Below are 228062 nucleotides of genomic sequence, written 5' to 3'. Positions count from 1 at the left end.
GTGCAAAACTGTGCACCTGTCGCCAGATAGTGCATGACCGGATCCCACTGTTCTAGGTCCGACGCCGGCAGTTGGCTGACGTAAAAATCTTCATCAAAAAGTTTGCTATTCTTTATTTTCTTCGCTGCCTGTATATAATCGATTGGTATTATTCTGTTTGCGATGATAGGCTGCGACAATTGTCCGCGATGAATGCAATCCAGCAAGGCTTCCGCGCGGCTGCGAACCTCCGGGTTCTCCGAGCAGTAGTCGTCTGGACGGAATTGCATGCTCGGCTGCCGTCCGATTGCCATGCCGATCGCCATGAAATGGTCCAACGCGGCTTGGGCGTCGAATGGTACATCGATGTAGGCCGTCGCGTAGAATTGCCAATCAAACAAGCCAGAATCGTGCACCATGCGCGTGAGGTCCTTGTCTGATCCTTCTGGGAATCCGATGCCTGGCTTGCCCTCTTTTACTCCATGGCGAATGTAATGAAGGAAAGCTGATTCATAGTCCAACAACTCAGGAATCGTGGAAAGATAAAATTTTGGATCAAACTTCTCGGACGGCCGGCGTCCTTCCATCATTCCAAATTTAACGAAGTGGGAAAGAGCGCCCGTTGCGGACAATGCATTCAAGTCGCTGTTTGACTGAAGGTAGTAATCAGCGTCGAACTGTCCCGAGGAGTGGACTTCTTTTTTGATCAAGAACTCACGCATCATTTTTCGGGTAATCCTGTGTAGTTTGATGCAGAAAACTGCGAGGCGTTTTGGTTGCATATGAACGGCCGGCTTTGGGCAAAACCCTAAAACAAAGAGTTGGCTAGCTTGAGTATTGGCGATGCTCGTCGATACTCAAGTCCTGAATCATCCGCAGGATCCCCGCCTGCAAGTCGATTTCGGGTGCCCAGTTCAATTCTCGCTTGGCACGTCCAATGTCCAGTACGCTGATCGGAACATCGAAGGGGCGCGTCGGCTTCCAGTTGATTTCCAGCGATTCACCCAGCGCTGCTTCGACCAGTTTGACGATTTCACGCAAGGTGTAGCGCTGTCCGCTGCCAACGTTGAAAATTGGCATTTCAAGCTCGTCGGCGCTCGGCATGCGTGAGGCCGCAATAAGCGCAGGCACTACATCCATGACATGGATGTAGTCGCGCACGGTTTCTCCATCTCCCCAGATCTCGATGGGTACGCGATGCATTGCACGGTGCACGAATGTGGTCACGGCGCCTTGCTGACGAGATGGATTCTGGCCCGCACCATAGGGGTTGGAGATGCGGACGACCCGTGAGTCGACGCCATGCAGATGCCGGTAGAGACGCAAGTAGTTTTCCGCAGCCACCTTCGACACGCCATAAGCGGTGATTGGCTGGAGATGATGGTCTTCCGGTACGGGGATAGTGCGCAACTTGCCATAGACCGTACCTCCGGAGGAGGCAAAGACCATTCGGCCTTTGCCTCTGCGCTTCAGCGCGTCGAGCAAACCGATGGTAATTCTCAGGTTGTCGCGGGCATCGGCAAAGGGATCGGCGTTCGCCGATGCAGGCAAGGTGGTCCACGCGTAGTGGTGCACTACGTCTGCACCGTCGATCATTGCGTCGAAGTCCGGGGTCGACGCTTCCAGAATATCGAAGCGCCTTGTCTGTATCGAGATGGTCGATTCAGCAGGAAACGGGCAGATGTCCACCACGGCAACGTCTTCACCTGATTGCTTCAGGCCTCTGGCAAGGTGGCGACCAAGGAAGCCACACCCTCCGACGACGACGTGAGATGTCATCGCAGAAGTTCCTGCACGTACGTGGTCGCATATCGAAAACCCGCGTGGGTCGCCGAAAAGGGAATCAGCCTTTCCAGAGCGTGCAGCAATGTTCCGTCGATCGGAACTGGCTCGTCCGGGTAGTCTTCCAATGCAATTCCCAATCTCGCCAGCGGTTCGAGTGCCGCCGGTCTGGCCCAGAACATCGTGCCTTGTGGGAAATCAAAATGGTTGGGCAGCGGCAGCGGCAGCGGCAGCGGCAGCGGCAGCGGCAGCGACAAGCCCATCTGTTGCGCGACTGCACTTGCTATTTCACGATTGTCGTCCCAGTCGTTCAGGTGAGGATCCTCCGGAAAAACGAGCCCGAGAGAGGGAGTGCTCGCGAACGCGCCGAGGATGATGTCCATCATCCTTTCCTTGTCGCCGAGCAGATGCCCCCACAAAAAGTCCCTCCACGTTGCACCCACCGCGTCGTCGACGTGCGGGCTGCGTTTGCCATGGAAGTGGCCGATGACGTCGTAGTTCGCAAAAAGGCCCTTGTGGAGTGCGTTCAGGAAAGGCCCGATGTCCCGCCCCTTGTTGGGAACGACATGAACGCTCGCGCGTGTCAAATCCGAGAGCGAAAGCGCTTCGAGGATCTGCTTCGCCCGCTCCTCGGAGGTGGTTGTGAAGACGCAATCGACCGGCGTTTCGTTGCGCGCGATGCGGTCGATGAAGTCTCCCAGGAGTTCCGGGTAGTGAAAGTGAGCATGAACCACGACGCGCAACGTGCTGGAAACCGGCGTGGCGGCGCCTTCGGGGCGAATGACCTCATGTTTCCAGCGTCCTTCCGGGAAGCCTGTGCGCGCGTAATGCGCCAGCGGGTCTTCACCTGCCGCTTCGTCGTAGTCCGGGTTGTCGGATGCGTAGACCAGTGGGTGAAAGCCTTCGAGGGGCCTTCGCACAACGAGGCCGGTTCGGGGCTGGCCACGCGGCGCGACCAAGCGCGACGCGTGAAGGTATTTGCGGACACCCTCGTCAGCAGACATCGTCGAGACCGCGGGCCCCAGATAGAGCGCAGGGTTGAAGGCGTCGCGTCGCATGATCTCTGCGCGATCGAGCTCTACCAGCGCATTGGCATCAACTGAGGCAAGGCCCAGTTTGTCGATTGCCTCAACATACTGAACCATGTCGAAACGCCCGCTGGCAACCGCGCGGATCGCGTCAGAGTAGGCCTGCCATTGGGCCGGGTGGTTTGCCAGCTCGACGATAACGCGGGCCGCTGCCTCGGCATCCAGATACGGCACGACCAATCCGCTGGTTTGCTTGCTGCTCTTGAGTATCTCGGCCATCCCGCTGGCTTCGTCGAAGCAAACCGTGGGAATCCCGCGCAGCGCTGAGTCGATCGTGACGTTGGGCAGTGGGTCGAGGCGGGAAGACAGGAAGCAGATGTCGGCGCGCCGATAAACGGGCTCGAGATCTTCAAACTCGCTCAGAAAGCGGAATGAGGCTTCAACGCCGGAGCGCTTGACCTGCTCGTTCAGATAGTCGAGATAGGGTTGGTCGAACCAATAGCACTTGCCGATCCAGCCGAATTTGACGGGCCGACTCGGCATCATGCGCTGTACGCTGGCCGCAGCGGCGATGAAGAACTCCACACCCTTGCGCATGGTGATCGTCCCAATGCCCACGACCCATACAGAGCCATCGTCGCTCGGAATCTGCCCGAGGTTGTCCGGCCCCCCGGTCGCTGTTGTGCCGACGGCTGCATCGTTCGGTGGCAGCGCGGATGCGCCTTGCGGGATGACCTTGAAGGCTCGCGTATGAAGGCTCTTGTAGTCGTCAAGGGCCGATTGCGCAACGATATTGGCCGAGAACACGAGTTGAGAGCCGGTCACAAATAGTTGGCTCAACTCGCCCAATGGCCTGACCGTGCTGGAAAACTCGTGGATCAGCGAAACGGTGGGTACACCCATTCGCTCGAACGACGGAACGAAGTAGCGTGTTTCAACGCTGTTTGCCACCACATACCTGGGTGAGTAGTGCTTTACAAACTGCCGCACGAGTGCATCGAGTTCGGCGTCGACGAGGACAAACTTCTCAGGCAGGATCACCGCGCCACACGACGCGCTCACGAGAGCCTGTGTGATCGGGCCATCCCGCTTGAGCAGGGCGATGACGTTGTAGCGCCGCTGCAGTTGGCCAATGATGTTCCACGCCAGGATGGCAGCGCCTGTTCGTGTCGCCTCGTGCACGGCCACGATCACCGTTTCGCGGTTTGGATCGAGCCTGTCGGTCGGGAAGTCCAGGTCACCGGCCTTAGGCCGCGCGCTGCGGCCCTCCTGCTTCCCGCTGAGAAGATAGTGCGACAGCCGGCCGCGGCCAGCTTTGACAACATCGTCGTAGCGCCTGGCGTAGTAGACCGGGTCGAACAGGCGGGATGGCGCCAGCCCGGCCGCTTCTCCCTTGGTGAGATAGTGCTCTACCGGGCTGATGCCCATCGCCCGGGCGTCTTCTGCGCCTGGATAGAACGCCTCGTCGAAGAAGCCGCTGCGTCGGATCAGTTCCACTTCAGGATTGGACGGTTCGGGCACTGCCTGAGTCTGTGGCGGCCTTGCCTTGCCTCGGACGGCGCGAAGCGGTGCAGTGATGCGCCAGGAGGTGGACGCATAGACCGCCGCCAGCTCGGCCCGCAATGCCTCGACCAACGGCCCTTCAGACGGCAGATCGGTGCCGGCGTCCGAGTCACTCTTGGTTTGTCCCGAAATGGTCATGAGAAGCTATGTTGAAGAGGTGATGCGGGTCATCAAAGCATCCACGTTCACCGAAAACGGCTTGTGCGCGGTGCCCCAGTCTTGATCGATCGCCTTGGCTTCGAGAATTCCGTAGTCCAGGCCGCACGAGCCGAACAGATTGGTGTGCGCGAATATCCAGTGCGGCTCCGACTCGATGTCGATCAGCCGCGTGCCGGGACGGCTGAAAACGACATTGAACATGGCGGAACCCGACGCGCCCACGATCACATCCGCGGCGGAGAAGGCTTCGATCTGCTGTCTGGAAGACATATTGTGCGGGCGGATGACTGCGAAGCCCTCGGCCGCGAGCCGCCGGGCCAGTTGCTCTTCGTTGCGCATCACCCTGTGCGTGGCGGCGTGCGACTCGGTCCAGCCGAGGCGCGATACAAAGATCTTCCGTGCCCCGCGGCGTGTGCCGTAGCGATCGCGAAGCGCCGCATAGAACGCAAGTGTCTCCGCATCGAGTAGCGCATGGGTGTTGCGCAGCGACGGAATGATTGCCGTCTTCAGCCTGTAGATGGCGTGCGTGTTGTGCGCCACGATGCGTTCAACCGGTACCCCCGCCATTGCAAACAGATCGCGCATTGCCTGGTTGTACAGCGGTGCAAGCACGGCGCGGCTCTTGAGCAGGTGTCGGCGCCCGGCAAGCTTGGGCAGCACGCGAAACAGGAAGGCGCCGTAATTGCTCGGTTCAAAGGAGCAGAGGCACAACGTCTCCCCATCGATGTCGATGACGGGGCGGCTTCGCGCATCGAAAGTGAAACGACCCGTTTCGTGCGCTGGAATGAGCCCTGTGTCTTCGTTTGGAAAAGACGACTGCTGGCCAATGCGATCGACAAAGCGCTGTTCTTCGTCGGCGTTGACGAGCGCTTCGTCCGTGAAGAACTCGTTTCCGCCACTCAGGTAACCGCGGTACCCGATCTGCTTTACCGCCCCTGTTTGCAGGACGAACGCCGGCGAATGCGGCACGCAGCTCTCGCCGAGCGAGGGGAACAAGCCGGCGCCATCGGGGTCGTCGTGAAACGAGGGGCCCGGGCGCACCCGCAGGCTTGCGTGCTCTTCGACAGTCACCCCGGCGGTGGAAGGACTCAGCCTCAGTGGCGACGAGTAGTCGAAGTGCATGAGAGAGAACCGACGCCCGGGCAAGGCCGCCGGGACAGCCTTCGGCGCGTCAGAACGAATGCCCGTCCGCGTTGTGGCGCAGGTCAGCCTCGACCATCATGGTGCAGAGTTGCTCCAGCGTCGTCTTGGGCTCCCATCCGAGCTTTTCCTTGGCGCGGGCCGGGTTGCCTATCAACAAGTCGACCTCCGCCGGTCGGTAGAACTTGGGGTTCACGCGCACCAGTGTCTTGCCGGTGCTGACGTCGACGCCGACCTCGTTCTGCTCTTCGCCTTCAAACCGCAGTTCATAGCCTGCGGCCCTGAACGCCATGTCCACGAAGCTGCGAACGGTTTCCGTGCGGTTCGTGGCGAGCACGAATGTGTCGGGTTCGTCGGCCTGGAGCATGCGCCACATGCCGTCCACATATTCCTTGGCAAAACCCCAGTCGCGCTTGGCCCCGAGATTGCCGAGCTCCAGCACATCGAGCTTGCCGAGCTTGATTTTCGCCACGGAGTCGGTGATTTTGCGGGTGACGAACTCGCGGCCGCGCAACGGGCTCTCGTGATTGAAGAGGATCCCGCTGCAGCCGAAGATGCCGTAGCTCTCGCGGTAGTTGATGGTCATCCAGTGCGCGAAGAGCTTGGCCACACCATAGGGGCTGCGCGGATAGAAAGGGGTGTCCTCAACCTGTGGAATCGCTTGAACCTTGCCGAACATCTCCGAAGTCGAGGCCTGGTAGAAGCGGATTTTGGGATTGGTGAGGCGGATGGCCTCCAGCAGGTGCAATGCACCCATGCCGGTGATTTGCGCGGTGGCATCGGGCTGGTTGAAGCTGACGCCCACGAAGCTTTGCGCCGCCAGGTTGTAGACCTCGTCAGGCTGCGCTTCCTTCATCAGCGTCATCGAACTGCCGAGATCGGTCAGGTCGTACTCGATAAGGTGGAGGTCGGGATGGTGCTGGATCCCCAACTCCTCCATGCGCCAGAAGTTCACGGAACTGGTACGGCGGTACGTGCCATAGACCACGTAGCCCTTGCTCAGAAGCAATTCCGCCAGATAGGCGCCATCCTGTCCGGTGACGCCAGTGACTACTGCTCTTTTTTTCATGAATACCTTTCTGAAGACAACCTGCGGCTGCGTTCACGGAGTGTGAACGCAGTTGGATGACAGCACGTGGGCCCGCAATTTTGCCGCAAACTGGCTGTAGCACTCTTACACATGTCGTGACGAGGTCCAGCCTGGGGCGGGCGGGGCACAATGGGAGCCTTCACATCTCCCGTTTCACATCCGGGCGGCCGCAGCAGAGACGCCCTCAAGCTTAGTGCCGCCGGCCCTTCATGACTGTCACCTCTTTCTTCCCAACTCCCGAAAACGACGCGTTCCGGCGCGCTTTGCGCAATATCGAGCAGGGCTTCTATGTGAGGGTGGGCGCGTTGTCGCAAGGCGCGGATTCTGTTCTGCGCGCGTTCGCCGAACGCGGCTGGAGCGGCATCGAGGTTGTGGCTGACCCTGCCGCGCCCGGCGTTGCATGGGCGGACAAGGTGCCCGAGGGGCAAGCCGTCCATTTGATGGTGGTGGATGCCCTGTGGCTCGAGGCGGCCCTGTCGGCGGGGCAGGGTGGGTCTGCCCCTCGCCCATGGCTGGTGGCGATCGCGCCGGCCGACAACGAAATGGCGCTCGACAGCGACCTCGCAAGGCAGCGGTACGTCTTCGTTCATGCAGACGATACCCACCGCTACTACGCGGCGGCCGAACGTGGGGAACTGCATGTGCCCTTGCGCCGGGATGCGGGCGCGTGGCAAGACCGATCCCGTCAACTCGAGATCGAGCTGGCCGACGCCAGGGTTCGCGCGCGGGTCGCCGAGAAAGAGGGGCTTCGTGCGGAACACGAAGAGCGCGAGGCCAGACTGAGTGCAGAGGCACTCTCTGCGCGACTGCAGGACGAACTGCGAGCAAACGAGGCGGCGCGCGCGGGCGCGGAGCACAACGCCGTGCTGGTTGCCCAGATGCGGGCATCTGCCTCGTGGCGCATCACGGCCCCATTGCGCAGGGTGGTGCCGATGATTTCGCCGGCGCTGAGGCAGCATGCACGCCGGCTCGTCAAGGCCGCCTGGTGGGCTGCAACGCCCTGGCGCATGCCACAGCGTGTCCGCTTCATCCAGGCCAGACGCACGGGTGGCGCCGGTGGGCAGGCGCCGAGCGGCAGCCTGGCTCCGTCTCCTTCGATTCCCCTGGAGGGCCAGTATGCAGAGTGGATCCGCAGCGGGGAGAAGTGGTCGGATGCGGCTGAAGTGCCGCGCAACGACCTTCCTCTTGTCAGCTTTCTGGTCTTTGCCGGGACGGACAACAACGAACTGACCCGGACGCTCGAGTCGATTCGCGGCCAGCGACACGGTGAATGGGAAGCCATCGTGTGCGCAGGTGTCGCGCACAGCCGCGAACTCGGGGCGAGGGTTGGTGCCTTGGCGGATGACCGCATCCGTGTGGTCGACGCTGCAGCGCCGGACAAGGCTTCCTGTCTGGCGACCGGCTTCGAGTTGGCCGTCGGGGAGTTCATCGCTGTGCTGGACGCGGGTGACGTGCTCGCCGCCGCCGCATCGAACGAGATTGCTGCGGCGCTGCAACGTTTGCCAGAGGCTGACATTCTCTACAGCGACGAAGACACGCAATCTGCGGCTGGGGCGCGCGAGGCGCCGTACTTCAAACCGGGCTGGTCGCCCGACCTCCTGTACGCGTTCAACTACTTTGGCCGCCTCACGCTGTGGCGTCGTGCGCTCGTGGCCGAGGTGGGAGGGTTCGACCGCCAGGCCGGTGCTGCGGTCGAATGGGACTTGAACCTGCGTGCGAGTGACTCTGCGCAGCGCATCGGGCGGATCCCCAAGGTGCTTTGCCATCTGCGAAACGGCGCGGATCGCGGGCGGCCGGAGTCTGGCACTTCCGGCGCAGCCGACGGTCGCGCTGTCATCGAAAGATACTGGGCGCGTTCCGGCTTCGAAGCTCGTGCGGAAACGCAGCCTGACGGGACACAGCGGGTCATGTGGGCCCTCGCGAAGCCGCCGCTCGTCTCCGTCGTGATCCCGACGCGAAACAAGCCCGAGCTGCTGCGCATGTGCATCGACGGGCTGCTGCGTGGCACAGACTACGACAACAAGGAAATCGTGATCGTCGACACCGGATCCGACGACCCCGCGACGCTCGCGTACTACGGCGAACTCGCGCAGATCCCCTGCATCCGGATCGTCCATTTCCTCAAGAAGTTCAACTACTCCGCTGCCTGCAATTACGGCGCGTCTTTCGCACGCGGCGACCTGCTGCTGTTCCTGAACAACGACATCGAGGTGGTCTCCCGGGATTGGCTGCAGGAACTGGTGAGCTTTGCCGTGCGTCCAGGTGTGGGCGTTGTGGGGACCAAGCTCATCTATCCTTCCGGCGAACTGCAGCACGGTGGCGTCGGTGTGGGCATTCACCTTGCCGCGCTGATGTACAGAAGTGCAGAGGCAGGGCGCTGGGACGTGTTCGGTTCGGCCGAGCACCCGCGCAACTGGCTGGCCATCATGGGCGCGTGTCAGCTGGTGCGCCGCGATGCGTTTGAACAGGTTGGCGGCTTCGACGAGTCCTACCTCGTCGCGATGAGCGACGTGGCGCTTTGCCTGCGCATCTGGCGGGCAGGATTTCGCACGGCCTACGCGCCCCATGCGTGCCTGGTGCATCACGAAGGCGCCACGCGGGGCAACAGCAATCCCGTCATGGACGTTCGAAGGATCGCGGACGATATCCGGGCGCTGGGCATCGACGAAGACCCCTATCTCCATCCCGAACTGGATGGGCATGTCGCCATCCCGACGCTGCGCATCGGCGCGGCGCCCTCCGTCCGCGAGATCCTGCAGATTCGCCTGCGTGAGGATGGCTCGCCGGTTCTGCCCGCGCGAATACTCGATCTGACGGACGATGGTGCATGCTTGCAGGCCTGCAGTGTCGAGCGCGATGAACTGCTGTGGCCTCCCCAGCCGGTGCACCAGATTCGCGACAAATGGTCGGCAGCGCGGTGGTGCCTGGACCTGTTGCGCACGCGCAGCGACCTGCGCCTGCGCTTTCCGCAAGCGTTGTCGGAGGGTGCGTCCGGCGGGTTTGTGCGCTGGCTGAAGGGCGAAGGCCGCCAGCAACTCCATCTCCCGGCCGGATGGGAAACCTGGGTGGATGCGCTTTTTGCGGAAGACCTGTCGGCGCGTGCCCGCCAGATATTTCTCTATCGCGCGGATGTCAGGCTTTTGATGCCGCACGGCCTGACGCCGATCGGCCAGCGAGAACTGTTGCGCTGGTTTGCACGGCATGGTCGGCCAGAGTTCAAGCTCCGCCTGGAAGAGATATGGTGGCTTTTCTGGGAAGCTGCCGAGAATCCGGCGCGCGAACTGGTTCGCGCCTACCTGTTCAATCCGGACTGGCAGCGGTTGTACCCCGACGCGTTGACTGTGTTTGGCCAGGATGCCTTCGCCGCCTGGTTCTCCGCCACCTACCGCATCCACGCGCTTTGGGTTCGGCCTGGCGCATGGCCGCTGACAGCCACGCCCGCACAGCAGATACGCACGGCGTACCATGCCAGGGAGTCATGGCGCCTGGCGGTTCCCAACGCGCTCGGCGATGCCACCCAGGCCGCTGCCCTGATCGACTGGTTGCAGTCAGACGAAGCCATGCTGCGCGGAGAGGTGCGCGATTGGTGTGCGCAACTCGACAAGAACGGCGTCGCGCGCGAGTTGACGGCGCTGGGTGTCAACGTCATCGGCCATTTCTGCTACCCATCGGGGCTGCGGGTGTCGGTCGAGGCCCTTGTTGGCGGGTTGCAGCGAGTGGGCGTTGCGACGTCGTTGCGCGACCTGCGAACGGACAAGAAGGACGACCCCCACCATATTGAGTTCGATGGCTTCGAGGACTTCGATGCAACCATCATCCACACTCAGCCCGAGCCCTTCTTCGACGACGCCTACGACCGGGCCGATCTTTTCGAGCGGGTACCCCGAACCTATCGAATCGCCTACTGGTACTGGGAGTTCGACTCGATCCCCGACGCGTGGGTTGCCAAGGCAACGCAGGTGGACGAAGTGTGGGCCGCCACGGAGTTCGTGGCCAAGGGCCTGCGCGAGAAATTGAAGATCCCCGTGCGGACATTGTTCCCCGGCGTTCAGCTCGGCGCCTACCAGCGGCGGGAGAGGTCGTACTTCGGTCTGAAGGATGGTGTTTTCACCTTCCTCTTCACCTTCCACATGATGAGCATCATGGAGCGGAAAAACCCCTTGGGGCTGATCCGCGCCTTCGAGCAGGCGTTCGCGGCCGGCGAGCCGGTTCAACTGGTGCTCAAGACGTCGTTCGGCGATCGCCATCCCGCGCAGCTGGAAGAACTGCGAGCCGCGGCGAGCGGCAGCAACATCACCATCATCGACCAGGTGTACAGCCCGGATGAGGTGCTCTCGCTGATGGACGCCTGCGATTGCTACGTGTCGCTGCATCGAAGCGAAGGCCTGGGGCTCACGATGGCCGAGGCGATGCTCATGGGCAAGCCGGTGATTGCGACCAATTACTCCGGCAACGTCGATTTCATGAACGACAGCAACAGCCTGCTCGTGCCCTATGAGCGCGTCAAGCTCGGACGCCCGATCCCGCCATATGACGCCGATTCCGAATGGGCAGAGCCGTCCATCGAGCACGCAGCGCAGTACATGCGCCGCATCTTCGAGAACCAGGCATGGGCGCGCGAACTGGGCGCGCAAGCCAAGCTGAGCGCCGAGGCGAGCCTGTCGCTGGAGGCCGCCGGCCGGCGCGTCGCCCAGCGGCTGGCCGAGATCAAGGCAATTCCGAAAGCAAACCCGTCCCGGTGCTGAAGGAGGACTCTTGCCCGGTCGCTATTGCTCGACGATGCGACCGTGCTCGAGATGGATGACCCGGTTGCATTCCTTCGCGATCAGAGCCGGCGAATGCGAAGCCAGAACCAGAATACCGGACTTGGCCACCACGTCCTTCATCCGCTGCTCGGCCTTTTCGGTGAACTCTGCATCGCCGACCGAAAGCCATTCGTCCATCAACAGGATGTCCGCTTCGACGCTGGTCGAGATGGAGAAAGCCAGCCGCATCATCATGCCGGTGGAGTAGGTTCGCACCGGCATGTTGACGTACTCGCCAAGCCCGCTGAACTCGCAGATGGAGGGCGTCAGATCGTCCAACTGCTTCTTGCTCATGCCCATCACGAGGCCGCGCAGCATGATGTTCTCGATGCCGGTGGCATCGGGCTCGATGCCCAGCGATGGATCGATCAGGCTGGACACGGTGCCTTCGCGAACGAACTCGCCGGAAGACGGCTCGTAGACGCCCGCCAGCGCACGCAGCAGCGTCGATTTTCCGGCGCCGTTGTGGCCTACCAAACCAAGGCGATCACCGCTCTTCAATTCAAGATTGATGCCGCTCAGGGCCTGAACCACATTGACCCCGGTTTCCTTGCCGAACCGGCCGCCCGTGACTGAGGATGCGAGGGTCTTCTTCAACGATGCGGCGCCGGCGCCGTAGATCGGAAAATTGACAGAGACGTTTTTGAGGGAAATGAAAGCCATCAGTTACAGCCAGTAGACAACGCGGCGGCGGTACTTCGAAAAAAGCAGGCCCGAAACAACGACCGTCGCCGCTGTCCATCCCAGGATGCCCCACCAGTTGTGGGACTCCGCAACGCCGCCCATCAGCGGCGTTCGCAGCAGATCCAGCATCTGCGCAAACGGATTCCAGAGGATGTACTTGGCACGGCTGGGCAGGCTTTCCGGCAGCCAGAAGACCGGTGTGAGAAACATCAGCATCTGCATCACGCTGGTGACGATCTGGGTGACATCGCGAAACCGCGTGCAGACCAGTCCCAGTGCCAGGCCAAGCGCCTGCGCATTGATCAGAACCAGCAGGAACGCTGGGATAAAGAGCAGGGCCGACCACGACAGCGTGATGCCCGCCCAGATGGCGACCGGGACATACAGCACGATCTGGTGACCGAACTGGATGAGGTTGCGCGCCATGCTTCGCCAGACGAACAGGCTGATGGGGAAGTAGCCCTGCTTCAGATAGTTCGCGGAGCCGATGAACGCATTGCACGCTTCGGTGACCATGCTGGAGAAGAAGCCCCAGAAGATCAGGCCCAGCGCCAGATGGGGAAAGAACGTCGAAAGCTCCGTGCCGAACAGCGAGCTGTAAAGCGGCCCCATGCCACCGATCATGGCGGCCATGCTGAGCGTCAGCCAGATCGGTCCGAGCATTGAGCGCCGATAGCGCAGCACGATGTCGAACCACGCCAGCGTCCACCAGATGTCGGTGCGGCGGGTGCCTTCCCACCAGTCGGCCCACGCACTGCGATGCAAATTGGAATGTGCCTGGCTCATACGCGACCGTAGGTGTCTGCCAGGCGAACAATGTCGTCTTCGCCGAGGTAGCGCCCGCATTGCACTTCGATGAGCACCAGCTCATCCTTGCCGATATTCGTCAAACGATGTTTCTCCTTGAGGGGGATGTACCGGTATTGACCCGGCAATGTCTCGTACTCTACGTCCCCGACCTGCACGATCGCCGTGCCTGCCACGACCACCCAGTGCTCCGCGCGCTGGTGGTGGTATTGCAGGGACAAGGATTCGCCAGGTTTGACCGTGATGCGCTTGACCTTGTAGCCGTCTTCTTCCTTGAGCGACGCGTAGGTGCCCCACGGGCGATGCACTACGGCGGGAAGGTTGATGGTTTCGTGCTTGCGTGCCTTGAGCACGTCGACAACCTGCTTGACCCTCTGCGCGCTGTTCTTGTGCGCAACAAGAAGGGCGTCCGGCGTGTCCACGATCACGAGATCGTGCACACCCAGCGTGGCGACCACCTTCGGGCCATGACTTTCGATCTGCACGTGCGTGCCGGTGGTGTCGATCGCGATCGTGTCATAGGGCATCGTGTTGCCGCTGGCATCCGACGTCTGGGCTTTGGCAACAGAAGGCCAGGTGCCGACATCGCTCCAACTGAACTTGGCGGGCACGACCTGAACGTTGTCGGCACGCTCCATGACGGCGTAGTCGATGCTGATGTCGGGTTGCAAGCCGAAGTCGTGCACTTCGAATTGAACCGTGTCGCCGGCCGTCTTTGCCGACGCAAATGCACGCCGCGCCGCGGTCAGCACCTCGGGCGCGTTGCGCTCGAACGCGTCGATGATCGCGTCCGCCGTGAAGCAGAACATGCCGCTGTTCCAGTAGTAGCGGCCGGTCGCGAGGTATTCCCGCGCGGTTTCGAGATCCGGCTTTTCCACGAAGCGCTTGACCGGCTGGCTGTTGCGTGAGACGTGCTCGACCTCCACGTAGCCAAAGCCGGTATCGGGATTGGTGGGGCTGACCCCGAAAATGACCAGCGCGCCCTTCTCGGCGAGCCGGAACGCCTGGCTGGCACTCGCGACGAAGGCGTCGACATCCGGCACCAGATGGTCGGCCGACAGCACCAGCATCACGGTGTCGCCGCCGAAATCCTTGGCGCATTGCAGCGCGGCAAGCGCGATGGCGGGCGCAGTATTCCGACCCTTGGGCTCGAGCAGGAGCGTCGCCTTGGGCGGATCGGCCATCTGACGCAGCACATCCTTCGTCAGAAACAGATGATCCTTGTTGGTAACCACCATCAGGTCGCCTGTGCCGCACGCCTGCCCGCGTTCGATCGCCTGCTGCAGCAGTGTCGATCCGCCCAGCTTCATGAACGGCTTCGGATACGCCTGGCGCGATGCAGGCCACAACCTGGAACCTGCGCCCCCGGAGAGGACAACTGAAAGGACGCGCATTATTTTCCTGATAACTGGACGGGCGATAATTTTACCGGTCTGGCTTTGACGTCCCCCTGACGCAGGGGGCTGTCCCTCTTTGCGCCATATTCCAACGCCAACCCATTTTCATGAAGCCAACCTTGAATGCCACACGCCGGGCCGCGGAGCACCGCGAACTCCGGCAGGGGCCGGACAAAGGGCAGTTGCTTCGACAGCTTGGCGCCCTGGGCGAACAGATGATCGCGCTCGAGGGGCGGATCGGTGCGATGCAACGGTCGACCAGTTGGCGGATCTCGGCCCCCGTGCGCTGGGTCAGCCGGCAGATGCAGCGCCTGCGAACCGGTGCGACGGTATCCGCGCAGCCACAGGCGCCAAGCTACGCGGAGTGGATTCGCCTGTACGACCAGCCCGACCTGATGTCGCCGGATCGGGTGTTGGCCATTGCCGACGCCTGGCCCCTGCGGCCGCAGTTTGTGATCTTTCTGTCGGTGGCGGGTGCGGACTTGGCCTCGCTGGCCGCCACCATCGACGCGGTGCTCTCCCAGACCTATGCATCCTGGGTACTTTGTGCGCGCGCCGACCCGGCGGCGACCGGTGCGGAAATCCGGACAGCCCTCGCGCGGTACGCCGCGCAGGACGCACGCATCAAACCGGGTCTCGAGGCTGCGAGCGACTGGGTGCTCCCGATAGATGCCGGCGACGTGCTGCCCGCGCATGCGCTGTTCCGTATCGCCCGCGAAATCGTCGAGAACCCGCAAGCCAGGCTCATCTATGCCGACGAGGACGCGCTCGACGCCCACAGTTTGCGCGCCGATCCCTGCTTCAAGCCGGACTGGAACATCGATCTTTTCCGTGCCGGCAACCTGAGTCTTTGTCCGGGCGCGTACGCGCGCGAGCTGCTCGGCGACGCGGGCGAATGGCGCGCCGGCTTCGACGCGGCGGCATACGATCTTGCCCTGCGGTGTGTCGAGCGACTTCGGCCTGACCAGGTGCGGCACATTCCACAGGTGCTCTGCCATCGGCGTGCCGGCCCGGCGGATGCCATTTGGCCGGCGAACGCGCAACGCGCCCGAGCGCAGGCCCTGAGCCAGCACCTTCAGCGCATCGGAGCGCGCGCGGGCGTTGCGGACGCCGGCGGTGGCCTTTTGCACGTTCGCTACGAACTGCCTGCCGATCCGCCGCCGGTGACCCTGGTCATTCCCACGCGCAATGCGGTTGCACTCTTGCGCCAATGCGTCGAGAGCATCGTGCTGGACACGACCTACCCCGACTTCGACATCCTGGTGGTCGACAACGGCTCCGACGATCCGGAAGCGCTGGCCTACCTGGCCGAGTTGAATGCTTCGCCGGGCATCCAGGTGATCCGCGACGACAGCCCGTTCAATTACGCGGCCCTCAACAACAGGGCCGTCGCGCTCGCGCGGGGCGATGTGGTGGGGCTGGTCAACAACGACATCGAAGTCATTTCGCCCGGCTGGCTCGACGAGATGGTCTCGATCGCGCTGCAGCCCGGCGTCGGGGCAGTCGGTGCCAAGCTGCTCTACGCGGACGAAACGGTTCAGCACGGCGGCGTGCTGCTCGGCGTCGGGGGTGTGGCGGCCCATGCGCACAAGCACCTGCCCGCCTGGCACAGCGGTTACTTCCAGCGGGCGCAGTCGATCCAGTCGTTCTCGGCGGTGACCGCCGCCTGTCTCGTGGTGCGCAAGGCCCTCTACCAGGAGGTCGGCGGCCTCGACGAAATGAACCTGAAAGTCGCATATAACGACATCGACTTCTGCCTGAAACTGCGGGCGGCCGGTCATCGCAATGTCTGGACGCCCCACGCCGAGCTGTTCCACCACGAGTCGGCGACGCGGGGGGCGGATGTGTCCGACGTGCAGCGCGCGCGCCTGATCGAAGAGGAGGCCTGCATGCGCCAACGCTGGGGCGACCTGATCGCCAACGACCCCGCCTACAACCCCAACCTTACGATTCACGCAGAGAACTTCGGCCTGGCCTGGCCACCGAGAGTGCCCTGGATCAGCGGTGCCGCAAAGCCATGAACCCAGCGCTCGCCATCTCCGTTGCCCTCTGCACCTACAACGGGGCGCGCTTCATCGAAGAGCAGGTGCGCAGCATCTGCCTCCAGACCGTGCCGCCAGCCGAGATCGTTTTGTCTGACGACGCCTCCACCGACGATTGCGTCGAGTTGGCGCGCAAGGCAGTCGATGCCTGCCTGCAGGAGTGGCCCGGCCTCTCGATCACGCTGAAGGTGCTGCGCAACGCCACGTCGCTGCGCGTCACCAAGAACTTCGAGCAGGCCGCCAGCGCCTGCAGCGGCGACCTGATCGCGCTGTGCGACCAGGACGACGTCTGGTATCCCGATCGCCTGGCGCGAATGGTGGCCGAGTTCGACAAGCGACCCGAGCTGCTGCTGCTGCACAGCGATGCGCGACTGGTCGATGGCCAGCGCAAGGATCTCGGCCAGTCGCTGTTCCATGCGCTCGAGGTGCAGCGTTTCGAGCTCGAATGGATTCACACGGGGCGCGCCTTCGATGTGTTCCTGCGCCGCAACCTCGTGACCGGCGCGACCACGATGTTCCGGCGAACGTTGCTGGCGCCCGCGGTGCCATTCCCGAAGGAGTGGGTGCATGACGAGTGGTTGGCCATCGTGGCCTCGTCGATCGGCCGCGTCGACGTGATCGAGCAAGCGCTGATCGAATACCGGCAGCACGAGAACAACCAGATCGGCGCACGTCGCGACAGCTTTCTGGGCAAGGTGAGGAAGGCACTCGCCTCGCGCGGCAATACGCACGCCGAGCGGGCGTTCAAGGCAGAGCTTCTGTTGACCCGGCTGCTGGCGCTCGGTGACCGCGTTGAACCGGATACCATCCGCAAGTTGCGCGACAAGCTGGTGCACCAGCGCTTCCGGGCTGCGCTCCCGCCCTCGCGCGTGGCGCGCTGCCTGCCGGTACTGCGCGAGGCCCTGACCGGCCGCTACAACAAGTTCGGCCGCGGTGCACGCGGCGTGGTGCGCGATCTGTTCGAATCCGTCTGAATCAAAACTGTCCCCGAATGCCTCACGAAAACGTCATCACCGCCGCTGCGAGGCCGAGCGTCGTCGTGGTCATCCCGTTCTACAACGGCGCCGATTTCATCGAGCGTTCGGTCAAGAGCGTGTTCAACCAGACGGTTCCGGCGCACGAGGTGATCGTCGTCAACGACGGTTCGCGGCCGGAAGAGCGCGAAGCGCTGGGGGCCTTGGCCGCGCGCTATCCGTTCAGGATCGTCGACAAGGAAAACGGCGGCCAGGGCTCGGCGCGCAATGCCGGCGTGGCCGCTTCCAGCGCGGATTTCCTCTGCTTCCTGGACCAGGACGACTTCTATCTGCCGAACCACATCGAGATCCTGGTCGACGGGATTCCCGCCGGTGATGCGCGTTTCGGTTTCGTCTACGCCGACCTGTACGAGGCCGATGTCGACGGCAATGTGGTGCGCACCTCGCTCGTGAAGGAGCATGCGAAGAACCACCCCAAGCGCAGCATCTTCGACCTGCTGCGCTACGACATGTTCGTGCTGCCGTCCGCGGCACTGGTGAGCCGCGTGGCGTTCGATGCGGTGGGTGGCTTCGATGGCCAGTTCATGGGCTACGAAGACGACGACCTCTTTCTTCGCATTTTCCGCAAGGGCTACAGCAACCATTTCATCGACCGTGCCGTCACGGTCTGGTGCATCCACACCGAAAGCACCTCATTCGGCATCCGGATGATCCGCAGCCGCTTTCGCTATTTCAAGAAACTGATCGCGATGTTCCCCGACGAGCCGCGGCGCGGGCGCTTCTACTTTCGCGACCAGCTGGTGCCGAGGTTCGGCAAATTCTTCGTCGATCACGCCATTGAGGCGATCAAGCTCGACAACGAGTACCGCGGCGAGATGTTCGCTTACCTGTCCGAATACACCGACATGGTGCTCGCCAACCCCTACATGGGCCGCCGCCGCAAGGTCAAGCTCTGGATCACGCGCTTCCTGCTGTCGCACAGCACGCCCGGCATCGTCCGCGCGATCGGCTCGGCCACCAAGCTGCCGCTGATCCGCGGCTTTCGCAGGATCTACAAGACCGAGGCCTGACTCCCGCCTCGCACAGCCCTGCGAAACCGCCAGAACGCGCCGGAGCCCCAGACCTTGAGCAGGCTGGTGACGTGCCAGTAAAGATGCCGGCGGCTGGCGTGACTGGCGCGTTGCGCCTCGTGCCGCGCCAGCAAGTCTTCGGCCACCTGCAGCTTCCATCCCGCCAACTGCGTGCGCGCACAGATGTCGAAGTCTTCGCCGTACATGAAAAATCGTTCGTCGAAGCCGCCGACCTCGCGGTACGCGCGGCTGCGAAACAGCATGAAGAGGCCGGGCACCCATTCGGGCACGGCCGGAATGGCATACCCCGGCCGCTTGCGCGTCAGGATCTCGAGCGGCGTGATGATGGCGCGGTGCTGTTCGGGCTGGGCCTTGCCGGGCTCGAGGATGCGCGGTGTCAGCAAGCCGGCATCCGGCGCAGCCTGTGCAGCCAGCGGCGCGAGCACGTCGTTGTCGAAGCGCATGTCCGGGTTGAGCACCAGGAACCATTCGGAATCGCAGTGCCTGAAGGCCTGGTTGTGGTTCGCCCCGAAGCCCATGGCCGCGGCGTTCTCGATCCGTTCGACCGGAAACTGCCACGGCAGGCCCGCCAGCACATCGGGTTCCGGAATGTTCAGGGTCAACACCACCTTGTCGATCGACCCGGCGCTGAACCGGTCCAGTTGTTCCAGCAACGGCCGGACCAGCGCCAGCTGACCGTGGCTCACGATCGAGACGGTGATGGGCTGGGGGGTGCGGGAAGGGGGCGTGGGCATGGTCTAATTTCGACCGGGAATTCTAGGGTTCCCGCTCCATCCCCATGATTGCCCTGATCGTCATCAGTTTCCTCCTCTCCGCGGTTGCCGTGCTGGTGTTCATGCGCCGCGCGCGGCGCCATGCACGGCGCTATGCGGTCGACATGCCGCAGCGCTTTCACAAGGGACACGTGCCGCGCCTCGGAGGCGCCGGAATCTTCATCGGCATGGGCGCGGCCTGGCTCGCGGCCGGGTGGGCCGGAGACCCGTTCAACGTGCGCTGGTCCGTCGGGGCCTCTGGCCTGATGCTGTTGTGCATCGCGCCGGCCGTGCTGGGCGGCATCACCGAGGACGTGACGCAGAAGGTCAAGGTGCGCTGGCGGCTCGGGCTCACCATCGGCTCGGCCTTGCTGCTGTGCTGGCTGCTCGGGCTCGGCGTCTACCGCACCGGCGTCCCTATCGTCGACGGCTGGATGCGCACCGTGCCCTATGTCGCCGTGCTGTTCGCCGCGCTGGCGATCGGCGGCCTGCCGCATGCCTTCAACATCATCGACGGTTACAACGGCCTCGCCGGCACCGTGGCCGTGCTGGTGTGCCTGGCGATCTCGCATGTGTCGCTCCAGGTGGGCGACCGGCAGCTCGCGGCGATGGTGATCTGCCTGGTCGGCGCGACGCTGGGCTTCCTGATGTGGAACTACCCGCGCGGCAAGATCTTCGCGGGCGACGGCGGGGCCTACGTTTGGGGCATCGTCATCGCCGTGGCCTGCGTGATGCTGGTCAAGCGGCACTCGAATGTTTCGCCCTGGTTCCCGATGCTGCTGCTGATCTACCCGGTGTGGGAGACGCTGTTCTCGATCTACCGCAAGCTGGCGCGCGGCCAGTCGCCGGGGACGGCCGACGCGCTGCACTTCCACCAGCTGATCTTCCGCCGCATCGTGCGCGTGGCCTTCGAGGACAACGAGGCGCGCCAGCTGCTGGCGCGCAACAATCGCACCTCGCCCTACCTGTGGATGTTCGCCGCGCTGTCGGTGGTGCCGGCCGTGCTGTTCTGGAACAACACCATCGTGCTGATGCTGTTCTGTCTTCTGTTCGTCACGACCTACGTCATTGCCTACCTGATGATCGTGCGCTTCAAGGTGCCGCGCTGGCTGCGGCCCTAGTCATACCGGCAAAATCCGCCGACTTTCACCTGTGCCATTTCCTCCATGACCGACCCAGTCCTGAACATCCCGCCGCGTGACAAGGCCGAAATCCTGGCCCAGGCGCTGCCGTACATCCGCAAGTTCCACGGCAAGACCATCGTCATCAAGTACGGCGGCAACGCGATGACCGATCCGGCCCTGCAGGCCGACTTTGCCGAAGACGTGGTGCTGCTCAAGCTGGTCGGCATGAACCCGGTGGTGGTGCACGGCGGCGGGCCGCAGATCGAGGCGGCGCTCAACCGGCTCGGCAAGAAGGGCCATTTCATCCAGGGTATGCGGGTGACCGACGACGAGACCATGGAAGTTGTCGAGTGGGTGCTGGCCGGCGAGGTGCAACAGGACATCGTGGGCCTGATCAACCAGGCCGGCGGCAAGGCGGTGGGCCTGACCGGGCGCGATGGCGGCCTGATCCGTGCGCAGAAGCTCAAGCTGGCCGACCGCAACGATCCCAACCTGCATCACGACGTGGGCCTGGTCGGCGACATCGTGGCAATCGACCCCAGCGTGGTGAAGGCATTGCAGGACGACGCCTTCATTCCGGTGGTCAGCCCGATCGGCTTTGGCGAAAACAACGAGAGCTACAACATCAACGCCGATGTGGTGGCCGGCAAGCTGGCCACGGTGCTGAAGGCCGAAAAGCTGATGCTGCTGACCAACACGCCGGGCGTGCTCGACAAGAACGGCAAGCTGCTGACCAACCTGAGCGCGCGCGAAATCGACGACCTGTTCGCCGACGGCACCATCTCGGGCGGCATGCTGCCCAAGATCGAGGGCGCGCTCGATGCGGCCAAGAGCGGCGTGAACGCGGTGCACATCATCGACGGCCGCGTGCCGCACGCGATGCTGCTCGAAATCCTGACCGACCAGGCCTACGGCACGATGATCCGTGCCCGCTGATCAGTTCTCGTAGCCCTTCGGATTCGCCTGCTGCCAGCGCCAGCTGTCGGCGCACATCTGATCCAGCCCGCGGCGGGCCTGCCAGCCGAGCGTGGCCTGCGCGAGCGACGGATCGCCCCAGTACGCGGGCACGTCGCCCGGTCGGCGCGGGCCGATCTCGTAGGCAATCGCGCGTCCGCTGGCGCGCTCGAACGCCTTGACGACGTCCAGCACCGACGCGCCCTGGCCGGTGCCGAGGTTCAGCGTCACCAGCCCGGGCGCGCGCGCCGCATGCCGCAGCGCCGCCACATGGCCCTCGGCCAGATCCATCACATGCACATAGTCGCGCACACCGGTGCCGTCGGGCGTGGGGTAGTCGCCGCCATGCACCGCCAGCCGGTCGCGCAGACCCACGGCAACCTGGCAGACGTAGGGCATCAGGTTGTTCGGCTTGCCTTGCGGGTGTTCGCCGATCAGTCCGCTCTCATGCGCACCCACCGGATTGAAGTAGCGCAGCAGCGCCACGCGCCAGTCTGGCTGAGCGTGCTGCAGGTCGGCCAGCACCTGCTCCACCATGCGCTTCGAATGCCCGTAGGGATTGGCGGGCCGGCACGGCGCGCTTTCGGGAATGGGCGAGCGCTCCGGGTCGCCATACACGGTGGCCGACGACGAAAAGATCAGCGTCTTCACGCCAGCCGCCTGCATGGCCGCGGCCAGCACCAGCGTGCCGTTCACGTTGTTGTCGTAATAACGCACCGGGTCGGCCACCGAGTCGCCGACCGCCTTGAGGCCGGCGAAATGGATCACGCCCGAGATGACGTTTTCGTGAAACAGGCGATCCAGCAGCGCACGGTCGCGCACGTCGCCTTCGATGAACGCCGGCGTTCGGCCCGTGATGGCGGCAAGCCGCTCCAGCACGCGCACGTCGCTGTTGCCCAGGTTGTCGAGGATCAAGGGCGCGTAGCCCGCCGCAGCGAGTGCGACGCAGGTGTGGCTGCCGATAAAGCCGGCTCCGCCGGTCACCAGGATGTTGTGGCTCATTGCTGCAAACATTTCGTGAAGTCGTTCATTCTCTGTGAGCCCGCGCAGAATGATGTTGGCGCGCACTCACTAACGCTGTGCGAGAATCATTTAATTACACTTTTTCGCCACAATCATGCAGCACGAAGAGATGAGCGCCCCTGGTGATGCCATCCCGGCCGAGGCCGCTCTGGCCACGACGCGCAAGCGGCCCAAGCCGGGCGAGCGGCGCGTGCAGATTCTGCAGGCGCTGGCGGCCATGCTCGAGCAACCGGGCGCCGAACGTGTGACGACGGCGGCGCTGGCAGCGCGGCTGGAGGTGAGCGAGGCCGCGCTGTACCGCCACTTCGCCAGCAAGGCGCAGATGTTCGAGGGCCTGATCGACTTCATCGAACAGAGCGTGTTCAGCCTGGTCAACCAGATCACCGAGCGCGACGCGCCGGGCCGGGAACAGGCCGCACGGGTGATTTCGATGGTGGTGCAGTTCGCCGAGAAAAACCCGGGCATGACGCGCGTGATGGTCGGGGATGCGCTGGTCTACGAGAACGAGCGCTTGCAAAGCCGCATGAACCAGTTCTTCGACAAGATCGAATCGACGTTGCGCCAGGCCCTGCGCGGCGTTGCGGCGGACGAGGGCTCGGCCACGCCCACCGTCGATGCGCAGGTGCGGGCCTCTGCGCTCACCGCCTTCGTGGTCGGGCGCCTCCAGCGTTTTGCGCGCTCGGGGTTCCGGCGCGCGCCGTCCGAGCACCTGGAAGCGTCGGTCGCGCTCATGCTCTGAGCCTGTCCCAGCCACTCGACTTGATCCGGCGCGAAGCGTAGGATCAGTGCCCCCTTGCCGCCCCGGTCGCGGCGACAAGTCCGTGTTCGTGTGGCTTCTTGAACGGAGGTTCGTATGAGCTATCACCTGGAAGGTCGCCTGCTCGAGGTATGCAACTGCAACGTCCTGTGTCCCTGCTGGATCGGCGAGGATCCTGACAACGGAACCTGCGACACGATCGTCGCGTGGCGCATCGACAAGGGAACGGTCGACGGCCTCGATGTCGGCGGCAACACCATCGCGGCCGTAGCGCATGTGCCCGGAAACATCCTGGAGGGCAACTGGACGGCGGCGATCTTCGTCGACGACAACGCCTCCAAGGCGCAGGAGGAGGCGCTGCTCAAGGTCTACACCGGGCAGGCCGGCGGGCCGATCGCAGACCTGGCCGCGCTCATCGGTGAGGTCGTGTCGGTCGAACGAGCTTCGATCCGCTTCACCGTGAACGAGGGCAAGGGCGAGTTGGCGATCGGCAAGGACTACTACGCCGAACTGGAGCCCTACCGTGGCGCGACGGGCGGCCAGACCACGCTATCTGACACCGTGTTCTCGACGGTTCCGGGTGCGCCAGTGTTCGTCGGCAAGGCTCCGACCTATCGCTCCAAGAACGCCGCCCTCGGCATCGACCTCGACATCAAGAACCACAACGCCCTGCAAAGCACCTTCGTCTTCGACGCATGAGCGCCGCGCCGGGCCGCCCCAAGCAAGCTCGCACCGCAGTGCGAAGCACGAAGGTTACCCAATGAACCCGGCGGCCCGCTCGCCGCCGCGCAACGTCTCCCGCCACCGCCGCGTGTTCCTGCCGGTTCTTGCAGCGCTGATTGCGCTCGCATGGGTGGTGCTGTGGGCCTGGGCGCGCAGCCCGTACGGACGCTATCTCGAACACGGCGACTGGACGGCCTCGGGGCCGGCAGCGTTCCTGTGCCGGGTCGTTCCCGCTGGCGACGTGGTCGTGCCCATGGTGCTTTACGCCGCGGCGTGGATCCTCATGACGGCGGCCATGATGCTGCCGACCACGCTGCCGCTGTTCAACGCTTTCGACCGGTTGACCACGGGGCGCCCGGATCATGGGCGCCTGCTCATGCTGCTGGGGCTGGGCTACATGGCGGTGTGGGGTGCATTCGGGCTGCTGGCGCACGCGCTCCACAGTGCAGTGCTGGCGCTGCTCGCCAGCGCGCCGACGCTGGCCTGGCATGGCTGGGTGATTGGTGCCGCGACCATTGCGCTGGCCGGTGCCTTCCAGTTCAGCCGTCTCAAGCACCGCTGCCTGGAGAAGTGCCGCACACCGCTGAGCTTCGTCATCGAGCACTGGCGGGGGCAGGCGCAGGCCCGCCATGCGTTCGCATTGGGCCTGCACCACGGCCTGTTCTGCGTCGGCTGCTGCTGGGCACTGATGCTGTTGATGTTCGCGCTCGGCACCGGTAGCTTGGGCTGGATGCTTCTGCTGGCCGCCGTCATGGCGATGGAAAAGAACGTTCCGTGGGGCCATCGCCTGAGCGCGCCGCTCGGGTTCGCGTTGCTGGGCTGGGCCGTCTTCCTGGTGGCGACGCATGCCTGAAGCGCGCGACGGCCCGTCCACGTTGCAGACCTTTGCTCTCACGGCGGTGGCCATGCTGGCGTTCGCGGCCAATTCGCTGTTGTGCCGGCTCGCGTTGCAGCAAGGCGGCATCGATCCGGCCAGCTTCGGCAGCATCCGGCTGGTTTCCGGTGCGATCGCGCTCGTCCTCGTGGTGCGGTTCAGGGCGCAGCCGCCGGTGGCCCGCCGTGCCGACTGGCTCGCCGCCGTCATGCTGTTCGCCTATGTGGCGTTCTTCTCTTTTGCCTACCTGAGCCTGCCCGCGGGCACGGGCGCGCTGATCCTGTTCGGCGCGGTTCAGCTCACGATGCTGGGTGCCGGCCTGGGCGCCGGCGAGCGCTTCGGGCCCGTTGCATGGTTCGGCCTCGTTGTGGCGGCGGGTGGGCTCGTCTACCTGGTGTTGCCGGGCATTGCTGCGCCGCCATTGGCCGGTGCCGTGCTGATGGCCCTTGCCGGCGTGGCGTGGGGCGTGTACTCGTTGCGCGGCCGTGGCGTGCCCGACCCGTTGGCCGCGACGGCCCGCAACTTCACGCGGGCCGTGCCGCTGGCTCTCGCGTTGAGCCTTGTTTTTGCGGCCCGCGCCCATGCGGACGCAACCGGCGTAGTGCTCGCCGTGGCGTCCGGTGCATTGACCTCGGGCCTCGGCTATGTCGTCTGGTATGCGGCGTTGGCCCGTCTTTCGGCCATGCAGGCGGCCACCGTGCAGTTGTCGGTACCGCTGCTGGCTGCGTTCGGCGGCGTGCTGCTCCTGTCGGAAGCGATCACGCCGCGGCTGGCTGTTGCCTCGGTCGCGATCCTGGGCGGTATTGCGCTGGTGTTGAGCCGCAAGTCGCAGCGCCGGCCTTCGGCTTGACGCTTCGCGCTTCGGCTCAGGGTTCGGAGTTCGGGGCGGGCTCAGGCCGGGGGACATTCGCGGAGCAGCGTGCCCCGCCGCCCTGAGCCCGCCCCGGACCCTCAGCGCCCCGGAACCTCGGCCCCGGAATCACAGCGCTCAGAACAACGCAACGCCGGATTCAGATTCTCGAATGCAAAACCGTGTGCGCGCCTCACGCGATGGTCACGCCCATCTTGGCGCCCGCCGCGACGATCTCGCCCCACGTTGCATCGTCCAGCCAGATGCCGTCGCGCTCGCGCGCCACGCGCGCCGCGCGCTCGGGCTCGCCGGCGATCTGCACATGGTCGAAGCCCGCGCCCGGCGGGCTCTGGCGCAACCAGTCGACGAAGGCCGTGGCCTCCTGCGCGAAGCTGGCCTGGGTGCCGAGCTTCGCCGGATCGATCAGCACCGTCAGCATGCCGTTGAGCACGGTGCGCGCCGCGTCCGCCGGGCGGTGCCAGGTACCGCCACCGGTCAGTGCGCCGCCGAGCAACTCGCAGGCCATCGCCATGCCGTAACCCTTGTGCTCGCCAAAGGTCATCAGCGCGCCGAACAAGCCATTGCCTTGCGGCACGACAACCACGCCGGGGTCGTTGGTCGGCGCGCCGCGCTCGTCGATCAGGTAGCCGTCGGGCACGCGCTCGCCCTTGTTGTGGGCCACGCGCATCTTGCCCTGCGCCACTCGGCTGGTCGCAAAGTCGAGCAGGAACGGTTCGGCGCCCGCGAGCGGAATGCCGATGCAGCACGGGTTGGTGCCGAAGCGTCCGTCGCCGCCGCCCCAGGGTGCGACCACGGGGCGCGACAGCACGTTGACGAAGTGCATCGACACCAGGCCTTGCGCCGTCGCCATTTCGGCGAAATGCCCGATGCGGCCCAGGTGGTGGGCCGCCGACAGCGTCATGATGCAACTGCCGTGTTGCTTGGCGCGCGCGGTGCCGAGTTCCATGGCCTGCACGCCGACAATCTGCCCGTAGCCATGCTGGCCGTCGAGCGCGAGCATCGTGCCGATGTCGGCGTTGACCTTGACCGACGCATTGGGTGTGAGCCCGCCTTCCGCCACCGCGTCGACATAGCGCGGCAGCATGCCCACGCCATGCGAGTCGTGGCCGCTCAGGTTGGCCAGCACGAGGTTGTCGGCAACCTGGCCGGCCTCGGCCGGCGTGCTGCCGGCGGCTTCAAGAATGCGGGCGCATTGCGATCGCAGGACAGTGGCGGAAAGTGTCTGTGGCATCAGTGGACTCCAGGGGGGGTTTGCAAGGGCCGCGCAGCGAGACCCGTTCGTGAAACACCGCGGAACCGGCTCTGCCGGGCCGCAGGTGTTGCCCCCGGTCGGGGGAAGGCGAAGGCGACACGCAGTGCGCCGCAGCCTGGGGGCGAGCTACATGACGGCTCCGACTTGCCATGGCACGAACTCGTTCTGGCCGTAGCCGTGTTTCTCGCTCTTCGACGGCTCACCCGATGCGGTGGCCAGCACCAGCTCGAAGATGCGCTGGCCCATCTCCTGGATCGACGCCGTGCCGTCGACGATCTCGCCGCAGTTGATGTCCATGTCTTCCTCCTGACGTTTCCACAATGCCGAGTTGGTGGCGAGCTTGAGCGAAGGCGAGGGCGCGCAGCCGTAGGCCGAACCGCGGCCGGTGGTGAAGCAGATCACGTTGGCGCCGCCGGCCACCTGGCCGGTCGCGCTCACCGGGTCGTAGCCTGGCGTGTCCATGTAGACGAAGCCGTGCGCCGTCACGGGCTCTGCGTATTCGTAGACGGCTTCGAGGTTGCTGGTGCCGCCCTTGGCCACCGCGCCCAGCGACTTCTCGAGGATGGTGGTGAGCCCGCCCGCCTTGTTGCCCGGCGAGGGGTTGTTGTTCATCTCGCCCTCGTTGATCTCGGTGTAGTGCTCCCACCAGCGGATGCGGTCGACCAGCTTCTGGCCCACCTCGCGCTTCACGGCACGGCGCGTCAGCAGATGTTCGGCACCGTAGACCTCCGGGGTTTCGCTGAGGATCGCCGTGCCGCCATGCGCCACCAGCAGGTCGACCGCAGCCCCCAGCGCCGGATTCGCGCTGATGCCCGAGTAGCCGTCCGAGCCGCCGCACTGCAGCCCGATCGTGATGTGCGCCGCGCTGCAAGGCTCGCGCTTCACCGCGTTGGCGCGCGGCAGCATCTCGTTGATGAGCGCGATGCCCTTGTCGACCGTCTTGCGCGTGCCGCCCGTGTCCTGGATGTTGAAGGTGCGGAAGTTCTCGCCCTCGGCCAGATGGCCGGTCGCGAGCCAGGCGTTGATCTGGTTGGCTTCGCAGCCCAGGCCCACCACCAGCACGCCGGCAAAGTTGGGGTGCGTCGCATAACCAGTGAGCGTGCGCTCCAGGATCTGCATGCCCATGCCCTGCGTGTCCATGCCGCAGCCGGTGCCGTGCGTGAGCGCGACGATGCCGTCGACGTTCGGGAACGCCGCGAGCGCCGAAGGGTTGGTCTTGCGCGAGAAATGGTCGGCAATGGCGCGCGCGGCGGTGGCCGAGCAGTTCACGCTGGTTAGCACGCCGATGTAGTTGCGCGTGGCCACGCGGCCGTCCGCGCGCTTGATGCCCATGAAAGTGGCCTCGCGCTTCGCGGGCGCCGGTTTCACGTCGGCGCCGAATGCGTAGTCTCGCGCAAAGTCGCCCTTGTCGGGGCCCATGTCGAGGTTGTGCGTATGCACATGCTCGCCAGCGGCGATCGGCCTGCTCGCGAAGCCGATGATCTGGTTGTAGCGGCGCACCGGCTCGCCCGCGGCGATCGCATGCGTCGCGACCTTGTGGCCGGCGGGAATCAGGCCGCGCACGGCGAAGTCTTCGATCTGCGCGCCGCCGACCAGCTGGCTGCGCGCGATCACGACATCGTCGGCTGGATGCAGACGGATAAACGGGGTCATGGACGTCATGGATGAATCTCCTGGGGAACACCGTGGAACCGGCTTTGCCGGGCCGCTGGTGTTGCCCCCTGCAAGGGGGTTGGCGAAGCGACACGAAGTGCGCGAAGACTGGGGGTGTGCGTCATTTCTAGAAGAACATTTTGGGCAACCACAGTACCAATGACGGTACGTAGGTGATAACCACCAGCGCCAGCAGCAGCGGCACCAGCCAGGGAAGGATCGCCATGGTGGTGCGCTCGAAACTCAGGCCCGCCACGCGCGCCAGCACGAACAGCACCATGCCCATGGGCGGGTGCAGCAGGCCGATCATCAGGTTGAGCACCATCACGAGGCCGAAGTGGATCGGGTCGATGCCCAGTTGCGTGGCGATCGGCAGCAGGATCGGCACCAGGATCGTGATGGCCGCCGTGGGCTCGAGAAAGCAACCCACGAACAGCATCAGGAGGTTGGCCAGCAGCAGGAACACCCAGGCCTGCCGGGTGAAGCCGAGCACCCAGGCCGCGATGTCGGTGGTGACGCCGGTGGCGGTCAGCATCCAGCCGAAGATCGAGGCCGCAGCCACGATGAACAACACGGTCGAGGTGGTTTCGATGGTGTCGAGACACACCTTGACGAACATCTTCCACGACAACGTGCGATACCAGGCGAAGCCCAGGATCATGGCCCACACGCAGGCCGCGATCGCGCCTTCGGTCGGCGTGAAGAGCCCCGTCGTCATGCCGCCGATCAGCAGCACCGGCGTCATGATCGGCAGCAGGGCCTCGAACCTGAAGATCCGGTCGAGCACGAACAGGCTGGCCAGGCCCGCGAACACGGTGAGTTGCGCCGGCATGCCGAGCTTGGCCACCAGCAGCCAGATCAGCAGCGGCCAGCCGACCACCACCGCCAGCTCGCACATCGCCTTGAAGAAGCGGGTGCTCGAGAACTTCACGTCGCCGCCCCATTTGTTCTTGTGGGCGTAGTAGCCGACCGTCAGCATCATCAGGATCGCCATCATCACGCCCGGCAGGATGCCCGCGAGGAACAGCGCGCCGACCGACACGTTGGCCATCATCCCGTAGATCACGAAGGGCAGGCTGGGCGGGATGATCGGGCCCAGCGTGGCCGATGCGGCGGTCACGCCGACCGCGAACTCGGTCGAGTAGCCGTGCTCCTTCATGGCCTTGATCTCGATCGTGCCGAGGCCGGCCGCATCGGCAATGGCAGTGCCGCTCATGCCCGCGAAGATCACCGAGCCCAGCACGTTCACATGGCCGAGCCCGCCCTTCATCCAGCCCACCAGCGCCAGTGCAAAGTTGTAGATGCGCGTCGTGATGCCCGCGTTGTTCATCAGGTTGCCGGCCAGGATGAAAAACGGGACGGCCAGCAGCGGAAAGCTGTCGATGCCGCTCACCATGCGGTGGATCACCACGAATGGCGGCAGGGTGCTGTCCGACAGCGCGATGTAGGCCAGCGAAGCGCCGGCCATCGCGATGGCGACCGGAATGCCGCCGGCCATGAAAACAAGGAAGAAGATCTTCAGCATGCGCGCGCGTCTCAGTGATCGGCCAGGGTGGATTCGGGGCGCTCCAGCACGCTGTAGCCGCGCCGCCAGTGGATGCGCGCGACCTGCAGCGAGCGAAACGCCATGGCCGCGAAGCCGAATGCGCACAGCCCGTAGACGATGTTCATCGGCGCGTCGACGATGGTCATGCGCGTGTTGCTGCCGATCTTCAGCATCATCTGGACCGTCATGACCACGGCCGCGACGAAGAACGCGATGCGCAGCACATCGACCGCACGCGACAGCCACCGGCCCATCGCAGCCGGCATGTGGCGGTAGAAGAAGTCGACCTGGATCTGGTTGTTCTTGGCCACGCCGATCGCGGCACCGATGAACACCACGCCGATCAGCATGTAGCGCGCCACCTCTTCGGTCCACGCGGCCGAGTCGTTCATCACGTAGCGCGTGACGAACTGGTAGAACACGGTGAGCGCGAGCATCCAGAAGATCGCCAGCGCGATCCAGCCCTCGGCGATGGTGTCCGAGAGATCGATGGTTTCGTCTTCCACATGGAAGTGGCCCTCGTCGTCGATGATCTTCTTGTCGTCAGTCACTGCAATCTCCTGCTGGTCGGCTCCAGCGGCAAGCAAAGCGAAGCCCGTTCGGGAGACACCGCGGAACCGGCCTCGCCGGGCCGCTGGTGTCGCCCCCTCGAGGGGGAGGCGGCTACACGAAGTGAGCCGCTTGGGGGGTGCTATTTAATTGCGAGGATGCGGTCGTAGTCCTGCTGGCGGTAGCCCTGGTCGGTGGGCTTGGTGGCCTTCAGCACGGCTTCGCGGAACGCGTTCTTGTCGACCGTGATGATGTTGTTGCCCTTCTTCTTGAACTCTTCGGCCAACCGCGTTTCCGAGGCGATGATTTCGCGGCCGGTCTTCTCGGCGGCTTCCTGCATCACATCGCCGAAGACCTTCCTCTCGTCCGCGCTCAGCTTGCCCCAGAGCTGGCCCGAGGTGACGGTGAGCAACGAGTCGATGATGTGGCCGGTCAGCGAGATGTTCTTCTGCACTTCGAAGAACTTCTTGGCTTCGATGGTCGGCAGCGGGTTTTCCTGGGCGTCGACCGTGCCGTTCTGCAAGGCAAGGTACACCTCGGCAAAGGCGATCGGCGTGGCGTTGGCGCCGAGCGACTTGGGAAAAGCCAGGTAGGCCGGCGCATCGGGCACGCGGATCTTCAGGCCCTTCATGTCTTCAGGCTTGGTCACTGGCCTGGCCGCGCTCGACGTCACGTGGCGTGCGCCGTAGTAGGTGAGGGCGGTCACGTGGTTGCCGCTCTTCTCGTCGTAGCCCTTGGCCAGCTCCTTGAAGACATCGCTCTGCGCGTACTTCAGCAAGTGATCGGAATCGCGGAAGATGAACGGAAAGTAGGTGACGGCAAGCGGCTTGTAGGTGTTGCCCGCGAAGCTCGCGCCGGTCAGCACGATGTCGACCGTGCCCAGCGTCAGGCCCTGGTTGATGTCCGACTCCTTGCCCAGGCTCGAGGCCGGGAACACCTGGATCTCGTACTTGCCGTTGGTGCGCTTCTTGATTTCGTCGGCCGCCCACAGCGAGTACTTGTGGAACGGCTCCGACGTTTCGTACACGTGCGCCCACTTCAGCTTGGTCTGCGCATTGGCAATGCCCACGGTGCCTGCAGCGCCCACGGCGATGGCGCAGGCAGCCAGGGTCTTGATGGCGAATCGCTTGTTGATGTTCATTGTTGTCTCCGTTGGTGGTGGGGAAGAAAGCAGGAAGCGACGTTGTTCAAACCGCCTTGGCCCGGCGCCAGCTCGCGCTGAAGCGTTGATGCGACTTGTCCATGTGCTCGTGCATCGCGGCGCGCGCGGCGGCGGGGTCACGCGCCACGATCGCGTCGCGGATCGCCTCGTGTTCGGCGATTGCGCGGCGCCAGGACACCACGGTTTCGAAATAGCCGCCGAGGCGCGTGAACAGCGGGCCCCTGCGCGAGTCCCAGAAGCCCTGCACGGTTTCGATCAGCACCGTGTTGCCGCTGGCTTCGACGATCGCGAGGTGAAAGGCCCGGTCGCCGTCGAGCGGCATCACGTTGCGGTCGGCCATTTCGCGCATGGTGTCGATCGCGCGCTGCATGGCGTCGAAATCCTTCCGCTTGCCATGCAGCGCGGCCAGCGCCGCGGTCTCGCCCTCGACCACGCGGCGCGCGCGGATCAACTCGAGCGGGCCCCATTCGGTCGCTTCGATCGGCGCGGCCGAGCGCTGGGGTCGATCGAGCACATACACGCCCGAGCCGGTGCGCACCTCGACATAGCCTTCGACCTCGAGCGCGATCAGTGCTTCGCGCACCGAGGGCCGGCTCACGCCGAGCTGGCGCGCCAGGTCGCGCTCGGCCGGCAGCCGCGCGCCCGGGACGAACTCGCCCTTGCCGATCAGTGCGCGCAGTTGGTCGGCAATCTGGCGGTAGAGGCGTTGCGGTGCGATCGAGTGCAGCGGCACGGGGAGTCGGGAAGAGGGAAGGGCGGGGTTTAAGGGTTGTCCTGAATTGGACAAGTGGTCAGGCCAATTCAGAATACGATCTGCACGGCGCCGCAACCATCGGGCGAAACCCTGAACGTTCAGCCGGCACCCATTCCATCGAGGAGACAGCATGAGACTCAAAGGGAAGACCGCCCTCATCACGGCGGCCGGGCAGGGCATCGGCCGCGCCACCGCGCTCGCCATGGCCGCCGAAGGCGCCCAGGTCTGGGCCACCGACGTCAACGCGAAGCTGCTCGAAAGCTACGCCGGCACGCCGAACGTGCAGACCGCCGTGCTCGACGTGCTCGACAAGGCCGCGATCCATGCGCTGGTGGCCCGGATGCCGGCGGTCGACGTGCTGTTCAACTGTGCCGGCATCGTGCACAACGGCCCGATCCTCAGCGCCACCGACGACGACCTCGACTTCGCGTTCCGCCTCAACGTGCGCGCGCAGTTCTGGGCCATCCAGGCCGTGCTGCCGCGCATGCTGGCCGCGGGCGGCGGCAGCATCATCAACATGGCGAGCGTGTGCTCCAGCATCAAGGGCCTGCCGAACCGCAACGTCTACGGCACCACCAAGGCGGCGGTGCTGGGCCTGACCAAAAGCGTGGCGGCCGACTACGTCATGCAGGGAGTCCGCTGCAACGCCGTGTGCCCCGGCACGGTCGATACGCCGTCGCTGGGCGAACGCATCAATGCCAATGACGACCCGATCGCGGCCCGCCAGGCCTTCATCGCGCGCCAGCCGATGGGCCGGCTCGCACAGGCGCACGAAATCGCACCAGTGGTGGTGTTCCTGGCCAGCGACGAGGCCATCTTCGCCACCGGCCAGGCCTTCTCGGTCGACGGCGGCATCACGATATGAACCGGCTCGACTTCCACGGCCGGCATGCGGTCATCACCGGTGGTGCCACCGGGCTCGGCTTTGCGATTGCCGAGCGGCTGCTGGCTTCGGGCGGGGACGTCACGCTGTGGGATCGCGACCAGGCAGCCGTCGAGGCCGCAGCGCAGAGCCTCGGCGAGAACGCGGTGGCGGTCGCCGTCGACGTGGCCGATGCCGCCGGCGTCGCCCAGGCGGTGCAGGTCACTCTGGCGCGCCGCAAGGCCGGCGCGACGGTCGACGCGCTGGTCAACTGCGCCGGCATCACCGGCCCGAATTCGAAGCTCGCCGACTACCCCGTCGACGCCTGGCGCCAGGTGATCGAGGTCAACCTCAACGGCGTTTTTCTCTGCTGCCGCGAATGGGTGCCGCACCTGCGCGAACGGCCGTGGGCGCGCATCGTCAACATCGCCTCGGTGGCCGGCAAGGAGGGCAATCCGAATGCCAGCGCCTACAGCGCCAGCAAGGCCGGCGTGATCGCGCTGACCAAATCGCTCGGCAAGGAACTGGCCGACACCGGTGTGCGGGTCAACTGCGTCACGCCGGCCGCGGTCAAGACCGCGATCTTCGACCAGATGACGCCCGAGCACATTGCGTTCATGCTCTCGAAAATTCCGATGGGCCGCTTCGGCACGCCGGCCGAGATCGCGTCGATGGTGGCCTGGCTGTGCACCGAAGACTGCGCTTTCTCGACCGGTGCTACCTTCGACCTCTCCGGTGGCCGCGCCACCTACTGATCCACTTGTCACACTGAAAGGACTCCCCGAATGAAACTCGTGCGCTACGGCAACCCCGGCAAGGAAAAGCCTGGCCTCATCGACGACAACGGCCAGCTGCGCGACCTGAGCGGCGTGATCAAGGACATCGGGCCCGACCAGCTCGGCGACGCTGCCATCGCCAAGCTGCGCAAGCTCAAGGCCGACAAGCTGCCGCTGGTCAAGGGCAAGCCGCGCTACGGCAGCCCGGTTGCCAATGTCGGCAAGTTCATCGCGATCGGCCTCAACTTTGCCGACCATGCGGCCGAATCCGGTCTTCCGGTTCCGAAGGAGCCGGTGGTGTTCATGAAGGCCACCACCTGCATCCAGGGCCCGAACGATCCGGTCATGCTGCCCAAGGGCTCGGTCAAGTCCGACTGGGAGGTCGAGCTCGGCGTGGTCATCGGCACGCGCGCGCGCTATGTCTCGCAAAAGGATGCGCTGAACTACGTGGCCGGCTACTGCACCATCAACGACGTGAGCGAGCGCGAGTACCAGATCGAGCGCGGCGGCACCTGGGACAAGGGCAAGGGTTGCGACACCTTCGGCCCGCTCGGCCCCTGGCTGGTGACGCGCGACGACGTGGCCAATCCGCAGAAGCTCGCCATGTGGCTCGACCTCAACGGCAAGCGCGTGCAGACCGGCAACACCAAGACGATGGTTTTCGGCGTCGCCAAGATCATCAGCTACGTGAGCCAGTTCATGACGCTGATGCCCGGCGACGTGATCACCACCGGCACCCCGCCCGGCGTCGGCATGGGCATGAAGCCGCCGTTGTTCCTGAAGAAGGGCGACGTCATGACGCTCGGCATCGAGGGGCTGGGCGAGCAGCGGCAGGACGTGGTGGGCTTCAAGCTGTAACCTCCCCCGTTTCGCGTTCCCCCCAAAGACCCACCCGCGCGGTGGGTCTTTTTGTTGGGCAGAACAGTCAATCTCCTGCAAAATAGAACGACCGTTCGTTTTATTCTGCAAGCCCATGTCCCTCGATGCCGTTCCCGCCAAAAGTGCCCGTGCGGCCCAGAAAGGGCAGCAGACCAAGGCCGTGATCGTCGATGCCGCGCTCAATCTGGCGCAGCAGATCGGCCTCGAGGGCCTGTCGATCGGGGCCGTGGCCGAGATCACGCAGATGAGCAAGTCGGGCGTGTTCGCCCATTTCGGCTCGCGCGAGGAACTGCAGATCTCCGTAGTGCGCGAGTACCACGCGCGCTTCGAGCAGGAGGTGTTCTACGCCGCCCTGTCGGCGCCGCGCGGGCTGCCGCGCCTGCGTGCCATGTTCGGCAACTGGATGAAGCGCACCTCGGTCGAGATCGATTCGGGCTGCATCTACATCAGCGGCGCCACCGAATTCGACGACCGGCCCGGGCCGGTGCGCGACGCGCTGGTCGAGTCGGTCAGCATCTGGCAGGCCGCGGTGCTGCGCGCCGTGGTGCAGGCGCAGGCCGAAGGCCACCTCGATCCGGGCGCCGACGCGCGGCAGATCGCATTCGAGATCCACGGCCTGATCCTCGCGCTGCACTACGAGGCGCGCTTCCTGCGCGTGCCGGGCTCGATCGAGCGTGCGGAGCGCGGCTTCGACAACCTGCTCGAGCGCTGCGCCACGCCCACGGCGCCGCGGCCTGCGGGCGCATCTCCCCAGCCGCCGCTCAAGCGCGTGCGCTGAACATTTTTCCTTTCCTCTTCTCTTTCTAGAACTTGTCCAGGAGCTTTCGTCCATGCCCATCTACAACCCGCCGCTGCGTGACATGCAATTCGTTCTGCACGAAGTGCTGCACGTCGCCGAAGAACTGAAGGCCCTGCCGGCGCATGCCGAGACCGATGCCGAAACCATCAACGCGGTGATCGAGGAGGCCGGCAAGTTCGCGGCCGAAGTGACGTTTCCGCTCAACATCAGCGGCGACGAAGAAGGCTGCGTGCTCGACAAGACCACGCACGAGGTCAAGGCCCCCAAGGGGTTCAAGGAGGCCTACGCGCAGTTCGTCGAAGGCGGCTGGCCGGCACTGTCGTGCGACCCGCAGTTCGGCGGCCAGGGCTTGCCGTTCGTGGTGAACCAGTGCCTGTACGAAATGCTCAACAGCGCCAACCAGGCCTGGACGATGTACCCGGGCCTCTCGCACGGCGCGTACGAAGCACTGGTGGCGCACGGCACCGACGCGCAGAAGAAAACCTATTTGCCCAAGCTCACGAGCGGTGAGTGGACCGGCACCATGTGCCTGACCGAGCCGCACTGCGGCACGGATCTCGGCATGCTGCGCACCAAGGCCGAGCCGATGGCCGACGGCAACTACAAGCTCACCGGCAACAAGATCTTCATTTCGGCCGGCGAGCACGACATGGCCGCCAACATCATCCACCTGGTGCTGGCCCGCCTGCCTGACGCGCCCAAGGGCAGCAAGGGTATCAGCCTGTTCGCGGTGCCGAAGTTCATCGTCAAGGACGACGGATCGCTCGGCGAGCGCAACCCGATCTACTGCGGCGGCCTCGAGCACAAGATGGGCATCCACGGCAACGCGACTGCGCAGATCGTGATCGACGGCGCCGTCGGCTCGCTGGTCGGCCAGCCGCACAAGGGCCTGGCCGCGATGTTCGTGATGATGAACGCGGCACGCCTGGGCGTCGGCAACCAGTCGCTCGGCCTGACCGAAGTGGCCTACCAGAACGCACTGGCCTATGCCCGGGATCGCATCCAGATGCGCTCGCTGACCGGTCCGAAGGCCAAGGACAAGGACGCCGACCCGATCATCGTGCACCCCGACGTGCGCAAGATGCTGCTCACGGCCAAGGCTTACGCCGAAGGTGGCCGCGCGCTGCAGATCTTTTGTACCCTGCTGCTCGACAAGGAACACCACCACCCCGACGAGAAGGTGCGCAAGGACAGCGGCGAACTGGTCGCGCTGCTCACGCCGATCGTCAAGGCCTTCATCACCGACAACGGCCACATCGCGACCAACGCCTGCATGCAGGTGTTCGGCGGCCACGGCTTCATCAAGGAATGGGGCATGGAGCAGTTCACGCGCGACAACCGCATCAACATGATCTACGAAGGCACCAACACCATCCAGTCGCTGGATCTGCTGGGCCGCAAGGTGCTGGGCAACAACGGCGCCTCGCTCAAGAAGTTTGGCAAGCTGGTCGGTGCACTGGTCGCCGAAGAGGGTGTCAACGAGAAGATGAGCGAGTTCATCACGCCGGTGGCGATGCTGGGCGAGCAACTGACCAAGTTCACCACCGAGATCGGCTTCAAGGGCTTCCAGAATCCCGACGAGGTTGGCGCTGCCGCGGTCGACTACCTGCGCGTGGCCGGCCACTTCGTGTTCGGCTACCTGTTCGCCCGCATGGCCCAGGTGGCGCTGCGCGAGATCGCCGCCGGCAACACCGACCCGTTCTATGTCGCCAAGCTGCAGACCGCGCGCTTCTACTTCGCCAAGCTGTTCCCCGAGACCGCGACGCTGATGCGCACGGCGCGCGCCGGCAGCAAGGTCCTGATGGACACGGATGCGGCCTTGGCCTGATCCTTTCCCTGACAACAAACGTGGAGTCCCGCATGAAATCGATCCTTGCAGCAGTGGTTCTGGTGGCATCGGCCGGCACGGCGCTCGCACAGACGAGTCCGGTCGGGCTGTGGCGCAGCGTCGACGACAAGACCGGTGAGGTCAAGGCGGAGATCCGCGTCACCGAAACCGGCGGCGCACTGGCCGGTCGCATCGAGAAGACGCTGAGGAAGGACGCCAAGGCCGACGCCGTCTGCGACGAATGCAGCGACGACCGCAAGGGCAAGCCGATCGCCGGCCTCGAGATCATCCGCGGCGGCAAGAAGGCCGACGGCAAGGATGTCTGGGAGGGCGGCAAGATCCTCGACCCCGAGAACGGCAAGGAATACCGCGCCAGCTTCACGCCCATCGACGGTGGCAGGAAGCTGGAAGTGCGCGGCTACCTCGGCCCCTTCTGGCGCACCCAGACCTGGACCCGCATGCCTTGACCCACCCCCGTAGCTGCTCACTTCGTGTAGCAGCCTCCCCCTCAAGGGGGCAACACCAGCGGCCCGGCAAAGCCGGCTCCGCGGTGTTCCCCGAAAGAAACCAGAACTTTTGAGCCCAGATATGTCCCGATTTCAAGTGAAGAAGGTTGCCGTGCTCGGCGCCGGCGTGATGGGGGCGCAGATTGCTGCGCACCTGGTCAACGTCCGTGTGCCGGTGGTGCTGTTCGACCTGGCCGCCAAGGAAGGCCCGAAGAACGGCATCGTCACGCGCGCCATCGACAATCTCAAAAAGCTCAAGCCCGCGCCGCTCGGCGACGTGGCCGATGCCGGCCTGATCGAGGTCGCCAACTACGACGACGACCTCGCGAAGCTGGGCGAATGCGACCTGGTGATCGAGGCGATCGCCGAGCGCATGGACTGGAAGCTCGATCTTTACAAGAAGATCGCGCCGCACGTTGCCAAGCATTCGATCCTGGCTTCGAACACCTCGGGTCTGTCGATCACCAAGCTCAGCGAAGCGCTGCCCGAAGCGCTCAAGCCGCGCTTCTGCGGCATCCACTTCTTCAACCCGCCGCGCTACATGGCGCTGGTCGAGCTGATCAACACGCCGACCACCGAGCCGCAGGTGCTCGACCAGCTTGAGGCCTTCGTCACCAGCACGCTCGGCAAGGGCGTCGTGCGCGCGCACGACACGCCCAACTTCATCGCCAACCGCGTCGGCATCGCCGGCATGCTGGCCACGCTGAAGGAAGTCGAGAAGTTCGGCCTCACGCCGGACGTGGTGGACGACCTCACCGGCAAGAAGCTGGGCCGCGCGAGCTCGGGCACCTTCCGCACTGCCGACGTGGTGGGCCTCGACACGATGGCCCATGTGGTCAAGACGCTGCAGGACAACCTGAACGCCGAGACCGATCCGTTCTACGCCAACTTCGCGACGCCGCCGGTGCTGGCCAAGCTGCTGGAGCTCGGCAACCTGGGCCAGAAGACCAAGGCCGGTTTCTTCAAGAAGGTCGGCCGCGACATCCTGCGCTTCGACCTGACCAAGGGCGACTACGTGCCTTCGGGCGAGAAGGCCGACGAGGTCTATGGACGCATGCTGAAGAAGCCGGCAGGCGAGCGCCTGAAGCTGCTGCGAGAGAGCGAAGGGCCGCAGGGCCAGTTCCTGTGGGCCATCCTGCGCGACAGCTTCCACTACGCGGCCGTGCACCTGGCGACCATTGCCGAAAGCGCGCGCGATGTGGACTTCGCGATGCGCTGGGGCTTCGGCATGAAGCAGGGCCCGTTCGAGCTCTGGCAGGAGGCCGGCTGGGCTCAGGTCGCGAAGTGGGTGCAGGAAGACATCGACGCCGGCAAGGCGCTCAGCACGGTGCCGTTGCCCAAGTGGGTGTTCGAGGGCGCTGTCGCCAAGGCCGGCGGCGTGCACACGCCAGAGGGTTCGTGGAGCGCCTCGCAGGGTCAGTTCGTGCCGCAGCGCAAACTGCCGGTGCACGAGCGCCAGTTGTTCCCCGAAAGCGTGCTCGGCGCCAATGCGCCCGATGCCAACACCGCGGGCACGACGATCAGCGACGAAGGCGATGTGCGCGTCTGGACGCTCGACAAGGAAGGATTTGAAGGAGTGCTGATCGCGAGCATCCATTCCAAGATGCACGCCATCAGCCCCGACGTGGCCGAAGCGCTGGGTGCCGCGGTCGAGCTGGCCGAAGCCGAGTACAAGGGCCTGGTGATCTGGTCGCCCGACGAGATGTTCTCGGTCGGCGCCGATCTGCAGGCGATGCTGCCGGCCTTCGTGGTCGCCGGCATCGGTGCGGTCGAAGGGGCCGAAGAAGAACTGCAGAAGGTGATGCTCAAGCTGCGTTACGCGAGCGTGCCGGTGGTGTCTGCCGTGCGCGGCCTGGCGCTCGGCGGCGGCTGCGAGTTGGCCGTGTATTCGGCCAAGCGCGTTGCCGCGATGGAAAGCTACATCGGCCTGGTCGAAGTCGGTGTGGGCCTCGTGCCGGGCGCCGGTGGCCTCACCTACATCGCGCGCCGCGCCGCAGAGAACGCGGCTGCATCGACCGGCACCGACCTGCTGCCGTTCCTGACCGAAGGCTTCACCGCCGCAGCGATGGCCAAGGTCGGCACCGGCGCGCTCGATTCGAAGAAGCTGGGTTATCTGCTCGACAGCGACGTGATCGTCGCGAACAAGGACGAGTTGCTCTACGTCGCGCTGCAGCAGGCGAAGGCGATGGCCGATGCCGGCTACCGCGCACCGCTGCGCCGCAGCTTCCGCGTGGCGGGCCGCAGCGGCGCCGCCACCATCAAGGGCCAGCTCGTGAACATGCGCGACGGCGGCTTCATCAGCGCGCACGACTTCCACATCGCGAGCCTGATCGCGGGCGTGGTCACCGGCGGCGACATCGACGCGGGTTCGCTCGTGACCGAGGAATACCTGATGGCGCTGGAACGCAAGGCGTTCTGCTCGCTCATCGTGCATCCGAAGACGCAGGAGCGAATCATGGGAATGCTCAGCACGGGGAAACCAGTAAGAAACTAACCCCCAGTCTTCGCGCACTTCGTGTCGCTACGCCAACCCCCTTGCAGGGGGCAACACCGGCGGCCCGGCAAAGCCGGTCCCGCGGTGTTTCCCGAACAGAGAAAGCCCTTCAGGAGCTATTCATGAAACAGATTCAAGACGCCTACATCGTCTCCGCCACACGCACACCGATCGGCAAGTCGCACCGTGGCTATTTCCGCAACTACCGGCCCGACGACCTGCTCGCGACCACGCTGAAGGCGGCGCTCGCAGCGGTGCCCGGGCTCGACCCGAAGGCCATCGAAGACATCATCTGCGGCTGCGCGATCCCGGAATCGCAGCAGGGGCTGAATATCGCGCGCATCGGCGCCGTGCTGGCCGGCCTGCCCAACAGCATCGGCGGCATCACGGTCAACCGCTTCTGCGCCTCCGGCCTTTCGGCCGTGCAGATGGCGGCGGATCGCATCCGCGTTGGCGAGGCCGACGTGATGATCGCCGCCGGCGTCGAAAGCATGAGCATGGTGCCGATGATGGGCAATGCGCCCTCGCTGTCGCCCTCGATCTTCGAGCGTGAAGGCGATGTCGGCATTGCCTATGGCATGGGGCTCACGGCCGAGAAGGTCGCGCAGCAGTGGAAGGTGGGCCGCGACGCGCAGGACGCGTTCGCGCTGGCCTCGCACCAGAAGGCGCTGGCCGCGCAGCAGGCCGGCGAGTTCGCCGACGAGATCACGCCGATCGAAGTGACCGACCGCACGCCGGACCTCGCGACCGGCGAGCCGGTCGCGAAGACGCGCACCGTGAACCTCGACGAAGGCGCACGTCCCGACACCAGCCTCGAAGGACTCGCCAAGCTGCGCACCGTGTTCGCAGCGCGCGGCACCGTGACGGCCGGCAACAGCTCGCAGACCTCCGACGGCGCCGGTGCGCTGATCCTCGCGAGCGAAAAGGCGGTCAGGCAGTTCGGCCTGACGCCGCTCGCGCGCTTCGTGAGCTTTGCCAGCAAGGGCGTGCCGCCGCACATCATGGGCATCGGGCCGATCGAGGCGATTCCGGCCGCGCTGCGCTATGCGGGGCTGAAGCACGAGGACATCGACTGGTTCGAGCTGAATGAAGCCTTCGCCGCGCAGTCGCTGGCGGTGATCAACACGCTTGGGCTCGACCCCAGCAAGGTCAACCCGATGGGCGGCGCGATCGCCCTGGGGCACCCGCTTGGCGCAACCGGCGCGATCCGCTCGGCCACCGTGGTGCATGCGCTGCGCCGCAAGAACCTGAAGTACGGCATGGTGACGATGTGCGTCGGCATGGGGCAGGGCGCCGCAGGCATCTTCGAGCGCGTGTAGTCGCAACCGAGTTGCTGGCATGCAAGAACAACAGCTGCAGGTCGACCCCGCCACGCGCATCGCGCTGCGGGTCTATGAACCCGCCGATGGCATGCCACCGCGCGCCAGCGTGGTTATCGGCGGCGCGATGGGCGTGCGCCAAGGTTTCTACGCACCTTTTGCCGAATGGCTCGCCACGCGGGGCCTGCGCGTCACCACTTTCGATTACAGGGGCTCGGGCGCCTCGATGGAAGGCCGGTCGCTGCGCGGCTACCGTGCCGACCTGTTCGACTGGGCTCGCGACTACGAAGCCGTGATCGACGCGGCCAAGGCCGTCGAGCCCGAGCTGCCGCTCTACCTGTTCGGCCACAGCCTCGGCGCGCAGTTGCCGGGCTTTCTGCGGCGGCCGCAGCAGGTCGACGGGCTGCTGAGCATCGCGGCCGGCAGCGGCTACTGGCGCGACAACGCGCCGAAGCTCAAGCGCATGGTGCCGTACTTCTGGTGGGTGCTGGTGCCGATCGCGACGCGCATCTGCGGCTACTTCCCGGGTCGCAGGCTGCGCAAGGTCGGCGACCTGCCGCGCGGCGTGATCCTGCAGTGGCGCCGCTGGTGCCTGGATCCGCGCTACAGCGTCGGCGCCGAGGGCGAAGCGGCGGCGCAGAGCTATGGCCGCGTGCAGTTCCCGGTGCTCGCGCTGTCGATGACCGACGACGAACTCATGACCTTGCGTGGCACGCACAACCTGATCGGCCTCTACACCGGCGCGCCGCAGGAGGTGCAGCAGATCGCACCGGCCGACGTGCAGGCCGGGCGCATCGGCCACTTCGGCTTCTTCCACGAACGCTTTGCCGACAAGCTGTGGCCGCGCGCGCTCGAGTCCTTGCGCGGCTTCCAGCGCGCCGCCGCTGCGCGCGTCGCCTCCACGACTGCCTGAACCCACGCGCCGATGCACACTGCCGCCATGACCGCTCCTCACATCTTCGACCGGGCGCTGGCGCTGAAGCCGAGCGGCATCCGCGCCGGCCTTTCGACCGGCATGACCAGCGCCGATTACTGGAACATGATCGGCCCGTTCGGCGGCACCACCGCGGCCGTGGTGCTGCAGTCGGTGCTGCAGCATCCCGACCTGCTGGGCACGCCGATCGCGCTGACGGTGAACTACGCAGCGGCGATCGAGGCCGGCGCGTTCGATGTGCAGGCCACCGCCGTGCGCACCAACCGGTCGACCCAGCACTGGACGATCGAGATCACGCAGGCCGCCGCCGGCGGTGCGCCGCATGTGACCACCACCGCAACGGTGGTCACGGCCGCGCGTCGCGAGACCTGGGGTGCCAACGACCTGCCGATGCCCGCCGTGCCGGCGCCGGCCGCGGTCAAGCGCATCAGCATCGGCCCGACCGGCGTCGCATGGACGAACCAGTACGAGATGCGGCCGATCAGCGGCAAGATTCCGGCGACCTGGGATGGCGGCGGCGACCACAGCGAATCCTTGATCTGGCTGCGCGATGCCGATCCGCGCCCGCTCGACTTCACCTCGCTGGCGTCGCTGAGCGACATGTTCTATCCACGCGTCTGGCTGCGCCGGGCGCGGCATGTGCCGGCCGGTACCGTGTCGATCACGACCTACTTCCACGTTGGCCCGGCCGAACTCGCCGCCGTGGGCACCGGCTACCTGCTGGGCCGCGCGGTCGGGCAGCAGTTTCACAACGGCTTCTTCGACCAGGCCGCGCAGTTGTGGAGCGAAGCGGGGCTGCTGCTCGCCACGAGCAACCAGATCGTCTATTTCAAGGAATGACCATGACGCGCAAGACCGCCCTGATCGTCGGTGCCGGCGACGCCACCGGCGGTGCCATTGCGCGTCGCTTTGCGCGCGAGGGCTACGTGGCCTGTGTCACGCGCCGCAGCCTCGACAAGCTGCAGCCGCTGGTCGCGCAGATCGAGGCCGACGGCGGCGCAGCGCGCGCCTTTGCCTGCGATGCGCGCAAGGAAGAAGAGGTCATCGCGCTGGTCGAAGAGATCGAATCGACCCTCGGCCCGATCGAGGTGATGGTGTTCAACATCGGCGCCAACGTGCCCGAGAGCATCCTGGCCGAGACCGCGCGCAAGTACTTCAAGGTGTGGGAGATGGCCTGCTTCTCGGGCTTCCTGAACGGCCGTGAAGTGGCCAAGCGCATGGTGGCGCGTGAGCTTCCCGAGGGCGGGCATCGCGGCACGATCATCTTCACGGGGGCCACGGCATCGCTGCGTGGCGCGGCCAACTTCGGCGCTTTCTCGGGCGCGAAGATGGCGTTGCGCGCATTGGCGCAGTCGATGGCGCGTGAGCTGGGGCCGCAGGGCATTCACGTCGCGCATGTGGTGGTTGACGGCGCGATCGACACCGAGTTCATCCGCAGTAACTTTCCCGAGCGCTATGCGTTGAAGGAGAGCGATGGCATCCTGAATCCGGAACACATTGCCGACAGCTACTGGATGCTGCACACGCAGCCGCGCGACGCTTGGACGCACGAGCTCGATCTGCGGCCGTGGTCTGAGAAGTTCTGAGATGACGACTTGGTTTCTTGTTCGTCGTGTTGTGGGTCATTCAGGGCGCGCTCACGCCGACGGGGTACCTTGCTCCGCGAATGTCCCCCGGCCTTCGGCCTCCTCCTTTATTTCGCTGCGCAAGGCACCCCATCGGCGTGATCCGTCAGAGCGGTCGTTCATCGGCCAGCACGACAGCCGCGCCCATCGTGCACAGGGCATCGGGTGCTCCCCGCAGCGAAATAAAGGAGGAGCCGAAGGCGGGGGACATTCGCGGAGGGGAGTACCCGGTGCCCTGTGCACGCGCCCCGAACAAAAGAGCCCCGAACAAGAACGCCCAGAACAAAAGCACCCGACAAGGAGACACTCATGACCCACTCCATCGACTTCTATTTCGATTTCGGCAGCCCCGCCGCCTACCTGGCCGCGACGCAGCTGCCGCACATCGCGGCCGACGCCGGGGCCACGCTGGTCTGGAAACCGATGCTGCTCGGCGGCGTGTTCCAGGCCACCGGCAATCGCTCGCCGGCCGAGATCAAGCTCAAGGGCCGGTACATGAACAAGGACCTGGCCCGTTTTGCCAAACGTTACGGCGTGCCCTTTGCGCACAATCCGCACTTTCCGATCAACACGCTGCTGCTGATGCGCGGTGCTGCCGGACTGCAGATGGCGCAGCCCGAGCGCTTCATGGACTACGTGAAGGCGATCTACGCCGCCATGTGGGTCGACGGCCGCAACATGAACGACCCCGCCACCGTGGGCGCCGCGCTGCAGGCCGCCGGCTTCGACGCGGCGGCTGTGCTCGCACTCGCCAACGCGCAGGCCACCAAGGACCGGCTCAAGGCCACCACGCAGGAAGCGGTCGAACGCGGCGTGTTCGGCGCGCCGACCATGTTCGTCGGCGACGAAATGTTCTGGGGGCAAGACCGCCTCGACTTCGTGCGCGAGGCCCTCGCGGCCTGAACTTCATCATTCTTCTCCAAGGAAACCTCCATGAGCGACATCCTCGTCCACACCGAAGCCGGTGTAATGACCCTGACCTTCAACCGTGTCGAGCGCAAGAACTCGATCACCGGCGCCATGTACGACGCACTCTCGGTAGCGCTCGATCAGGCCGCGGGCGATGCGGCCGTGCGCACCGTGCTGATCCAGGGTGACCCGACCGTCTTCTGCGCCGGCAACGACATCGGCGACTTCATGGCCGCCGCGAGCGCGCCGGCCCAGCAGACCCTGACCGAGTCGCCCGCGATCCGCTTCCTGCGGCTGATCGCGGCATTTCCGAAACCGGTCGTCGCCAGCGTCTGTGGTCCGGCCGTCGGCATCGGCACTACGCTGCTGTTTCATTGCGACCTGGTCTATGCGGGCGACAACGCGGCGTTCTCGATGCCGTTCGTGAACTTGGGCCTGGTGCCCGAAGCCGCGTCGAGCATGCTGGCGCCGCAGATGTTCGGCTACCACCGCGCGGCCGAAGCGCTGCTGCTGGGCGAGCCCTTCATGGCAGAGGCCGCGCTCGAAGTGGGCCTGGTCAACCGCGTCGTGCCGCCGACCGAATGCAACGGCATCGCGCAGACGCAGGCGCGCAAGCTGGCGGCCAAGCCGTTGTCGGCGCTCGTCGAAACCAAGCGCCTGCTCAAGCTGGCGCAGCTGCCCGCGGTGCTGGAGCGCATCGGCGTGGAGGGCGCGAGCTTCGGCACTGCGATGCGCTCGCCGGCAGCCAAGGAAGCTTTCACCGCCTTCATGGAAAAGCGCAAACCCGATTTCTCGAAGGTCTGATCGCCGTTCGTCGAGCGGCCCTGCGCTAAAGTGCTTCTCCGCTTTTCACGAGGAGACGACAGCGTGGCCATCACAAGACGACAGGCATTGGCAGCGGCTGCGCTGCTGGGCGCCCGCGCCACCGCCGGTGCGCAACCCGCTGCGCTCGAGGGCGGCACCCTCAAGATCGTGGTGCCGTACCCGGCAGGCGGCACTTCCGACCGCGCGGCACGGCTGCTTGGCGACGCGATCGCACCGAAGCTCGGCGTCACGGTGATCGTCGAGAACCGCGTCGGCGCCGGCGGCAGGCTTGCCGCGCAACAGGTTCACAAGGACACCAGCGGCCAGAACCTGGTGCTGCTGGCCAACCCGGCCACCATGCTGGTCGCACCGCTGGTGTTCAAGGACGCCGGCTACGACCCGGACAAGGACTACGTTGCGCTGTCCCAGGTCACGAGCTACGACTTCGGCATCGCGGTCGGGCCGGCCGTGCCGGTGCGCGAGTTCGGCCACCTGCGCGCCTGGATGCAAACCAACCAGGACAAGATCGCTGCCGGCGTGCCCGCCACCGGCAGCCTGCCGCACTTCTTCGCGTTGATGCTGGGCGACAAGATGAAGCTCAGCATGCCGGTGGTGGGCTACAAGGGTTCGGCGCCGCTGATGAACGACCTGATGGGCGGCCATGTGCCGATTGCGTTCGACTCGCTCGATGCACTGGAGCCCCTGGCCAAGGCCGGCAAGGTGCGCATCCTGGCCGTTTCAGGCGTGCGCCGCGCGGCCTCGCTGCCCGATGTGCCTACCTTCAAGGAAGCCGGGCTCGACCTGTCCGCTTCGGGCTGGAACGTGGTGTATGCGGCCCAATCGATGCCGGCGGCACGCCAGCGCGCCATCGCAACGGCCGTGCAGCAGGCCATGGCCGACCCCGCGCTGCAGGCCCGCTTCAGGTCCGCCGAGATGGTGCCGGTGTCGAGCAGCAGCGCGCAGACGGTGGCGATGCTCGCCGCCTACAAGGCGCAGTGGGCGCCGGTGGTGAAGAAGTCGGGCTTCCAGCCCTGATTCATTCCCGCTCGATCGCCCGCGGCCTTCCGTTGTCGTCGATCGCCACATAGGTGAAGGTCGCCTGCGTCACCTTGAGGTACTCGCCCTGCGCCTTGAAGCGCTCGGCGAACACCTCGACCGTCACGGTGATGGAGGTGCGGCCGATCTTCACCAGCTTCGAATAGAACGAGAGAATGTCGCCGAGCCGCACCGGCTGCTTGAAGATGAATTCGTTCACTGCCACGGTCGCCATGCGGCCCTTGGCATAGCGCGCCGGAATCACCGAGCCCGCCAGGTCGCACTGGGCCATGACCCAGCCGCCGAAGATGTCGCCGTTGGCGTTGACGTCGGCCGGCATCGGAATGACCTTGAGCACCAGCTCCATGTCGGTCGGCAGGCTCTTGAGGGTTGCGGCCACACTGGCGCTGGAAGAATCGGACATGGGCACAATCTGGAGAACAACAACAGCCACGATTGTCATCCATGCGCCGCAGCGGCGAAACGCTTTCCTCTCCTCACGCCGCCTCTTCCGGTGCGCCCGCGCGCGCCGATCGCTCCGACTGGGCCACGCTGCGCCGCCTGTTTCCCTACCTCTGGCAGTACAAGTGGCGCGTGCTGGCGGCGCTGGCATTCATGGTCGGCGCCAAGGTCGCCAACGTCGGCGTGCCGGTGCTGCTGAAGAACCTGGTCGACACCATGACGCCGAAGCCCGACCTGGCGCAGGCCCTGCTCGTGGTGCCGATCGCGCTGCTGGTGGCCTACGGGCTGCTGCGTTTTTCGACTTCGCTGTTCGGTGAACTGCGCGAGCTGGTGTTCGCCAAGGCGACCGAAGGCGCGGCGCGCAGCATTTCGCTCGAGGTGTTCCGGCATCTGCACGCGCTGAGCCTGCGCTTTCACCTGGAGCGGCAGACCGGCGGCATGACGCGCGACATCGAGCGCGGCACGCGTGGCGTGCACTCGCTGATCTCGATGTCGCTCTACAGCATCGTGCCGACGATCATCGAGCTGACGCTGGTGCTCACCATCCTCGGCGTCAAGTTCGACGCGCTGTTCGTCTGGATCACCGGCGTGGCGCTGATCCTCTACATCGGCTTCACCGTCACGGTGACCGAATGGCGCACCCAGTTCCGCAAGACCATGAACGAACTCGACTCGGTCGCGCAGAGCCGCGCGGTCGATTCGCTGCTGAACTACGAAACGGTCAAGTACTTCAACAACGAGGAGTTCGAGGCACAACGCTACGACGCGAGCCTGGACCGCTACCGCAAGGCCGCCATCAAGAGCCAGCGCACGCTGTCGATGCTCAACACCGGCCAGCAGCTGCTGATCGCGGTGAGCCTGGTGCTGATGCTGTGGCGCGCGACCGCGGGCGTGGTCGAGGGGCGGATGACGCTGGGCGACCTGGTGATGGTCAACGCCTTCATGATCCAGCTCTACATCCCGCTCAACTTTCTGGGCGTGATCTACCGCGAGATCAAGCAGAGCCTGACCGACCTCGACAAGATGTTCGTGCTGATGGAAAAGGAGCGCGAGGTGCGCGATGCGCCGCAGGCGCAGCCGCTCGCGGGCGTCGATTCCACCGTGCGTTTCGAGGACGTCAGCTTCGCCTACGAGGCCGCGCGCCCGATCCTCAAGCATGTGAGCTTCGAAATCCCTGCCGGCAAGACGGTGGCGGTGGTCGGCCCTTCGGGCTCGGGAAAGTCCACGTTGGCGCGGCTCATGTACCGCTTCTACGACGTGCAGCAAGGCCGTATCACCATTGGTGGCCAGGACATCCGCGAGGTCACGCAGGCCAGCGTGCGGCGATCCATCGGCATCGTGCCGCAGGACACGGTGCTGTTCAACGACTCGGTCGAATACAACATCGCCTACGGCCGGCCGGGTTCCACGCGCGACGAAGTCGAGGCGGCGGCGAAGGCGGCGCGCATCCACGACTTCATCATGGCCACGCCGAAGGGCTACGACACGCCGGTCGGCGAGCGCGGTCTCAAGCTCTCGGGCGGCGAAAAGCAGCGCGTGGCCATTGCGCGCACGTTGCTCAAGGACCCGCCGATCCTGATCTTCGATGAAGCCACCTCGGCCCTCGATTCGGCCAACGAACGCGCGATCCAGGCCGAACTGCAGAGTGCCGCGCAGAACAAGACCACGCTGGTGATCGCGCACCGGCTGTCGACCGTGGTCGATGCGCACGAGATCCTGGTGCTGGAGAGCGGTGTCATTGTCGAGCGCGGCACGCACGCCGGCCTGCTGGCGCAGAACGGCCGCTATGCGCAGATGTGGGCGATGCAGCAGGTCGAAGCAACGCCGGTCGTCCTTTGAGATCAATTCAGGAACAACGAACGCATGTCCGAGAAGATTCCCCTGCTGGTGATCACCAGCTTGTCGAGCGAACACCAGTCCCGCCTGGCGGAGCGCTACGCACTGACCTATGCGCCCACGTCGGCCGAGCGCGACGCCGCCATCGCCACGCACGGCTCCAGCTATCGTGCGGTGCTGACCATCGGCGTGATCGGGCTCACCGCCGCAGAAATGGCCGCGATGCCGGCGCTGGAGCTGGTGTGCTGCATGGGCGCCGGCTATGAACTGGTCGACCTCGACGCGGCCCGCCAGCGCGGCATTGCATTGGCCAACGGCCAGGGCACCAACGACGACTGCGTGGCAGATCACGCCTTCGGTCTCGTGATCGCGTCGGTGCGCGGCTTTCGCACGCTCGACCGGTTGTGCCGCGACGGCGTGTGGCGCCTCGCCATCCCGCAGCCGCCCAATGTTTCGGGCAAGCGCCTGGGGATCCTCGGGCTCGGCACCATCGGCCAGAAGATCGCGAGGCGGGCGGCCGGCTTCGATATGACCATCGGCTATCACAACCGCAAGCCGAAAGAGGGGGCGCCGCACCGCTACTTCGACAGCGTCAAGGCGCTGGCCGACTGGTGCGACGTGCTCGTCTGCGCCACGCCGGGCGGCGCGGCCACCCGGCACATCGTCAACGCCGAGGTGCTGGACGCGCTCGGGCCGCAGGGTTTCCTGGTCAACATCGGCCGCGGCAGCGTGGTCGACACCGACGCGCTGGCCACTGCCCTGCGCGAGGGCCGCATCGCCGGCGCCGGCATCGATGTGTACGAGAGCGAGCCGAAGCGGCCGGAGCAGCTGATCGGCATCGACAACCTCATCCTGACCCCGCACCTGGCCGGCTGGTCGCCCGAAGCGACCGAAGCTTCCTTCCGGCGGTTCCTCGAGAACGCCGAAGGGCACTTTGCCGGCCGCGGCGTCGTCACACCGATCTGACTGGACGGCTCATGCGCAAAGAACATAATGCCGGCTCATGGAAACCAAGTGGTTGGAAGATTTCGTCAGCCTTGCTGAAACCCGCAGCTTCAGCCGCTCCGCCCAACTGCGCCATGTGACGCAGCCGGCCTTCTCGCGCCGCATCCAGGCGCTCGAAGGGTGGGCCGGCACCGACCTGGTCGACCGCACCTCGTACCCGACACGCCTGACTCCGGCCGGCCAGACCCTGTACGGCCAGGCGCTCGAGGTGCTGCAGGGCTTGCAAAGCACGCGCGCCATGCTGCGCGGCCACGCGGCGGCGGGGCAGGACGTGATCGAATTCGCCGTGCCGCACACGCTGGCGTTCACCTTCTTCCCGGCCTGGGTCACGACCTTGCGGGAGCGTTTCGGACCGATCAAGAGCCGGCTGATCGCCCTCAACGTGCATGACGCGGTGCTACGGCTGGTCGAGGGCAGTTGCGACCTGCTGATCTCCTACCAGCACCCGTCGCAGCCGCTGCAGCTCGACGCCAACCGCTACGAGATGGTGAGCCTGGGCCACGAAACGGTGTCGGCCTGGGTCAAGCCCGATGCCGACGGCGCGCCGAAATACCGCCTGCCGGGGCGCGCCGGCAGGCCGCTGCCGTACCTGGGCTATGCGCCCGGGGCGTATCTGGGACGCATGGTCGACCAGCTGCTCAAGGAATCGGGCACCGCAATCCACCTCGACCGCGTCTACGAAACCGACATGGCCGAAGGCCTCAAGGTGATGGCGCTCGAGGGGCATGGCATCGCATTCCTGCCGCAGAGCGCGGTGCGCCGCGAGGTCAAGGCCCGCAAGCTGGTGAGCGCGCTGCCGCCGGAAATCGACAGCCTGGAAATCACGCTCGAGATCCAGGCCTATCGCGAGCGGCCCACTGCGGCGCCGGCCGGCAAGACCGCCGCGCGCGCCGCCAAGGGCGCGGTGGCCGAACCGGCGCAAGCCGACAAGCGCGCGGCCGATGCGCTGTGGAGCTACCTTGTGGCCAATCCGGTGGCCGGCGTCAAATAGCGCCGGCCTGTGAACGATCTATGACAACTGTGCATAACGGTGCCCGCAAACGGCATTGGCGCGGGTGCGGCGGCGAACTTACAGTCGCCGCAGTTTCGCTGTCACGCAACACACCTCCAGCACGCCGAGCGCGTGCTTTTTTTTAACTGGAGCGCTGCCATGGTTTCGAATTTCCGTACCGAACACGATTTTCTCGGGGAAAAGCAAATACCCGTGGTCGCCTATTGGGGTGTCCACACCGCCCGGGCGGTCGAGAACTTCCCGATTTCGGGCACGCGCATCTCGGCCATGCCCGACCTGGTTCGGGCGCTGGCCTATGTGAAGAAAGCCGCCGCGCGCGCCAATGCCGACCTCGGCGCGCTGGACCGGGAGCGCGCCGGCGCCATCATCCTGGCCTGCGAAGACCTGATCGAGGGCAAGCTGCTCGGCGAGTTCGTGGTCGACGTGATCCAGGGCGGCGCCGGCACCTCGACCAACATGAATGCGAACGAGGTGATCTGCAACCTCGCACTCGAAAAGCTCGGCCACGAAAAAGCCCGCTACGACGTGCTGCATCCCAACGACCATGTGAATGCATCGCAGAGCACCAACGACGTCTACCCGACGGCCGTCCGCCTGGCGCTCTGGTTCGCGATCGGCCGGCTGCTGACGGCGATGGCCGACCTGCGCAGGAGCTTCGAAGCCAAGGCGCTGGAATTCCGCGACGTGCTCAAGATCGGCCGCACCCAGTTGCAGGACGCGGTGCCGATGACGCTGGGCCAGGAGTTCCTGACCTACGCGATCATGATCGGCGAGGACGAGCAGCGGCTGGCCGAAGCACGGGCACTGATCGAGGAAATCAACCTGGGCGCCACCGCCATCGGCACCGGCATCAACGCGCCGCACGGCTATGCCAACCTGGTGTGCCAGTACCTGGCCGAACAGACCGAAGTCCCGCTCAAGCAGGCTGCCAACCTGATCGAGGCCACGCAGGACACCGGCGCCTTCGTGCAGCTGTCGGGCGTGCTCAAGCGCGTGGCGTGCAAGCTGAGCAAGACCTGCAACGATCTGCGCCTGCTGTCGAGCGGCCCGCAGGCCGGCTTCGGCGAGATCCGCCTGCCGGCGCGCCAGGCCGGCTCGTCGATCATGCCGGGCAAGGTGAACCCGGTGATTCCGGAAGTGATGAACCAGGTGGCCTTCGAGGTCATCGGCAACGACATTACCGTGACGATGGCGTCCGAAGCCGGCCAGCTGCAGCTCAATGCCTTCGAGCCGATCATGGGCTGGAGCCTGTTCAAGAGCATCCAGCATCTGGGCAACGCCTGCGTCACGCTGCAGAAAAACTGCGTCGAGGGCATCGAGGCCAACCACGAGTTTCTGGCCAAGCAGGTGCGCGAGTCGGTCACGCTGGTCACGGCCCTCAACCCGATCATCGGCTACGAGAAGGCTGCGTTGATTGCCAAGACCGCGCTCAAGACCGGCGGCCCGATCGATCTGGTGGCCGAATCGCTGGGCATCATGACCCGCGAACAGATGGCGCTGCTGCTCGTTCCCGAACATTTGACGCAACCTGTGCGATTGTCCACACCCGTTCCGGTGGCCGCCCTGCCTTCGGGCACAGAGGCTGCTTAGTCATGGCGGAACAACGAAAAGCGCGACAAGTGCGCGACAAGTGCACCAGTTCAGCGCTAACCAACAAGTCTGCCGACCGGACACAGTGCGTTGCGCACTGCATTGATTCGGGTATTCCCGAGAACGTGAATGTCTAAAATTTCGTTGTATCTCTCTCAGTCACCTTCAGGAGTTCTTCACATGAAAAAGCAAGTACTGGCATTGGCGATCTCGGCCGTCGCCGCCGGCGGCGCGTTTGCGCAAGCCACCGACACCCTGGCCAAGATCAAGGCCTCGGGCGTCATCACCGAAGGCGTGCGCGAATCGTCGGGCCTGTCGTACACGCTGGGGAACGGGCAATACACCGGTTTCCACTACGACGTCTGCGCCAACATCATCAAGGATCTCGAGAAGGCTGTCGGCAAGAAGCTCGAAACCAAATACCAGCCGGTGACCTCGCAGAACCGCGTGCCGCTGGTGCAGAACGGCACGGTCGACCTCGAGTGCGGCTCCACCACCAACAACGCCACGCGCGCCAAGGACGTGTCCTTCGCCGTGACCACCTACGTGGAAGAAGTGCGCATCGCGGTCAAGGCCAACTCGGGCATCACGTCGATCAAGGACCTGAACGGCAAGACCGTGGCCACCACCACCGGCACCACCTCGGTCCAGACGCTGCGCAAGAACGAACGCGCCGGCGGCATCGACTTCAAGGAGCTCTATGGCAAGGACCACTCGGACAGCTTCCTGCTGCTTGAATCGGGCCGCGCCGATGCGTTCGTGATGGACGGGTCGATCCTGGCGTCGAACATCGCCAAGTCAAAGGCACCGGCCGAGTACAAGATCGTTGGCGAAGTGCTGAGCGTCGAGCCGATCGCCATCATGATCCGCAAGGACGACCCGGCCTTCAAGAAGGCCGTGGACGACAGCATCAAGGCCCAGATCAAGAACGGCGACCTGGCCAAGCTGTGGGACAAGTGGTTCCTTAAGCCGATTCCCCCGGCAAACGTCACCGTGAACCTGCCGTTGTCGGATGCCACCAAGTCTGCCTGGGCCGCCCCGAACGACAAGCCGATGGAAGACTACGCCAAGAAGTGATCGCCATGCGGCGCTGACGTCAAAACGCCCGCCCGCAAGGCGGGCGTTTTGTCAAAAGAGCGCCAGACCCAACAATCGAGCATTTGAGGAGAGTCCCGATGGGATCAAACTGGGATTGGCAGGTCTTCTTGCAGGACCCGGGTGGCAAGTACCCGACTTACTGGCAATGGATGCTGTCGGCGTGGGGCTGGACCGTTTCGGTCGCGGTGCTGGCGCTGATCGTCGCGCTCGTGCTGGGCTCGCTGATCGGCATCATCCGCACGCTGCCCGACAGCCCGTGGCTGGTGCGCCTGGGCAACGCCTGGGTCGAGCTGTTTCGCAACATTCCGCTGTTGGTGCAGATCTTCCTGTGGTACCACGTGATTCCCGCGCTGGTGCCGCCGATGAAGTCGGTGCCGAGCTTCGTGCTGGTGGTGCTGGCGCTGGGGTTCTTCACCTCGGCGCGGATCGCCGAGCAGGTGCGCTCCGGCATCCAGGCATTGCCAAAGGGCCAGCGCTATGCGGGCATGGCGGTGGGCTTCACCACGCCGCAGTACTACCGCTACGTGATCCTGCCGATGGCCTACCGCATCATCCTGCCGCCGCTCACCAGCGAGACGATGAACATCTTCAAGAACTCGTCGGTGGCGTTCGCCGTGTCGGTGACCGAGCTCACGATGTTCGCGATGCAGGCGCAGGAAGAAACCTCGCGCGGCATCGAGGTCTATCTGGCGGTGACCGGGCTCTACGTGATCTCGGCGTTTGCGATCAACCGGATCATGGCCTACATCGAGAAGAAGACGCGCGTGCCGGGCTTCATCGTCTCGGCCAGCGGCGGCGGAGGACACTGACATGATGAATCTCGACCTGTCCTTCTACAACTGGGAAGTCATCAGCAACTTCGTGATGAAGGGCTTCTTCTTCAGCGTGATGCTGACGCTGGTGGCCACCGTGGGCGGCGTGATCTTCGGCACCGTGCTCGCGCTGATGCGCCTGTCCGGCAAGAAGTGGCTCGACGCACCGGCCACGATCTATGTCAACGGCATGCGCAGCATTCCGCTGGTGATGGTGATCCTGTGGTTCTTCCTGCTGGTGCCGGCCGCGTTCTACGCGTACTTCGGCACGCTGGGCTCCAACTACCGCTCCGAAATCTCGGCTGTCATTACGTTCATCGCGTTCGAGGCGGCCTACTTCAGCGAGATCATGCGGGCCGGCATCCAGTCGATTCCGCGCGGCCAGGTGCATGCGGGCCAGGCTGTCGGCATGACCTATGGCCAGAACATGAAGCTGGTGGTGTTGCCGCAGGCGTTCCGCAACATGCTGCCGGTGCTGCTCACGCAGACCATCATCCTGTTCCAGGACACCTCGCTGGTCTATGCCATCGGTGCCTACGACATGCTCAAGGGCTTCGAAACCGCCGGCAAGAACTTCGGCCGCCCGATCGAGGCCTACCTGCTGGCGGCCGTCGTGTACTTCATCCTTTGCTACGCGCTGTCGTACCTCGTCAAGCGCCTGCACAAGAAAATCGCAATCATCCGCTGATCGGAGAGTTGAAAATGATTGAAATCAAGAACGTTTCCAAGTGGTACGGCCCGGTGCAGGTGCTCAACGAGTGCTCGGTCAGCATCAAGCAGGGCGATGTGGTCGTGGTCTGCGGCCCGTCGGGCTCCGGCAAGTCCACGCTGATCAAGACGGTCAATGCGCTCGAGCCCTTCCAGAAGGGCGAGATCACGGTCAACGGCATCGCGCTGCACGACCCCAAGACCAACCTGCCCAAGCTGCGCTCCAAGGTCGGCATGGTGTTCCAGCACTTCGAGCTGTTCCCGCACCTGTCGGTGACCGAGAACCTCACGATCGCGCAGATCAAGGTGCTGGGCCGCAGCGTCGACGAAGCCAAGACGCGCGGCCTGAAGATGCTCGACCGCGTGGGCCTGATGGCGCACAAGGACAAGTTCCCCGGCCAGCTCTCCGGCGGCCAGCAGCAGCGCGTGGCGATCGCCCGTGCGCTGAGCATGGATCCGATCGTGATGCTGTTCGACGAGCCCACTTCGGCGCTCGACCCCGAGATGGTCGGCGAGGTGCTCGACGTGATGGTGACGCTGGCCAAGGAAGGCATGACCATGATGGTGGTCACGCACGAAATGGGCTTTGCGCGCAAGGTCGCCAGCCGCGTGATCTTCATCGACGTCGGTGGCCGTATCCTGGAAGACTGCTCGAAGGACGAGTTCTTCAACCACCCCGAGAACCGTCAGGCGCGCACCAAGGATTTCTTGAACAAGATCCTGGCGCACTGAGCTCGCCCCCAGGCTGCGCGGCACTTTCTCTTTTGTCTTTCCGCTTTCTATCTGCGTTGCAGGTGCGGGTTGTTGGCGAACAGGTCGGCGGCCCAGTCGACGAAGGCGCGCACCTTGGGGCTCAGGTGGCGATTGGGCGGGTAGACCACATGCACCGGCAGGGGCGGCGGCGCCCAATCGGCCAGCACTTCCACCAGCTCGCCGCTTTCGAGCTTTGGTGCCGCCGTGAAGGTCAGCGTCTGCGTCACGCCGAAACCCGCCAGCACCGCCGCCATGTGGGCGTTGCCGTCGTTGACCGAGACGCGGTAGGGCCCGGTGACATCGACGCGCTCGTCGCCCTTGACGAACTCGTGCGGGTACATGCGGCGCGTGCTGCCGGCGAAGAAGCCGATCACCAGGTGCTTCTTTTCCAGCTCGTCCGGATGCGTCGGCGTGCCGTAGCGCTTCAGGTAGGCCGGCGAGGCGACGGTGACCCAGGGCAGGTTGCCGATGCGGCGCGCCACCAGCGACTGGTCGGCCAGCTCGCCGCCGCGGATCACGCAGTCGACGTTGTCGCCGATCAGGTCGACCAACCGGTCGCTCGCGCCGAGGTCGACCAGGATGTCGGGGTACTGGTCGCAAAAGCGCGAGAGCGCCGGAATGATCACATGCGACGCGACCGTCGTTCCGACGTCGATGCGCAAGCGGCCCTTCGGGCTGGCCTGCGCGTTGGCCATGCTGCCCTCGAGATCGTCGAAGTCGTTGATCAGGCGCGCGGCGCGCTCGAAATAGGCGGCACCATCGGGCGTGACCGTGACCCGGCGCGTGGTGCGGTTCAGCAGCTTCACCCGCAGCCGCGCCTCGAGCGCCTGGATCTGCTTGGTGACCGTGCCTTTGGGGAGGTCGAGCGAATCGGCGGCGCGCGTGAAAGTGCCGGCTTCGACAACGCGAACGAAGATCCGCATCGCCTGTATCTGGTCCATCTTTAGAGCTTCTCCTGGGGGCCAACGGGTGCCGGCAGCGGAATTTTCACATGGGCAATCCGGGCGATTGTTAGCCGATTTGAAACAGAGTGGAGGTCTGCCGCCTGTTTTTCACACAGTGCAGCAGGCCTATATTCCATCCATCGTCGATCCAAATCCAGGCCCACACACCATGTCACCCCGTTCCCCGTCCAGCGCTGCCGATGCCGTTGCCGCCACGGGAAATGCCGTGGAAGCCGACATCACGATCGAACTGCCGGGCCGCGACCCGGTCAAGGCCCGCACCTATGGCCTGCGTGCCAGTGGCGCCCAGGGCGCGCCGCTGGTGCTGCACTTCCATGGCGGCACTTTCTCCTGCGGCAGCCTCGACAACGGCCGCACGGTCGGCCGGATGCTGGCCAAGGCGGGTGCCGTGGCGGTGTCGCTGGCCTATCCGCTCACGCCGTTCCCGGAGCCGATCGAAGTCGGCTATGCGGTGCTCGAATGGCTCTACAAGCAGCGCGTCAAGCTGGCTGGCAAGGGCGCACGCGTGTTCCTGGCGGGTGAAGAGGCCGGCGGCAACCTGGCGGCCGCGCTGTCGCTGATTGCGCGCGATCGAGCCCATCCGCCGCTGGCAGGCCAGATCCTGCTGTCGCCGATGCTCGACCCGTGCGCCGGCACACGCTCGCTGCGTGAAGCGAGCGCCAGCACAGTCGATTGCCGCTTTGCCAGCGGCTGGCAGGACTACCTTCGCTGCCCTGGCGATGCCTTGCACCCGTACGCCGTACCGGGCGCGTCGATGCGTCTGGCCGAACTGGCGCCCACGCTGGTGCTGGTCGGCCCCGACGACCCGATGCGCGACGAGGCGCTGGCCTATGCCGAGCGGCTGCGCAAAGCGGGCAATCCGGTGACCAGCAGCGTGCTGCAGAGTGCGGCCAACTGGCCCCAAGCGCTGTACGACGCGGACAGCAGCTGTTGTGCCTGCGAAGCCGCCGTCGAGCAGCAGTTGCGTGACTTCTTCGGCGCCACGCCTCCGGCACCGCAACCGCCTCACTAGCGCGCCGCGCCGGCGCGCCCCTTCCGACTTCCGCTCACCGGTGCCGAAACGCACCGGCGGGCCCCGTGCATCCCGACTTCAGCGTTTTCAGGTCTCTTCAAGGAATCATCATGAACAACAACCAACTGCTTTCCCTGTCCCGCCGCGGCCTGTGGCCAGCCCTGACCGGCATCACGGCGATCGCCGCCGTGGTTGCCGCGCTGTTCGGCCAGCCGGTTTCCAACGCCGAAAGCCCGCCGGCCGCGCCACCCGCAACGCCTGTGTCGGTCGCGACGGTGGCTTCCACCAACATCACCGCCTGGGACGAGTTCTCGGGCCGGCTCGAAGCGGTCGAGCGGGTCGACGTGCGTTCGCGCGTGGCCGGCGCCGTGCAGGCGGTGCACTTCAAGGAAGGCTCGCTGGTCAAGCAGGGCGAGTTGCTGATCACGATCGATCCGGCGCCCTACGCCGCCGACGTGGATCGCGCCGAAGCCCAGGTCGCAGCCGCGCAGGCCCGCGTCTCGCAGGCGCAAAGCGAGCACGTGCGCGCCAGCCGCCTGTGGGACGAACAGGCCATCGCACAGCGGGAGCTCGACGAGCGTGGCAACGCCAAGCGCGAAGCCGAGGCCAACCTGCGTGCCGCACAGGCCGCGCTGCAAACGGCGCGCCTGAGCCTGGGCTACACCCAGGTCAGGGCGCCGGTGGCCGGCCGCATCGGCAAGCTCGAAGTCACGGTCGGCAACCTGGTCGCGGCCGGCCCCGGCGCGCCGGTGCTGACGACGCTGGTGTCGGTGAGCCCGATCTACGCGAGCTTCGATGCCGACGAGCAGGTGATCGGCAAGGCATTGAAGGATCTGCCCGGTGGCGCCAGCGCACGCACCTTGATCGGCCAGATTCCAGTGCAGATGGGCACGGCGGCGAGCAATGGCACGCCGTTCGAAGGCAAGCTGCAACTCATCGACAACCAGGTCGACGCGCGCAGCGGCACGGTGCGCGTGCGCGCCGCCTTCGACAACAAGGACGGCGCCCTGATTCCGGGCCAGTTCGCCCGCATCCGCATGGGCCAGGCGCGCAGCACCAACGTGATGCTCGTCAGCGAGCGCGCCATCGGCACCGATCAGAACAAGAAGTTCGTGATGGTCGTGAACGGCGACAACAAGACCGAGTACCGGGAAATCACGCTGGGCGCGCCGGCCAACGGCCTGCGCGTGGTGACCACCGGCTTGAAGACCGGCGAGCGCGTGGTCGTGAACGGCCTGCAGCATGTGCGCCCCGGCGCGCTGGTGGCGCCGCAGTCGGTGCCGATGGACGCGACCGCGCAGGCTCCCGCCGAACGCAAGGTCGCGTCGAATTCCTGAGCTGAAAGCGGATCATGAATCTTTCCAAATTCTTCATCGACCGGCCGATCTTCGCCGGCGTGCTGTCGGTGCTGATGGTTATCGCGGGGCTGATCGCCCTGCGTGGCCTGCCGATCTCTGAGTACCCCGAAGTCGCGCCGCCCTCGGTGGTGGTGCGCGCCCAGTACCCCGGCGCAAACCCGAAGGTGATTGCCGAAACCGTGGCCACGCCGCTCGAGGAATCGATCAACGGGGTCGAAGGCATGCTCTACATGGGCAGCCAGGCGACCACCGACGGCGCGATGACGCTGACCGTGACTTTCCAGCTCGGTACCGATCCCGACAAGGCGCAGCAACTGGTGCAGAACCGCGTCTCGCAAGCCGAGCCGCGCCTGCCCGAGGAAGTGCGCCGGCTCGGCATCACGACCGTCAAGAGCGCACCCGATCTCACGATGGTGGTGCATCTGGTGTCGCCGAACGACCGCTACGACATCAACTACCTGCGCAACTACGCGGTGCTGAACGTCAAGGACCGGCTCGCGCGCATCCAGGGCGTCGGCCAGGTGCAGATCTTCGGCGGCGGCGAGTACTCGATGCGCGTCTGGCTCGATCCGCAGAAGGTCGCGCAGCGCGGGCTCTCGGCCAGCGACGTGGTCGCCGCGATCCGCAGCCAGAACATCCAGGCTGCGGCCGGCGTGGTCGGTGCGTCGCCGGGCCTCTCGGGGGTCGACATGCAGTTGTCGATCAATGCGCAAGGCCGTCTGCAGAATGAAGAAGAGTTCGGCGACATCATCGTCAAGACCGGCACCGACGGCGCCGTGACCCGGCTGCGCGACATCGGCCGGCTCGAGCTCGGCGCGGCCGACTATTCGCTGCGTTCGCTGCTCAACAACGACGCCGCGGTCGGCATGGGCGTGTTCCAGGCGCCGGGCTCCAATGCGCTCGACATCTCTTCCAACGTGCGCAAGACCATGGACGAGATCGCGAAGAACATGCCCGAAGGCGTGGAGTACCGCATCGCCTACGACCCGACGCAGTTCGTGCGCGCCTCGATCGAATCGGTGCTGCACACCCTGCTCGAAGCCATCGCGCTGGTGGTGCTGGTTGTGATCCTGTTCCTGCAGACCTGGCGCGCGTCGATCATCCCGCTGCTGGCTGTGCCAGTCTCGGTGGTCGGCACCTTCGCCGTGCTGCACCTGCTGGGCTTCTCGATCAACGCGCTGAGCCTGTTCGGGCTGGTGCTGGCGATCGGCATCGTGGTGGACGACGCGATCGTGGTGGTCGAGAACGTGGAGCGCAACATCGAGGCCGGCCTCACGCCGCGCGAAGCGACCTACAAGGCCATGCGCGAAGTGTCCGGGCCGATCATCGCGATCGCGCTGGTGCTGGTGGCGGTGTTCGTGCCGCTGGCCTTCATCAGCGGCCTCACGGGCCAGTTCTACCGCCAGTTCGCGGTGACGATCGCGATCTCGACCGTCATCTCGGCGATCAACTCGCTCACCTTGTCGCCCGCGCTCGCCGCCTTGCTGCTGCGCGGCCACGACCAACCCAAGGACGCGCTGACGCGCGGCATGGACAAGGCATTCGGCTGGCTGTTCCGCGGCTTCAACCGCTTCTTCCATCGCGGTTCCGAGGCCTACAGCGGCGGCGTCAAGGGCGTGATCTCGCGCAAGACGCTGATGCTGGTGATCTACCTGGCGCTGATCGGCGTCACCTTCGGCCTGTTCAAGGCGGTGCCGAGCGGCTTCGTGCCGGCGCAGGACAAGCAGTACCTGATCGGCTTCGCGCAGTTGCCCGATGGCGCCACGCTGGACCGCACCGAAGACGTGATCCATCGCATGGGCGAGATCATGAAGAAGAACCCGAACGTGCAGGACGCCATTGCGTTCCCGGGCCTGTCGATCAACGGCTTCACCAACAGCTCGAACTCGGGCATCGTGTTCGCCACCTTGAAGCCCTTCGACGAGCGCAAGCGCGCCGACCAGAGCGGTGGCGCGGTGGCGGGGCAGCTCAACCAGGCGTTCGCCGGCATCCAGGACGCGTTCATCGTGATGTTCCCGCCGCCACCGGTGGCGGGCCTGGGCACCACGGGCGGCTTCAAGCTGCAGATCGAAGACCGCGCCTCGCTCGGCTACGACCAGATGGACGCCTCCGTGAAGGCCTTCATGGCCAAGGCTTCCAAGGCGCCCGAGCTGGCCGGCATGTTCACCAGCTGGCAGGTCAACGTGCCGCAGCTCTATGCCGACATCGACCGCACCAAGGCGCGCCAGCTCGGCGTGCCGGTGACGGACATCTTCGACACCATGCAGATCTACCTCGGCAGCCTGTACGCGAACGACTTCAACAAGTTCGGCCGCACCTACAGCGTGCGGGTACAGGCCGATGCGCCGTACCGTGCGCGGGCCGAAGACGTGGGCCTGCTCAAGGTGCGCTCCAACTCCGGCGAAATGGTGCCGCTGTCGGCGCTGATGAAGGTCAGCTCCAGCTTCGGCCCGGAGCGCGCCATGCGCTACAACGGCTATCTTGCGGCCGACATCAACGGCGGCCCGGCTCCCGGCTATTCGTCGGGCCAGGCGCAGGACGCGATCGAGCGCATTGCCAAGGAGACGCTGCCCCAGGGCATCAGCTTCGAGTGGACGGAGCTCACCTACCAGGAAATCCTGGCCGGCAACTCCGCGTTCCTCGTGTTTCCGCTGGCGATCCTGCTGGTGTTCCTGGTGCTGGCTGCGCAGTACGAAAGCCTGACCCTGCCGATCGCGATCATCCTGATCGTGCCGATGGGCCTGCTCGCCGCGATGACCGGCGTCTGGATATCGGGAGGTGACAACAACGTCTTCACGCAGATCGGGCTGATCGTGCTGGTGGGGCTGAGTGCGAAGAACGCGATCCTGATCGTGGAGTTCGCACGCGAGCTGGAGTTCGCTGGCCGCACCCCGGTGCAGGCCGCGATCGAAGCGAGCCGGCTGCGGCTGCGCCCGATCCTGATGACCTCGCTGGCCTTCGTGATGGGTGTGCTGCCGCTGGTGCTGTCGACCGGTGCCGGCGCCGAGATGCGCAGCGCCATGGGCGTGGCGGTGTTCGCCGGGATGATCGGCGTGACGGCCTTCGGCCTGTTCCTCACGCCGGTGTTCTACGTGGTGCTGCGCCGCCTTACGGGCAACCGGCCGCTGAAGCTGCATGGCGCGGTGCCGCACGTGACCGAAGCCTTCGCGTCGCCCGCTGGCGGTGGCGGCCCGCTGCACGCACAGCCGGCCGCGCCGCGCCCGTCGCACGAATGAATGAACGAGCGACACAAGGAGTCCAGACCATGACAACGAATCGCATTTCCTCCACTTTGCGCGGCGCCTTGCTGCCGCTGGTTGCCGCCCTGGTGCTGGCCGGCTGTGCGTCGACGGCAGAGCTGTCGTCCGGCGTCACCACGCCGGTGCAGTTCAAGGAAAACGCCGCGACCACCGTGGCGGCCACCGCCGCAGCGCCGGCGCAGGCCGACGGCGCCTGGTGGCGCGCCTTCAACGACAGCACGCTCGACGCGCTGGTCGAACGCGCCGCCGTCAACAACACCAGCGTGCAGCAGGCAGCCGCGCGGCTGGCCGAAGCGCGCGCCATCGCCCGCACCGTCGATGCCGACCGCTCGGTGCAGGTCGGCCTGGGCGCCGGCGCCAACCGCGGCGCCGGGCTGGATCGCGGCAATGGCAGCAAGACGCCGGCCACGCTGATCACGGCCGGCGCCAATGTCTCGTGGGAGCTCGATCTGTTCGGCCGGCTCTCGGGCGCCAGCAACGCGGCGGCGCTCGATGCCGGCTCGCGCGAGGCCCTGCTGCGCAGTGCCAAACTCGCGGTGCAGGCCGAAGTGGCGCAGAGCTACCTGGCGCTGCGCGCGCTCGACGACGAGCGCGCGATCGTGCGCGAAACAGTCGAGGCCTATCGCGGCACCTTGAGCCTGACCGAGCGCCGCTTCCGCGCCGGCGACCTGGCCGAGCTCGACGTGGCCCGCGTCCAGACCGAAATGGCCTCGACCGAATCCGACGCGCTCGCGCTGGATCGCCAGCGAGCCCAACTCGAGCACGCACTGGCCGTGCTGACCGGTGATGTCGCCTCGCAGTTCGAACTGAAAGGCGCCGACTGGACGACGACCCTGCCTTCGATCCCGGCCGGCCTGCCCTCGACCGTGCTGGAGCGCCGGCCCGACGTGGCTGCTGCGCAAAGAACGATGCAGGCGGCGCAGTCCCGCGTCGGCGTCGCCAAGGCCGCCTGGTTCCCGAGCATCGCGCTCACCGGTGCCGGCGGTTATGCATCGAGCGACCTGGGCGACCTGTTCAAGTGGTCGGCCCGCTCATGGGGCGTCGGCGCGCTGATGTCGCTGCCGCTGCTCGATGGCGGCAGGCGCGAGGCCGGCGTGCAGGGCGCCTCGGCGCAGCTCGACGGCGCACTGGCGAGCTACCGCGAGCAGGTGCTGGTGGCGTTCAGGGAAGTGGAAGACCAGCTCTCGGCGCTGCGCCTGCTCGAAGAACAGTCGGCGGTGCAGGCCCGCGCCGTTGCCTCGGCCAAGCGTGCCACCGTGCTGAGCGACGCGCGCTACCGCAACGGCTACGTGAGCCAGCTCGACCTGCTCGACGCGCGCCGCAGCGAACTGCGCAACCGGCGCCAGGCGCTGCAGGTGAAGTCGGCCCAGTACCAGGCGACGGTGGGGCTGATCCGCGCGCTGGGCGGGGGCTGGGAAGCGCCGGCGGTGGTGGGCAAGGTGTCCTAGAAGGCGTGCCTCATGCCGAAGTCATAGCCGGTCGACCTGCTGGGCGCATAGCCCGAGGTGCCGGCGCCGGTTGAAGCGTACGTGGCGGCGGCTCCGGCAATGGCGCCCATGATGGCCGGGTTGTTCTGCCCGTCCTTCACGCGGATGCGTGCCACGGTGGCGTAGAGGGCGGTGCGCTTCGACAGGTTGTATTCGTAGCCCACGGCGAGCTTCCTGACCGAAGCGTCGCGACCCGGCGCGAAGGGCGTGGCCAGCGGGCCAAGGTCGTTGTCGAACTTCACCCACGAATAGGAAGTCTTGAAGAGGCCGGCCCCGAGCGGAACGGTCACCCCGACCAGGCCGCCCTTGTACTTGTCGCTTTCCCGGGTGGTGAGTGCGCCGACGCCCGCAATCGGTGCCGTCGACCTCGACACGTCGCGCACATGCGACAACTCCCCGAAGAGCTTGAAGGCATCGAAATTGTAGGAGGCGCCGATGCTGAAGGTCTTGGTCTTCTCGCTGAGCCTGGCGCCCGTGGCAAGCCCGGCTGCGCTCACCGCGGTGGTATCGGCAGCGGTGCTTTCGCCATAAGCGGCCGCAACATCCAGCGCGCCCGCGGCATAGCCGAAGCGGCCGCCGGCGAAGCGACCCTTCGACGACGGGGTGCCAGGCACATTGCCCTGGCCGACGTTTTCGTGCAGCGCATATTGAAACTGGCCGTAGAAGCCGCCCAGGCCCGGGGGGAGGAAGTAGCCGATGCTGTTGCCGGTTCGCATGTAGTTGTCCGTTGCCGACATCGCGGAACCCGGCCCCTTCGCCACCTGCAGATTGCTGCCGACCGCCGACACCACGTTGGTGCCGACGCCCAGGGTGCTGAAAGGGCTGAAGACGGCATCGTTCCAGTAGGTGGGCGTGTAGTCGCGGCCCAGGCGAACCTCGCCGAAGGGCCCGGAGAAGCTCACGGTGGATCGGCGATTGAAGGCAAACGCGCCGCCCGGCCCGGCGCCGAGGCCTGCATCGTTGGCCAGCCCTGCTTCGAGCCAGAAGCTGGCCGCGAGGCCGCCCCCGAGATCCTCGGTACCCCGGAAGCCCAGCCGACTGGGCGTGGTGCCGCTGCTGGACAGCGCAGTCTGGCTGCGCGTCACGTCGGGCGCGGGCGCGACCGGTCGGGCGGTGTTGTTGTAGAACGAACTCGTCGCGCTGTAGTAGCTGATGCCGGCGTCCATCGCGCCGAACAAGGTGACGGACGATTGCGCCGATGCCGCGCCGGCACAAGACAGCACGGCTGCTGCCACGATGGTTTTCTTCATGGGCTCTCCTCGGTGGTGAAAACTGGCGGTGAATGCCCGTGCGCAGTCGAGCCGCTAAGGTTGCGGGGGCCTGGATCGGACGCGGCACGCAGATCAATTCACGAAGTGTGAATTATGTGGAGTCGCCTGTGGCGCGTCACAGGGGAGTAAAACTTAAGGAATTACCCTAATAATTCACCCAACGTGAGCTTGCATTGAAGAATTGCCCATGAAGAAGACGATTGCGGCGGAAGCCAGAACCCGGGACGCGGATCGCTCCCGCAAAGCCATCCTGCAGGCAGCGAGAAACGAGTTCTCCGTGTACGGCCTGGGTGGGGCGCGGCTGGAGCGGATCGCGGCGGAGGCCAGCGTGCACAAGCGGCTCGTGTACTACTACTTCCAGGACAAGGACGGCCTGTTCTCCGCGGTGCTCGAGAGCGTGTACGAGGAGATACGGGATGCGCAGCTGTATCTCGATCTCAAGGACATGGCCCCCCTGGCTGCGCTGCGGCGGCTCATCGAGTTCACCTGGGACTACTACATTGCCCACCCCGAGTTCATCACGTTCCTGAACAGCGAGAACCTGCACAAGGCCAGGCACCTGGCCGCCTCTCCCCGCATCAAGGAACTGAACTCGCCGCTTCTGCAAACCCTTGCCGGCATCCTCGAACGGGGACAGAAAGAGGGCGTGTTCCGCGCGGGCATCGACCCCATGCAGCTGTACATCACGATGGCGGGCTGCGCCTATTTCTACCTGTCCAACATCCACACGCTCTCGGTCGGCTTCAGTTGCGAGCTCGGCAGCCAGAAGATGCTCACTCAGCGGATGCTGCACATCATCGATGTCGTGACCGCCTACGTCCTGCGGTAACTACGGAGCCCCGGGGCCTTGCAGGCCCCTTTTCTTCGCCCCATAATTCACCAATAGTGAATAAATGGCGTTCTTGCCAGCCAGCAGAAGAGACAACGTGAAAAAAATCGACAGCTACGCACACATCTTTCCGCGTGCCTATTTCGACAGGATGGCCTCGATGGCCAAGGACAAGGGGGCCATCAAGCGGTGGCTGACGATCCCCGTCCTCTACGACCTCGAAGCGAGGCTGAAGATGATGGAAGGGTTCCCCGATTACCAGCAGGTGCTGACCCTCTCGAATCCCCCGATCGAGCTGATTGCCGGGCCCGACGACTCGCCGGAGCTGGCGCGGCTTGCCAACGACGGCATGGCGGCAATCCGGGATGCGCATCCGGAGAAGTTTCCGGCCTTCGTCGCCTCGCTGCCCATGAACAACGTGCCCGAAGCGCTCAAGGAGATGGAGCGTGCAATCACGGTTCTTGGCGCCCGCGGCATCCAGGTCTTCACCAACGTCAGTGGGCGGCCGCTGGACGAGGATGAGTTCTGGCCGATCTTCGAAGCGGCGGTCAACCGCTACGACGTGCCGATCTGGATGCACCCGGCGCGCGGCGCCAACGTGCCGGACTATGCGTCCGAGAGCAAATCCAGGTACGAAATCTGGTGGACCTTCGGGTGGCCCTACGAAACCAGCGCCGCGATGGCACGCATGGTGTTTTCCGGCTTCTTCGACCGCTGGCCGAACATGAAACTGATCACCCACCACATGGGCGCGATGATCCCGTTCTTCGATGGCCGCGTCGGCCCCGGGCTGGATCAATTCGGCAGCCGCACCTCGGACGAAGACTACGAGGGAATGCTCAAGCGAATGGCGAAGCGCCCCATCGACTACTTCCGCATGTTCTACGCCGATACGGCGCTGGCCGGCGGTCGCAGCGGCCTTCGCTGCGGGCTGGACTTCTTCGGTGCGCGCCAGGTTCTGTTCGCGACCGACTGTCCGTTCGACCCCGAGGGCGGCCCCATGTTTCTGCGCACGATCCCCAAGGCGATCGATGAACTCGGCCTGTCGGAATCGGAGCAGGAAGGCATCTATTTCCGCAACGCCCTGCGCTTGCTGAAGCTCCCCTGCGACTGCTGAAACGGAGACATCTCACTCATGAACCCCATCGCTGCACTTGCATTCGGTCTTGCCGTCCTTGGCACCTCGCTCGCCGGCCAGGCACAGAACTATCCCGACAAGCCGGTCAGGATCGTTGTTCCCTACCAGCCCGGCGGCACGGTCGACCTCGTTGCCCGCGTGCTGGCGCAGAGCCTGACCGAGCAGACAGGCACGCAGTTCATCGTCGACAACCGCTCGGGTGCGAGCGGCGCCATCGGCAGCGAGGCCGTCGCCAAGGCCGCCCCGGACGGCTACACGCTGCTGGTCCAGTCGCCCACGCTGATCGCCAATCCGCTGATCAGCCGCAAGGTCGGCTATGACCCGATCCGCGACTTCCGCCCGATCGCCATGCTTGGCTCCGTGCCGATGGTGTTGTCGATTCATCCGTCCCTCCCGGCCAAGACGTTGAAGGAATTCGTCGAATCGGCGCGCGCCAATCCCAAGGGCCATGCGTTCGGCACCTCGGCCGTGGGCTCTCCCATGCATCTGGCCGAGGAAGCGATCAAGAGGGAGAGCAAGCTGGACATTCCCATCATCGTCTACCGCGGTACCGCGGGAGCCCTCAACGACGTGCTCGGAGGGCAGGTCAGCGGCATGATCGATGCGATCCCATCTTCTGCTCCGCACATCGCAGCGGGCAAGCTGAAGCCATTGGCCGTCACCACAAGTCATCGTATTGCGAGCCTGCCCAACGTACCGACCGTGGCGGAATCGGGCTACCCCGGGTTCGAGATGGTGTCGTGGTACGGCCTGTGGGCACCTCACGGTCTTCCCGAGCCGATTGCAAAGAAGCTCGAGGCGCTGGTCCAGAAAGCAATGGCATCCCAGTTCGTGTCGGATCGACTGGCGCCGCAGAGCTTCGAGGCCCAGACGCTGCTGGGCAACAGTTTCAGCGCCTTCATTGCGCGCCAGCAGACGCGCTACATGGTCATCGTCAAGGAGGCCAACATCACGGCGGAGTGACGCAATGGGCGCCACGCCACGCCTCGCCCCGGCACCGTTCGTTAATTTGTTGTTCATGCATCGGCGCATGCTGCGACGCTAAAGTGCCGCATGTTTCGCCTACGACTGTCTCTCGCGTTCGCTGCGCTGGTCGCGCTGGTTTGCATCCAGGCCGCATTCGTCTATCGGGGAGCGAATCGGGTCAACGACTACGCCCAGCACAGCCGGCTGGCCAGCGACATCCTGTCGGAACTGCTGGAACTGTCGGCCAGCAAGCAGCGGCTGCGCGTCTGGGCGTCCCAGCAACTGATGGATGCGAACGCTTCGCCCGAGGTGCGTGACAGCCTGCTGACGCGCATGCAGGCCAGCACGGAGAAGCTCAGGACCCTCGCACGCCGCGATCTTTCCTTGTGGGGCGGAATCGCGGCACTCGAAGAGGTGCCGATACCGCCGGAAGTCGGCCAGCTCGTCGCCATGAGCGAACTGCTCGACGACAACATCGCCTCAGTCCGGGCGCGGCTGTTGGGGTTGGCGCCGCTGGAGCGCGGCGCCGAGTTCGCCAGCGTCTGGCAGGAACTGAACGGCGTGTTCGATGTGGCGCGCGGCCGCGACCTGCGCGAGCTGATCAACGGCGCGATCGAACGACAGCGAAACGTGATGCCCATTGCCCGTGCCGCGACCGAGCGCGGCCTGGACCGGTTGCGCCAGCAGACCATCGGCCTGGCGGCCCTCACGCTGGCTGCAGCCGTCGTGCTCGCGCTGTACTTGAACCGGCGGCTGCAGCGGCCGCTGGATCGCCTGCTCGAAGGCACGCAGGCCTTGCGGGCCGGCGCACTCGACCACCGCATCGCGCTGGGTTCGCGCGACGAGTTCGACCGCGTCGCCGAGCACTTCAATGCGATGGCAGCCGAATTGCAGCAGCACCGGCACGACGCCGATGCGGCGCGTCGCCGGCTCGAGGATGCGGTTCTGGAGCGCACCAGCGAGCTGCGCGCGGCGCACCAGACACTGCAACAGATCGACCAGCGGCGCCGCCAGCTTCTCGCCGATCTCAGCCACGAGCTTCGCACGCCGGCCACGGCGATCCGCGGAGAGGCGGAGATCGCCCTGCGCGGCGCCGACAAGCCGCTGCCCGAGTACCGGGAGACGCTGACGCGCATCGTGGGCGGCGTGAAGCAACTCACCGGCGTGATCGACGACCTGCTTCTGGTGGCCAGGGCCGAAGCCGATCAACTGGCGATGCGGTTCGGCGCGGTCGACCTGGCGGAGCTGCTGGGCGACGCCACCGAAATGGCTGGCGCGCTGGGTGCACGGCACAACGTGCGCGTTGAGCTGGAAGCACCGGGTGCCGACCTGCCCGGGGTCACGCTCCAGGCCGATGCCGATCGCCTGCGGCAGGCGCTCGTCATCGTGCTCGACAACGCGGTGCGTTATTCGCGCACGGACGGGACGGTTCGGGTGAGCTGGCAGTCGACCGACAGCCGCGTGCAAGTGCGTGTGGCAGACGAGGGGATCGGTATCGATGCGGACGAGTTGCCGACGGTGTTCGAGCGTTTTGTCCGTGGCCGCCGCGCCCGCGTGCACCGGGCCGACGGAACCGGTATCGGGCTGTCGATCGCGCAGGCCATCGTGCACGCCCACCATGGCCATATCGACATCGAGAGCGTCCCCATGCAGGGCACCACGGTGCGCATCGAGTTGCCCTGCCTGTACAGTCCCACCCTCTCATCGTGACGCAAGAATCATGAACATACTGGTGGTCGAAGACGACATGCGTGTCGCCGACTTTCTGTTGCGGGGGCTGCGTGCCGAGGGGTACCGCGTGCAGCTCGCGCGCACCGGGCCCGAGGGCCTCGAACTCGCGCGCAACAGCGATCTTTCGCTGCTGCTGCTGGATCTGATGCTGCCCGGCCTGAGCGGCCTGGAGTTGTGCCAGACGCTGCGTGCCGAAGGCCACCACGTGCCGGTGCTGATGCTGACCGCGCTGAGCGAAACCGAGGACAAGGTCAGTGGCCTGCGCCTGGGTGCCGATGATTACCTCACCAAACCCTTTGCGTTCGAGGAACTGCTGGCGCGCATCGAGGCCCTGCTGCGTCGCGGCCGGGAGCAACGGCCCAGAGCCACCACGCTGCAGGTGGCAGACCTCGTGCTCGACCGGGAACGCATGCAGGTCACCCGTGCCGGCAAGCTCGTCCCGCTGACCGCCAAGGAACTTGCATTCCTCGAGCTGTTGATGACGGCCCCGGGTCGCGTCTACAGCCGCGAGCGCATCCTCTCCAATGTCTGGGGCACCAACGAAGACCCCCTGACCAACATCGTCGACGTCTATGTCCGCCGTCTGCGGGCCAAGGTCGACGATGGCCACCCCGTTGCATTGCTGAAGACGGTGCGCGGTGTGGGCTATCGGCTGGATGCCGTGCCGGGCTGAGGCAGTTCATCCGATGTTCATGTGCGCGTCACCCCGGATTCATGGTGAACAACGGGTGGTGTTCATGGAGGGACCGAAGAATGAAGTCCTGTCTCGCAAACGCGATGCAGCACCGGAAATCCCGGTGATCGACTACTCATTTCAAAAAGGAAAACTCCATGAATGTGCTTCGTACGCTCTCCCTCTCGGCAACGACGGCGGCGGTTCTCGCCATTTCAACCACTGCCTTCGCGCAGGCGCCGGCCGCGGGGATCTGCGTGCCGGCCACCGAGCCGCAGATCGCGGCGTTGTTCGACCGCTGGAACGACTCGCTGCGCACGCTGGATGCCGACAAGGTCGTCGCCAACTACGCCGTCGACGGCGTGCTGCTGCCGACCGTTTCGAACAAGCCGCGCACGAACCCGGCGGAGATCCACGACTACTTCGTCAAGTTCCTGAAGGACGCGCCGCAGGGCACGATCGACCAGCGCATCATCAAGATCGGCTGCAACGTGGCGCAGGACGTCGGCACCTACACCTTCAAGTTCAAGGACGGCAAGAAGGTGAATGCCCGCTACACGTATGTCTATGAGTGGGTGAACGGCCAATGGTTGATCGCGCACCACCACTCTTCGGCAATGCCCGAGGTCGTCGCGGGCAAGTAAGAAGCGCAAGAAAAAGCCCCGCTGTGCGGGGCTTTTTCTCAAGGCGGGATCGACCTACTGCTTGCGTCCCGCCACCGCCTTCTCGGCCTTGTTCACCAGGTCGGCGCCCACAGTGGTCTTCCACTTCGCATAGACCGGCCGGGTTGCCTTCACGAAGGCCTCGCGTTCCGCGGGCGACAGTTGCGTCACGGTCACGCCCATCCCGGCGATGTCTTTCAGCACGGGCTTGTCGGCTTCGACCAGGCCCTTGCGGGCCAGCGTGATTTCCTGCTTGCCGGCATCGATCGCGGCCTGCTTCACGATGGCCTGGTCGGCCGGCGTCCACGAAGCCCAGATCTCCTTGTTGACCACGAAGATCAGCGGGTCGGCCACGTAGCCCCAGGTGGTCACGAACTTCTGGCCCACGTTGTGCATCTTCAGCACGGTGAACAGGAACAGCGGGTTCTCCTGGCCGTCGACCGCGCCGCTGGCGAGCGCGGGCTGGGCATCGGCCCAGCTCATCTGCGTCGGGTTGGCGCCGAGCGCGGTGAAGAGGTCGGCGAACAGCGGCGAGCCGACCACGCGAATCTTCATGCCCTTCAGGTCTTCGGGCGACTTGATGGCTTTCTTGGAATTGGTGAGCTCGCGATACCCGTTCTCGCCCCATGCGAGCGGCACCACGCCGGCGCGGTCGATGGTGGCGAAGATTTCCTTGCCGACTTCGCCCTGCGTCAGCGCGTCGATCGCCGCGTAGTCGGGCATCAGGAACGGCATGGAGAACAGATTGAGTTGCTTCACCTGCGGCGACCAGTTGATGGTCGAGCCCACGGCCATGTCGATCACGCCCTGGCGCAGTGCGCTGAATTCGCGCGTCTGGTCGCCCTGGATCAGTGACACGCCCGGGTAGAGCTTGATGTTGATGCGGCCGTGCGTGCGCTCCTTCACCATGTCCGCCCAGAGCTTGCCGGCCTGGCCCCAGGGCGTCGGCGGCCCGAGCACCAGCGACATCTTGTACTCGGCCTTGTAGGCGGTCTGGGCGGGCGCGGCGACCGAGAAGGTGGCGAGCGCGGTGGCAACGGCGGCAAGGCCGAGCAGCGTGCGGCGGAATTTCATGGTTGTCTCCTTGGGAAAAATCAATAACCGAGTTTGGCGGGAAGCCACAGGGCAAGCTGGGGCCAGACGATCACGGCCACCATCACGAGGAACATCGCAAACAGCATCCAGCCGACCCAGCGCACGGTCTCTTCCATGCGCACGTTGGCGATGCGGCAAGACACCATCAGGTTGACGGCCAACGGCGGGGTGAACTGGCCCAGCGCCACCTTGAGAGTGAGGATCACGCCGAACCAGACCGGGTCCCACTTGTAGAACTGCACGATCGGCCACAGCAGCGGCACGAAGATCAGGAAGATCGAGACACCGTCGAGGAACATGCCGACGGTGATCAGCATCACGATCAGCAGCGACAGCACGCCGTATTCGCCGAGGCCCGAGTTCACGATCGCATTGGCCACCGGATCGATGACGCCAAGAGTAGAGAGCGAGTAGGCAAAGATGCCCGCCAGCGACACCACCAGCAGGATCACTGCCGACAACTCGCCCGACTCGCGCAGGATCACGAACAGGTCGCGCACCTTGATCGTGCGGTAGATCACCATGCCGACGAACAGCCCGTAGAACACGGCGACCACGGCCGCTTCGGTCGGCGTGAACCAGCCGGCACGCATGCCGCCCAGAATGAGCACCGGCGCTGCCAGGCCCCAGGTTGCTTCGCGAAAACTCTTCCAGAAGGCCGGCCGCGGCAGGGTCGCTTCGAGCGCGCCCATCTTGTGCGAGCGCGACATCCACACGGCCGGAACGATCAGCGCCAGCCCGGCCAGGATGCCCGGCACCATGCCGGCCGCGAACAGCGCCGGCACCGAGGCACCGGGCACCAGCACCGAATAGACGATGAACGCCACCGACGGCGGAATCAGGATGTCGGTGGCCGCCGCGGCGCCCACCACGCTGGCCGAGAACGCGGGCGGGTAGCCGGCGCGCGACATGGCCGCGATCATCACCGCGCCCACCGCGGCGGCGTTGGCCGGGCCCGAGCCCGAGATGCCGCCCAAGAACATCGCCACCAGGATTGCCACCATCGGCAGCATGCCGGGGCCGCGCCCAACCACCGAGATCGCAAAATTGACCAGGCGCAGCGCCACGCCGGAACGGTCGAAGATCGAGCCGACCAGCACGAACATCGGGATCGCGAGCAGCGGGTACTTGCCCAGGCCTGCATAGAAGTTCTGCGGCACGGCCAGCAGGCCGAACCATTGCGCATCGGCATTGGCCAGCGCGATGCAGGCGGCGCCCGCCAGGCCGAGCGCCGCACCGATCGGTACGCCGACCAGCATCAGCAGCACGAAGGCGACGAAGAGCAGGGTGGCGATCATTCGGCGTCCCGGTCGTCGCGTCTTCCGCGTCGCACGAACAGACCACAGGCGCGCAATGCAATCGCGGTCGAAACGATCGGCAGCCAGATCGAATACCACCACTGCGGCACGCCGATGCCCGGCGAGGTTTCGTCGAACTTGTAGTCGTCCCAGACCATCCGCACGCTCAGGCCAGCCATCAGGAAGAACAGCGCCGCCACCAGCACCGCGCCGAACTGCGACAGCCGCTTGCGCCGCGCCATCGAGCCGCTTTCGGAGAAGTATTCGATGCGGATGTGCCGGTCGCGCGCCACCGCGGCCGAGCCGGCCACCATGGCCAGCAGGATCATGAGGAACACCGAGAACTCCTCCGTCCATGCGAACGACGAGTCGGTGAAGTAGCGCACCAGCACATTGGCAAAGGTGATGCAGGCCAGCAGGCCCATGATGACCACGGTGGCCCAGTCTTCGATGGCGAGCGGCACGCGGGCCTGTTCGTCGGTGGCTTCGATTTCGGGGGGCAACGGGCTGGCGGCGTCCAGCACGGGGCCGGACTCGGGAGAGGAGGACATCGGGGAGGCAAAGTGTTGACGAGGCGCCGCGCCCGCCAGTAGTGCGTGCGGCGCCGAATCGTAACGGCTGTGACTTTTCCGGCCCATAGGGCTTACCTTGACCGGCTGCCTTGCGCGACAGGCCACAGCCGTACCATGGACGGGCACGCTTTCTGCTGCCGAATCCTCATGACCACCACCCTCACACCTCCACGCGCGGCCGTCAGGCTTGCCGACCTCGCCATCGACCCGCAACGTCTCTGGGCCTCGCTGATGGAACTGGCCCGCATCGGTGCCACCGACAAGGGCGGCGTGTGCCGTCTGGCCCTCACCGACCTGGATCGCCAGGGCCGCGAACTGTTCGTGCGCTGGGTCGAAGAAGCCGGCTGTAGCGTGCGCGTCGACGCCATCGGCAACCTGTTCGCGCGCCGGCCGGGGCAGAACCCGGCGCTGCCGGCCGTGGCCACAGGCAGCCATATCGACACACAACCCACCGGCGGCAAGTTCGATGGCAACTACGGCGTGCTGGCCGGCCTCGAAGTGCTGCGCACCCTGAACGATGCCGGCATCCGGACCGAGGCGCCGCTCGAGGTCTGCGTCTGGACCAACGAGGAGGGTTCGCGCTTCGTGCCGGTCATGATGGGCTCGGGCGTCTATGCCGGCGCGTTCACGCTCGACCACGCCCTGACAGCCGCCGACCGCGACGGCATCACTGTCGACTCAGCCCTGCGCAGCATCGGTTTTGCGGGCGAGTCACCGGCCTCGGTGGCGTCCGGCGCGCCGGCCTTCGGCGCGTACTTCGAGGCCCACATCGAACAGGGTCCGGTGCTCGAAGATGCCGACATCCCGCTCGGCGTGGTGACCGGCGCGCTCGGCCAGCGCTGGTACGACGTGGTCGTGACCGGCCAGGAAGCGCATGCCGGCCCGACCCCGATGAAGCTGCGGCGCGACGCGCTGCAGGGCGCCACCGGCCTGATGCAGATGGTGAACCGCATCGCGATGGATGAGCAGCCGGATGGGCGCGGTACCGTGGGCTACGTGCATGTGCACCCCAATTCGCGCAACGTCATTCCGGGCCGCGTGACCTTCACGGTCGACCTGCGCCATGCCGACGACGAAGGCCTGAACCGCATGGATACGCGCATCCGCCAGGCGTGTGCCGCGCTGCAGGCGCAGGGTGGCCTCAGCGTGACGATCGAGCAGACCGTGTATTTCCCGCCGGTGCGTTTTGCCGACGCGCTGGTGAACGCGGTGCGCGAGGGCGCCGCGCGCGCGGGCCTGCCGCACCTCGACATCGTGAGCGGCGCGGGCCACGACGCGGTGTACGTCGCGCGCGTCGCGCCGGCCGCGATGATCTTCGTGCCCTGCAAGGACGGTATCTCGCACAACGAGATCGAAGACGCCCGGCCTGAACACCTGGCCGCCGGCTGCAACGTGCTGCTGCACGCGATGCTGGACCAGGCCGGCGTCGCTGCGTGAAGGCGCGGGTGGGGGTCAGGCGGCGATGCGTTCCGCCAGACCGACCAGCGACCGGTCCGAACCCGCCGGCCCGAGCAGCGAGATGCCCAGCGGCGCGCCATCGCGCTGCGCGAGCGGCATCGACAACTGCGGAAAGCCGCTGAGCCCGGCCACGCAGAGCATGCGGATGGCCTTGTTGCGGTAGTCCTCGAGGCTGCTTTCGGGCGCGGCGCGCAGCGGCGCGATGTCGGGCATGGTCGGCATCAGCAGCACGCCATCGTGGCCGAGCAATGCGGCGAGCTGTTCGCGAAACTTCGCGCGGAAGGCGCGGGCGCCATTCACCTGCGCGTCCGTCACGTCGCGCGACCAGGCAAAGCGTTCGGCCACGCCAGGGCCGAGCGGCGGCGCGTAGCGCTCGATCAGCGGGCCGTCGGTGAGCCAGGCTTCGCGCGCCTGCACGTAGCGGAAGTTCCAGTACATCGCGTCCCAGTCGCCGAGCGCGATCGCTTTCACCGGGCTGGCCGTGCCCAGCACCGCCTGCACCTGGTCGGCGGCGCCTTTCAAGGCTGCGGCAACGGGGGCGTCGAGCATCGCCCAGATGTCCTCGGGCCACAGCAGCCGCACCGGGGTCGGCAGCGGCGACGCATCGGTGCCCAGCAGCACGTCGGCCACGCGCGCGAAGGTGCCGACATCGCGCGTGAACCAGCCGCAGGTGTCGAGGCTCGGCGCCAGGTCGAGCACGCCCGCGAGGCTGATGCGGCCGTGCGTCGGCCGCAGGCCGTACAGGTTGCAGTGATTCGCCGGCGCGCGCACCGAGCCGCCGGTGTCACTGCCCAGCGCAAAGTCGCACAGGCCTGACGACACGGCCGAGGCCGAGCCCGACGAGCTGCCGCCCGTGATGCGGTCTTTCGCGGCGCCATTGACCGGTGCGCCGAAGTGCGCGTTGTTGCCGTTCATCGAGAACGCGAGCTCGTCGGTCACGGTCTTTCCGACGAAGCGCGCACCGGCATCCAGCAGCCTCTGCACGGCCGGCGCGGTGGTGGTCTTGATGCCCGACATCGCGAGCAGGAACGGGCTGCCGCCGCCGGTCGGGTAGCCGGCCACGTCGTACAGATCCTTCACACCGAAGCTCAGGTCGGCCAGCGGGCCGGTCGCAGCGCGCGGCACCAGCACATCGGGGTAGGGGACGAAGGCGTGGGCAGGGTCGTGCAGGGGCATGGTGCGGTGGGTGAAGGTCAGGCGACGACGGTCGGTGCGATGGCGGCCGCGGCGTCGATCCGGATGCAGCGCGCCCGGTGGTTCGGCGCGAGTTCGATGGCGGGCGGCTGCGCCGCGCGGCAGGCGTCGGTGGCGAGCGTGCAGCGCTCGGCAAATGCGCAGCCCGGCGGCAGCGCCGAGAGATCCGGTGGTGCGCCTCCGATGGTCTCGAGCCGAGTGCCGCGCGCCATCGCGCCGTGGGCGCGGCTCTTGAGCAGCGCGATGGTGTACGGATGGCGCGGCGAGCGGATGAGCTCGCGCGTGGTGCCTTCCTCGACGATGCGGCCCGCATACATCACGGCGATGCGATCGGCCACCTCGACCGCGGCGCCGATGTCGTGCGTGACGAACACCACCGAGAGGCCGAGATCGCGCTGCAGCTCGCGCAGCAGCAACAGGATCTGGATCTGCACGGTGGCATCGAGCGCGGTGGTCGGCTCGTCGGCCAGCAGCAGTTGCGGCCTGCAGGCCAACGCCAGCGCGATCATGGCGCGTTGGCGCATGCCGCCTGACATCTCGTGCGGGTAGGCCGCAAGCCGCCGCTCGGGGCTAGGAATGCGCACGCGCTCGAACAGCTCGAGTGCACGCTGGTGCGCCTCGGCGGCCGACACGGGCTCGTGCCGGCGGATCGATTCCACGATCTGCGCGCCGACCGAGTACACCGGGTCGAGCGCCAGCAGCGGTTCCTGGAAGATCATCGACGCGACCTTGCCGCGGAAGTCGGTGATCTCGCGTTGCGACATCGCCAGCACATCGCGTCCGGCCACGCACACCTGGCCGCCCATGCGCGTGCGGCGCTCGGGGTGCAGGCGCAGCATGGTGCGCATGGTCACGCTCTTGCCCGAGCCCGATTCGCCGATCAGCGCCACCACCTCGCCGCGCTGCACGTCCAGGCTTACGCCGCTGACCGCGTGCACCGGCTTGCGGCCCCCGGTGAAGGTGACGCTGAGGTCGCGCAGGCTGACCATCGGCTCGGCGGTGTTCGTGGTGTTCATGCTCAGGCGGCCTTTGCGAGCGGCAGTGCATTCGGGTGACCGCTGCCGGGTTCGTACATCAGGCAGCTCACCGCCTGCGCGGCGCCCGCGAGCACGCGCGCCGGCACACGTTCGCTGCAGACCGGTGCGGCCATCGCGCAGCGTGGGTGAAAGCGGCAGCCCGAGGGCGGGTTGATCGGGTTCGGCGGGTCGCCCGCCAGCGCGGCTTCTTCGGTGCGGTGATCCGGATCCATCGAGGGCATCGATGACAGCAGCGCGCGCGTGTAGGGATGCGCGGGCGTCTCGTAGAGCGCACCGGACGGGCCGATCTCCGAGACCTGTCCCAGGTACATCACCATCACGCGGTCGCTCATGTAGCGCACCACGTTCAGGTCGTGGCTGATGAAGACGTAGGTGAGGCCGAACTCGGCCTTGAGATCCAGCAACAGGTTGATCACCTGTGCCTCCACCGACTTGTCGAGCGCCGACACGGCCTCGTCGAGGATCACCATGCGCGGCTGCAGCGCGAGCGCGCGCGCGATGTTCACGCGCTGGCGCTGCCCGCCCGACAACTCGTGCGGATAGCGTTCGGCAAAGCGCTGCGGCTCCAGCCCCACGCGCACCAGCAGGTCGCGCGCGCGGGCGATCGATTCCTTCTTCGGCACGCCATGCACCTGCGGTCCGAACGCGACCGAGTCTTCGATCGTGAGGCGCGGGTTCAGGGAGGCGTAGCTGTCCTGGAACACCATCTGCACCTGGCGCCGGAACTCCTTCAGCGGCAGGTCGCGGCTGCCGACCGCGCGGCCGTCGAACACGACCTCGCCGGCGGTCGGTGCGATGAGCTGCATCAGGAGGCGCGCCGTGGTCGACTTGCCGCAGCCCGATTCGCCGACCACGCCGAGCGTTTCGCCCTTGAGTACCTCGAAGTCGACGCCGTCCACCGCGCGCACCACGCCGCCGCCGCGACCCAGCGGGTCTTTCTTGAGCGGGAAGTGCTTCTGCAGGCCGCGCACCGTGAGCAGCGGTTGCGCCGGGCCGCCGATGTCTTTCAGTGCATCCATGCGGTCACGCTCCTTCGGTGAGCACTGCGTTGCGTTGCCGGGTGCTTTTGTTCAGGGTGCTTTTGTTCGGGGCGCGTGCACAGGCCGCCGGGTACTCCCCTCCGCGAATGTCCCCCGCCTTCGGCTCCTCCTTTATTTCGCTGCGGGGAGCACCCGATGCCCTGTGCACGGGAGGCGCGGCTGTAGTGCTGGCCGATGAACGACCGCTCTGATTGATCACGCCGATGGGGTGCCTTGCGCAGCGAAATAAAGGAGGAGGCCGAAGGCCGGGGGACATTCGCGGAGCAAGGTACCCCGTCGGCGCGAGCGCGCCCTGAACAGCGAACGTCGAACCCAGCACAAACAACAAAGGAGCAGAGTTCCACGTTCAGCCCTTGTTGTCCATCGCCGAGCGCAGGCCGTCGGAGAGGATGTTGAAGGAAATCGACGTAACGAAGATCATCGCCCCCGGCAGCGCCGCCACCCAAGGCTGCACGTAGATCGCGGTCCGCAGCGTGTTGAGCATCAGGCCCCACTCGGGTTCGGGTGGCTTCACGCCGAGGCCGAGGAAGGACAGGCCCGAGGCCAGGATCATCGACACCGCGATCAGGCTGGTGGCGTACACGAAGATCGGCCCGAGCACGTTGCCGAGCACGTGCACGCGCACAATCGTGAAGGCATTGGCGCCCGAGGCACGCGCCGCTTCCACGTAATCGCGGCTGCGCACCTGGGTGGTCACGCTTTCGGCCACCCGCGCGATCTGCGGGATGAACACGATGGTCAGCGAGATCAGCGAGTTGAAGACGCCCGCACCCAGCACCCCCGACAGCGCAATGGCCAGCAGCACCGACGGGAACGCATAGAACACGTCGATCGTGCGCATGATCAGCGTGTTGACGATGCCGCCCGCATAGCCGGCCACGATGCCGATCACCGCACCGAGCACGAAGGCGCAGACCACCGGCGTGATGCCGATGAAGAGCGACAGCCGCGCACCGACGATCAGGCGCGACAGCATGTCCCGGCCCAGTTCGTCGCTGCCGAGCGGCAGGCCCTCGGTGCCAATCGGCTTCAGCCGCTTGAGCATCGACGAGGCGTAGGGATCGGCCGGCGCCAGCCAGGGGCCGAACACCGCTAGGCCGATCAGCAGCAGCACCACGAAGGCCGCGCCCATCGCGACCGGGTCGCGCGTGAAGCGCAGCATGGCCGACGTCCAGTAGCCGCGCGAGCGCTGCATCGGCAGCGGTTTCACGTCGACGGCGGCGGAAGAAGCAGTCAGGGTGGCCATGGGTCAGGCCCTCGCAATGCGGGGGTCGAGCAAGGTTTGCAGCACGTCGACCAGCAGGTTCAGCACCACGAAAAACAGTGCCAGCACAAGGATCGTGCCCTGCAGCAAAGGCAGGTCGCGCTGGAAGATCGCGGAGTTCAGCAGGAAGCCGGTACCCGGCCAGGAGAACACGGTCTCGATCAGGATCGAGCCGCCGAGCAGGTAGCCCAGCTGCAGCCCCATCACGGCCAGCGCCGTGGGCGCCGCGTTCTTCACCATGTGGCGGAACACGCCGAGGTGCGTGAGCCCCTTGGCGCGCAGGCCGACGATGAATTCCTGGTCGAGGATGTCGGCCACCAGCGCGCGCACGGTGCGCGCGATGATGCCCATCGGAATCACCGACATCGTGATCGCCGGCAGCACCAGGAACTGGATGTGATCCCAGTCCCAGGCCCAGTCGCTCGAGCCGCCCGGCCCGGCGCCGGTGGCCGGCAGCAGCATCAGCTGCGACGAGAACACGATCACCATCACCATGCCGAGCCAGTAGTGCGGCACGCTCACGCCGAGCACCGAGAGCATCGACGCGAAGCGGTCGAGCCAGGAGCCGCGGAAGTAGCCGGCGACGAAGCCGAACAGGCAGCCAACCACGAAGCCGATCACGGTCGCGACCACTGCGAGCCGCAATGTGTTGCCGACCGCCGTCAGCACTTCGGTGGCCACCGGCCGGTTGCTCGCAATCGACACGCCGAGATCGCCATGCATCGCGCGCCACACCCACATCGCGAACTGCTCGGGCAGCGAGCGGTTGAAGCCGTAGAGCTCGCGCAGCTGTGCCTGCAGGTCCGCCGAGGCATCGGGCGGAAGGATCGAAACCAGCGGGTCGCCCGGCGCCAGGTGAACGAGCAGGAAGCACACGAACGCGACGCCGACCATGATCGGCAGCGCATAGACGATGCGACGTAACAGGTAGGCAAACATCGGTGGCTGGCTTGAGGCTGGCTTGGCTGGCGGCGGCGAGCGCCGTCAGTCCATAGTCATGGTCGCGATGTCGATGAACCAGCTGCGCGGCTGCACCACGTTCTTCACCTTGGCCGACAGCGCGCGCGGGCCCACGTCGTGCGCGATCCAGACGAACGGCGCGTCGTCGACGATGTGCTCGTGCAGCTTGGCCAGCGCGGCGTCGCGGGCCTTTTCGTCGAAGCTGGTGCGCGCATCGGCCACCAGCTTGTCGACCTCGGGGCTGCCGTAATAGCCCCAGTTGTTCGACACCGGCGGGAACGCCTTGGTGCTCACGAAGCGAACCATCGCGAAGAAGGGATCCATCGCCGCGAAGCTCACGTTGGTCGCGTTGGCGCCGTTGGCCGACGGATCCTTCGCGCCCTTGCGCCAGTTGGTGAACAGCGTGTTCCATTCGATCACGTCGAACTGCACGTCGAAGAAGCATTGCTTGAGCGACTGCTGCGCGAACTCGTTCATCGGCAGCGGCTGCATCTGGCCCGAGCCCGAAGCCGAGATCTGCACCTTCACCTTGACTGGCTTGGCGGCCGAGTAGCCGGCCTGCGTCATCAGCGCCTGCGCCGCCTTCACGTCGTACTTGATGTCGAAGGTCGGTTTGCCGAACCAAGGGTGGCCGGGTGGCACGGTGCCCTTGGGCTCGGCCATCATGCCGCCGAGCAACTGCTTCATGCCGCCGCGGTCGATGCACAGATTGGCGGCCTGGCGCACGCGCTTGTCGAGCCAGGGCGAGCCCTCGACAAAGGAGAGTTGCCAGGGCCACACGTGCGGCTGCGCGTTCGAATAGATCTTGAAGCCGCGCTGCGTGATCTGCGGCATGGCGTCGGGCGCCGGCGCTTCGATCCAGTCAACCTGGCCGCCGAGCAGCGCGGCGGTGCGCGCATTGGCTTCCGGCATCGGCAGCATCACGACCTTGTCGATCTTCGGCACGCGCTTGGCGTCCCAGTACGTCTTGTTGGCTGCGAGTTCGAGGCGTTCGCGCGCCACGAAGCGGGTGACCTTGAACGGGCCCGAGCCGGCCGGGTCGGCGGCGAAGGCCGTCCAGGCGGCCTTGGCCTTGTCGGCGGGGGTTGCGCCGGCGGCGGCATCGAACTTCTTTTGCCACTGCGCCGGCGAGGCCATGAACAGGTTGGTGAGGTTGATCGGCAGGAACGCGTCGGGCTCGCTGGTCGTCAGCTCGACGGTCATGTCGTCGATCTTGCGGGCGCTCTTGAGCGTGGGCATGCGCGAGGCCGTCACGCCGACCTGGCTCGGATCGAACTGCGGCGCTTCCTTGTCGAGCACCTTGTTCACGTTCCAGACCACGGCGTCGGCCGTGAAGGCCGAGCCATCGTGGAACTTGACGCCGGGACGCAGCTTGAAGGTCCACTTGGTCTTGTCCTTGGCGTCCACCGCCCAGGAGGTCGCGAGAGCGGGGATCAGCACGCTCGGCGCGTCGGCCTTCGACAGATCCCATTGCGTGAGCGAGTCGTAGATCGGGATGCCGGTGAAGCGGTTGCCCTCGAAGCCCTGGTCGGGTTGGCCCAGCGTGCGCGGAATGTCCGCGGCGGTCATGGCAATGCGCAGCGTTTTTTCCTGGGCCGCGGCGGCGCCGCAGGCGAGGGCGGCACAAGCGGCGACAAGCCCGATCCAGAAGTGCCTGGCAGGCTGGGAAGACGTCATCGGGTTCATGGAGCGGCCTCTAAAAGATGGTTTGCAAAGTCGGACGGAGCCGTTGTCTGGCGAAGCAAGTGCTGTGCCAATCTCTGCATTCAAACGCATCGTTTAAAGGTAAATGGATATCGATAATCGATATATTCACGCGGCCTCAAGGCGCGTGCAGGGGGCGTCAGTGCGAGATGGCGCTGGAGATGGCGCGCGCGCACTCGATCACCATCGGCGCGAGCTTCTTCTGCGCAGCCTCCAGGCTCCACCGGCTGGTGGGCGGCGCCACATGCACCGCGCCGAGCGCGCGCCCCTTGCCGTCGATGATCGGCGCGGCGATGCCCATGTCCCCGAGGAACAGTTCCTCCGCGTTGTACGCATAGCCGAGCTTGCGGCAGGCGGCGACGCGCGCCAGGATGGCATTCACGTTGGTCAGCGTGGCCGGTGTGCGCGCTTCGCGCCGGGAGCGCTGCAGCATGGCCCTGGCTTCTTCGGTCGGCAGCGAACTGAGCCAGGCGCGACCCGAACTGGTGCAGTACATCGGAATCCGCATACCCACGGGAGTCGAGACCGGAATGAACTGGCTCGTGACCCGCTGCGCCACGTACAGCATGTCGAGCTCTACCGGTTCGGTCAGACTCGCCGTTTCGCCGCTGGCATTGGCGAGCTGCGCAAGGTAGGGGTTCGCCACCTGCACCAGCGGATGGCTGGCGAGGTAGTTGAAGCCGATGTCCATGATTTTCGGCCGCAGCTGGAAGCGGCGCGTCTGCTCGTGCTTGCCCACGTAGCCCAGCACCTGCAGCGTGTGCACCGTTCGCTGTGCCGAGGCCTTGCTCATGCCGGCGCGTGCCGCCACTTCGGCCAGGGTCATCGTCCGGTGCGCGCCGTCGAAGGCATGCAGCACCGCCAGGCCCTTCTCGAGCGACTGGTTGAAGAGCGGGTCGGCCGGCGCCGCATCGTCCTCGACCGGGCGCACCGGCGCAGATTTCTTGCTGACCATCTGTTTTTATATGTGTGAATCGATTATCGATTCTAGGATCGGGCGCAGTTTGCCGGCATGCGAATGGGACAATCCCGAGCCATGACAGATACCCTGACCCTCCTGCGTCCCGACGACTGGCACCTCCATGTGCGCGATGGCGCCGCGCTCGAAGCCGTGGTGCCGCATTCGGCGCGCCAGTTCGGCCGCGCGCTGATCATGCCCAACCTGCGCCCGCCCGTGACCACGGCGCAGCAGGCGCTGGACTACCGCGACCGCATCCTCGCGGCGGTTCCCCCGGGCGTGGAGTTCGAGCCCGTGATGTCGCTCTATCTCACCGACCGGTTGCCGCCCGAAGAGATCGCGCTGGCCGCCGAGGCCGGCGTGCGGGCCCTCAAGCTCTACCCTGCGGGTGCCACCACCAACAGCGATGCCGGCGTGACCGACGTCCGCAAGACCTACAAGACACTCGAGGCCATGCAGAAACACGGTCTGTTGCTGCTGGTGCATGGCGAGGTGACCGACCCGGCCATCGACCTGTTCGACCGCGAGGCGGTGTTCGTCGACCGCGTGATGGTGCCGCTGCGGCGCGACTTCCCCGAGCTCAAGATCGTGTTCGAGCACCTGACCACGAAAGAGGGCGCGCACTACGTGCGCGATGCCGGCCGCTTTACCGCCGCCACCATCACGGCGCACCACCTGCTCTACAACCGCAACGCGATCTTCACCGGCGGCATCCGGCCGCACTACTACTGCCTGCCGGTGCTCAAGCGCGAAACCCATCGCATCGCACTGGTCGAGGCAGCAACGAGCGGCAGCGACCGCTTCTTCCTCGGCACCGACAGCGCACCGCATGCGGCGCACCTGAAGGAACACGCATTCGGCTGCGCCGGCTGCTACACGGCGCTGACGGCCATCGAGCTCTATGCCGAGGCCTTCGACAATGCCGGCGCACTCGACAAGCTCGAAGGCTTCGCGAGTCTGCACGGCCCCGATTTCTACGGCCTGCCGCGCGCCACCGACACAGTCACGCTCAAGCGCGAGGCCTGGACGGTGCCCGAGACCGTGCCGTATGGCGACGCCCTGCTCAAGCCGCTGCGCGGCGGCGAAACACTGAACTGGAGGCTTGCATGAACGCAACGACACCGAAGGTGATGCTGCTGATCGACGCCGACAACGTCTCGGCCGATGTGATGGAGCAGGCCGTGCACAAGGTGCTGGCCGAACACGGCGCGCTGCATGTGCGGCGTGCCTACTGCACGGCCGAGGTCGCGCTCAAGCACCAGTCGCTGTTCAAGCGCCTGTCGGTGCGGCCGATGGTCAACCTCGCTGCGGGCAAGAACAGCACCGACATCGCGCTCGCCGTCGATGCGCTCGACCTGGCCATCGCAGAGCGCCCGCAGGTGGTCTACCTGGTGTCGTCCGACTCCGACTTCGCGCCGCTCGTGATCCGGCTGCGCGAGAAGGGCTGCCGCGTCTGCGGCATCGGCCAGCAGGGAAAGACCGGCGAGGAGACCGTGGGCGCGTACGACGCGTTCACCGACCTCGAACACCATGGCAGCCGGCCGGCCGCTGCGGCGGCGCCTGCGCCCGCCCGGAAAACCCGCGCCAGGCCGGCCACCAAGACGGCCGCTGCCAAGACCGCACCGGCCGCCAAGAAGACCGCTGCAAAGACCGCGGCCCGCAAGACCGCAGCCGCCCGCCAGCCCAACCCGCCCTCCGAAGCCGCCGAGTTCATCCTGCAGGCCTTGCCCGCGCTGCGCACCGGCAAGGAGGTCGCCCTCAACGATGCCGCCCAGGCCCTGCGTGCGGCGGGGTTGCTCGGCAAGCACGGCAGCTCGCTGAAGCTGTTCGACAAGCTCACCGACGAGTTCGCGGTGTTGCAGCATCCCGACCGCATCCGATGGACGGGCGCGACGGCCGCTTGAATCCGGCCGGCGCGATCGATTGGAATCGGCCCTGGCTCGATCCCTATCGCGCGCGGGGCGCGACGGTGGTGCTGCAGGCCGTGCGCGAGGCCGGCCTCCCGCGCTTCGTGCCGCAGGATCGACTGCCGCCCGGCGAAGCCTACGAAGCCTTCATCCACCGCACCGGCACCGTCCCCACCCGCGACAACCTGCACGACTTCTTCAACGGCCTGGTATGGCTGCGCTTTCCGCAGGCCAAGCGTCGGCTCAACGCGTTGCAGGCAGCCGAGATCGCCCGCGCCGGCATCGGCGCCACGCGCGGCCCGCTGCGCGATGCGCTCACGCTGTTCGATGAGAACGGCGCCGTGCTCGATGCGCCGCCGGCGCTCTGGCAGGCGCTGATCGCGCGCGACTGGCAGCGGCTTTTCGTCACCGAGCGTGCGCTCTGGCAGCAGGCGCGCCTGCTCGTTTTCGGCCATGCCCTGCTGGAGAAGTTGGTTGCGCCGAGGAAAGCGGCCACGGCGCATGTCCTGCTGGCGCCAGACGTTGCGAAATCGATCGCCGCCGACGACGCAGCGATCACCGCCGCCCTCGATGCGGTCCATCTTTCGGCCAAGCCTTTTGTGACCCTTCCCGTTCTCGGCATACCGGGCTGGTGGGCCGCCAACCAGAACTTTTGCTTTTATGATGACTCGGACGTTTTTCGGCCGCGCCGATCCTCTGAGTAGAACAACAACCAACACGGTTCCGCGTCGAAGCACAGCTTGAAGCGGGCCGCCCGGCCCCCAACTGCGCGCCAACGTTTCCCCACGGAGAAATCAACTTGAAACGCATTCTTCTGTTTGTCCTGACCAACGTCATGGTGGTGGCGGTGCTTGGCGTCGTCGCCAGCCTGCTCGGCGTCAACCGCTTTCTCACGGCCAACGGCCTCAACCTCACGGCGCTGCTCGGCTTTGCGCTGGTGATGGGTTTCGGCGGCGCGATCATCTCGCTCCTGATCAGCAAGCCGATGGCCAAGTGGACGGCCGGACTGCGCATGATCGACAACCCCCAGACGCCCGACGAAGCCTGGATCGTGCAGACCGTGCGCAACTTCGCCGACAAGGCCGGCATCGGCATGCCCGAGGTCGGCATCTTCGAGGGCGAGCCCAACGCCTTCGCCACCGGCGCGTTCAAGAACTCGTCGCTGGTCGCGGTGTCCACCGGCCTGCTGCAGGGTATGACGCGCGAAGAGGTGGAAGCCGTGATCGGCCATGAGGTCGCGCACATCTCCAATGGCGACATGGTCACGATGGCGCTGATCCAGGGCGTGATGAACACCTTCGTGGTGTTCCTCTCGCGCGTGATCGGCTATGCGGTCGATTCCTTCCTGCGCCGCGGCGACGACCGCTCGTCGGGCCCGGGCATCGGCTACATGGTGACGACCGTCGTGCTCGACATCGTGCTGGGCTTCGCCGCCGCCATCGTGGTGGCCTGGTTCTCGCGCCAGCGGGAGTTCCGTGCCGATGCGGGCGCCGCGCAGCTCATGGGCCGCAAGCAGCCCATGATGAATGCGCTGGCCCGCCTCGGCGGCCTGCCGGCCGGCGAGCTGCCCAAGGCCGTGGAAGCGATGGGCATCACCGGCGCGGTCGGCAAGCTGTTCGCGACCCATCCGCCGATCGAAGAGCGCATCGCCGCACTGCAGAACGCCCAGCAGGGCTAAAGAGGACGCCATGGCCAAGCTGCAGCGCCTGATCCGGGACAACCGCGGCTTTCTGGTGCTGCTGCTGTTCTTCGGCCTGTTCCGCACCGCAGTGGCGGACTGGAACCCGATCCCCTCGGGGTCGATGCGGCCGAACCTGCTCGAGGGCGACGTGGTGTTCGTCAACCGGCTCGCCTTCAACGTCAAGGTGCCACTGACCGATGTGATCGTCGCGAAGACGGCCGAGCCGCAGCGCGGCGACATCGTGACCTTTTCGTCGCCAGCCGACGGCACGCGCCTCATCAAGCGGCTGGTAGCGCTGCCGGGCGACGTGGTCGAGATGCGCCACAAGCGCCTGGTCATCGACGGCCAGCCCGACAGCTACGTGCCGCAAGGTGCGGGCATCGAGCCGGTGCCTGGCGTGGTGGACGGGCTGCGCGCCTTGCGCATGGAAGAGCAGGGTGCTGCGCCTGGCAGCCCGCAGCGCACGATCCAGTGGCTGCCCGACGTGGCGGCGCGCGACGATTTCGGCCCGGTCACGGTGCCGGCCGACCACTTCCTCATGCTCGGCGACAACCGTGACAACAGTGCCGATTCGCGCTACTTCGGCCTGGTGCCGCGCAAGCTGCTGATCGGCCGCGCCGAGCGCATCTTGGTGTCGGCCGACATCCTCGACCACTGGCAGCCGCGTTTCAACCGCTTCGGCAAGTCGCTCTATTGAGCACCGGCGGCGCTATCAGTGGCCCTGCGTGATCGCGCGCGCCACCGCTTCCGCCACCTTGATGCCATCGACACCCGCCGAGAGAATGCCGCCCGCGTAGCTTGCGCCTTCGCCGGCGGGGTAGAGCCCGCGCACGTTGAGGCTTTGAAAATCCTCGCCGCGCGTGATCTTGATGGGCGACGAGGTGCGTGTTTCCACGCCGGTGAGCACCGCGTCGTGCAGGTCGAAGCCCTTGATCTTGCGGCCAAAGGCCGGAAAGGCCTCGCGCATCGCCTCGATGGCGTAGCCGGGCAGGGCCTGGTGCAGGTCGCTCGGCGTCACGCCGGGCTTGTACGAGGGCTCGACGCTGCCGAGCGCGGTGGAGGGCCTGCCCGCGACGAAGTCGCCGACCAGTTGGCCCGGCGCGCGGTAGTCGCTGCCGCCGAGCACGAAGGCGTTGGATTCGAGTTCGCGTTGCAAGGCGATGCCTGCCAGCGCATCACCGGAGGAATTGGGTTCCCATCCTGGAAAGTCGCCCGGGTCGATCCCCACCACGATGCCCGCGTTGGCGTTGCGCTCGTTGCGCGAGTACTGGCTCATGCCGTTGGTGACCACGCGGCCCGGCTCGCTGGTGGCCGCGACCACGGTGCCGCCGGGGCACATGCAGAAGCTGTAGACCGAGCGGCCGTTGCTCGCGTGGTGCACCAGCTTGTAGTCGGCCGCGCCCAGCAGCGGATGGCCCGCATGGCGGCCCCAGCGCGCGCGGTCGATCAGGCCCTGCGGGTGCTCGACGCGAAAACCGATCGAGAACGGCTTGGCCTCGATGTGCACGCCGCGCGCATGCAGCATCTCGAAGGTGTCGCGCGAGCTGTGGCCGAGCGCCATCACCGCGTGATCGCAGCGCAGTTCGCCGGTGGCGCCGGTGGCCTGGTCGAGCACGGTCAATCCACGCAGATGGCCGTCTTCGATCCGCACGTCGATCACGCGCTGCTCGAAGCGCACTTCGCCGCCGAGCGCGATGATTTCCGCGCGCATCGTCTCGACCACCTTCACCAGCTTGAAGGTGCCGATGTGCGGGTGCGCGACGTAAAGAATCTCGGGCGGCGCGCCGGCCTTGACGAATTCTTCCATCACCTTGCGGCCGAGGAAGCGCGGATCCTTGATCTGGCTGTAGAGCTTGCCGTCCGAGAAGGTGCCGGCGCCGCCCTCGCCGAACTGCACGTTGCTTTCAGGGTTGAGCACGTTCTTGCGCCACAGGCGCCAGGTGTCCTTGGTGCGCTGCCGCACCGTCTTGCCGCGCTCCAGCACGATCGGCCTGAAGCCCATCTGCGCCAGCAGCAGTGCCGCGAAGATGCCGCAGGGGCCGAAGCCGACCACCACCGGCCGCACCGGCAGGCCGGCGGGGGCTTGCGCCTGGAGCCGGTAGGCCATGTCGGGCGTGGGCGTCACGCGCGGGTTGCCGGCCAGCTTAGCGAGCAATTCGGCTTCGCGGCCGGGGTCGACCAGCGTGACGTCGACGATGTAGACCTGCAGCAGGTCTACCTTGCGCGCATCGAAGCTGCGCTTGTGCACGTGGATGTGGGCGACGGCGTCTGCTTCGACGCCGAGCAGGCCCTGCACCGCGCGCGGCAGCGCATCGGAAGGCGGATCCAGTGGGAGTTTGATCTCGGAGAGGCGAATCATCGTGCGGCTCGTGGTTATCAAGCAAGGTGCGAATCTTAGGCCAGACAGCGTGCCTCACCGCCCTGATCCTGGAGGCGGCGTGACCGTCGCGCTGAGCACCCCGAACCCCGAAACGTCAAGCACGAAGCGCGGGCGCGATGCCCGCCGCCAAAGGCCCGGTATGAGGCCCGCCCGTCAGGCCGGCAGCGCCGGCAGGAAGCCGTCCACCGACAGGTAGCGCTCGCCCGTGTCGTAGTTGAAGCCCAGCACCACCGCGTCGGCGGGCAATTCGGGCAGCTTCTGGGCGATGGCGACGAGCGTGGCGCCGGACGAGATGCCGACCAGCATGCCCTCTTCGACCGCGCAGCGGCGCGCCATCTCGCGCGCCGGTTCGGCGTCGACCTGGATCACGCCGTCGAGCAGGCTCACGTCGAGGTTCTTCGGAATGAAGCCCGCGCCGATGCCCTGGATCGGGTGCGGCGACGGCGCGCCGCCCGAGATCACGGGCGAGGCCACCGGCTCGACCGCGAACACCCTGAGCTTGGGCCATTTCGCCTTGAGCACTTTCGCGCAGCCGGTGATGTGGCCGCCGGTGCCCACGCCGGTGATCAGCACGTCAACGCCATCGGGAAAGTCGGCCGCGATCTCTTCGGCCGTGGTGCGCACGTGCACCTCGATGTTGGCCGGGTTGTTGAACTGCTGCGGCATCCACGAATTGGGCGTGGTTGCGACGATTTCTTCCGCCCGCGCGATCGAGGCCTTCATGCCGCCGGCACGCGGCGTCAGGTCGAAGGTTGCACCGTAGGCCAGCATCAGGCGGCGGCGCTCGAGCGACATGCTGTCGGGCATCACCAGCACCAGCTTGTAGCCCTTGACCGCCGCGACCATCGCCAGGCCGATGCCGGTGTTGCCGGAAGTCGGCTCGACGATGGTGCCGCCGGGCTTGAGCGCGCCCGATTTCTCGGCGTCTTCGATCATCGACAGGGCGATGCGATCCTTGATCGAGCCGCCCGGGTTGGCGCGCTCGGATTTGATCCAGACCTGCTGTTTCGCAGCGCCGAACAGGCGCTGGATGCGTATGTGCGGCGTGTTGCCGATGGTCTGGAGGATGTTCTGGGCTTTCATGGGAGGGTCTCCTGGCATCTTCAAAACAGTGGATCGCCATTGTGGCGAGATAATCCGTTCCGTGAAGCACGCCAGACCGCCGCTGGTGCAAGTCTCGAAAGAGCGCACTGGAGGAACGTCCGGACTGCACAGGACAGCGCAGGAGTTAACGACTCTCCACCGTGAGGTGAGGATCAGAGCAACAGAGACGAGTCGGCAAAGGGGCAACCCGGCGCCGGGTGAAACGGGCAATCTCTGCGCGCAGCAACACCAAGTAGGCCAGTATCGAGGTGGTTCCGCTGAGCTGGCGGGTAGGTGGCATCGAGCCGTCCGGGTGACCGGCGGCCCAGATTAATGGCGGTCACGTGGGCGCAACCGCAAGGAAGCGTCAACGCACAGAATCCGGCTTATCGGCGGGCTTCACACTTTTTTTACCGGGGCGCGGTGCAACCCTGCAGTTGCCCCGACTTCATGCGCTGGGCGCGCTCGGCCGTGGCCGGATGGCTGCTGAGCAGGTTGGCCAGCGCGGACGAAGAGGATGAGGGCGGCGTGGCCTTCGGTTTGTCGTCCTTCCCCTTCTTGCTTTCTTTTTCGTCTTCCGGCCCGTCGATTGCCAGCAGCAGGTCGGCCATCGGCGCCAGCGGGCGCTGCGCCTTGCGCATCAGTGCCACGGCGAAGCAGTCGGCCTCGGCCTCGTGGTTGCGCTGGTAGGCCAGGCCGGTCAGCAGCGTGCTGCCGGTGGCGACGATGCTCGATACATCGCCCATCGCCAGGCCCAGCCCGACGTTGAGCACCCCCTGCTCGACCACCAGCCGGGTCGTGTGCCGGTGCACCACGTGGCCCATCTCGTGGGCCAGCACGCCCACCAGGGCATCGTCGCCCAGGCTGCGTTTGCGGGCAGCCTCGACCAGCCCGTCGGTGACGACCATGGCGCCGCCCGGCAATGCGAAGGCGTTGGCGCCCATGCCCGAGCGGAACGCCAGCGTCATGGTCGGCGCATAGCCCGGGTAGCGCGCGAATTCCGGGCCCATCTGCTGGACCAGGCTGTCGAAGGCCGCGCGCAGCTCGGCCTGGCGTTCGGGCGCGAGCTTGCTCGGCTTCAGGTAGCTTGCGTCGAGTTCCTGCATCGCCTCGGCCGACAGCTGCTGCTCCCAGCCCAGCGGCACGTGCTGCGCCAACTGCGCCGCGGCCCAGGGCGTGCCCCAGCGGTAGAAGGCCCAGAGGCCGAGCACCGCGACGACCAGCACGGCCGCGAACACGCGCCAGTGCGTCTGCATGCGCTGCGCGAGGCCGGGCCGCCCGCCGGCCGCTTCGAGTGCGGCATGCCATTGCGCGCCATTGTCGATTTCGAGGCTGCCGCCGCTGCGCAAGTCGACCACCACCGTGCGCTGGGCGCGCCGTGGATTCCATGCCTCGGGCCAGCCGATCTCACCGTGCGCGAACACGCGTGGGGCCGCCCCGCCCGCGGTCAGCGGGTGCAGATGGAGCGCAGGGCCGCGCGGGCCGGGCGCGAGGCCCACGAGCACGGGCTGCGCCTGGCTGCTCAGCCCGTCGAACCAGCGCGCGCGCAGCAGGGGTTCCATGCCGTCAGCTGATCAGGTCGAAGCCGACCGCGTCGCCGATTGCATCGCCGAAGCCGTCCTGCTGTTGCTGGCTCAACTGGCCCACCAGCGGCTCCAGCCCGCCGCGCAGGTGCAGCGTGACCGACTCGCTCTTCATGTGGTATTCGTTGATGCGTGCGAACGGCCGGTAGAAACCCAGCGTCAGCACGCTGAAGATCGAATTGCGGATGCGCCGCCAGACGAAGGCGCCGGTTCCCAACCCGGTGCGAAAGCGCGCGATGTCGCTCACGCCGATGTTGTTCCACATCAGCTGGAACATGCGGGCCTCGCGGTAGGCCAGCGCAGGCGTGGCCGCGAGGAAGACGGCGAGGAAGCCGCCGAACAGCAGCGCCATCACCAGCACGATGGCCATCATGCCCATCGGGCGCGAGCCCGAGAGCAGGGCCAGCCCGCCGAACAGCACGCCCAGCAACGCCACCACGCCGATGATCAGCGCCACCGAGAGCACGAACACGGCCACGCTCGCCAGCCAGATCCGCACGAAGTCGCGGTACACCGGCTTCCAGCGGCCGGCCTGCGAGCCGATCAGCGTGCGGCGCACCAGAAGGCTCTTGTAGTTGTATTCGAGGCGGATCAGGCACAGCAGGCTCAGCACCACACCCAGCAGTCCGAGGCCCCACATCGCCGGCGTGACGACCGGGAGCTTGGGCAGCTTCGCGTCGTCTGCGTCGTCTGCCACGGACGACGTGTCTTCTTCGTCTTCCTGCTGCGCGCCGACATCCGGCGCGGCCTGGGCTTGTGCGACCAGCGTCGATGCCCCGGCTTGTGCGGGCGAGGGCGGCGTCATGCGGTCGAGGGCAAAGCCCAGCACCAGCCAGAGCGCCGCCAGCGCGAACACCGGCCAGCTCGCCCGGTACACCTCGGCCCAGCTGGCCTGGAACTGCAGCCGCAGCCCGCGCCAGCGCGTGTGGCCGAGCCGAAAGCGCATCGCGCTGCCCCAGAGCCACGGCGCCAGCGCCGCACCGACCACCAGCATCGCTGCCACGGCGGTGTCCTGGCCGGTGTTGGACGCCAGCTCGAAAGCGACATACAGCGCGGCGAACAGCAGAAAGCCGACCACCATGCGCCGCAGCGGCGCGGTGAACTCGAACGGGCTGTCGGCCAGCTCGGTGTGGCCGTAGAAGTACTGCACGGTGCGGCGCCGCGCCCAGGGTGTGTAGAGGCCGAGCGTGATGATGGTCAGCAACACGTTGACCATCCAGACGCCGAAATACTCGCCGCCGTCGCCCGAAAAGCGCACGGCATGTTGTTCGATGGGCGGGCGCGGCTGTGCGACCGGCATGTCGTCGTTCATGAAAATTCCCTCCTGCGAGGGAGTCTACCGGCGCGTTCCGGTCGGCGGATCAGGGCCGGGGCTTGACCCGGCCCACCGCCACCAGCAGCAGCGCGATCGCCGAATAACCGGCCAGGATGCCCGCTGCGTTGACCGCCACACGCCCCAGGCCGAGCGTGGCGACGTCGACGAAGGGATAGGGGTAGACGCCCCAGATCGCGCCGCGCACCATCGCATAGACGAGGTAACCCAGCGGGTAGGCCCACCACCACGGCAGGTCGCGCCAGCGCAGCCCCCGCGCAGGCACGGCCAGCCACCACCAGAGCAGAAACAGCAACGGCATCACGTAATGCAGTAGCACGTCCGCCAGCCACAGCAGGCCCTGCGGCGCCCAGATGTGGCGCAGCACGAAGAAATAGACCAGGCCGACAACGGTGATCGAGGCCGCGACTCCCGTCGTCACTCCGGGCCGGCGCCAGAGCTGCCAGAAGGCGGCGGTCGAGCGCGTCCACGCGGCGCTGAGCACCACTGCCGCCAGCAGGTTGGTCAGCACGGTGAAGTAGCCGAAGTACATGAACACTCCCCAACCCGCCGAGCGCGCGTTGCCGAGCGCGAGCTGGATCGACAGCACGAGCTGCAGCGCAAGCGCGAGCCAGCCCACCAGCGCGCCGACGCCGGCGAGCGTGCTTCGCCCAGGCGTGAGCCTCAGGTCAGACACGTTCGTTCGGTGCCATGAAACGCCACTCGCCCGGCGCGAGCCCGGCCAGCGGCAGCCGGCCCACGCGAATGCGCTTCATCGCCACGATGCGCAGGCCGGCCATGTCGCACATCTGCGCGATCTGGCCGGGCCAGCTGCCCTTGACCGCGAAGCGCAGCCCGGTCACCCCGTCGGCCTCGCGGCCGATGCTGACCTTCGCCGGCAGCATCGCGCGGCCGTCGATCACGGGCGACTGGTTGAGCCGGTGCAGCGCGCGCGGATCGACCGGGCCGGCCACGTCGACCATCACTTCGTTTTCGATCAGCCCGGCGTCTTCCACCAGCTTGCGTTCGACGCGCAGTTCCTGCGTGAACACCAGCAACCCGCTGGCGCCGGTTTCGAGCGGGGTGAAGCAGTGCTGCCCGGCAAAGTGGCGCTGCAGCGGTGGCCGCTGCGAGCGCTCGCTTTCGCTGTGCTGCGCCATCACCAGCAGCTTCGGCAGCGGTGCGTTGAAGGCGATGCCGGCCGGCTTGTGCAGCAGCAGCGTCACCGGCTCCACGGCGCCCGGCCGCGCGCCGGTCTCGATTTCCACCTGCTGCGCATCGCGCACGCGGTGCGCCGGCACTTCGACCACGCGGCCGTCGACGCGCACGGCGCCGCTCTCTATCAGCAGTTCGGCCTCGCGGCGCGAACAACCGGCCAGCGCCGCCACGCGTTTGGCCAGGCGGATACCTTCTGCTTCGTCAGTCATGGGTCGATTCATATTCGGGTCAGCAGCCGGATGCGGTCGACATGGGCTTCGAGCGAGCGTGCCGCCACCGGCCACATGCGCGACGGCACATCGTCGTAGGCCAGTTCCAGCCATTCCTCGGGCGTGCCGTCGGGCAGCTGGCGCATGACGGCGGCGATCTTGGCCTCGCGCTTCATGCGGTGCGCCTTGAGCCGCGCGATCGCCGCCCGCGCCTGGCCCAGCACATAGCCATGCGCCGGCAGGATGAACTCGACACCGTGCGTCACGCAGGCCTCGTCGAGCACATCCAGCGAGTGAAGGTAGGCGGTCATGTTGCCGTCGGGCGGGTCGACCACGGTGGTGCTGCCGTTCAGCACGTGGTCGCCGGTGAACAGCAGGCCGTCTTCCTCGAGCAGCAGGCAGAGGTGGTTGGCGGCATGGCCCGGCGTGTGGATCACGCGCAGCGTGTGCGTGGCACTCAATACCGAATCCGCCTGCTGCGCCCGCCCCGCCAGCGTGATGCGCTCGTGATTCTGCAGCGTGCGGTCGGGCGTGAAGCGCGCCGAGGCCCGCGCGGTGGGCGCCGAGGGCAGGCCCAGGATCGGCGGCCGCTGCCGGCACAGCGCCTGCAGCGGCAGCGCGCCCGGCGCATGGTCGGCGTGCGAGTGGGTGCAGACGATCGCGCGGATGTCGCCCTGTGTCAGGCGCCAGAGCCGGCCGATGTGGTCGAAGTCGTTCGGCCCCGGGTCGATCACGATGTAGCCGGTGGAAGCATCGCCCACGATCCAGGTGTTGGTGCCCGGCCCGGTCATCGCGCTCGGGTTGTTCGCCGTCAGGCGCTGCACATTCTTGAGCAGCCTGACCGGCTCCTGACACTGCCAGTCGAGCGGATGCAGGATCTGGCCATCGGGGCAGACCAGCGCGAGCTCGCCGTACGGCGCCTCGTGCTCCATGTAGCGCGCTTGCTTGCCGCCGAGCAAGCCGGCGCGCGGGCAGCTCGTCCACAGCGGCTGTTCGCGCGCGCAGACGGCGAGCACCGCGTCGACGCTGTCGAAAGCGGCCAGCCGCTCGAGCGTGCGCACGGTCGGGAAAAGCATTGCAAAGCGCTTTTGCGCGAAGCGCGCCAGCGCATCGGCCGGGCGCACCCAGCAGGGCTCGAACTGCTCGGTTTCGTCCGCCACCGGCACCTGGCCCTCGGGCATGCGCGCCACCAGAAAGGGCACGTCGAAGCGTTTCGGCAGGTCGCGGTCGGTCATCCAGTGCGCGAGCGTGAAGACCTGGTCGCTCGCCAGCCGCAGCCCGCGCACCGCGCACTGGGCTGCGAGCGACATCTCCGGCGGCGTGCTGCGGTCCATTGCCGCCACTTCGGCGCCGCTGACCATGCGCCCATCGGGATGGCGCGCCAGCAGCACGCCCAGCTCCTCGAAGCTCTCGCGGATCGCGGCGATCGACTGGGTCAGCTGCAGGCGGCTCTGGGTGCGGCGCCGCGTGGCGATGGGGCGGGCCTCGATGTCGCTGTCGTCGATGCGCCCGCCCGGGAACACATAGGCGCCCGGCGCAAAGCTGGCGTGTTCGGAGCGCCGGGTCATCAGCACTTCGATGCCTTCGGCCGTATCGCGCAACAGCAACACCGTCGCGGCCGGCAGCAACGGTGCCGGATCACGATGGGGGTGGAGTTGTTGGCCGGGGCGAACCATCGCGCCATTATCGGGAGTGCAGGCGGATGCGGCGCACGCGATCCGGGAACGAGCCGCCGGCACTCACACCATCATGCCGCCGGCGCGCCGCTCGAGCGACTCGAAGATGGCGTGCACGGCGTCCTGGACCAGCGGCAGCAGCGGGTGCGCGTCCGACTTGCGTTGCAGCAGCGCCAGCACCTCGCCCGGATGCGGCCCGCGCAGGCCGCGGAACTTTGCCCCCTTGGCGCCGAGCAGCGCGCACGAAGCGGGCACCAGCGCCACGCCCAGGCCGGCGCCCACCAGGTCGAGCACGCCGTGCACGGTGCTGGCTTCGTAGCGGATGCGCGGGCTGAAGCCGGCCTTCGCACACAGGTGGATCGACTGGTCGAAATAGGCCGGCCCGCGGTGCCGCGTGAAAGCGACGAACGCGTGGTCGGCAAAGCTGTGCAGGTCGACCGGCCCGGGCTTCCGGTGTGCTTGCGAGGTCGGCATCGCAAGGCAGAACGGGTCGGCCATGCGGGCTGCCACGGCCAGCCGCGGGTGCTGCGGCTGGGTGCGCGCAATGCCGGCATCGATATGGCCGGCCACCAGGGCCTCGGCCTGTTCGCTGCTGATCATTTCGCGCAGTTCGATGTTCAGGTGCGGGTGCTGCTTGCGCATCCGCCGCAGCAGATCCGGCAAGACCGTGCTGCTGGCCGAGGGCACGAAACCCAACGCCAGGTGGCCGCCGCTGGCGGCATCGTGCAGCCGCTCCTTCACGCGCGCCGCGCGATCCAGCAGGTAGCGGGCCTCGGGCACCAGCGCCTCGCCTGCGGCGGTCAGCCGCACGCCCTTGGGGTGACGCACGAACAGCGGCGTGCCCAACTCGTCTTCGAGCTGGCGGATCTGAACCGACAGCGGCGGCTGCGCGATGAACAGCTTCTCCGCGGCGCGGCTCAGGTTGCCCGTCTCGGCCACCGCCATGAAATAGCGAAGGTGTCTCAGCTCCATGGTCATCTCCATACGTTTCAGGTATGGAGAAGATAGCGCATCGGTGTTTGGAATATCGCGCTTCAATCGCCAGAATTCCACCCATTCCAGGCGCACCAAGCGTCGCAATCCGAACGGAGACACACCCATGAAGAGATCGCTCGCCTTTCTCGTCGCCTGCGGCCTTTCCCTTGGCGCATCGGCCCAGAGCTGGCCCACCAAGCCGGTCAAGCTGGTGGTGCCGGCGCCGGCCGGCAGTTCGCTCGACTTCATTGCCAGAACCCTCGGCGACAAGCTGCGCACGCGCTGGAAGCAGCCGGTCGTCGTCGACAACAAGGCGGGCGCTGGCGGCATGCTCGGCATGGCCGCGGTCGCCAAGGCGCCGGCCGACGGCTACACGCTCGGCATCGGCTTCAACGGGCCTATCGCCTTCGGCCCCCACATGTACAAGAAGATGGCGTACGACCCGGCGAAGGACTTGTTGCCGATCGTGATGACCTCGTCGCAGCCCAACGTGCTCGCCGTTCCGGTCGGCAACCCGGCGAAGACCTTGCCCGAATTCGTGGCCTGGGCCAAAGGGCAGGGCGGCAAGGTCAACTACGCATCGGTTGGCGCGGGCAGTTCGTCGCATCTGACGATGGAACTGTTCAAGAGCGTCGCCGGCTTCGAGGCCGCGCATGTGCCGTTCGCGGGATCCCCGCCAGCTGGCATCTCGGTCGCGTCGGATGAAACGCAAGCGCTGTTCACCGTCGCTCCGGCGCTGCTGCCGCTGATCGAGGGTGGCCGCATCCGCCTGCTGGCGTCCACCAGCCTGAAGCGCACCGACACCATGAAAAACCTGCCGACCGTGGCCGAGTCCGGCTACCCCGGCTTCGAGGCGCTGGCTTGGAACGGCCTGTTCAGCGCCGCGGGTACGCCGCCCGATGTAGTGAGCCGCATCAACGCGGATCTCAATGAAGTCATGAAAGACCCGGCCGTGCGCGAGGCGTTCGCCCGCCAGGGCCTGATCATCGGCGGCGGTTCGCCCGACGAGTTCAGGATCTTCATCGCCGGTGAAAGCGCCAAGTGGGGCGCGATCATCAAGAAGGTCGGCATCAGCATCGACTGAACCGGAGCCGCCAACATGCAAGCCTTGCGAAAAACGCGCCCCGCATCGGGCCTCGAGCTGGTCGACGTGCCGGCACCGGGGATGGACGCCTCGACGACCGACGTGCTGGTGAAGGTCTCGGCAGCCGGGATCTGCGGCAGCGACCTGCACGTGGACGACTGGACGCCGAGCTATGCCTTCATCGCGCAGAGCATCCCGGTCACGATCGGCCACGAGTTCGTCGGCGTGGCACACGCCGGCCCGCTGGCGGGTCGGCGCGTGGTCGTGCGTCCCTCCGTCACCTGCGGCGTCTGCGCCGCCTGCAGCGCCGGCCACCACGACGGCTGCGAAAGGCGCCGCGGCATCGGCATGACGCGCGACGGCGCCTTCGCACCATGGGTGCGCGTGCCATTGCGCAACTGCGTGCCTGTGCCCGACAGCCTGAGCGACGAGCTGGCAGCACTCACGGAGCCGCTCACCATCTCGATGCAGGCACTGCGCATCGCGGGCGACGTGCTCGGGCGGCGCGTGCTGGTGATGGGCCCGGGCACCATCGGCCAGGGCATCGCGGCGCTGGCCCGCCGTGCGGGCGCCGCGCAGGTCGTGGTCAGCGGCTTCGACGATGCAGCCCGCTTCGATGCATTGCAGCGCATGGGCTTCGACGCGCTGGTCGACGTGGCCAAGCGGTCGCTCGCCGAGGGCGTGGGCGCGCACACCGGCGGCGAGCCGTTCGACATCGTGTTCGAGGCCACCGGCGTGCCGGAAACCATCACCGAGGCGCTGGCACTGCTGCGCCGCAACGGCATCGTTGTGGTGACCGGCATCCATTCGCGGCCGCTCGCGCTCGACCTGACGCCGCTGGTGCGCAACCAGCAGCAACTGCGCGGCTCCTTTCGCCCACCCGAATCCGACTGGCCATTGGCCCTCGCGCTGATGGGCGAGATGGACGCCGTGCTGCGGCCGATGGTGAGCCACGTGCTGCCGCTTTCGCTGGCCGCCGAGGGGTTCGCGCTGGCGCACGGCAAACTGGCCAGCAAGGTACTGCTCAAGCCGGAGCCCGGCGATGAGTGAAGCGGCTGCCGGCGCGGTGCTGGTGCTGTGGAACGACGTCACGCCCGAGCTTGACGAGGCCTACAACGACTGGCATGCCAACGAGCACGTGCCCGAGCGGCTGACGGTGCCGGGCATGCTCTGGGCGCGGCGCTATGCGGGCGTGCCTGGCAGTCCTGGGCCGCGCTACCTCACGCTCTACGGCTTGCGCGACGCGCAGGTGCTGGGGAGCGAACCCTACCAGCGCCTGTTGCGCGAACCCACGCCGATGAGTGCGCGCATGCGTCCGCACCTGTGCGGGCTGTCGCGCTGGGTTTGCCAGGTGCGCTCCGCGCGCGGCACGCTAGCTGCCGACACGCTCGTCGTCCGGATCTTCGGAACCGAAGACGAGGCGGCGCGCTGCGAACGCAACGAGGCGCACGCCGCGCCGGGCGCCCTGTTGCTGGAGCGCCTGCCGGATGCGTCGCCGCTGCCGTGGCTGGCAGGAAGCCAGGAAGAGGCTATCCGCGGCCGCTGGCTGCTTGCACTGGCGCCCGGCCGCGCGCCAGCGCCCGCTGGGGGCGCGCGGGTCTACACGGCGCTGCCGGTCAACGCAGCTTCGCCCATCCCTGAGCAGCGCCCGGGTTCTTGAAGACGGGGTGCAGGTCGTCGATCTCGATAACATGACGAGATCGATGCCTGAGGAAATCCGATGCTGAGCAAGAGCAAAGCCTTCAGTGGCTTTTCGGTGGACGACATGTCCGTGGCTCTGGCCTTCTACGGCGAGACGCTGGGGCTCGACGTGGCTGAGTCCGACGGTCTGATGACGCTGCACCTGGGAGGCGGCACCGACGTGCTGGTGTATGCCAAGCCCGACCACACGCCGGCCAGCTTCACCATCCTCAACTTTCCCGTGAAGAGCGTGGACCAGGCGGTGGCCGAGCTCAAGCGCCGCGGCGTGCGCTTCGAGGTGTACGACCTGCCCGGGGGGGTGAAGACCGACGCCAACGGCATCTCGCGCGATCCGGGCGGGCCGGTGATCGCGTGGTTCCGCGACCCGGCCGGCAACATCCTGTCGGTGCTGGAGGGCATGGGATGACGATGTACCGCGACGAATTCATGCAGCGTGCCCTGGCCCTGTCCGCGCAGGCGCTCGACACGCCCGGTACCGAACCCTTTGGCGCCGTCGTTGTGAAGGATGGCGCCGTGGTGGGCGAGGGCTTCAACCATTCGGTCGCGCATTTCGACCCGACCTCGCACGGCGAGATCGAGGCGATCCGCGATGCCTGCCGCAACCTGAAGACGGTCGACCTCGCCGGCTGCACGCTCTACACCTCGTGCGAGCCCTGCGCGCTGTGCGCGGCGGCGATGCACATCGCGGGCATCGGCCAGCTCTACTACGCGGCTTCGATGGTGCAATCGGGCGCCGCATTCGAAGGCGTGCCGGTCGCGGCGCGCCACCCGATCGATGTGGAGGCGCTGCGCGCCGAAGCCGGCGCACCGTTCGCCGCGCGTGCGCTGCCGGCGGAACAACGGCGCGACGCCGAGGCCGTCGAGATCCTGCGCGCCTGGGCCGCTGCACGCAGGGGCTAGGGCGGCTCAACACGCAGCTTGCGGCGCGGATTGCGTGTTGCTGTCAAGCGAGCGCAATGCGAAAGCGTAGCTCGGGCGTCCCGCCGAGCGAGGGCAGCTTGACGAATTCCTCAACCAGCACGCCACCATTGGCAGCGATCACGCGCTGCGAGGCGACGTTGTCCGGACTGGTCGTGATCTCCACATAGCGCTGCCCTTCGGCCGCCGCTTCGCGCAGCAACTCGCGCAGCGCTGCAGTCGCATAACCTCTGCCGCTCTTCCAGGGCACCACGCCGTAGCCGATGTGCCCGAGGCAGTAAACCGGCAGATCGTTGGTGCCGCGCTGCCAGCGCAGGCCGATGCTGCCGCAGAATTCGCCGTCCCAGATCCAGCGCCGGTAGCCGGGCAGCTTGGGCACCGTGGAGCCATCGGGCATGCGAACGGGTGGCCCCAGGGCTTCGCGATCGACCAGGCTTGCCAGAAATGCGTCGGGGTCGGCGTGGATGAGGTCGAGCTCTTCCTGGCGCGCGACAGGGCGCAGGTTGTTGGGTGACCAGCCGCGTTCGAGCGCGGCCACGTAGCCCGGCAGGAATTCGTGTGAGGGCCAGACGAGGGGCATGTGAGGCCTGCTGTTCACCACTCACCCAGCGCGCGCACGCGCTGGTCGAGATCCAGGCAATCGAGGTCGTCGCGGCGGATGCGGGGCTCGCTCTTCGGCACGGTGTGCGACACCAGCCGCACCAGCGCAGACACCATGCGGCTGCGCGCAGGCGGTGTGGGCAGCACGGCGATCGTGCGGATCGGGGTCTGACGGCGCTTGCGCATGGTGGCTCCTGCGGTGAGGTGGATTCGAAAAAAGTGTCCGGTTACGGGTTCCGGCGCCGCCCAATCTTTGCGGCCGGTTTCCGCGGGAGAACCATCTGCATGGCCCTGTCCCGCTCGGTTTGTTGTCGCTTCCTTTTCATTTCGGTTGTGTCCTCACGCGACCGGTCGCGCGCCAGTCCCGGCGCGCAGCCTCGTGATGCATCGCTGCACAAGGGGATCAGTCCCTGCACATCCGGCCAGACCGTCCACGCGGCTGAACCTGGCGGTGGGTGAAGGCACACCCGAAATGAAAAGAACAAAAAAACAAAAAGGCCCGGAACCTTGCGGTGTCCGGGCCTCTGAAAACAGAGAGGGGAGGTGGCGCTGTTCTTATTCTTGCTAAGCGCTGACTCCGCCCGGTGCGGCATGCACGAACGTCCGGCCCGATTCGGGTCGGACGTTGCTGAGGTGCAGTGCGTTGGTTTTCACGATGGGCTCGGTGGTGGTTCGGGGTGCGGATGAGTCCGCGAGTGAGTGAACTGTAAATAGTCTTTACGGCTGCGTCAACGCCGCCGACAATACTTTTTTCGCTTCGTTGTTGTTTTCGAACAGTGCCTCCCAACACCACCGTCACGCGCCGCCGTAATGCCTTGCTGCTGCATCGCCGTTTTCTCGAACAGGCGATCGCCGCCGGGCTGCCGGCCAAGGGGCTCGACCAGGCGTTTGCGCAGAAGCTGGAGGTGTCGCCCAGCATGTGGAGCCAGATCAAGAGCTCGCGCCCGATCGGCGACACGCTGGCGCGGCAGATCGAGCGCCATTGCGGGGTCGAGGCCGGCTGGCTCGATCGTGCCGAACTCGCGGCCGATGTGCCCGATGCGGCCGAAGAACGCTTCGTGGCCACGGCGCGGCTGGCCTGGCGCGAGGCCAATGCCAAGGGTAAGCGCGACCTGTCGCGCTGGCTCAACGCCTTGCCTTGAGCCGTTCGATCTGGGCCAGCTGCAGCTGGAACGCGTCGAGCGCGCGCTGTTCGTCGGGCTCCAGCGCGTCGAGCTTCACGTGCTTGAGCAGCACCGCGAGCGCATCGCCGATTTGGCCGAGCTGTCGGCCGTAGGTGCCGACGTCGTCCAGGATCTGCTGCTCCAGCACGGGGTCGGCCGACTTCCCCATGTTGATGTTGATCAGCCCGAACTGTCCGCCCACGGATTTGACGAACCAGGTCCACGGGTTGATCGCCTGCGTGACGTCGCCCGAGAGGGGAAGCATGAGATTTGGCATGGCGTCGATTGTGCGAATCCATGCGCGTTTCGCCGATCGGTCGTTCGGCCTATACCGGCGTTGCAAAAGGCCAGCGGCCGTATCGCCGACGCGCGCTGCGGGTAACAATGCGCGGCATGATCGTGCTCGACTGCTACTACAGCCTTTCGTCGCCCTGGGCGTACCTCGGTGGCCCGCAGTTGCAGGACATCGTGCGCCGCCACCACGTCAAGCTGGTGCTCAAGCCCTACGACTTTCAGGCCGTGGCGTCGCAGACCGGCGGTATCCCGCTCAAGTCCCGGCCCGAGCCGCGCCGCAGCTACCACGCGCTGGAGCTGGCGCGCTGGCGCGAGCACCTCGGCATGCCGCTGAACCTGGCGCCCGCGCACTACCCCAAGGGTGCGGCGAGCGACCCCGACTGGAACAAGTACCCGGGCTGGATGGTGATTGCCGCGCAGTTGCAGGGGCACGACGCGCAGCCGCTGTCGCATGCGCTGCTGCGCGCGCTGTGGGCGGAAGAGCGTGATACGGCCGAGGCGTCCGTGCGCATCGCGGTGGCCGACGAGAACGGCTACGACGGCGCGGCGCTGCAGGCGCTCGAACAGGCGGCCGAAACGCTCGCGACCTATCGCGTCAACAGCGCGCAGGCGGTCGAGCACGGCGTGTTCGGCGCGCCGACCTATGTGCTGAACGGTGAGCGCTTCTGGGGCCAGGATCGGCTGGCCTTTCTGGACCGGGCGCTCGACAGACTGCGCGCCGGCTGAAGCAGGCCGGCCGCGAATCGCATGGCTGCGTCTCCTGGCCCGTCGCCGTATCTGGGTTGGTGGGTCGGGCTGGTGCACGCGCTGCTGGCACTTTCGTGGACGCTGTATGTGCTCTTCCTGCCAGGCCTCGTCGTCAGCGTGGGGCTGCCGCGCACCAGCGTGATCTGGATCCTCGTGCTGGACCAGGCGCTGTTCGCAGTCAGCGACTGGGGCTCCGCCGTCTTCGCCGATCGCATTGCCGGCATGTGGCGAAGGCTCGGTGCCGGGATCGCAGTCGCCGCGGTTGTTTCGGCGCTGCTGTTCGCGGCCATGCCGTGGGTGGCCGGGCCCGATGGCTCGATCCGGTTGATCGCATTCATTGCGGGCTGGGCCATCGTGACCTCGTTCCTGCGTGCGCCGGTGCTGTCCCTACTGGGGCGCATCGGCAACGCGACGCGCCAGGGCTGGGCGGTCGGGGTCACGCTAGGGCTGGTGGCCATGGCGGGTGCCGCGGGGCCCGCGCTCACCGAGTGGTTGCGCCAGCGCGACCCGTTCTGGCCATTCGCAGTGGCATCCGCGGGCATTGCGCTGGCCGGCCTGGTCGCGGTGCGCGCCGATGCCTGGCCGTTGCCGCACCGCGACACCGTGCCTGGCGATGCCCGGCGCGGCCCGATCGTGCTGATGGCGGCCGTGCTGCTGTTGGCAGGCCTCGGCTTCCAGTGGCACACGGCCTTGCTCGCGGCTGCTTCACCCATGCCCTGGGCGCGCTCGTTGTGGGTGCCGCTGTTCTGGGGCGGCTTCGCGCTCGGGCTGCTGATCTCGATGCGGCTGGTGGCGTCGCCCTTCCGCATGCGGGGCGGGGCGCTCGCACTCTGGGCCGGCGCGCTGGCCGCGCCGATCGCGGTGCACACCGGCATCCAGGTTTTCTTTCTGGCGGCGCAGCTGATCGCCGGGGCAGCGTGGGGCATGGCGCTGCACACCGGTCTGGGCGTGGCGCTGGCGCGCAGTCCCGCACAGCGACTGGCCTCGCCGGTCGGGCTGGTGTTCTCGGCACTGGCCGTTGCGGCGCTGTGCCGCGTGCTGATCGTGGCCCTGAAACTGCAAACCTGGCCGGGCTGGAGCGCGTTGCCATGCGTGGTCTGGCTGGTCGCAGGCCTCGGGTTCTGGCTGCATCCCTGGCGCAGTACGCCCGGAACGCAAAGTGGCTCGTCACCGGCGGGGCTGCAACGTGCCGAAGCGTTGCCGGTGCTTCAGCCATCGGACCAGGTGGCCGGCAGGGCGGAGCAGCGCCAGGCCTGAGTGTGCGAAGGCCGTGCGGCGGACGCATCTGAAGCGCAGCAGATAATCCCTGCATGCGAATCCGCTTCACCAAGATGCAAGGGGCCGGCAATGACTTCGTCGTGCTGGACGAAACGCGCGGCTCGCTTGCGCTGACACCCGCGCAATACCGCTTTCTGGGGGATCGCCACTTCGGCGTGGGCGCCGACCAGATCCTCACCGTGCGGCCCTCGCCGTCACCGGGCATCGACTTCCAGTACGTGATCCACAACTCGGACGGCGGCGAGGTCGAGCAGTGCGGCAACGGTGCGCGTTGCTTCATGCGCTTCGTGCGCGAGCAGGGACTGACCACCAAAGACGCGGTGCGCGTGCAAACCCTGTCGGGTGTGATCGAGCCGCGCATGGGCGCCGATGGGCGCGTCACGGTCGACATGGGCGCGCCGGTCTTCGAGCCGGCGCAGGTGCCTTTCGATGCTGCGGGGCTCACCCCGCAATCCGAAGGGTCGTGGCACACATGGCATCTGGCGCTTTCGACACATGCCCAGAGCGCCATCATTTCCGTCGCGGTGCTCTCGATGGGCAATCCGCACGCGGTGCAGGTGGTCGATAACGTCGACACCGCCCCGGTAGCCCTCCAGGGCCCGCTGATCGAGCACCATCCCCGTTTTCCGCAGCGCGTCAACGCCGGCTTCATGCAGGTGGTGAGCCGCTCGCAGATCAGGCTGCGCGTGTTCGAGCGCGGCGCCGGCGAAACGCTGGCCTGCGGCACCGGCGCCTGCGCGGCGGTGGTGGCGGGCATCCGGCTCGGCCTGCTCGATGCACGCGTCGATGTCGACACGCACGGCGGCCGCCTCACCATCGAGTGGGCCGGTGTCGGCCAGCCGGTGCTGATGACTGGCCCGGCCGTTACCGTATTCGAGGGCGACATCGAGGTACCCGAGCAGCCATGAAATCCATCCACGCAGCAGACGCCATGAACCCGATCACCGAAGACGACATCGCCAACTACCTGTCGAATACGCCCGACTTCTTCGAGCGCCACGCGCAGTTGCTGGCGCAGGTGCAGCTCACCAGCCCGCACGGCAACCGGGCCGTGAGCCTGCAGGAGCGCCAGGCCGAAATGCTGCGCGAGAAGATCAAGGCGCTCGAGCACCGCCTGATGGACATGGTGCGCCACGGCACCGAAAACGTCGTCACGGCCGACCGGCTGCAGCGCTGGACGCGCGGCCTGCTCACCACGCGCGACCCGCGCGGCCTGCCCTGGCAGATCGCGGCCGACCTGCAGGCGCTGTTCATGGTGCCGCAGATCGCCATCAAGGTCTGGGATTGCGACGAGACCTATGCGAGCGAAGGCTATGCCCAGTGGGTCAGCGATGACGTGAAGGCGCTGGCCACCTCGCTGACTGCGCCGTATTGCGGCCTCAATGCTGGTTTCGAGGCGGCCAACTGGCTCGGCGACGTGCGCGCCGCGATCTCGATCGCACTGATTCCGTTGCGCGCTGAGCCCGAAGCGCCGGCCTTCGGCCTGCTGGTGCTGGCGTCGCCCGATGCGGCGCGCTTCAACACCGACATGGGCACCGACTTTCTGGAGCGCATCGCCGAACTGGCGTCGGCCGCGCTCTCGCGGCTGCGGCCTTGAGCCGACGCCTGCGGAGCTGGCTGCGGCCGCTGCTGGCTGCGTTTGTTGTCCTGCTGCTGGGCTATGCCGCCATCTGGGCCACGGTCTGGCAGCACGCGCGTGCGCAGCTGGCCCAGCCCCCGACGCGCACCGCCGAGGTGGCGCTGGTGCTCGGCAACCGCGCCTGGCTGCGCGGCAAACCCAATCCCTGCTTGACCGGGCGCGTCGACACCGCCGTGGCGCTGGCGCAGGCCGGCACGGTGCAGCGCCTGCTGATGTCAGGCGGCGTCGACCGGGAAGACGGCCGCATCGAGGCTGAAGTGATGGAGCACCACGCGCGCCAGATCGGCTACGCCGGGCCGGTGCAGCTCGAGGCGGTGTCGTCGTCGACGCGGCAGAACCTGTCGATGTCGCGCGCGCTGTTGCAGGCGGCCGGCGTGCGCAGCGTCGTCGTGGTGTCGGAGCCCTATCACCTGTGGCGGGTCGAGCGACTGGCGCGCGCCAGCGGCTTCGACCGCGAGTTCGACGTGCAGTACGCTGCCGCGCCGAGTTCCTGCTGGCGCAGCTGGGGCATGGTGTTCAAGGGCGCGCTTCGCGAGCCGCTCGCGATCGTCAACAATGGCCTGAATGGCTACTTCTGAACGCAGCGACGCGCTGGTCGACAAATACCTCGAGCATGTGCGGGTCGAGCGCCGGCTGGCGGCGCGCACGGTCGAGCTGTATGCGATCCACCTCGGTACGCTGACCGAAAAGGCGGCCGCCGCGAACCTGCCGCTCGAGCAGGTGCAAACGGCCCATGTGCGGCGCTGGATGGCGCAACTGCACAGCGCCGGTCGCGAATCGCGCGGCATCGCACTGGTGCTCTCGTGCTGGCGCAGCTTCTACCGCTGGCTCGGCAACGAGGGCCTGGTCGGCAGCAACCCGGTGCAGGACGTGCACGCCCCCAAGGCGGATCGGCCGCTGCCCAAGGCGCTGGCGGTCGACGACGCGGTGCGCCTGGCCGAACACCGCGACCCCGACGCCGACCCGTGGACCGAGGCGCGCGACCGCGCGGTCGTCGAACTCCTTTACGGCTGCGGCCTGCGTGTGAGCGAGCTGGTCGGGCTCGACGTGCAGGCCAGCCCGACCGCGCGTGGCTGGGTCGACCTGGCGTCCGGCGAAGCGCAGGTGCTCGGCAAGGGCAACAAGCGCCGCAGCGTGCCTGTGGGCGCCAAGGCGGCCGAGGCGCTGCAGGCCTGGCTGGCAGTGCGGAGCGGCTGCCCGGCATTGCCGGCTGCGCTGCAGCGCGATCCGGCCGGTGCGGCGGCGCTGTTCATCGGACGCACCGGCACGCGCTGGACGGCGCAGGCGGTCTGGAAGCAGTTGCGCCAGCGCAGCCTCAAGGCCGGCATGGCGGCGCCGGTGCATCCCCACATGCTGCGGCATTCGTTCGCCAGCCACCTGCTGCAATCCAGCAGCGACCTGCGCGCGGTGCAGGAGCTGCTGGGCCACGCCAACATCACGACCACGCAGGTCTACACCCGGCTGGATTTCCAGCATCTGGCGAAGGCGTATGACGCGGCACATCCGCGCGCGAAGGCCAAGGAAGACAAATGAAAGCATTGCGGCTGCGGCCGGGCAAGGAGCGCTCGCTGTTGCGCCGCCATCCCTGGATCTTCGAGTCCGCCATCGCAAAGGGCGGCGCCGACCCGGGCGAAACGGTGCGCGTCGAGTCGCACGAAGGCCGCTTCCTGGCCTGGGCCGCGTTCAGCCCGGTCTCGAAGATCCGCGCGCGGGCCTGGAGCTTCGACGAGACGCAGCGCATCGATGCTTCGTTCTTGACGGAGCGCTGCGCCCGCGCGGTGGGCGCCAGAGGCCTATTCGACATCCAGAGCGACGGCCTGCGGCTGATCCACGGCGAGGCCGACGGGTTGCCGGGCCTGATCGTCGACCGCTACGGCGACACGCTGGTGGCGCAGTTCCTGTCGGCCGGCGTCGAGCGCTGGAAGCCGCAACTGGCCGATGCGTTGCTCGCGGCAACCGGCCTCACCCAACTCTACGAGCGCTCGGATGCGAGCGGGCGCGAGCGCGAAGGGCTCAAGCCGGTCACCGGCTGGCTGCGCGGGGAGGGCGCCACCGAACGCACCATCCGCGAGCACGACTGGCAGCTCACGCTCGACATCGCGACCGGCCACAAGACCGGTTTCTACCTCGACCAGCGCGACAGCCGGCAGCGCTTTGCCGAGATCGCGAAGCACCGCAGGTTCCGGCGCGTGCTCAACTGCTTCTGCTACACCGGCGGCTTCACAGTGGCGGCGCTGGCCGGGCTGCGCGCGGCCGGCGCGCTGGAGGGTGCCGAGATGATCTCGGTCGATTCGTCGCTGCCGGCCTTGCAGCGGGCCGAGGCCCATGTGGCGCTGAACGGCTTCGGTGCGGCGAACAGCCAGTACCTCGACGCCGACGTCAATGCCACGCTGCGCCGCTTCATCGCCGAGGGCAAGACCTTCGACGCGATCGTGCTCGACCCACCCAAGTTCGCGCCCACGGTCGCCCATGCGGAACGCGCGGCCCGGGCCTACAAGGACATCAACCGCCTGGCGCTGCAATTGCTGGTGCCGGGCGGCGTGCTGCTGACCTTCAGCTGCTCGGGCGGCATCGGTGCCGACCTGTTCCACAAGATCGTGGCCTCGGCTGGCATCGATGCAGGGGTCGACGGTTACATCAGCGAGCGGCTGGGCGCCGCGCCGGATCACCCGATGACGATCGAATTCCCGGAAGGGGAGTACCTGAAAGGCCTCGTGGTCGTGCGCAAGTAAGGCCGTCCCCACGAAGGACTCTCCCGAAGGCCTAAACTTCCCGCCCTTCCCCGTTTTCCCTCCGGAGCATCCCATGGCCCTGATCCCCGCCACCATCCTCACCGGTTTTCTCGGCTCCGGCAAAACCACGCTGCTCAAGCGCATCCTGACCGAAGCGCATGGCCAGAAAATCGCCGTGATCGAGAACGAGTTCGGCGAAGAAAACATCGACAGCGACATCCTCGTGACCGAGTCCAAGGAGCAGATCGTCCAGATGAGCAACGGCTGCATCTGCTGCACCATCCGCGAAGACCTGCGCGAAGCGTTGCAGACGCTGGCCGCCAAGAGGCGCAAGGGCCTGCTCGATTTCGACCGCGTGGTGATCGAAACCACCGGCCTGGCCGACCCGGGCCCGGTGGCGCAGACCTTCTTCATGGACGACGAGATCGCCGAAAGCTACCTGCTCGACTCGATCCTGACGCTGGTCGACGCCAAGCATGCGCCGCAACAGCTCAACGACCGCCAGGAAGCGCGCCGCCAGGTCGGTTTTGCCGACCAGATCTTCATCAGCAAGAGCGATCTGGTCGCGGCCAAAGAAACCGAGGCGCTGATCCACCGCCTGAAGCACATGAACCCGCGCGCCCCGCAGCAGAAGGTGCATTTCGGCGAAGTGCCGCTGAAAGACGTGTTCGACCTGCGCGGCTTCAACCTGAACGCCAAGCTCGACATCGACCCGGATTTCCTCAAGGAGGACGATCACGAGCACCACGACCATGACCACGCGCATGGCGAGCATTGCGACCACCCCTCCCACGCGAACGAGGGGCACGGCCACCACCATCACCATGACGACGACGTCAAGAGCTTCGTCTACCGCTCGGATCGCGCCTTCGATCCGGCCCGCCTGGAAGACTTCCTGGGTGCCATCGTCAATATCTACGGCCCGCGCATGCTGCGCTACAAGGGCGTGCTGCACATGAAGGGAACCGAGCGCAAGGTCATCTTCCAGGGTGTGCACCAGTTGATGGGGAGCGACCTGGGCCCCGAATGGGGCAAGGACGAAGCGCGCCAGAGCCGCATGGTGTTCATCGGCATCGAATTGCCACGCGAGATTCTCGAACAGGGTTTGGACCAGTGCCTGGTTTGAGTTGCTGAGCGCGCAAGCCGAACTTCTCTATACAATCGCGCGCCTGTTCCGGGGCCATACCCCCTCGCCGAGGCGAGAGGTGTGACTTTCGGCATAGAAGAGCGCGCGTTCGTGGCCTGCATTCGGGGGTATAACCCCGTGGGTCGCCATTGGCGAGCATGCTGAACAATGGGAATCCGCGTGGCTTTGGCCCGAGGTTCCCCTGGGGAGGAGACATCCTGTGAAAGCGCGTTCGAGCCCGACCAAGGAGCCAGTCACCGTGAAGAAACCCGCCGCCAAGGCCCCGCCCGCTAAACCGGCCGTCAAAAAGACGGCCGTCAAGCAGGCTGCGCCGGCCGCGAAGAAGGTTTCCGCCGCGAAGACCGGCGCCTCGAAACCCATCACTGCCAAAACGGCAAAACCGGCCGGCCGTCCTGCCGCCCCTCCTGCACCTGCCCCGACCTCCATGAAAAAAACGGCTGCCGCCTCCTCTTCCGCCCCGGCGACACCCACCACCCCGACGCCGGCGCCCGCGCCTGCACGGGGCGGTCGCGTCTCCCGGCTCTCCCAACTGACCGTGCCTTCGATGGCCCAGTCGGTGGCCTCCACCGCCGCCAAGTCGAGCTTCACCCAGATCGCTTCGACCGCGCTGGTGCCGCCGCCGCACGTGGCCGTCAAAAAAGACGCCAAGCTCGCCAACAACTGGAAGACCAAGACGGCCGACCAGTTGACCGACGCCGAAGTGGTGGCGATGCCCGATGCCGAGTACATGAACGACAAGCAGATGGCGTTCTTCCGGCTCAAGCTGGTTCAGCTCAAGCTCGGCATCCTCGAAAACGCCGGCGAAACCACCGAACACCTGCGTGAAGACACCGTGGTGGTGCCCGATCCGGCCGACCGCGCCACCATCGAGGAAGAGCACGCGCTGGAACTGCGCACGCGCGACCGCGAGCGCAAGCTGCTCAAGAAGATCGAGCAGTCGATCCAGCGCATCGATGCCGGCGACTACGGCTATTGCGACGAAACCGGCGAGCCGATCGGCGTCGGCCGACTGCTGGCCCGCCCGACCGCCACGCTTTCGCTCGAGGCGCAGCAGCGCCGCGAGCTCAAGCAGAAGATGTTCGGCGACTAGCAGCAAGCACATGGCCAAAGAGGAGCCCGGTCGCCTGCTGTCCAAGGTGGCGAAGTTCGTCCGCAATCCGCTCAAGGACTGGGCGGAGCTGGACGAGCAGGACACCGGCGCGGCCGACACCGGCTACAGCCGGGAGATGCTCAAGGAAATGATCGAGCGGCGCCAGCGCAACGATTTCGTGCGCCGCCGCGAGTTCGACATGCTGCGCAAATTGCGCCAGCGCGAGGCCGCGGGCGCACGCGACCCCAACGCGCCGCCTTCTTCGTTCAACATCAACAGCACCGGCAAGACCGAGGGCCGCGCGCTCACGCTCAAGAAGATCGACGAGATCGAAGAGCAGATGTCGCAGCAGTGGTGGAAGGGCCGACCCCAGGGCGAAAACGCCGACGGTGGGCCGCCGCCGACGCCGGAGGCGCTGGCCGCCCAGCAGGCGCGCGCCTATGCCGACACCGAGCCCGGCGTGCCGCCGCCGCCCGCCGAGCAGCCCAGTGGCGCCGGCGCGCTGCATGCCTCGCGGCTCATGATCGACGGCAGCCTGGAAGAGGCCGCAATCCGCTTCGCGCATGGCGACGACGCGGGCGCCGAGGCCATCCTGCTGCAGACGCTGGGACCCGATGGTGCGCAGGCCGACCACAACGACACCTGGCGCGGATTGCTCGACCTCTACCGCGCCACAGGCGATGCCGAGAAATTCGTGCAGGCGAGTACCCGCTATGCCCAGCGCCTCAAGCGGCCCGGGCCCGAATGGATCTCGCTGCGCGTGCTGGCGCGCGACGTGCAGGCGGCCGGCGTGGCGAGCCGCACCGGCCAAATTGGCGTTTCGTCGGAGCCGGCCGACTGGTTCAGCCCGCACCAGCTGACGCGCGATTCCCTGTCGGGCCTGACCCGGGCGCTGGGCGGCGCGGGCGCGGTGTGGACGCTCGACTGGCGCGTGCTGTCCAGCATCGATGCCGATGCTGCCGCTCCGCTGCGCGCCCTTTTCGAGCACTGGGCGGCGTCGCCGGTACAACTGCGGTTCGCTGGCGCCGACCGTTTGCTGGGTGTGCTGGCCGCGGCCACGCCGAGCAACGACCGCCGCACCGATCCGATCTGGTGGCAGTTGCGGATGGCCGTGCTGCGCGTGCTGCACGATGCCGACGAGTTCGAACTGACCGCGCTCAACTACTGCATTGCCTATGAGGTGTCGCCACCGCCCTGGGAGGATCCGGTCGGCAGCTACACCGATACGGGTGCGTCACGTGCGGAAAAGTCGGCATCGTCGGGCTTTTCGATGGATTCCATGAGGCAAGAGCCCTCTGCCGAGCCCGCGCCTACCGCCGCGGCGGCCGGCCATACCTTGCTGGCGGGCGAACTCAGCGGTGAATGTCATGCCATCTGGCACCAGCTCGATGCCGAACTGATGGACGCAGCCACGCCGACCATTTCGTGCGCGGCGCTGGTGCGGATCGACTTCGCGGCCGCCGGCACCCTGCTCAACTGGGTCATGGCGCGTGCGGCACGCGACCAGCGCGTCGAATTCGTCGACGCCCACCGCATGATCGCGGCCTTCTTCAAGGTGATCGGCATCGCCGATCACGCCGGCGTCGCTGTTCGAAGCAATTGATCGGGCAGGGCTTGCATCGCCTGCAGGTGGCCCAAGATGGCTTCGATGGAACAGTTTCACGGAACCACGATCGTCAGCGTGCGCCGAAAAACCCCGAACGGCGACCAGGTCGCGATCGGTGGTGATGGCCAGGTCACGCTGGGCAATATCGTCATCAAGGGCACCGCGCGCAAGGTGCGGCGCCTGTACCACGGCAAGGTGCTGGCGGGCTTTGCCGGCGCCACGGCCGATGCCTTCACGCTGTTCGAGCGCTTCGAAGCCAAGCTCGAAAAGCACCAGGGCCAGTTGGCGCGCGCCGCGATCGAGCTCACCAAAGACTGGCGCACCGACCGCGTGCTGCGCCGGCTCGAAGCCATGCTGGCCGTCGCCGATGCCGAAACCTCGCTGATCATCACGGGCAACGGCGACGTGCTCGAGCCCGAGGGCGGCATCGTGGCGATAGGCTCCGGCGGCGCCTACGCGCAGGCGGCCGCCCGGGCCTTGCTCGACCACACCGACATGCCGGCCGACCAGGTGGTGAAGAAGGCGCTCGTGATTGCGGGCGAGCTTTGCATCTACACCAACATGAACCACACCATCGAAACGCTCTGAGGCCGCTTCTTCCATGTCCATGACCCCTCAGGAAATCGTTTCCGAACTCGACAACCACATCGTCGGCCAGCCGCAAGCCAAGCGGGCGGTGGCGATTGCGCTGCGCAACCGCTGGCGCCGGCAACAGGTTGCCGACACGCTGCGCGCCGAGATCACGCCGAAGAACATCCTCATGATCGGCCCGACCGGCGTCGGCAAGACCGAGATCGCGCGCCGGCTGGCACGGCTGGCCGATGCGCCTTTCATCAAGGTGGAAGCGACCAAGTTCACCGAGGTCGGCTATGTCGGCAAGGACGTCGATTCGATCATCCGGGACCTGGCCGAGATTGCCGTCAAGCAGACCCGCGAGGCCGCGAGCGCCAAGGTGCGCATGCGTGCCGAGGACGCGGCGGAAGACCGCATCCTCGATGTGCTGCTGCCCCCGGCGCGCACCGCCGATGGCGCGGCGCCCGACAGCGGCAGCGCCACGCGCCAGGCCTTCCGCAAGAAGCTGCGCGAGAAGCAGCTCGACGACAAGGAGATCGAGATCGACCTTGCGGAAACCCGCGCGCCGCTCGAAATCATGGGCCCGGCCGGCATGGAAGAAATGACCGAGCAACTGCGCGGCATGTTCGGCCAGCTTGGCAACACCCGGCGCAAGACGCGCAAGCTCAAGATCGCCGAAGCCATGCGCCTCCTGATCGACGAGGAAGCCGGCAAGCTGCTCAACGAGGACGAGGTGCGTGCCCAGGCGATCACCAGCGCCGAGCAGAACGGCATCGTCTTCATCGACGAGATCGACAAGGTCGCCACCCGCAGCGAAGCGCAGGGCGCCGACGTGTCGCGCCAGGGGGTTCAGCGCGACCTGCTGCCGCTGGTCGAAGGCACGGCCGTCACCACCAAATACGGCGTGGTGCGCACCGACCACATCCTGTTCATCGCGAGCGGCGCGTTTCATGTCAGCAAGCCGAGCGACCTGATTCCGGAGCTGCAGGGCCGCTTTCCGATCCGCGTCGAGCTGCAATCGCTCTCGGTGGCCGACTTCGAAAGCATCCTTGTCCAGACCCGCGCCTCGCTGGTCAAGCAGTATCAGGCGCTGCTCGCGACCGAGGGCGTCACGCTCGAGTTCACGCCGGAAGGCATCACGCGTCTCGCCACCATCGCGTTCGAGGTCAATGAGCGCACCGAGAACATCGGCGCCCGCCGGTTGTCGACCGTGATGGAGCGCCTGCTCGACGAAGTGAGCTTCGACGCCACCAGGCTTGAAGGCCAGTCGATCCGTATCGACGCAGCCTACGTGGACGAGCGCCTGGCGGCACTAAGTCACGACGAAGATCTTTCGCGCTTCATCCTCTGAGCGACAGCGGTCCCCGCGGCCGCTTCACGCAACACATTCATTGCGTGTGCTAAGTGCTTCATTTGCAACGAAATTCAGTGTTTTCAAGCATCCGAAAACACCGCTAAGTCGTTGATTCCATTACAAAAAATAGCCGCGACCCCTTGTTGCGCTGTAGTTGTTTCCTGCTACAGTGGAAAAAAGTGCAGTTAAGTGGGAAAAAGTGTCGGTAAATGCCTCTTTCAGGCGGCCGAAGCTTCTCACAACCGGGGTTGTTTTTCGTGTTTCAAGGCGCTTCATCGCTGAGTCTGGATGCCAAGGGGCGGCTATCGGTGCCGACCCGGCATCGTGACGTCCTGAGCGCGACCGCCGGCGGTCAGCTCACGATCACGCGCCACCCGCACGGCTGCCTGATGATCTTTCCGCGTCCGGCGTGGGAGCAGTTCCGCGAACGCATTGCCGCGATGCCGCTGAAGGATCAATGGCTCAAGCGCCTGTTTCTCGGCAACGCGATGGACGTCGAGATGGATGGCACCGGCCGCATCCTGGTCTCGCCCGAGCTGCGTGCGGCGACCGGCATCACGCGCGATACGCTGCTGCTTGGCATGGGCAGCCACTTCGAGCTCTGGGACAAGGCCACGCACGACGCCAAGGAGGCCGAGGCGCTGGCCGCCGGCCTCGCCGAGGGTGCGTTCCAGGATCTGGCGTTCTGAAGGCGTACGTGGACACCGCATGGACTCACACCACCGTCTTGTTGCACGAAGCGGTCGACGCACTGTTGGCTGCCGAGGCAGCTGCAGCGGGCACCTACGTGGATGCGACTTTCGGGCGGGGCGGGCATTCGCGCCTGATTCTGGAGAGGCTGGGCCCGGAGGGCCGGCTGATTGCGTTCGACAAGGACGCGGAAGCGGTGGCCGAAGCAACGCGCATCGAGGATGCGCGTTTTTCCATCCGGCACCAGGGTTTCCGGGATCTGGGCGAATTGCCGGCGGCCAGCGTGGCCGGGCTGCTGCTGGATCTGGGCATCAGCTCGCCGCAGATCGACAACCCGGCGCGCGGTTTCAGTTTTCGTTTCGACGGCCCGCTCGACATGCGCATGGACACCACGCGCGGAGAAAGTGTGGCCGAGTGGCTGGCAACGGCCGAACAACAGCAGATTGCCGAGGTGATACGTGACTATGGCGAAGAACGGTTTGCTGTTCAGATTGCAAAGGCGATTGTTGCTCGCCGACAAGAACGGGGCCCAGTTTCAACCACCGCCGAACTGGCCGAGCTCGTGGCTGGCACGGTCAAAACCCGCGAGCAGGGCCAGAACCCTGCAACGCGCACATTTCAGGCTCTTCGGATTTTCATCAACGCCGAGCTTGAAGAGTTGCAACAGGCGCTAGAAGCGAGCATCGACGTGCTGCAACCCCAAGGCCGGCTCGCGGTGATCAGCTTCCATTCGCTGGAGGACCGCATCGTCAAGCAGTTCATCGCGAAGCATTCGCGCGAGGTGTATGACCGCCGCGCGCCGTTTGCCGCACCGGTGCCGATGAGGCTGCGGGCGCTGGCCCGCGTGCGTCCGTCGGCCGCCGAAGTGGCGGCCAATCCGCGCGCCCGCAGTGCCATCCTGCGCGTGGCCGAACGCACCGAGACCCGCTAGTCCGATGGCCCGGCTCAACCTCCTCCTGCTGATCGCCGTACTGGGTACGGCGCTCCTGCTCGTGCACACGCAATACCGCTCGCGCCAGCTCTTCACCGAGCTCGAGCGGGTCAACAGCGAAGCACGGCGGCTCGAGGTGGAGTACGAGCGGCTGCAGGTCGACAAGCGTGCCCAGGCCACGCCGCTGCGCGTCGAGAAGCTGGCCAAGGAGCAGCTCAAGATGCGCACCACCACGCCGGCGATCACGCTCTACGTGCGGCAGGACGGCAGCGTGATCCCGGCGGTCGTGGCACCCGCTGCGCCGGCTTCGGTGCCCCCGGCCGCGCGACCCGCAGCGGTGCGAAGGAGCCACGGATGAGCCGCCGCAGCGTCCAGTACACCACCAGCCCGTTGCTCGCGAGCAAGACCCCGGTCTGGCGCAGCAAGTTCATCGTGGCCGCCATCGCGTGCGGCTTCGTGGTGCTTGCCGGCCGCGCCGCGTACGTGCAGGTGATCGGCAACGACTTCTTCCAGCGCCAGGGCGAGGTGCGCTTCGCGCGCACCCTCGAGTTGCCGGCCAACCGCGGTCGCATCTTCGACCGCAACGGGCTGATCCTGGCCTCCAGCGTGGTCGCGCCGAGCATCTGGGCCATCCCGGAAGACATCGAGCGCGACGACCCGGCCGTCAAGGCCAAGCTCAAGCAGGTGGCCAAGCTGCTCGGCATGGCGCAGAAGGACTTCGACAAGAAGCTGGCCGACGAAGACAAGACCTTCGTCTGGATCCAGCGCCAGGTCGACGAGCCGATTGCCAAGCAGATTGCCGCGCTCGACATCAAGGGCCTGTATCAGCGCAAGGAATACAAGCGCCAGTACCCGGAGGGCGAGGCGGCCGCGCACGTGGTCGGCTTCACAAATGTCGAAGACCACGGCCAGGAAGGCATCGAGCTGGCGTTCGACAAGGATCTGGCCGGCAAGGCCGGCTCGCGCCGCGTCATCAAGGATCGGCTCGGCCGTGCGGTCGAGGGGGTGGGCGACCAGATCCCGCCGCTCGACGGCAAGGACATCCAGCTCAGCCTCGACAGCAAGGTGCAGTTCTTCGCCTACCAGAAGCTGCGCGACGCCGTCACCGCCCACAAGGCCAAGGCCGGCAGCGTGGTGGTGCTCGACGCCATCACCGGCGAGGTGCTGGCGCTGGCCAACTACCCGAGCTACGTGCCCGACAAGCGGCAGAACCTGACCGGCGAGCAGTTGCGCAACCGCGCGTTGACCGACACCTTCGAGCCCGGCTCGACCATGAAGCCGATCACGGTGGCGATGGCGCTGGAGGCGGGCCGCGTCAAGCCGCAGACGATCATCGAAACCAGCCCCGGCCGGTTTTCGATCGGCGGTTTCACGATCAGCGACACGCACAACTACGGCACGCTCACGGTCGAAGGCGTGATCCAGAAGTCGAGCAACGTCGGCGCGCTCAAGATCGCGCAGAAGATGAGCCCGCACGAGATGTGGGACACCTACACCGCGCTCGGCTATGGCCAGAAGCCGCAGCTCACGTTCCCCGGTGCCGTCACCGGCCGGCTGCGGCCCTGGAAGACCTGGAAGCCGGTCGAGCAGGCGACCATGGCCTACGGCTACGGCCTGTCGGCCTCGCTGTTCCAGATGGCGCATTCGTACACCTCGTTCGCGCACGATGGCCGCATCATCCCGGCCACCATGCTCAAGAGCGCCGAGCCCGCGGTCGGCGTGCGGGTGTTCTCGGAAGAGAACGCGCATGCGGTGCGCAAGATGCTGCAGATGGCCGCCGGCCCGGGCGGCACCGGCCAGCTGGCCCAGACCGTCGGCTACTCGGTCGGCGGCAAGTCCGGCACGGCGCACAAGCAGGTCGGCAAGGGCTATGCGAGCAACAAGTACCGCTCGTGGTTCACCGGCATGGCGCCGATCGAGAAGCCGCGCATCATCGTCGCGGTGATGATCGACGAGCCCAGCGCCGGCCAGTATTTCGGCGGCACGGTGGCCGCGCCGGTGTTCAGCGAAGTGGTGCAGCAGACGCTGCGCATGATGAACGTGGCGCCCGATCTGGCGGTCAAGCCGCTGGTCGTGACCAAGGGCGTAGACGAGAGCTTCTGATGAACGACATCCGCCTCTCCACACCCAACGAAGCCGCCCACTGGCTGCGCTCGTGCGTGCCCGGCCAGTTGCAGGCCGACAGCCGCCGTGTCGGCACGGGCGACGGCTTCATTGCCTGGCCCGGTGCCGCGACCGATGGCCGCGCCCACGTGGCGGCGGCGCTGGCGCAGGGTGCGGCGGCCTGCCTGGTCGAGCAGGACGGCGTCGAAGCGTTCGGCTTCGACAGCGATGCGGTCGCCACCTATCCGGGGCTCAAGTCGGCCACCGGCCCGATCGCCTCGGCGTTCTACGGCCAGCCTTCCACACAGCTCGCGCTGCTGGCCGTGACCGGCACCAACGGCAAGACCTCGACCGCCTGGTGGCTGGCCGAAGCGCTGTCGCGCCACAGCGGCTACGGCCCCTGCGCCGCGGTCGGCACGCTCGGCATCGGCGTGCCGCCCGATCTCACCTACACCGGCCTCACCACGCCCGACCCGGTGATGCTGCAGCGCGAACTGCGCGGCTTCGTCTCGCGCGGCTTCGGTGCCTGCGCTATCGAAGCCTCGTCGATCGGCATTGCCGAGCGGCGGCTCGACGGCTGCGAGATCCGCGTCGCGGTGTTCACCAACTTCACGCAGGATCACCTCGACTACCACGGCAGCATGGACGCCTACTGGCAGGCCAAGGCCGAATTGTTCCGCTGGCCCGGCCTGCGCGCCGCCGTCGTCAACATCGACGACGTGCACGGCGCCAGCCTGGTCGCCAACCTGCTCGACGCCGATTGCGGCGCGCTCGACGTGTGGACGGTGTCGGCCGGCGGCGCGCCGGCACGGCTGGCGGCGCACGACATCGGCTATGGCGCCGAAGGGCTGCGCTTCTCGGTCGCCGAGCAGGGCGGTGGCAGCGAAAGCCTCTCGACCCGGTTGATCGGCCAGTACAACGTGGCCAATCTGCTCGGCGTCATCGGCACCTTGCGCTCGCTCGGGTTGTCGCTGGCCGACGCCGTGCAGGCCTGCCGCGATCTCAGCAGCGTGCCCGGCCGGATGGAGCGCGTCACGGCGCCGGGCCAACCGCTCGTCGTGGTCGACTATGCCCACACGCCCGACGCGCTCGACAAGGCGCTTGCGGGTCTGCGGCCACTGGCAGCGCAGCGCGGCGGTGCGCTGTGGTGCCTGTTCGGCTGCGGCGGCGACCGCGACCCGATCAAGCGGCCCCTGATGGCCGCCGTGGTCGAGAAGCAGGCGGACCGCGTGGTCGTGACCAGCGACAACCCGCGCAGCGAAAAGCCGGCGGCGATCATCAGCCAGATCCTGCTGGGCCTGGCGCAGCCCGAAGCGGCCCAGGTCGAGCCCGACCGTGCCAAAGCGATCGCCGACACGATCGCGCAGGCCGCACCGCAGGACGTGGTGCTGCTGGCCGGCCGCGGGCACGAGGCGTGGCAGGAAATCGCGGGCGAGAAGATCGCGTTCTCGGAGCGCGCGCACGCAGCCGACGCACTTGCGCGGAGGGCCCGACCATGATGACGCTTGCACAGGCCCTGGGCTGGATCCCCGGTGCGCGGCTCGTGGGCGATCCGCTCACGAAAATCGAGCGCGTGCACACCGACACGCGCACGCTGGCGGCCGGCGATCTCTTCGTGGCGCTCAAGGGCGAGCGCTTCGACGCCAATGAATTCCTGGCTGATGCGAAGGCGCGCGGAGCTGCGGCCGCCATCGCCCACGGCGGACTCGAGGCAGCCGGTCTGGCCGGGCTGGAAGTGCCGGATTCGCTGGCTGCGCTTGGCGCGCTCGCGACCGGCTGGCGCAGCCAGTTCACCTTGCCCCTGATCGCGGTCACCGGCAGCAACGGCAAGACCACCGTCACACAGATGCTGGCCACCATCCTGCGAGTCGCCTGCGACGACAGATCGCTGGCGACGGCCGGCAACTTCAACAACGAAATCGGCGTGCCGCTGACCTTGCTGCGGTTGCGCGAACGCCACCGGCGGGCGGTGGTCGAGCTCGGCATGAACCATCCGGGCGAGATCGCGCGGCTGGCTGCCATGGCGCGACCGACCGTTGCGCTGGTCAACAACGCGCAGCGCGAGCACCAGGAATTCATGGCGACAGTGGAAGCGGTGGCGCGCGAGAACGCAGCCGTCTTCACGGCGCTCCCGGCCGATGGCACCGCGGTGTTTCCGCATGGCGACGAATTCACGCCGCTGTGGACCGAACTGGCCACCGAAGGCGCGCGGCGCCGCTGCCTCAGCTTCGGCGAGCACCCTGATGCCGACATCACGCTGATCTCGGCCGAATGGCAGCAGCATGCCTGGCGCTTCGCGGCCCGCACACCGCTCGGTGAATTGCGTTGCACGCTGCGCATTGCCGGCCGCCACAACGTGGTCAACGCGCTGGCGGCCATCGCCTGCGCGCTTTCTACCGGCGTGTCGCTCGACGACATCGCGCGCGGGCTCGAAGCCTTCGAGCCGGTCAAGGGCCGCTCGCGCGCCAGCGCCTTGCAACTGGTCGACGGCCGCGAGATCACGCTGGTCGACGACACCTACAACGCGAACCCCGACTCGGTGCGCGCCGCGATCGACGTGCTCGCCAGCCTGCCGGCCCCACGCCTGCTGGTGCTCGGCGACATGGGCGAAGTCGGCGACGACGGCGAACGCTTCCACGCCGAGGTTGGCGCCTGGGCGCGCGAACGCGGCATCGACACTTTTTATGCGCTCGGCACGGCCACGACCCATAGCGTCGCGGCCTTCGGAGACCCGGGCCGAGCGCGCCATTTCGAGACCATCGACCTGCTCAACGAGGCCGTGCTCGCGCAGTTGTCCCGGGCCGCCAGCGTGCTGGTCAAGGGCTCCCGCTTCATGCGCATGGAGCGCGTGGTGCAGGCCATCGACAGCCGCGCGGTGCAATCGTCACAACAACAAAAAGAGGAGGCCGGTCATGCATCGTGAACCGCGCGCTTTCGCACCATGCTGCTGAGCCTGGCCCAATGGTTGCAGACGCTCGGGCCCGAGTTCGGGTTCCTGCGCGTGTTCCAGTACCTCACGTTCCGCGCGCTGATGGCGGCGCTGACCGCGCTGCTGGTGGGCCTGGCGGCCGGCCCCTATGTGATCCGGCGCCTTGCCGCGCTCAAGATCGGCCAGCCGGTGCGCGGCTACGGCATGGAGACGCACCTGAGCAAGAGCGGCACACCGACCATGGGCGGCGTGCTGGTGCTGTTCTCGATCGCACTTGCCACGGTGTTGTGGTTCGACGTATCGAACCGCTTCGTCTGGATCGTCCTGTGGGTCACGCTCGGCTTCGGCGCGATTGGCTGGGTCGACGACTGGCGCAAGGTGGTGCGCAAGGATCCCGAGGGCATGCGCTCTCGCGAGAAATACCTGTGGCAATCGATCGTCGGCCTGGTGGCCGGTTTCTATTTGCTGTTCAGCATTTCGGAAAGCTCGAACTGGCGCGTGCTGGAACTGTTCTACACCTGGGTGCGCTCGGGCTTCGACCTCGACTTTCCGCCGAAGATCAATTTGCTGGTGCCGTTCTTCAAGGAGATCAGCTACCCGCTCGGCGGCATCGGCTTCGTGATCCTGACCTACCTCGTGATCGTCGGCGCCAGCAACGCGGTGAACCTCACCGACGGGCTCGACGGCCTCGCGATCATGCCGGTGGTGATGGTCGGCTCGGCCCTTGGCGTATTCGCCTATGTGACCGGCAGCGCGGTCTACTCGAAGTACCTGCTGTTTCCGCACATCCCGGGCTCCGGCGAGTTGCTGGTGTTCTGCTCGGCAATGGCCGGCGCGGGCCTGGCCTTCCTGTGGTTCAACACGCATCCGGCCCAGGTCTTCATGGGCGACGTGGGTGCGCTCGCGCTCGGCGGCGCGCTCGGCACCATCGCCGTCATCGTGCGCCAGGAGATCGTGTTCTTCATCATGGGCGGCATCTTCGTGGTGGAAGCCGTGTCGGTGATGGCCCAGGTCATGTACTTCAAGTACACGAAGAAGCGTTTCGGCGAAGGTCGGCGCGTGCTCAAGATGGCACCCTTGCACCATCATTTCGAAAAGAGCGGCTGGCGTGAAACCCAGGTCGTGGTGCGGTTCTGGATCATCACGATGCTGCTGTGCCTCGTGGGTCTTTCCACGCTGAAGCTGAGGTGAGTGAAATGCGCCCACGCTCATCGCTTCACGCATCGCTGCAGGCACTGATGTGAAACACCTGCAAGACCAACCCGTCCTGATCCTTGGCCTGGGCCTGTCCGGCCTGGCCATGGCACGCTGGTGCGCGCGCCATGGCGCGCAGGTCACGGTTGCCGACACGCGCGAGGCGCCCGCACTGCTGGAGACGCTGCGGGCGGAATGGCCGCAGGCCACTTTCATCGGCGGGCCGTTCTCCGCCAGCCTGATCGAAGGCACTGCGATCCGCGCGGTCTACCGGTCACCGGGCCTGGCGCCGGCCACCATCGCGCCGGTGGTCGATGCGGCACGCGCCATCGGCTTGCCGGTCGGCGGCGAGCTGGATCTGTTCGCGCAGGCCCTGCACGACCTGCGGGCCGTTGATCTGCCGCTCGAGGAGCCGGCGGCGGTGTCGGGTGATTCGGTCGAAGCCGAAACCGAAACTGAAACCGAAATTGAAGACGAACTGGCCGAGCCGGTCGATCCGTCGCCGATGGCCGAAGCCATCGAACCTGAATCTGAACCCGAACCCGTTTCCGAGCCGACGCCGCCTGTCGTCGTTGCCTCGGTGCCCGTGGTTCCGGCCAAGGCATCGGTGCATACCGCCGCGCGCGATGCGGCCGAGTTCGTTGCCCGCATCGCCGAGCTCTCGACAGCCGCGCCGGCCGCCGCGGCTGCACCCGGAGATGAGAAGCCGCTGCCGATCGCAGCACCCGAGCCGGCGCCGGCGCAGGGCTACCGCCCGGCCGTGCTCGCCATCACGGGCACCAACGGCAAGACGACCGTCACCGCGCTCACGGGCCAACTGGTCGAGCGCGCCGGCAAGACGGTCGCGGTGGCCGGCAACATCGGCCCGACCTTGCTCGATACGCTGGCGGCGCACATGGACGCGGGCACGCTGCCGCAGGTCTGGGTGCTCGAACTTTCCAGCTTTCAGCTGGATGGCGTGCAGCACTTCGAGCCGACCGCAGCCGCAGTGCTGAACCTCACGCAGGACCACCTCGACTGGCATGGCGACATGACGGCCTATGCGGCGGCCAAGGCGCGCATCTTCGGCACGCGCGGCCCGATGGTGCTCAATCGCGACGACGCGGCAGTCATGCAGATGCTGCCGGCGCCGGTGCGCGTCAAGCTGCAGCGCCCGCAACAGCGCACCCACATCACTTTTGGCGCCGGAATGCCCCTGCGGCCCGGCGATTTCGGCATCGAGCGCATCAACGGCATGGCCTGGCTGGTCCGCGCACTGGAAGCCGACGAGACCATCAAGCGCAAGCGCGGCGGCCCGGTCGAAGAAGTGGAGATCCATCTCCAGCGGCTGTTGCCCGCGGACGCACTGCGCATCCGCGGCCAGCACAACGCGCTCAACGCACTGGCCGCGCTGGCACTCGCCAGCGCGGCCGATTGCGCACTTGGCCCGATGCTCTACGGCCTGCGTGAATACCGGGGCGAGCCGCACCGCGTGGAGCCGGTCGCGATCGTCGACGAGGTCGAGTACTTCGACGACAGCAAGGGCACCAACGTCGGCGCTACCGTCGCCGCCCTCAGCGGGCTCGGTGCCGAGCGTCGCATCGTCGTGATCCTCGGCGGCGAAGGCAAGGGCCAGGACTTCACGCCGCTGGCGGCGCCGGTGCGCCAGTTCGCGCGCGCCGTGGTGCTGATCGGCCGCGATGCGCCGATCCTCGAAGAGGCATTGGCGGGCACCGGCGTTTCGCTGCTGCATGCGGGCTCGATGGAAGAGGCCGTGCAGGCCGCGGCCCAGCGCGCCAATCCGGGCGATGCGGTGCTGTTGTCGCCGGCCTGTGCCAGCTTCGACATGTTCAAGGACTACGCCCACCGCGCAGCGGCGTTCTGCGAGGCCGTGCAGTCGCTCGCCGACGCGCCAGAAGGCCAACAGCCATGAACCAGACCGCCGCCGCCACCCCGAACGAAAACAGCCGTTTTGCCGGCTGGTTCCGTCGTGCCGCAAGGAGCAGCATCGATGCGCTGCCGATGCATCTGCCGGTGCGCCTCGGCGGTTCCGACATCGCGCAGACCAAGGCCACGCCGATGCGCGTGCTTGGTTTCGATCAGGCGCTGCTCTGGGTCACCATGGCGCTGGTGGCCTGGGGCCTGGTGATGGTGTATTCGGCCTCGATCGCGTTGGGCGACAACCCGCGCTTCTCGCGCATGAACTACAGCCAGTCGTACTTCGTGCTGCGCCACACGCTGTTTCTGCTGATCGCGTTCGTTGCCGCACTGCTGACCTTCCAGGTGCCGATGAAGACCTGGGAGCGCGCGGCGCCCTGGCTGTTCGTCGCGTCGCTGCTGCTGCTGGTGGCGGTGTTGATCCCGCACGTGGGGCGCAGCGTGAACGGTGCGCGCCGCTGGATTCCGCTGGGCTTCATGAGCTTCCAGCCGTCGGAACTCGCCAAGCTCGCGATGGTGCTCTACGCGGCCAGCTACATGGTGCGCAAGATGGAGATCAAGGAGCGCTTCTTCCGCGCCGTGCTGCCGATGGGCATCGCGGTGGTGGTGGTCGGCATGCTGCTGCTGGCCGAGCCCGACATGGGCGCCTTCATGGTGATCGCGATCATCGCGATGGGTATCCTGTTCCTGGGCGGCGTCAACGCGCGCATGTTCTTCGTCATCGCCGCGCTCGTGGTCGTGGCCTTCGGCATGATCGTCGCCTCGTCGCCCTGGCGGCGCGAGCGCATCTTTGCGTACCTCGATCCGTTCGGCGAGAACAACGCGCTCGGCAAGGGCTACCAGCTCTCGCACTCATTGATCGCGATCGGCCGCGGCGAGATCTTCGGCGTCGGCCTTGGCGGCAGCGTCGAGAAGCTGCATTGGCTGCCCGAAGCCCACACCGACTTCCTGATGGCTGTGATCGGCGAGGAGTTCGGCCTGGTCGGCGTGTTGCTCGCGATCGCGCTGTTCCTCTGGCTCACGCGCCGCATCATGCACATCGGCCGCCAGGCCATCGCGCTGGACCGCGTGTTCTCGGGCCTGGTGGCCCAGGGCATCGGGATCTGGATCGGCTTCCAGACCTTCATCAACATGGGCGTAAACCTCGGCGCGCTGCCGACCAAGGGCCTCACACTGCCGCTGATGAGCTTCGGTGGCTCCGCGATCCTGATGAACCTGATCGCGATCGCGGTGGTGCTGCGCATCGACTACGAGAACCGTGTCCTCATGAAGGGCGGCCGGGTATGAGCACTCCCCCAGTCTTCGCGCACTTCGTGTCGCTTCGCCAACCCCCTCGCCGGGGGCAACACCAGCGGCCCGGCACAGCCGGTTCCGCGGTGTTTCGCGCATCGCCCTTGAGGGGGCGCTCATGGTCATGAGTCGAACCGCACTCGTCATGGCCGGCGGAACAGGTGGGCATATCTTCCCGGGCCTGGCCGTGGCCGAAGAACTGCGCACGCGCGGCTGGCGCGTGCACTGGCTCGGCGCGCCGGGCAGCATGGAACAGCAACTGGTGCCGCCGCGCGGCTTCGCGTTCGAGCCGGTGCAGTTCGGCGGCGTGCGCGGCAAGGGGCCGCTGACGTTGGTGCTGCTGCCGCTCAAACTGCTTCGCGCCTTCCTGCAGAGCATTGCCGTGGTGCGCCGTGTGCGGCCGGACGTCGTGATCGGCCTGGGCGGCTACATCACCTTTCCGGGCGGCATGATGAGCGTGCTGCTCGGCAAGCCGCTGGTGCTGCACGAACAGAACTCGGTGGCGGGCCTGGCCAACAAGGTGCTGGCCGGCGTGGCCGACCGGGTGTTCAGCGCCTTCCCGAACGTGCTCAAGAACGCGAAGTGGGTCGGCAACCCCTTGCGCGCCGCTTTCCTGTCGCAGCCCGATCCGGCTGCGCGTTTCGCGGGCCGCAGCGGCCCGCTCAAGCTGCTCGTGGTGGGCGGCAGCCTCGGCGCCAGGGCGCTCAACGCGGTGGTGCCGAAAGCGCTCGCGCTGATCGGGCCGGCCACGCGTCCGACCGTCCTGCACCAGAGCGGCGCCAAGCAGATCGACGAGCTGCGCGCCAACTACGCTGCAGCCGGCGTCGAGGGTGAACTGACCCCCTTCATCGACGACACGGCCAGCGCCTACGCCGATGCCGACCTGATCGTCGCGCGCGCCGGTGCCAGCACCGTGACCGAAATCGCAGCGGTGGGCGCTGCCGCGCTGTTTGTTCCTTTTCCTTCGGCGGTCGACGACCACCAGACTACCAACGCGCGCTTCCTCGTCGACGCGGGCGGCGGCTGGCTGGTGCAGCAGACCGACCTGACCCCTGAATGGCTGGCTGATTTGCTTACGAAAACCGATCGCTCCACGCTGATGGAGCGGGCCTTGCACGCCAAGACGATGCAGAAAACCGAGGCCGTCGCGGAAGTTGTTCGCGCCTGCGAGGAGTTGGCGAAATGAAGCACGCAATTCGCAACATCCATTTCGTCGGCATCGGCGGCTCGGGCATGAGCGGCATCGCCGAAGTGCTGCTGAACCTCGGCTACACGATCTCGGGCTCCGACCTGGCCGACAGCGTGACGCTGCGGCGGCTGCAGGGGCTTGGCATCACCACCTGCGTAGGCCATGCGGCGGCGAACATCGCCGGCGCCGATGCGGTCGTGACCTCGACCGCGGTGCAATCCGACAACCCCGAAGTGATCGCCGCGCGCGAGAAGAAGATTCCGGTGGTGCCGCGTGCGCTGATGCTGGCCGAACTGATGCGGCTCAAGCAGGGCATCGCGATCGCCGGCACGCACGGCAAGACGACCACCACCAGCCTGGTCGCGAGCGTGCTGGCAGCGGCGGGCCTGGATCCGACCTTCGTGATCGGCGGCCGGCTCAACAGCGCCGGCGCCAATGCGCGGCTCGGCAGCGGCGACTACATCGTTGTCGAAGCCGACGAGTCTGATGCGTCGTTCCTGAACCTGCTGCCGGTGATGGCGGTGGTCACGAACATCGACGCCGACCACATGGAAACCTACGGGCATGACTTCGGCAAGCTCAAGAAGGCCTTCGTCGATTTCCTGCACCGCATGCCCTTCTATGGCGTCGCGATCCTCTGCACCGACGACGCCGCAGTGCGCGAGATCGTGACCGAAGTGTCCTGCCCGGTGACCAGCTACGGCTTCAACGAAGACGCGCAGGTGCGGGCGGTCGACGTGCGCGCGGTCGGCGGCCAGATGCATTTCACGGTGCAGCGCCGCAATGGCATCACGCTGCCCGACCTGCAGGTGGTGCTGAACCTGCCGGGCGAGCACAACGTGTTGAACGCGCTGTCGGTGATTGCCGTGGCGGTCGAACTCAACGTGCCCGATGAAGCGGTGCAGCGCGGGCTGGCCGAGTTCAAGGGCGTGGGCCGCCGCTTCCAGCGCTACGGCGAGGTGGCGGTGCAAGGCCAGCAGGCGCCGGGCGGCTTCACATTGATCGACGACTATGGCCATCATCCGGTCGAGATGGCCGCCACGATCGCGGCAGCGCGTGGCGCGTTCCCGGGACGGCGTCTGGTGCTGGCCTTTCAGCCGCACCGCTTTACCCGCACGCGCGACTGCTTCGAGGATTTCGTCAAGGTCATCGGCAATGCCGATGCGGTACTGCTGGGCGAGGTCTATGCCGCCGGCGAGGCACCGATCGTCGCCGCCGACGGCCGTTCGCTGGCGCGCGCACTGCGCGTGGCCGGCAAGGTCGAGCCGGTTTTCGTCGACGAGATCACGGCGATGCCGCAGGCGATTCTCGACAACGCTCGCGACGGCGACGTGGTGATCTGCATGGGCGCCGGCTCGATCGGCGCGGTGCCGGCCAGGGTCGTCGAGCTGGGCGGCGCCGCATCGCAAAAGTCGGAGCGCTTCACGCGCGAAGGACGGGCACTGTGAACCCCATCGATCCAAAAACCATGGGCAAGGTTGCCGTGCTGTTCGGTGGCACTTCGGCCGAGCGCGAGATCTCGGTCATGTCGGGCAGCGGCGTGCTCGAAGCGCTGCGCGCGCGCGGTGTCGACGCCCATGCGTTCGACCCGGCCGAGCGCGACCTGGCCGAACTCAAGCGCGATGGCTATGCGCGCTGCTTTATCGCGCTGCATGGCCGTCATGGCGAAGACGGCACGGTGCAGGGCGCGCTGGAACTGCTCGGCATTCCGTACACCGGCTCGGGCGTGATGGCCTCCAGCGTGGCGATGGACAAGGTCATGACCAAGCGCATCTGGCAGGCCGACGGCCTGCCGACGCCGAAGTACGTGCGGCTGGCCTTCGACCAGCAGAGCCGCGAGCAGATCCACGCCGTGCCCGACGTGCTCGGCCTGCCGCTGATCGTGAAGCCGCCGCGCGAAGGCTCCTCGATCGGTGTCACCAAGGTCATGGGCTATTCGCAGATGCAGGATGCAGTGGCGCTCTCGGCGAAGTACGACGCCGATGTGCTCTGCGAGGAGTTCATCGAGGGCGAGGAAGTGACCTGCGCCGTGCTCGGACAGGGGTTGGGCGCGGTGGCGCTGCCGGTGGTGCGCATCGCTGCGCCCGAGGGCGCCTACGACTACCAGAACAAGTACTTCACCGATGAAGTGAAGTACCACTGCCCGAGCGGGCTGCCCGAAGCCGAGGAACGCGAGATCCAGCATGCCACGCTGGCCGCCTACCGCACGTTGGGTTGCCGGGGCTGGGGCCGCGCCGACGTGATGATCCGCGCGAGCGATCGCAAGCCGTTCCTGCTCGAGATGAACACCTCGCCGGGCATGACCAGCCATTCGCTGGTGCCGATGTCGGCGCGCGCCGCCGGCATCAGCTACGAAGACCTGTGCCTGCGCGTGCTCGCGTCGGCCGCGCTCGATTCAGGGGGGCACGTCTGATGGCCGACAGCATCCCCGTTCCCTTCGACGTCAAGCTCATGAACCTCACCGCGACGCTGTTGTTCGCGCTGTGCGCGCTCATGCTGCTGGCGGCGGGGGCATGGTGGGTGCTGCGCCAGCCCTTCTTTCCGCTGGCCGCGATCCGGGTGGACGGCGAGGTCACGCACAACAACGAGGTCACCCTGCGCGCCAACGTGGCGCCGCAGCTCGCCGGCAACTTCTTCACCGTCGACCTGGCCAAGGCGCGTGCCGCATTCGAGTCGGTGCCCTGGGTGCGCAAGGCCGTGGTGCGGCGCGAGTTTCCGAATCGCCTGCGTGCCACGCTGACCGAGCAGGTACCGGTTGCCCATTGGGGCGACGAGTCGGCGTCGAAGCTGGTCAACAGCTACGGCGAAGTGTTCGAGGCCAATGTGGCCGAGGTCGACGACACGCTGCCGCGACTCGACGGGCCCGCCGACCAGGCCGGCCAGGTGCTCGGCATGTACCGCGTGATGGCGCCGCTGTTCCAGCCGTACGACCTCGCGATCGAAGAGCTGACGCTGTCGGGCCGCGGCAGCTGGCAGGTGGTGCTCGACACCGGCGCCACGATCGAACTCGGCCGCGGCCGCAGCGAAGAGGTCGCCGCCCGCACGTCGCAGTTTTTGAAGTCGGTGACGCAGGTCGCGCAACAGTACGGCCGCAGCGTCGCGTCCGTCGAGGGCGCCGACCTGCGGCACCGCGATGCTTATGCGCTGCGCCTGCGCGGCGTCACCACGGTCGTACCCGACCCCAAGAAGAAGTAAAGAACACCCGAGGAAATTCCATGCCCAAAGAATACAAAGACCTCGTCGTCGGCCTCGACATCGGTACCGCCAAGGTGATGGTGGTGGTAGCCGAAGTACTGCCCAACGGCGAACTCAAGCTGGCCGGTCTCGGCATCGCGCCCAGCAACGGGCTCAAGCGCGGCGTGGTGGTGAACATCGACGCCACCGTCCAGAGCATCCAGCAGGCGCTGAAAGAAGCGGAGCTGATGGCCGACTGCAAGATCGGCCGCGTCTACACCGGCATCACCGGCAGCCACATCCGCGGCATCAATTCGAGCGGCATGGTGGCGGTGAAGGACAAGGAAGTGACGGCAGCCGACGTGGCCCGCGTGGTCGAGACGGCGCGCGCGATCAACATCTCGAGCGACCAGCGGCTGCTGCTGGTCGAGCCGCAGGAGTTCGTGATCGACGGCCAGGACGTGAAAGAGCCGATCGGGATGAGCGGCATGCGGCTCGAAGCCAAGGTGCACATTGTGACCGGCGCCCAGAGCGCGGCCGAGAACATCATCAAGTGCGTGCGCCGCTGCGGTCTCGAAGTGGATCAGCTCATGCTGAACCCGCTGGCCTCGGCCCAGGCGGTGCTGAGCGAGGACGAGCGCGAGCTCGGCGTGTGCCTGGTCGACATCGGCGCCGGCACCACCGACGTGGCGATCTTCACCAACGGTGCGATCCGCCACACCGCCGTGATCCCGATCGCGGGCGACCTGATCACCAGCGACATCGCGATGGCGCTGCGCACGCCGACCAAGGACGCCGAAGACATCAAGGTCGAGAACGGCTTTGCCAAGCAGCTGCTGGCCGACCCGGACACGCAGGTGGAAGTGCCGGGCCTCGGCGACCGCGGGCCCCGCATGCTGAGCAGGCAGGCACTGGCCGGCGTGATCGAGCCGCGCATCGAGGAAATCTTTTCGCTGGTGCAGCAGGTGGTGCGCGAGTCGGGCTACGAGGAAGTGCTGTCCTCGGGCATCGTGCTGACCGGTGGCAGCGCGGTCATGCCCGGCATGGTCGAACTCGGCGAAGACATCTTCCTGAAGCCGGTGCGGCGCGGTATTCCGAAGTATTCGAGCGCGTTGTCCGACATGGTCGCGCAGCCGCGTGCTGCCACAGTGATGGGCCTGCTCGAAGAGGCCCGCTTCGCCCGCATGCGCGGCTTCAAGGTGGCGCAGAAGAACGGTTCTGTAAAGACCGCGTTCGGGCGCTTCAAGGACTTCATCGTGGGGAACTTCTGATCATGAACTTCTACCCACTGTGGTTGGCCCGCAGCAGTCCTCAACGGCATTTCAATGAGCGATGGCGGCGCACCGGCCCACCTTCGTGATGCAACACCGGTGACGCTCGAAAAACATTCATTCATAAACAAACGGCAACTGCAAATTCAAGGAGTCAGAAATGGCCATCGAAATGATCGAAGTAGAAGAGTTCAATCAGGGCACGCAGATCAAGGTGATCGGCGTTGGCGGCGGCGGCGGCAATGCGGTCGCGCACATGATCGAACGTGGCGTGCAGGGCGTTCAGTTCGCCTGCGCCAACACCGATGCCCAAGCGCTGTCGCGCAGCAACGCACCCAAGCTGATCCAGCTCGGCAGCAACGGCCTCGGCGCCGGCGGCAAGCCCGACAAGGGTCGTGACGCAGCCGAAGCAGCGGTCGACGAAATCCGCGCGGCCATCGACGGCGCGCACATGCTGTTCATCACGGCCGGCATGGGCGGCGGCACCGGCACCGGCGCCGCACCCGTCATCGCGCGCATCGCCAAGGAAATGGGCATCCTGACGGTGGGCGTGGTCACCAAGCCGTTCGACTGGGAAGGCGGCAAGCGCATGAGCAATGCCGATTGCGGCCTGGCCGAACTCGAAGCCAACGTCGACTCGCTGATCGTGATCCTCAACGAAAAGCTGCTCGAAGTGCTGGGCGACGACGTCACGCAGGCCGAAGCCTTCGCCCACGCGAACGACGTGCTGAAGAACGCCGTCGGCGGTATCTCGGAAATCATCAACGAGTACGGCGGCGTGAACGTCGACTTCGAAGACGTTCGCACCGTGATGGGTGAACCCGGCAAGGCCATGATGGGCACGGCGGCTGCCAGCGGCCCGGACCGTGCCCGCATCGCGGCCGAACAGGCCGTGGCCTGCCCGCTGCTCGAAGGCATCGATCTCTCGGGTGCCAAGGGCGTGCTGGTGCTGGTCACCGCATCGAAGGGTTCGCTGAAGCTGGCCGAATCCAAGCTCGCGATGACGACGATCCGTGAGTTCGCGGCGCCCGATGCGCACGTGATCTACGGTGCGGCCTACGACGAGAGCCTCGGCGACGAGATGCGCGTCACCGTGGTCGCCACCGGCCTGTCGCGCCAGGATGCCCGCCGCCAGGCCCCGACGCTGGAAGTGATCCGCACCGGCACCGACAACATCCCGTTCCACGTGCCGACCCTCGGTGGCAACGGCCATGCCGGCAGCCAGCCCAACTACGAAGGCATGGCAGTGCCCAGCGTGTGGCGCACCAACCGCACGATGGCCGCGGCCAAGGTGGATGCGCTGTCGTCGGGCGGCATGGACGACTTCGAGATCCCGGCCTTCCTGCGCAGGCAGGCAGACTGACCGTTGCAGGGGCAACGGCTGTGACTATCGCGGACATAGCGAGGCGCGCGGTGCGCCATACGCCTCGCGCTCCTAAAATCACCGCCGTGCTGCAACAACGAACTCTCAAGGCCATCACGCGCGCGGTCGGCGTGGGGCTGCACAGCGGGCAACGCGTGGAACTCACGCTGCGCCCGGCACCGGTCGACACCGGCATTGTGTTCCGCCGCGTCGACCTGCCCGAGCCGGTCGAGATCGCGATGACGCCCGAGGCCGTGACCGACACGCGCCTGGCCTCGACCGTGTCGTCGGGCGGCGCCAAGGTGCAGACCATCGAACATCTGATGTCGGCTTGCGCCGGCCTCGGCATCGACAACCTGCGCATCGATATCACGGCCGACGAGGTACCGATCCTCGACGGGTCTGCTTCTTCCTTCGTTTTCCTGCTGCAGAGCGCGGGCATCGCGTTGCAACAGGCGCCACGCCGCTTCATCAAGGTGACGCGCCCGGTCGAGGTGCGCGAGGGCGAGGGCGCCGACGTCAAGTGGGCACGGCTCGATCCGTACCACGGCTACAAGCTCAGCTTCGAAATCGATTTCGACCACCGCGTGGTCAATTCGACCGGCCAGCGCGTCGAGTTCGATCTCGGCAGCGGCTCCTACAGCCGCGACATCGCGCGTGCGCGTACCTTCGGCTTCACCAAGGAAGTCGAGTACATGCGCAGCAAGGGCCTGGCCCTCGGTGGCGGGCTCGACAACGCGATCGTCATGGACGACACCAAGGTGCTCAATGCCGGCGGGCTGCGCTACGACGACGAGTTCGTGAAGCACAAGATCCTCGACGCCATGGGCGACCTTTATGTGGTCGGCCGGCCGCTGCTGGCCGCATACAGTGCGTTTCGTTCGGGCCATGCGCTCAACAACAAGCTGCTGCGCGCGCTGATGGCGCAACCCGAGACGTGGGAGGTCGTGACTTTCGACGACGAGAAGCGCGCGCCGACCGGCTTCGCCGAAGTCGCTCGCGCCTGGTAGGCCGCCCCGCCGATGCTGCTGTTCCGCTGGGCCATCCTGCTTTTGCTGCTGGTGGCTGGCGTGTCGTTCGCGTTCTATGCGGGCACCGGGCAGATCAAGTACCGGCGCTTCGGCTGGATCGTGCTCAAGTGGACGCTGCTCGCGGCGTTCGGTTTCTTCGCGGTGCTCATCGCGGAGCGCATCGCCTAGCGGCGTTCCGGCAAAAGGCGTTCGCGGGGCACAACTGCGGTCTGCGCTGTGGGACCGTGGGCGCAAGGCGCAGGCCGCTGGCGGCGGGTGGCCCCTTCCGCGAATGTCCCCCGGCCTGCGGCCTCCTCCTTTATTTCGCTGCAGGGGCCACCCACCACCATCGGCCTTGGGCACGCTCTGCCTGTTCAGCGCGAAACGGCCACGCGGCTTTCAGGATCAGGGCGGTGGGGTACGCTGCGCAGCGAAATAAAGGAGGAGGCCGAAGGCCGGGGGACATTCGCAGAGCAGCGTGCCCCGCCGCCCTGAGCCCGCCCCGGAACCTCAGCGCCCGTGAGTCCACCCCGGAACCGAAGCACTCAGATCAAACGTCGGACTCGGCGAATGCAAGACCGCATGAGCCGTCAGCGGGTGCGCCCTTGCCGGTACATGCCGCTGCTGGCGCGCGCGAGCGTGGCCGCTTCGGCCAGCCGGGCCATGGACCGCCCGACCTGTGCGTGCGTGATCGCAATTCCCAGTGCGTCGGCTGCGTCGCTGCCAGGCACGCCCGGCAGCGACAGCAGTCGCTTCACCATCTCCTGCACCTGCGCCTTGGCGGCCTGCCCGTGACCGGCCACGGCTTGTTTCATCTGCAGCGCGGTGTATTCGGCAACGCTCAGCTTGCTCGTCACCAGCGCCGTGATGCAGGCGCCGCGCGCCTGGCCCAGCAGCAGCGTCGACTGCGGGTTGACATTGACAAACACGATCTCGATCGCGGCCGCATCGGGCTGGTAACGCGCGCTGACCTCGTTGATGCCGTCGAACAGCACCTTGAGCCGCGCCGGCAGGTCGCCTCGCGGCAGGTGCTTGGTGCTGATGGTGCCGCTCGCCACATAGCGCAGCGCATGGCCGTCGGCGTCGACCACGCCGAAGCCAGTGGTCTGCAGCCCCGGATCGATGCCAAGAATGCGCATCTCAAGTACCTCCCATTCCAGGAATGCCACGGAACCGGCTTCGCCGGGCCGCTGGTATTGCCCCCTGCAAGGGGGTTGGCGAAGCGACACGAAGTGCGCGAAGCCTAGGGGTGTGCTGATTCATACGCCGAAGTACCAGCGCACCGAATGGAAGAAGATCGGCGCGGCGAAGCACAGCGCATCGACGCGGTCGAGCAGGCCGTTGGCACCCGTCACGCCGACGCCCTTCTGGCCCCAATTCGGAATCCCGCGATCGCGCTTGAGCGCCTTCATCACCAGATGACCCATCGAGCCGGCAACACATGCGATCAGCGCCATCGCCAGTGCCTGGTCGAACCTGAACGGGGTGATGAACGACATCAGCGCACCAACCACGCTTGCGATCGCCATACCGACGCCCCAGCTCGCCCAGTTGAAGCTTCGGCTCACATTGGGCGCGAAGGGTTCGCGCGCCAGCCAGCGTTGCAGCGGCGGGCGCCCTTCGGCCGCCGAATAGGTGAAGCGGCGCGCGATCAGGTGCTGCACCACCATGCAGGTCTGCACCACGAACACCAGGAAGAACACGAGAAAAGCGCTCTTGCCTTCATAGCTGGGGAACGACAGCAGCAACAGCGCCGGCACATGGCTCATGCCGTAGACGCAGACCATGATGCCCCACTGCAGCTTGGCATTGCGCTCGAGAAACTGGCTCGGGTCGTTGGCCAGCGCGCTGACCACCGGAATCGCGATGAACACGTAGACCGGGATGAACACGGTGAACAGATCGAAGCGTGCGGTGCCGACCAGGATGAACTGAATCGGCAGCACCACGAAGAACGCGAGGATCAGGCTGCGGTGGTCGCCGCGGCGCGTGGGTGAGAGCGTGATGAACTCTCGCAGCGCCAGGAAGGCAATCAGCCCGAACAGCACCGTGGCCACGGCTTCGCCGAGCGCCCAGCCGATCCAGAAAATGACCACCATGAACCAGCTGGTGCGCAGCAGGTTGCGAAAGTCGTGCAGTTCGCGCTGCCAGGCTTCGTTGTGCGCGGCATTGCGGCGCTCGCGAAAGCCGACCAGCAAGGTGACGACGCTCACGATGGTGAGCAGGCCGAACACGATCACGAACAGGGCCGCGACCTGCTGGGTCGGTGTGAGGCTGCGCAGGAACTGGTTCATTGCGGAGGGGCTTCAGACATCGCGCAGCGCGATCACCGCGGCGCGCGCGCGGTCGAGAAATGGCCGGCGCTCTTCGCCCGCCTCGACCTGCAGCGGCGCACCGAAGGTCACCGAGCAGAGGATCGGCACCGGCACGACTTCACCCTTGGGCATTACGCGCTGGATGTTGTCGATCCAGGCCGGCACCAGCACGATATCCGGGAACAGCGTTGCCAGCGTGTAGAGGCCCGACTTGAACTTCTGCGGCTCGCCGGCATGGCCGCGCGTGCCTTCGGGAAAGATGATGATCGAATCGCCGCTGGTCAGCGCCTCGATCAGCGGTGCGAGCGGATCGGGGCCTTCGGGTGCCGGCGGCGGGGCCGCTTCGACCGTGGGTTCGGGCGCCACCAGCGGCAACTGCGCCGGCGCCGCCGGTTCCATCGAGGGCTCGATCCGCTCTGCAGGCGCGGTCGGCATGGCGGGTGCGGCAGGTGGCGGCGCGGTGCCGCGTTCCACATACACCGCGTTGAACACCTCGGTCGTGATCCAGCGTTTGAACGGCGTGTTGGCCCAGTAGTCGCGCGCGGCGATGGGCCGCGTGATGCTGCGCAATTCTTCGGGCAGCGCGGCCCAGATCATCACGAGATCGGCATGGCTCTGGTGGTTGGCGAAGTAGATGCGCTGCTCGGCCTTGGGCGGGCAACCGTACCAGCGTGCCTGGGCCCCGGTGAGGAGGCGCACCACGCCGAGCAACATCCACCCTACGAGCTTTGCCAACATGGCCCGATGATACGGGCCGGCTCTTTCAGGGCAGCTCGGCCGACGGCATGCGCGCCACGATGGTGGCGGCCCGGCCGATGATGTAGGGCGAGGTTGGCCGCCGCTCGAAGAACTTGGGGCTGGGCAGCATCACCGCCAAGCGCGCGGCTTCGCTCGAATTGAGACGGGCGGCCGGCTTCTTGAAATAGTGCTGCGCTGCGGCCTCGGCGCCGAAGATGCCCTCGCCCCATTCCACGCTGTTGAGGTAGATCTCCAGAATGCGGCGCTTGTCGAGCAGCACCTCGAGCATCGTCGCGAGCACCAGCTCCTGGCCCTTGCGCAGCAAGGTGCGTTCGCCGGACAGCAGCAGGTTCTTGGCCAGCTGCTGCGTGATGGTCGAACCGCCGCGCAGGCGGGGTGGGCGTGCCGGCTTGCCGCTGGCAGCGGCCCGGGCGGCACGACGCGCGGCGATCTCTTCCGCCTTGGCGTTGCGCTGGCGCGCCTTCTCGACCGCTTCCCACTCGACGCCCTGGTGGTAGATGAACTCGCCGTCTTCGCTCGCGATCACGGCGCGCTTCAGCGTGTCGGAAATCTGGTCGTAGGGCACCCAACGCTGCCGCCAGTCGCGCTCCGCATTGGCGCGGCCCCGGGTGGCGATCTGCCAGGCCTCTGAGCGCTGGAAGGTGGTCGATTGCGGGTCGATCACCGTCATCGCGGCGATGCGCGCAATGAAGAAGAGTTCGAGCGCGAGTCCTGCGGCCAGCAGGCACAGCACCCAGCGAAACAGCGCGCGCATTCCGTCAGCGTGCGATCAACGCGCGCAACTCGGCCAGCACCTGGGCCGATGGCGGGCGCACACCCCGCCAGATCTCGAATGCCTCGGCTGCCTGTTCGAGCAGCATCCCGAGTCCGTCGCGCGGCACCGCGCCGTGTTCCTTCGCCCAGGTCATGAAGCCGGCCGCGGCCGGTCCGTACATCATGTCGATCGCGAGCGCGCCGGGCTTCAGCACGCTGGCCGCCACCGGCACTGCGCCGCCGGCCAGGCTCGATGCGGTGCCGTTGACGACTACGTCGAACGTGCCGTTCACGGTATCGAGCTGCTGCGCTTCGATCTCTGCGTGGTGTCGCAGCGCAAGCGCGGCATGGCGCTGCACCAGCGAAACCGCCTTGGCCAGCGTGCGATTCGCCACCACCACGCGGCGCGCGCCGGCGTCGAGCAGCGGGCCCAGCACGCCGGCGGCAGCGCCGCCCGCGCCGATCAACAGCACATCGCGCCCCTGCAGCGTGACACCGGCGTTCAGCAGGATGTCGTTCACCAGGCCGATGCCGTCGGTGTTGTCGCCATGCACGCCGTCTTCGCGAAAGGCCAGCAGATTGACGGCCTGCGCGAGCGCGGCCCGCTCGCTCACATGCTGCGCGGCAGCGGCCGCGTCGAACTTGAATGGCACCGTGATGTTGCAGCCTCGCGCCGTGCCGGCCGGGTCGGCGCGGAACGCGGCCACCGCGGCGGCAAAACCGTCGAGCGGCACCAGGCGCCGGCCGTAGTCCAGCGTTTGGCCGGTGAGTTCGGCAAAACGCGCATGAATCCAGGGCGACCGGCTGTGCTCGATCGGGTTGCCCATCACGCAGTACAAGTCCATGGCTTTCTCAGGGTGCGGAGGGGCGTGCCTCGAGCGTCTCGTCACGCGTGAACCGGAAGCGCGAGGGCAGCACGATCTGGTCGGTCTGGCGCCGCATCGCGTCCGAGAATTTGCCGAAGTTGCCGATGCTGCGCACGATTGCCTGGGCCCGCCGGTCGAGCAGCAGGTTGCCCGAGCTTTCGACGATGTCGGCGCCGATCACGCTGCCGTCGTGGTTGATCGTTACCAGCATCGTCAGCGCGCCATAGAGCTTCTTGCCGGCCGCTTCGGGGAAGTGCTCGGTGCCGCGCGCCTCGATGCGGCGCCGCAGGGTGTCGACATAGATGGCATAGGCGGCCTCGCGCGTGGCTGGGCTCACGTAGCGCTTCTTGGGCCGCGCGTTCTCTTCGTTCACGCGCTTCTCGATTTCGGCCAGCAGTTCGACCAGCTGGCGCCGCTTTTCCTCGCGTGCGTTGTTCTCGGTCGGGTCGCCCTGGTTGCGCGGATCGGGCAACGGCATCGCCGCGAGCTGCTGTTTGACCTGCGCCAGCAGCAGTTGCTGCTGCGCCTGCATCGACTCGACCTGGCGCTGGGCGTCTTCCGCTGCGTCGCCGACGGCGGTGAAGGCCGAGGGGGGCAGCGGGCTGGTGGCGCGGCCGCGTTCGAGGTCGCCGCCGCCGGCCAATGACTTCTGCGCGATCGCCTGCGCCTTGTCGGGCTTCTCGTTGGTCGAGGCGTTGACGAGAATGACCTCGAGGGCCGTTTCCTGGAATGCGCGGTCGAAGGCCTCGGGGTTGGCGAAGCGCACCCCCAGCAACACGCCGTGCGCCAGGATCGACGCCCCGAGTGCAATCTGCAGGACGCTGAAGTCGCGCAGGTTCATGCGGGCACGTTGTCCGTGGTGGCCTCGCTGTCGGCCAGATCGACCGCAATGGCGATGGGGCCCGCGACTTCTTCTTCCTCGTCGTCGCCGCGGTCGTCTTCATTCGCGGCCGCCGCATCGGGCGCGCTGTCGAGCCTTGCCAGCACCGTGCCGTGCACATCGAGCGCGATCTCGTCGATGGCGCCGAGCTTCACGCGCAGGTGGGCACCGCGCTCCTGCGCGCCCGCTACCGGAAACACCAGCGGCAACCCGTCGGCACGCACCAGCGCGCCGTTCGGCAGGTCTTTCATCACGGTCGCGTCGAGCTCGGTGATGCCCTGCTGCTGCAGGTACTTGAGCGTCCAGAAGCGTTCCATGCCGGCCTGGTAGCCGTTGTAGGTGCTGTAGGCGGCGTCGAAGCCCGAGAGGATCGAGAACAGGTCGGCGTCCTTGGGCTTGAACGGCGCGGCCAGCGCGGCGGTCTTGCCATGGCGCACGGCCGCGATGATCTGCCACTGGTTGACCAGGTCGGTGTAGCGGCGCAGCGGCGAGGTGCTCCACGCGTAGCTCTTGACGCCGATGCCCGCATGCGGCGCCGGCCGGGTACCCATGCGCACCTTCACGCCGGGTGCGAGGCTGGCCTGGCTGCGGTAGAGGCCGGGCACGCCGAACTCGCCGAGCCAGTTGCCCCAGGTGCTGTTGGCCAGGATCATGGCCTCGGCCACGATCAGGTCGAGCGGTGCGCCGCGGCGTCGCGTCGTGATCTGCACCTGCTCGTCGCCGGTCGGCTCGCCCGTGTTGCCTTCGAGGCGGAAGTTGTAGTCGGGCCGGTTGAAGTTCTCGGGCTTGCCGCGCACCACTTCGCGCTGCGCCTTGAGGCTGCGCGCCAAGCGGAACAGGAACGACAGCGGGTCGCGCAGCGCGGTGACCGTGGCCGGTGCGTCGCCGTTCGGTGTCGCCGCATCGGTCAGCCATTCTTCGCTGACGAACGCGTCGAGCTGGTCGTGCCGCAGGTTCGCGACGATCGGCACGCGCTCCAGTTTGGTTTCGGTGGCTTTCAGTTCGAGCGAAGCTTCGTCGAAGCTCGCGTAGAGCGACACGGCCGGGCAGTCGCGGCCTTCCTGCAGCGTGTAGCTCGCCACGATGTCGTCGGGCAGCATCGTGATCTTGTAGCCCGGCATGTAGACGGTCGACATGCGCTGGCGCGCGACCTGGTCGATTGCGCTGCCCGGCACCAGTGCGAGGCCTGGTGCGGCAATGTGGATGCCGACCGTCACGGTGCCGCTGCCGAGGCCCTGCACCGAGAGTGCGTCGTCGATTTCGGTGGTTTGCGAGTCGTCGATCGAGAACGCCTGCACGCCTTCGGCCAGCGGCAGTGCGTCGGTGATGGCCGGGGCCTGCAAGGCCGGGAAGGCCGTGCCCTTCGGAAAGTTCTCGAACAGAAAACGCTTCCAGTGGAACTGGTAGGCGGAATCGATGGCGCCGGCGCGCTCGAGCAGTTCGAGCGGCGGGCGCTGCGAAGCGCGCGCGGCCTCGACCACGGCGCGGTACTCGGGCGCATTCTTGTCGGGCTTGAACAGGATCTTGTAGAGCTGCTCGCGCACCGGCGCCGGGCACACGCCGGCGGCCAGCTCGGTCGCCCATTCGGCGATCTGCGCCAGCACGAGCTTCTTTTTCTCGATCGCGGCGAGCGCCTGCTGCACGATCTCGGCCGGCGCCTTCTTGAAGCGGCCCTTGCCGGCGCGGCGGAAGTAATGCGGCGCCTCGAACAGGCCGAACAGCGCGGCGGCCTGCTGCGCCAGCGTGGGCTTGTCCTGGAAATACTCGGCGGCAAGGTCGGCAAAGCCGAATTCGCCCTCGGGGGCAAACTCCCAGGCCAGGTCGAGATCCAGCGTGGCAGCCAGTGCGCGGGCGTCGGCGATCAGTTCGGGCGGGCCCGGTTTCTCGAAGCGCAGCACGATGTTGGCCGTTTTGACCTTGAGCCGCTTGCCGGTCTCGAGCTCGACCTGGGCCGAGGCTTCGGCTTCCGACAGCACGCGGCCGCCAAGGTATTTGCCGGCTTCTTCAAACAATACAAACATGGGCAAGATTGTCCCATGCGGGGAGGGCGGGGTAGCGGGATTGCCGGCCGGCCGGCGCCGGGACGCCCGCGGTCACCCCGCAGTACAGTTGATTAGAACAATCGTTGTCGAATACCTAGAGTCGGCGGGGGAGGCGACCCAACTGCTCGCCCCACCCAACCCCATGAAACGCCCCAACATCATCTTCATCGTGGCCGACGACCTCGGCTTTGCCGATCTCGGCTGCTATGGCGGGCGCGACGCCGACTTCGGCGCCGTGTCGCCGGTGCTCGACGGCCTGGCCGCGCGCGGCATGCGCTTCACCGAGGGCTATTCGAACTCCCCGGTCTGCTCGCCGACGCGTTTCGCACTGATGACCGCGCGCTACCAGTACCGCCTGCGCGGCGCGGCCGAGGAACCCATCAACAGCAAGAGCCGCGGCAGCGCAACGCTCGGCCTGCCGCCCGAGCACCCCACCTTGCCATCGCTGCTGCGCGCAGCCGGCTACCGCACGGCGCTGATCGGCAAGTGGCATCTGGGCTATCCGCCTGCGTTCGGCCCGTTGCGCTCGGGCTACGAGGAGTTCTTCGGCCCCCTGTCGGGCGGCGTCGACTACTTCACGCACTGCGATTCGCGCGGCACGCACGACCTCTATTCGGGCGAGGAGGAGAGAGTCGAGCACGGGTATCTGACCGATCTGTTCTCGCAGCATGCAGTGGACTACATCGAACGCATGGGCGGCCAGCAGGATCCGTTCTTCCTGAGCTTGCACTACACCGCACCGCACTGGCCCTGGGAGACGCGCGACGACGCTGGCGTGGCACCGCAGGTGGCCGACAACCTGTTCCACCTTGACGGCGGCAACATCGAAACCTACCGCCGCATGATCCATCACATGGACGAGGGCATCGGCTGGATCATTGCGGCGCTCGAAAAGCAGGGCATCGCCGACAACACGCTGGTGGTGTTCACCAGCGACAACGGCGGCGAGCGCTTCTCCGACAACTGGCCGCTGGTCGGCGGCAAGATGGATCTGACCGAAGGCGGCATCCGGGTGCCCTGGATCGCGCACTGGCCCGCCGCCATCTCGCCCGGCGGCGAGAGCACCCAGCACTGCATGACGATGGACTGGTCAGCCACCATGCTCGACGTGGCCAGCGCGCCAGCCGACCCCGCGTTCCCACTTGACGGCGTGTCCCTGCTGCCGGTGCTGCGCGACCCGGCGGCGCAATTTGCCCGCCCGCTGCACTGGCGCATGAACCACCGCGACCAGCGCGCGCTGCGCGATGGCGACTGGAAATACCTGCGGGTCGACGGCAACGACTACCTGTTCAACATCCCGGCCGACGAGCGCGAACGCGCCAATCGCGCCAAACGGGAGCCCGAGCGCCTTGCCACCATGCGCGCCGCCTGGGAGGCCTGGAACGCCACGATGCCCTCCATCCCGGACGATGCGACCGTGAGCCTGGGCTACTCGGCCAAGGACATGCCGCAGCGCTGACGGTTTTCGTCGCGGCCCTGCAACTCAGGGCTCGCGTTCCGGCCACCGATGGCGGGTGCCGCCCGCGCGCCGATCGGCCTTGTCGGTCACCACCCCCTGGGCATTGAGCTGGTGGCCGCGCGCCTCGAGCCGCTGCAGGCACTGCAGCAGCACGTCGACGTGCTCGGCGGGGAGGCCGTCAAGAAGATCGCCGTTGAGACGTGCCACCCGGGGAAACAGCTCGCCGAACAACTGGCGGCCGCTGTTGCTCAGGCGCACATGCACCTCGCGGCGATCCGCGACGAGCTGCCGTCGCTCCACCAGCTTTTTCTCGGTCAGGCTGCGAAGCCCCCGCGAGGTGCGCACGCGATCCAGATGCAATCGCTCGGCCAGTTGCGACGAGGTGATCTCTTCGACCTGCGAAAGCATTCCGATCATTCCCCACTCGCGGCGCGTGATGCCGAACCCGCCTTCCACCAGGCGTGTCGCCATTCCGCTGCTGGCGCGAACCACGCGCGAAAGCCGGTACAGCAGCAGGTCTTCCAGGCATTGAGGGTTCAGCAATGAGTCGGGAGTGGGATAGGCGTTCATCACAACGGATGGGTGTTCGTTTGGCGCCAAAAGAGGCAAATGGTGGATTAGATCAACTATTTGTTGCGAATGTATAAATACGTAACAGCGCCAATGAGGCCGCTGCAACGAGGACGATCCCTGTGCTTTCTGCTTTTTCCCGGCGCTTTCTGGCGCTGGCAGGCCTGCTGCTGGTCGCGCTCCATGCTGGCGCTGCGATGCTGGACGACAAGTTGACCATCGTCGTGGGCTACCCGCCCGGTGGCACCACCGATCGGATTGCGCGTCTCGTCGGTGAGAAGCTCCGTACCAGGCTTGGCGTGGATGTCATTGTCGACAACAGGGCGGGTGCAGGTGGCCGCATTGCGGCGCAACAGGTCAAGCGCACGCCCGCCAGCCAGAACGTGCTGCTGCTCGGCAACCCCGCCACCATGGTGATCGCGCCCCTGGTGTTCAAGGATGTGGGCTACGACCCGGATCGGGACTTCTGGCCCGTGTCCAATGTCGGCGACTACCAGTTCGCGGTCGCAGTGGCCCGCGAAGTGCCGGTGCGGGAGCTCGCGCATCTCGTGGCCTGGCTCAGGGCCAACCCGGAGAAAGCCAACTTCGGTGTGCCGGCGTCGGGGAGCCTGCCGCACTTTTTCGGATTGATGCTGGGTGATGCGGTTCACGTCCGATCGGAAATCATCAGCTACCGGGGATCCGCGCCGCTGCAGACCGATCTGATCGGCGGCCAGTTGCCGGTGGCAATCGATACCCTCGACTCGGTCTATCCGCAGCATGAGGGCGGCAAACTTCGCATCCTGGCGATGTCGGGTGCCCGCCGCGCGGCCTTCGCCAAGGACATCCCGACCTTCAAGGAAGCCGGCTTCGACGTTGCCGCGACCGGCTGGAACGCCTTTTTCGCGCCCCGCACGATGCCGGACGCCAAGGTTCAACTGCTCGGGCGGGCCATCAGGGAAGTGATGCTGGATCCCGCGATGCGGGCCTCGTTCGAAGCGATGAAGCTCACTCCCGTTGCCAGCACGCCGGCCGAGACGGATCGGATGATCAAAACCTTTCGCGGGCAGTGGGAGCCGGTGGTCAAACGCGCGGGCTTCACCCCTTGAGGGTCGCCTCGTTCCCCCACAAACAAGCAGGAGACGCCATGGCCGCCCTTTTTTCCCGGCGAAAGCTCGTCATCGCATGGAGCATTGCGCTGGCCGTTTGCGGCGCGCAGGCCCAAGCCCTGGACGGCCCGCTCACGCTGGTCGTCGGCTATGCGCCCGGCGGAAGCACCGATCGCATGGCACGCCTGATCGCACAACAGCTGAGCCCCCGGCTGGGCGTGCCCGTGACGGTCGAAAACCGCCCCGGCGACGGCGGCCGGCTGGCGGCGCAGCAGGTGAAGCGCTCGCCCGCGGGCCAGAACATCCTGATGCTGGGCAATCCTGCCGTGATGGTGGTTGCACCCCTCGTCTTTAAGGATGCAGGCTACGACCCGGACAAGGACTTCGTGCCGGTATCGCAGGTCAGCAGCTATGACTTTGCGCTGGCGGTAAGTCCCAAGCTGGAGCTGGATCGCGTCATGTTTCTCCTGGGAAGGCTCTGGGGGCATCCGGAAGACGCCATCTTCGGCGTGCCGGCGACTGGCAGCCTCCCTCACTTCTTTGGACTGATGGTGGGTGATGCGTTGAGCATCCAGCCGCAAATCAAGGGCTATGGCGGTTCGGCGCCGCTCGCGGCGGACCTGATGGGTGGCAAGCTGCCAATCGCGATCGACACGGTCGACTCCCTGTACGCCCAGCACCTGGCCGGCAAGGTTCGCATCCTGGCGGTCTCCGGCAAGGAGCGGTCGAGTTTCGCGCCGACGCTTCCCACTTTTCGCGAATCCGGATTGAAGATCGATGCCACGGGGTGGAACGCTTTTTTTGCGCCCAGTTCGATGCCGCCGGCCAAGGTGCAATTGATGGCGGCCGCCATTCGCGAAGTAATGCAGGACGCCGGGTTGCGGAAGGCCTCGGATGCGCTCTACCTGAAGCCGGTGGTTAGCACATCCACAGAGACCGCGCAGATGATCAAGACGTTCCGGCAGCAATGGGAGCCGGTGGTGCGAAGGTCGGGCTTCGCACCCTAGGGGGCAAACGCTAGGCCGGCTGCAGGAAGGCGATGACTTCGTCCAGGTGCGCCCGCTCGAAATCCGACAGTGCATGGTCGCCTTTTTCGAGCAGCTTGACGCGGCTGTCCGGGTAGCGCGCCGACATCTCGCGCCAGTCGAGCACCTCGTCTCCCTTGGCCACGATGGCAAAGCAGCGCTCCGGCCGGGGCAGAGCGCCGACTTCGAGCCCGCGCAACTCGTCGATGTACTCGGAGCGGAAGTAGAAGTGCTGTTCCCGGTCGTGCCATTGGGTCTGCGTGCCGATGTGGCGGGCCAGGTCGCGCGCTGGGTGCACCGCGGGGTTCAGCAGCACCGCGGGACATCGGGTCATGCCGGCCACATAGGTCGCATAGAAGCCGCCAAGGGACGAACCGACCACTGCCATCGAATCGCGCGGCCAGCAGGCAATGCCGCGCATGATCAGGTCGATGGCCTCGCGCGGCGAGGGCGGAAGCTGCGGGCACCACCAGTGCACCTTGGGGTGTGTGGTTGCAATGCGACGTGCCATCAGCTGCGCCTTGGTCGAACCTGGCGACGAACGAAAACCGTGCAAATAAAGCAGATGGGTCGTTGGCAATGATCGCATGCTATTAAATCCATAGCGGCTTGCGCAGTCGGGACGGGCGCTGCGGGCCTTTTTTTGTTTGTATTTCCGATCCCGTCAGAGCGCCGGATTCTCCGCGCCGGCGCGCTGTCGCAGAGCCCGGTGGTTGCGAGTGTCGGGGTCTATGGTTGTACCGGCATCCCATGAATTCGGGAAGCACGCAATGTTTCCCAAGTGTTACGGGCTTTATGCTCGTTGCCATGCCACCCATCGACGCAATGGATCTCTCCGTGCCCCGCCCCTGGGGCGTCTGGGTGGTCGAAGACGACAGCCACGCGCGCTCCTTCTTCGAAACCAGCGTTCGGCGCAGCCCGCAACTGCAGTGGCTCGGCGGGGCCGGTTCGGTGCGCGAGGCACTCGACTGGCTCAAGGGTGACGGCGTTGCGCCCGATGTGGTGCTGGTCGACCTCGGGTTGCCTGACGGCAGCGGCCTCGACGTGATCGCGGCCGCGGTGGCGCGCTATCCGCAATGCGAGCCGCTGGTGATCTCGGTGTTCGGCGACGAAGAAAGCGTGCTCGCAAGCATCGAGGCCGGCGCGCTCGGCTACATCCACAAGGACGCCGCGCCGGAAGACATTGCCCAGACCATCCTCGAGATGAAGGCCGGCGCTTCTCCGATCTCGCCGATGATCGCGCGCCGCGTGCTGGCGCGTTACCGGCTGCTGCAGACGGCGAGCCGACCGGAGCCGGCTGCCGCAGTGCCGCCGCTCTCCGTCGGCCCGGTCGAGAAGGCGGATCCGGGGCGCTCCCTGCTCTCGGGCCGCGAGCAGGAAGTGCTGACGCTGATTGCGCGCGGCTTCTCCTACGCCGAGATCGCGCGGCTGCAGGGCTTGAGCGTGCACACGGTGCAGACGCACATCAAGCATCTCTACGGCAAGCTCTCCGTGCATTCGAAAAACGAGGCCGTGTTCGAGGCCATGCGCCTTGGACTGCTGCGCCATCCGGGGTCGGATTGATGCGCGTGTGGGCCCGGGTTGGCGCGCTCTGGCTCTTGTGGTGCTGCGCTGCCATTGCGCCCGCCGCGGCGCAAGTGATCACGCTGGACAGTGGCAGCGTGACCACCACGGTGAATGGCCAGACCCGCACGGCACCCCTGCGCTTGCCCTACCACTGGGATCGGGAACAGGCCGCGCAGCCCGGTTCTGCCCGCTTCGACTTGCCGTTCACGCTGGCGAGCCGTCCCGATGAGCCCTGGGCGGTGTTCATTCCGCGCGTGGGCAACGTCTTCGATCTGCGCGTCAACGGCGCGCTGCTGCGCGTGCACGGCGACATGGAGCGCGGCAACGGCGCCGACTATGCCAAGGCGCCGCGCTCCCTGATCATCCCTGCGCAGTTGCTGCAGGCGGGCGAGAACCTGATCGAGATCCGGGTGCGTGCCGACACCGGGCGTCGGGCCGGCCTGTCGCCCGTCATCGTCGGGCCGTCCGATGAAGTGCTGCGGCAATACAGCAGCGCCTACGCCTCGCGCTTCACCGGTTCGGTGCTGCTGGTGGGCTTCAGCGCCGTGGTCGGCGCGATCGCGTTTGCGCTCTGGCTCACCCAGCTCGATGCGGGTGCAGCCGGTGGCCGCCGCCGGGAGGGCCTCTACCTCTGGGCCGCGCTGGCCGAATTCTGCTGGGCGCTGCGCGTCGCCGATGCCGCGATCATCAGTCCACCCCTGTCATGGGTTCCCTGGGGCATGCTGATGACGGCGTGCTATTCGGGCTGGGCGGCGTCGGCCATGCTGTTCTGCCACCACGTCGCGGGCTGGCACCGGAACGCCTACATGCCCTGGATGCGGGGGGCCATGGCGGTGATGTTCACCGGTTCGATCCTCTGCTGCTGGCTTTCGCTGACCCGGGCCGATCCGCGCTGGCTGACCGGGTGGCTCGCGCTCGAACTGGTCGGCGTAGGGGCGTATGTCGCCTTTTTTGCGGTGGCAACGGTGCGTCGGCCCAACCTGGCGCGGGTGCTGGTCGGGTCGGCGGCGCTGCTCACCGTCGCGGTCGCATTTCGCGACTGGCTGATGATCCGCCTCAGCGACAGCTATGGCGAGACCACCTGGGTGCGCTACACCTCGGTGTTTTTCGGCATCGCGCTGCTGGCGATCGTGATCAGGCGTTTCCGCACGGCCAGCACGCAGGCCAACGAGCTGCTGGGCACGCTGGCAGCCCGGGTCGCCGATCGCGAGCGCGAACTGGCCATCACCTACGCGCGGCTGGCCGAGGTGGGGCGCGAGCAGGCGCGCACGCACGAGCGCGAGCGCATCCTGCGCGATATGCACGACGGCGTGGGGTCGCACATCAGTGCCGCCATCCACCAGTTGCAGTCTGGCCAGGCCAGCCAGGCGGGGCTGCTGCGCACGCTGCGCGATTCGCTCGACCAGCTCAAGCTGTCGATCGATTCGATCCACCTGCCGGCCGGCGATGTCGGTGCGCTGCTGGCCGCGCTGCGTTACCGGCTGGCGCCGCGGCTGGCGGACTCGGGCGTGGCACTCGAATGGGCGGTCGAGGAATGCCCGCCGGTGGCGCGGCTCGACGCACCCGCCATGCGGCAACTGCAGTTCCTGTTGTTCGAGACCATATCCAACGTGCTGCAGCATGCCGGCGCCAGCGTGCTGCGCATCGAGGCCGGAATGCACAACGGCGTGCAGCGGCTGCGTGCCATCGACAACGGCTGCGGCTTTGACGCCACGCATGCGCCGCGCGCGCTGCAGCAGCGCGCGCGGGCCATCGGCGCGCGCCTGACCCTCGAAAGCCGACCGGGCCGCACGGTCGTTCAACTGCAATTCGATTGAACCGGCCCCGCGCGCGCCGATAATCGCGCACCATGTCGGCCGTCTTCCAGCAACCCTCGCTCGCGCGCCGCATCGCGCCCGTGTTCCAGGGCTTCGACGGTTTTCTGGCGTTTGCCGTGTTCCTGCTGGCCTGTGCCGGGCTGGTGACGATGTACTCGTCGGGTTTCGACCACGGCTCCCGCTTCATGGATCACGGCCGCAACATGCTGCTGGCCGGCTTCATCATGTTCGTGGTGGCGCAGGTTCCGCCGCAGCGGCTCATGACGTTCGCGGTGCCGCTCTACACGCTGGGCGTGGCGCTGCTCATTGCCGTGGCGATCTTCGGCATCACCAAGAAGGGCGCCCGGCGCTGGATCAACGTCGGGGTGGTGATCCAGCCGAGCGAAATTCTCAAGATCGCGATGCCGCTGATGCTGGCCTGGTGGTTCCAGCGCCGCGAGGGGCAGTTGCGGCCGCTCGACTTCGTGGTCGCCACGGCGCTGCTGGCCATTCCGGTGGGGTTGATCATGAAGCAGCCCGACCTCGGCACCTCGCTCCTCGTGCTGGCGGCCGGGTTGTCGGTGATCTTCTTTGCGGGACTCTCATGGAAGCTGATCGTGCCGCCGGTGGTGATCGGGCTGATCGCCGTGGCGCTGATCGTCGGCTACGAATCGACGCTGTGCGCCGACGGTTTCGACTGGCGTGTGCTGCACGACTATCAAAAGCAGCGCATCTGCACGCTGCTCGATCCGTCCAAGGATCCGCTCGGCAAGGGCTTCCACATCATCCAGGGAATGATCGCGATCGGCTCCGGCGGGGTCGGCGGCAAGGGCTTCATGCAGGGCACGCAGACGCATCTGGAGTTCATTCCAGAGCGCACGACCGACTTCATCTTCGCGGCCTATTCCGAAGAGTTCGGGCTGGCCGGCAACCTGTTCCTGATCACCGCGTTCATCTTCCTGATTCTTCGCGGCCTGGCCATCGCCATGGACGCGCCGACGCTGTTCTCGCGCCTGCTGGCGGGCGCGGTCACGATGATCTTCTTCACCTACGCCTTCGTGAACATGGGCATGGTGAGCGGCATCCTGCCGGTGGTGGGCGTGCCCTTGCCCTTCATCAGCTATGGCGGCACCGCGATGGTGACATTGGGGCTGGCGCTGGGCATCCTGATGTCGATTTCACGCGCCAAGCGGCTCATGCAGTCGTGAGCGCGGCGCGCGCCTGTCCCGGGGGCGATTGCGTCCGCCCAGGCCTGCGGCTCCAATCGGCCGGCATTCCAACGATTCCGGAGACACAACCATGGCACTTTTTCGAGTCCGCGCCGGCGCGGGCATCCTGCTTGCGACCGTTGCCGTCGTGAGCCTGGCCCAGACGCCGCCGCTGCCGCTGTCCGCCACCGCCAGCGATCCGGTCAAGCTGGAGCTGATGCAGGGCTCGCCACCGCCGGCGGACAAACAGATCACCTTCCAGAACGGCGGCCAGTTTCCCAACCTCCGGTGGACGCTGCAGCACATGCGCGAGCTCGTGCCGAGCCGCAACGTCTGGCGTGGCGCCGGCGGGGCGGCCGAGCTGCCGCGCGCCGAGCGCGACTGGTCGGGCTTTGCCTTCGAAGACGACCGCGGCCAGCGCGTCGGCATCGACGCCTATGCCGAGCGCAGCTACACCGACGCGATCGTGGTGCTGCACAAGGGCCGCGTGGTGCTCGAGCGGTACTGGACCGGCATGACGCCCAACACGCCGCACGCGGTGTTCTCGGTGACCAAATCGCTGACCGGCGTGCTGGCATCGCAACTGATCGCCGAAGGCAAGCTCGACCCGAACGCCAAAGTCTCGAGCTACCTGCCCGAACTGGCCGGCACGGCATGGGACGACGCCACGGTGCAGCAGACGCTCGACATGACGGCCGGCGTCAAGTTCCGCGAGGACTATGCCGACCCGACCTCGGAAGTGATCCAGTACGCGATCTCGTCCGGCCTGGTGCCGATGCCTCCAACCTGGAGCGGCCCGCGCGACACCATCACCTTCCTGAAGACGCTCAAGAAAGAGGGCGAGCACGGGGCCGGCTTCGCCTACAAGACCGTGCACTCCGAGATCATCGGCTGGCTGGTGCACCGTGTGACGGGCAAGCCCTTCTCGCAAAACCTCAGCGAGCGCGTGTGGTCGAAGATGGGCGCCGAGAACGACGCGTCGATCAACATCGACCGGCTCGGCTTCGAGTCGATGGGTTCGGGTTTCAACGCGACGGCGCGGGATCTGGCGCGCTTCGGCGAGATGTTGCGCAATGACGGCCAGGTCGGTGGCGTGTTCAGTCGGCAGCAACTGGTGTCGAAGGCAGCGGTCGAGATGATCCGGGCCGGCGGCGACCGCGAGAAGTTCAAGGCCGGCAACCAGGCCGCGCGGCCCGGCTACTCGTACCGCAACCAGTGGTGGATCCTGCACAACGCCGACGGCGCCTTCGAGGCCTCCGGCATCCACGGCCAGTACATCCACGTGAATCCGAAGGCCGAAGTCGTGATCGTCCGGCTGGGCTCCACCCCCGCCGCCGCCAACGGCCCCCTGCACGGCCTGCACATGCGCGCCTTCCAGGCCATCGCTGATAACCTCCGTTAGCACCCTTCGATAGCGCGCGGCCCCTTCGTGAATGCCGCAGAACCGGCTTCGCCGGGCTGCAGGCATTGCCCCCGGCAGGGGGTGGGCGAAGCGGACACGAAGTGCCGCGCAGCCTGGGGGCGAGCAATAATGCCCCGATGATCTCCCGCGAACCCACCATCGAGCGCCTCGCCACGGCGCAGTCGCTGCTTCTCACGCCCTTCGGCCTCGACGAGTCGCACCTGTCGCGCGCGCTGGCCGAGATCACGGCCCACAAGGTCGACGATGCGGATCTCTACTTCCAGTACACGCGCAGCGAGGGCTGGAGCCTGGAAGAGGGCATCGTCAAGACCGGCAGCTTCAGCATCGACCAGGGCGTCGGCGTGCGCGCGGTCAGCGGCGAGAAGACCGCGTTCGCCTATTCAGATGACATCTCCGAGGCCTCGCTGCTCGACGCGGCGCGCACTGTGCGCTCCATTTCATCGGCCGGCCGTTCGGCCCGCACGAAAACCCCGAGCCGCAAGATCGCCTCCAGCCGCTCGCTCTACAACGGCGTGGACCCGATCTCCACGCTCGACAGCACCGCCAAGGTGGCGCTGCTCGGCCGCGTCGAAAAGCTGGCGCGGGCGCGTGATCCGCGCGTGGCGCAGGTCATGGCCGGGCTGGCGAGCGAATACGACGTGGTGCTGGTGGCGCGCGCAGACGGCACGCTGGCCGCCGACGTGCGGCCGCTGGTGCGCCTGTCGGTGACGGTGATCGCCGAGCAGAACGGCCGGCGCGAGATGGGGTCGGGTGGCGGCGGCGGCCGTTTCGGCCTGGCCTATTTCGACGAAGCCCACATCGCCGAATACGTCGAGCAGGCGGTCAGCGCCGCGCTCATGAACCTCGAATCGCGTCCGGCACCAGCCGGCGAGATGACCGTGGTGCTGGGCCCGGGCTGGCCCGGCATCCTGCTGCACGAAGCCATCGGCCACGGGCTCGAAGGCGACTTCAACCGCAAGGGCTCGAGCGCCTTCAGCGGACGCATCGGCCAGCGCGTGGCGGCCAAGGGCGTGACGGTGCTCGACGACGGCACCATCGCCGACCGCCGCGGCTCGCTCAACGTCGACGACGAGGGCAATGCCAGCCAGCGCAACGTGCTGATCGAAGACGGCATTCTCAAGGGCTACATCCAGGATTCGCTCAACGCGCGCCTGATGAAGGTCAAGCCCACCGGCAACGGCCGGCGCGAGAGCTATGCGCACGTGCCGATGCCGCGCATGACCAACACCTACATGCTGGGCGGCGACAAGGATCCGAAGGAAATCGTCGCGAGCATCAAGAAGGGCCTGTACGCCACCAACTTCGGCGGTGGCCAGGTCGACATCACGAGCGGCAAGTTCGTGTTCTCGGCCAGCGAGGCCTACTGGGTCGAGAACGGCAAGATTCAGTACCCGGTGAAGGGCGCGACCATCGTCGGCAACGGCCCGGATGCGCTGACGCGCGTGACCATGATCGGCGACGACATGGCGCTCGATTCGGGCGTCGGCACCTGCGGCAAGGAAGGCCAGAGCGTGCCTGTGGGCGTGGGCCAGCCTACGCTGCGCATCGACGGCCTGACGGTCGGCGGCACCGCGTAGATGTTGCTCGCCCCCAGTCTTCGCGCACTTCGTGTCGCTACGCCAACCCCCTGCCGGGGGCATCGCCAGCGGCCCGGCGGAGCCGGTTCCGCGGCGTTCCTGGCCTTGGCCGCTGTTGTGCTAGAGTCCGCTTCCATGTCTCTGCGCGCTGCTTTTTACTTTTCGTACTTTTGGTTCCGGATCTCCGGCGGCCCAGAGGCGAGCGCGTAAAGCACACGAACACCCCTCCAAGACCGCCGGCGCTCACGCCCCGGCGGTTTTTTTATGCCTCTTTGTTTTTGATCCAGGAGCACACGATGACCCAGAACACCGCCCCCACCAGCGACAGCTGGTATGCGAGCGTCGAGAAAACCAGCCAAACCGACGACGAACGCATCAAGGACATCAACGTGCTGCCCCCTCCTGAACATCTGATCCGTTTCTTCCCGATCCGCGGGACGCCGGTCGAAACGCTGATCACCGGCACCCGTCGCGCGATCCACGACATCATGGCGGGCACCGACGACCGGTTGCTGGTGGTCATGGGCCCCTGTTCGATCCACGACCCGGCCGCCGCGCTCGAGTACGCGCGCCGCCTGAAGGTGCAACGCGACAAGTACGCCGATTCGCTCGAGATCGTGATGCGCGTCTACTTCGAGAAGCCGCGCACCACGGTCGGCTGGAAGGGGCTGATCAACGATCCGTACCTCGATGAGAGCTTTCGCATCGACGAAGGCCTGCGCATCGCACGCCAGCTGCTGATCGACATCAACCGCATCGGCCTGCCGGCCGGCAGCGAGTTCCTCGACGTGATCTCGCCCCAGTACATCGGCGACCTGATCGCCTGGGGCGCGATCGGCGCGCGCACCACCGAAAGCCAAGTGCACCGCGAACTGGCTTCGGGCCTGTCGGCACCGATCGGTTTCAAGAACGGCACCGACGGCAACATCCGCATCGCCACCGACGCGATCCAGGCGGCAGCGCGCGGGCACCACTTCCTGTCGGTGCACAAGAACGGCCAGGTCGCGATCGTCCAGACCAACGGCAACAACGACTGCCACGTGATCCTGCGCGGCGGCAAGGCGCCCAACTACGACGCGGCCAGCGTGGCTGCAGCCTGCAAGGATCTGGAGGCCGCCAAGCTGCCGCCGACTTTGATGGTCGATTGCAGCCATGCCAACAGCTCCAAGCAGCATCTGAAGCAGATCGAGGTGGCCGGGAACATTGCGGCGCAGATTGCCAGCGGCAGCAAGAGCGTGTTCGGCGTGATGGTCGAAAGCCATCTGCAGGCGGGCGCCCAGAAATTCACTGCGGGCAAGGACCAGATCGCCGGCCTGGAATACGGCAAGAGCATCACCGACGCCTGCATCGGCTGGGACGATTCGGTGGCGGTGCTCGACACGCTGTCGCAGGCGGTGAAGCAACGCCGCGGTTAGGCTAGATCAGGCTGGCCAGGTCGGGCCAGTGGTGGCGCAGCAGCGTGGCTTCTTCGCCATCGGGCGCCATGAAGGAGAAGTCGGCAAAGTCGAAGCCCGGGCCCACCGTGCAGGCCACCAGGCTGTAGTCGCCATTGCTGTGGGCGACGATCGGCCGCGCGGCCTGCCACTGGCCGGCCGGCACCACGTGCTGCGGCCGAGTGCCGTGCAGGTCGACCGGGCCGAGCCGCACGTGGGCCGGTGCCGTGCGCAGCGCCGCGTCGCACGTCCAGAGCGCGATCGGCACGCCTTCGAGATGCACCCAGACCTCGTCCGAAAGCACGCGGTGCCAGCGCGATTGCTGGGTTGCTTCGAGCAGGAAGTAGATGCTGGTCAATGCGTCGCGCTGCGGCCGGCCATCGGGCGGGCTCACGTTTGTCGCCGAGCGGAACACCTCGCGGTACCAGCCGCCTTCCGGATGCGGCTGCAGCCGCAGCATCTCGATCAGTTCCTGCGCACGCACGGTGGTCAGCTCGCCTTGCGCAGTCCGGCCAGCAGCTTCTCGTGCACGCCGCCGAAACCGCCGTTGCTCATGCAGACGACGTGGTCGCCCGCCCGCGCCGCAGCCACCACCTGATCCACCAGGGGGGCGATCGCGTCGGCCACCTGGGCCCGTGCGCCCATCGGCGCGAGCGCAGCGGCAGCGTCCCAGCCCAGTCCGGCGGTATGGCAGAAGGCGAGGTCGGCCTGTTCCAGACTCCAGGGCAGTTGCGCAGCCATCGCGCCCAGCTTCATGGTGTTGCTGCGCGGCTCGAACACGGCCAGGATCCGGTCGGCCTGGGCGCCCTTGCCATCGAGCTGGCGACGCAGGCCGTCGAGCGTGGTGCTGATCGCGGTCGGGTGGTGGGCGAAATCGTCATACACGGTGATGGCACCGCCGTCGCGCTCGACCGTGCCGCGCAATTCCATGCGCCGGCGCACGTTGCGAAACGATGCCAGCGCCGCCGCCGCCTCGGCCGGTGGCACGCCCAGGTGGTCGGCCGCCGCGATGGCGGCCAGCGCGTTCATCTGGTTGTGCCGGCCCGAGAGCGCCCATTCGACCCGGCCCACGGATCGACCCGCGCGCAGCACCTCGAAAGCATCGTCGCTGCCATCGGCCTGCCATTCGCCGCCGGCGCCGAAGCGTGCGAGTTCGCTCCAGCAGCCCTGGGCCAGCACGCGCTGCAGGCTGTCCTCGGTGGCGTTGACCACCACGCGCCCGCGGGCCGGCACCGTGCGCAGCAGGTGGTGAAACTGGCGCTCGATCGCGGCAAGGTCGTCGAAGATGTCGGCGTGGTCGAACTCCAGGTTGTTCAGCACCGCGGTGCGCGGCCGGTAGTGGACGAACTTGCTGCGCTTGTCGAAGAAGGCCGTGTCGTACTCGTCGGCTTCGATCACGAAGCCCTTTCCCGAGCCCAGTCGCGCCGACACGTCGAAATTCAACGGCACGCCGCCGACCAGAAAGCCGGGCGCCTGGCCGGTGGCTTCCAGCACCCAGGCCAGCATCGAGGTGGTGGTGGTCTTGCCGTGCGTGCCGGCCACGGCCAGTACATGCCGGCCCTGCAGTACCTGCTCGGCCAGCCATTGCGGGCCGCTGGTGTAGGGCAGCCCCGCGTCGAGGATCGCCTCCATCAGCGGAAACTTCGGCGTGCCATCGTCCAGGCGAACCCGCGACACCACGTTGCCGATGACGAAAACGTCCGGCTTCAACGCGAGCTGCTGCGCGTCGAAGCCTTCGATCAACTCGATGCCAAGTGCGCGCAACTGGTCGCTCATCGGTGGATAAACCCCGGCATCGCAGCCCGTGACCTTGTGGCCGGCCTCGCGCGCGAGGGCGGCCACGCCACCCATGAAGGTGCCGCAGATGCCCAGAATGTGAATATGCATCAGCCGATTTTAGGGACGGCCCGTGGGGGCACTCCTGCATCGGCCGCCTTGCGGGCAGAATGCCGTGATGGACATGTCCAAGCGTGAAATCGCCGCCGCCGCCGCACGCCTCGTGGTCGAGGAAGGGCTCGAGTACGGGCCGGCCAAGCGCCGCGCATTGCGCAGCCTTGGCTTGCCTTCGCGCACCGCGCTGCCCAACAACGACGAGGTCGAAGCCGAGGTGCGCGAATACATCGCGCTGTTCTGCGCCGACACGCAGCCGGCCGAGCTGAAGGCGCTGCGCGGGTTGGCACTCGAATGGATGGAGCGCATGGCCCCGTTCCGGCCCCATGTGGGCGGTGCGGTCTGGCACGGCACCGCGACTCGACTCTCCGATATCTACATCCAGCTGTTCTGCGACGACTCCAAGTCGGCCGAAATCGCGCTGATCGACCACCACGTGGACTACGAGCCACGCATGGTGACCGGCTTCCACGGTGAGCAGGTCGAAGCGCTCAGCGTGCACGCGCTCAGCCGGCCGCTCGGTGAAGAAATCGGCGTGCACCTGCTGGTGTACGACCTTGACGACCTGCGCGGCGCGCTCAAGCCCGACGCGCAGGGCCGCGCGCCGCGCGGCGACCTGGCTGCCTTGCGGCGGCTGATGGAACAGGAAGACAAGCCGTGAGCAACACCTCCTCACCGGCGCGCAGGCGCTGGATCGTCGGCGGCGTCGCGGCCCTCGCGGCCGTGGCCGGAGCCGGCGGCGCCTGGTGGCGCGAAAGTGCGAGCAAGGCGAGTGCCGCTGATACGCTCGATGCGGCGTTCTGGGCCCAGCGCTTCGATCGGCCGGAGGGCGGCGAGCTCTCATTTGCGTCGCTGCGCGGCAAGCCGTTGCTGATCAATTTCTGGGCAACATGGTGTCCGCCGTGCATCGAGGAATTACCCATGGTTGATCGCTTCTTTCGCGATCAGGCAGCCAACGGCTGGCAAGTGGTCGGTTTGGCCATTGATCAGCCCAGTTCGGTGCGAAAGTTCCTGGCCCATACTCCGGTCAGTTTCCCGGTCGGCCTGGCTGGGCTCGAAGGAACCGATCTGGTTCGCCGGCTGGGCAATACCGGGGGCGGATTGCCATTCACGATTGTTGTCAATGCGGCCGGCGCAGTGGCCGCGCGTAAAATGGGCAAGCTCGAGGCGACCGACCTCGATGCGTGGCGACGGGCCCCTGTTCACGGGTAGAATCCGGCGCACAATCCGGCATTTGGCGTTAAAACGCCGACATAAGCCGATTTTCAGGCGAGTTACTACCTATTGACCGGCAAAGCTGGCGCTGGAGGCCCATGGATCTGCGCAAACTCAAGACACTGATCGATCTGGTGTCTGAATCGAATATTTCCGAACTCGAAATCACCGAAGCCGAAGGCAAGGTGCGCATCGTCAAGGCTGGCGCCGCAGCGCCGGTGCAATACGTGCAAACGCTGGCACCGCAAGGCGGCCCGGCACCGGCGCCCGCCCCCGAGATGCCCGCCGCGCCTGCCCCCGCGGGAGTCGCTGCACCCACCGGCCACGCGATCAAGTCGCCGATGGTTGGCACCTTCTATCGTTCCTCGAGCCCCGGCGCGCCGGCCTTCGTCGAAGTGGGCAGCCAGGTCAAGGAAGGCGATACGGTCTGCATCATCGAGGCCATGAAGATCCTCAACGAGATCGAGGCCGACAAGTCCGGCACCATCAAACAGATCCTCGGCGAAAACGGCCAGGCGGTCGAATACGGCCAACCGCTGTTCATCATCGAGTGACCATGTTCAAGAAGATTCTGGTCGCGAATCGCGGGGAGATCGCGCTGAGAATTCAGCGCGCTTGCAGCGAGATGGGCATCAAGGCCGTGATGGTCTATTCCGAAGCCGACCGCGAGGCCAAGTACGTCAAGCTGGCGCAGGAGGCGGTCTGCATCGGCCCGGCCCCTTCGTCGCAAAGCTACCTCAACATGCCGGCGATCATTTCGGCCGCCGAAGTGACGGATGCCGAAGCAATCCACCCGGGCTACGGCTTTCTGAGCGAAAACGCCAACTTCGCCGAGCGGGTGGAGCAAAGCGGCTTCCAGTTCATCGGCCCGACGCCCGAGAACATCCGCACCATGGGCGACAAGGTGTCGGCCAAGCAGGCCATGATCAAGGCCGGCGTGCCCTGCGTGCCAGGCTCCGAAGGCGAACTGTCGGACGACGCCACCACCAACAAGCGCATCGCGCGCGCCATTGGCTACCCGGTCATCATCAAGGCGGCCGGCGGCGGTGGCGGTCGCGGCATGCGCGTGGTGCACACCGAGGCGGCGCTGGTCAACGCGATCCAGATGACCAAGGCCGAGGCGGCGGCGGCTTTCAACAACGGCGCTGTCTATATGGAGAAGTTTCTCCAGAACCCGCGCCACGTCGAAATCCAGATCCTGGCCGACAAGTTCAAGAACGCGGTCTATCTGGGCGAGCGCGACTGCTCGATGCAGCGCCGCCACCAGAAGGTGATCGAGGAGTCGCCGGCGCCGGGCATTCCGCGCAAGCTGATCGAGAAGATCGGTGAGCGTTGCGCGGCGGCCTGCAAGAAGATCGGCTACCGCGGCGCCGGCACCTTCGAGTTCCTCTACGAAAACGGCGAGTTCTATTTCATCGAGATGAACACGCGCGTGCAGGTCGAGCACCCGGTGACCGAGTTCACCACCGGCATCGACATCGTCAAGACCCAGATCATGGTCGCCGCCGGCGAGAAGCTGCCGTTCACGCAGCGCCAGATCCAGATGCACGGCCACGCGATCGAATGCCGCATCAATGCCGAGGATGCCTGGAAGTTCACGCCGTCGCCGGGCCGCATCACCATGTGGCATCCGCCGGGTGGGCCGGGGGTGCGGGTCGACTCGCACGTGTACACCAACTATTTCGTACCGCCCAACTACGACTCGATGATCGGCAAGATCATCACCTATGGCGATACGCGCGAGCAGGCGATGGCGCGCATGCGCACTGCCCTCAGCGAGACGGTGGTCGAAGGCATCAGCACCAACATCCCGCTGCACCGCGAGCTGATGGTCGACGCCAAGTTCATGACCGGCGGCACCAACATCCACTACCTCGAAGAGTGGCTGGCTTCCCACAAGCGCTGAGCGGGACGCACGGGTGCACGAACTTCGCCTGCTGGTTCCGCAAGACCTTGTCGAGACGGTCAGCGATGCGCTCGACGCGCTCGATGCGCTGAGTGTTTCGGTCGAGGACGCCGACGCCCAGACCGATGCCGAACAGGCGCTGTTCGGCGAACCCGGCATGCCGCCGCCCAAGGAGGGCTGGCAGCGCTCGCGCGTGATCGCGCTGTACGCGACAGAGGCGCTTGCGCGCGACGCGGCGCAGGTGCTTGCGGCGCAGGACTTCTTTGACGGCTGCCAGACCCTTGGCGTGGCCGACGTGCCGGACCAGGACTGGGTGCGGCTCACGCAATCGCAGTTCGCGCCGGTCGAGATCACGCCCGAATTCTGGATCGTACCGACCTGGCACGAGCCGCCGGCGCAGGCGCGCAAGGTGATCCGGCTCGACCCGGGACTCGCCTTCGGCACCGGCACGCACCCGACCACGCGCATGTGCCTGCGCTGGATCGCGACGCACCCGCCTGCGAACCAGCGTGTGCTCGACTACGGCTGCGGCTCCGGCATTCTCGCGATCGGCGCGGCCAAGTACGGCGCGGCGCAGATCGACGCGGTCGACATCGACGAAGCCGCAGTGGAGTCGACCCGGCTCAATGCCGAAGCCAACGCGGTGCAACTGCAGACCGGCCTGCCCGACGTGGCGCAGGGCTGCTATCAGACCGTGCTGGCCAACATCCTCGCCACGCCACTCAAGGTGCTGGCGCCGCTGCTTTGCCGCTATGTGGCACCGGGCGGCGCGCTGGTGCTGGCAGGCATCCTCGAGCGCCAGGCCGAAGAGCTGACACTGGCCTACGCGCCGTTTGCGCAGTTGCAGGTCAGCGACAGCGAGGACGGCTGGATCCTCATGACCGCCCGCCTTTAGCGGCGCGGCGTGGGGCACGCCACCTACAATCCCCGCCTCATGAGTCTTGTGACCCGCTGCCCATCCTGCGCGACCACTTTCAAGGTGGTGCGGGATCAACTGCGCATTTCGGACGGCTGGGTTCGATGCGGTCGTTGCAGCAACGTGTTCGATGCGACCCTGGATCTGCAGGAAGCGCCTGAGGCGGGCACTGCAGCGCCGGCCGCGGCACCCGAAGAAGACGGCGCCGCTTCTTCGTCGACCGAAGCCGACCCGCCCAGTTCGCCGGAGCCCGAACCCCCCGCCTTGCCTGAACCGGAAGCGCAGTCTTCCACGCCGTTGAAAGCGGCGTTCCCGCCGCCGGCCTGGCCCGGGATCGGCGTGGTGGCCGACGAGCCCTGGCCAACACCGTCTGTCCCGGCGCCCGCCGAACCGATGCCCGTGCTGGCCCGAAGCTCGCTGGTCAGCTCGGTCGAAGCGCTCGACGATTTCTCGGCCGTGGTCGAGCAGGCGGCCGACGCCCAGTTGCAGAAGGCCTTGCGACGTGCACGCATCGACGCGGTCCGGAGCGCACGGGCGCGCAAGGCGGCCCAACCGCCGACGGAGCCACTGCCGCGCGAGGAAACATCGTCGCCGCCGATGCCGGTGGTGAGCGCTGCAAGCGTGAGCGAGGCCCGCGTGGAGGAACTGCCGCCGTCGGAGCCTTTGTTTGCCGAGCCCACAGCGGTGGAACATTCGCACGGCACGAAAGCCGGCAGGGCGACTGTGATTGCAGCCGTGGTGTGCGCGCTGCTGCTGGTGCTGCAAGTGCTGCGCCACGAGCGCGACACGATCGTGGCGCGGCAGCCGTCGTGGCGACCGGTGCTCGAGGCGATCTGCGGCGCCACGGGCTGCGAGCTGTCGGCGCTGCGCCAGATCGGCGCGATCACGATCGACGGCGCGGCCTTTGCGCGGGAAAAAAGCGGAGACGGCTATCGCCTGAACTTCACGCTGCGCAACGCGGTCGCGATGCCGCTCGCGATGCCTGCGGTCGAACTCTCGCTGCTCGACACGCAGGAACGCCCGGTGGTTCGGCGCGTGCTCATGCCTTCCGACTTCGGCGCGCCCCCCGTGCTTGCGGCCAAGGCCGAACGCACCGCCTCGCTGCCACTCGCTCTGACCGGCCTGGACTCTGCAGCGCTGCAGCCGGTGGCGGGCTACCGGGTGGTGGCCTTCTATCCCTGAGCGGTCTCATCGCTCCTTTCTTTTTTCAACCAACGGTTCATTCATGGCAGCAGTGATTTGCGGTTCCCTCGCGTTCGACACCATCATGACTTTCGAGGGCCGGTTCGCCGACCAGATCCTTCCTGATCAACTGCACATCCTCAATGTGTCGTTTCTGGTGCCCGCGTTGCGGCGCGACTTCGGAGGCTGCGCCGGCAACATCGCCTATGCCCTGCGCGCACTCGGTGGGGCGGCATTGCCGATGGCGACCGTGGGCAGTGACGGCGCCGGCTATGTCGCGCGGCTCAACGAACAGGGCATCGGCACGGAGTTCATCCGGACAGTGGCGGATGCCTACACCGCGCAGGCCATGATCATGACCGACCGCGACAACAACCAGATCACCGCCTTCCACCCGGGGGCGATGCAGCAGGCGCACATCACGCGCATCGAGGCGCGCGCCGATCTCAAGCTTGGCATCATTTCGCCCGATGGACGCGACGCCATGCTGCAGCATGCGGAGCAGTTCAAGGTGGCCGGTATCCCGTTTGTTTTCGATCCGGGGCAGGGGCTGCCGATGTTCAACGGCGACGAACTCGCGCGCTTCATCGAACAGGCCGACTGGGTCACGGTCAACGACTACGAAGGCAAGATGCTGAGCGATCGCACCGGCTGGGACAACGCCGAAATCTCTCGCCGTGTGCGCGGGCTGGTGGTGACGCTTGGTGCCGAGGGCTGCGAGGTCTGGATCGATGGCGAGAAGACGCACGTGCCACCGGTTCAGCCCGAGGCCGTGGTCGATCCCACCGGCTGTGGCGATGCCTGGCGTGGTGCGCTGCTGTTCGGTCTCGAGCAGGGCTGGCCGCTGGCGAAATGCGCGGCGCTTGGCAACCAGATCGGTGCGCTCAAGGTCGCGCAGCGGGGGCCGCAGAACTACACGGTGGATCTGAAGAAAATCGGCCTGTAGCGCAGCGCCCGGCGCACCGCCCAAAAAAAAGCCCGACACCTTTCGGTGCCGGGCTTTTGCCTTTCAGGGCCTCTGAACGACTCAGGGCTTGCTGGCCGTAGGGAACGGCCAGGCAGCTTGAGGGTTCAGCGTCGTTTGTGCCGCAGGGGCAGGGGCGACGGCGGCCTTGGCGGGTGCTTTCGCAGCCTTCTTGGCGGCAGGCTTGGCAGCGGGCTTTTTCGCGGCTTTCTTGGCCGCGGCCTTTTTCGCAGGCGCCTTCTTGGCGGCGGCCTTCTTCGCCGGAGCCTTCTTCGCAGCGGCCTTCTTGGCCGGAGCCTTCTTAGCTGCTGCCTTCTTCGCCGGAGCCTTCTTCGCTACGACCTTCTTCGCCGGGGCCTTCTTGGCTGCCGCCTTTTTGGCCGGTGCCTTCTTTGCCGGAGCCTTCTTCGCTACGACCTTCTTTGCCGGAGCCTTCTTTGCTGCCGCCTTTTTGGCCGGAGCCTTCTTTGCCGGAGCCTTCTTTGCAGCGACCTTCTTGGCCGGCGCTTTCTTTGCAGTTGCCATTTCTTTCTCCTTGATCAAGTTGAAAAATCAACCTTTTGAAGCACTCCACGCTCGCTTGTGAACGTGAAGCGATTCATGGCGTTGGAAATCAAGCTCCAGCACCATGAACACCGACGCCTCCCAGCAGCCGCACTCTGTGGTGCGGTATGCGCTGGGGGCAATTCTTGAAATCACTCATTCTTATCGGAAAACCTCAATCCCACGAGAGGGCACCACCCGACTGGTACTCGATCACGCGGGTCTCGAAGAAATTGCGTTCTTTCTTCAGATCGATCATTTCGCTCATCCACGGGAACGGATTTTCTTCGTTCGGGAACAGCGTTTCGAGGCCGATCTGCTGCGCACGCCGGTTGGCGATGTAGCGCAGGTAGCCCTTGAACATGGAGGCGTTCATGCCGAGCACACCGCGCGGCATGGTGTCTTCGGCGTACTTGTATTCGAGCTCGACGGCCTTCAGGAACAAGGCCTTGATCTCGGCCTTGAACTCGGCCGTCCAGAGGCCCGGGTTCTCGAGCTTGAGCTGGTTGATCAGGTCGATGCCGAAATTGCAGTGCATCGACTCGTCGCGCAGGATGTACTGGTACTGCTCGGCGGCACCGGTCATCTTGTTCTGGCGGCCCAGCGCAAGGATCTGCGTGAAGCCGACGTAGAAGAACAGGCCTTCCATCAGGCAGGCGAACACGATGAGCGACTTGAGCAAGGTCTGGTCGGTCTCGTGCGTGCCGGTGTGGAAGTGCGGGTCGCTGATGGCGTCGATGAACGGAATCAGGAACTGATCCTTCTCGCGGATCGACGTCACCTCGTTGTAGGCGTTGAAGATCTCGCTTTCGTCCAGGCCGAGCGACTCGACGATGTACTGGTAGGCGTGCGTGTGGATCGCTTCTTCAAAGGCCTGGCGCAGCAGGAACTGGCGGCACTCGGGCGCGGTGATGTGGCGATAGGTGCCCAGCACGATGTTGTTCGCGGCCAGCGAATCGGCGGTCACGAAGAAGCCGAGGTTGCGCTTGATGATGCGGCGCTCGTCTTCGGTCAGGCCGTTCGGGTCTTTCCAGAGCGCGATGTCGCGCGTCATGTTCACTTCCTGCGGCATCCAGTGGTTGGCGCAGGTGGCGAGGTATTTTTCCCAGGCCCACTTGTACTTGAACGGCACCAGCTGGTTGACGTCGGTCTGGCCGTTGATGATGCGTTTGTCGGCCGCGTTGACGCGGCGTGCAGCCGGCGTTGCAACGGCGGCGGAGGCGACGGGCGCAACGCGTGCGGGAACGGCAGCGCCGTCATCGAGCGTCGAGCGGATTGCGGGGGCTGTTTGCGGCGTCGGGACTTCCATCGAGCGGCCGATCGGCGCGCCGTTTTTCGTGGAGTGCTGCAATCCTTGTTGCATGTCCTTTGGCAAGGAGGGCTTGACTTCTTCGTCCCAGGTCAACATAGAAAAATCCAATACTCAATTATGTGAGCAACGATGTGAGTTGCAAAGTGCTGGTTCACATCGCGCTCCAGTTATCTTGTTCTTATGTTGTTCGCATGCATCGCGTTTCTGTCAGGCGATGCCGCGAAGTTCACACAACGATCACTGACATGCTTCGCACGTCGGGTCATCGACACCGCAGAACGCGATGTCGGTAGCGGGCATCGCGCTCAGTTGCGCTTGCGCTGCGAGCGCTGCTGCTTCGAGTGCGCTCATCTTCTGCCCATCGACGTTGTGGCTGGTGCTGCCACCCGATGACACGGCATTGAGTCGGCCCGATTGCACCGTCGACTTTTCCGCGTGCGTCGCGCTCTGCGTGCGCAGGTAGTAGGTGGTCTTCAAGCCGCGCAGCCAGGCGAGCTTGTAGGTGTCGTCGAGCTTCTTGCCCGATGCGCCGGCCATGTAGATGTTGAGCGACTGCGCCTGGTCGATCCACTTCTGGCGACGTGCCGCGGCTTCGACCAGCCAGGTTGTCTCGACTTCGAACGCGGTGGCGTAGAGCGCCTTCACGTCTTGCGGCACGCGGTCGATCGGACGCAGCGAGCCATCGAAGTGCTTGAGATCCATCACCATCACGTCGTCCCACAGACCCAGGCGCTTCAGGTCGCGCACCAGGTAGTGGTTGATCACGGTGAACTCGCCCGACAGGTTCGACTTGACCGAGAGGTTGCCGAAGCAGGGCTCGATGGAGGCGTCGACGCCGATGATGTTCGAGATGGTCGCGGTCGGTGCGATGGCCACGCAGTTGGAGTTGCGCATGCCGTCGGCCTTGATCTTCTGGCGCAGCGCGTCCCAGTCGAGCGTGGCCGAGCGGTCGACCTCGACGTAGCCGCCGCGAGCCTTCTCGAGCAGGTCGAGCGTGTCGATCGGAAGGATCCCCTTGTCCCACAGCGAGCCCTTGTAGCTCGAGTACTTGCCGCGTTCCTTGGCGAGGTCGGTCGAGGCCCAGTAGGCGTGGTAGCAGATGGCTTCCATCGACTCGTCGGCGAACTGCACGGCTTCCTGCGAGGCGTAGGGAATGCGCAGCTCGTAGAGCGCATCCTGGAAGCCCATCAGGCCCAGGCCGACCGGACGGTGGCGCAGGTTCGAGTCGCGCGCCTTCTTCACGGCGTAGTAGTTGATGTCGATCACGTTGTCGAGCATGCGCATGGCCGTCGAGATCGTGCGCTTGAGCTTCTCCTGGTCGACCTTGCCGTCCTTCAGATGCTGCAGCAGGTTCACGGAACCGAGGTTGCAGACGGCGGTTTCGGTGTCGCTGGTGTTGAGCGTGATCTCGGTGCAGAGGTTCGACGAGTGAACGACGCCGGCGTGCTGCTGCGGCGAACGCACGTTGCAGGCGTCCTTGAACGTGATCCACGGATGCCCGGTTTCGAACAGCATCGTGAGCATCTTGCGCCACAGGTCGGAGGCCTGGAGCGTGCGGCTCGGCTTGATCTCGCCGCGGGCGGCCTTTTCTTCGTATGCGACGTAGGCGGTTTCGAAGTCGGCGCCGAACTTGTCATGCAGGTCGGGCACGTTGGAGGGCGAGAACAGCGTCCAGGTGCCCTTTTCCATCACGCGGCGCATGAACAGGTCGGGGATCCAGTTGGCCGTGTTCATGTCGTGCGTGCGGCGGCGGTCGTCGCCGGTGTTCTTGCGCAGTTCCAGGAACTCCTCGATGTCGAGGTGCCAGCTTTCGAGGTAGGTGCAGACGGCGCCCTTGCGCTTGCCGCCCTGGTTCACGGCCACGGCCGTGTCGTTCACCACCTTGAGGAAGGGCACCACGCCCTGCGATTCGCCGTTGGTGCCCTTGATGTGGCTGCCGAGTGCGCGCACGCGGGTCCAGTCGTTGCCCAGGCCGCCCGCGAATTTCGAGAGCAGCGCGTTTTCCTTGATCGATTCGTAGATGCCATCGAGGTCGTCGGGCACCGTGGTCAGGTAGCAGCTCGACAGCTGCGAACGCAGCGTGCCGGCGTTGAACAGCGTGGGCGTGCTCGACATGAAGTCGAACGACGACAGCACTTCATAGAACTCGATGGCGCGGGCTTCGCGGTCGATTTCACCGAGCGACAGGCCCATCGCCACGCGCATGAAGAAGGCTTGCGGCAGTTCGATGCGTTCCTTGCGCACGTGCAGGAAGTAGCGGTCGTACAGCGTTTGCAGGCCGAGGTAGTCGAACTGCAGGTCGCGTTCGGCCTTGAGTGCGGCAGCCAGACGGGGCAGGTCGTACTGCAGCAGCTTCTCGTCGAGCAACTCGTTGTCGACGCCCTTCTTGATGAACTGCGGGAAGTAGTCGGCGTAGGTTTGCGCGCGTTCCGACGGCATCACTTCGCGGCCGATGATCTCCTTGAAGATCGTGTGCAGCAGCAGGCGCGCGGTCGCGAAGGTGTAGTCGGGATCTTTTTCGATCAGCGTGCGGGCGGCCAGGATCGAGGCCTTGTAGACCTCGTCGAGCGGCACGCCGTCGTACAGGTTGCGCATCGTCTCGGCCTGGATCGGCGCGGCCGTGATGCTGTCGCCCAGACCTTCGCAGGCGGATTCGATCAGGCCCTTGAGTTCGTTCAGGTCGAGCGCCACGCGTTCGCCACGGTCCAGCACATGCAGCGCCGGCGCGACGGGTGTGTCCTGCGCGCCCTGCCTGGCGCGCTCTTGCGTGCGGCGTTCGCGGTAGAGCACGTAGGCGCGCGCGATTTCGTGGTGACCGCCGCGCATCAGGCCGAGTTCGACCTGATCCTGCACGTCTTCGATGTGGAAAGTGCCGCCGCCCGGACGCGAACGCACCATCGCACGCACCACTGCCTGGGTCAGGCCGTCGACCGTTTCGCGGACGCTGGCCGAGGCCGCACCCTGGGTGCCGTGCACGGCCAGGAAGGCTTTCATCATCGCGATCGCGATCTTGTTCGGCTCGAAGGGCACCACCGCGCCGTTGCGGCGGATGATCTGGTAGTGCGCAAGGGCATCACCGGCGGGCGAGCCTGCGGTATCGCGCGGCTTGGTGCCGGCGGGTTGCGAGGAGGGCACGGCGCGGGGCGTGGCGGGGGTGTTCAGTGCTGTCTGCATTCGGGTCCTCTGTTGGCGACTGTTGTTGTTGCGGCGGCGCGGGAGGCCATCTGGCCTGGGCGCGTGTAACGGAATATGTCCGCGCTAGGCAGACACTATATCTAGGGTGTGGAAGGCCTACAAGCCACTAGATGTAGTGTTTTTCATGAAGCTGCCATGTGACAAGGCTGGCTCGTCGGAGGCTTCGCCGCCACAGCGCGCGTCGTTGCTGAACAACTGTGCCACGCCTGAGATTTGATGCGGGTTGCCGGGCATTTCGAGCCCGCAACCCGCATGGTTGCTGCGCTGTTGCCCTGCAGCATCGCGCGCCGTGTGATTTGCCGGCAGGCATCGCATTCGCGCCCGCGATTGAGAAAATTCAGCGCCGGACGACTCCGTCGGGAAACATCCCGTCGGCCCAGCCGAGTTGGTCGTGCAGTGCGGGCCAGTCAAATCCGCTGCCGGGATCCTGCTTGCGGCCCGGCGCGATGTGTTCGTGGCCGGCGATGTACGCAATCGGATAACGCTGCGCGATCGCCGGACACAGGCTCGCCAGCGCTTCGTATTGCGCCGGCTCGAAGGCTTGGCCCTCCAGCCCTTCCAGTTCGATGCCGATCGAGTCGTCGTTGCAATTGGCACGTCCGCGCCAGGTCGACGCACCGGCATGCCAGGCGCGTTCGTCGCAACTCACGAACTGCCAGAGTGCGCCGTCGCGCCGCACATAGAAATGGGCGGACACCTCGATGCCGCGGATCTGGCCGAAATAAGGATCGGCCTCCCAGTCGAGACGGTTGGTGAACAGCTGCTGCACTTCGTTGCCGCCATAGCGCCCGGGCGGCAGGCTGATCGAGTGCAGCACGATCAGGTCGACCTGTGCGGCATCGGGCCGGGGCCCGAAGTTGGGCGAAGCGAGGCGTCGGGCAAAGCGATACCAGCCGCCTTGCCAGAGTCCGGCGTCCGTCGCCTCACTCATCCGGATTGCCGGCCAATCCGTCGTCGCCATGCGGCGTGTTGATGCCGAGCCGCGCAATGCGGTAGCGGATCTGGCGCAGGCTCAGGCCGAGCCGTGCCGCCGCCGCGGTGCGGTTGAAGCCGCTTTCCTGCAACGCACGCACGAGGATCTCGCGCTCCTGCTGGTCGAGGTAGGTCTGCAGATCCGGCGGCATCGCGTGCCGGCCCGGGCCGGCGGCTTCGCGCGGCGCTGCAGGGCCGGCTGCCACTGCAACAGGCGGCGTGGCCTCCAGCAGCACCCCGGTGCTGCCCGTGAAGTCCAGATGGAGTTCGTCGCCGTCGTTGAGCGCGACTGCGCGGTGCAGCAGGTTCTCGAGCTCGCGCACGTTGCCGTCGAGCGGCTGCATGGCCAGTTGCGCGATCACGTCGGCCGACAAAACCGGCACCGGCATTCCGGCGTCGCGCGCAATGCGCGCCAGCAGCGCCGCGCACAGCGCGGGCAGATCCTCGCGCCGGTCGCGCAACGCCGGCACCGCGATCTCGATCACGTTGAGCCGGTAAAAAAGATCTTGGCGGAAGCGGCTGGCCTGCACTTCGGCGTGCAAGTCCTTGTGCGTTGCGCTGACGATGCGCACATCGACCGCATCTTCCTGCGTCGATCCGATCGGTCGGACGCTGCGCTCCTGGATCGCACGCAGCAGCTTGGACTGCATCGCGAGCGGCAGGTCCCCGATCTCGTCGAGAAACAGCGTACCGCCGCGCGCCGCCTGAAAGTAGCCATCGCGATCCGCTGCCGAGCCGGTGTAGGAGCCCTTGCGCGCGCCGAAGAACTCGGCCTCGAGCAGGTTCTCGGGAATCGCGCCGCAATTCACGGCGACAAAAGGGCCCTCGCTGCGCTGGCTGCAGGCATGCACGGCGCGTGCTACCAGCTCCTTGCCGGTGCCCGACTCGCCACGCACCAGCACCGGCGCCATGCCGCGCGCCACCTTGGCGATGCGCGACTTGACCAGCCGCATCGACTCCGATCCGCCGACCAGACGGTCGAGTGCACCCGCACCCTGAACCGTCGGCGCGGATGCGATGCCGCCGTCGTCGGCGGCCGGCCGGGCCGCCCTGGGGGCCGGCAGCTCCTGCGGCTGCAACTGCACTGCCGATGCCACCACGGCGCGGAACTGCTTGAGGTCGACCGGCTTGGTCAGATAGTCGAAGGCACCGGCCTTCAGTGCCTCGACTGCGTTCTCGGCCGAGCCGTAAGCGGTCATCACCACGCAGCGCTCGCTGCGCTGGTCTTTCTGGATGCGCTGCAGGATCTCCATGCCGAGGCCATCGGGCAGCCGCATGTCGGTGATGACGGCATCGAAGCGGCCGGCATCGAGGTGTTGCCAGGCTTCCGACACGCTGCCCGCGGCCTCGACGCGATAGCCCTCGCGCAGCAGCGTCAACTCGTACAGCGTGCGCAAATCGGGCTCGTCGTCGACGACGAGGATCTGGGCCGGCTTGTTCGTGGAAGAGGGGGGAGTGCTCACGCCGCTATTGTGTCAGCCGGGCTTCGGCGCCGGCGAAGGTGACGAAGAATTCGTTGCCCTCGGGCCCCGCCGCCGACAGCGCGCGCCGTTCGTAGCCGATCGTGGCGCCGTGCCGTTCGCAGAGTTCGCGGCAGATGAACAGACCCAACCCGCTCGAGCGGCTTTCGGAAGAGAAGAACGGCTCGAACAGATGGCGCTGCACACCCGGCTCCAGCGGCGCGCCATCGCTCCAGACCTGCAGCGTCGAACGGCCACCGGGTTCGACCTCGGTCGCAACCTGGATCGAGCCCTCGCGGTCGCCCGCATAGCGCGCCGCGTTGTCGAGCAGGTTGACGAGGATGCGGCGCAGGTGCTCGACCTCGAAGCGCACGTCGCACCCGACCGCGTCGAGCACCAGCAGCACACCCTGTCGCTTGGACTGGCGCACCCACTCCTCGGCCAGTGTGCGAACGGTGCTGTCGAGCGCCACCATGTCGGCGAGCGGCAGGACGCGTTGCTGGCGGGCGCGTGACACATCGAGCACGTCGTCGACGATACGGGCGAGCCGCTGTGCGTTCTGCTGCACCATCGCGGTGAGTTGGCGGTGCGCCGGGTCGACCAGGTCTTCGCCGAGCAACGCGCTGGCCTGGGTGATCGCGGCCAGCGGGTTGCGGATCTCGTGCGCGACCGCGGCCGACATGCGACCCATGGCCGCGAGCTTTTCGGTGCGGATGCGCGCTTCGAGTTCGCGCAGATCCTGCAGGAACATCACGCACAGGCTTTCGATGCGCCGGTCGTTGTCGGGCGTCAGGCGCGTGCGCACGCGCACCTCGCGCGGTGCGCCCTGCGCCTGGGCGATCGGCATTTCCTTCGACTGCGGCGCGCGCCGCGAGAAGGTCTTGCCGGCCACCATTGCAAGCGGATGCCAGGCCGGATGGGCGTCGAGCGGAAAGGGCAGCGCCAACCCGGCCAACCCCCGGCCGAGGATCGCGTCGGCAGCCGGGTTGGCCGCATGCACACGGCCCGCGGCATCGATCACCAGCACGCCTTCACTCAGTGTTTCGATCACCAGGTCGTTCACCTGCGCATGCATCTGCGCGGTGCTTCGGCTGCGCAGCGCCAGTGCTTCTTCGCGCGCCAGCCGCAGGGCGAGCTGGTGCGCCAGCAGCGCCACCACGAACAGGCCCGTGCCGGTGAGCGCTGCCTGCAGGAAGCGCGTCGACGGGTCGACCGCCTGCGACAGCCACTGCCAGCCGGCGTCGCCGAGCAGCAGCAGCGTGACCGCGGCGGTGGTGCCGAGGCCGACCGACACGGTGCCCAGCACCGCACCCATCAGCACCGGCAGCGCGAACAGCGGTGTGTAGTTGATGCTGCCGGCCTGCGCCAGCTGCAGCACCGTGAAGGTGGCCAGATCGATACCGATGGAGGCGATCCACGCGCTGCCGAAGCCGCGCATCGGTGGCCGAAAACGCACATAGCGCGCGCCAGCCAGCGCGGCCACGAGGTAAGCCCCCGAAAGCACCAGCGCGGTGGGGTGCACCGACTGGCTGATGCCGAAGCTCACACCCTGCAGCAGCACCAGCACGAGGCCGACGAAACTGCGCGCCGTCATGAAGCCGCGCCAGAGCCGTTGCAGGGCGGGACTGTCGGGTTGGGGCTTGTATTCGAGGCCGCCCCATTCGCTGCCCGGTTCGCCGCGCGACCAAAGCAGGGGGGATGTCATCGTGCGCCGGCCTGCCGGTGCGCAGTGCTGCAATACACCTTGTCGTCGGGCCCGGTGATCGCGTCGCTCGCCGGCAGATGCAGGCCGCAATGCGCGCAGCGCAGCATCGCCTGGGGTTCGCCGACCTTCGGCGGCGCGGCCTGCGGCGGTCGTGCTTCTTCCATTTCCTCGCGCCGGTTGCGGCGCCAGAGCCAGATCGCCACCGCGACCACGAGGAGCACGATCAGGTATTTCATGCGGTGCGGCCCAGCACGACTTCGAGCACGAAGCGTGAGCCCACATAGGCCAGCAGCAGCAGCGCCGCGCCGGCGTAGAGCACGCGCCGCGCGGTGCGGCCGCGCCAGCCGAAGCGGGCACGTCCGATCAGCAGCACCGCGAAAGTCAGCCAGGCCAGCATCGAAAACACGGTCTTGTGATCCCAGCGCCAGGCGCGGCCGTAAAGCGTTTCGCTGAACAGCATGCCGGCCAGCAGGGTGGCCGACAGCAGCACGAAGCCGGCCGTGATGAAGCGGAAAGTGAGGCGCTCCAGCGTCAGCAGTGGCAGGCCGGTCTGCGTTTCGGCGACCAGCCGCATCTGCTTTTCGGTGCGGGTCATGAGCCAGGCGTGCACCACGGCCGCGCCGAACAAGCCATACGATGCCAGTGCCAGCGCGATGTGCAACGGCAGCCAGGGGGAACTGCCCACATCCAGTGGCGTGCCCTGGAACTCTGCCGCCAGCAGTGCCGCGCCGCCGCCGAGCACGGCCAGCACGCGCCGAACCGTCAGCTGGGGGTACAGGCGGCTTTCGATCGCATAGACCGTCAACACCAGCCAGGCGGTGACGGAGATGGCCGGCGCAAAGCCGAACTGCCTGAGCCCGATCAGCTCCCATGCCAACGCAACCCCGTGCAGCAACCAGGCCAGCCCCAGCAGCCATTGCGTGGCCGACCGGCCCAGGCGGGGCGCCGCGACGGCGGTCACGCCATAGGCCGCGGCGGTGGCGATACCCAGTGCCACGCCGAGCGGGGAGGGGCTCGCTAAAATCATGGAGCGAGTTTACTGGCGCCCAGGCGGCACGCACTTCTCGTCCTCTACGCCCTTTCCATTCGGCCCGCTGCAGCGGGCACCAAGGCATCCATGGCCACCGCACTTACCGAAAAATTCTCGCGCCTCGTCAAGCAGGTCAGCGGCCAGGCCCGCATCACCGAAGCCAACGTGCAGGACATGCTGCGCGAGGTGCGCATGGCGCTGCTCGAAGCCGACGTGGCGCTGCCCGTGGTGCGCGACTTCGTCGCCCGGGTGAAGGAAAAGGCACTCGGCCAGGAGGTGCTGGGTTCGCTCAAGCCGGGCCAGGCGCTGGTCGGCATCGTGAACCGCGAACTGGCCGCGACCATGGGCGAGGGCGTGTCGGACATCAACCTCGCCGCGCAACCGCCGGCGGTGATCCTGATGGCCGGCCTGCAGGGCGCGGGCAAGACCACCACCACGGCCAAGCTGGCCAAGCACCTGATCGAGAAGCGCAAGAAGAAAGTTCTCACCGTGTCGGGCGACGTGTACCGGCCGGCCGCGATCGAGCAGTTGAAGACAGTCACGAAGCAGGCGGGTGCCGAATGGTTCCCGAGCACGCCCGACCAGAAGCCGATCGACATCGCGCGCGCCGCGATCGACCATGCGCGCCGGCACTTCTTCGACGTGCTGCTGGTCGACACCGCAGGCCGGCTCGCGATCGACGAAGTGCTGATGACCGAAATCAAGCAGCTGCATGCCGAGCTGAACCCGGTCGAGACCCTTTTCGTGGTCGACGCGATGCAGGGGCAGGACGCGGTCAACACCGCCAAGGCCTTCAAGGACGCGCTGCCCCTGACCGGCATCATCCTGACCAAGACCGATGGCGACTCGCGGGGTGGCGCAGCGCTTTCAGTGCGGCAAATCACCGGCGTGCCGATCAAGTTCGCCGGCACCAGCGAGAAGATCGACGGGCTGGAGGTGTTCGATGCCGAGCGCCATGCCGGCCGCATCCTCGGCATGGGCGACATCGTGGCGCTGGTCGAGCAGGTCACGGCCGGCGTCGACGTCGCGGCAGCGCAGAAGCTGGCGGCCAAGGTCAAGAGCGGGGCCGGCTTCGATCTCGACGATTTCCTCGGCCAGCTGCAGCAGATGAAGCAGATGGGTGGGCTCTCCAGCATCATGGATAAGCTGCCCCAGCAGATGGCGGCCAAGGCCACCGACGCCGACATGACCCGCGCCGAGCGCGACATCCGCCGCAAGGAAGGGATCATCCAGAGCATGACGCCGCTCGAGCGCCGCAAGCCCGAGCTGCTGAAGGCCACGCGCAAGCGCCGCATTGCCGCCGGCGCCGGCGTGCAGGTTCAGGAAGTGAACCGCCTGCTCAACGAGTTCGAGCAGATGCAGACCATGATGAAAAAGATGAAGGGCGGCGGCCTCATGAAGATGATGAAGCGCATGGGCGGCATGAAGGGCATGCCCGGCATGGGCGGGGGCGGCGGGCCGAAGCTGCCGTTCTGAACCTGCGGTTTGGCTCGCATCGGAGTTCCAAGCATGCTCAAGACGTATCACGGCAGTTGTCATTGCGGCGCCGTCCGGTTCGAGGCGGATCTTGATCTCACGCAGAGCACCTACCGCTGCAACTGCTCGATTTGCCGTCGCACCAGGTTCTGGCCAGCGGTAGCCAGGCCTGACGGATTTCGCCTGCTCGCTGGCGAAGCGGATCTGACGAAGTACCTGTTCAACACGAGGAAGAATGAACACTACTTCTGCAGGCACTGCGGAGTGCGCGCGTTTGGGGTTGGAACCGAAACCCCGATCGGACTTATGTATGGCGTGAACCTGGGCTGCCTTGAAGACGCTTCCGACGAAGAACTTGCCAACGCACCCGTGACCTATGTGGATGGCCGGAGCGACAACTGGGCCAATGCACCAGAGTTCTTCCGCCATCTCTGAAGCACAGGCCCCGCGAATCCCCCGGGGCGGTTCAGCGGCGCGACGTGGCGATTACTGAGCCACGTGCCCGTAGCAGGCCTTGAGGGCCGTGTACTCGTAGTAGTGAGCCGTGCCCGCTGCCTTGGCGGCGTCACAGGCCGCCTTGAAGTCGGTTTCCCTCTCGTTGTAGAGCATGCGCACCAGCAGCTTGCTGCCGGTGCCGGCAAACACGTCCCACTGCATGTTGGCCGCCATCGGCGACACATACTGGCCGCGCCATGCATTGCTGTCGTAACTGAAGCCCGTGGCCTTGGGCACGCTCTGGTCCACGCCCTTCAGACCCATGCGCACGGCAAAGGGCATCATGATTTCCGCATGCGTGAAGCGCAGCTTGGCCGCGTGCGAGCGATCACCCCGGGCGATCGCATCGACCTCGTTGAACATGTCGTCCACCAGGATCTGGGCCATGCGCGAGGTGATGTCGCCCTTCTCGGTCATGCCCGGGCCCTTGTCGTAGAAGTCGGAGCCATCGTTGAGCGCGGCAAAGAACTTTGCCTGCGCGGCGGGCATGTAGGCCGTGAAATCGACGCCGGCCTCGCTTCGCATCGCGGGGGCGATCACATACAGCTCGTACAGCAGCGAGCCCGCATCGCCGATCGACTTGATCGAAGTCTTGCCGTCGCCGCTCAGGCTGGGCGCGAACTTGCCGTCGTCGCTCGTGTAGCTGAAGCTGCCGCTATTGGCAAAGCTGTAGGTGCCGTTGGCGATCTTGTCCACGAAGCTCTTCGCGAACAGGCGCTCCAGCAGCACGCGACCGGCAGCCGCGGCCTCGGGCGTGACCGTGAGGCCGCTCTGCTTGGCAAGCAGGTCGGCATCGTTGCTCTTGTAGTCCTGGTAGGCCAGGCTGGCCTGGTAGGTGTTGTAGAGCGGATCGGCCGGGTTCGTAACCAGGTCGGTCGCCTTCACGAGCTTGTGGAAGTAGAGCAGGAAGCGGTTGGTGCCGGCCGGCTGGCTCACGGCCGTGCCGTTGTCGGGGTAAGGCGCCGGTGCCGGCGGATAGGTCAGCAGCGGTGCCAGCGCAGGCTGCACCGCCTTGAGCGACTGCACGAAGAAGTTGCCGCTGTCGACCGCGCGGTCGACGCCGGAGGTCACCGTCACGATCTGGCGCGGGGCGGTACCGGCACTGTCGCCGATCTGCTTCCAGTAGGCCGGCAGGCGCTGAACCAGCCGCGCCGCGAGCTGCGTGTGTTCGTTGATGCCGACCTGTGTCTCGTTGCCGTAGCCGGGCGTGCTGATGCCCGCCACGCCATAGCCGAGCAGGAAGTTGGCTTTCATGATCTTCAGCACGTCGGGGCCGAGCTTCTCGCCCAGCGGCGTGAGGGCGCCGTCGCCCTGCGCCTTCTTCCACATGTTGTAGACCGCGAGGTCGTACTTGAGGCCCGAGAGCCCGCGCGAGCCGTGCCGCGCGACCACCTCGGTGTAGACCGGCGAGAAGCCCGCGGGCGCCGCCTCGTAGGTGCTGACGTCCTGCTGCGGCCGGTACGGCGCCTTGGTCTGGTAGTAGCGGTCCGTCAGGGCAGCGGCCGTCACCAGCACCTTGACGTCGTCACCGCTGCCGGCCGATGCCAGTGCATCGCGAATGCGCTGCAGTCCTTCGTCGGATGCGGCCTTGAGCGCCGCCTTGGCGACCGGGTCGCTCTCGGTGTTGATATCGCCGAGCAGCTTCGCTGCAATCACGCCGACCGAGATCGCCACCTTGCCCGTGGCGGCCTGGAAGTCGAGACCGTTGGCTTCCATCTCGGCAACCACCGCGGTCGATTGGAAGTCGACGACGCCGGGCGCCTCCTTCGGCGCACGCAGCACGAGTGGCGAGGTCACCGGCTTGGAGGACGGGATGGAAGGGTCGAGCTCGGTGGCATCGGTGCCGATCTCGGCCACGATGCCCGCGCCCGAACCGGCGAGCCTGAAGCCGCCCTGCTTGTCCGATCGCGTGGAAGGCTCGCCGGTGTCGCAGCGGCCGTTGGAATTGATATCCAGGCAGACCTTGGCGTTGACGAAATAGCTACCGACCACCACCCCGCTGATGCTGGGGCTCGTCGTGTTGTCCGGGGCGGCGGGCGTTGTCGAAACCCCGGTGGGGGCCGCAGGCAAGGCGAAAGAGGAGCCGCCGCCACCACCGCATGCAACCAGCAGGAGCGCCGAGAGGCTGAGACAAGAGATCGGCGCGAGAGCCAGGGCACGGCGAAACGGGAAGGTTGGCTGCATGAGAGTCACGAACGAGCAAAAGGGGCGGATCTTTCTATGCGCGCGTGACGTGGCTGTGACCAACGGCAGCCAGCTGGTGCTCTTCGTCGCACCAAAGAAAAAGCCCGCCGAAGCGGGCTTTCTCAGGGGGTGGAGCCTCAGGCCGCTGCCAGCGCCGGACGGGCCAGGCGGCTGGCATGCAGCCAGGCGCGGCGCAGCACGGCGGGGGAGCGCGACTCTTCCGGAATCAGCAGGTAGCCGCGTTCGCGCAGCGTGGTGCCCATGCCGATCTGGCTGGTCAGTACGGTCAGCGGGATCGCCAGCAGCAGCGGCAGGCCGACCGGCATGAGCCAGATCAGCGCGCTCGGGTCGATCAGCGCAATGCCGAGGGCCAGCGCCACCACCACCAGGCTCATCGGGGCCAGCGTGGCTGCAGCATCACGCCACGGCACGGCGTTGGCTTCCCGCGGAGGCGACTTCCAGTCGAGCTTGATGCCGGTGAGGGCGACCACGACGAACAGCGAGTGCGCAATCATGCGAACCGGGGCTTGCACGATGGCCAGTGCGCTTTCAAGCGATGCGCTCTTCACCAGGCCCCACAGGCCGCCGTACTGGCGTTGTTCGCCACGCATCATCACGGCGGCAATGCCGAGCACGCGGGGCAGGAACAACAGGCACAGGGTCCAGACCCACAGGCCGGCCAGCTCGGCGGGCAACGCGCTCCAGCTCGAAACGAGGCTGGAGCCGCTGAGCCACAGCGCGGTGCCGAGCGTCAGGAATGCCAGCCATAGCGGCGCCGACACATAAGCCATGGTGCCGGTCACGAACATTGCGCGGTGCACCGGGTGGATGCCGGGCTCGGCCATCAGGCGGGCGTTTTGCAGGTTGCCCTGGCACCAGCGGCGGTCGCGGGTGAGTTCAGCCAGCAGATCCGGCGGTTGCTGCTCGTAGCTGCCGACCAGGTCGGACACCAGCCACACGTGGTAGCCGGCACGGCGCATCAGCGCGGCTTCGACGAAGTCATGCGACATGATGCCGCCCGACATGCCGCCGGTGCCCTTGATCGGGGCCAGCGCGCAATGGTCCATGAAGGGCTGCACGCGGATGATCGCGTTGTGGCCCCAGTAGTGCGATTCGCCCAGTTGCCAGAACTGCATGCCCAGCGTGAACAGGCGGCCCGTCACGCGGGAAGCGAATTGTTGTGCGCGGGCATGCAGCGTGACGTGGCCGATGGCCTGCGTCGCGGTCTGGATGATGCCGGCGGTCGGGTTGGCTTCCATCAGCTTGACCATCGAGGTCAGGCAGTCGCCGCTCATCACGGAGTCGGCGTCGAGCACGACCATGTAGCGGTAGTCCTTGCCCCAGCGGCGGCAGAAGTCGGCCACGTTGCCGGCCTTGCGGTGCGTGCGGCGGGTGCGCAGGCGGTAGTACACCTCGACCTGCGGCTGGTTCGGGCTGTCGGCCAGGGCGGCGCGCAGGTCTTCCCAGGCGGCGCGCTCGGCGGCGGCGGTTTCGGGGTTGTAGCTGTCCGACAGCACGAACACGTCGAACTGTTTGGCATGGCCGGTAGAGGCGACCGATTCGCAGGTGGCGCGCAGGCCGGCGAAAACCGTGGCCACGTCCTCGTTGCAGATCGGCATGATGATCGCCGTGCGGGCTTCCGGGTTCATCGGGTGGTTGGCCACCTGCTTGGCCGAGAGCGCGTGCTTGTCACCGCGCACCGAAACGTAGAAACCCATCAGCGCAGTCACGAAGCCGGTCACGACCCAGCCCGACAGCAGCGCGTACAGGCCGATCTGGCCGTATTCGAGCCAGAGGTTGTCGTAGTCGGGCTGGATGCCGGCGAACAGGGTCGCGGCGATCACGGTGCTCAGCAGCGTCAGCGCCATGAAGGCGAAGCGGCGTTGTGCGGCAGCGCGCTGCCACGGCTGGGCTGCCGGTGCGCCGGCCGGAGTGGCAGCGCGCGGGCCAGCGGCACCGAGCTTGACCAGCATGGCGGTGCCGATGCTGTTCCAGAAACCGCGCCAGGGACGGGGCGCCATCGAACCGCGGTTCATTGGCGGGGCCGTGACCGAGTTCGGGTGGCGCTCTTCGCGCAGCAGGCCGCTGCGCGCCGACACCAGAGTTTGTTCGTCTTCAATCAATGTATCGAGAACGTTCATTTGCGAGAAGTCGTTGGGCTTCATGTTGTCGGCTTACCAGTGTTGTTTGGTGGAGGCGGGGGTGTCGCCAATTGCCGGAAAGCGCTTGAACACGCAATCCGGTGCCGCGCCGCCCGAGGCGTCGTGCGCGCCGAGCTGATGTCCCGCGCCACGGGGCCGCGAGAGTGAAAACTGCTTTTGACGCAGGCCATCGCGCTGCGGACGCAGTGCGAAAGAAGGGCTGGTGAGTGCTGTCATGCCTCTACAGGGGCAAACCCTGTGCCAGCATGGAAAAGTCGTTTCAGATCAACGACTTGGGATGATTTTTTGGGCCGGGAAGCGGGTTTTCCCGGATCAGGGGGCGCCAAACCCCCTGTTTTGTCGCCAAACCCCGACAAGCTGTCGAGGCGTGGTTGCCAAATCCAATGAAATCAACGACTTAGGTGCGTCGCTCGTCAGCGACAGGCTCGCCGGGTGCGCTGCCGGCGTCGGCCTTGAACAGGCCCGGCGTCAACTCGTGCTTCTGCAAAAGCCGGTAGAACTCGGTGCGATTGCGGTCGGCCAGACGCGCCGCATCGGCGACGTTGCCGTCGGTCAGCTTGAGCAGGCCGACCAGGTAATCGCGCTCGAACCGCTGCTTGGCCTCTGCATAGGTCTGCACTTCGACCGTCGGCACCCGCAACGCGCGCTGCACCAGCGCCAGCGGGATCAGCGGCGAACTCGACAGCGCGCAGACCTGCTCGACCACGTTGAAAAGCTGGCGCACGTTGCCCGGCCAGGCGGCCGTGGTCAAGGCCTTGAGCGCCTCCGGCGCAAAACCCGAGAGCCGTTTGCCGTATTTGGTGGAAAGACGGTGCAGGAAGTGGTTGGCCAACAGCGGGATGTCTTCGCGCCGTGCGCTGAGCGGCGGCAAGGTCAGCGTGACGACGTTGAGCCGGTAATAAAGGTCTTCGCGGAACTGGCCGGCTTCCATCGCAACGTCGAGGTCGCGGTGGGTGGCAGAGATGATCCGCACGTCGACCGCGATCGACTGGCTGCCGCCCAGCGGCCGCACCGCGCGCTCCTGCAGCACCCGCAGCAGCTTGACCTGCAGGGCCGGCGGCATGTCACCGATTTCGTCGAGCAGCAAGGTGCCGCCGTCGGCCTGCTGGAACAGGCCCTTGTGGTTGGCATGCGCGTCGGTGAAGGCGCCCTTCATGTGGCCGAACAGTTCGGACTCGAGCAACGCCTCGGGAATTGCGCCGCAGTTGACCGCGACGAACGGCTTTTCGGCGCGTGCGCTGGCACGGTGGATGGCGCGTGCCAGCAGTTCCTTGCCGGCGCCGCTGTCGCCGCGCAGCAGCACCGACGCATCGGATTTGGCGATCATGCGGGCTTCGGCCAGCACCTCGGCCATCCGGTTGCTGCGGCTCACGATTTCGGCGCGCCAGCTTTCGTCGCTGCCCTTGCTCGGCGCGCTGGCGGGTGCCCCGAGCGCAAGCGCCTGGCCAATTTTCTCGAGCAGCTCGCGCGCGTCGTAGGGCTTGGTCAGGTAGGTGAAGACACCGCGCGCGGTCGCCTCCACCGCATCGGGAATGGTGCCGTGCGCGGTCAGCAGGATCACCGGCAGCGAGGGATGCCGTTTGCGGATCTCGTCGAACAGCGCCAGGCCGTCGCGGCCCGGCAGGCGCACGTCGCTCAGCACCAGCTGCGGATGCTCGATTTCGAGCTGCGTGAGCGCCGACTCGGCCGAGGTCACGGCCGTGACCTGGTAGCCGGCCGAATTGAGCCGCATCGACAGCAGCCGCAGCATGTCCGGGTCGTCGTCGACGACCAGCAGCCTTGCGCCCGGCGTTGAAGAAGCGGTTGCGGTGCTCATGGCGGTGGCTTGGCGTTGTTGGCCGGCGGCGCCGCCGCAGGTGCGGCCGGGGCCGCAGCCGGGGGGGTGTTGGGCCGCGCGAAGCTGCGCTCGATGGCGCGCAAGGCCTCCATGCGATCGTTCAACTGGTCGATGCGGCGCTGCGCGTCGCGCACCTGCTGCGCCTGCCGGTCGCGGTCGTCCTCGACGCGGCGTTGTTCGAAGTAGCGCGAGGTGAGCGCGCGTGCCAGCGGATGCAGCGCCTGTGCCTCGGGCGAGGGGTTGGCCATTACCCGCTGCATCAGGCCCGCAGCGCGCGCCAGATCGGCCGACACGCGCGTCTGGGCCAGTGCGAGCGCAAGCTGCATCTGCGTGGTGGGGGAGTCGGCCGGGTCGCCGAGGCGGGCGATCTCGGCTGCGAGGTCGTTGCCGTTGAGCGGGCGCACCTTGTCGGCATACGCCAGCATCATCGCAATCGGCGCGGGGCTGCCGGGCGGTGGAGGCGTGAGACGCGACGCCGGCGCCGCAGGTTCGACTTCGACCGGCAGCACGCGCGGCGCGGGCGCGGGCGGCGGCACCTGGGCTTCGGCCGGTGGCTGTGGGGGGGCGGCGCAGCCGGCCATCAACATGGCGGTGGCCGCGACCAGGGCGCTTTTGCAAACAGTCTGGAACAACATGAATCGGGGGCTTGGAAATCCGGGTGCGCTCAGTTGGAGCGCGGCAGTTCGATGCGAAAACGCGCACCGGGGCCACTCGGCAGCAGGCTGATATGGCCACCGTGTGCAGCAATGTACTCCTGCACGATCGACAGGCCGATACCAGTGCCTTTGACCGCATGCTCGGGTTGCCGCTCGCCACGGTAGAAGGGTTCGAAGATGCGGTCGCGGTCTTCCGGCGCGATGCCGGGGCCGGCGTCGTTGATGTCGATGCAGGCCAGGCCCGGTGCGCTCGACACCACGATGGTGATGGTGCCGCCACGCGCCGAAAAACGGATCGCGTTCGACAGCAGATTGGCGATCGCGGTGCCGAGCTTCACCGGGTCGACCGTGACCGTGAGCGGCTCGCCTTCGGCGCGCACCTTGAGGCCCTGCGACTGCCATTGCAGCCGCTGCGCGTCGATCTGCTCCTCGACCAGGCCCAGCAGCTGAGTGCGCTCGCGCCGCAGCTCGCGCGCTTCGAACGCGGCCGCATTGAAGCGCAGCAGGGCTTCGATCTGGCCCTGCAGTGCCACCGTGTTCTGCTGGAGGATCTGCGCAACCTCGCGCTGGGCCGGGTTGAGTGCGCCGGTCACGCCGTCCTCCAGCAGCGACACGCCTTCACGCAGCGCGGCCAGCGGGGTCTTGAGCTCATGCGAGACATGACGCAAAAAGCGCGCCTTGTCGGCGTCGAGTTCGGTCAGCCGCAGTCGCAGCCATTCGAGCTGCTGCGACACGCGCCGCACGTCGGCCGGGCCGCGGATGTCGATCGGCTCGTCCAGCCGGTTCTGGCCGAGCCCGACGATCGCGCGCTCGATGCGCTTGAAGGGCCGCGCCAGCCAGATGCCGAAGGCCAGCGCCAGCGTCACCGCGAGCCCGCTGGCCGCCACCACCTGCCGCATCAGCCGCCGGCCGGCGTTCTCGATGCGTTGCGCCAGCGCGTTGTTGCCGGTTTCGATGAGAAATTGCGCCTGCTGCGCGATATTGGTGTTGAGCCCGTCGAGGTCGCGGAACTGCAGCGCCATGGTGCTTTCGCGCGTGAGGGCAGTGTCGGAGGGGCCGTTCATCAGGCCCTCGATCACACCGAGCTGCGCGCGCCAGGCGTCGATCGATGACGGCGGCAGCCCGTTGTCGACCAGCTTGCCGACCACTTCGTTGGCGTCGCGCGCCGCGTCGTTGAAGCGGCGCCGCAATACCGCATCGTTGAGCACCAGCGACTGGCGCGCCGCACGCTCCATCGCCGCACTGCGCTCGGCCAGCGACTGGGCGCCGCCCGACAGGGCGAGCGCGCGCGACGCCGCGTTGCGGCTCTGGGTCATGAGTGCGTCGTACTGGAACAGCGAACGCAGCGCAACGCCGACCAGCAGCGCCGTGATCAGCAGGAACGCAAACAGCAGCAGTTGCTGGAACGAGCCGCGCGCGGAGTGGGTGGTCGGCATCAGGCCGCGAGCGCCAGCTCGCGCGTGAGCACTTCGCCACGCAGCGTGTAGGCGAGCGAACGCGTGATGCGCAGGTCGACCATCTGGCCGACCAGGCGGGCGTCGCCGGCGAAATTCACCACGCGGTTGCACTCGGTGCGGCCCATGAGTTCGGTGGCATCCTTGCGCGAGGCGCCTTCCACCAGCACGCGGCGGGTCTGGCCGACCAGCGCCTCGCCGAAACGCTTGACGTTGGTGTCGATCACGGCCTGCAGCTGCTGCAGCCGCGCCAGCTTGACCGCATGTGGCGTGTCGTCGTGCAGTTGGGCGGCCGGCGTGCCGGGGCGGGGGCTGAAGATGAAGCTGAAACTGGCGTCGAACTCGCAGTCGGCGATGAGCTTCATCATCTTCGCGAAGTCTTCGTCGGTCTCGCCGGGGAAGCCGACGATGAAGTCGCTGCTGAGCGCCAGTTCGGGCCGGATCGCGCGCAGCTTGCGCACCGTGCTCTTGTATTCCATCGCGGTGTAGCCACGCTTCATTGCCATCAGGATTCGGTCGCTGCCGTGTTGCACCGGCAGGTGCAGGTGGCTCACCAGTTGCGGCACCTTCGCGTAGGCCTCGATCAGGCGCGGCGTGAACTCGTTCGGGTGGCTGGTGGTGTAGCGGATGCGCTCGATGCCGGGGATCTCGGCGATGTACTCGATCAGCAGCGCGAAGTCGGCGATCTCCGCCGTGTCACCCATGCGGCCGCGGTAGGCGTTGACGTTCTGGCCGAGCAGCGTGACCTCGCGCACGCCCTGGTCGGCCAGACCCGCGACCTCCACCAGCACGTCGTCGAGCGGCCGGTTCACCTCCTCGCCGCGGGTGTAGGGCACCACGCAGTAGCTGCAGTACTTGGAGCAGCCCTCCATGATCGAGACGAAGGCGGTGACGCCGTCGACGCGCGCCGGCGGCAGGTGGTCGAACTTCTCGATCTCGGGAAAGCTGATGTCGACCTGCGGGCGGTTCAGGCGCTCGCGCTCGTTCAGCATCTCGGGCAGGCGGTGCAGCGTCTGCGGGCCGAACACGATGTCGACGTAGGGCGCGCGGGCGATGATGGCCTCGCCCTCCTGGCTGGCCACGCAGCCGCCGACGCCGATCTTCACGCCCTTGGCCTTCAGGTGCTTCACGCGGCCGAGGTCGGAGAACACCTTCTCCTGCGCCTTCTCGCGCACCGAGCAGGTGTTGAACAGAATCAGGTCGGCCTCGTCGACGTTCTGCGTCGGCTCGTAGCCCTGCGCGGCGTTCAGCACGTCGGCCATCTTGTCCGAGTCGTACTCGTTCATCTGGCAGCCGAAGGTTTTGATGAAGACTTTTTTGCTCATGGGGTCACCTGTCATGGGAACGCCTGCTTGCTATGCGTTTGATAGCTGGTTCCGCAGGCTGGATGGGCGCTGTAGCGCGCTTTGGCATGGAATACAGCGGTGCCGGGGGGCACCGCGGAGCACTCGGACTTGTGCTTATTCGCCGTACTTCGGCAACTGGTCGAACGGCGTCTTGCCGTCGTCGCGCGGGCCGCTGTTGGCCACGAAGGGCCAGAAATTCAGCAGCGGCTTCTCGGCCGATTGACGCTTGACCACGGCCTCTTCGGGCGACAGCACCCAGACCAGGGACACCAGCCCGGCGGCATCGCGCGTGTAGTTGACCAAGAGGTTCTGGCCGGTGATGGCGGCCGGCATCATCAGCATGTTTTGCGGGCTGCGGATGCGGGCACCGGGCGCCAGGCGTTCCGACTGCCCGTCGAGCAGGATCTCGGGCGCGTTGACGACCTGGAATTTGCCGCGCAGCGTGCCGGTCGGGAAGTTGCGTCCGCCGTTGGCCGCTTCGTTCAGTTCCTGGGCCCGGGCTTCAGGGGCAATCAGGGTGCCAGCGCCTGCCAATGCAAGGCATAGCGCTATTAAAATGTGAGCGTGCAGGGAGTTATTGCAGCGGTTCATGGGGTATATCCAGAGGCTGTGGACCGGCGATTCTAGCGGCGCCGCCCGGCGCATCGACCGATGCAGGCGGGCTTGTTGCACAGGCGCTTTACTTATCTTTGCGGCTGCTATGGACGACATCCCCGGCGCACTGCTCCAATAGTCACATTCGTAAACAAAAGTTGGCCTTTTCGATGATGCAGCCGACACTTTGCAAGCCCGTTTCATGAAAAAGAATGCCGCCCTGACCCTCTCGGGTGTGTTGATCGTGGCCGTTGCCGGTGGCAGCTGGTGGTGGTCGAACCAGAAGGGGCGTGCCGCTGCGCCGGCAAACGCTGCGGCATCCGCCGGTGCGCCGGCGTTGGTGACCCTTGCACAGGCCCTCAGGCAGACCGTGCCGGTGACGGTGCAGGTCAACGGCAGCGTGGTCTCGCTCAACAGCGTCGACCTGCGGCCGCAGGTGACGAACACGGTGCGCGAGGTGCACATCAAGGAAGGGCAGTTCGTGAAGGCCGGGCAACTGCTGTTCACCCTCGACGACCGGCCCGACCAGGCGAACCTGGCCAAGGCCCGCGCCCAGCAGCAGAAAGACGAGGCCACCCTGGCCGACCTGGATCGCCAGTACAAGCGCAGCCAGGAGCTGGTGGCGCAGAACTTCATCGCCAAGAGCGCGGCCGATTCCACGCTGTCGCAGCTGGACGCGCAGAAGGCGGCGGTGGCGGCCGATCGCGCTGCCGTGCAATCGGCGCAGGTGGCACTTGGTTATGCCACGTTGCGCGCGCCGATCGCGGGCCGCATCGGCGCGGTCAACATCTACCCCGGCAGCCTGGTGCAGCCGACCGCTTCGCTGGTCACGATCACCCAGCTCGACCCGATCGCGGTGAGCTTCCCGGTGCCCGAAGGCCAACTGCAGGATCTTCTGGAGGCCGCGCGCGCGCAGGCGCCGGTCCAGGCGCTGGTGGCCGGTCGCAGCAAGCCGCTGATCGGGGCGCTGAGCTTCGTCGACAACACGGTCGACCCGCTGATCGGCACGGTGCGCGCCAAGGCCGTTTTCGCCAACGAAGACCAGGCACTCTGGCCCGGCCAGTTCGTCGACACCCGCGTCACCGTGCGCACGCTGCGCGACGCCACCGTGGTGCCGGCCGCGGCGATCATGATGCTGACCGAGGGCCCGTCGATCTACGTGGTCGACGCCGAACAGAAAGCCGCGCGGCGCAAGGTGCAGACGCTCTACACCTTCGGAACCCAGGTCGCGGTCGGCGGTGTCCAGCCCGGCGAGCTGGTGGTGATCGAAGGCAAACAGAACGTGCGGCCCGGTGGCAAGGTGCGCGTGGAAGCACCCGCCAAACCGGCGCAGCCGCCCGGCGCTGCGCCCGCAACCTCGCCGGCATCGATCTCGCCCGCGCAGTCGGGAGCCCTGCCGGCGCAGGAGCGGGCATGAACATTTCGGAGCTGTGCATCCGCCGTCCCGCGATGACGGTGCTGCTGTCCGCCGCGGTGGTGGTGATCGGCATCTTTGCCTACTTCAGCATCCCGGTGGCGGCGCTGCCCAGCTACAACACGCCGGTCATCAACGTCAACGCGCAGCTGCCCGGCGCCAGTCCGGACACCATGGCCTCGTCGGTCGCGCTGCCGCTCGAAAAGCAGTTCTCGACCATTCCGGGTCTGCAGACCATCAGTTCGGTCAACACGCAGGGCGTGACCTCGCTGACGCTGGAGTTCGTCAGCAGTCGCGACATCGACGCGGCCGCGGTCGACGTGCAGGCTGCGCTGCTGCGGGCGCAACGCCAGCTGCCGGTCGAGCTGACCCAGCTGCCGTCGTACCGCAAGGTGAATCCGGCCGATGCGCCGGTGCTTTTCATCGCGCTGCAGTCGGATTCGATGAACCCGGCCGAACTCAACGACTATGCCGAGAACCTGATCTCGCCCACGCTCTCGACCATTGACGGCGTGGCGCAGGTGGCCGTGTTCGGCCGTAAGGCGTTCGCGGTGCGCATCAAGGCCGACGCCAACCTGCTCAACGCGCGCAACATCACGCTCGACGAGCTGGCCAACGCGGTTCGGCTGGCCAATGCCAACACGCCGGTCGGCGTGCTCGACGGCCCGCGCCAGACGCTCACCATCCAGGCCAACGAGCAGATGCTGAAGGCGGCCGATTTCGCCCGCGTGATCGTCGGCCAGCGCAACGGCGCGCCGGTGCGGCTCGACGAGGTGGCGGCCATCGAAGACAGCTTCGAGTCGGTCAAGACCGCCAGCAGCTACAACGGCCGCACCTCGATCACGCTGGCCGTGCAGCGCCAGCCGAACGCCAACACGGTGCAGGTGGTCGACGCGGTGCGGGCGTTGCTGCCGCGCTTCAAGGCCGAGCTGCCGCAGTCGGTCGAGATCAACATGGTCAACGACCGCTCGCTCTCGATCCGCGAGGCGGTGCACGACGTGCAGCTCACGCTGATCGGCACCATCCTGCTGGTGGTGCTGGTGATCTTCCTGTTCCTGCACCGGTTGGTGGCCACGCTCATTCCGGCCGCCACCATTCCGATCTCGCTGATCGGCGCGGTCGCGCTGCTCTACGCGTTCGGCTACAGCCTGGACAACGTGTCGCTGCTCGGCATCACGCTGGCCGTGGGGCTGGTGGTGGACGACGCGATCGTGGTGCTCGAGAACATCATGCGCTACGTCGAGAAGGGCATGGAGCCGATGGCGGCGGCGTTGCGCGGTGCGCGCGAGGTGGGTTTCACCATTGTCTCGATCTCGATCTCGCTGGTGGCGGTGTTCATTCCGATCTTCTTCATGCCGGGCGTGATCGGCCTGCTGTTCCACGAGTTCGCGGTGGTGGTGGCGCTGGCGGTGCTGGTGTCGGCCGTGGTGTCGCTCACGCTGGTGCCCATGCTCGCCAGCCGCCTGCTCAGGCAGGTGCAGCGGGCGCCCGGCGCGCTGGACCACGAGGAAGGGCACCCGGAGCCCGGCACCGCGATCGGGCGCGCTTTCGAGCGCGGCTACCGCGCCCTGCACGGCGGCTACATGCGCTCGCTCGACTGGACGCTGCATCACCGCCTGCTGATGCTGGGCCTGGCCGGCCTGACCTTCGCTGTCACGGCGTGGCTGTTCATCGCGATCCCGAAGGGCTTCTTTCCCGAAGAGGACATCGGCCAGATCCAGATCACGACGGAGGCCGCCGAAGACATCTCGTTCACCGCCATGAAGGTGCTGCAGGACCGGGTGGGCGAGGCCATCATGGCCGACCCGAACGTCGCCTACGTGAGTTCCTTCGTCGGCGTCGGCGGGCCGACCGCCACCCAGAATTCGGGCCGGCTGTTCGCGGTGCTGAAGCCCCGCAGCCAGCGCGCGAAGATGCCGCAGGTGCTCGAATCGCTGCGCCAGCGCTTCCGCCAGATTCCGGGCATCGCGGTCTACATGCGGCCGGTGCAGAACCTGCAGCTCGGCGGGCGCCAGAGCAAGGCGCGCTACCAGTACACGCTGCAGAGCGTGAGCGCCGGCGCCATGAGCGAATGGGCCGACAAGATGATGGAGCGCATGCGCGCCGACAACGACTTCCGCGATGTGACGAGCGACTCCCAGAACCGCGGCCTGCAGGCCACGCTCGACATCGATCGCGACAAGGCCGGCGTGCTGGGCGTGCAGGTCGGCGACCTGCGCACCGCGCTCTACAACGCCTATGGCGATCGCCAGATCGGTAGCATCTACGGCGCCAGTAACACCTACCAGGTGATCCTGTCGGCATCCGACAACGACCGCCAGTTCGAGCAGGACATGGCGCGCCTCTCGGTGCGCAACAAGGCGGGGCAACTGGTGCCGTTGACGGCGTTCTCGACCGTGCGGCGCACCGTCGGACCGACGGCGGTCAACCACCAGGGGCAGTTGCAGGCCATCACACTGTCGTTCAACCTCGCGCCGGATGTGCCGCTCGGCAACGCCACCGCCAAGATCGACCAGTTCAAGCAGGAGATCCGGATGCCCGAGTCGATCATCACCAGCTACGGTGGCGACGCGGCGGTGTTCCAGAGTTCGCAGGCCAGCCAGGCCGTGCTGCTGATCCTGGCGGTGCTGGTGATTTACGTGCTGCTGGGCGTGCTGTATGAAAGCTACATCCATCCGCTCACGATCCTGGCGGGCTTGCCGTCGGCCGCGGTCGGCGCGCTGTTGTCGCTCAAGCTGTTCGGCTTCGACCTTACCCTGATCGCGACCATCGGCATCCTGCTGCTGATCGGCATTGTCAAGAAGAACGCGATCATGCTGATCGACTTCGCCCTCGATGCGCAGCGCACCGAAGGCCTGCAGCCGGTCGACGCGATCCGCGAAGCCTGCCGACTGCGCTTTCGCCCGATTCTCATGACCACGCTGGCCGCGCTGATGGGTGCGCTGCCGCTCGCGCTGGGGCTCGGCGCCGGCGCCGAACTGCGCCAGCCGCTCGGCGTGGCCGTGGTCGGCGGCTTGATCTTCTCGCAGGTGATCACGCTCTACATCACGCCCGCGATCTACCTGGCGCTGGACCGCTACAGCGGCACCGGCCCGCTGCAGACGCTGCCGGGCGAAACCGCGTCCACACCCCATCCCGCCACCGGTGCGGCGGCGAGCTAGCCTGCCGTTGTTCTGGTCGTGCCTTGCGCCTGCCCGTCAGGCGTTGCAGGCGGATTCGTCGGCTGTCGCGCGTTGTCGGGCAGTGCGCCCGGTGCGTCGAGCTGCAGGCCGGCGTCTGGGCCACCGGGCGCTGCTTTGACGGCCGCATGCTGCTGCCCCGGCGTGCGCCCCTTGGCGACGCGCAGCGCCCACTCGCAGACCACCCCCATGAAAGTGCGCTGCGAGGCCAGCGAGGTCAGTCCATGGTCGATCTCGCCCATGAAGCGGTAGTCGATATGCTGTGCATAGGGCTCCGCAGCAAAGCGGCCCAACTGGTCGCGCCCGTGGTCGCGCACGTGCGTGGTGCCGGTGTACAGAAAGAACAGCGCCACGCCCCGGCCCACCAGCTGCGTCATCGAGCGATGGAAGACTTCCTCCGTCACCTCGCGCGGCACGGGCTCGAACAGGTCGGCCGGCGCACGGGCGGCCGCTGCCTTGGCCGAGAACTTGCGCTTCAGCCAGCGCATCGTCTTGCCGATCACGGCCGGATTGGTCGGTACCGCGAGTGCACGGTGCAAGGCCAGCTCCAGTTGCGAGCGGCGGCCGGGAAACGCGTAGCCATCGAACATCAGGATACCGACGATGCGCGGATCCACCATCGCGGTGGCCATGCCGTTGGTGGAGCCCGAGCACAGGCCGATCACGATGAAGCGGCGAATGCCGAGCATGGTTTCGACCAGGTTCATCGCCGCCTGCACGTCGAGCACCACCTGCTTCATGAAGTGGCCGGCGCCGCTCGGCTGGCCGCTGTCGCCGAGCCCGGCCAGATCGAAGCGGATGCTGCTGATGCCGTGGCCCGCCATCTGTCGCGCGAGCTTGACGTTGATGCGGTGCGGGCCCACGCGGTAGTTGGCGCCCATGTTCAGCATGAGGCAGGCGACCGGTGCCATCTTGCCCTCTGCGTCAGGCGTGCTGACGACGCCGACCAGCGAGCGATCGGGGCCGAACAGAACCGGTGTCTCTTTCATATCAGTTTCCGATCTCCGCCAACAGGCGCTGCAAGGCTTCGGCCGGCACCATCGCATTGTTGGGATGCGGATCGGCCGTCCATGTCATGGGGTGCTTGAACGGCAGCAGGCGCAGCGGCATGTGGCGCGCCAGTTGCGTGTCGGCCCAGTGCCGGGCCGCGGCGTCGTCTGCGTCGGCGAGCACGGTGGTTTCGTAGAGCGCGGTCAGCGGCAGCGCGTTGGCATCGAGCGCGCGCAGTTGGCCTAGCAGCGTGGGCGAAACCTCATAGCCCAGCAGTTCGGCGCCGAACGCTTCGGGGTTGCGGGCCAGTTCACGGCGCCATGCCGGGTCGGGCACGACGAACGACTGCTCCAGCGCATCGACATGGCGCTCGCGCAGGTGCGCCAGGTACTGGTTGCCGTCGAACACCGGATCCCACAGCAGCAGACGGGCCGGGTCGGCGCGCCCGCTGCGCGCGGCCAGGACCGCAATGCTGGCGCCGAGCCGGGCGCCGAGCCAGACCACGTGCGACGCAGCGCTCAGGCGCTTGAGTTCATCGTGCGCCACGCAAACATCACGGCGCCAGCCCTCGAGTTCGCCTTCTGCATCGTCGCCGGGCGAGTCGCCGCAGCCGTAATAGTCGAAGCGCAACACCGCCACGCCGGCACGCGCCAGCCGGTCGGCCAGCACACGGAACAGCCGATGCGCACGTATCGATTCCTGGCCGAATGGCGGGCAGATGAGCACCGCCGTTCCGCCTTCGCGTTCACCCGGGTGAAACAGGCCGAAAAGCTGGCGCGAGGCGGGGCCGAACAGCAAGGGCGTCATGCGAAAACCTCGCATTCCGGCTCGGCATCCCGCCGCATCGTCAGCACCTTGGCCAGCGCGGCGACCGCGCCCTGGCCGTCATGGGTCGAAACGAGCGCCACCTGCAGCGGGCCGTCGTCCAGCGGCATCGTGACGTTGCGGGTGTCGGGCTCAAGGCCGACATGAAAGCTGCGGGTATCGAGCCCGAGCCCGACGCCCGCCGCCTTCAGGCAGGCTTCCTTGCGCGTCCAGCAGCGAAAGAAGGCGAGGTCGCGCGACGGGCCGGGTTCGATGGCAGCGAGCGCATCGCGTTCGGCCGCATCGAAGTAGTCGGCCGCCAGCGCACCTGCGTCGATCATCGGCCGCACGAGTTCGACGTCGACGCCGATCTCGGCCTGCTCGCTGAGTGCGATCAGCCCCACGCCCTGGCTGTGGCTCAGGTTGAAATGCAGCCCGGTCGCGACTGCCAGCGCCGGTTTGCCGAAGCGGCCGGCCGTGAAACACAGCTGCGCCGCATGGCGCCGCGCCGGCCCGGCCAGCGTCTGGCGCAGTGCCACGTGGGCCGCGAGGTAGCGGCTGCGATCGCGTGCGAACACGAAGCGGCGGGCCCGGTTGCTTTCCTCGGTCGACAGGCCGCGCACCGCGTCCGGCGCCGGCGCAGCGTCGAGATCCACGCGCCAGAGGACGCAGGACAGTGCCGAAGGAAGAGCGGTGATGGACATGGTGACGACCTGTTCCCTCGTTACTTGCGGCCCCAGCCCAGCACCCGGCCGAGTAGTCCGCGCTTGGCCGGTTCGGCTTCGGCGGCGGGCGCGGCCAACGGATCGACCTTGATGCCCGCTTCGGCCACGGCGAGCTGGCCCAGGTTTTCGAACACGTAGCGACGTGGCTCGACCCGGAAGCCCAGCACCTGCTCGGCCTGCTGGATGATGCGCATGGCCAGCAGCGAATCGCCACCGAGGTCGAAGAAGTTGTCGGTGGCCCGGATGTCGTTGACGTCGATGCTCAGCGAACTGGCCCAGATCTGCGCCAGCTGGGCCTGCTCGGGCAGCAGCAGCGGGTTCATCGTGGTGGCAGGCGCCGAGGCTGCGACGGGTGGCGCGACGACGGCCGATGTGGGCGTCGCAGCCACCGGTGCCGGCCCTTCGGCCAGCCGCTGCAGGTGCGCCGCATGGGGCGAGGTGCCCGGCGCCGTGAGGGCCTCGAGCACCGCGTCGGGCTGGTCGGCCACGCTGCGAAGCAGCTCCAGGTAGCGCTCGCGAAACGCGGTGGCGGTTTCCCGGCGGTAGATGTCGGCGTTGTAGACCACCGCACCCTCCAGGCCGTGCGGCTTGTCCATCAGCCAGATGCCGAGGTCGTCGGTCGCGCCGCGTTGCAGCAGATGCATCTGGCGGTGCTGCAGGCTACCGAAGTCGCGCGGCCGCTCGCGCGTGTCCTGGAACGAGAACAGCGCCTGGTACAGGCCCGCGCCCTTGGCGCGCGCGGCAAACTCGGGCTCCGACACCAGCCGCTCGAATGGCACCTGCTGATGGTTCATCACCGACAGCAGTTCCTGTTTCACATAGCGCATGAAGTCGCCCAGGCGCAGCTTCATGTCGACCTGGAAGGCCAGCGGCAGCACGTTGTTGAAGAAGCCCATCACCGGCTCCAGCTCGGGCGCCTCGCGGCCACGCACCGGCATCGCAATCACGATCGAGTCGCCTTCGATCACACGTCCCATCATCGCGACGTAGATGCCAAGGGTCAGCATGTTGAGCGTCACGCCGTGGTCGCGCGCCACGGCACGCAGGCGCTCGGTCAGCGTCTGGTCGACGGTGATCCACTGGGTGCCGCCCTGGCCACTCATGCCGGCCTTGCGCGGCATGTCGGTGTTGAGCGCGCGCGGCGTCGGGGCATTGGCGAAGCGGGTCTTCCAGTAGCGCAGCTGCTGCTCGAAGGCGGGCTGCTGCAGCCAGTCGCAGTACCACTCCGAGAAGTCGCCCAGGTTCACCGCAAGCGGGGGCAGGCCGTGCGGCTCGCCGCGCACCAGCGCGCCGTAGATCGTGACCAACTCGCTCTGCAGGATGTCGAACGACCAGCCGTCCCACACCAGGTGATGCGGCACGAACACGAAGGCGTGGTCGTCGTCGGCCATCCGGAAAAGCGTTGCATGAAAGAGCGGCGCGCGATGGATGTCGATCGGCTCGTCGGCCAGCGTCTGCATGCGCTCGGCGAGTTCGGCCTCGCGCTGGTCGGCCGGAATGCCGCGCAGGTCGACCACCGGCAGCGTGATGGCGACTTCGGGTGCGATCAGCTGCGCGGGCGCGCCGGTGGCCGGATCCTTGCCGATGTGCGTGCGCAACGCGGGTTGGCGCCGCACGATCTCCTGCAGCGTCGCCTCGAACTTCGCCGCATCGAGCGGGCCGGCGAGGCGGTGCGCCGACGGGGCGTTGTAGACCGAGCGTCCGGGGTGCAGCTCCTCGATGAAGCGGATCCGTTCCTGCATCGGCGTGAGCGGTGCGCTGGTGCGCCCCGGCCGGTGCTGGATCGGCGTGGCGGCCGCCACGCCGGCGCTGGCCAGCTCGTCGATTGCCACGGCAAGCTGCTCGGCCGTCGGTGCTTCGAACAGCGTGCGCAGCGGGATCGTGACGCCGCAGGCGCGGCTCAGCAGCGTGGTCAGGCGTGCGGCCAGCAGCGAATGGCCGCCAAGCGCGAAGAAGTCGTCGCGAATGCCCAGGCCGGGCAGGCTCAGCACCTGCTCCATGGTGGCGAGCACGGTTTGCTCGCGCGCATTGCGCGGCAGCAGGCGCGCACTGGTGTCGCGCGCCACGGCCTGCGGTGCCGGCAGCGACTTGCGATCGACCTTGCCGTTGGGCAACTGCGGAATGGCATCGAGCATCACCACGTGCTGCGGCAGCATGTACTGCGGCAGGCGGCTGCGCAGGTGGCGATCGAGCGCCGCCGGGTCGAACGCGACTCCCGGGGTCGGCGCCAGATAGGCCACCAGGCGCACATCGCCCGGCTGGTCTTCGCGCGTGATGACCACGCTGCGCGCCACGCCAGTCGCCTCGTTGCAGCGGGCCTCGATCTCGCCGAGCTCGATGCGATAGCCGCGTACCTTGACCTGGAAGTCGAAGCGGCCCATGTGTTCGAGCAGCCCGTCGTTGCGCCAGCGGCCGCGGTCACCGGTGCGGTAGATCAGCGTATCGGCGCCGGCGATCGGCACGGTGACGAAGCGCTCGGCCGTTAGTTCGGGGCGATCCAGGTAGCCGAGCGTCACGCCCATGCCGCTGATGCAGATTTCGCCGGGCACGCCGATCGGGCACAGCTGCTGGGCGCCGTCGAGGATCCAGATGCCGGTGTTCGCCATCGGCCGGCCGATCGAGACGCCGCGCGCCGCGATCACGTCGCGCCGCATGCGCCATACCGATGACCACACCGTGGTTTCGGTCGGGCCGTAGTGGTTCCAGAGTTCGGCGCAGCGGTCGAGCAATTCGAGCGACAGGTCGGCCGGCACGCTTTCGGCGCCGATCCAGGCGCGGAAGCCCGGCGGGCCCGACCACTGGGCGTCGAGCAGGAGGCGCCACATGCCGGGCGTGGCCTGCAGGATCGTGACCGCCTCGGCCTCGAGCAGCGCGCGCAGGCGGTTGCCGTCCATGGCCGTCTCGCGTTGCACGATCACGATCTCGGCGCCCGCTGCGAGCGGCAGCATCACTTCCGGCACGGCCATGTCGAAGGACAGCGTGGTGACGGCCGCGAGCCGGTCTTCGGCGCCGATGCCCGGCTCGCGCTGCATCGTTTCCATGAGGTTCGCCACCGCGCGGTGCGGCACGACGACGCCCTTGGGCTGGCCGGTCGAGCCCGAGGTGTAGATCACATAGGCGGCATCTTCGGCCTGCGCATCGAGCGGGCCGGGCGGCAGGGCGTCAGTGCTTTCGGTCTTCCACTGCGTTTCGGTGTCGAGCGCGAACACGCGCTGCGCCGCATCGTCGCACCAGCTCCTGGGCGCGGCGGCCACCGACGATGCCGTCAGCAACAGGCTCAGTTGCGCATCCTGCGCGTAGTAGTCGAGCCGCGCCTGCGGAAAGGCCGGATCCAGCGGCACGTAGGCGGCGCCGGACTTCAGCACCGCCAGCAGCGCGATGAACATGTCGCTGCCGCGATCGAGGCACAGGCCGACCCGGTGGCCGCGGCCCACGCCGCGCGCGCGCAGCGCACGCGCGAGCCGGTTCGACGCCTGGTCGACTTCGCCGTAGCTCCAGCGCTTTGCGCCGTCCCGCAATGCGGGGCGGTCGGGCCGGGCGAGCGCATGGGCGCTGAAGCCGGCGTGCATCAGTGGCGCGCCCGCCAGCGGGGTGGGCGCCGGCTGCAGCGCGGCCAGCGCGGTGGCCTGGTCGGGCGACAGCAGCGGCAGCCGGCCGACCGGCTGGGCCGGATCACGCGCCACCGATGCCAGCAGGCTCTGGTAGACGTCGAGCCAGCGTCGCACGGTGGCGTCGTCGAACAGGTCGGCGTTGTACTGCACCTCGACCTGCATGCCGCCGGTGGCCGGCGTGACGTTGAAGAACAGCTCGAAGTTCTCGAAATGGCGCGGAATGCTGCGCTGTTCGACCTCGAGGTTCGGGAAGCCGCCGGCGCCGCGTGCCACGTCGGGATCCACGTTGAACAACACGCTGACCAGTGGCAACCGGCTCGGGTCGCGCCGAACCGGAAGCTTCTTGAGCAGCGCACCGTAGGTCAGGGTCTGGTGTTCGAAGGCGTCGAGCAGGGTGCTGCCCGATTCGCGCATCAAGGCATCGAACGGCATCTGCGCATCGACCGCCACACGCAGCGGCAGCAGGTTGACGCAGTGGCCGACCAGTTGCGGCATGTCGCTTGCGAGCTGGCCCGCGGCGGCGATGCCGATCACCAGGTCGTCCTGCTCGGTCAGCCGGTGCAGCAAGGCCGCGAAGCCGCTGAACATGGTGGCGAACAGGCTGGTGCCGGAGGCCGAGCCGATGCGGCGCAGGTCGCTCATGAGCGCGGGGTCGAGCACATGGTCGATGCGGCGCGAGGTGAAGGTGCGCACCGCGGGCCGGGGCCGGTCGAGCGGCAGTTCGAGCACCGGCAGGTTGCTGCCGGCGAAGCGCGCGAGCCAGTAGTCCACATGGCCTTGCATGTCGGGGCCCGCGGCCTCGGCCGCTTCCCACGCGGCGTAGTCGCTGTAGCGTGCCGCCGGTGGCAGGGCCGGGCCCTGGCCGAGCTGCTCGGCATAGAGCTGCGGCAGCTCCTCGCCGATCACGCCCCAGGACCAGCCGTCGCAGATCGCGTGGTGCGCGGTCATCACGAGTTCGTGTTCGCCGGCTCCCAGCTTGTAGAGCGCAGCCCGGAACAGCGGGCCCTGGTCGAGCGCGAACGGATGCCGCACCGCAGCGGCGCAGGCTTCGGCCAGCGTGCGCTGGCGCTCGGCGGCGTCGCCCACCAGGCTCAGGTCGTGCTGCGCCAGCGCAAAAGGCTGTGCTTCGCCGATCACGAGCTGGGTGCCGTCAGCCGAAAAGGTGGCGCGCAGCGACTGATGTCGCGTCACGAGCCGGTTCAACGCCACCGAAAGCGCCTGCGCATCGAGCGCACCGCGCAGGCGCAGCACCATCGACTCGTTGTAGGCCAGCGAGGCCTCGGCGCTCAACTGGTCGCCGAGCCAGACCTCGCGCTGCGGTTCGGTGCTGGGAACGATCTGTTCGATGAGGCCCGACGCAAAGGGGTCGAACGCGACTGCGTCTTCGGCATCGAGGGCCATGCTTGCTTCCGTCATGATTGAATCTTGATGAACTTGCCCTGGGCGGCCGGATCGGGCACGAACCAGGCGGGTTGACCGTCCTTGTCCCGGCCCAGGCGGGCATTCGGAACCGGCGGATGGGCAGCATCGAAACGTTGCACGGCCGCTGCGCGGCGCGGCAGGAATTCGGCTTCCTGCATTTCGGCGACCGACTCCTTGAAGGCCGACTTGATGGTGGCGATGTCCTGCTGCGTGTGCGCAGTGGTCATGAAGCAGGGGAAGTTGTCGAGGATGTGCACGCCGCGGCTGCGCATCATCGCGAACAGCAGATCCTGCAGCGGGTGGTCTTCGAGCCAGCTCACGCGCCAGAGCGAGGCAAAGTAGCGAATCTCGAGCGGCGCTCCGACCTCGCGGCAGAACGCCGTGAGTTCGTCGGCCATGGCCGCGGTGTGCAGGTTCAGTTGCGTCTGCAGGCCTTCACCGGCCTGCTTCAGATGCTCCAGCGAGGCCTTGCAGGCGGCCAGCGCGAGCGGATGCCGTACGAAGGTGCCGGCGAAGTAGGTCACGCCGATCGTCGGCACGGAACTGTCGCCGTACTGCCAGGCGCCGCCGTCCAGCGCGTCCATGAAGTCGCGCTTGCCGGCCACCACGCCCACCGGGAAGCCGCCGCCGATGACCTTGCCGTAGCACGCCAGGTCGGCGCGAATGCCGTACACCGCCTGGGCGCCGCCGAGGTGCGAACGGAAGCCGGTGATGACCTCGTCGAAGATCAGGCAGGTCTGCGACTTCTCGGTGATGGCGCGCACTTCGCGCAGGAACTCGCGCGGCTGGAAGTCGGGCCGGCGGCTTTGCACCGGCTCACACAGCACGGCGGCCAGGTCGTCGGCATTGGCGCGGATGAACTCGAGCGCTTCGGGCGAGCCGTAGTCGAGCACGCGCACGTCGCCGAACATGCCCTGCATCACCCCCGGCGCGGCCGACATGCCCTTGGCATTGCGGCCGGCGCGCACCAGCACCTCGTCGAAGGTGCCGTGGTAGGAACCGGTGAACAGCACCACGGTGTTGCGGCCCGTGACAGTGCGCGCGATGCGGATGGCGGCCATCACCGATTCGGAGCCGGTGTTGCAAAGCGCCGCGCGGTCGAAGCCGGTGAGCTCGCAGATCAGCCGGGTCACGTCAGCCGCGAGCGGATGCTGCGGGCCGATTTCGTAGCCGAGGTCGAGCTGCTTGCGCACCGCGTCCTGCACGAAGTCCGGCTGCCAGCCGAACAGGTTCATGCCGAAGCCGTTCAGCACGTCGACGTATTCGTTGCCGTCAAGATCCCACAGGCGCGAGCCCTTGGAGCGCTCGACCACCACCTGGTAGGTGATTTCCTTGGTGGCCGGACGGAAGCCGTTGACCACGCGCGGATCCGCCATGTGCGAGCGGTTGTCCTGGGTGAAGGCCTTGCTCTTTTGCGTGCGCTCGGTGTAGCGGCGCATGAAAGCCGCCAGCCGCACGCGCTGGCGTTCGGTCGGTTCCTTGCTTTGCGTGTGGATGCGGGCGATCGCGCCGAAGGCCTTCTTGACGTCGTACTTGATCGGGCCCTGCGGCTCGGCGGCTTCGGGAGTCGCCGCGGCCTGCACTTCGGCGGCGGCAGCCGGCACCTCGGTCGGCGTCGGCGCCACCGCTGCCACTGGCTGTGTGGCTGCCGCTGCCGGCGCGCCCGAAAGCAGCGCAAGTTGCTGTTGCATCAGCTGCATCTGCTGCGCAATCACCTGCTGCACCAGCGAGCCGCCCTCGGTCGACATGGCCGGGGCCTGCAGCGCAGGCATCACTGCGATGCGTGCGGGTGCCACGGCCTGCGCCGGAACAGCCGGTTGGGCCACCGCCACCGCGGCGACCGCATCGGGCGGCAGGGTGACGTCGAGGAATTCGCCCAGGGCGTCGAAGGTGCGGTAGCTCTCCATCAGCTGGCGGAAGCTCAGGTTCACCTTGAAGTGCTTCTTCACCTGGGTCGCGGCCTGGGTCAGCGTGAGCGAGTCCAGCCCCATTTCGACAAAGGGCACGCCGCCTTCGGCAGTGCCCATCTCGACGCCGGAAATGTCCTCGAAGAGTTCACGCAGGCGGGCAGTCAGCGCGGCGCGGCGCGCGGGCGCAGCGGCAGGTGTGGGGAGTGCGGCGGTCATGGTCGGCTCCGGGGCGATGGTGGGCATGGGAAGGGGGGCGGCTATGAGGGCTGCAGGCGTCGCAGGGGTCGCGATGTCGACCCAGAAGCGCTTGCGTTCAAAGGGATAGGTCGGCAGGCGCAGGCGCAGCTTGCGTGCGCGCGTGTCGAGTTTCCGTAGGTCAATCTCGACGCCTTGCGTCCAGAGTCGGCCGGCCGCGAGGCGCCAGGCGCTGCATTCGTCGGCCGGCTGGTCGTTGAGCAAAGCGACCGCCGGGGCCGGCTGCGCCTTGCTCGCATGCTGGCGCACCAGCGTCGCGAGCGTGTTGCGCGGGCCCACCTCGATGAAGACCGCCTGCGGCACTTCGGCGAGCACGCTGCGCACGGCGGGCGAGAAGCGCACGGTTTCGCGCAGGTGGCGGGCCCAGTAGTGCGGGTTGGTGGCTTCGGCGTCGCTCAGCAGGCGGCCGGTCAGGGTCGAGTAGATCGGAAGCGTCGGTGCCGACAGCGTCACTTCGCGCACCAGCGCCTCGAAAGGCGCCACGGCCGGCTCCATCATGGCCGAATGGAAGGCGTGCGAGGTCTGCAGCAGCCGCGCCGGGATGCCGTCGGCTTCGAGCGCCACGCGCAGTGCTTCGATAGCATCGAAGGGGCCAGCCGCGACGCAGGCGGTGGGCCCGTTCTCGGCGGCGAGCGACAAGCCTTCCGGCAGCCGCGCCTGCAACTCCACGGCCGGCAACCGCACCGTGAGCATCACGCCGGCCGGCTGCGCCTGCATCAGCGCGCCGCGGCGTGCCACCAGGCGTGCCGCGTCCTCCAGCCGCATCACGCCGGCCAGCACCGCGGCCGCGAACTCGCCGACGCTGTGGCCGATCAGCGCAGCCGGCTTCAGGCCGAGCGCGAGCAATTGGCGCGCAAGCGCATATTCGAGCGCGAACGTGGCCGGCTGGGTCACCGAGGTCGGTGCCAGGGCGGCGGGGTCGGCTGAATAAATACGCTCGCGCATATCGAAATCGAGCACGCCGTCGAAGGCGCGCAGGCAGTCGTCGAAGGCGGCGCGGAACACGCCGTCGCCTTCGTAAAGCGCCTGGCCCATGCGCGCGTATTGCGCGCCCTGGCCCGGGAACATCAACACCGGCTGCGGCAGCGCGGCGGGCACCATGCCGCCGGCACGCCAGGGCGAATCGGTGCTGCGCAAGGCCGCGATGGCCTGCGGCACATCCATGGCCACCACGCAGGCGCGTTGGCTGAAGGCCTTGCGGCCGACGCGCAGCGTATGGGCCACGTCCGGCAGCGACACATCCGGGTGCGCCGCCAGATGGTCGGCCAGGCGCTGCGTGGCATTGGCGAGCGCGGCCGGCGTGCGGGCCGAGATCTGCAGCAGTTGCGGCAACGGCGACGGGTCGGAAGGCGCCTGCAGCGGCGCCTCTTCGACGATCACATGGGCGTTGGTGCCGCCGACGCCGAACGCGCTGACGCCGGCACGGCGAGGTTGCTCCGCACGCGGCCAGGCACCGAGCTGATGCTGCACGCGGAACGGCGTCGCACCGAAGTCGATGGCGGGGTTCGGCGCGTCATAGTGCAGCGAGGCCGGCAAGGTCTCGGCCTGCAGCGCCAGCACGGTCTTGATGAGTCCACCGGCGCCGGCAGCCGTGACCATGTGGCCGACGTTGCTCTTGAGCGAGCCGATCGCGCAGAAGCCCCGGTCGGCGGTGTGGCGCGCATAGGCCTGGCGCAGACCTTCGACCTCGACCGGATCGCCCATCGGCGTAGCCGTGCCGTGGGCCTCCACGTAAGAGATGCTGCGTGCGTCGACGCCGGCCGAGGCGAGTGCGGCCGACACCACGGCCGCCTGGCCCTTGACGCTGGGCGCAGTGAAGCTGGCCTTGGCGCCGCCGTCGTTGTTGATGGCGGCGCCGCGCAGCACGGCGTGGACGGTGTCGCCGTCGGCCAGCGCATCGGACAGCCGTTTGAGCAGCACCACGGCCGCGCCATCGCTGAACACGGTGCCCTTGGCCTGCGCGCTGAAGCTGCGCGTATGGCCGTCGGGCGACAGCATCGAGCCTTCCTGGTAGATGTAGCCGCTGCGCGGCGGGCAGGTCACCGATGCGCCGCCGGCCAGCGCCATGTGGCATTGGCCGGTACGAAGCGCGAAGAAGGCCTGCGCGATCGCCACCAGCGAGGTCGAGCAGGCCGTGTGCACGGCCACGGCCGGGCCGGTGAGGTTGAGCCGGTTCGCCACCCGCGTGGTGATGTAGTCCTTCTCGTTCGCCAGCATCACCTGGAACTCGCCGACCGCTTCGACGAGGTCGGGCCGGGTGCTCACATGGCGCTGGAAATAGGTGGCGTTGTACATGCCGCCGTAAACACCGACCGGCTCTGCACACTGGTCGGGCGCATGGCCGGCGCGCTCCAGGCATTCCCAGCAAAGCTCGAGAAAGATCCGCTGCTGTGGATCCATCAGCTCGGCTTCCTTGGGGTTGATGCCGAAGAAGGCGGCATCGAACTGTTCGATGCCGTCGATCACGCCACGTGCCCGCACATAGGCCGGGTCGGCGCGCAGTGCGGCGCTGACGCCCGCGTCGAGCGTTGCGTCGTCGAAGAAGCTGATGCTCTCGCGGCCCGCGACGAGGTTGTCCCAGAACTGCTCCACGTCGGCCGCGCCGGGGAAACGGCCGGCCATGCCGATCACCGCAATGGGTTCCTCGGCCTCTTGGCGCGGGGTGCGGGTTTCGGGCTGCGCGGGTGCGACCGGGGTGGCATCCAGTTCTGCCGCGATCGCGAGCGGCGTCGGGTCGCTGAAGAACAGGTTGGCCGACAGCGTCCTGTCGCTGCCGCGTTGCAGCTGTGCCAGCACCTTGAGCACCAGCAGCGAGTTGCCGCCAAGGTCGAAGAAGTTGTCGCGCCGGCCGACCTGCGCAATGCCGAGCGCGTCGGCAAACGCCTGGCAGACGCGGCGTTCGGCGTCGCTGCGCGCCGCTTCGCAGGGTTGTGCCAGGTCGGGCCGCTCGCGCGTGGGTTCGGGAAGCGCACGGCGGTCGAGCTTGCCGTTGGTCGTGACCGGCAGCCGTTCGAGCCAGACCTGGGCGGCCGGCACCATGACCTCAGGCAAACGCGCGGCAAGGTATTCGCGCAGCTCGCTCCACGGCACCGGCGCGTCGCGCGCCACCAGGTAAGCCACGAGCCGCGCCTGTCCACCCGCGTCGTCGCGCGCCACCACGGCGCTGGCGCGCACGCCCGGATGGAGGTTGAGCGCGGTTTCGATCTCGCCGGTTTCGATGCGATGACCGCGGATCTTGACCTGGCCGTCGATGCGGCCGAGGAATTCGATGGTGCCGTCGGGCAGCCAGCGCGCCTGGTCGCCGGTGCGGTACAGGCGCTCGCCCGGCGCGCCGAACGGGTCGGGCACGAAGCGCTCGGCCGTGAGGTCGGGGCGCTTCAGATAGCCGCGTGCCAGGCCGCGCCCGCCGATGCAGAGCTCGCCGACAGCGCCCGGTGCCAGCAGTTCGAGCGTGGGCGACAGCACATGCAGCGTGGTGTCGGTGATCGGGCGGCCGATCGGTACCGAGCGCGCGTCTGCCGGCAGGTCGCGCGGGATGCGATGCGTGGCCGCGAAGGTGGTGCACTCGGTCGGCCCGTAGCCGTTGATCAGCGTGAGCCCAGGCAGGGCCGCCAATGCGCGCCGCACATGGGCGACCGAAAGCGCCTCGCCGCCGGTCAGCAATTGGCGCAGCCCGGCAAGATGCGCCGGGTCGTCGTCGACCACCGCGTTGAACAGCCCGGCCGTGAGCCATGCGGTCTTGACGCCATGGGTGCCGATGGTGTGCGCGAGGCCGGCGCCGGTCGGCATCTCCTCGTCGTGCACCACGCAGCAGCCGCCGTTGAGCAGCGGGCCCCAGATCTCGAGCGTGGCCGCGTCGAAGCCCAGTGGTGCCGCATGCAGCATCGGCTCGTCGGCCCGAAGATCGACATAGCGCGCGTCGATCACCAGGCGCAGGATCGAGCGATGGCAGATCTCGATGCCCTTGGGCACGCCGGTCGAGCCCGAGGTGTACATCGCGTAGGCGAGCGCATCGCCGTCGACGGCCACCGGGCGCAGCGGCGCCAGCGTGGCTGCGTCGGGCGCCGCGTCGTCCAGCCACAGCGTCGCGAGCCCGGCCGGTACGGCCGCGGCATGAGGGTGTTCGCTGACCAGCAGCTTGACGCCGGCGTCGCAGAGCATGAAGGCGATGCGGTCGACCGGGAAGTTGGGTTGCACCGGAACATACGCAGCGCCGGCCTTGAGGATGCCGAGCAGGGCCACGATGGCCTGGGGTGAACGCTCGAGCATCACGCCCACCGCGTCGCCGGCCTCGACACCCGCGGCCTGCAGCCGGCGTGCCATGTGCTCCGCGCGGTTTTCCAGCTCGGCGTAGTCCAGGTGCATCCCGGTGCCGGCGAGGGCAGGACTGGCCGGCGATGCGGCCGCCCGGGCTGCGAACACGCCATGCACGGTTCGGGTCACGTCATAGGGCGAAGCTGGCGCGTTCCATTCGCCCAGCATCCGGTGGCGGTCGGCCGGGGAGATGGCCGGAAGGGCAGCAGCAGCGTCGGACGGGCGTTCCTGATTCATGGGCATGGCCTCCGGGCCGCCATCGAGGGAGCTGAACACACACGGTTGCACGATCGACGCAACACGATGTTTCTGAACCTCGAAATTAATGACAAAGCACTCACCTCAAAACTGCTGCCGATACTGCCCCTCTTGCCCTGCTATTACCACCTGTCGAAAGCGCTGCCCGAACGGCCTATGTCCTGCGGGGTCCGGGCTACAAACGATGCATTTGGTTGCGATTGCCAGATTGACAAACGCAAAAGAGCAAGGAGATGTGTATTCATTGTGCCCCTCTTTCGGGGGTTTGAATACTAAAAGCTGACAGTCAGAACCTGTTGCGCTTCAAAAAGTAACACAAAAGAAGCACTTCTGCACAGAGTCAACTGCTGGTTTCGTCGAGCGCGTCGCTGGCCAGGTGCGAGGTGTCGCTCCAGCCCACCAAAGAGAGGCCCTCGGGCGTCCACAGCAACCGGTTAATCGCTGCGTTTCCGAGCTGCCAGGTGCGGGGCGCCTGCAGTTCCTGCCGGGTGGCGGCGCGGTAGAGCACGTCCATCACGCCGCCGTGGGCGACGATGCCCACCAGTTCGCCCGGGTGGCGCGCCGCGATCGCGTCGACCGTGCGTGCGACGCGGTCGCGGAACACCAGGAGCGATTCACCGCCTTGCGGCGAGAAGTCGGGATCGCGCGTGCGCCACAGCCGGGCCTGTTCGGGCAGCTCGGCATCGATCCGGGCGAAGGTCAGGCCTTCGAAGTGGCCGAAGCCGCGCTCGCGCAGGCCGGCGTCGGGCATCACGGCCAGGCCCTGCGGCGCGGCGATCGCCTCGGCGGTCTGCCAGGCGCGGCGCAGGTCGCTCGAATAGATGGCCGCCATCGGCTCGTCGCGCAGCGCTTCGCCGAGACGGCTGGCTTGCCATTCGCCGGTCGCGTTGAGCGGGATGTCGAGCTGGCCCTGAATCCGGGTGTCGACGTTCCAGGCGGTCTCGCCGTGGCGGATGGCGATCAGGCGGGTGACATCCATCGAACAACGTCAGAGTTGAACCACGCGCAGCGGGGCCAGGCCACCGACGGCGCCGATGCCCGTGGCAGGAAATTCGGGCGCATCGAAAGCCTTGTCGCCCTCGTCATCGGCCACGCCGGTGGCCTTGAGCCCCTTGAAGTCGTGTCGCGTTCCGTCGAGCAGGTGCGAGGGCACCACGTTCTGCAGCGCGGTGAACATGTTCTCGACGCGGCCCGGGTGCTTTTTCTCCCATTCGCGCAGCATTTCGGCCACCTGCTTGCGCTGCAGGTTCTCCTGGCTGCCGCACAGCGTGCAGGGAATGATCGGGAATGCGCGGTGCTGCGCCCAGCGCACCAGGTCTTTCTCGGCCACGTAGGCGAGCGGACGGATCACGATGTGGCGGCCGTCGTCGCTCACCAGCTTGGGCGGCATGCTCTTGAGCTTGCCGGCAAAGAACATGTTGAGGAAGAAGGTCTGCAGCATGTCGTCGCGGTGGTGTCCCAGCGCGACCTTGGTGGCGCCCAGCTCGTCGGCCACGCGGTACAGGATGCCGCGCCGCAGCCGGCTGCACAGGCCGCAGGTGGTCTTGCCCTCGGGAATCACGCGCTTGACGATGCTGTAGGTGTCCTGGTTCTCGATGTGGAAGGCCACACCCAGCTCGCTCAGGTACTTGGGCAGCACCTCTTCGGGAAAGCCCGGCTGCTTCTGGTCGAGGTTGACGGCGATCAGGTCGAAATGGATCGGCGCGCGCGCCTTGAGCTTGAGCAGGATGTCCAGCATTGCGTAGCTGTCCTTGCCGCCCGACACGCACACCATGACCTTGTCGCCTTCCTCGATCATGTTGTAGTCGACGATCGCGCGGCCGACTTCGCGGCACAGGCGCTTTTCGAGCTTGTGCGTTTCGCGTTCGATCTTGAAAGAAGCCGCGGGCGCGGCCTCGTCGATCCAGATGGCGCTCATTTCATTTGCTCCGGAAAACTTCGACGCCGACGGAATGGCAGTCGGGATACACATCGGGCTTGGCCGTCGACACGCGTGCGGCCTGCACCTTCGGGTGCGCCAGCACCTGCGTCAGGATGTCGTCGCACAGCGTTTCCTGCAGATGGATGTGCCCCTTGCTCAGGCGTGCGGCGACGGTTCGGCGGATGAAGTCGTAGTCGACCACTTCGTCGAGCTCGTCGGCCCGGGGGGTCGAAACGGCCAAGGGCACGTAGAGGTCGACGTTGATGATCACGCGCTGTTCGGCGCGCTTCTCGAACTCGTGCACGCCGATGTTGATCCACACCTCGTAGTCGCGCAGGAACACGCGCCGGCAGGAGAGCAACAAGGGGTCGAGGGCGGCAAAAGTCATGGAGTGCTTGCTTTCAGCAGGTCGTCGACGACGAACATGATGTCGCGTTCCAGCGGCACCAGGTGCTGGCCGTTGTCGACGCTCAACGTGGTGCCTGTCACGCTCGGCGTGCCGGCCAGGAAGACGCAGCTTTTCGCCACATCGGCGGGATCGATCGGCCGGCGCAGCAGGTTGGCGCGCGCGGCCCGGGCAAAGTTGGCCTCGTTCTGCGGCCCGCTCTTGAACAGGATGCCCGGCGCCACGCCGCACACGCGCACGGCCGGCGCCAGCGCCTGGGCCTGCAGCGCCACCGAGCGCTCGAGAGCGAGCTTCGAGACGGTGTACGAGAAATAGTCGGGGTTCAGGTTGAACACCTTCTGGTCGAGGATGTGGATGGCACAACGGTCTGCGCCATCGGCCGGCTGCTTCGCCAGCAGGCGCGCGAACGAGAGCGGCGCGATCAGGTTCACGCCGAGTTGCTTCAGCGCGGCCTCGGCTTCGAAGTCGAGCCCGGTGTCGGGCTCGAACGCCGAGGCGTTGTTGACGACGCAGTGCAGCGGTGCGTCCGCCGTGACCCGTGCGACCAGCGCTTGCCGGCCCGCTTCGCTGGCGATGTCGGCCTCGATGGCCGCGGCCGCATGCCCTTCGTCGCGCAGCCGCGCGCAAAGCGCTTCGGCCGCCACGCGCGAGGCCCGGTACTGGCACCAGACCCGCCAGCCCGCGCGCGCGAAGGCCTCGCAGACCGCGGCGCCGAGCCGTTGTCCGCCACCGGTCACGAGCACGCCGGGGGTCGTCGTTGCCATGCTGATAGATTTCCGCTTCTATGAAATTGGAGCCAGGCGCCGAGCGCGCCCATCCGCTGACCCGGATTATCGACGCCACGCTCGCTCGCTCGGGCGGCTGGTTGCCCTTTGACCGCTTCATGGCGCTGGCCTTGTACGCGCCCGGCCTCGGCTACTACGCCAACGACAGCCGCAAGTTCGGACAGATGCCGGCGTCCGGCAGCGACTTCGTCACCGCGCCCGAGATGACGCCGCTGTTCGGCCAGGCCCTTGCGGTGCAACTGGCCGAGGCACTGGAAAAAACCGGCACCGACACGGTGTGGGAGTTCGGCGCCGGCTCCGGCGCGCTGGCCGCGCAAGTGCTCGATGCACTGGGCAAGCGCGTGAAGCACTACCGCATCGTGGATCTTTCGGGCAGCCTGCGTGCCCGTCAGCGCGTGACCCTGGCGCGTTTCGGCGACAAGGTCGAATGGCTCAGCGCCTTGCCCGACACCATGCAGGGCATCGTGATCGGCAACGAGGTGCTCGACGCGATGCCGGTGCAGCTGCTGGTGCGCGTGGGCGGCCGCTGGTTGGAGCGCGGCGTGGTGGCGCACGAAGCGGGCTGGGCCTGGCAAGACCGTCCGACCGACCTGCGTCCGCCGGTCGAGCCCGAGGGCCCGCAGGACTACCTGACCGAGATCCATCCCCAGGCCGAGGCCTTCATCGCCACGCTGGCCGACCGGCTCACCCGCGGTGCGGCGTTCTTTCTCGACTACGGCTTCCCCGAGGCAGAGTACTACCACCCGCAGCGCCACATGGGCACCGTGATGTGCCACAAGGCGCACCTGGCCGACGGCGACCCGCTGGTGGACGTCGGCGCCAAGGACATCACGGCGCACGTCAACTTCACCGGCGTGGCGCTGGCGGGCCAGAACGCGGGGCTGGAAGTGCTGGGCTACTGCAGCCAGGCCCGGTTCCTCATCAACTGCGGTCTGACGTCAAAAATGGAGCACGCCACGCAGGCGCAGCGGGCGCTGGCGGCCCGCTTGATCCATGAACACGAGATGGGCGAACTGTTCAAGGTGATCGGCTTCGGCATCGGCGCGCCCTGGGAACCACTGGGCTTCGCCGAAGGCGACCGCAGCCACACGCTCTGAGCACCGGCGCCGGGAGTGCGCGTCAGCGCTGGCGCAGGGCGCGCAGCTCTTCGTACAGGAAGTCGCTCGATTCGCGCACCGCGTTGCCGCCCGCCATCCTGACCTTGTAGGTGACCTTGGTCATCTCCGACCGGGTGCCGCAGCGCAGGATGAAGTCTTCCGCGGTGACGATCTCCTGCTTGAAGTACTCGTACTTCTCGCGCATGTGCCTGGCCGCGTCGGCCGCGCTGTATTCGTTGCCATTGCGCAGGAAGACCATGTTGGCCCTGGCCGCTACCCGCTGGATCAGGCTCTCGATGATCTTGTCTTCGCTCGCCGACGGCGTGGCGCCGGCCAGTCCGGCAGTGCCCGCCAGCAGAAGAAAGGTGCAACAGGCGTTGCGAAAGAACGCGAGAAACATCGATCCACCCAACACCATGCCAGCTCCGTGCCGCGGGCCGGGGGTCGGCGCTGGGCGTATTCGGGCCGGATGCTAGGCGGGCGCCACGCCGGCTGTCAATCCGGCGGCAAGCCGGCTCGGTTCTAATGCCATCTTGTTCCGCTTTTGCCTGCCATGAGTTCCACACGCCCCGAAGAATCGCTGCGCATCGCGCGGGCCCTGGCCGATGCCGCGGCGGCCGAGTCGATGCGCTGGTTTCGAACGCCGCTCGACATCATCACCAAGGCCGACGAAAGCCCGGTCACGCTGGCCGACCGCGCGGCCGAAACGGCCATGCGCGACATCCTCGGCGCGCAGTGCCCGGCCGATGGCATCTACGGCGAGGAGCACGGGCTCGTGCGACTCGATGCCGCGCGCATCTGGGTGCTCGACCCGATCGACGGCACCCGCAGCTTCATCACAGGCTCGCCGCTCTGGGGCACGCTGATCGGTCTGCTCGAGGGCGGGCGCGTCACGCTCGGCATCGTCGACATGCCGGTGCTCGGCGAGCGCTGGGTCGGCCAGGCCGGAATCGGCGCGCACCGCAACGGCGAAGCCGTGCGCGTGAGCGCCTGCGCAGAAGTGGCCCAGGCCCGCATCGTCACCACCTCGCCCGACATCTTTGCGCCGGCCGACTGGCATGCCTTCGACCGGCTGAGTCGCCGCTGTGCAATGCGCCGCTTCGGCGGCGATTGCTACGGCTATGCCCAGCTTGCGGGCGGCACCATCGACCTGGTGGTCGAGGCCGGCCTGCAACCCTATGACTACCTCGGCCCGACGGGGTTGATCGAAGCGGCGGGCGGCGTCATCACCGACTGGCAGGGCCAGCCGCTGGGCCTGAATTCCGACGGCCGTGTCATCGCTGCCGCCACCCCCGCGCTGCACCGCGCCGCGCTCGAACTGCTGCGTGAATGATCCGCTGGCTCATCGTCGTCGTGCTCGCGCTGGTACTCATGAGCGGGCTCACCGAGTTCCTGCGCCGCTATGGCTTCGGGCGCCTGCCCGGCGACTTCGAATTCCGCGCCTTCGGGCGCAACTGGCAACTTCCGATCGCGAGCACGCTGGTGCTCAGCATGATCGCGGCGTTGATCGCGCGATGGATCTGACAACCACAAGGACAGACAAGAAATGAGAGCCTGCGTCGACATCGGCGGTACCAAGCTGGCCGTGAGCCTGGCGGCCGACGGCCAGTCGCTGGATGGCAGCGCCCGGCCCTTGCTGGGCCGCCGCAGCGAACCGACCGCCAAGACCGGCGACAACTTCGCGGTCGCGCGGCAGATCCTGCGCATGGTCGACGAGGTCTGTGCCGAGCAGAAGATCGCGCCTGAGGCGGTGCGGCGCGTCGGCGTGTCGTCGGCCGGGCCGTTCGTGCTGAGCGCCGGTGCGATCGAACTCGCCACGCCCAACATCTGCGGCGGCATCGCCGGCCCAGCGCGCGGCCTGCCCAACGACTGGATGACCGCGCCCGTCGAGGCACCGCTGGCCGTCCGCTTCGACGAGGTGCGCGTCGAGAACGATGCCGTCGGTGCGCTCGAGGCCGAGCGCCGCTGGGGGGCGCTCCAGGGCGTCGGCCATTGCGCCTACGTCACCTGGAGCACCGGCATCGGCGTCGGCCTGTGCGTCGACGGGCGCGTGCTGCACGGCAAGAACGGCAACGCCGGCCACGCCGGCCACACCTTCGTGGTCGACGACGACAGCAATGCGCTGTGCGGCTGCGGCAACGTGGGCGACGTCGAGGGACTGACCGCGGGCAACGCGATTGCACGCCGCTTCGGGCAGCCGGCCGAAGCGCTGTTCGCTGCGGCGGCGGCCGGCGATGCGGCGGCGCTGGCGCGAGTCGACGCGCTCTGCCGCAGCATGGGCCGCATGCTCTACAACCTGGTCGCCACGCTCGATCTGGAGCGCATCAGCCTGGGAGGCAGCGTGTTCTGGAACAACCGCGAATTCCTGCTGCCGCGGCTGCAGGCGCAGATCGATGGCAGGCTGCCCTCATTGACGGCGGGCGTCACGCTGGTGCCCGCGGGGCTGGGTGACAAGGTGGGCGACTACGCGGCGCTGGCGCTGCTGGACTAGCGGCTGGCCATCCTTCTGACGGGTTTGGGTGCGTGCTGGCCGCGCGCCGCAAACAGCCGGGCGCACAGCTCGCGCAGCCAACGGTTGGCTGGATCCTCGTGATACCGCGCGTGCCAATGTTGCTTGACCGTGAAGGGCGGCACCGGAAGCGGGCAGGGGAACACGGTCAGGCCGCCGGTTCTGGCCAGCGTTTCGCCAATGTGGCGGGGCAACGTGGCGATCAGATCCGTGGTCTCCACGATCGCCGCCAAACCCAGAAAGCCCGGAAGTTCCAGTTGCACCCGCCGTTCGATGCGGTGCCTGGCCAGCGCCGCCTCCAGCAGTTGCCCGCCGGTGCCACCGGCGATGCCGACATGCGCCTCGGCCTTGTAGTCGCGCAGGCCCAAGGCCTTGGCACCGATGCGCGGGTGCCGCGCATTGACCAGACAGACCCAGTCCTGCGGAAACAGCACCTGCTGGTAGAAGCCTGACTCCAGCCAGGGCACCAGGCCGATTGCCAGATCGGCCTCGCCGGACTGCAGGGCCTGGGCCGTCTCGCCATCGATGCGCGCTGCCACCAGCCGCACCTTGGGTGCCGACGCGCGCACATGGGCCAGCAGCTGCGGCAGCAGCGTCACATGGCTGGCGTCCGTCATGCAGATGCGAAAGCGGCGGCTGGCGGTCGCAGGGTCGAACACGGCCTGCGCGATGGCCAACTGGCGCAGCGAGCGCAACGCTTCGCGCACGATGCCGATCAGCATCTCGGCGCGCGGCGTTGGCTGCATGCCGCTGGGCGTGCGCACGAACAGCGGGTCGTTCAATTGCCGGCGCAGCCGTGCCAGCCAGATGCTCACGGTGGGTTGGCTTTGCCCGAGCTGTTCGGCGGCGCGCGTCACGCTGTGCGTGCTGTAGAGCAGCTCGAACAGGCGCAGCAGCTTGATGTCGAGCAGCCCGGCGTCGGGGGTGTCGGTCGTTTCATTCATTGCGAAATGCAATGTACGTTATTGCGGTAGCTGCATTTTGGAAATGTTGATTGCTCCCTATCGTTGAGTCCGTTGCCAGGCCGCATCGGCTCGGACGAACAAGGAGACCTGCTTGAAGATCCATTTTTTGGGTGCCGGCGCCCTCGGTTGCGCGATCGGCGGCACGCTCGCCGCGGCGGGTTCCGAGGTCACGCTGATCGACCCGTTCCGGGCCCACGTCGACGCCATCAACCGCAACGGCCTGCGCATGAAGGACGGCAATTCGGAGCGCACCGTCAAGGTCAGGGCCGCACTTGATGCCGGCGGCCTGGAGCCGGCCGACCTGGTGATCGTGCTGGTCAAGTCCTTCCACACGCGTTCGGCGATCGAAGGCGCACGCAACATCGTCGGGCCGGACACCGCCGTGCTGTCGCTGCAGAACGGCATGGGTCACGAGGAGATCCTGGCCGAGGTGGTGGGTCGCGCGCATGTGCTGGCCGGCAAGACCTACGTCGGCGGCGTGCTGCTCGGCCCCGGCCACGTCATCGCCGGCACGCGCGGCAAGCGCACCGTGATCGGCGAGCTCGACGGCCGCCTCAGCGCGCGCGCCAGGGCCATCGCCGCCGAATTCGAGCGTGCCGAACTGCCCACCGAGCTCAGCGACAACATCCTGGGCGTGATGTGGGACAAGCTGCTCATCAACGTGTCCACCGGCGCGCTGAGCGGCATCACCGGCCAGACCTACGGCAGCCTCTATGCCGTGCCCGAGATCGAAGCGACCGCCGTGGCCGCAGTGGCCGAAGCGATGGCGGTGGCGCGCGCCGCCGGCGTCACGCTGTCGATCAAGGAGCCGCGCGACGCCTGGGTCATGGCCGCCGACGGCCTGCCGCCGGAGTTCAAGACCTCGATGCTGCAGAGCCTCGAGAAAGGCTCGGCCACCGAGATCGACTACATCAACGGCTCGGTGGTGCGCGCAGGCGCCAAGCACAACGTGCCGACGCCGGTCAACCAGACGCTGGTAGCCGCCATCAAGGGCATCGAGCGCCGCATGGAGGAGACGACCCGATGAGCCAGCCGAAAGCCTATCTGGAACACGTCGCCATCTGGGTTCAGGACATCCACTGGCACATCAAGTTCTTCCACGACGTTTGCGGCATGGCGATGCGCGAGGTGCAGGGCTCGATCGAAGCGCCGGCGCAGTACTGGACGCTGGGCGGCATGCAGTTCATGGCCAACCCCGATTTCGTCGGTCCCGAAGGGCGGCTGGGCCACCTCGGCGTGATGTGCGAAGACCTCGAGGCTGCATTGGTCGCAGCGCAGGCCTTCGGCGTGACCGAGATGCCGCAAGGCCGCAACTGGCTGCGGCTGCCCGACGGCCTGGCCGTCGAATTCATCCAGGCCAGCAAGGGCGCCGTGGCGCAGGCACTTGCCGTGCAGCCGCGCGATTGACCCCTGTTCAACAAGACGAGACACCAAGGAAACACCACCACCATGGCCATCGAAGACAAGTACTGGGACGACGCCGTCGTCGGCGAGGCATGCACCAGCCCGCCCTACGAAGTGACCGAGGCTCGCGTCATGGCCTACGCCGATCTGACCGGCGACCACACGCCGGTGCACACCGACGAGGCCTACGCGCGCACCACGCCGTTCGGCACGCGCGTGGCGCACGGCCTGTTCGGGCTGTCGGTCGCCGACGGGCTGAAGACTGGCAGCGACATGCGCTTCATGCCCGGCATGTCGCTGGGTTGGGAATGGAGCTTCGTCGGCCCGATCAAGCTCGGCGACACGGTGCGCGTGAAGTTCCACGTCGGCAGCAAGCGGGAATCGAAGAGCAAGCCGGGCTGGGGCATCCTGGTGTTGCCGTCCGAACTCGTCAACCAGCGCGACGAGGTGGTGCAAAAGGGCGAGCACCGCGTGATGATTCCGCGGAGGCCGGCATGAGCGCTGCGCAGCAGGCGCTGCCACTTGCGGGCATCCGCGTGGTCGACTACAGCCACTTCCTGGCCGGCCCCTACGTCGGGCGCTGTCTGGCGGCGCTCGGCGCCGAGGTGATCAAGGTCGAGCGTCCCGGCACCGGCGACGCCGGCCGCCAGCATGCCTGGTTCGTCGGCGAGCACAGCGGCTATTTCCTGCAGCAGAACATGGGCAAGAAGGGCCTGTGCGTCAACACCAAGGATCCGCGCGGCCGCGAACTGATGCAGAAACTGGTCGACAGCGCCGACGTGTTCGTCGAGAACTACCGCCCCGGCGCGCTGAAGAAGCTGGGTCTGGGCTACGAAGGACTGGCGACGCGCAATCCGGGCCTGGTGTATTGCTCGATCTCGGCCTACGGTCACACCGGGCCTGATGCGCACCGTGCCGGCTTCGGCCTGATCGCCGAGGCCAAGAGCGGGATCATGCAGATGGTCGGCAACCCGGGCGAGGCGCCGCCGCTGCTGCGCATCTCGCTCGGCGACATGTACACCGGAATCCACGCCGTGGCCGCGATCAATGCCGCGCTGCTCGGCCGCGTGAAGTCGGGCCGGGGGCAGCACATCGACATGGCGCTGTACGACACGCTGGTGTCGATGCACGAGTATGCGGTGCAGTGCTACACGCTGTCCGACGGCAAGGAGGTGCCGGTGCAGACCGGCCACGACATGCCCAATTCCACGCTCTACGGCGTGTTCCGCGCGCAGGACGGCGACCTGGTGATCGCCGCGCAGGTGGACGATGCCTGGAAGCGCTTTGCCACGCTGGTCTCGCAGACCGGCGGCCCGGCCGGCTTCGGTGCCGACACGCGCCTGCACACTTCGACCGGCCGCAACGCGAACCGGTTGGACATCCTGCCAGTGGTTCGCGCCTGGGTCGAAGCGCGCCCGGTGGCGCGAGTGCTGGAATTGCTCGATGGCATTGACGTGCCATGCGCCAAGGTGCAGCGCATCGACGAGGTGCTGGCCGATCCGCAGATCCAGGCACGCGGCATGGTGGTCGAACAACAGCATCCGGCGCTCGGCCCGATCCGGCTGCCGAATCTGCCGTTCCGCTTCTCGGGCTGCGACACGACGCAGACGCAGGTCGCGCCCGACCTGGGCCAGCACAACGCGGAAGTCGCCACGAGCCTGGGCTTCAGCGACGCGCAGATCGCCGACATGCAGGCCGACGGCGTGCTCTACGCCAAATGAGAGGGGCGAACAAATGACCGACCGCTACGCCGTCATCGGCAATCCCATCGGCCACAGCAAGTCGCCGCTGATTCATGGCAGCTTCGCCGCGGCGACGGGCCAGGACATTGCCTACAGCGCGATCGAAGGGCCGCTCGACGGTTTTGCCGATACCGTGCACGCGTTCCGCGCTGCCGGCGGCTTTGGCATGAACATCACCGCGCCGTTCAAACTGCAGGCTTTCGACCTGGCGACCGACAGGCTGGAGCGCGCCGAACTGGCCGGCGCCACCAACGCGCTCAAGTTCGAAGGGAGCCGCATCTACGCGGACAACTTCGACGGCGTCGGCCTGGTCAACGACATCACGCGCAACTTGGGCGTCGCGATGAAGGGCGCGCGCGTGCTGCTGCTCGGTGCCGGCGGCGCGGCGCGCGGGGCGCTGCTGCCCTTCCTGGCGCAGGCGCCGGCCGAGTTGGTGGTGGCCAATCGCACCGTGGCGACCGCCGCCGGGCTGGCCGGGAAATTCGCGGCGCACGGCCGCGTGGTCGCATCAGGCTACGCCGAGCTCGCCGGCCAGCGCTTCGACATGGTGATCAACGCCACTTCGGCCAGCCTCAAGGCCGAACTGCCGCCGCTGCCGGCCGAGGCGTTGCAGGGCGCCGGGCTGGCCTACGAACTGGTCTACGGCAAGGGCCTCACGCCCTTCCTGCGGCTCGCGCAGAACGCTGGCGTGCCAAGACTGGCCGACGGTGTGGGCATGTTGGTCGAGCAGGCTGCCGAGGCTTTCGTGTGGTGGCGCGGCGTGCGCCCCGACACGCGTGCCGTGATCGACCGCATGACGATCCCGCTGATCTGAGCGCGGCGGCTGGAGGCGGCGACCTCAAAGAAACATGCCGCCCGACACCTCGATCCGCTGGCCGGTGATCCAGCGGTTGTCGGGCTGCAGCAGCATCGAGATTGCACCGCCGATGTCGTCGGGCAGGCCGACCCGGCCCAGCGCGGTCTGCGACGCGATGGCTGCGTTCATCTGCGCGTTGTCGCGCACCACGCCGCCGCCGAAGTCGGTCTCGATCGCGCCCGGTGCCACCACGTTCACCGCGATGCCGCGCGCACCGAGCTCCTTGGCCAGGTAGCGCGTCAGCACCTCGATCCCGCCCTTCATCGACGCATAGGCCGCGTAGCCGGGCAGGGCGAAGCGCGCCAGGCCGGTCGATACGTTGACGATGCGCCCGCCGTCGGCGATCAGCGGCAGCAGCGCCTGCGTGAGGAAGAACGGGCCCTTGAGCTGGATCTTCATCAGCATGTCGAACTCCGCTTCGGTGGTCTGCGCAAAGGGTGCGTTGATGCCGACGCCGGCGTTGTTGACCAGATAGTCGAAGCGCTCGCGCTGCCACACCGTGGCGAGCGCGCTTTTCACGGCCGCGGCGAAAGCGGTGAAGCCGGCGCTGTCTGCCACGTCGAGCGGCAGTGCCACCGCGCGGCGGCCGAGCGCTTCGACCTGCTGCACCAGTTGCTGCGCTTCGTCGGCGCCGCTGCGGTAGGTGAGGATCAGGTCGACGCCGCGTTCGGCCAGCTTCAGGGCGGTGTTCTTGCCGAGGCCGCGGCTGGCGCCGGTGACGAGTGCGATGGGAGCGGGGCTCATGTCGGTTCCTTTCAGGTTCAGAGTGGATGGACTGAACTTTAGAAGGGAACAATCAAGCGATAAACCAGCAAAGATAGACATAATCGTTCTGCATAAAAGAACAATTGAGTCGACGCCATGGACTTCGCCCTGCTGCAAACCTTTGTGAAGGTCGCCGAACTCGGCAGCTTCACGCGCGCTGCGGAACAGCTCGGGCTGCCGAAATCACGCGTCTCCACCAGCGTGCAGCAACTCGAGGCCCAGCTCGGCACGCGGCTGCTGCACCGCACCACGCGCACCGTGCGCGTGACGCCCGACGGCGAACAGTTTCTGGAGCGCGGCAAGGCGCTGCTGGCCGATGCGGAAGAACTGCAGGCCTTGTTCCAGCACGCGCCGAGCAGCCTGCGCGGCCGGCTGCGCGTCGACCTACCGACCGGCCTGGCGCGCAGCGTGGTGATTCCGCGCCTGCCGGAATTCCTGGCTGCGCATCCACTGGTCGAGATCGAACTCAGTACCACCGACCGGCGCGTCGATCTCGTCCACGAGGGCTTCGACTGCGTGCTGCGCGTGGGCCAGTTGCAGGATTCGGGGCTGGTCGCCCGGCGCCTCGGCCAGCTGTCGCAGGTCAACTGCGCGAGCCCCGCCTACCTGGCGCAGTACGGCACGCCCCGCACGCTGGAGGATCTGGCGCGCCATCGACTGGTGCGCTGGGCGTCGAGCCCCGGCGGCGCCGTGTCCGGCTGGGAGTACTACGACGGAGAGCGCTACCGCGTTCTGGAAATGCAGGGCGTGATCACCGTCAACCACACCGATGCCTACCAGACCGCCTGCCTGGCCGGCCTTGGGTTGATCCAGGCGCCGCGCTTCGGCGCCATGTCCTCGCTGAACGCAGGCCTCCTGGTCGAAGTGATGCCGGGGTTTACTGGTGAGCCGATGCCGGTGTCGTTGCTCTACGCGAACCGGCGAAATCTGTCGAAGCGCGTGCAGGCGCTGATGGACTGGCTGGCCGAGGTGTTGGCACCGCACCTCGACCCGGTGTCAGGCTGAGCGTCAGTCGCCCGGCGGCGTGGCCTCGCTGAGCGCCTGCAGGAAGGTGCGGCGCCACCAGTGCACGTCCTGGTCGCGAATGCCCTGCAGCAGCTTCTGGTGCCGGTGGCGGCGTTCTTCCAGCGGCATCTGCAGCGCCTGCTGCATCACCTCGGCCGTGCCGTGGGTGTCGTAGGGGTTCACCAGCAGCGCCTCTTTCAGCTGCTCGGCCGCGCCGGCAAAACGCGACAGCACCAGCACGCCGGGGTCGGCCGGGTCTTGCGCCGCAACGTATTCCTTGGCCACCAGGTTCATGCCGTCGCGCAGTGGCGTCACCAGGCCCACGGCGGCCGCGCGGCACAGGCCGGGCACGCGCTTGCGCGCCACGTTGCGGTGGATGTAGCGCACCGGCATCCAGTCGAGCTCGCCGTAGTCGCCGTTGATCGCGCCGCACAGCGACTCGAGCTCGCGCCGGATGTCGCCATACGCATCGACCGTCTCGCGCGTGGGCGACGCGATCTGGATCAGCGTCGCGCTACGCCGGTTCTCGGGGTAGTGCGCCAGCAGTTCGCGAAACGCGCGCACGCGGTTCGGGATGCCCTTGGAATAGTCGAGGCGGTCGATGCCGAGCAGCAGCCGCCGCGTCGAATACTCGCGCTTCATGGTGTCGTACATGTCGCGCGCTTCCTTCGCGTGCGTGAGCGCGGCGAACTCGTCGACGTCGATGCCGATCGGAAACGCGCCGCAGCGCACCGTCTGTCCGTAGGCGCGGTACATGTCGTTGCCGAGCGCCTCGCCATGGGCTTCGCTCAGCACGTAGCGCTCGAAGTGTTCCTGGTCCTGGCGCGCCTGCAGCCCGATCAGGTCGTAGGCGAACAGCGAGCGGGTGAGCCACTCGTGCTGCGGAATGGCCGCCATGATGATCTGCGGCGGCAGCGGAATGTGCAGGAAGAAGCCGATGCGCTGGCGGCACCCCATCGCGCGCAGCTCGGCCGCCAGCGGGATCAGGTGGTAGTCGTGCACCCAGATGATGTCGTCTTCCTTCAGCAGCGGCAGCAGCTTGCGCGCAAACAGCTGGTTGGCGCGCCGGTAGCCGCCGATGAAGCCGGCCTCGAACCGGGCCAGGTCGAGCCGGTTGTGGAACACCGGCCACAGGACGTCGTTGCTGTAGCCGAGGTAGTAGCTGTCGTGGTCTTCACGGCTCAGGTCGAGCGTGGCCAGCGTCACCTTGCCGGCCTGTTGCTTGTGCAGTTCGCCTTCGCCGGCGGGCCCGCCCTCGATCACCGTGCCGCTCCAGCCGAACCAGAGGCCGCCGGTCTGCTGCAGCGTTTCGCCGAGCGCCACTGCCAGTCCGCCGGCAGCCTGCTTGCGCGGATCGGCCACGCGGTTGGAAACGACGACCAGGCGACTCATGCCGGCGTGCCCTCGGCCGCGGGCCGAGGCCCGGCCGCGAGCAGGTCGCGCGCCTGCAGCAGCCACTCGAACACCGCGCGGGGCGATTCGAGCCGGTGCACCGCAAGGCTCGGCCCGCTGCCGACCTTGATGGCCACGCCGCCGCGCGGCTGCACCACGGCAAAGCCGGTTTCGTCGGTGGTGTCGTCGCCTGCGAACACCGGCATGCGTCCGGCGAAAGGTGCCTCGCGCAGGAAGGCGTCGATCGCGATGCCCTTGTTCACGCCGGCCGGCTTCACTTCGAACACGAACTTGCCGTGCAGCAGCTCGAACTGGGGCTGCCCCGCGATCACGCGCGACATGGTCTCGCGGCAAACAGCCTCGAGATCCGGCGCGAGCCGGTAGTGCAGCGCGATGGCGGCGTGCTTGCGTTCCACCAATAGGCCTGGGTGCGCGCCGGCGAGCTCGTTGGCTGCGTCGAGCACCGCCACCAGGTCGGGTGGGCGCTGCTCCTGCATATGACCTTCGGCGTCGCGCCGCTGCACACCGTGCTCGCCCGCGGCCGGCAGCCGCAGCGGTGCCAGATAGCGGTCGATCGAGTCGATCTGCCGGCCCGACACCACGGCTACGGCACCGCCGAGCAAGTCATGAAGATCACCGAGCAGCGCGACCAGTGCCGGTGGAATCTCGATCGCTTCGGGGGTTTCGGCCAGGGCGACCAGGGTGCCGTCGAAGTCGAGAAAAAGGGCGGCGTCGGGGGTAAGGCGGGGAGGCGTCAGCATGGGTTGCCAACCATAACCCCGCGCCGGCCATGCCGCTGTCGGCCAATGCCGGTAATCAGGCGCGCGGGATCGACGCCACCGCCGCGACCCGTGCTGCACGGATGGCGTCCCCGATCTTCGGGCCGGTCGCGCCGGCCCGCTGGGCATCGCGTGCTATCGAATCCGTAGCAACAGCCCGGGCGGCGGCAAGGGCTGCGGCGAGGCGGGGGCGCGGCGCATAGCTGCCGGCGCGCTCGCCGAGCACGCCGCACTCGCAGGCCAGCAAGGCCTGTTCGAAGCGCTGCGGCTTGCGGATGGCATCGCAGCGTTCCAGCAGATCCATCACTTGCGCGGCATCCAGTTCGGTGGCTGCATCGATGCGGTGGCCCTCCCGGTCGACCAGCAGCGCCAGATCGCGCTCTTCGATCGGCACGCGCCAGCGCTCGCACAGCGCGGGCAGCGCCGGCCCGAGGCCGCGCATGACACAGGCAAAGCGCACCGGCAGCGGAGCGCCGATCTGCGCGGCGCGGTCGAGCGCCCGCATGCGGGCCGTGGCAGGGTCGAGTTCCGGCAGCAGCCGCTCGAGCGCACCGCACTCGTGCAGCACCGCGAACATGCGCGACGGCCTCGCTTCCATCAGCCCGCGTGCGAGCTCCTGCCAGACGCGTTCGGGCACCAGCGCATCGACCTCGCCGGCGTCGACCATTTCGCGCATCAGCGCCATGGTTTCGGGCGCGACGCCGAACTGGTGAAAGCGCGCGGCGAAGCGCGCCACGCGCAGGATGCGCACCGGGTCTTCGCGGAAGGCGTCGGTCACATGGCGCAGCACCTTGTCGCGCAGGTCGCGCTGGCCGTTGAACGGGTCGACCAATGCCTCCAGGCTCAATGGAAACTGGCCGCCGTCGCCCGCCAGTTCGGCCGGGAGTGCGATCGAATTGATGGTGAGGTCGCGCCGCGCCAGGTCTTGCTCCAGCGTGACGTCGGGCGCGGCATGAATGGTGAAGCCGCGGTAGCCCGGCGCGCTCTTGCGCTCGGTGCGCGCCAGCGCGTACTCTTCGCGCGTTTGCGGATGCAGGAACACCGGAAAGTCGCGCCCCACCGGCAGGTAGCCGCGCTGCGTCATCTCTTCGGGCGTGGCGCCGACCACGAGCCAGTCGCGGTCCGATACCGGCAGGCCGAGCAGACGGTCGCGCAGCGCACCGCCGACAAGGTAGGTTTTCATGGGCGCAGTGTAGGGGCGTGCACCGGCGGGCCGGCCATCCGGTGGATTGACCAGCCGCCGCAAAAGTACTTCACTGGCGTCTGTGACACAGGAGCGCGCAGCATGAAACTCCCGCACGCGGCGATGGCCGCATTGGTCGCGCTGGCGCTGCATCAGCCCGGCTTTGCCGCCGAGACGCCAGCGGCGCCCGGCACCGACAAGCTTGCCCCGGTCAAGGCCCAGATCGCACAGCGCAACTGGAGCGGGGCCATCCAGGAGCTGAAGAACATCAACGACGTGAGCAGCGCCGACTGGAACAACCTGATGGGCTACAGCCTGCGCAAGTCCGCCACGCCCGACTACGCGGCGGCCGAGCGCTACTACAACCTGGCCCTGCGCATCGACCCTAAACACCGCGGCGCGCTCGAGTATTCGGGCGAGCTGTACCTGATGACCGGCGATCTGCAGAAGGCCGAGGAGCGGCTGGCCGCGCTCGACAAGGCCTGTTTTTTTCCCTGCGAAGAGCACACCGACCTGAAGCGCGCGATCGAGCGCTACAAGGCTGCAGGCAACAAGTACGTCCCTGAGTAGCTCAGCGGCTTGAGTCAGCGGCCCAGGCGGTACGGTTCCTCGAAATCCAGGAAGTCGCGCTCGGCCAGCGCGTCGTCGACCCAGGCCTTGACGCCCGGCAGCGCCTCGACGCGCTTCAGGTAGGCCGCCACCTCGGCCGGCACTGGCAGCGCATAGCGCGTGAGCCGCATCACCACCGGCGCGTAATAGGCGTCGGCCACGCTGAAGCGGCCGAACAGCATGCCGTCGGCATGGCTGGCGGCGTGGTCGGCGAGCAGTTCGCTCCACATCGAAACGATGCGGGCGACGTCGGCACGCACGGCCGCGTTGTCGCGCCAGATCAGCGCGCCCTGGGTTGCAAGGTCGGCCTCGATGTTCATGATGCAAGCCGAACGGAGCGCGCCAAAACCCGCATGCATCTCCGCGCAGATGCTGCGCGCCCGGGCGCGTTGCGCGCGGTCGGCCGGCCAGAGCTGCGCGTCGGGGCAGGTTTCAGCCAGGTATTCGGCAATGGCCAGCGTGTCCCAGACGATGAGGCCGTCGTCCACCAGCACGGGCACGAGGCCGTTCGGGTTCAGCGCGCCAATGGTGCGCTTGAACTGGGAGCCGGGTGAAAACGCATCCTCTCCGAAGGGCACCATGACTTCCTCGAATTCGATGCCGGCCTGCTTCATCAGCACCCAGGGCCGCATCGACCACGACGAATAGTTCTTGTTGGCCACGTAGAGCTTGCGCATTTCCCATCATCCTTTTCGATTGCAGAGCCAGCGATGCTAGCGGCCCGGACTGTCGGCGTTGATGCCAAAAACGCGGGGAATTGATGCGGCGTGGTGCGTCAGCGCTTGTCGGCCGGCTGGCCGAGCGCGCGTTCGATCAGGCTGACCAGCCGCGGCACGAGGGCCAGCACCGCCAGCGCCAGCAGCGTGCTGAGTGCGGCCGTCGATTCACGGCCGAGCCCGCAGGCCATGCCGATGGCGGCCGTCATCCACAGGCCGGCCGCGGTGGTGAGCCCCTGCACCTGCTGCTCGTCCTTGCCCTGCTTGAGGATGGTGCCGGCGCACAGGAAGCCGACGCCGGCGATCAGCCCCTGGATCACACGACTCATGTCGGCCGGCACGATGCCGGTCTGCTGCGGAACCAGCACGAACATCGCGGAGCCGATCGCCACCAGCATGTGGGTGCGCACGCCCGCCGCCTTGCCCTGCTGCTCGCGCTCGAAACCGAGCACGAAGCCGAGCAGCGCGGCCAGCGTGAGCCGCACGCCGATGCGGGTGAGTTGCGCAAGATCCGTGACGTCCGAGAACTCGGCCGCAACGGTGTCGGTGATCGTGTCCCAGGCAGAGGCCATTGCGCGCTCGGCAACTCAGCTCAGGGCAGGTCTTTGTTGACTTCCGGAATGCGCGCATCGCGCGGCCCGATCATGCCGAGCCGTGCCTTCAGCGACTGCGGCTGGCCGGTGATGATGGCCGCGTAGTTGGTGGTGTTGGCCAGCACTTTTTTCACGTAGTCGCGCGTTTCGGTGAACGGCACGTTCTCGGCCCAGATCGCGGCCTCGACCACCGGCCCGTTGCGCCAGTTGCGCGGGCGGCCCGGGCCGGCGTTGTAGGCCGCCGCGGCCAGCGGCATGGAGCCGTCGAAGTCGTCGAGCGCCAGCTTGAGGTAGCTGGTGCCGATGGTGATGTTGGTGTCGCGGTCGTTGATCTGGTTCGACGTGAAGCCGGCCATGCCGATCTTGTTGGCGGTCCATTTGGCGGTGGCGGGCATCACCTGCATCAGGCCGGAGGCGCCGACGCCGGAGCGCGCGTCCATGATGAAGCGGCTTTCCTGCCGGATCAGCCCGTAGACGTAGGCCGGGTCGAGCCCGATGTCCTGGCTCTTGCGCAGCACCGCGTCGTGGTAGGGCATCGGGAAGCGCTGTTCGGGGTCGATCACGCCCTTGGTGCGCTCGCTTGTGTTGATGCAGCGATCCCACACCTCGCGCTGGCAGGCGAAGTCGGCCGCGGCCAGCAGGCCTCGGTCGTCCATGCCGCCCTTGTCGTGCAGGTTGGTGGCGTAGTTCCACTCGCGCGTGCCTTCGGGGCGCAGGCCGATCGCGATGGCGTAGAGGGCGCGGTTGAGCCCGAGGTTGTTGCGGGCACCGTCTTTTTCCTCGGCGGTCAGCGGTGCGGGCCGGGTCGGCATCGTTGCACGCTGGCCCAGTTCTTCGAGGGCCAGCAACTCGTAGAAGCCGCGCGTGCCGGCGATGCTTTCGAACAGGCGACGCGCCTCGGCCTTGCGCTCGTCGCCGCCGGCGACCTGCAGCGAGCGGGCGCGCCAGTAGACCCAGGTCGGATCCTGCTTGCCCTCGGCGCTCATCGCGCCGGTGGCGGCCTGCACCTCTTTCCAGTCGCCGGCGCGCAGGGCGGCGCGGGCTTTCCAGCCGAGCATGTCGTCCGACAGGTCGCTGTTCTTCGTGACGTTGGCGTAGTAGCCCATCGCCTGCGGGGACAGCTTGCCGGCCGCTTGCCGGCCAATGACGCCCCAGACCCAGTTGCGCTCCTCCGGCGAGAGCATCGGCCCCCACTTGCTGTCGAGCTGGGTGGCGGCCTGCTCGGGGTCGGCGATGGCGATCTTGATGAGCGCCAGCACCACCAGTTCCTTGCGCGACTTGGCGGCCACGAAGGCGCGGCCGAGCAGAAATTTGGGCGCGCTGGCATTGACTTCGTCGAACAGCGCCACCGCGTCCGGCGCGGCGATGGTCACGGCGCCACGTGCGGCCTGCGGCCGATTCGCCTCGATCGCGAGGCGGGCCTTCTTCCAGACGTCGTTGGGCGAAAGCATGCGGGCCGACACCAGGCGGTCGGCCGCGGTCATGCAGCCGTCGTCGTTGTCACGCTGCGCGAACCAGTTGCGCCGCACCTCGTCGGCATGGGCTGCGCCGGGATTGCCGGTGCGCAGCATGTCGACCAGCACTGCATAGCAGCGCACCTGGGCGTCGTCACCCATGCGGTAGGCCGGATGCAGGCTCGCAAAGCCGTCCCAGTCGCGGCGCTGGCCGAGCAGCAGCAGCCAGTCGTTGCGCAGGCGGTCTTCCTGGTAGGTGCCGGCGTAGCGGCCGAGGAAATCCTGCACCTCCTGCGCGCTGGCTTCCTGCAAGCGGGCCTTCAGTTCCCAGTACGCGGCCCAGGGCTCGAGTGCATGGCCGCGGGCCTGCGGGAGCAGCGCGGTCAGGCGCGCCTTGTCGCCACGCTGGAAGGCCTGCTTCATCTGCAGCAGGACGTCGTCGTTGCGGTTCTGTGCGCAGGCTGGCTGCAGCATGGTGGCGACCGCCAGCACAAGAATGGAGAGGAGGGAGCGCCGGGGTGCCAAAATGCTTCGAAACTGCATCGGGGGATTATGGACAAGTCAAAGGGTGCCGACACCTCGGCCACCGCCAGTTTTCTCAAGGGCCAACTGCGCGCCGCGCTGATCGAGCAGCGCCAGGCGCTGCCCGACCGGCAGCAACGCTCCGATCTGTTGCAGCGCGTGATGCGGATCTGGCTGGTCGGACGGCCCGACACGGTGATCGGCGCCTACTGGCCGATCAAGGGCGAGTTCGACCCGTTGCCGGCGCTGCATCGCTGGAAGGAAGACGGCGAACTGCTCGAAGAGCCGCACCGCCGCCGGATCGGCTTGCCGGTGGTCAACCGCGAGCACAAGACGCTCACGTTTCACAGCTGGTACCCGGGCTGCCCGATGGAGCACGACGCCTACGACATCCCGAAACCCAAGGACACCGAACTGATCGTGCCGACGCTGCTGTTCGTGCCTTGCCTGGGCTACAGCGCAGGGGGCTACCGGCTCGGCTACGGCGGCGGCTTCTACGACCGTACGCTGGCGACGCTGCAGCCGAAGCCCTTCACCGTGGGGCTGGGCTTCACGCAGGGCTTTCTCGACGATTTCGAGCCTGAAGGGCACGACGTGCCGCTGGATGCGATCCTCAACGACAACGGCGTGGTCTGGCCGATAGGCTAGAAAGTCAGTCCATGTGGTCGACGGTGTCCGGGTCCGGCACCTCGCCGATCGTCTCGCGCGTGGTGGCGGCCTGCGCCTCCAGCCACTCACAGAACGCCTTGATTTCGGGCCGCAGCGCGTTGCGCGGGCCGATCAGCAGCCAGTAGGCCATCGGGGAATCCAGGCGGTGCTGCGGCAGCACCTCGACCAGGTCGCCGTTGGCCAGGCTCTCGGCGATCAGTGAACTGCGCGCCAGCACCAGGCCCTGGCCGGTCAGCGCGGCCTGCACCATCTGGTAGGCGTAGTTGAAGTACAGCCAGCGCGGCGGCTGCGCCCGGCTTTGCCCTGTGACCTCGAACCAGCGCCGCCAGGTCAGCCATTCGAGGTGCGTACGGTGCGCGTCGCCGGCCTCGATCAGCGTGAAGTTCACCATGTCGGCCGGCTTGCGGATCGGGGGGCTGCCCTTGATGAGCCAGGGGCTGGCCACCGGCGTCAAGGTTTCGCCGAACAGGCGCACTGCGCCGGCCGGCATCGCCTCGGGCGGGCCGTAGCGCAGCGCGATGTCGACATCGGCCATTTCCAGATCCATCGCCACGTCGCTGGCGTCGATGCGGATGTCGATGTCGGGGTTGTCGCGCTGAAATGCTTCGAGCCGGGGGATCAGCCACATCGAGGCGAACGAGGCAAAGGTGGTGAGCGACACGCTCTTGCGGCCCGCGCTCTGGCGGATCTGCCGCACCGCGCCGTCGATGCGCGGCAGCGACTGTTGCACCGCCAGCAGCAGTTGCGCGCCGGCGCTGGTGAGCTCGACCGCCCGGGTGTGGCGCAGGAACAGCGGCACGCCGACTTCTTCCTCGAGTGACTGGATCTGGCGGCTCACGGCCGATTGCGTGAGCGCCATCTCTTCGGCGGCCGCCCGGAAGTTGAGATGCCGCGCCACCGCCTCGAAGGCGCGCAGATGACCGGCCGCAATCGGCCGGGAACGCAGGTGGGTCTGGGAATGCTGCACGGTGATTGATGCGGAAACGGAATCAGTAGCCTACCGCGTTTTCATTGGACTGCCAACGGGCCA

At 66.9% G+C, this 228062-nt stretch carries 200 protein-coding genes and 1 other RNA gene (1 of these 201 running past the window's edge); 116 read left to right on the top strand and 85 right to left on the bottom strand.

Translation table 11 applies throughout. The features are described 5' to 3' along the window. The 5 genes from QTI05_RS05775 to gmd form a co-directional block, all read right to left on the bottom strand. A protein-coding gene (locus QTI05_RS05775) for a glycosyltransferase (protein WP_286623291.1) crosses the window boundary here: on the bottom strand, window positions 1-704 show its beginning. It extends 2308 nt beyond the left edge of the window; 704 of the gene's 3012 nt are visible here — the first part of the coding sequence; it begins with the start codon at window positions 702-704; its stop codon lies beyond the left edge, outside the window. A gap of 100 nt (window positions 705-804) precedes the next feature. After that, the gene (locus QTI05_RS05770; RefSeq protein WP_286541554.1) at window positions 805-1758 is read right to left on the bottom strand and encodes an NAD-dependent epimerase/dehydratase family protein; all 954 of its coding nucleotides are present in this window, start codon (window positions 1756-1758) and stop codon (window positions 805-807) included. Then, on the bottom strand, window positions 1755-4490 hold the full coding sequence (locus QTI05_RS05765) for a rhamnan synthesis F family protein (RefSeq protein WP_286623289.1): 2736 nt from the start codon (window positions 4488-4490) through the stop codon (window positions 1755-1757). Before QTI05_RS05765 ends, QTI05_RS05770 begins: the two co-directional genes overlap by 4 nt. 6 nt (window positions 4491-4496) lie before the next feature. Next, entirely contained in the window at window positions 4497-5633 is a 1137-nt protein-coding gene (locus QTI05_RS05760) for a glycosyltransferase family 61 protein (protein WP_286541557.1), read from the bottom strand. A gap of 49 nt (window positions 5634-5682) precedes the next feature. Then, on the bottom strand, window positions 5683-6720 hold the full coding sequence (gmd, locus tag QTI05_RS05755) for a GDP-mannose 4,6-dehydratase (RefSeq protein ID WP_286541559.1): 1038 nt from the start codon (window positions 6718-6720) through the stop codon (window positions 5683-5685). Window positions 6721-6950: 230 nt separating this feature from the next. Here gmd and QTI05_RS05750 point away from each other — a divergent pair, with 230 nt between their 5' ends. Continuing rightward, the gene (locus tag QTI05_RS05750; RefSeq protein ID WP_286623287.1) at window positions 6951-11486 is read left to right on the top strand and encodes a glycosyltransferase; all 4536 of its coding nucleotides are present in this window, start codon (window positions 6951-6953) and stop codon (window positions 11484-11486) included. Between the two features lie 21 nt (window positions 11487-11507). Here the strand turns inward: QTI05_RS05750 and QTI05_RS05745 are convergent, their stop codons facing one another. From QTI05_RS05745 to QTI05_RS05735, 3 genes are read right to left on the bottom strand one after another with little or no spacing between them, the layout of a single operon-like run. After that, the gene (locus QTI05_RS05745; protein WP_286541563.1) at window positions 11508-12209 is read right to left on the bottom strand and encodes an ABC transporter ATP-binding protein; all 702 of its coding nucleotides are present in this window, start codon (window positions 12207-12209) and stop codon (window positions 11508-11510) included. Between the two features lie 3 nt (window positions 12210-12212). Further along, a complete protein-coding gene (locus QTI05_RS05740) occupies window positions 12213-13016 on the bottom strand; it encodes an ABC transporter permease (RefSeq protein ID WP_286541565.1) in 804 nt (267 codons plus the stop codon). Next, a complete protein-coding gene (locus tag QTI05_RS05735) occupies window positions 13013-14431 on the bottom strand; it encodes a mannose-1-phosphate guanylyltransferase/mannose-6-phosphate isomerase (protein WP_286541567.1) in 1419 nt (472 codons plus the stop codon). Before QTI05_RS05735 ends, QTI05_RS05740 begins: the two co-directional genes overlap by 4 nt. A gap of 218 nt (window positions 14432-14649) precedes the next feature. On the opposite strand from QTI05_RS05735, the gene QTI05_RS05730 reads away from it, so the two are divergent. From QTI05_RS05730 to QTI05_RS05720, 3 genes are read left to right on the top strand one after another with little or no spacing between them, the layout of a single operon-like run. Then, window positions 14650-16455 (top strand): glycosyltransferase family 2 protein, encoded by a 1806-nt coding sequence (locus QTI05_RS05730; protein WP_286657788.1) that lies wholly within the window; start codon window positions 14650-14652, stop codon window positions 16453-16455. Then, a complete protein-coding gene (locus tag QTI05_RS05725) occupies window positions 16452-17450 on the top strand; it encodes a glycosyltransferase family 2 protein (RefSeq protein ID WP_286623285.1) in 999 nt (332 codons plus the stop codon). Before QTI05_RS05730 ends, QTI05_RS05725 begins: the two co-directional genes overlap by 4 nt. 17 nt (window positions 17451-17467) lie before the next feature. Further along, a complete protein-coding gene (locus QTI05_RS05720) occupies window positions 17468-18520 on the top strand; it encodes a glycosyltransferase family 2 protein (RefSeq protein WP_286623284.1) in 1053 nt (350 codons plus the stop codon). Here the strand turns inward: QTI05_RS05720 and QTI05_RS05715 are convergent. Beyond that, entirely contained in the window at window positions 18502-19275 is a 774-nt protein-coding gene (locus tag QTI05_RS05715) for a glycosyltransferase family 2 protein (RefSeq protein ID WP_286623282.1), read from the bottom strand. The genes QTI05_RS05720 and QTI05_RS05715 overlap by 19 nt on opposite strands. 44 nt (window positions 19276-19319) lie before the next feature. Between QTI05_RS05715 and QTI05_RS05710 the strand changes: the two genes are divergently transcribed. Together QTI05_RS05710 and argB are read left to right on the top strand one after the other, a co-directional pair. Continuing rightward, window positions 19320-20414, top strand: coding sequence for a glycosyltransferase family 4 protein (locus QTI05_RS05710; RefSeq protein WP_286623281.1), 1095 nt, complete (start codon window positions 19320-19322; stop codon window positions 20412-20414). A gap of 45 nt (window positions 20415-20459) precedes the next feature. Next, window positions 20460-21353 carry an acetylglutamate kinase gene (gene argB, locus QTI05_RS05705; RefSeq protein WP_286623279.1) on the top strand — a complete coding sequence of 298 codons (894 nt, stop codon included), beginning with the start codon at window positions 20460-20462 and terminating at the stop codon, window positions 21351-21353. Here the strand turns inward: argB and galE are convergent, their stop codons facing one another. Continuing rightward, window positions 21354-22373: a UDP-glucose 4-epimerase GalE gene (galE, locus tag QTI05_RS05700; protein ID WP_286623277.1), complete on the bottom strand. Its 1020-nt coding sequence runs from the start codon at window positions 22371-22373 to the stop codon at window positions 21354-21356. A gap of 115 nt (window positions 22374-22488) precedes the next feature. Between galE and slmA the strand changes: the two genes are divergently transcribed. From slmA to QTI05_RS05680, 4 genes are all read left to right on the top strand, one after another. Continuing rightward, on the top strand, window positions 22489-23133 hold the full coding sequence (slmA, locus tag QTI05_RS05695; protein ID WP_286541579.1) for a nucleoid occlusion factor SlmA: 645 nt from the start codon (window positions 22489-22491) through the stop codon (window positions 23131-23133). 114 nt (window positions 23134-23247) lie between these two features. Beyond that, the gene (locus QTI05_RS05690) at window positions 23248-23850 is read left to right on the top strand and encodes a DUF1326 domain-containing protein (protein WP_286541580.1); all 603 of its coding nucleotides are present in this window, start codon (window positions 23248-23250) and stop codon (window positions 23848-23850) included. A gap of 61 nt (window positions 23851-23911) precedes the next feature. Beyond that, entirely contained in the window at window positions 23912-24727 is an 816-nt protein-coding gene (locus tag QTI05_RS05685) for a DUF2182 domain-containing protein (protein WP_286541582.1), read from the top strand. Further along, a complete protein-coding gene (locus QTI05_RS05680; protein WP_286623275.1) occupies window positions 24720-25598 on the top strand; it encodes a DMT family transporter in 879 nt (292 codons plus the stop codon). The genes QTI05_RS05685 and QTI05_RS05680 overlap by 8 nt, the downstream gene beginning before the upstream one ends. Window positions 25599-25791: 193 nt before the next feature. On the opposite strand, the gene QTI05_RS05675 is transcribed toward QTI05_RS05680, so the two are convergent. The 6 genes from QTI05_RS05675 to QTI05_RS05650 form a co-directional block, all read right to left on the bottom strand. After that, window positions 25792-26850: a malate/lactate/ureidoglycolate dehydrogenase gene (locus QTI05_RS05675; RefSeq protein ID WP_286623274.1), complete on the bottom strand. Its 1059-nt coding sequence runs from the start codon at window positions 26848-26850 to the stop codon at window positions 25792-25794. 147 nt (window positions 26851-26997) lie between these two features. Further along, window positions 26998-28524, bottom strand: a complete 1527-nt coding sequence (locus QTI05_RS05670; RefSeq protein WP_286623368.1) for a UxaA family hydrolase — start codon at window positions 28522-28524, stop codon at window positions 26998-27000. A gap of 127 nt (window positions 28525-28651) precedes the next feature. Beyond that, window positions 28652-30049, bottom strand: coding sequence for a TRAP transporter large permease (locus QTI05_RS05665; protein WP_286623272.1), 1398 nt, complete (start codon window positions 30047-30049; stop codon window positions 28652-28654). A gap of 11 nt (window positions 30050-30060) precedes the next feature. Continuing rightward, the gene (locus QTI05_RS05660) at window positions 30061-30621 is read right to left on the bottom strand and encodes a TRAP transporter small permease (RefSeq protein ID WP_286623271.1); all 561 of its coding nucleotides are present in this window, start codon (window positions 30619-30621) and stop codon (window positions 30061-30063) included. 140 nt (window positions 30622-30761) lie between these two features. After that, the gene (locus QTI05_RS05655) at window positions 30762-31760 is read right to left on the bottom strand and encodes a sialic acid TRAP transporter substrate-binding protein SiaP (protein WP_286623270.1); all 999 of its coding nucleotides are present in this window, start codon (window positions 31758-31760) and stop codon (window positions 30762-30764) included. Between the two features lie 46 nt (window positions 31761-31806). Beyond that, window positions 31807-32514 (bottom strand): FadR/GntR family transcriptional regulator, encoded by a 708-nt coding sequence (locus QTI05_RS05650; RefSeq protein ID WP_286623268.1) that lies wholly within the window; start codon window positions 32512-32514, stop codon window positions 31807-31809. 151 nt (window positions 32515-32665) lie between these two features. On the opposite strand from QTI05_RS05650, the gene QTI05_RS05645 reads away from it, so the two are divergent. From QTI05_RS05645 to QTI05_RS05580, 14 genes are all read left to right on the top strand, one after another. After that, window positions 32666-33400, top strand: a complete 735-nt coding sequence (locus QTI05_RS05645; RefSeq protein ID WP_286623266.1) for an SDR family oxidoreductase — start codon at window positions 32666-32668, stop codon at window positions 33398-33400. Further along, on the top strand, window positions 33397-34152 hold the full coding sequence (locus QTI05_RS05640) for an SDR family NAD(P)-dependent oxidoreductase (protein WP_286541594.1): 756 nt from the start codon (window positions 33397-33399) through the stop codon (window positions 34150-34152). Before QTI05_RS05645 ends, QTI05_RS05640 begins: the two co-directional genes overlap by 4 nt. 30 nt (window positions 34153-34182) lie before the next feature. Beyond that, complete coding sequence (locus tag QTI05_RS05635) at window positions 34183-35031, top strand: fumarylacetoacetate hydrolase family protein (protein ID WP_286623264.1); 849 nt, start codon at window positions 34183-34185, stop codon at window positions 35029-35031. Window positions 35032-35146: 115 nt separating this feature from the next. Further along, window positions 35147-35830: a TetR/AcrR family transcriptional regulator gene (locus QTI05_RS05630; protein ID WP_286623262.1), complete on the top strand. Its 684-nt coding sequence runs from the start codon at window positions 35147-35149 to the stop codon at window positions 35828-35830. Between the two features lie 52 nt (window positions 35831-35882). Next, a complete protein-coding gene (locus tag QTI05_RS05625; RefSeq protein WP_286541598.1) occupies window positions 35883-37679 on the top strand; it encodes an acyl-CoA dehydrogenase C-terminal domain-containing protein in 1797 nt (598 codons plus the stop codon). Window positions 37680-37711: 32 nt separating this feature from the next. Beyond that, complete coding sequence (locus QTI05_RS05620; RefSeq protein WP_286623260.1) at window positions 37712-38146, top strand: DUF2147 domain-containing protein; 435 nt, start codon at window positions 37712-37714, stop codon at window positions 38144-38146. Between the two features lie 121 nt (window positions 38147-38267). Then, window positions 38268-40679, top strand: a complete 2412-nt coding sequence (locus tag QTI05_RS05615; protein WP_286623259.1) for a 3-hydroxyacyl-CoA dehydrogenase/enoyl-CoA hydratase family protein — start codon at window positions 38268-38270, stop codon at window positions 40677-40679. Window positions 40680-40801: 122 nt separating this feature from the next. Beyond that, complete coding sequence (locus tag QTI05_RS05610) at window positions 40802-41998, top strand: acetyl-CoA C-acyltransferase (RefSeq protein WP_286623257.1); 1197 nt, start codon at window positions 40802-40804, stop codon at window positions 41996-41998. Window positions 41999-42017: 19 nt separating this feature from the next. Then, entirely contained in the window at window positions 42018-42911 is an 894-nt protein-coding gene (locus QTI05_RS05605; protein ID WP_286623256.1) for an alpha/beta hydrolase family protein, read from the top strand. A gap of 27 nt (window positions 42912-42938) precedes the next feature. Further along, window positions 42939-43772: a thioesterase family protein gene (locus QTI05_RS05600; protein ID WP_286623254.1), complete on the top strand. Its 834-nt coding sequence runs from the start codon at window positions 42939-42941 to the stop codon at window positions 43770-43772. Beyond that, complete coding sequence (locus QTI05_RS05595) at window positions 43769-44518, top strand: SDR family oxidoreductase (protein ID WP_286623253.1); 750 nt, start codon at window positions 43769-43771, stop codon at window positions 44516-44518. The genes QTI05_RS05600 and QTI05_RS05595 overlap by 4 nt, the downstream gene beginning before the upstream one ends. A 348-nt stretch (window positions 44519-44866) precedes the next feature. Beyond that, entirely contained in the window at window positions 44867-45460 is a 594-nt protein-coding gene (locus QTI05_RS05590) for a 2-hydroxychromene-2-carboxylate isomerase (protein ID WP_286541605.1), read from the top strand. A gap of 30 nt (window positions 45461-45490) precedes the next feature. Then, window positions 45491-46270: an enoyl-CoA hydratase gene (locus QTI05_RS05585; RefSeq protein ID WP_286623251.1), complete on the top strand. Its 780-nt coding sequence runs from the start codon at window positions 45491-45493 to the stop codon at window positions 46268-46270. A gap of 63 nt (window positions 46271-46333) precedes the next feature. Then, the gene (locus QTI05_RS05580) at window positions 46334-47305 is read left to right on the top strand and encodes a tripartite tricarboxylate transporter substrate-binding protein (RefSeq protein ID WP_286623249.1); all 972 of its coding nucleotides are present in this window, start codon (window positions 46334-46336) and stop codon (window positions 47303-47305) included. 1 nt (window position 47306) lies between these two features. Here QTI05_RS05580 and QTI05_RS05575 read toward each other — a convergent pair whose 3' ends face one another. Beyond that, window positions 47307-47729, bottom strand: a complete 423-nt coding sequence (locus QTI05_RS05575; RefSeq protein WP_286541608.1) for an acyl-CoA thioesterase — start codon at window positions 47727-47729, stop codon at window positions 47307-47309. A gap of 41 nt (window positions 47730-47770) precedes the next feature. On the opposite strand from QTI05_RS05575, the gene QTI05_RS05570 reads away from it, so the two are divergent. The 8 genes from QTI05_RS05570 (at window position 47771) to QTI05_RS05535 (ending at window position 56560) form a co-directional block, all read left to right on the top strand. Beyond that, window positions 47771-49606 carry an ABCB family ABC transporter ATP-binding protein/permease gene (locus tag QTI05_RS05570; RefSeq protein WP_286541609.1) on the top strand — a complete coding sequence of 612 codons (1836 nt, stop codon included), beginning with the start codon at window positions 47771-47773 and terminating at the stop codon, window positions 49604-49606. Window positions 49607-49630: 24 nt separating this feature from the next. Continuing rightward, window positions 49631-50569 (top strand): 2-hydroxyacid dehydrogenase, encoded by a 939-nt coding sequence (locus tag QTI05_RS05565; protein WP_286623248.1) that lies wholly within the window; start codon window positions 49631-49633, stop codon window positions 50567-50569. A gap of 37 nt (window positions 50570-50606) precedes the next feature. Next, on the top strand, window positions 50607-51599 hold the full coding sequence (locus QTI05_RS05560) for a LysR substrate-binding domain-containing protein (protein WP_286541611.1): 993 nt from the start codon (window positions 50607-50609) through the stop codon (window positions 51597-51599). 159 nt (window positions 51600-51758) lie between these two features. Next, complete coding sequence (locus tag QTI05_RS05555) at window positions 51759-53210, top strand: aspartate ammonia-lyase (RefSeq protein ID WP_286541612.1); 1452 nt, start codon at window positions 51759-51761, stop codon at window positions 53208-53210. A 180-nt stretch (window positions 53211-53390) separates the two neighbouring features. Further along, window positions 53391-54287, top strand: coding sequence for a transporter substrate-binding domain-containing protein (locus QTI05_RS05550; protein ID WP_286541613.1), 897 nt, complete (start codon window positions 53391-53393; stop codon window positions 54285-54287). Between the two features lie 98 nt (window positions 54288-54385). Then, a complete protein-coding gene (locus QTI05_RS05545; RefSeq protein WP_286623247.1) occupies window positions 54386-55117 on the top strand; it encodes an amino acid ABC transporter permease in 732 nt (243 codons plus the stop codon). A gap of 1 nt (window position 55118) precedes the next feature. Beyond that, a complete protein-coding gene (locus tag QTI05_RS05540; RefSeq protein WP_286541616.1) occupies window positions 55119-55808 on the top strand; it encodes an amino acid ABC transporter permease in 690 nt (229 codons plus the stop codon). Between the two features lie 14 nt (window positions 55809-55822). After that, a complete protein-coding gene (locus QTI05_RS05535; protein ID WP_286541617.1) occupies window positions 55823-56560 on the top strand; it encodes an amino acid ABC transporter ATP-binding protein in 738 nt (245 codons plus the stop codon). A 47-nt stretch (window positions 56561-56607) separates the two neighbouring features. Here QTI05_RS05535 and QTI05_RS05530 read toward each other — a convergent pair whose 3' ends face one another. Continuing rightward, a complete protein-coding gene (locus tag QTI05_RS05530; protein WP_286541618.1) occupies window positions 56608-57522 on the bottom strand; it encodes a LysR family transcriptional regulator in 915 nt (304 codons plus the stop codon). A 172-nt stretch (window positions 57523-57694) separates the two neighbouring features. On the opposite strand from QTI05_RS05530, the gene QTI05_RS05525 reads away from it, so the two are divergent. The 4 genes from QTI05_RS05525 to QTI05_RS05510 all read left to right on the top strand — a co-directional run bounded on the left by QTI05_RS05525 (window position 57695) and on the right by QTI05_RS05510 (window position 64624). Further along, the gene (locus tag QTI05_RS05525) at window positions 57695-58558 is read left to right on the top strand and encodes an alpha/beta hydrolase (protein ID WP_286623246.1); all 864 of its coding nucleotides are present in this window, start codon (window positions 57695-57697) and stop codon (window positions 58556-58558) included. Between the two features lie 110 nt (window positions 58559-58668). Further along, a complete protein-coding gene (locus QTI05_RS05520) occupies window positions 58669-59895 on the top strand; it encodes an efflux RND transporter periplasmic adaptor subunit (RefSeq protein WP_286623244.1) in 1227 nt (408 codons plus the stop codon). A gap of 14 nt (window positions 59896-59909) precedes the next feature. Beyond that, window positions 59910-63152, top strand: coding sequence for an efflux RND transporter permease subunit (locus QTI05_RS05515; protein ID WP_286541621.1), 3243 nt, complete (start codon window positions 59910-59912; stop codon window positions 63150-63152). A gap of 29 nt (window positions 63153-63181) precedes the next feature. After that, window positions 63182-64624, top strand: coding sequence for an efflux transporter outer membrane subunit (locus QTI05_RS05510; RefSeq protein ID WP_286541622.1), 1443 nt, complete (start codon window positions 63182-63184; stop codon window positions 64622-64624). On the opposite strand, the gene QTI05_RS05505 is transcribed toward QTI05_RS05510, so the two are convergent. Beyond that, complete coding sequence (locus tag QTI05_RS05505) at window positions 64621-65913, bottom strand: porin (protein ID WP_286623242.1); 1293 nt, start codon at window positions 65911-65913, stop codon at window positions 64621-64623. The genes QTI05_RS05510 and QTI05_RS05505 overlap by 4 nt on opposite strands. Window positions 65914-66115: 202 nt before the next feature. Between QTI05_RS05505 and QTI05_RS05500 the strand changes: the two genes are divergently transcribed. The 6 genes from QTI05_RS05500 (at window position 66116) to QTI05_RS05475 (ending at window position 71915) form a co-directional block, all read left to right on the top strand. Further along, window positions 66116-66763: a TetR/AcrR family transcriptional regulator gene (locus QTI05_RS05500; protein ID WP_286623240.1), complete on the top strand. Its 648-nt coding sequence runs from the start codon at window positions 66116-66118 to the stop codon at window positions 66761-66763. Between the two features lie 160 nt (window positions 66764-66923). Beyond that, window positions 66924-67880, top strand: coding sequence for an amidohydrolase family protein (locus tag QTI05_RS05495; RefSeq protein ID WP_353505943.1), 957 nt, complete (start codon window positions 66924-66926; stop codon window positions 67878-67880). An 18-nt stretch (window positions 67881-67898) separates the two neighbouring features. Further along, window positions 67899-68864, top strand: coding sequence for a Bug family tripartite tricarboxylate transporter substrate binding protein (locus QTI05_RS05490; protein ID WP_286541626.1), 966 nt, complete (start codon window positions 67899-67901; stop codon window positions 68862-68864). Window positions 68865-68954: 90 nt separating this feature from the next. Then, window positions 68955-70577: a sensor histidine kinase gene (locus QTI05_RS05485; protein WP_286623237.1), complete on the top strand. Its 1623-nt coding sequence runs from the start codon at window positions 68955-68957 to the stop codon at window positions 70575-70577. Between the two features lie 10 nt (window positions 70578-70587). Further along, complete coding sequence (locus QTI05_RS05480) at window positions 70588-71271, top strand: response regulator transcription factor (RefSeq protein ID WP_286623236.1); 684 nt, start codon at window positions 70588-70590, stop codon at window positions 71269-71271. 158 nt (window positions 71272-71429) lie between these two features. Next, window positions 71430-71915 (top strand): SgcJ/EcaC family oxidoreductase, encoded by a 486-nt coding sequence (locus QTI05_RS05475; protein ID WP_286541629.1) that lies wholly within the window; start codon window positions 71430-71432, stop codon window positions 71913-71915. 54 nt (window positions 71916-71969) lie between these two features. Here the strand turns inward: QTI05_RS05475 and QTI05_RS05470 are convergent, their stop codons facing one another. Genes QTI05_RS05470 through QTI05_RS05460 form a run of 3 tightly spaced genes read right to left on the bottom strand, consistent with a single transcriptional unit; the run spans window position 71970 to window position 74877 of the window. After that, complete coding sequence (locus QTI05_RS05470; RefSeq protein ID WP_286623235.1) at window positions 71970-73007, bottom strand: DctP family TRAP transporter solute-binding subunit; 1038 nt, start codon at window positions 73005-73007, stop codon at window positions 71970-71972. A gap of 20 nt (window positions 73008-73027) precedes the next feature. Continuing rightward, complete coding sequence (locus QTI05_RS05465) at window positions 73028-74326, bottom strand: TRAP transporter large permease (protein WP_286541631.1); 1299 nt, start codon at window positions 74324-74326, stop codon at window positions 73028-73030. Further along, window positions 74323-74877, bottom strand: a complete 555-nt coding sequence (locus tag QTI05_RS05460; RefSeq protein ID WP_286541632.1) for a TRAP transporter small permease — start codon at window positions 74875-74877, stop codon at window positions 74323-74325. Before QTI05_RS05460 ends, QTI05_RS05465 begins: the two co-directional genes overlap by 4 nt. A gap of 168 nt (window positions 74878-75045) precedes the next feature. On the opposite strand from QTI05_RS05460, the gene QTI05_RS05455 reads away from it, so the two are divergent. Continuing rightward, window positions 75046-76335, top strand: coding sequence for a Zn-dependent hydrolase (locus QTI05_RS05455; RefSeq protein ID WP_286541633.1), 1290 nt, complete (start codon window positions 75046-75048; stop codon window positions 76333-76335). Window positions 76336-76350: 15 nt separating this feature from the next. On the opposite strand, the gene QTI05_RS05450 is transcribed toward QTI05_RS05455, so the two are convergent. The 7 genes from QTI05_RS05450 to QTI05_RS05420 form a co-directional block, all read right to left on the bottom strand. Beyond that, on the bottom strand, window positions 76351-77532 hold the full coding sequence (locus QTI05_RS05450) for an amidase (RefSeq protein WP_286623234.1): 1182 nt from the start codon (window positions 77530-77532) through the stop codon (window positions 76351-76353). A gap of 17 nt (window positions 77533-77549) precedes the next feature. Further along, window positions 77550-78539: an ABC transporter ATP-binding protein gene (locus QTI05_RS05445; protein WP_286623367.1), complete on the bottom strand. Its 990-nt coding sequence runs from the start codon at window positions 78537-78539 to the stop codon at window positions 77550-77552. Between the two features lie 29 nt (window positions 78540-78568). Next, entirely contained in the window at window positions 78569-79606 is a 1038-nt protein-coding gene (locus tag QTI05_RS05440) for an ABC transporter ATP-binding protein (RefSeq protein ID WP_286541635.1), read from the bottom strand. 367 nt (window positions 79607-79973) lie between these two features. Then, window positions 79974-80873 carry an ABC transporter permease gene (locus QTI05_RS05435; protein WP_286623233.1) on the bottom strand — a complete coding sequence of 300 codons (900 nt, stop codon included), beginning with the start codon at window positions 80871-80873 and terminating at the stop codon, window positions 79974-79976. 3 nt (window positions 80874-80876) lie between these two features. After that, window positions 80877-81830, bottom strand: coding sequence for an ABC transporter permease (locus QTI05_RS05430; RefSeq protein ID WP_286623231.1), 954 nt, complete (start codon window positions 81828-81830; stop codon window positions 80877-80879). 45 nt (window positions 81831-81875) lie between these two features. Then, window positions 81876-83528 (bottom strand): ABC transporter substrate-binding protein, encoded by a 1653-nt coding sequence (locus QTI05_RS05425; protein ID WP_286623366.1) that lies wholly within the window; start codon window positions 83526-83528, stop codon window positions 81876-81878. Window positions 83529-83694: 166 nt separating this feature from the next. Next, window positions 83695-84510, bottom strand: coding sequence for an IclR family transcriptional regulator (locus tag QTI05_RS05420; protein ID WP_286623229.1), 816 nt, complete (start codon window positions 84508-84510; stop codon window positions 83695-83697). An 81-nt stretch (window positions 84511-84591) separates the two neighbouring features. Between QTI05_RS05420 and pyrC the strand changes: the two genes are divergently transcribed. The 5 genes from pyrC to lepB all read left to right on the top strand — a co-directional run bounded on the left by pyrC (window position 84592) and on the right by lepB (window position 88798). After that, window positions 84592-85623 carry a dihydroorotase gene (gene pyrC, locus QTI05_RS05415; RefSeq protein ID WP_286623228.1) on the top strand — a complete coding sequence of 344 codons (1032 nt, stop codon included), beginning with the start codon at window positions 84592-84594 and terminating at the stop codon, window positions 85621-85623. Beyond that, complete coding sequence (locus QTI05_RS05410; protein ID WP_286541641.1) at window positions 85620-86417, top strand: NYN domain-containing protein; 798 nt, start codon at window positions 85620-85622, stop codon at window positions 86415-86417. Before pyrC ends, QTI05_RS05410 begins: the two co-directional genes overlap by 4 nt. Next, window positions 86393-87124, top strand: a complete 732-nt coding sequence (locus QTI05_RS05405; RefSeq protein WP_286623226.1) for a DUF3025 domain-containing protein — start codon at window positions 86393-86395, stop codon at window positions 87122-87124. The genes QTI05_RS05410 and QTI05_RS05405 overlap by 25 nt, the downstream gene beginning before the upstream one ends. Window positions 87125-87219: 95 nt before the next feature. Further along, window positions 87220-88098, top strand: coding sequence for a protease HtpX (gene htpX, locus QTI05_RS05400; protein WP_286541643.1), 879 nt, complete (start codon window positions 87220-87222; stop codon window positions 88096-88098). 10 nt (window positions 88099-88108) lie between these two features. After that, window positions 88109-88798 carry a signal peptidase I gene (gene lepB, locus QTI05_RS05395; RefSeq protein WP_286623224.1) on the top strand — a complete coding sequence of 230 codons (690 nt, stop codon included), beginning with the start codon at window positions 88109-88111 and terminating at the stop codon, window positions 88796-88798. 15 nt (window positions 88799-88813) lie between these two features. Here the strand turns inward: lepB and QTI05_RS05390 are convergent, their stop codons facing one another. Both QTI05_RS05390 and cysK read right to left on the bottom strand, forming a co-directional pair. Further along, entirely contained in the window at window positions 88814-90460 is a 1647-nt protein-coding gene (locus QTI05_RS05390) for an NAD(P)/FAD-dependent oxidoreductase (RefSeq protein ID WP_286623223.1), read from the bottom strand. Window positions 90461-90634: 174 nt separating this feature from the next. Next, a complete protein-coding gene (cysK, locus tag QTI05_RS05385) occupies window positions 90635-91564 on the bottom strand; it encodes a cysteine synthase A (protein WP_286541647.1) in 930 nt (309 codons plus the stop codon). Window positions 91565-91627: 63 nt separating this feature from the next. Between cysK and rnpB the strand changes: the two genes are divergently transcribed. Beyond that, window positions 91628-91969: RNase P RNA component class A (rnpB, locus tag QTI05_RS05380), an RNA gene on the top strand. Window positions 91970-91974: 5 nt separating this feature from the next. On the opposite strand, the gene QTI05_RS05375 is transcribed toward rnpB, so the two are convergent. The 6 genes from QTI05_RS05375 to QTI05_RS05350 form a co-directional block, all read right to left on the bottom strand. Then, window positions 91975-93126, bottom strand: a complete 1152-nt coding sequence (locus QTI05_RS05375) for a M48 family metallopeptidase (RefSeq protein WP_286623222.1) — start codon at window positions 93124-93126, stop codon at window positions 91975-91977. Between the two features lie 4 nt (window positions 93127-93130). Further along, window positions 93131-94459, bottom strand: coding sequence for a YjgN family protein (locus tag QTI05_RS05370; protein WP_286623220.1), 1329 nt, complete (start codon window positions 94457-94459; stop codon window positions 93131-93133). A 49-nt stretch (window positions 94460-94508) separates the two neighbouring features. Then, window positions 94509-95156 carry a Pr6Pr family membrane protein gene (locus tag QTI05_RS05365; protein WP_286623218.1) on the bottom strand — a complete coding sequence of 216 codons (648 nt, stop codon included), beginning with the start codon at window positions 95154-95156 and terminating at the stop codon, window positions 94509-94511. Next, entirely contained in the window at window positions 95149-95886 is a 738-nt protein-coding gene (locus tag QTI05_RS05360) for an RNA pseudouridine synthase (protein WP_286623216.1), read from the bottom strand. The genes QTI05_RS05365 and QTI05_RS05360 overlap by 8 nt, the downstream gene beginning before the upstream one ends. Before the next feature lie 8 nt (window positions 95887-95894). Continuing rightward, window positions 95895-97562, bottom strand: coding sequence for an MBL fold metallo-hydrolase (locus QTI05_RS05355; RefSeq protein ID WP_286541652.1), 1668 nt, complete (start codon window positions 97560-97562; stop codon window positions 95895-95897). A 63-nt stretch (window positions 97563-97625) separates the two neighbouring features. Further along, on the bottom strand, window positions 97626-98534 hold the full coding sequence (locus QTI05_RS05350) for a LysR family transcriptional regulator (RefSeq protein ID WP_286623214.1): 909 nt from the start codon (window positions 98532-98534) through the stop codon (window positions 97626-97628). Between the two features lie 127 nt (window positions 98535-98661). On the opposite strand from QTI05_RS05350, the gene QTI05_RS05345 reads away from it, so the two are divergent. Genes QTI05_RS05345 through QTI05_RS05325 form a run of 5 tightly spaced genes read left to right on the top strand, consistent with a single transcriptional unit; the run spans window position 98662 to window position 102222 of the window. Next, on the top strand, window positions 98662-99621 hold the full coding sequence (locus tag QTI05_RS05345) for a Bug family tripartite tricarboxylate transporter substrate binding protein (RefSeq protein ID WP_286623212.1): 960 nt from the start codon (window positions 98662-98664) through the stop codon (window positions 99619-99621). Between the two features lie 15 nt (window positions 99622-99636). Further along, window positions 99637-100671: a zinc-dependent alcohol dehydrogenase gene (locus QTI05_RS05340; protein WP_286623211.1), complete on the top strand. Its 1035-nt coding sequence runs from the start codon at window positions 99637-99639 to the stop codon at window positions 100669-100671. Next, window positions 100664-101281, top strand: a complete 618-nt coding sequence (locus QTI05_RS05335) for a DUF4286 family protein (protein WP_286623209.1) — start codon at window positions 100664-100666, stop codon at window positions 101279-101281. Before QTI05_RS05340 ends, QTI05_RS05335 begins: the two co-directional genes overlap by 8 nt. 60 nt (window positions 101282-101341) lie before the next feature. Further along, a complete protein-coding gene (locus tag QTI05_RS05330; protein WP_286541657.1) occupies window positions 101342-101728 on the top strand; it encodes a VOC family protein in 387 nt (128 codons plus the stop codon). Next, window positions 101725-102222, top strand: a complete 498-nt coding sequence (locus QTI05_RS05325) for a nucleoside deaminase (RefSeq protein ID WP_286541658.1) — start codon at window positions 101725-101727, stop codon at window positions 102220-102222. Before QTI05_RS05330 ends, QTI05_RS05325 begins: the two co-directional genes overlap by 4 nt. A 43-nt stretch (window positions 102223-102265) precedes the next feature. Here QTI05_RS05325 and QTI05_RS05320 read toward each other — a convergent pair whose 3' ends face one another. Together QTI05_RS05320 and QTI05_RS05315 are read right to left on the bottom strand one after the other, a co-directional pair. After that, window positions 102266-102820, bottom strand: a complete 555-nt coding sequence (locus QTI05_RS05320; RefSeq protein WP_286623208.1) for a GNAT family N-acetyltransferase — start codon at window positions 102818-102820, stop codon at window positions 102266-102268. 14 nt (window positions 102821-102834) lie between these two features. Further along, entirely contained in the window at window positions 102835-103026 is a 192-nt protein-coding gene (locus tag QTI05_RS05315) for a short-chain dehydrogenase (RefSeq protein ID WP_286623206.1), read from the bottom strand. A gap of 590 nt (window positions 103027-103616) precedes the next feature. Between QTI05_RS05315 and QTI05_RS05310 the strand changes: the two genes are divergently transcribed. Next, window positions 103617-103982 (top strand): hypothetical protein, encoded by a 366-nt coding sequence (locus QTI05_RS05310; RefSeq protein WP_286623205.1) that lies wholly within the window; start codon window positions 103617-103619, stop codon window positions 103980-103982. On the opposite strand, the gene QTI05_RS05305 is transcribed toward QTI05_RS05310, so the two are convergent. Further along, entirely contained in the window at window positions 103966-104280 is a 315-nt protein-coding gene (locus tag QTI05_RS05305; RefSeq protein WP_286623204.1) for a hypothetical protein, read from the bottom strand. The two genes, QTI05_RS05310 and QTI05_RS05305, sit on opposite strands and share 17 nt — an antisense overlap. Before the next feature lie 116 nt (window positions 104281-104396). Between QTI05_RS05305 and QTI05_RS05300 the strand changes: the two genes are divergently transcribed. From QTI05_RS05300 to QTI05_RS05160, 29 genes are all read left to right on the top strand, one after another. Further along, window positions 104397-105023, top strand: coding sequence for a 2-hydroxychromene-2-carboxylate isomerase (locus tag QTI05_RS05300; RefSeq protein ID WP_286623203.1), 627 nt, complete (start codon window positions 104397-104399; stop codon window positions 105021-105023). A gap of 21 nt (window positions 105024-105044) precedes the next feature. Further along, window positions 105045-106301: an MFS transporter gene (locus QTI05_RS05295; protein ID WP_286623202.1), complete on the top strand. Its 1257-nt coding sequence runs from the start codon at window positions 105045-105047 to the stop codon at window positions 106299-106301. Window positions 106302-106354: 53 nt separating this feature from the next. Next, window positions 106355-107230: a diaminopimelate epimerase gene (gene dapF, locus QTI05_RS05290; protein WP_286623200.1), complete on the top strand. Its 876-nt coding sequence runs from the start codon at window positions 106355-106357 to the stop codon at window positions 107228-107230. After that, window positions 107227-107919 (top strand): DUF484 family protein, encoded by a 693-nt coding sequence (locus QTI05_RS05285; RefSeq protein WP_286541666.1) that lies wholly within the window; start codon window positions 107227-107229, stop codon window positions 107917-107919. Before dapF ends, QTI05_RS05285 begins: the two co-directional genes overlap by 4 nt. Next, entirely contained in the window at window positions 107916-108539 is a 624-nt protein-coding gene (locus QTI05_RS05280) for a YdcF family protein (protein ID WP_286623198.1), read from the top strand. Before QTI05_RS05285 ends, QTI05_RS05280 begins: the two co-directional genes overlap by 4 nt. Further along, entirely contained in the window at window positions 108526-109494 is a 969-nt protein-coding gene (locus tag QTI05_RS05275) for a tyrosine recombinase XerC (RefSeq protein ID WP_286623197.1), read from the top strand. The genes QTI05_RS05280 and QTI05_RS05275 overlap by 14 nt, the downstream gene beginning before the upstream one ends. Beyond that, window positions 109491-110693 carry a class I SAM-dependent rRNA methyltransferase gene (locus tag QTI05_RS05270; protein ID WP_286623196.1) on the top strand — a complete coding sequence of 401 codons (1203 nt, stop codon included), beginning with the start codon at window positions 109491-109493 and terminating at the stop codon, window positions 110691-110693. The genes QTI05_RS05275 and QTI05_RS05270 overlap by 4 nt, the downstream gene beginning before the upstream one ends. A 73-nt stretch (window positions 110694-110766) precedes the next feature. Then, window positions 110767-111819 (top strand): CobW family GTP-binding protein, encoded by a 1053-nt coding sequence (locus QTI05_RS05265; RefSeq protein WP_286623194.1) that lies wholly within the window; start codon window positions 110767-110769, stop codon window positions 111817-111819. A gap of 445 nt (window positions 111820-112264) precedes the next feature. Beyond that, window positions 112265-112930: an RNA polymerase-binding protein DksA gene (dksA, locus tag QTI05_RS05260; RefSeq protein ID WP_353505942.1), complete on the top strand. Its 666-nt coding sequence runs from the start codon at window positions 112265-112267 to the stop codon at window positions 112928-112930. Window positions 112931-112940: 10 nt separating this feature from the next. Further along, window positions 112941-114533: an STAS domain-containing protein gene (locus QTI05_RS05255; protein WP_286623191.1), complete on the top strand. Its 1593-nt coding sequence runs from the start codon at window positions 112941-112943 to the stop codon at window positions 114531-114533. Window positions 114534-114578: 45 nt separating this feature from the next. After that, a complete protein-coding gene (hslV, locus tag QTI05_RS05250) occupies window positions 114579-115124 on the top strand; it encodes an ATP-dependent protease subunit HslV (RefSeq protein WP_286541673.1) in 546 nt (181 codons plus the stop codon). 13 nt (window positions 115125-115137) lie between these two features. Continuing rightward, entirely contained in the window at window positions 115138-116460 is a 1323-nt protein-coding gene (gene hslU, locus QTI05_RS05245) for an ATP-dependent protease ATPase subunit HslU (protein ID WP_286541674.1), read from the top strand. A 260-nt stretch (window positions 116461-116720) separates the two neighbouring features. Further along, window positions 116721-117152 (top strand): division/cell wall cluster transcriptional repressor MraZ, encoded by a 432-nt coding sequence (gene mraZ, locus QTI05_RS05240; RefSeq protein ID WP_286543507.1) that lies wholly within the window; start codon window positions 116721-116723, stop codon window positions 117150-117152. Between the two features lie 8 nt (window positions 117153-117160). Next, on the top strand, window positions 117161-118084 hold the full coding sequence (gene rsmH, locus QTI05_RS05235) for a 16S rRNA (cytosine(1402)-N(4))-methyltransferase RsmH (protein WP_286541675.1): 924 nt from the start codon (window positions 117161-117163) through the stop codon (window positions 118082-118084). A gap of 4 nt (window positions 118085-118088) precedes the next feature. Next, window positions 118089-118442, top strand: coding sequence for a cell division protein FtsL (ftsL, locus tag QTI05_RS05230; protein WP_286541676.1), 354 nt, complete (start codon window positions 118089-118091; stop codon window positions 118440-118442). Next, on the top strand, window positions 118439-120187 hold the full coding sequence (locus tag QTI05_RS05225) for a peptidoglycan D,D-transpeptidase FtsI family protein (RefSeq protein ID WP_286541677.1): 1749 nt from the start codon (window positions 118439-118441) through the stop codon (window positions 120185-120187). Before ftsL ends, QTI05_RS05225 begins: the two co-directional genes overlap by 4 nt. Further along, complete coding sequence (locus QTI05_RS05220; protein WP_286623189.1) at window positions 120187-121686, top strand: UDP-N-acetylmuramoyl-L-alanyl-D-glutamate--2,6-diaminopimelate ligase; 1500 nt, start codon at window positions 120187-120189, stop codon at window positions 121684-121686. The genes QTI05_RS05225 and QTI05_RS05220 overlap by 1 nt, the downstream gene beginning before the upstream one ends. Continuing rightward, entirely contained in the window at window positions 121683-123110 is a 1428-nt protein-coding gene (locus QTI05_RS05215; RefSeq protein WP_286623187.1) for a UDP-N-acetylmuramoyl-tripeptide--D-alanyl-D-alanine ligase, read from the top strand. Before QTI05_RS05220 ends, QTI05_RS05215 begins: the two co-directional genes overlap by 4 nt. An 18-nt stretch (window positions 123111-123128) precedes the next feature. After that, window positions 123129-124307, top strand: a complete 1179-nt coding sequence (mraY, locus tag QTI05_RS05210; RefSeq protein WP_286541680.1) for a phospho-N-acetylmuramoyl-pentapeptide-transferase — start codon at window positions 123129-123131, stop codon at window positions 124305-124307. 49 nt (window positions 124308-124356) lie between these two features. Continuing rightward, a complete protein-coding gene (gene murD / locus QTI05_RS05205; protein WP_286623185.1) occupies window positions 124357-126222 on the top strand; it encodes a UDP-N-acetylmuramoyl-L-alanine--D-glutamate ligase in 1866 nt (621 codons plus the stop codon). Beyond that, window positions 126219-127514 carry a putative lipid II flippase FtsW gene (ftsW, locus tag QTI05_RS05200; RefSeq protein ID WP_286541682.1) on the top strand — a complete coding sequence of 432 codons (1296 nt, stop codon included), beginning with the start codon at window positions 126219-126221 and terminating at the stop codon, window positions 127512-127514. The genes murD and ftsW overlap by 4 nt, the downstream gene beginning before the upstream one ends. A gap of 121 nt (window positions 127515-127635) precedes the next feature. Next, window positions 127636-128703 (top strand): undecaprenyldiphospho-muramoylpentapeptide beta-N-acetylglucosaminyltransferase, encoded by a 1068-nt coding sequence (gene murG / locus QTI05_RS05195; RefSeq protein ID WP_286623184.1) that lies wholly within the window; start codon window positions 127636-127638, stop codon window positions 128701-128703. Then, a complete protein-coding gene (murC, locus tag QTI05_RS05190; RefSeq protein WP_286623183.1) occupies window positions 128700-130154 on the top strand; it encodes a UDP-N-acetylmuramate--L-alanine ligase in 1455 nt (484 codons plus the stop codon). Before murG ends, murC begins: the two co-directional genes overlap by 4 nt. Window positions 130155-130174: 20 nt before the next feature. Continuing rightward, window positions 130175-131119, top strand: a complete 945-nt coding sequence (locus QTI05_RS05185) for a D-alanine--D-alanine ligase (protein WP_444812888.1) — start codon at window positions 130175-130177, stop codon at window positions 131117-131119. Then, a complete protein-coding gene (locus tag QTI05_RS05180) occupies window positions 131119-131901 on the top strand; it encodes a cell division protein FtsQ/DivIB (RefSeq protein ID WP_286541686.1) in 783 nt (260 codons plus the stop codon). The genes QTI05_RS05185 and QTI05_RS05180 overlap by 1 nt, the downstream gene beginning before the upstream one ends. 20 nt (window positions 131902-131921) lie before the next feature. After that, window positions 131922-133151, top strand: a complete 1230-nt coding sequence (ftsA, locus tag QTI05_RS05175) for a cell division protein FtsA (RefSeq protein WP_286541687.1) — start codon at window positions 131922-131924, stop codon at window positions 133149-133151. 160 nt (window positions 133152-133311) lie between these two features. Next, a complete protein-coding gene (ftsZ, locus tag QTI05_RS05170; protein ID WP_286541688.1) occupies window positions 133312-134514 on the top strand; it encodes a cell division protein FtsZ in 1203 nt (400 codons plus the stop codon). A gap of 86 nt (window positions 134515-134600) precedes the next feature. Then, the gene (gene lpxC, locus QTI05_RS05165) at window positions 134601-135524 is read left to right on the top strand and encodes a UDP-3-O-acyl-N-acetylglucosamine deacetylase (protein ID WP_286541689.1); all 924 of its coding nucleotides are present in this window, start codon (window positions 134601-134603) and stop codon (window positions 135522-135524) included. Window positions 135525-135536: 12 nt separating this feature from the next. Further along, entirely contained in the window at window positions 135537-135713 is a 177-nt protein-coding gene (locus tag QTI05_RS05160; RefSeq protein WP_286541690.1) for a hypothetical protein, read from the top strand. Between the two features lie 401 nt (window positions 135714-136114). Here the strand turns inward: QTI05_RS05160 and ruvC are convergent, their stop codons facing one another. The 7 genes from ruvC to QTI05_RS05125 form a co-directional block, all read right to left on the bottom strand. After that, a complete protein-coding gene (ruvC, locus tag QTI05_RS05155) occupies window positions 136115-136663 on the bottom strand; it encodes a crossover junction endodeoxyribonuclease RuvC (RefSeq protein WP_286541691.1) in 549 nt (182 codons plus the stop codon). A gap of 120 nt (window positions 136664-136783) precedes the next feature. Continuing rightward, window positions 136784-137818: a phosphatidate cytidylyltransferase gene (locus QTI05_RS05150; RefSeq protein ID WP_286623181.1), complete on the bottom strand. Its 1035-nt coding sequence runs from the start codon at window positions 137816-137818 to the stop codon at window positions 136784-136786. A 12-nt stretch (window positions 137819-137830) separates the two neighbouring features. Further along, window positions 137831-138577, bottom strand: coding sequence for a lysophospholipid acyltransferase family protein (locus tag QTI05_RS05145; protein ID WP_286623180.1), 747 nt, complete (start codon window positions 138575-138577; stop codon window positions 137831-137833). A gap of 25 nt (window positions 138578-138602) precedes the next feature. After that, window positions 138603-139352, bottom strand: a complete 750-nt coding sequence (gene mtgA, locus QTI05_RS05140) for a monofunctional biosynthetic peptidoglycan transglycosylase (RefSeq protein WP_286623179.1) — start codon at window positions 139350-139352, stop codon at window positions 138603-138605. Window positions 139353-139356: 4 nt separating this feature from the next. Then, window positions 139357-140196, bottom strand: a complete 840-nt coding sequence (aroE, locus tag QTI05_RS05135; protein ID WP_286623178.1) for a shikimate dehydrogenase — start codon at window positions 140194-140196, stop codon at window positions 139357-139359. A gap of 7 nt (window positions 140197-140203) precedes the next feature. Continuing rightward, a complete protein-coding gene (locus QTI05_RS05130; RefSeq protein ID WP_286623177.1) occupies window positions 140204-141058 on the bottom strand; it encodes an energy transducer TonB in 855 nt (284 codons plus the stop codon). Beyond that, window positions 141055-143118 carry a ribonuclease catalytic domain-containing protein gene (locus tag QTI05_RS05125; protein ID WP_286623176.1) on the bottom strand — a complete coding sequence of 688 codons (2064 nt, stop codon included), beginning with the start codon at window positions 143116-143118 and terminating at the stop codon, window positions 141055-141057. Before QTI05_RS05125 ends, QTI05_RS05130 begins: the two co-directional genes overlap by 4 nt. 163 nt (window positions 143119-143281) lie before the next feature. Between QTI05_RS05125 and QTI05_RS05120 the strand changes: the two genes are divergently transcribed. Beyond that, the gene (locus QTI05_RS05120; protein WP_286623175.1) at window positions 143282-144598 is read left to right on the top strand and encodes a sulfatase family protein; all 1317 of its coding nucleotides are present in this window, start codon (window positions 143282-143284) and stop codon (window positions 144596-144598) included. Between the two features lie 24 nt (window positions 144599-144622). Here QTI05_RS05120 and QTI05_RS05115 read toward each other — a convergent pair whose 3' ends face one another. Then, complete coding sequence (locus QTI05_RS05115; RefSeq protein WP_286541699.1) at window positions 144623-145168, bottom strand: MarR family winged helix-turn-helix transcriptional regulator; 546 nt, start codon at window positions 145166-145168, stop codon at window positions 144623-144625. Window positions 145169-145365: 197 nt separating this feature from the next. Between QTI05_RS05115 and QTI05_RS05110 the strand changes: the two genes are divergently transcribed. Next, window positions 145366-146256 (top strand): Bug family tripartite tricarboxylate transporter substrate binding protein, encoded by an 891-nt coding sequence (locus QTI05_RS05110; RefSeq protein ID WP_286623174.1) that lies wholly within the window; start codon window positions 145366-145368, stop codon window positions 146254-146256. Window positions 146257-146294: 38 nt separating this feature from the next. Continuing rightward, window positions 146295-147263: a tripartite tricarboxylate transporter substrate-binding protein gene (locus tag QTI05_RS05105; protein ID WP_286623171.1), complete on the top strand. Its 969-nt coding sequence runs from the start codon at window positions 146295-146297 to the stop codon at window positions 147261-147263. 10 nt (window positions 147264-147273) lie between these two features. On the opposite strand, the gene QTI05_RS05100 is transcribed toward QTI05_RS05105, so the two are convergent. Continuing rightward, window positions 147274-147870 (bottom strand): YqiA/YcfP family alpha/beta fold hydrolase, encoded by a 597-nt coding sequence (locus QTI05_RS05100; RefSeq protein ID WP_286541702.1) that lies wholly within the window; start codon window positions 147868-147870, stop codon window positions 147274-147276. Between the two features lie 218 nt (window positions 147871-148088). Here QTI05_RS05100 and QTI05_RS05095 point away from each other — a divergent pair, with 218 nt between their 5' ends. The 6 genes from QTI05_RS05095 (at window position 148089) to QTI05_RS05070 (ending at window position 156266) form a co-directional block, all read left to right on the top strand. Then, window positions 148089-148844 (top strand): response regulator, encoded by a 756-nt coding sequence (locus tag QTI05_RS05095; RefSeq protein WP_444812866.1) that lies wholly within the window; start codon window positions 148089-148091, stop codon window positions 148842-148844. Continuing rightward, complete coding sequence (locus QTI05_RS05090) at window positions 148844-150664, top strand: sensor histidine kinase (RefSeq protein ID WP_286657787.1); 1821 nt, start codon at window positions 148844-148846, stop codon at window positions 150662-150664. The genes QTI05_RS05095 and QTI05_RS05090 overlap by 1 nt, the downstream gene beginning before the upstream one ends. 32 nt (window positions 150665-150696) lie before the next feature. Further along, complete coding sequence (gene rodA, locus QTI05_RS05085; protein WP_286541705.1) at window positions 150697-151851, top strand: rod shape-determining protein RodA; 1155 nt, start codon at window positions 150697-150699, stop codon at window positions 151849-151851. 91 nt (window positions 151852-151942) lie between these two features. After that, window positions 151943-153253 carry a serine hydrolase domain-containing protein gene (locus QTI05_RS05080; protein ID WP_286623165.1) on the top strand — a complete coding sequence of 437 codons (1311 nt, stop codon included), beginning with the start codon at window positions 151943-151945 and terminating at the stop codon, window positions 153251-153253. A gap of 137 nt (window positions 153254-153390) precedes the next feature. Then, a complete protein-coding gene (tldD, locus tag QTI05_RS05075; protein WP_286541707.1) occupies window positions 153391-154851 on the top strand; it encodes a metalloprotease TldD in 1461 nt (486 codons plus the stop codon). Between the two features lie 296 nt (window positions 154852-155147). Continuing rightward, complete coding sequence (locus QTI05_RS05070) at window positions 155148-156266, top strand: 3-deoxy-7-phosphoheptulonate synthase (RefSeq protein WP_286541708.1); 1119 nt, start codon at window positions 155148-155150, stop codon at window positions 156264-156266. Window position 156267: 1 nt separating this feature from the next. On the opposite strand, the gene QTI05_RS05065 is transcribed toward QTI05_RS05070, so the two are convergent. Together QTI05_RS05065 and mpl are read right to left on the bottom strand one after the other, a co-directional pair. Then, on the bottom strand, window positions 156268-156777 hold the full coding sequence (locus QTI05_RS05065) for a cupin domain-containing protein (protein WP_286543509.1): 510 nt from the start codon (window positions 156775-156777) through the stop codon (window positions 156268-156270). Next, on the bottom strand, window positions 156774-158171 hold the full coding sequence (gene mpl, locus QTI05_RS05060; RefSeq protein WP_286623164.1) for a UDP-N-acetylmuramate:L-alanyl-gamma-D-glutamyl-meso-diaminopimelate ligase: 1398 nt from the start codon (window positions 158169-158171) through the stop codon (window positions 156774-156776). Before mpl ends, QTI05_RS05065 begins: the two co-directional genes overlap by 4 nt. 67 nt (window positions 158172-158238) lie before the next feature. Between mpl and QTI05_RS05055 the strand changes: the two genes are divergently transcribed. The 7 genes from QTI05_RS05055 (at window position 158239) to QTI05_RS05025 (ending at window position 164339) form a co-directional block, all read left to right on the top strand. Next, on the top strand, window positions 158239-158835 hold the full coding sequence (locus QTI05_RS05055; protein ID WP_286623163.1) for a hypothetical protein: 597 nt from the start codon (window positions 158239-158241) through the stop codon (window positions 158833-158835). Continuing rightward, entirely contained in the window at window positions 158832-159386 is a 555-nt protein-coding gene (locus QTI05_RS05050; RefSeq protein ID WP_286623161.1) for a TlpA disulfide reductase family protein, read from the top strand. The genes QTI05_RS05055 and QTI05_RS05050 overlap by 4 nt, the downstream gene beginning before the upstream one ends. Window positions 159387-159487: 101 nt before the next feature. Continuing rightward, window positions 159488-159943, top strand: a complete 456-nt coding sequence (gene accB / locus QTI05_RS05045; RefSeq protein ID WP_286541712.1) for an acetyl-CoA carboxylase biotin carboxyl carrier protein — start codon at window positions 159488-159490, stop codon at window positions 159941-159943. 2 nt (window positions 159944-159945) lie between these two features. Continuing rightward, on the top strand, window positions 159946-161295 hold the full coding sequence (gene accC, locus QTI05_RS05040) for an acetyl-CoA carboxylase biotin carboxylase subunit (protein WP_286541713.1): 1350 nt from the start codon (window positions 159946-159948) through the stop codon (window positions 161293-161295). A gap of 13 nt (window positions 161296-161308) precedes the next feature. After that, entirely contained in the window at window positions 161309-162190 is an 882-nt protein-coding gene (prmA, locus tag QTI05_RS05035; RefSeq protein WP_286623160.1) for a 50S ribosomal protein L11 methyltransferase, read from the top strand. A gap of 39 nt (window positions 162191-162229) precedes the next feature. Then, on the top strand, window positions 162230-163393 hold the full coding sequence (locus tag QTI05_RS05030) for a zinc-ribbon and DUF3426 domain-containing protein (RefSeq protein WP_286623158.1): 1164 nt from the start codon (window positions 162230-162232) through the stop codon (window positions 163391-163393). A gap of 43 nt (window positions 163394-163436) precedes the next feature. After that, window positions 163437-164339, top strand: a complete 903-nt coding sequence (locus QTI05_RS05025; RefSeq protein ID WP_286541716.1) for a carbohydrate kinase family protein — start codon at window positions 163437-163439, stop codon at window positions 164337-164339. A gap of 81 nt (window positions 164340-164420) precedes the next feature. On the opposite strand, the gene QTI05_RS05020 is transcribed toward QTI05_RS05025, so the two are convergent. From QTI05_RS05020 to QTI05_RS04985, 8 genes are all read right to left on the bottom strand, one after another. Beyond that, the gene (locus tag QTI05_RS05020; protein ID WP_286541717.1) at window positions 164421-164882 is read right to left on the bottom strand and encodes a histone H1-like DNA-binding protein; all 462 of its coding nucleotides are present in this window, start codon (window positions 164880-164882) and stop codon (window positions 164421-164423) included. Window positions 164883-165075: 193 nt separating this feature from the next. Further along, the gene (locus QTI05_RS05015; RefSeq protein WP_286541718.1) at window positions 165076-166308 is read right to left on the bottom strand and encodes a ribonucleotide-diphosphate reductase subunit beta; all 1233 of its coding nucleotides are present in this window, start codon (window positions 166306-166308) and stop codon (window positions 165076-165078) included. Window positions 166309-166449: 141 nt separating this feature from the next. After that, a complete protein-coding gene (locus tag QTI05_RS05010) occupies window positions 166450-169386 on the bottom strand; it encodes a ribonucleoside-diphosphate reductase subunit alpha (protein WP_286541719.1) in 2937 nt (978 codons plus the stop codon). A 358-nt stretch (window positions 169387-169744) separates the two neighbouring features. Next, on the bottom strand, window positions 169745-170368 hold the full coding sequence (gene ampD / locus QTI05_RS05005; protein ID WP_286623156.1) for a 1,6-anhydro-N-acetylmuramyl-L-alanine amidase AmpD: 624 nt from the start codon (window positions 170366-170368) through the stop codon (window positions 169745-169747). Beyond that, entirely contained in the window at window positions 170331-171842 is a 1512-nt protein-coding gene (locus QTI05_RS05000) for a sigma-54-dependent transcriptional regulator (protein ID WP_286541721.1), read from the bottom strand. Before QTI05_RS05000 ends, ampD begins: the two co-directional genes overlap by 38 nt. A 4-nt stretch (window positions 171843-171846) precedes the next feature. Beyond that, window positions 171847-173544 (bottom strand): two-component system sensor histidine kinase NtrB, encoded by a 1698-nt coding sequence (locus tag QTI05_RS04995; protein ID WP_286541722.1) that lies wholly within the window; start codon window positions 173542-173544, stop codon window positions 171847-171849. Then, window positions 173541-173780, bottom strand: coding sequence for a PP0621 family protein (locus QTI05_RS04990; RefSeq protein ID WP_286541723.1), 240 nt, complete (start codon window positions 173778-173780; stop codon window positions 173541-173543). Before QTI05_RS04990 ends, QTI05_RS04995 begins: the two co-directional genes overlap by 4 nt. Then, window positions 173777-174571 carry a cytochrome C assembly family protein gene (locus QTI05_RS04985; RefSeq protein ID WP_286541724.1) on the bottom strand — a complete coding sequence of 265 codons (795 nt, stop codon included), beginning with the start codon at window positions 174569-174571 and terminating at the stop codon, window positions 173777-173779. The genes QTI05_RS04990 and QTI05_RS04985 overlap by 4 nt, the downstream gene beginning before the upstream one ends. Window positions 174572-174661: 90 nt before the next feature. Here QTI05_RS04985 and ffh point away from each other — a divergent pair, with 90 nt between their 5' ends. After that, window positions 174662-176050, top strand: coding sequence for a signal recognition particle protein (gene ffh / locus QTI05_RS04980; protein ID WP_286541725.1), 1389 nt, complete (start codon window positions 174662-174664; stop codon window positions 176048-176050). Window positions 176051-176083: 33 nt separating this feature from the next. Further along, window positions 176084-176485 carry a GFA family protein gene (locus QTI05_RS04975; protein ID WP_286623155.1) on the top strand — a complete coding sequence of 134 codons (402 nt, stop codon included), beginning with the start codon at window positions 176084-176086 and terminating at the stop codon, window positions 176483-176485. Window positions 176486-176536: 51 nt separating this feature from the next. On the opposite strand, the gene QTI05_RS04970 is transcribed toward QTI05_RS04975, so the two are convergent. The 7 genes from QTI05_RS04970 to QTI05_RS04940 all read right to left on the bottom strand — a co-directional run bounded on the left by QTI05_RS04970 (window position 176537) and on the right by QTI05_RS04940 (window position 186775). Next, window positions 176537-178729 carry a histidine phosphatase family protein gene (locus QTI05_RS04970; protein WP_286657786.1) on the bottom strand — a complete coding sequence of 731 codons (2193 nt, stop codon included), beginning with the start codon at window positions 178727-178729 and terminating at the stop codon, window positions 176537-176539. Window positions 178730-178866: 137 nt separating this feature from the next. Continuing rightward, on the bottom strand, window positions 178867-180894 hold the full coding sequence (gene mdoH / locus QTI05_RS04965) for a glucans biosynthesis glucosyltransferase MdoH (protein ID WP_286541728.1): 2028 nt from the start codon (window positions 180892-180894) through the stop codon (window positions 178867-178869). Between the two features lie 394 nt (window positions 180895-181288). Further along, window positions 181289-182707, bottom strand: coding sequence for a sigma 54-interacting transcriptional regulator (locus QTI05_RS04960; protein ID WP_286541729.1), 1419 nt, complete (start codon window positions 182705-182707; stop codon window positions 181289-181291). Continuing rightward, window positions 182704-183363: a hypothetical protein gene (locus QTI05_RS04955; protein ID WP_286623153.1), complete on the bottom strand. Its 660-nt coding sequence runs from the start codon at window positions 183361-183363 to the stop codon at window positions 182704-182706. Before QTI05_RS04955 ends, QTI05_RS04960 begins: the two co-directional genes overlap by 4 nt. A 29-nt stretch (window positions 183364-183392) precedes the next feature. Next, a complete protein-coding gene (locus tag QTI05_RS04950) occupies window positions 183393-184820 on the bottom strand; it encodes a sensor histidine kinase (protein ID WP_286541731.1) in 1428 nt (475 codons plus the stop codon). Continuing rightward, the gene (gene miaB, locus QTI05_RS04945; protein WP_286541732.1) at window positions 184820-186163 is read right to left on the bottom strand and encodes a tRNA (N6-isopentenyl adenosine(37)-C2)-methylthiotransferase MiaB; all 1344 of its coding nucleotides are present in this window, start codon (window positions 186161-186163) and stop codon (window positions 184820-184822) included. Before miaB ends, QTI05_RS04950 begins: the two co-directional genes overlap by 1 nt. Before the next feature lie 135 nt (window positions 186164-186298). Further along, the gene (locus QTI05_RS04940; protein ID WP_286541733.1) at window positions 186299-186775 is read right to left on the bottom strand and encodes a hypothetical protein; all 477 of its coding nucleotides are present in this window, start codon (window positions 186773-186775) and stop codon (window positions 186299-186301) included. A 205-nt stretch (window positions 186776-186980) separates the two neighbouring features. Between QTI05_RS04940 and QTI05_RS04935 the strand changes: the two genes are divergently transcribed. Continuing rightward, entirely contained in the window at window positions 186981-188195 is a 1215-nt protein-coding gene (locus QTI05_RS04935) for an efflux RND transporter periplasmic adaptor subunit (RefSeq protein WP_286623151.1), read from the top strand. Next, the gene (locus QTI05_RS04930) at window positions 188192-191353 is read left to right on the top strand and encodes an efflux RND transporter permease subunit (RefSeq protein WP_286623149.1); all 3162 of its coding nucleotides are present in this window, start codon (window positions 188192-188194) and stop codon (window positions 191351-191353) included. Before QTI05_RS04935 ends, QTI05_RS04930 begins: the two co-directional genes overlap by 4 nt. On the opposite strand, the gene QTI05_RS04925 is transcribed toward QTI05_RS04930, so the two are convergent. From QTI05_RS04925 to QTI05_RS04885, 9 genes are all read right to left on the bottom strand, one after another. After that, window positions 191350-192360, bottom strand: coding sequence for an alpha/beta hydrolase family protein (locus QTI05_RS04925; protein ID WP_286623148.1), 1011 nt, complete (start codon window positions 192358-192360; stop codon window positions 191350-191352). The two genes, QTI05_RS04930 and QTI05_RS04925, sit on opposite strands and share 4 nt — an antisense overlap. Before the next feature lies 1 nt (window position 192361). Then, complete coding sequence (locus QTI05_RS04920) at window positions 192362-193168, bottom strand: alpha/beta fold hydrolase (RefSeq protein ID WP_286623147.1); 807 nt, start codon at window positions 193166-193168, stop codon at window positions 192362-192364. Next, the gene (locus QTI05_RS04915) at window positions 193165-193869 is read right to left on the bottom strand and encodes a 4'-phosphopantetheinyl transferase family protein (protein ID WP_286541738.1); all 705 of its coding nucleotides are present in this window, start codon (window positions 193867-193869) and stop codon (window positions 193165-193167) included. Before QTI05_RS04915 ends, QTI05_RS04920 begins: the two co-directional genes overlap by 4 nt. A gap of 20 nt (window positions 193870-193889) precedes the next feature. Further along, entirely contained in the window at window positions 193890-198917 is a 5028-nt protein-coding gene (locus QTI05_RS04910; RefSeq protein ID WP_286623145.1) for a non-ribosomal peptide synthetase, read from the bottom strand. Beyond that, complete coding sequence (locus QTI05_RS04905) at window positions 198914-205639, bottom strand: polyketide synthase (RefSeq protein WP_286623144.1); 6726 nt, start codon at window positions 205637-205639, stop codon at window positions 198914-198916. The genes QTI05_RS04910 and QTI05_RS04905 overlap by 4 nt, the downstream gene beginning before the upstream one ends. Before the next feature lie 361 nt (window positions 205640-206000). Continuing rightward, a complete protein-coding gene (locus tag QTI05_RS04900) occupies window positions 206001-206639 on the bottom strand; it encodes a histidine phosphatase family protein (protein ID WP_286541741.1) in 639 nt (212 codons plus the stop codon). 9 nt (window positions 206640-206648) lie between these two features. Next, window positions 206649-207578: a tRNA 2-thiocytidine(32) synthetase TtcA gene (ttcA, locus tag QTI05_RS04895; protein ID WP_286623143.1), complete on the bottom strand. Its 930-nt coding sequence runs from the start codon at window positions 207576-207578 to the stop codon at window positions 206649-206651. Window position 207579: 1 nt separating this feature from the next. Then, window positions 207580-207969, bottom strand: coding sequence for a dihydroneopterin aldolase (locus QTI05_RS04890; protein ID WP_286541743.1), 390 nt, complete (start codon window positions 207967-207969; stop codon window positions 207580-207582). Further along, the gene (locus QTI05_RS04885; protein ID WP_286623142.1) at window positions 207966-208751 is read right to left on the bottom strand and encodes an SDR family oxidoreductase; all 786 of its coding nucleotides are present in this window, start codon (window positions 208749-208751) and stop codon (window positions 207966-207968) included. The genes QTI05_RS04890 and QTI05_RS04885 overlap by 4 nt, the downstream gene beginning before the upstream one ends. A 20-nt stretch (window positions 208752-208771) precedes the next feature. Here QTI05_RS04885 and QTI05_RS04880 point away from each other — a divergent pair, with 20 nt between their 5' ends. Next, complete coding sequence (locus QTI05_RS04880; protein WP_286623140.1) at window positions 208772-209869, top strand: class I SAM-dependent methyltransferase; 1098 nt, start codon at window positions 208772-208774, stop codon at window positions 209867-209869. Window positions 209870-209891: 22 nt separating this feature from the next. Here the strand turns inward: QTI05_RS04880 and QTI05_RS04875 are convergent, their stop codons facing one another. After that, window positions 209892-210287 (bottom strand): DUF5329 family protein, encoded by a 396-nt coding sequence (locus QTI05_RS04875; RefSeq protein ID WP_286623139.1) that lies wholly within the window; start codon window positions 210285-210287, stop codon window positions 209892-209894. 135 nt (window positions 210288-210422) lie between these two features. Here QTI05_RS04875 and hisN point away from each other — a divergent pair, with 135 nt between their 5' ends. Genes hisN through QTI05_RS04860 form a run of 3 tightly spaced genes read left to right on the top strand, consistent with a single transcriptional unit; the run spans window position 210423 to window position 212360 of the window. Continuing rightward, entirely contained in the window at window positions 210423-211202 is a 780-nt protein-coding gene (gene hisN / locus QTI05_RS04870) for a histidinol-phosphatase (protein WP_286623138.1), read from the top strand. Then, window positions 211199-211393, top strand: coding sequence for a DUF2905 domain-containing protein (locus QTI05_RS04865; RefSeq protein WP_286541748.1), 195 nt, complete (start codon window positions 211199-211201; stop codon window positions 211391-211393). The genes hisN and QTI05_RS04865 overlap by 4 nt, the downstream gene beginning before the upstream one ends. Before the next feature lie 22 nt (window positions 211394-211415). Then, complete coding sequence (locus QTI05_RS04860; RefSeq protein WP_286623137.1) at window positions 211416-212360, top strand: ROK family protein; 945 nt, start codon at window positions 211416-211418, stop codon at window positions 212358-212360. Here the strand turns inward: QTI05_RS04860 and QTI05_RS04855 are convergent. Next, the gene (locus QTI05_RS04855; protein ID WP_286623136.1) at window positions 212357-213322 is read right to left on the bottom strand and encodes a LysR family transcriptional regulator; all 966 of its coding nucleotides are present in this window, start codon (window positions 213320-213322) and stop codon (window positions 212357-212359) included. The two genes, QTI05_RS04860 and QTI05_RS04855, sit on opposite strands and share 4 nt — an antisense overlap. 112 nt (window positions 213323-213434) lie before the next feature. Here QTI05_RS04855 and QTI05_RS04850 point away from each other — a divergent pair, with 112 nt between their 5' ends. Genes QTI05_RS04850 through aroE (QTI05_RS04830) form a run of 5 tightly spaced genes read left to right on the top strand, consistent with a single transcriptional unit; the run spans window position 213435 to window position 217303 of the window. After that, a complete protein-coding gene (locus QTI05_RS04850; protein WP_286541751.1) occupies window positions 213435-214370 on the top strand; it encodes a ketopantoate reductase family protein in 936 nt (311 codons plus the stop codon). After that, entirely contained in the window at window positions 214367-214750 is a 384-nt protein-coding gene (locus QTI05_RS04845; protein WP_286623134.1) for a VOC family protein, read from the top strand. The genes QTI05_RS04850 and QTI05_RS04845 overlap by 4 nt, the downstream gene beginning before the upstream one ends. Window positions 214751-214792: 42 nt before the next feature. Next, window positions 214793-215245 carry a MaoC family dehydratase gene (locus QTI05_RS04840; RefSeq protein WP_286623132.1) on the top strand — a complete coding sequence of 151 codons (453 nt, stop codon included), beginning with the start codon at window positions 214793-214795 and terminating at the stop codon, window positions 215243-215245. Continuing rightward, window positions 215242-216468 carry a CaiB/BaiF CoA transferase family protein gene (locus QTI05_RS04835; RefSeq protein ID WP_286623130.1) on the top strand — a complete coding sequence of 409 codons (1227 nt, stop codon included), beginning with the start codon at window positions 215242-215244 and terminating at the stop codon, window positions 216466-216468. Before QTI05_RS04840 ends, QTI05_RS04835 begins: the two co-directional genes overlap by 4 nt. Window positions 216469-216481: 13 nt before the next feature. Then, window positions 216482-217303 carry a shikimate dehydrogenase gene (aroE, locus tag QTI05_RS04830; RefSeq protein ID WP_286623127.1) on the top strand — a complete coding sequence of 274 codons (822 nt, stop codon included), beginning with the start codon at window positions 216482-216484 and terminating at the stop codon, window positions 217301-217303. A gap of 24 nt (window positions 217304-217327) precedes the next feature. Here the strand turns inward: aroE (QTI05_RS04830) and QTI05_RS04825 are convergent, their stop codons facing one another. Beyond that, window positions 217328-218089, bottom strand: coding sequence for an SDR family NAD(P)-dependent oxidoreductase (locus QTI05_RS04825; protein WP_286623126.1), 762 nt, complete (start codon window positions 218087-218089; stop codon window positions 217328-217330). 117 nt (window positions 218090-218206) lie between these two features. Here QTI05_RS04825 and QTI05_RS04820 point away from each other — a divergent pair, with 117 nt between their 5' ends. Next, window positions 218207-219115, top strand: coding sequence for a LysR family transcriptional regulator (locus QTI05_RS04820; RefSeq protein WP_286623124.1), 909 nt, complete (start codon window positions 218207-218209; stop codon window positions 219113-219115). 3 nt (window positions 219116-219118) lie between these two features. Here the strand turns inward: QTI05_RS04820 and otsA are convergent, their stop codons facing one another. The 3 genes from otsA to QTI05_RS04805 are packed head-to-tail and all read right to left on the bottom strand — an operon-like array spanning window position 219119 to window position 222469. Further along, window positions 219119-220507, bottom strand: a complete 1389-nt coding sequence (gene otsA, locus QTI05_RS04815) for an alpha,alpha-trehalose-phosphate synthase (UDP-forming) (protein WP_286541758.1) — start codon at window positions 220505-220507, stop codon at window positions 219119-219121. Continuing rightward, window positions 220504-221268, bottom strand: coding sequence for a trehalose-phosphatase (gene otsB, locus QTI05_RS04810; protein WP_286541759.1), 765 nt, complete (start codon window positions 221266-221268; stop codon window positions 220504-220506). The genes otsA and otsB overlap by 4 nt, the downstream gene beginning before the upstream one ends. A 55-nt stretch (window positions 221269-221323) precedes the next feature. Beyond that, entirely contained in the window at window positions 221324-222469 is a 1146-nt protein-coding gene (locus QTI05_RS04805) for a tRNA nucleotidyltransferase/poly(A) polymerase-related protein (RefSeq protein WP_286623123.1), read from the bottom strand. 102 nt (window positions 222470-222571) lie between these two features. Between QTI05_RS04805 and QTI05_RS04800 the strand changes: the two genes are divergently transcribed. Further along, window positions 222572-223039, top strand: coding sequence for a tetratricopeptide repeat protein (locus tag QTI05_RS04800; protein WP_286623122.1), 468 nt, complete (start codon window positions 222572-222574; stop codon window positions 223037-223039). A gap of 14 nt (window positions 223040-223053) precedes the next feature. Here QTI05_RS04800 and QTI05_RS04795 read toward each other — a convergent pair whose 3' ends face one another. The 3 genes from QTI05_RS04795 to QTI05_RS04785 all read right to left on the bottom strand — a co-directional run bounded on the left by QTI05_RS04795 (window position 223054) and on the right by QTI05_RS04785 (window position 226384). Continuing rightward, window positions 223054-223755 (bottom strand): glutathione S-transferase family protein, encoded by a 702-nt coding sequence (locus QTI05_RS04795; protein WP_286623121.1) that lies wholly within the window; start codon window positions 223753-223755, stop codon window positions 223054-223056. A 98-nt stretch (window positions 223756-223853) separates the two neighbouring features. Next, entirely contained in the window at window positions 223854-224366 is a 513-nt protein-coding gene (locus tag QTI05_RS04790) for an MgtC/SapB family protein (protein ID WP_286541763.1), read from the bottom strand. Window positions 224367-224386: 20 nt separating this feature from the next. Beyond that, window positions 224387-226384 carry a lytic transglycosylase domain-containing protein gene (locus tag QTI05_RS04785; RefSeq protein WP_286623120.1) on the bottom strand — a complete coding sequence of 666 codons (1998 nt, stop codon included), beginning with the start codon at window positions 226382-226384 and terminating at the stop codon, window positions 224387-224389. Between the two features lie 9 nt (window positions 226385-226393). On the opposite strand from QTI05_RS04785, the gene QTI05_RS04780 reads away from it, so the two are divergent. Then, the gene (locus tag QTI05_RS04780) at window positions 226394-227011 is read left to right on the top strand and encodes a 5-formyltetrahydrofolate cyclo-ligase (RefSeq protein ID WP_286541765.1); all 618 of its coding nucleotides are present in this window, start codon (window positions 226394-226396) and stop codon (window positions 227009-227011) included. A gap of 4 nt (window positions 227012-227015) precedes the next feature. Here the strand turns inward: QTI05_RS04780 and QTI05_RS04775 are convergent, their stop codons facing one another. Continuing rightward, complete coding sequence (locus tag QTI05_RS04775) at window positions 227016-227999, bottom strand: LysR substrate-binding domain-containing protein (protein WP_286623118.1); 984 nt, start codon at window positions 227997-227999, stop codon at window positions 227016-227018. Window positions 228000-228062: the final 63 nt, after the last annotated feature.

Source organism: Variovorax fucosicus, from assembly GCF_030316825.1.
Taxonomy (GTDB): Bacteria; Pseudomonadota; Gammaproteobacteria; order Burkholderiales; family Burkholderiaceae_C; genus Variovorax; species Variovorax fucosicus.
Note: the sequence above shows the minus strand (reverse complement) of the source record. Positions and strands in the feature narration are given on the sequence as shown.

Bases quoted from the DNA above. Each gene is read 5' to 3' on its own strand.
- QTI05_RS05770 (WP_286541554.1), bottom strand. From the start codon at position 1,758: ATGACATCTCACGTCGTCGTCGGAGGGTGTGGCTTCCTTGGTCGCCAC.
- QTI05_RS05765 (WP_286623289.1), bottom strand. From the start codon at position 4,490: ATGACCATTTCGGGACAAACCAAGAGTGACTCGGACGCCGGCACCGAT.
- QTI05_RS05760 (WP_286541557.1), bottom strand. From the start codon at position 5,633: ATGCACTTCGACTACTCGTCGCCACTGAGGCTGAGTCCTTCCACCGCC.
- gmd (WP_286541559.1), bottom strand. From the start codon at position 6,720: ATGAAAAAAAGAGCAGTAGTCACTGGCGTCACCGGACAGGATGGCGCC.
- QTI05_RS05750 (WP_286623287.1), top strand. From the start codon at position 6,951: ATGACTGTCACCTCTTTCTTCCCAACTCCCGAAAACGACGCGTTCCGG.
- QTI05_RS05745 (WP_286541563.1), bottom strand. From the start codon at position 12,209: ATGGCTTTCATTTCCCTCAAAAACGTCTCTGTCAATTTTCCGATCTAC.
- QTI05_RS05740 (WP_286541565.1), bottom strand. From the start codon at position 13,016: ATGAGCCAGGCACATTCCAATTTGCATCGCAGTGCGTGGGCCGACTGG.
- QTI05_RS05735 (WP_286541567.1), bottom strand. From the start codon at position 14,431: ATGCGCGTCCTTTCAGTTGTCCTCTCCGGGGGCGCAGGTTCCAGGTTG.
- QTI05_RS05730 (WP_286657788.1), top strand. From the start codon at position 14,650: ATGATCGCGCTCGAGGGGCGGATCGGTGCGATGCAACGGTCGACCAGT.
- QTI05_RS05725 (WP_286623285.1), top strand. From the start codon at position 16,452: ATGAACCCAGCGCTCGCCATCTCCGTTGCCCTCTGCACCTACAACGGG.
- QTI05_RS05720 (WP_286623284.1), top strand. From the start codon at position 17,468: ATGCCTCACGAAAACGTCATCACCGCCGCTGCGAGGCCGAGCGTCGTC.
- QTI05_RS05715 (WP_286623282.1), bottom strand. From the start codon at position 19,275: ATGCCCACGCCCCCTTCCCGCACCCCCCAGCCCATCACCGTCTCGATC.
- QTI05_RS05710 (WP_286623281.1), top strand. From the start codon at position 19,320: ATGATTGCCCTGATCGTCATCAGTTTCCTCCTCTCCGCGGTTGCCGTG.
- argB (WP_286623279.1), top strand. From the start codon at position 20,460: ATGACCGACCCAGTCCTGAACATCCCGCCGCGTGACAAGGCCGAAATC.
- galE (WP_286623277.1), bottom strand. From the start codon at position 22,373: ATGAGCCACAACATCCTGGTGACCGGCGGAGCCGGCTTTATCGGCAGC.
- slmA (WP_286541579.1), top strand. From the start codon at position 22,489: ATGCAGCACGAAGAGATGAGCGCCCCTGGTGATGCCATCCCGGCCGAG.
- QTI05_RS05690 (WP_286541580.1), top strand. From the start codon at position 23,248: ATGAGCTATCACCTGGAAGGTCGCCTGCTCGAGGTATGCAACTGCAAC.
- QTI05_RS05685 (WP_286541582.1), top strand. From the start codon at position 23,912: ATGAACCCGGCGGCCCGCTCGCCGCCGCGCAACGTCTCCCGCCACCGC.
- QTI05_RS05680 (WP_286623275.1), top strand. From the start codon at position 24,720: ATGCCTGAAGCGCGCGACGGCCCGTCCACGTTGCAGACCTTTGCTCTC.
- QTI05_RS05675 (WP_286623274.1), bottom strand. From the start codon at position 26,850: ATGCCACAGACACTTTCCGCCACTGTCCTGCGATCGCAATGCGCCCGC.
- QTI05_RS05670 (WP_286623368.1), bottom strand. From the start codon at position 28,524: ATGACCCCGTTTATCCGTCTGCATCCAGCCGACGATGTCGTGATCGCG.
- QTI05_RS05665 (WP_286623272.1), bottom strand. From the start codon at position 30,049: ATGCTGAAGATCTTCTTCCTTGTTTTCATGGCCGGCGGCATTCCGGTC.
- QTI05_RS05655 (WP_286623270.1), bottom strand. From the start codon at position 31,760: ATGAACATCAACAAGCGATTCGCCATCAAGACCCTGGCTGCCTGCGCC.
- QTI05_RS05645 (WP_286623266.1), top strand. From the start codon at position 32,666: ATGAGACTCAAAGGGAAGACCGCCCTCATCACGGCGGCCGGGCAGGGC.
- QTI05_RS05640 (WP_286541594.1), top strand. From the start codon at position 33,397: ATGAACCGGCTCGACTTCCACGGCCGGCATGCGGTCATCACCGGTGGT.
- QTI05_RS05635 (WP_286623264.1), top strand. From the start codon at position 34,183: ATGAAACTCGTGCGCTACGGCAACCCCGGCAAGGAAAAGCCTGGCCTC.
- QTI05_RS05630 (WP_286623262.1), top strand. From the start codon at position 35,147: ATGTCCCTCGATGCCGTTCCCGCCAAAAGTGCCCGTGCGGCCCAGAAA.
- QTI05_RS05625 (WP_286541598.1), top strand. From the start codon at position 35,883: ATGCCCATCTACAACCCGCCGCTGCGTGACATGCAATTCGTTCTGCAC.
- QTI05_RS05620 (WP_286623260.1), top strand. From the start codon at position 37,712: ATGAAATCGATCCTTGCAGCAGTGGTTCTGGTGGCATCGGCCGGCACG.
- QTI05_RS05615 (WP_286623259.1), top strand. From the start codon at position 38,268: ATGTCCCGATTTCAAGTGAAGAAGGTTGCCGTGCTCGGCGCCGGCGTG.
- QTI05_RS05610 (WP_286623257.1), top strand. From the start codon at position 40,802: ATGAAACAGATTCAAGACGCCTACATCGTCTCCGCCACACGCACACCG.
- QTI05_RS05605 (WP_286623256.1), top strand. From the start codon at position 42,018: ATGCAAGAACAACAGCTGCAGGTCGACCCCGCCACGCGCATCGCGCTG.
- QTI05_RS05600 (WP_286623254.1), top strand. From the start codon at position 42,939: ATGACCGCTCCTCACATCTTCGACCGGGCGCTGGCGCTGAAGCCGAGC.
- QTI05_RS05595 (WP_286623253.1), top strand. From the start codon at position 43,769: ATGACCATGACGCGCAAGACCGCCCTGATCGTCGGTGCCGGCGACGCC.
- QTI05_RS05590 (WP_286541605.1), top strand. From the start codon at position 44,867: ATGACCCACTCCATCGACTTCTATTTCGATTTCGGCAGCCCCGCCGCC.
- QTI05_RS05585 (WP_286623251.1), top strand. From the start codon at position 45,491: ATGAGCGACATCCTCGTCCACACCGAAGCCGGTGTAATGACCCTGACC.
- QTI05_RS05575 (WP_286541608.1), bottom strand. From the start codon at position 47,729: ATGTCCGATTCTTCCAGCGCCAGTGTGGCCGCAACCCTCAAGAGCCTG.
- QTI05_RS05570 (WP_286541609.1), top strand. From the start codon at position 47,771: ATGCGCCGCAGCGGCGAAACGCTTTCCTCTCCTCACGCCGCCTCTTCC.
- QTI05_RS05565 (WP_286623248.1), top strand. From the start codon at position 49,631: ATGTCCGAGAAGATTCCCCTGCTGGTGATCACCAGCTTGTCGAGCGAA.
- QTI05_RS05560 (WP_286541611.1), top strand. From the start codon at position 50,607: ATGGAAACCAAGTGGTTGGAAGATTTCGTCAGCCTTGCTGAAACCCGC.
- QTI05_RS05555 (WP_286541612.1), top strand. From the start codon at position 51,759: ATGGTTTCGAATTTCCGTACCGAACACGATTTTCTCGGGGAAAAGCAA.
- QTI05_RS05550 (WP_286541613.1), top strand. From the start codon at position 53,391: ATGAAAAAGCAAGTACTGGCATTGGCGATCTCGGCCGTCGCCGCCGGC.
- QTI05_RS05545 (WP_286623247.1), top strand. From the start codon at position 54,386: ATGGGATCAAACTGGGATTGGCAGGTCTTCTTGCAGGACCCGGGTGGC.
- QTI05_RS05540 (WP_286541616.1), top strand. From the start codon at position 55,119: ATGATGAATCTCGACCTGTCCTTCTACAACTGGGAAGTCATCAGCAAC.
- QTI05_RS05535 (WP_286541617.1), top strand. From the start codon at position 55,823: ATGATTGAAATCAAGAACGTTTCCAAGTGGTACGGCCCGGTGCAGGTG.
- QTI05_RS05530 (WP_286541618.1), bottom strand. From the start codon at position 57,522: ATGGACCAGATACAGGCGATGCGGATCTTCGTTCGCGTTGTCGAAGCC.
- QTI05_RS05525 (WP_286623246.1), top strand. From the start codon at position 57,695: ATGTCACCCCGTTCCCCGTCCAGCGCTGCCGATGCCGTTGCCGCCACG.
- QTI05_RS05520 (WP_286623244.1), top strand. From the start codon at position 58,669: ATGAACAACAACCAACTGCTTTCCCTGTCCCGCCGCGGCCTGTGGCCA.
- QTI05_RS05515 (WP_286541621.1), top strand. From the start codon at position 59,910: ATGAATCTTTCCAAATTCTTCATCGACCGGCCGATCTTCGCCGGCGTG.
- QTI05_RS05510 (WP_286541622.1), top strand. From the start codon at position 63,182: ATGACAACGAATCGCATTTCCTCCACTTTGCGCGGCGCCTTGCTGCCG.
- QTI05_RS05505 (WP_286623242.1), bottom strand. From the start codon at position 65,913: ATGAAGAAAACCATCGTGGCAGCAGCCGTGCTGTCTTGTGCCGGCGCG.
- QTI05_RS05495 (WP_353505943.1), top strand. From the start codon at position 66,924: ATGGCCAAGGACAAGGGGGCCATCAAGCGGTGGCTGACGATCCCCGTC.
- QTI05_RS05490 (WP_286541626.1), top strand. From the start codon at position 67,899: ATGAACCCCATCGCTGCACTTGCATTCGGTCTTGCCGTCCTTGGCACC.
- QTI05_RS05485 (WP_286623237.1), top strand. From the start codon at position 68,955: ATGTTTCGCCTACGACTGTCTCTCGCGTTCGCTGCGCTGGTCGCGCTG.
- QTI05_RS05480 (WP_286623236.1), top strand. From the start codon at position 70,588: ATGAACATACTGGTGGTCGAAGACGACATGCGTGTCGCCGACTTTCTG.
- QTI05_RS05475 (WP_286541629.1), top strand. From the start codon at position 71,430: ATGAATGTGCTTCGTACGCTCTCCCTCTCGGCAACGACGGCGGCGGTT.
- QTI05_RS05470 (WP_286623235.1), bottom strand. From the start codon at position 73,007: ATGAAATTCCGCCGCACGCTGCTCGGCCTTGCCGCCGTTGCCACCGCG.
- QTI05_RS05465 (WP_286541631.1), bottom strand. From the start codon at position 74,326: ATGATCGCCACCCTGCTCTTCGTCGCCTTCGTGCTGCTGATGCTGGTC.
- QTI05_RS05460 (WP_286541632.1), bottom strand. From the start codon at position 74,877: ATGTCCTCCTCTCCCGAGTCCGGCCCCGTGCTGGACGCCGCCAGCCCG.
- QTI05_RS05455 (WP_286541633.1), top strand. From the start codon at position 75,046: ATGACCACCACCCTCACACCTCCACGCGCGGCCGTCAGGCTTGCCGAC.
- QTI05_RS05450 (WP_286623234.1), bottom strand. From the start codon at position 77,532: ATGCCCCTGCACGACCCTGCCCACGCCTTCGTCCCCTACCCCGATGTG.
- QTI05_RS05445 (WP_286623367.1), bottom strand. From the start codon at position 78,539: ATGGTCAGCCTGCGCGACCTCAGCGTCACCTTCACCGGGGGCCGCAAG.
- QTI05_RS05440 (WP_286541635.1), bottom strand. From the start codon at position 79,606: ATGGATGCACTGAAAGACATCGGCGGCCCGGCGCAACCGCTGCTCACG.
- QTI05_RS05435 (WP_286623233.1), bottom strand. From the start codon at position 80,873: ATGGCCACCCTGACTGCTTCTTCCGCCGCCGTCGACGTGAAACCGCTG.
- QTI05_RS05430 (WP_286623231.1), bottom strand. From the start codon at position 81,830: ATGTTTGCCTACCTGTTACGTCGCATCGTCTATGCGCTGCCGATCATG.
- QTI05_RS05425 (WP_286623366.1), bottom strand. From the start codon at position 83,528: ATGACGTCTTCCCAGCCTGCCAGGCACTTCTGGATCGGGCTTGTCGCC.
- QTI05_RS05420 (WP_286623229.1), bottom strand. From the start codon at position 84,510: ATGGTCAGCAAGAAATCTGCGCCGGTGCGCCCGGTCGAGGACGATGCG.
- pyrC (WP_286623228.1), top strand. From the start codon at position 84,592: ATGACAGATACCCTGACCCTCCTGCGTCCCGACGACTGGCACCTCCAT.
- QTI05_RS05410 (WP_286541641.1), top strand. From the start codon at position 85,620: ATGAACGCAACGACACCGAAGGTGATGCTGCTGATCGACGCCGACAAC.
- QTI05_RS05405 (WP_286623226.1), top strand. From the start codon at position 86,393: ATGGACGGGCGCGACGGCCGCTTGAATCCGGCCGGCGCGATCGATTGG.
- lepB (WP_286623224.1), top strand. From the start codon at position 88,109: ATGGCCAAGCTGCAGCGCCTGATCCGGGACAACCGCGGCTTTCTGGTG.
- QTI05_RS05390 (WP_286623223.1), bottom strand. From the start codon at position 90,460: ATGATTCGCCTCTCCGAGATCAAACTCCCACTGGATCCGCCTTCCGAT.
- cysK (WP_286541647.1), bottom strand. From the start codon at position 91,564: ATGAAAGCCCAGAACATCCTCCAGACCATCGGCAACACGCCGCACATA.
- QTI05_RS05375 (WP_286623222.1), bottom strand. From the start codon at position 93,126: ATGGAACCCCTGCTGCGCGCGCGCTGGTTCGACGGGCTGAGCAGCCAG.
- QTI05_RS05370 (WP_286623220.1), bottom strand. From the start codon at position 94,459: ATGAACGACGACATGCCGGTCGCACAGCCGCGCCCGCCCATCGAACAA.
- QTI05_RS05360 (WP_286623216.1), bottom strand. From the start codon at position 95,886: ATGACTGACGAAGCAGAAGGTATCCGCCTGGCCAAACGCGTGGCGGCG.
- QTI05_RS05355 (WP_286541652.1), bottom strand. From the start codon at position 97,562: ATGGTTCGCCCCGGCCAACAACTCCACCCCCATCGTGATCCGGCACCG.
- QTI05_RS05350 (WP_286623214.1), bottom strand. From the start codon at position 98,534: ATGGAGCTGAGACACCTTCGCTATTTCATGGCGGTGGCCGAGACGGGC.
- QTI05_RS05345 (WP_286623212.1), top strand. From the start codon at position 98,662: ATGAAGAGATCGCTCGCCTTTCTCGTCGCCTGCGGCCTTTCCCTTGGC.
- QTI05_RS05340 (WP_286623211.1), top strand. From the start codon at position 99,637: ATGCAAGCCTTGCGAAAAACGCGCCCCGCATCGGGCCTCGAGCTGGTC.
- QTI05_RS05335 (WP_286623209.1), top strand. From the start codon at position 100,664: ATGAGTGAAGCGGCTGCCGGCGCGGTGCTGGTGCTGTGGAACGACGTC.
- QTI05_RS05330 (WP_286541657.1), top strand. From the start codon at position 101,342: ATGCTGAGCAAGAGCAAAGCCTTCAGTGGCTTTTCGGTGGACGACATG.
- QTI05_RS05325 (WP_286541658.1), top strand. From the start codon at position 101,725: ATGACGATGTACCGCGACGAATTCATGCAGCGTGCCCTGGCCCTGTCC.
- QTI05_RS05320 (WP_286623208.1), bottom strand. From the start codon at position 102,820: ATGCCCCTCGTCTGGCCCTCACACGAATTCCTGCCGGGCTACGTGGCC.
- QTI05_RS05315 (WP_286623206.1), bottom strand. From the start codon at position 103,026: ATGCGCAAGCGCCGTCAGACCCCGATCCGCACGATCGCCGTGCTGCCC.
- QTI05_RS05305 (WP_286623204.1), bottom strand. From the start codon at position 104,280: ATGCCAAATCTCATGCTTCCCCTCTCGGGCGACGTCACGCAGGCGATC.
- QTI05_RS05300 (WP_286623203.1), top strand. From the start codon at position 104,397: ATGATCGTGCTCGACTGCTACTACAGCCTTTCGTCGCCCTGGGCGTAC.
- QTI05_RS05295 (WP_286623202.1), top strand. From the start codon at position 105,045: ATGGCTGCGTCTCCTGGCCCGTCGCCGTATCTGGGTTGGTGGGTCGGG.
- dapF (WP_286623200.1), top strand. From the start codon at position 106,355: ATGCGAATCCGCTTCACCAAGATGCAAGGGGCCGGCAATGACTTCGTC.
- QTI05_RS05285 (WP_286541666.1), top strand. From the start codon at position 107,227: ATGAAATCCATCCACGCAGCAGACGCCATGAACCCGATCACCGAAGAC.
- QTI05_RS05275 (WP_286623197.1), top strand. From the start codon at position 108,526: ATGGCTACTTCTGAACGCAGCGACGCGCTGGTCGACAAATACCTCGAG.
- QTI05_RS05270 (WP_286623196.1), top strand. From the start codon at position 109,491: ATGAAAGCATTGCGGCTGCGGCCGGGCAAGGAGCGCTCGCTGTTGCGC.
- QTI05_RS05265 (WP_286623194.1), top strand. From the start codon at position 110,767: ATGGCCCTGATCCCCGCCACCATCCTCACCGGTTTTCTCGGCTCCGGC.
- dksA (WP_353505942.1), top strand. From the start codon at position 112,265: ATGAAAAAAACGGCTGCCGCCTCCTCTTCCGCCCCGGCGACACCCACC.
- QTI05_RS05255 (WP_286623191.1), top strand. From the start codon at position 112,941: ATGGCCAAAGAGGAGCCCGGTCGCCTGCTGTCCAAGGTGGCGAAGTTC.
- hslV (WP_286541673.1), top strand. From the start codon at position 114,579: ATGGAACAGTTTCACGGAACCACGATCGTCAGCGTGCGCCGAAAAACC.
- hslU (WP_286541674.1), top strand. From the start codon at position 115,138: ATGTCCATGACCCCTCAGGAAATCGTTTCCGAACTCGACAACCACATC.
- ftsL (WP_286541676.1), top strand. From the start codon at position 118,089: ATGGCCCGGCTCAACCTCCTCCTGCTGATCGCCGTACTGGGTACGGCG.
- QTI05_RS05225 (WP_286541677.1), top strand. From the start codon at position 118,439: ATGAGCCGCCGCAGCGTCCAGTACACCACCAGCCCGTTGCTCGCGAGC.
- QTI05_RS05220 (WP_286623189.1), top strand. From the start codon at position 120,187: ATGAACGACATCCGCCTCTCCACACCCAACGAAGCCGCCCACTGGCTG.
- QTI05_RS05215 (WP_286623187.1), top strand. From the start codon at position 121,683: ATGATGACGCTTGCACAGGCCCTGGGCTGGATCCCCGGTGCGCGGCTC.
- mraY (WP_286541680.1), top strand. From the start codon at position 123,129: ATGCTGCTGAGCCTGGCCCAATGGTTGCAGACGCTCGGGCCCGAGTTC.
- ftsW (WP_286541682.1), top strand. From the start codon at position 126,219: ATGAACCAGACCGCCGCCGCCACCCCGAACGAAAACAGCCGTTTTGCC.
- murG (WP_286623184.1), top strand. From the start codon at position 127,636: ATGGTCATGAGTCGAACCGCACTCGTCATGGCCGGCGGAACAGGTGGG.
- murC (WP_286623183.1), top strand. From the start codon at position 128,700: ATGAAGCACGCAATTCGCAACATCCATTTCGTCGGCATCGGCGGCTCG.
- QTI05_RS05185 (WP_444812888.1), top strand. From the start codon at position 130,175: ATGGGCAAGGTTGCCGTGCTGTTCGGTGGCACTTCGGCCGAGCGCGAG.
- QTI05_RS05180 (WP_286541686.1), top strand. From the start codon at position 131,119: ATGGCCGACAGCATCCCCGTTCCCTTCGACGTCAAGCTCATGAACCTC.
- ftsA (WP_286541687.1), top strand. From the start codon at position 131,922: ATGCCCAAAGAATACAAAGACCTCGTCGTCGGCCTCGACATCGGTACC.
- ftsZ (WP_286541688.1), top strand. From the start codon at position 133,312: ATGGCCATCGAAATGATCGAAGTAGAAGAGTTCAATCAGGGCACGCAG.
- QTI05_RS05160 (WP_286541690.1), top strand. From the start codon at position 135,537: ATGCTGCTGTTCCGCTGGGCCATCCTGCTTTTGCTGCTGGTGGCTGGC.
- ruvC (WP_286541691.1), bottom strand. From the start codon at position 136,663: ATGCGCATTCTTGGCATCGATCCGGGGCTGCAGACCACTGGCTTCGGC.
- QTI05_RS05150 (WP_286623181.1), bottom strand. From the start codon at position 137,818: ATGAACCAGTTCCTGCGCAGCCTCACACCGACCCAGCAGGTCGCGGCC.
- QTI05_RS05145 (WP_286623180.1), bottom strand. From the start codon at position 138,577: ATGTTGGCAAAGCTCGTAGGGTGGATGTTGCTCGGCGTGGTGCGCCTC.
- mtgA (WP_286623179.1), bottom strand. From the start codon at position 139,352: ATGCGCGCGCTGTTTCGCTGGGTGCTGTGCCTGCTGGCCGCAGGACTC.
- aroE (WP_286623178.1), bottom strand. From the start codon at position 140,196: ATGGACTTGTACTGCGTGATGGGCAACCCGATCGAGCACAGCCGGTCG.
- QTI05_RS05130 (WP_286623177.1), bottom strand. From the start codon at position 141,058: ATGAACCTGCGCGACTTCAGCGTCCTGCAGATTGCACTCGGGGCGTCG.
- QTI05_RS05125 (WP_286623176.1), bottom strand. From the start codon at position 143,118: ATGTTTGTATTGTTTGAAGAAGCCGGCAAATACCTTGGCGGCCGCGTG.
- QTI05_RS05120 (WP_286623175.1), top strand. From the start codon at position 143,282: ATGAAACGCCCCAACATCATCTTCATCGTGGCCGACGACCTCGGCTTT.
- QTI05_RS05115 (WP_286541699.1), bottom strand. From the start codon at position 145,168: ATGAACGCCTATCCCACTCCCGACTCATTGCTGAACCCTCAATGCCTG.
- QTI05_RS05110 (WP_286623174.1), top strand. From the start codon at position 145,366: ATGCTGGACGACAAGTTGACCATCGTCGTGGGCTACCCGCCCGGTGGC.
- QTI05_RS05105 (WP_286623171.1), top strand. From the start codon at position 146,295: ATGGCCGCCCTTTTTTCCCGGCGAAAGCTCGTCATCGCATGGAGCATT.
- QTI05_RS05100 (WP_286541702.1), bottom strand. From the start codon at position 147,870: ATGCGATCATTGCCAACGACCCATCTGCTTTATTTGCACGGTTTTCGT.
- QTI05_RS05095 (WP_444812866.1), top strand. From the start codon at position 148,089: ATGCCACCCATCGACGCAATGGATCTCTCCGTGCCCCGCCCCTGGGGC.
- QTI05_RS05090 (WP_286657787.1), top strand. From the start codon at position 148,844: ATGCGCGTGTGGGCCCGGGTTGGCGCGCTCTGGCTCTTGTGGTGCTGC.
- rodA (WP_286541705.1), top strand. From the start codon at position 150,697: ATGTCGGCCGTCTTCCAGCAACCCTCGCTCGCGCGCCGCATCGCGCCC.
- QTI05_RS05080 (WP_286623165.1), top strand. From the start codon at position 151,943: ATGGCACTTTTTCGAGTCCGCGCCGGCGCGGGCATCCTGCTTGCGACC.
- tldD (WP_286541707.1), top strand. From the start codon at position 153,391: ATGATCTCCCGCGAACCCACCATCGAGCGCCTCGCCACGGCGCAGTCG.
- QTI05_RS05070 (WP_286541708.1), top strand. From the start codon at position 155,148: ATGACCCAGAACACCGCCCCCACCAGCGACAGCTGGTATGCGAGCGTC.
- mpl (WP_286623164.1), bottom strand. From the start codon at position 158,171: ATGCATATTCACATTCTGGGCATCTGCGGCACCTTCATGGGTGGCGTG.
- QTI05_RS05055 (WP_286623163.1), top strand. From the start codon at position 158,239: ATGGACATGTCCAAGCGTGAAATCGCCGCCGCCGCCGCACGCCTCGTG.
- accB (WP_286541712.1), top strand. From the start codon at position 159,488: ATGGATCTGCGCAAACTCAAGACACTGATCGATCTGGTGTCTGAATCG.
- accC (WP_286541713.1), top strand. From the start codon at position 159,946: ATGTTCAAGAAGATTCTGGTCGCGAATCGCGGGGAGATCGCGCTGAGA.
- QTI05_RS05030 (WP_286623158.1), top strand. From the start codon at position 162,230: ATGAGTCTTGTGACCCGCTGCCCATCCTGCGCGACCACTTTCAAGGTG.
- QTI05_RS05025 (WP_286541716.1), top strand. From the start codon at position 163,437: ATGGCAGCAGTGATTTGCGGTTCCCTCGCGTTCGACACCATCATGACT.
- QTI05_RS05020 (WP_286541717.1), bottom strand. From the start codon at position 164,882: ATGGCAACTGCAAAGAAAGCGCCGGCCAAGAAGGTCGCTGCAAAGAAG.
- QTI05_RS05015 (WP_286541718.1), bottom strand. From the start codon at position 166,308: ATGTTGACCTGGGACGAAGAAGTCAAGCCCTCCTTGCCAAAGGACATG.
- QTI05_RS05010 (WP_286541719.1), bottom strand. From the start codon at position 169,386: ATGCAGACAGCACTGAACACCCCCGCCACGCCCCGCGCCGTGCCCTCC.
- ampD (WP_286623156.1), bottom strand. From the start codon at position 170,368: ATGGCGACGACGGATTGGCCGGCAATCCGGATGAGTGAGGCGACGGAC.
- QTI05_RS04995 (WP_286541722.1), bottom strand. From the start codon at position 173,544: ATGACATCCCCCCTGCTTTGGTCGCGCGGCGAACCGGGCAGCGAATGG.
- QTI05_RS04990 (WP_286541723.1), bottom strand. From the start codon at position 173,780: ATGAAATACCTGATCGTGCTCCTCGTGGTCGCGGTGGCGATCTGGCTC.
- QTI05_RS04985 (WP_286541724.1), bottom strand. From the start codon at position 174,571: ATGATTTTAGCGAGCCCCTCCCCGCTCGGCGTGGCACTGGGTATCGCC.
- ffh (WP_286541725.1), top strand. From the start codon at position 174,662: ATGGCCACCGCACTTACCGAAAAATTCTCGCGCCTCGTCAAGCAGGTC.
- QTI05_RS04975 (WP_286623155.1), top strand. From the start codon at position 176,084: ATGCTCAAGACGTATCACGGCAGTTGTCATTGCGGCGCCGTCCGGTTC.
- QTI05_RS04970 (WP_286657786.1), bottom strand. From the start codon at position 178,729: ATGCAGCCAACCTTCCCGTTTCGCCGTGCCCTGGCTCTCGCGCCGATC.
- mdoH (WP_286541728.1), bottom strand. From the start codon at position 180,894: ATGAAGCCCAACGACTTCTCGCAAATGAACGTTCTCGATACATTGATT.
- QTI05_RS04960 (WP_286541729.1), bottom strand. From the start codon at position 182,707: ATGAGCACCGCAACCGCTTCTTCAACGCCGGGCGCAAGGCTGCTGGTC.
- QTI05_RS04955 (WP_286623153.1), bottom strand. From the start codon at position 183,363: ATGTTGTTCCAGACTGTTTGCAAAAGCGCCCTGGTCGCGGCCACCGCC.
- QTI05_RS04950 (WP_286541731.1), bottom strand. From the start codon at position 184,820: ATGCCGACCACCCACTCCGCGCGCGGCTCGTTCCAGCAACTGCTGCTG.
- miaB (WP_286541732.1), bottom strand. From the start codon at position 186,163: ATGAGCAAAAAAGTCTTCATCAAAACCTTCGGCTGCCAGATGAACGAG.
- QTI05_RS04940 (WP_286541733.1), bottom strand. From the start codon at position 186,775: ATGAACCGCTGCAATAACTCCCTGCACGCTCACATTTTAATAGCGCTA.
- QTI05_RS04935 (WP_286623151.1), top strand. From the start codon at position 186,981: ATGAAAAAGAATGCCGCCCTGACCCTCTCGGGTGTGTTGATCGTGGCC.
- QTI05_RS04930 (WP_286623149.1), top strand. From the start codon at position 188,192: ATGAACATTTCGGAGCTGTGCATCCGCCGTCCCGCGATGACGGTGCTG.
- QTI05_RS04925 (WP_286623148.1), bottom strand. From the start codon at position 192,360: ATGAAAGAGACACCGGTTCTGTTCGGCCCCGATCGCTCGCTGGTCGGC.
- QTI05_RS04920 (WP_286623147.1), bottom strand. From the start codon at position 193,168: ATGACGCCCTTGCTGTTCGGCCCCGCCTCGCGCCAGCTTTTCGGCCTG.
- QTI05_RS04915 (WP_286541738.1), bottom strand. From the start codon at position 193,869: ATGTCCATCACCGCTCTTCCTTCGGCACTGTCCTGCGTCCTCTGGCGC.
- QTI05_RS04910 (WP_286623145.1), bottom strand. From the start codon at position 198,917: ATGACGGAAGCAAGCATGGCCCTCGATGCCGAAGACGCAGTCGCGTTC.
- QTI05_RS04905 (WP_286623144.1), bottom strand. From the start codon at position 205,639: ATGAATCAGGAACGCCCGTCCGACGCTGCTGCTGCCCTTCCGGCCATC.
- QTI05_RS04900 (WP_286541741.1), bottom strand. From the start codon at position 206,639: ATGGATGTCACCCGCCTGATCGCCATCCGCCACGGCGAGACCGCCTGG.
- ttcA (WP_286623143.1), bottom strand. From the start codon at position 207,578: ATGAGCGCCATCTGGATCGACGAGGCCGCGCCCGCGGCTTCTTTCAAG.
- QTI05_RS04890 (WP_286541743.1), bottom strand. From the start codon at position 207,969: ATGACTTTTGCCGCCCTCGACCCCTTGTTGCTCTCCTGCCGGCGCGTG.
- QTI05_RS04885 (WP_286623142.1), bottom strand. From the start codon at position 208,751: ATGGCAACGACGACCCCCGGCGTGCTCGTGACCGGTGGCGGACAACGG.
- QTI05_RS04880 (WP_286623140.1), top strand. From the start codon at position 208,772: ATGAAATTGGAGCCAGGCGCCGAGCGCGCCCATCCGCTGACCCGGATT.
- QTI05_RS04875 (WP_286623139.1), bottom strand. From the start codon at position 210,287: ATGGTGTTGGGTGGATCGATGTTTCTCGCGTTCTTTCGCAACGCCTGT.
- hisN (WP_286623138.1), top strand. From the start codon at position 210,423: ATGAGTTCCACACGCCCCGAAGAATCGCTGCGCATCGCGCGGGCCCTG.
- QTI05_RS04865 (WP_286541748.1), top strand. From the start codon at position 211,199: ATGATCCGCTGGCTCATCGTCGTCGTGCTCGCGCTGGTACTCATGAGC.
- QTI05_RS04860 (WP_286623137.1), top strand. From the start codon at position 211,416: ATGAGAGCCTGCGTCGACATCGGCGGTACCAAGCTGGCCGTGAGCCTG.
- QTI05_RS04855 (WP_286623136.1), bottom strand. From the start codon at position 213,322: ATGAATGAAACGACCGACACCCCCGACGCCGGGCTGCTCGACATCAAG.
- QTI05_RS04845 (WP_286623134.1), top strand. From the start codon at position 214,367: ATGAGCCAGCCGAAAGCCTATCTGGAACACGTCGCCATCTGGGTTCAG.
- QTI05_RS04840 (WP_286623132.1), top strand. From the start codon at position 214,793: ATGGCCATCGAAGACAAGTACTGGGACGACGCCGTCGTCGGCGAGGCA.
- QTI05_RS04835 (WP_286623130.1), top strand. From the start codon at position 215,242: ATGAGCGCTGCGCAGCAGGCGCTGCCACTTGCGGGCATCCGCGTGGTC.
- aroE (WP_286623127.1), top strand. From the start codon at position 216,482: ATGACCGACCGCTACGCCGTCATCGGCAATCCCATCGGCCACAGCAAG.
- QTI05_RS04825 (WP_286623126.1), bottom strand. From the start codon at position 218,089: ATGAGCCCCGCTCCCATCGCACTCGTCACCGGCGCCAGCCGCGGCCTC.
- QTI05_RS04820 (WP_286623124.1), top strand. From the start codon at position 218,207: ATGGACTTCGCCCTGCTGCAAACCTTTGTGAAGGTCGCCGAACTCGGC.
- otsA (WP_286541758.1), bottom strand. From the start codon at position 220,507: ATGAGTCGCCTGGTCGTCGTTTCCAACCGCGTGGCCGATCCGCGCAAG.
- otsB (WP_286541759.1), bottom strand. From the start codon at position 221,268: ATGCTGACGCCTCCCCGCCTTACCCCCGACGCCGCCCTTTTTCTCGAC.
- QTI05_RS04805 (WP_286623123.1), bottom strand. From the start codon at position 222,469: ATGAAAACCTACCTTGTCGGCGGTGCGCTGCGCGACCGTCTGCTCGGC.
- QTI05_RS04800 (WP_286623122.1), top strand. From the start codon at position 222,572: ATGAAACTCCCGCACGCGGCGATGGCCGCATTGGTCGCGCTGGCGCTG.
- QTI05_RS04795 (WP_286623121.1), bottom strand. From the start codon at position 223,755: ATGCGCAAGCTCTACGTGGCCAACAAGAACTATTCGTCGTGGTCGATG.
- QTI05_RS04790 (WP_286541763.1), bottom strand. From the start codon at position 224,366: ATGGCCTCTGCCTGGGACACGATCACCGACACCGTTGCGGCCGAGTTC.
- QTI05_RS04785 (WP_286623120.1), bottom strand. From the start codon at position 226,384: ATGCAGTTTCGAAGCATTTTGGCACCCCGGCGCTCCCTCCTCTCCATT.
- QTI05_RS04780 (WP_286541765.1), top strand. From the start codon at position 226,394: ATGGACAAGTCAAAGGGTGCCGACACCTCGGCCACCGCCAGTTTTCTC.